Here is a 168,853-nt window from a genome sequence, read left to right as displayed (position 1 = left end):
GGCAAGGTCTTCGTGGACGGCAAGGAGGTCCCGAAGGGGAAGCTGAGCACCCTCTGCAAGCGGCCCCCGCTGCCCGGCAAGGGCGTCGTCTGCATCATGAAGGTCAAGGCCGACAAGGGAGACATTCACCGAGGGGGCGGGGTCAAGGTCCGCAAGGTCAAGGGCGGCAAGGTCTTCGTGGACGGCAAGGAGGTCCCGAAGGGGAAGCTGAGCACCCTCTGCAAGCGGCCCCCGCTGCCCGGCAAGGGCGTCGTCTGCATCGTGCACGTCAAGGCCGGCGAGAGCGGTGGGTTCGGCACGAGCGACGAGAAGGTCTACGTCGACGGCAAGCCGGCCCCGAAGGGGAAGGCGGGTATCAAGTGCCCGATGCCCAAGAAGCTCGGTGAGGGCATGAAGGACGTGCCCGCCGAGGACGGCGCCCCTGTGACCATCACGCCGAACTGACGCACAACTTGCCGCAGGCGCTGACCACTCCATGCGAACGTCCCGCCGGCCACCTCGCCGGCGGGACGTTCCGCCGGTCAGTCGCGTGCGAGCCGTTCGAGCGTGTCGACGACGCGGTTCGAGAAGCCCCCACTCGTCCTCGTACCAGGCGACCACCTTGACCTGCTTGCCGTCGCCGCGGGTGAGGGCGGCGTCGAAGATCGGTGAAGCGGGGTGACCGGTGAAAACGCCGGGGAGGGCGGGAGCGGCCCCGACGCCGGGCCCCGCCCGGGCAAAATGGGGATATTCGCCCGGAAACGGGCGAATCAGCGAGAACCGCCGATGCCCAGTGAACGGAGTGCGCGATGAGGTTCGTACGCGAAGGTGAGATCAAGGCCACCCGGCCGGGAGCGGACAGGTTCACCGACGGCGTATGGGAGGCGTCGGCGCTGGAGGAGCTGGAGCCGGACGGCCTGCGGGCCCAGCGTTTCTCCTACGAACCGCAGGCCCGCTCGGGCTGGCACACCCACGACGGGGAGCAGGCGCTGTACGTGCTGTCGGGGCGCGGGGTGGTGACGCGCTGGGGCGAGACCGCGGGCACGCGCATCGGGCCGGGCGACTGGGTCCACGTGCAGCCGGGCGAGAAGCACTGGCACGGGGCGGCCGCCGACGACACGCTGGTGCACATCGCCGTCACGGCGAGCGGCGCGACGCACTGGCACGGGCCGGTGACCGACGAGGAGTACCGCGCCGGCCTCGGCTGAGCGGCGGCCGGACGGCTCCGGCCGCCGTCGTCTCCTGGACGACGTGCGGACCCAGGAGGCGGCGCGCGGATCGGGGATCTGCGGCGGGCGGGTCCAGGAGGCGGCGCGCGGATCGGGAAACTGCGGCGTGCGCACGCCGAGGCGTGCCCGGCCGGCGCGGTGCGGCTCAGCCGGTGACGATGACGAGGTCGGCCCGGGAGCGCACGTCGTGGCGGGCGTAGTACCGCTCCTCCTGCTCGGCCCAGCGCCGCCAGTGGGGCGCGTACAGCTCGCCGTCGCGGGCGAGCGCCCGCGCCCTGCGGACCTTCTCGCCGGCCTCCAGCCACACGAGCCCGCTGAGATACGGCCCCGCCTCGCGGGCGCCGCAGCCCACGCCCTCGATCACGACGGCGTCCACCCTGGGGGTCTCGCGCCATTCGGCGTACCGGCCCCGCGTCCAGTCGTAGCGCCGCCAGCGTGCCCGGTCCCCGCGGCCCAGGGGACGCAGCACCCACTCAAGCAGGGCGTCCACCCCGGCCTCCAGGCCGTCCCAGCCGTCGTACAGGTCGTCCATCCGGACGACCGGCGCGGTGAGCGCCGCGGCCACGGCGGCGGCCAGCGTCGACTTGCCCGCGCCCGAGCGCCCCTCGACTGCCAGGACGTGGGTGCCGGCGGCGCGGGCGGACCGCGTGCGCAGCCAGCGCGCGACGGCGGCGGGATCGGGGGTCACGCGGGCCGAGCCTAACGGAGCCCCGGCGCGCCGCCCTCTCTGGCCGGGGGCCGGCCCCCGCAATGATCAGGTCCCCGGGCACGGTCCGGGAGCGGTCACGAGCAGGCCCCGGAGAGACCGGAGGCCACGAGAACGGCCCGGAGAGACCGGCCGGTCCCTCCGGGCCGCTCGTGAGGCCCGTGCCCGCCCCGCTACACGCCGGCGCGGGTGGGGCGGCGGATGTCGCTGCTCTGCTCCTGCCACTCGGGGGTCTCCGGCCCCTTCTCCTCGGCCATCTCCTCCATGCGCAGGGCGATCCCGATCGCGAAGAAGGTCGGCGCCCACTCGCCGACGAACAGCGCCCAGCGGTCGGCGCGCTCGATGCCGGCCGCCTCGTATTTGTTCGAGATGATCCAGGAGGCGATCGACATGCCGATCGACCCCATGGCGGCGCCGTACATCACGCTGGAGCGCAGTCCCATTTTGTGGAGTGTGCTGATCATACGTGTCCCCCTTGTGGTGTTTTGCCCCGATTCCGGGCGTACCCGGCCTGTCCTTCTGTAACCCGGCGGTTCCGCGACGCCGTGCGATACTCGCGACCGCGCATGAGGCGGGGACGGCCGGGTAGCCGTCCAGTCGGACCAGGAGGGGCGTCAATGGAAGTTCTGGGCATCGACATCGGCGGCTCCGGGATCAAGGGCGCCACGGTGGACACGGCCGCCGGCGTGCTCACCCGGGAGCGCCTGCGCATCCCGACGCCGCGGCCCGCCGTGCCGGGGGCGGTCGCCCAGGCCGTACGCGAGATCGTGGCGCACTTCTCCTGGACCGGCCCGATGGGCGTCACCTTCCCCGGAGTGGTCCTCGACGGGGTCGTCAGGACGGCGGCCAACGTGGACAGGTCGTGGATCGGCGTGAAGGGCGCCGACCTGTTCGGCGAGCAGACGGTCGTGCTCAACGACGCGGACGCGGCCGGCGTCGCCGAGATGGCCTTCGGCGCGGGCCGGGACCGGCGCGGGGTCGTGCTCATGCTGACCTTCGGCACCGGCATCGGCAGCGCGCTGTTCGTGGACGGCGCGCTGGTGCCCAACACCGAGTTCGGCCACATCGAGATCCGCGGCAAGGAGGCCGAGCACCGCGCCTCCGACCGGGTGCGCGAGGAGGAGGACCTGAGCTGGGACAAGTGGGCCCGGCGGGTGGAGGAGTACCTCAGGCACATGCGCGACCTGCTGTCGCCCACCCTGATCGTCGTCGGCGGCGGCGTGAGCAAGAAGGCCGGCAAGTTCCTGCCGTACATCGACCTCGGGGACACCCCGGTGGTGCCCGCCGAGCTGCGGAACGAGGCCGGGATCATCGGCGCGGCGATGGCCGCCACGGGGGCAACCACGGGTGCCGCCGCGGGGGCCGCGCGCCTGCCCTGAGCTCCCCGGGGCGCCCCCAGGGCATTCCTTGAGCATCCCCGGGTGTCTCCCGGGCGATAGAAGTCCCTTATTCCTACCTGGACAGCGGGTAATATCGCTGCCATGATGACCCCATGAACTCCTCGGGGAGGTTGACCCAGCGCCGGCACATCGACCTGCTGCGCGTCTGCGCCGCCGCCTGTTGACGACCGCGGTCACCACCGTCCGGTACGCCACGAGGCAAGGAGAGGGGCATGTCCCACCAGAACGTGATCGACTTTGTGGAGCGCAGGCGCGAGCAGGGCCATGAGCCCCCCGATCTCGGGCAGGGGTCCGTGCTCGGCGTGCTGCCGGTGCCGGAGACCGGCGCCGTGCTGATGATCGTGGGCTATCTGGTGCCCGCCGGGGGCGCGGCGGACGCGCCGGAGCAGCCGGTCGCCGCCCTGCAGAGGCGGGCGGCCGCCGGCGAGGAGGAACTGGTCCTGGACCGGGCCGCGCGGGTGGCCCGGGCCGGCGGCGAGGAGATCGAGCTGACCTTCCGGGAGTTCGAGCTGCTCGACTACCTCAGCTCTGCCCCCGGCCGGGTCTACAACCGCCGCCAGCTCATGGCCGCCGTCTGGGACCGGTACGACGACGAGGGCGGCCGTACGGTCGACGTGCACGTCCTGCGGCTGCGCCGCAAGCTGGGCGGGCACGCGGGCCGCATCGTGACCGTCCGCAACGTGGGGTACAAGTACCAGCCGGCGCGCCGCCGCTGACACCGCTCGAAGGGGCCGCCGGAAAAACGGCTGGCAGATCGGCGGGGGGCGTTGCCTATCCTTGAGCATGGAATGAACACGCTCGCCGATCTCCAGGCCCGCCTCCCCGACCTGATGCTGCGCGACCAGCGCAGGCTGCGCCGCCGTCTCGACGGCATGCGCCGGGTCCGCGACCGCGCCGCCCGCCAGTCCGTCGTCCAGGAGATCGCGGGGGACGTGGAGGCCGCGGAACTCCGCGTGGCCGCGCGCCGCGCGGCCGTCCCCGCTCTCAGTTACCCTCCCGAGCTGCCGGTCAGCCGGCACAAGGACGACCTGCTCACCGCGATCAGGGACCACCAGGTCGTCATCGTGGCCGGTGAGACCGGCTCGGGAAAGACCACCCAGATCCCCAAGATCTGCCTGGAGCTCGGCCGAGGGGTCCACGGGCTCATCGGCCACACCCAGCCGCGCCGCATCGCCGCCCGCACGGTCGCCGAGCGCATCGCCGAGGAGCTGTCGATCGAGCTGGGGGAGGCGGTCGGCTACAAGGTCCGCTTCACCGACCACTCCAGCGACGGGACGCTGGTCAAGCTCATGACCGACGGCATCCTGCTCGCCGAGATGCAGACCGACCCGCTGCTGCTGCAGTACGACACGCTGATCATCGACGAGGCGCACGAGCGCAGCCTCAACATCGACTTCATCCTCGGCTACCTCAAGCAGCTCCTCCCCAAACGGCCCGACCTGAAGGTGGTCATCACCTCCGCCACCATCGACCCCGAGCGGTTCGCCCGGCACTTCGCCCAGCCGGGCGGGGAGCCGGCGCCCGTGATCGAGGTGTCCGGGCGCACCTATCCCGTGGAGGTGCGCTACCGCCCCGTCGACGAGGACGACGACCAGACCCAGGCCATCGTCGACGCCGTGGACGAGCTGTGCGCCGAGGGACCGGGCGACATCCTGGTCTTCCTCAGCGGCGAGCGGGAGATCCGCGACACCGCCGACGCGCTCAAGGGCCGTCCCGAGGAGGTCCTCCCGCTGTACGCGCGGCTGTCGGCCGCCGAGCAGCACCGGGTCTTCCAGTCTCACCGGGGCCGGCGGATCGTGCTGGCGACCAACGTCGCGGAGACCTCGCTGACCGTGCCGGGCATCAAGTACGTGGTCGATCCGGGCACGGCGCGGATCTCCCGCTACAGCCATCGGCTGAAGGTCCAGCGGCTGCCGATCGAGCCGGTCTCCCAGGCGTCGGCCAACCAGCGCAAGGGCCGCTGCGGCCGTACGTCGGACGGCGTGTGCATCCGGCTCTACTCGGAGGAGGACTTCCTCTCCCGGCCGGAGTTCACCGACCCCGAGATCCTCCGTACGAACCTGGCGAGCGTCATCCTGCAGATGACGTCGCTGGGCCTGGGGGACATCGCGGCGTTCCCGTTCGTGGAGCCGCCGGACAGCCGTCAGGTCAGGGATGGTGTCAACCTGCTGCTCGAACTCGGCGCCCTGGCGGACAAGGGCGCGGGCCGGGAGGCGGGGAAGGGCGCGCAGCTCACGCCGCTCGGGCGCAAGCTGGCCCAGCTCCCGGTCGACCCACGCCTCGCCCGGATGGTGCTGGAGGCCGACAAGAACGGCTGCGCCCGCGAGGTGATGATCATCGCGGCCGCGCTGTCGATCCAGGACCCGCGTGAGCGGCCGGCCGACAAGCAGCAGGCGGCCGACGAGAAGCACCGCCGCTTCGCCGACAAGGAATCGGACTTCCTGACCTACCTCAACGTCTGGAACCACCTGCGCGACCGGCAGAAGGAGCTGTCGTCGAGCGCGTTCCGGCGGCTGTGTAAGGCCGAATACCTCAACTACCTGCGCGTGCGCGAGTGGCAGGACATCGACAGCCAGCTCCGTCAGGTGGCCAAGACGCTGGGCATCGTGCCCAACACCGTGCCGGCCGACCCCCAGCGGATCCACCAGTCGCTGCTGGCCGGCCTGCTGTCGCACATCGGGGTCAAGGACGTCGTCGAGAAGCGCAGGCAGGACGGGCGCAGGCCGATCACGGAGTACATCGGCGCCCGCAACGCCCGCTTCGCGATCTTCCCCGGCTCGGCCCTGGCCAAGGCGCAGCCGCAGTGGGTGATGTCGGCCGAGCTGGTCGAGACCTCCCGGTTGTGGGCGCGGGTCAACGGCAAGATCGAGCCCGGCTGGATCGAGCCCCTCGCGCAGCACGTGGTCAAGCGCACCTACAGCGAGCCGCACTGGGAGAAGGACCAGGCCGCCGTCGTCGCGCTGGAGAAGGTCACGCTGTACGGCGTGCCGATCGTGACCGAGCGGAAGGTCAACTACGGCCGCATCGACCCCGAGCTGAGCCGGGAGCTGTTCATCCGGCACGCCCTGGTCGGCGGCGACTGGCGCACCCACCACAAGTTCTTCCACGAGAACCGCAAGCTGCTTGAGGAGGTCGAGCGGCTGGAGGAGAAGGCCCGCCGCCGCGACATCCTCGTGGACGACGAGACGCTGTTCGACTTCTACGAGCAGCGGATTCCCGCCGACGTGGTCTCGGGCAGGCACTTCGACAGCTGGTGGAAGAAGGCGTCACGGGAGACGCCCGACCTGCTGACGTTCTCGCCGGACATGCTGGTCAACGACAGCGCCGGGGTCAGCGCCGGGGACTACCCCGACGCCTGGCGGCAGAACGGCCAGCGGATGCGGCTGACCTACCGCTTCGAGCCCGGCGCGGTGGAGACGGGCGAGGCCGACGGCGTGACCGTCCACATCCCGCTCGCGGTGCTCAACCAGGTCGACCCGGCCGGCTTCGACTGGCAGATCCCCGGCCTGCGCGAGGACCTCGTCACCGCGCTCATCCGGTCGCTGCCGAAGAACCTGCGCCGCAACTTCGTCCCCGCCCCCAACTACGCCAAGGCCGTGCTGGAACGCGTACGGCCCGGCGGCGAGCCGATCCTGGAGGCGCTGGAGCGCGAGCTGCGGGCGCTGACCGGGGTGGAGGTGCCGCGCGACGCGTGGGCCCTCGACCAGCTCCCGGCGCACCTGCGGATCACCTACCGGGTGGTCGACGACCGTAAACGCACGGTGGACGAGGACAAGGATCTGGAGGCGCTCAAGCGGCGGCTCGCGCCGAAGCTGCGCGCCACGCTGTCGAGGGCCGCCGACGACCTCGAACGCGACGGCCTGCACGGCTGGACGATCGGCACGCTGCCGAAGGTGTTCGAGCAGGGCAGAATGCGGGCCTACCCGGCCCTGGTGGACGAGGGCACGAGCGTCGCGGTCCGGATGTTCGAGACCGAGCGCGAGCGCGACAGGGCCATGTGGGCGGGCACGAGGAGGCTGCTGCTGCTCAACGTGGTCAGCCCGGCCAAGGCCATCCTGCGGACCCTGACCACCGCGCAGAAGCTCGCGCTCAGCCGCAGCCCGCACGGCGGGGCCGCCGCCCTGTTCGACGACTGCACGGCGTGCGCCGCCGACAAACTCATGGCCCAGGCGGGCGGGCCCGCCTGGGACGAGGCCGGGTTCGAGCGCCTACGCGACCACGTGCGCGCCTCGCTGTTCGAGACGACCGAGGAGGTCGTCTCCCGCGTGGAGCGCGTCCTGGCGGCCTGGCACGCCGCGCAGAACCGGCTCGGCGCGCTGGGGGGCGGCGCGGCCGACCTCAGGGCCGACATCGCCGACCAGCTCGACGGGCTGGTGCACGACGGGTTCGTCACCGAGACGGGCTACGACCGGCTGCCCGACGTGCACCGCTACCTGCGGGCGGTCGAGCGCCGGCTCGACAAGCTCCCGGACGATCCGCGCCGGGACCGCGAGTGGATGCACCGCGTGCACGACGTCGAGGACGAGTATCGCGACCTGCTCGACCGGCTGAAGCCCGAGGAGCGGGACGCCACGGCCGTACGGGACATCCGGTGGATGATCGAGGAGTTGCGGGTGAGCTTCTTCGCCCAGCAGCTCGGCACGCCCACCCCGGTCTCCGAGAAACGCATCCGCAAAGCCCTCCACAACCTCACCACCCCCCACCCCGCGTGATCTTGGGGGTTAGTGGCCGAGGGCGGCTCCGATGAGCGCGCGGGGGTCGGCCGCCCCGGCGAGGACGCCCGACGGGAGCAGGTCGATCAGGTGGGCGTGGCCGAAGTTGGAGCCCCACTCCACCGGCTGGACCGTGTGCCCGCGCTCGCGCAGGCCGTCGGCCCACGGCGCGCCCTCCTCGACCTCTACGACGGGGCTGGACCGCCAGGTGTCGAAGCCGGTGCCGCTGCCGAGCGCCCAGCGCGGGGCGCCGATCGCCTCGCCGGGCGTCTGGCCGTGCGCGAGCAGCCGGGTGACCAGCTGCAGCAGGATCTGCGGCTGCGCGTCGCCCCCCATGGTGCCGAGGACCGTGCGCAGCCCACCGTCCGGCCGGGTGATCAGTGCCGGGCACAGCGTGTGGGGCGGCCGGCGGCCCGGGCCGTACTCCGCGGGATGGCCGGGCGTGAGCGAGAAGCCGATGCCGCGGTTGTGTAGGTTGATCCCGGTGCTGGGCTCGAAGAGCAGGCTGCCGAAGCCCGACGCGTTCGACTGGATGAGCGAGACGCCCATGCCGTCCCCGTCGACCACGCACAGGTACGTCGTGTCGCCCGGCCCGGCGGGGGCGTCGGGCAGGGGGGAGCGGCGCTCGGGGTCGATCAGCGCGCGGCGGGCGGCGGCCGTGCCGAGCGGCGCGACGGCGCCCTCGTGGAGGACGTCCAGCCGGTCGTGCCCGGCGGCCCTGGCCGCCTCCACCAGCAGATGGGCCCAGCGCGGGTCGGCCGGGTCGGCGGGCCGGTCAAGCTCGGCGAGGATCTCCAGGGCCAGCAGGAGCAGGTAACCCTGGGAGTTCGGCGGAACGGTCCAGATCCGGTGCCCGAACACCTCGACGCTCAGCGGCTCCACCCAGTCGGCGTTCGGCCGGGCCAGGTCCTCCTCCGTGTACTCGCCGCGGCCCAGTTCCAGCAGGCCCTTGCCGAACTCGCCCTGGTAGAACGCCGCGCGGCCGCCCTCGCCGAGCGCGGTCAGGGCCCTGGCGACGCCGGGCCTGCGGATCACGTCCCCGGCGCGGCGGGCGGCGGCGAAGTCCCCGGCTCCGGGCAGTGAGCCGATGAACTCCCCACCCGGGGCGAGCAGCGGCGAGGCGGGGAAGCCCTCCGTCGCGAGGCGGATCGCGGGGGCCAGCAGGTCGGCGAGCGGCAGGCGGGCCCACCGCTCGTGCAGCGCCAGCCATCCGTCGGCGCAGCCGGGCACCGGGACCGAGCGGATGTCGTACAGGTGGGGCATCCGGTCGAGGCCCTCGGCCCGCAGCCGGGCGGGGTCGGCTCCCGAGCCCGCCCGCCCCGAGGCGTTGAGCGCGCTCACGGTCCCGTCGTGGACGAGGGCGAACAGATCGCCGCCGAGACCGCACATGTGCGGAGCGGTGACCGCCAGTACGGCGTTGGCGGCGATGGCCGCGTCCACCGCGTTTCCGCCTTTGTCCAGCATGGCGACGCCCGCCGCCGAGGCCAGATGATCGACCGTGCATACCATGCCGTTCGGGGCATACCGAGTCTCGCTCACGTTGGGCGATGTTACGGCACACCTTAGAGTGGCTGCCGTAACAGGACGAAGGGGAGAGACGGTCATGGTCCGGGCGCTCGTGTTCGACGTGGGAGAGACACTCATCGACGAGACCCGGATCTGGTCCCGGTGGGCCGACCGGCTGGGCGTGCCGCGCCTGACCTTCATGGGGGTGCTCGGCGGTATGGCGGCGCTCGACCGGAGCCACCGGGAGGCGTTCGAGCTGATCAGGCCGGGGATCGACCTCGACGCCGAGATCGACGCGTGGCGGCGCGAGGACCCGGACGGGTTGCGCGAGAACTTCGACGCCGACGACCTCTACGCGGACGTGCGGCCCGGTCTCGCGGCCCTGCGGGAGGCCGGCTACGACCTGGTCGTCGCGGGAAACCAGCCGCCCCAGGCGTACGACGCGCTGGTCGCGATGGACCTGCCGGTGGACGGGATCCACACCTCGGCGGGATGGGGGCTGGAGAAGCCCGACCCCGCGTTCTTCGCCAAGGTCGCGGCCGTCTGCGGCCATGAGCCCGGGCAGATCCTGTACGTCGGCGACCGTCTCGACAACGACGTCCTGCCGGCCGCGCGCGCCGGGATGCGGACGGCCCTGCTGCGCCGCGGACCCTGGGGCTACCTGCACGCCGCCCGTCCCGAGGCCGCGGAGGCCGACATCGTCGCCGACGGTTTCACGGACCTCGTCCGTCTGGCGCCCACGCTCGGCTGAACCACCGGGCCCCCGTGCTCGCCGATCATCTCGTCCGGCACGGTCCGCGTCATGCGACTCAGCGCCTGGGCGGGCGCGGTCCGCACGCCCGCGCTCGGCCGATCAGGGGCGCAGCCGGCGGGCGAGGAGCTCGCGCAGCGCGCCGGTCTCCTCGCCGAGCCGGTTGAGGGAGGCCAGGAACTCCTCCGGCGCGTCGAGAAGGCCGAGCATCCGGGCGGACACGTCCTCGCGGGCGGCGCGGCCCGCCTCGATCGCGGCTCTGCCGTGCGGGGTCAGCTCGATCATCCGGGCCCGCTGGTCGCCGGGGTCGGCCCGGCGGGCCACGTAGCCGACGCGCTCCATCTCGGCCGCCACCTTGGAGGCGCCCTGCGGGGTCATGCCGAGCAGCCCGGCCAGGTCGGAGACCCGTACGGGACCGGTGAGCAGGTGCTGGAACACGTATCCGTGCACGGTGCGCACCTGGTCGTGCCCGGCGGTGGCCATCCGGGCGCGCACCTCGGCGTCGCACGCCGCGGCGAGAGCCGTGAACAGCAGGGTCAGGTCGCTTGACACCACCTCGGGATGCTCTAATACTCAACCATGGTTTCGCAACTTAGGTTGAGTAATGTGGAGGGACATTCGATGTGGTGTGATCCGGCCTTCGCGCGCGTCGCGGACGCGTTCAGGGAGACGGGCGGCGGGGAAGGGGGCGCCGCCCTCGCCGTGTACGCGGACGGGCGCATGGTCGTGGACCTCTGGCAGGGCACGGCCGGCCCCGGCGGCGTACGCCCCTGGGAGCGGGACACGGTCGTCAACGTCTTCTCGGTGTCGAAGGGGGTGCTGGCGACGCTCGCGCACCTGTACGTCCAGCGCGGGCTGCTCGACCTCGACGCCCCGGTGGCCCGTTACTGGCCCGGGTTCGCCACCGCCACCACCGTCGCCGACCTGCTCGCGCACCGGTCAGGGCTGCCCGCCGTCCGCCGGGAGCTGCCGCCGGGCTCCCTGTTCGACTGGGACGCGATGACCGCCGCGCTCGCGGCCGAGCGCCCGTGGTGGACGCCGGGGGAGCGGCACGGGTATCACGCGGTGACCTTCGGCTGGCTCGTCGGCGAGGTGCTGCGCCGGGTGGGCGGCCGGCTGGTCCGCGACCTGGTCCGCGACGAGCTCGGCGTCCCCGACCTGTGGATCGGCCTGCCGGCGTCCGAGGCGGGCCGTGCCGCGTACCTCGCCCCGCCGCAGGCCGGGCGGGACGCCGCACCGTCATCGCTGACCACCGCCATGTCCGAGCCCGGCTCGATCACGATGATGGCCTTCTGCAACCCGGCCGAGCAGCTCACGCCCGGTCTGGCCAACACCGCGCGCTGGCGGGCCGCCGAGATCCCCGCGTCCAACGGGCACGCCACGGCCAGGGCCCTCGCGACGCTGTACGGCAGGCTCGTGTCGTGCCGGGGGCGCGCCGCCGACGGCGCCGGCCCGCTCCTCGACCCTGACGTGCTCGGCCGGGCCGTCGCGCCCAGGAGCGAGGGGCGCGACGAGGTCCTGCGGGCGCAGACCAGGTTCGCGCTCGGCTACATGCTGCCCTGCGAGATCCGGCCGTTCGCGCCGAACCCGCGCGCCTTCGGGCACAGCGGCTCGGGCGGGGCGCTCGCCTTCGCCGACCCGGACGCGCGGATCGCCCTGGCCTACACGCCGAGCCGCCTCGTCGTCAGCGCGGCCGGCCCCGACCCGAGATGGGAACCCATGGTCGCGGCGCTGTACGCCTGCCTGTGACGGTCCGCAGGGGGGACGGACAGCGTCGCGACGGGGGCGCGTTCAGCGCTGCGCCTGCTTCTTCTGCCTGACGGCGGCGACCAGCTCGTCCTTGGTCATCCCCGACGCGCCCTCGACGCCCAGCTCCCCGGCCTGGTGCAACAGCTCGTCCTTCGTCCGCGAGCGCGGCTTGATCGGAGCGGCGAGCACCTCGGCCTTCCGCTTGCTGAAGGCCTTGCCGAGCTGCACCCGCTCCTCGAAGGGGACGGCCTTCTCCAGAACCGGGAGGATGTCGTTCTCCTCCTCCTCGACGTGATGCGTCACCGCCTCGATCAGCTCGTGCAGCAGCGTGTCGAACTCGGGGCTCTCCGGGGCGGTCTCCAGGAGCCGGGAGAGCATCTCCTCGGCCTCGTGGTGCTCCTCGGTGCCGTGGTGGACCTCCTCCTTCTCCTCGGGCTGCCGCCTGGCGAGCACGGGGTAGACCTCGTCCTCCTCGCCCTCGCTGTGGGCGATGAACTTCGCCGCCAGCTCCGCGAGAAGGGCCGGCCGGTTCTCCGGCATCTTCCGGAGCCGCTCGAACAGCGACTCCACGTCGCGGTGATCTTCCTTGATCAGGCTGATGACGTCGGTTGCCATGGGTTTCCTCCTGTGCGTGGACGCGCTCGCACTACCCGGAGGCGCCGTGCTCACACCGTCATGGCCGGTTGCGGCCGTTCGTTCGCAGATGGCGGCGAATCGTGTCCCGTAGACTCGGCTCATGATCGAGGGAGGCCGGTCGCGGAGGCTCCGAGGTCCTCGGCGCGGCGACCTGAGCGTCGCCGAGATCGCCGAGCTCGCCGGGGTCTCACCGCCGACGGTCTCGAAGGTGCTGCACGGCCGGACCGGCGTGGGGGAGAGCACCCGTCAGCGGGTGGAGGCGCTCCTGCGTGAGCACGGGTTTCGCAGGGCGGTGCCCACCGGGTCGGGCTACGGCCTGGAGGTGGTGTGCAGCAACATGCTGGGTTCGATCGCGATCGAGATCATGCGGGGCGTCGAGCAGGTCGCGGCCGCCCGTCAGCTGGCCGTCGGCTTCACCGACGTGCGCTCGTGCGACACGGCAGGCCTGCCCTGGGTGGAGCCGTTGTTGCTGCGGCAGCCGGTGGGGGTGATCGCCGTCGTCTCCGGAGTGACCGTCGCGCACCGCGACCTGTTCGAGGCAGCCGGGGTCCCCCTCGTGGCGCTGGACCCCACCGGGGACGTGCATCCCACGCCGGCGGTGGGATCGACCGGCTGGAGCGGTGCGCTCGCGGCCACGCGGCACCTGCTGGACCTGGGGCATCGGCGGATCGGCGTGATCACCGGGCCGGCCGGCTTCCTGGCCTCGCGGGCGCGGCTGGACGGCTTCCGCGCCGCTCTGGACACCGCGGGCGTCCCGTTCGACGAACGGCTCATGCGCGACGGGCCGTTCCTGTTCGAACACGGCCGGGACCTCGGGGCCGAGCTGCTGGCCCTCCCCGACCCTCCGACGGCCATCATGTGCGGAAACGACCTGCAGGCGTTCGGCGTCTACGAGGCCGCCAGGATCGCCGGTCTGCGCATCCCCGACGACCTCAGCGTCGTCGGGTTCGACGACATCGAGCACTGCGCCTGGGTCGCGCCGCCGTTGACCACGGTGCGCCAGCCGTTCTCCGAGATCGGCGCCACCGCGGCGCGCATGGTGCTGGCGCTGGCCGACGGGGAGAGACCGTCCGAGAGGCTCGTCGAGCTCGGCACCACCCTCGTGGTCCGCGACAGCACCGCCCCGCCCCGTCGGAACCCGAGGATCAGGAGTCCCTGGTGAGGGTGCCCTCGTAGGCGAACAGGCCGAGGTCGTCGGTGTGGCGGTAGGCGAGGGCGTCGCCCCGGAGGGTGAGCGTGACGTCGCCGGGCACGCACTGCGGGACGTCCTCCAGCCGGAACGTGAGCGCCGGGCCGGACGCCGCGGTCAGCCGCAGCGTGCCGTCGCACGAGTTCGCCGGCTCCTTCCACCTGCCGGACGGCTTGCCGGCCTTCAACTCGATCTCGATGTCGTACTCGCTCGTGAGGAGGCCGGCGGTGGGCGCGATGTGCCCCCGCCACTTCCCCTCGAACGCCTGCGGAATGCCCGCCGGCGCGGAGGCGGTCGCCGGGTCCGCCCCGCCCGTGGTTCCGGCGGCGGTCGGCGTCGGGCCCGCCGTGTACGTGCTCTGGGCGGGCGCGCTCGCCAGGGGAGTGGGGGACGGGTCGCCGCCGGACATCGCGGCCAGGCGGGGGACCAGCAGCGCGGCGGTGATCCCGAGAGCCGCCACGGCGGCGCCGGCCCCGGCCAGGACCCGGGTGCGCGATCCGCCTCGGCCGCCCCGGCCGCCCCCGGGCACGGTGTCGGCCGCCCCGCTCCCGGCCGCCCCGCTTCCGGCCGCGGTGCGCCCCCCGGCGGGCCCGTGCTCGCGCGCGGGTCCGTGTTCCTCGGCCGGACCCGCCGGCGGCGAGGTCGCCGGCCACGAAGACGGCCCGTACGGCTGCGCGGGCCCGCCGGGAGGGACGACGCTCGCCGCCGCACCCGTACGCACCGGTCCGGTCGGGGTGCCGACGAGTTCGAGCAGCAGGTCGCGGGCCGCGGGACGGGCGGCGGGATCCTTGGCGAGGCAGCGTTCGACCGGTGCGCGCAGGGGTGGGGGCACCGGCGTCAGGTCGGGGAACGTCGTCATGATCCGGTGCAGCACGGCGGCGACGTTGCCGGCGCCGAACGCCGCCCTGCCGGTGGCGGCGAAGACGATCGTCGCGCCCCACGCGAACACGTCGGAGGCGGGGGTGGCCGGATGCCCCGCGATCTGCTCGGGCGCCAGGTAGGCCGGGGTGCCCACCGGGCCCGCGGTCATCGTCTCGCTCTCGTCGTGGCGGGCGATGCCGAAGTCGACCACGCGGGGACCGTCCGGCCCCAGCAGCACGTTGCCCGGTTTGAAGTCGCGGTGCACGATGCCCGCGCCGTGGATCGCCGCCAGCGCGGTCGCCGTCCCCACCGCGAGCCGTTCCAGCTCGCCTCCGCGCAGCGGCCCCGACGCGGTCACCCGCTGCTGCAGCGAGGGGCCGTCGACGAACTCGCTCACGACGTACGGCTCGCGCCCGTCCACCATCGCCGTGATCACCCTGGCGGTGCAGAAGGGAGCGACGCCCCGCAGGACGTCGAGTTCGCGGGTCAGCCGGGCCCGGACGACGGGATCGAGCCCGGTCTTGAGCACCTTGACCGCGACCGGAGCGCCGTCCGGCGCATGGCCCAGGTAGACGACGCCTTGGCCGCCCTCGCCGAGACGTCCGCTGATGCGGAACCCGCCGAGCGTGCGCGGGTCGTCTGGTTCAAGGGGGGCGACCATGGTCACACGGTAGCGACCCCGTGGCCGTCGCGGGATCAGAGCATGCGGAGGTTCACCGCGTCGGCGAGCGCGAGCCGCCCGGCGTCGCTCAGGTGCAGGTGGTCGCCCGAGTCGTACGAGACGGCCAGCTGCTCGGGGAACTCGGGGTCGCGTACGGCCCGGTCGAAGTCGAGGACGCCGTCGAACGCCTTGCTCGTGCGGATCCACTCGTTCAGCCGCTGCCTGATCTCCTCGCGCTCCGGAGTCCAGGTGCTCCAGCCGTAGAAGGGGGTGAGCGTGCCGACCAGCACCTTGACCTTGCGGGCGTGCGCCTCGCGGATCAACCTCTTGTATCCGTAGGCGAGCGGCTTGATCGAGGTGTAGTCGCCCCGGGCGATGTCGTTGATCCCCTCGTAGACCACCACGGTGCGCACCCCCGGCTGGGAGAGCACGTCGCGGTAGAACCGGCTGAGACCGCTCGGGCCGACGTTGGAGTGCAGCAGCCTGTTCCCGGCGATGCCGGCGTTGAGCACCCCCATCCGCCGCGACGCCGACTGGCGGGCCAGCCGCTGCCGCAGGTAGTCGGTCCAGCGGCGGTTGGCGTCGACGGCCTGGCCCGCACCGTCGGTGATCGAGTCGCCGAACGCGACCACCGAGCCGACCGTGGCCCCGCCCGCCTCGACCGCGATCCGGTCGAGGAAGTACCACTGCGTGCTCGTGTAGGTGAAGCCCTCGCCGCTCTCCTCCGCCGCGTGGTCCCCCGGGCCCGACAGGTATGTGGTGCTGTAGGCGCGTTCGTGCCCGGTCACGCCTCTGACCGTGCCGGGCAGGTGGACGCTGACGACCAGGGCGGATCCGCCGGCGATCCGGCCCGGGATCGGATCACTCCAGACGGCCTGGCCCGGCGGCACCTTCACCGCGGTGCGCTTGCGGAAGGTCACCGGCCGGTTGGTGCCCGCGATGATCTCGGCGCCGTACGCCTGGACGCCCACGTGGACGTCGGCGAACGTCACGGGCGCCGCACCGAAGAGGTTGGACAGCCGCAGGCGCGTACCGCCGCCGCCGACGCTGGCACGCACGATCATCCGCACGGTCTGCCCGCCGAGGGCCGCCGTGACCCGGTCGGTCGAGGTGGTCCACGCGCCGACCAGGCGGTGCTGTGCGCGTGAGTCGCCACCGGGCCTCGGCGCGGCCGTGCGGCGTGTGCCGGTCGCCGCGGCGAGCCCTCGGGCGGCGGACGGCGAAGCGGCCGCGGTACGCGCGGCCGTGAGGGACTCCGCGTGGACCGGCGCCATGGGAAGCGCGGCGGCCGCGCCGCTGACGGCGAGGGCGAGAGCGGCCATGGTCAACCGGTGAGCCGGCCGTGCCATCCGGGGTCCTCCATCTGGGGTGTGGCTGCCTGAGGCAAGTCCGTTCCATGCGGCCCCGCTTCCGATCGCTCCGCCGAGACCGTTGATCGAAAAGCGTCCGCGACGCCATACATTACGACTGTTTGGGGAACGCGGGGTGAGAAGTTGACCGTCAGTCGTAAGAGTCGACCACATTCCGGCTGAATACCGGCTGTCGCCGTGCCCGATCTCCGCGCCGTCCCACGTCGGCCGCGGCCCGCGTACCAGGCGCTTCGCCCGCCTGGGAAGGGACGCCTAGGTGAGTAGCGGGATCGATGCGACAGTAGGTGCAGATCTTCACTCTGCACTCATTTCTCCGTCATAGAGGGACGGATAGGCTCGGAACGATGAATGCATACGAGCGTTGGATCGTTCTGGAAGGCGCGGCGAACGTACGGGACCTCGGCGGCCTGCCCACCGCCGACGGTGGGACCACGGTGCCCGGCCGGATCCTGCGGGCCGACAACCTGCAGGGCCTGACCGAGGGTGACATGGCACTGCTCGTGGCCGACCTCAAGCTGCGGCACGTGGTCGACCTGAGGTCGGAGACCGAGGTACGCCTGGAGGGCCCCGGTCCGCTGACCCTCCTGCCGGAGGTCGGCATCCACCACCACAGCCTGTTCGCCGAAGGCGGGCATCTCACCGACGTCGAGGCCGACACCATCGACGACCGGGCCCTGCCGTGGCAGGGCGAGCGGGACGAGGAGGACCTGGCCGAACTCCGCGTGACCGGCTACTACTACGGATATCTGCGCGACCGGCCCGACTCGGTGGTGGCCGCCCTGCGGGTGCTCGCCCGCGACGACGGCATGGCCGTGGTCCACTGCGCGGCGGGCAAGGACCGCACCGGAGTGGTCTCCGCCCTGGCGCTCGCCGTCGCCGGCGCCACCCGGGAGGCGATCGTCGAGGACTACGTCGCCACCGGCGAACGGCTGGAGGGCATCCTCGCCCGGCTGCGCGCCAGCCGCACCTACCGCGAGGACCTCGACTCGAAGCCGGCCGACAGCCACCTGCCGCGGCCCGAGTACATGTCCCAGTTCCTGTCGACGCTGGACGACCGGTTCGGCGGCCCCCTCGGCTGGCTGCGCACCCACGGCTGGACCGACGCCGACACCGAGGCCCTTCGCGGCCGGCTGCGCGACTGACCTCCGGCCGGTGCCGGAGGCGGGGTCAGGCGAGGGTTTCGCCGCCGTCGACGGTGATGACCTGGCCGGTGACGTAGTTGTTGGCCATGAGGAAGACGGCCGTGGCGGCGGCTTCCTCGGCGGTGCCGAAGCGGCCGAGGGGCGTGGACGTTCCGGCGGCGGCGATCGCGTCGTCGGAGTCCAGCCCCGGCAGTGAACGCAGGAGCGGGGTGTCGATCCGGCCGTAGCGTACGGTGTTCACCCGCACCCGAGCAGGGGCGAGCTCCACGGCGAGGGCCCTGGTGAGGGTCTCCACGGCGCCGGCGGCCGACAGCGGGACGGTCATCCCGGGGTAGGGGCGGACCACGAGAATCCCCGAGCTGAACGTGAGCGAACCTCCCGCGGGAAGCCGGGTCGCCGCCGCGCGGGCGACGGCGAAGACCGTCTGGAGGGGGCCCGAGCCGAGGGTCGTGCGGATGTCGTCGGCCGACAGCCCGGTCAGCGGACCGGCGCCGCTGATGCCGCCGGCGGTGACGTACACGTGGTCGACGTGACCCGCCCTGTCGAACGCCTCGGCGAGGATCCGCTCGTCCCCGGCGTCGCCGGGAACGCCCAGCACGGCGTCGTCGGGGTCCCCGGCCGGGCCCGCCTCGCGCACGCGGGCGACGGCGGCCTTCAGCCGGTCGGGGTCGCGGCCGACCAGCACGACGCGGGCGCCGACCGAACGCAGCAGGACGGCCGCCGCCAGCCCGATGCCCGAGCTGCCGCCGATGAGGACGGCGGTCGCGCCGGAGAGGGTGCCCGGCAGCGGCGACCGGACGGGGATGGGTGTCGCAGTGCTCATGAGAGAGCCTTTCGGTGAAATAAACCATCTGGTTGTTTTATTGCTCGCCCCGATACTGCCGCCCGGAGGGGGGAGGAGTCAACCGGATGGTTTAATTCGTGCATGGCCTACGACGCGGAGGACACCAGACGGAGGATCTTCGACGCCGCCGCCGTCGAGTTCGCCGAGCACGGCCTGGCCGGGGCCAGGGTGGACCGCATCGCCACGGCCGCCAAGGCCAACAAGCAGGCCATCTACCTCTATTACGGCAGCAAGGAGAAGCTGTTCGCCGCCGTCCTGCGGGCGAAGCTGGAGGACGTCCGCGCCTCCGTCTCCGTCGATCCCGACGCGGTGGCCGAGTCGGTCGGGCAGATGTTCGACTGGTATCGGGAACACCCGGAGCTGATCAGGCTGCTGCTGTGGGATGCGCTGGAGGTGGGCGACGAACCCGGCGAGGGCGAGCAGGAGTGGCGCGACGGTTTCCGCGAGAAGGTCGGCCAACTCATCGACGCGGGCGCGGCCGGCGACCTCGCGGAGGACGCACGGGTCCGCGCCTCCCAGGACCTGCTGTTCACCATCATGGGACTGATCTCCTGGAACTTCGCGGTGCCCCGGATGTGCCGCCTCGTTCTGGACGAGGAGACCGAGCAGGCGGCCTTGGCCCGCCGTCGCGAGACGGTGATCGAAACCGCCCGCAGGCTGGCCACCCCGCCGGAGTGAGCGGCCGTCGAAGTGAACGGCCACAGGAGTGAGCGGCCGTCGAAGTGAGCGGCCGTCGAAGTGAACGGCCGCCGGAGTGAGCGGCCGCTACTCCTCCGCGACGGGAAGGGCGACCATCTGGCCACGGGCGGCCGACAGGGCGGCGGCCTCCAGGACGGCGATGGTGTCCGCGGCGTCGCCGGGCTCGACCGGGGGCGGCGCACCGTCGCGCAGGCAGGCCACGACGCCCTCGTAGAACCGCTGGTACGCCCCGGGCTCGGTGGGGACCCGGCGGGTGTCGCCCCCGGCCCCGACCATGCCCCAGCGCTCCGGGGCCTCCACGCCCCATCCGGCGCCCGCGCCGGAACTCCCGCCCGGGCCGAAGCCGGCGGCGTCCGGGCGCTCGCCCGCACGCAGGCGTTCCTCCTGGGGGTCCAGTCCCCACTTGACGTACGACGCGCGGGAGCCGAGCACCCGGAACCTCGGGCCGAGGTCCGCGGCCACCGCGCTCATCCACAGGTGCGAGCGGGTCCCGTTCCGGTGGGTCAGCGCGACGAACGCGTCGTCGTCGTTGCGCACCCCGGCCCGCCTGACGTCGGTCTCCGCGTACACGCCGGAGACCGGGCCGAACAGGCGCAGCGCCTGGTCCACCAGATGGCTGCCGAGGTCGTAGAGGGTGCCGCCGACCTCCTCCGGGCCGCCCGACTCGCGCCAGCCGCCCTTGGGCACCGGCCGCCACCGCTCGAACCGCGACTCGAACCGGTGGACCTCGCCCAGCTCGGGCAGCATCCGGCGCAGCGTCAGGAAGTCGCCGTCCCAGCGCCTGTTCTGGAAGACCGTCAGCATCAGCCCGCGGTCGCGCGCGAGCCGTACGAGGTCGCGGGCCTCGGCGGCGGCACCGGCCAGCGGCTTGTCGACGACCACGGGAAGCCCGGCCTTGAGCGCCTCGGCCGCCATGGGCACGTGGGTGCGGTTCGGCGTCGCGATCACCACGAGATCGCAGCGGTCCCACAGGTCCTCCACGGCGGGGACGACGGCCGCGCCCGGATAGACGGCGTGGACACGCTCGGCCCTGCCGGGGTCGCGGGTGACGACGGCGGCGAGGCGCAGTCCCGGCGTGGCGGCGATCAGAGGCGCGTGGAAAAAGGATCCGGCCGGACCGAAACCAGCCAGTCCGACGCGAATTTCGGGCAAATCTGAGGACGGCATGAGGCGCGGGGAGTCCTTCGGGCGGGTCGGGGCGGCGGCTTCGCGGCGGGCTTCGCGGCGGCTCAGGCGTCGCCGTCGTCCCGTTCGGCGAGGAACGCCTCGAACTGGGCGGCGAGCTCGTCACCCGTGGGCATCTGCGCCTCCTCGGCCAGCAGGCTCTCCCGTTCGGCGCCCGACTGGAACGCGTCGTACTGCTGCTCCAGGCCGCGGATGGCGCCGGCGAGCTCGTCGGACGCCGCGATCTGCTCCTCGATCTCGACGTTGGTCTTGTCGGCCGCCTCCCTGAGCGCGTCCATGGGGAAGACCAGCCCGGTGCCGCGGGTGACGGCCTCCAGCGCCGCCACGGCGGCCTGCGGGTACTCCGCCTGGGCGAGGTAGTGGGGCACGTGAACGGCGTAGCCGAGCGCGTCGTGACCCTTCGCCCCGAGCCGGAACTCGATGAGCGCGGCGAGGCTCCCCGGCACACGGACCTTGCCGAACGGGCTGGTCTGCCCGTTCACGAGGTCGGGGCGGGTGGCGTGGGCCGTCATGCCGAGCGGCCGGGTGTGCGGAACGCCCATCGGGATGCCGTGGACGGTCACCAGCCTGCCGATGTTGAGCCGGGTCACCAGCATGCCGACGGCCTCGGTGAACAGCTCCCACTCCCGGTCGGGCTCCGGGCCGCTCAAGATGAGGAACGGCGTGCCCGTGACGTCCTTGGTCAGGTAGACGGCCAGCTCAGGAGTGTCGTAGTCGCTCCAGTGATCGGTGTCGAAGGTCATCGCCGGGCGGCGGGATCGGTAGTCGATCAGCCGGTCCACGTCGAAGGTCGCGATGACCTGGTGCTCCAGTTCGGCGAGGAGGTGCCCCAGGGCGAGCCGCCCGGCGGCGCCGGCGTCGACGAACCCCTCGAAGTGGTAGAGCAGCACCGGATCGGTCAGCTCGGGCAGGTCCACGTCGAGCCGATAGAGATCCGTGGGGTCGGACACGTGTCCCAGCCTTTCTCGCGAGGTCTTTACCTACTGAACCTACGGGACCCCCGGTCGATTCCGGCCTGTTCCGTGCTCGATCCGGAGGGGTAGCGGCGACCTTACCGTTGGACTATGGGGAACATGGAGCCGGACCCTGAGATGGAGGAGTTCGCCACCAGGCTTTTCGATCTCGCGAGGTCGGGGCGGACCGAGGCGCTGTGCGCGTACGTCGACGCGGGCGTGCCCGTCGACCTGCGCAACCAGAAGGGCGACACCCTGCTCATGCTGGCGGCCTACCACGGGCACGCCGCCACCGTGCGCGCCCTGGGCGAGCGGGGTGCGGACCCCGACCTCGCCAACGACCGCGGGCAGACCCCGCTCGCCGGCGCGGTGTTCAAGAAGGAGCCCGAGGTCGTGCGGGCGTTGCTGGAGCTGGGAGCCGACCGCTACGCCGGGACGCCCTCGGCTGTCGACGCCGCCCGCATGTTCGGGGACGCGGAGATCGTCACGCTCATCGAGGGCTCATCCGGCTGAATAGATCTGTCTGGATAGATCTATCTGGCCGGTGTGTCCGTAATTATGGCAAGGCTGGCGCCGATCATCTGCTAGGACCATGCTTGTCGGATGGCTACTGCGAAAGCGGATTCCCTCAGTGGGAGCCCCCTCCGCCTTCCCTCGCTCACCTGCCCCTTCCCGAGTGCGGTGAACCCGCACGTCGACGAGGTGAACCGGGACACGCTGGCCTGGCTGGCCGCCTCCGGCATGATCGCCGACGACGGCCAGCTTGAGCGTTTCCGGCTCGCTCGTTACGGATGGCTCGGCGCCCGGACCTACCCCTACGCCTCCCAGGAACTGTGCCAGCTCGTCACGGACTGGTGCGTGTGGCTGTTCGCGTTCGACGACGCCTACTGCGAGTCGGACCGGCGGGCGGCCGAGATCGCCCGGGCCCTGCCCCAGCTCTACAGCGTCGTCGAGGACAACGAGGGGGGCGAACCGGTCGAGAACGTCTTCGCCCGCTCGCTCCTCGACATCAAGACACGGATCAGGAAGAACGGCACCGCCGACCAGCTCGACCGGTGGCGCGCGACGATCAAGGACTATCTGTTCGCCCAGGTCTGGGAGGCCGCCAACCGGGAGGACGACGTCGTCCCGACCATCGACGACTACATCTTCATGCGCCGCAGGACCGGCGCGATGCTCACCGTCTTCGCGCTGATCGACGTGGCCGCGGAGGTCTGCCTCACCACGGACGAGTGGCGCCATCCGGTGGTGCACGAGATGACCGAGCACGCCAACGACGTGGTCGTCTGGGACAACGACCTCATCTCGTACGCCAAGGAGCGGGGCGAGGCGAACATCCGCAACAACCTCGTCAGCGTGCTGGTCGGGCACACCGGGTGCACGGTCCAGGAGGCGATGGACCGGATCGGCGCGATGCGCGACGAGGCGGTCGCCGCGATGGCGGCGCTCGCCCCTGCCGCCGAGGCGCTCGGCTCGCCCGCCGTCGACGCGTACGTGAGAGGCCTGCAGTACTGGATCAGCGGCAGCGTGGACTACTCGCTGACCAGCTCCCGGTATTTCGGCGCCTGGCAGTGACCACCCATCGGCGATCGGGGGCCGCGGTGAACCCGGTCAGTCCAGGTGGAAGTCGTCGAGGTCGTCCAGCGCGTACTCGACGAGGTCGCCCAGGCTGAACCGGGTCCCGGCGGTGTACGCCTCGTCGTAGGCGGCGTCGCCGATCAGCTTCTTGCACTCCTTGACGCACTGCTCGTGCTCGGTCGTGAAGAACGGCGACCCGAACTGAGGCAGCCCGAAGGTCCGCCAGTTGGCCTGGGCCGCCCCGAGGAGGGTCGCCGTCCGTCCCGGCTCGCCGGCCTCGAGGTTCAGGGTGGCGAGGTTGTCCACGCACAGGACGATCCCGAGCACGTCGTGGAAGTGCCGCTTGATGCGCAGCGCCTCCTTGCACGCCACCAGCGCCTCGTCGCGTCTGCCGGTCGCACGGTGGACGAGGGAGGAGACGTACCAGGAGTAGGACCGCAGCCACAGCTCGCCGCGCTCCTGGCAGACCTGCAGGCAGTCGGCCAGGAGCGTCTCCGCCTCCTCGAACTCGCCCTGCGCGAACAACACCATGGACAGCTCGACGATCGCGGGCAGCAGGCCCGGGTTCAGCTCCCGGCCGCCGCGGTGGAACTCGATCGCGACGCCGAGCAGCGCCGTCGCCTTCTTCGCGTCGCCCTGCAGCATGGCCGCGGTGCCCTGCATCTTGGTGGCCAGCAGCACCGCGCCCGAGTCGCCCACGCGCACCGCGTCGGTGCTGCACTCCTCGGCCGCGGCGAGCGCGCCCGCCATGTCGCCCTGGGCGCTGCGGATGTAGGCCAGCACCCACAGGGCCTTGCAGCGCTCCTTGCTGGGCGAGGGGCTGATCTTGAGCGCGCGCTCCAGGTAGACCACGCCCTCACGGGCGAAGCCGCAGGCGACCCACAGGAACCACAGGGCCGACAGCAACTGCAGCCCGACGCGTTCCTCGCCCGGCGTCGAGAGGCAGTAGTCGAGCGCGACGCGGATGTTGTCGTGCTCCTGGCGCATCCGCGTGTACCAGTGGACCTGGCGCGGTCCCGACCACGAGTGCTCGCTGCGCTCGGCGAGCTGCAGGTAGTAGTCGCGGTGGCGGCACCGCAGGTCCTGTGTCTCGCCGAGCTTGTCCAGCCACTCGCCGCCGTACTGCCGCAGCGTGTCGATCAGCCGGTAGCGCTGCCCGGCCGGGGTGGGGAAGCTCAGCAGGACCGACTTGTCGACCAGGCCGCCGATCACGTCGAGGATCCGCTCGGACGGCAGGGCCTCGCCGGCGCAGACGCTCCGGGCCGCGTCCAGGTCGAAGTCGCCGGCGAACACCGACAGCCGCGCCCACAGCAGCCGCTCGGCCGGTTCGCACAGCTCGTGGCTCCACCCGATCGCCGCGCGCAGCGTCTGGTGCCGCGGCAGCGCCGTACGGCTGGCCCCGGCGAGCAGGCTGAACCGATCGGCGAGCAGCGCGAGGATCTGCTCCACCGACAGCGTGCGCAGGCGTACGGCGGCCAGTTCGATGGCCAGCGGGATTCCGTCGAGACGGCGGCACAGCTCGGCGACGGCCGTGATGTTGTCCTCGTCCACCACGAAGTCGGGCACGACGGCGGAGGCCCGGATGCCGAACAGCTCGACGGCCTCGTTGGTGAACGGATTCTCCGACGGCTTGTCGCCGGGCACCGTCAGCGGCGGCACGGCGGCCGTGTACTCGCCCGGCGCGTTCAGCGACCGCCGGCTCGTCGCGAGGATGCGCAGGTGCGGCGCGGTGTTGAGCAGATCCTGGGTGAGCTGGGCGCAGGCGTCGACCAGGTGCTCGCAGGTGTCCAGGATGAGCAGGAGCTCCCGGTCGGCCAGCCATTCGGTGAGGGTGGCCGACCCCTCCCGCGGCGACTGGTCGGCGATGCCGAGCGCGGCCGTGATCGTGTGGTAGACCATCGCGGGGTCCTGCAGCCGGGCCAGGTCGACGTACCAGACGCCGTCCCTGAACTGGCGCCGCACCTGATGCGCGACACGCAGCGCGGTGCGGGACTTGCCGACCCCGCCGATGCCCGTCACGGTGATCAGCCGGTGCTCCTGCAGCTTCTGTCGCAGCGACGCGAGCAGCCGCGTGCGCCCGACGAAGCTCGTCAGCTCCACGGGCAGGTTGCCCTCTTGCCGCCATCCTGCTGGCGTTGCCATGCCGCCTCACGGGGGGTTCGTCCGGCGTGCTCCCTGCTCCCGCATCGTACCTTTGCGTGCGGTTGGCTGTCCGGTGGTACGGGCGTGACGTTTGCCCGGCGATGAGGCGGCGTGATCTCCCCTCGGCGGAAGGAGTCCCAGCGCCGCCCGGCCGTCGCACGGACCCCAGAGCCGCGCCCGGCGCTCGCCCGGGACGCCGCGGCTGTCCCGCTCCCGTAGCTCCGTGGCGCCGCGGCTGCGTGGCTCCGCGGCTCCCGGACGGAGCCAGTAATATTGGCGGCGTGAGTGCGCAGCATCCGGATGACATGCGTCCGGTGGACCTCTTCGACGAGGGGCTGCCGGTGCTGCCCGACCAGACGAGCGACGACACCGACCTCGGGTGGGGCGACTGGCGCTCCGACTCCGACGTCTCCCACCTGCTGGAGGAGCGCCCGCCGCACTGGGGCTAGCTCTGGGCTAGCTCAGGACCGGGGCGCCAGCTCGAACCACACGGCCTTTCCCCTGCTCGTCGGGCGTACGCCCCAGGAGCGGGACAGGCACTCGACGATCAGCAGCCCCCGGCCGCCCTCCGCGTCGTCCGGCGATCTGTCGCGGGGCCGCAGCGGAACGGGGGCCTCGTCCTCGACCTCGCACCGTAGGACGCCGTCCCGCAGCACGAGCGCGAGGACCGGTTCGCCCCGCCCGTGCCGCACGGCGTTGGCGACCAGTTCGCTGACGAGCAGTTCGGCCGCCTCGGCCACCTCGCCGTCCGCGCTGCCCGTCCAGTCCCGTAGCACGGCGCGGACGAGCCGGCGTGCCCGGCTCGTGGACGACGGGACGGCGGGGAGGACCCACGAGGCCCGGCACGCCCCGGGCACGCTGTCGCCGTCCGCGCCGTCCGGCGCGGCGAGAGGCGGTTCCCCCGGCAGGGCGCCGTACGGCCGCCGGGGCGCGGGCACGAGCATCGTCGCGTTCATGGGCTCACGCTGCCTGCGCACAGCGGGCCCGGTGCGGGAGAAGGCTCCGGCCGTCGGGCAGCAGTTCGCCGGTGTCCTCGAACACCACGACACCGTTGCAGAGCAGCCCCCACCCCTGCTCCGGGTGGAAGGCCACGAGACGGGCGGCGTCGTGACCCGGGGCGTACGCGGGCGGACACGGCGGGGTGTGCGGGCACATGCGTGTCACCTCGATCCATCGGCGAACGGCGGACAGCTCACGAGAGGCCGGTTCGCACTCGCTTGCACTTCACACGATTCCGGACGAAAGGCTCGCTGTCTGCGCCGGAAGCCCCCATCTCGCATGCCTGTCCGCCGGACTCCGGGATGGCGGCTACCTGGAATGACTCGGAGATGCTCCGATGTCACTCTGAACGTGTGGCCCTGCGGTGTCTCATCGTTGACGACAGCGATCACTTCAAGGAAGCCGCCCGCCTGTTGCTGGAGGCGGACGGCATCGCTGTCGTGGGCACGGCCGCCACCTTCGCCGAGGGTCTGCGGCGGTTTCACGAGCTGCGGCCCGATCTCGTGCTGGTCGACGTCGACCTGGGCGAGGAGAGCGGCTTCGACCTGGTCATGCGGCTGTGGGAGGAGGCGGAGGGCCGTCGTCCGCGGATCATCTTGATCTCCACCTACGACGAGCAGGACTACGCCGAACTGATCGCGACCAGCCCGGCCGTCGCCTTCCTGTCCAAGCCGCATCTCTCGGGCCGGGCGATCGACGACATCCTCCGGAAGGCGAACGCCTGACCGGACCGCACGGGTCCGTGCCGCGCCGGTACCGCCGGCAGACCGGTCCCGGTCACCGTTGCCTCCCTCTGGGTCCTCCTTGCCGTGGGCGGCGTCAGCGGGCGTCGAGGAACGCGAGCACCGCGAGCACGCGGCGGTGGTCGTCCTCCGTCTCCGGCAGCCGCATCCTCGCCATGATGTTGCGCACGTGCTTTTCCACCGTGCCCTCCGTGATCCACAGCTTGTGCGCGATTCCCGCGTTCGAGCGGCCCTCCGCCATGAGGGCGAGCACCTCGCGCTCGCGCTGGGTGAGCTGCTCCAGCGGATCATGCCGGCGGCGGGCGTTGATCAGTTCCGCCACGAGGCTGGGATCGACGACCGAGCCGCCGCTGACGATGCGTTTCAGTGTCCCCACGAACTCGGACACCGCGGTCACCCGGGTCTTGAGCAGATAGCCGATCCGCTGGCCTGTGGCGAGCAACTCCATCGCCTGATCGACCTCGACGTGCGCCGACAGCAGCAGGATGCCGACCTCGGGGAGCTCCGCCCGGATGACCTTGGCCGCCTCGACCCCCTCCGTGGTGTGCCGGGGAGGCATCCGGATGTCGATGATCGCGAGGTCGGGGCGGCACCGCCGTACGAGGGCGATCAGCTCGGGCGCGTTTCCCGCCTGGCCGGCGACCTCGAACCCCGATCGCTCCAACAGGCTCGCCAGCCCCTCGCGCAACAGGACGTCGTCGTCCGCCAGGACCACTCGTGCCGGGGCCTCGTTCACCGTTCCGCCGCCTTTCGCGCACGATCACGCCCGCGCAGGGACCGTACCTCGATCGTGTCGACGATCGGGCAGTCACACCATGCGCGGCCGATCAGCGTCGATGTGGTACATATGGCCGCGTAACGTTGGGTTATGCGTGCGCGATGGCTGTCGTCGCTGCTCCGGATGGCACGTCCGCCCCTTGCTCTGGGCGTCGTCGTCGGCGTCGTATGCGTGACGGCGGAGACGCTTCTGGCCCTCCTGCTGGTCAGAGTGGCCTCCATGAGTCCCCTGGGCCTAGTTTATCTGCTCGGAATTCTCCTGGTTTCGTACCTCTGGGGCCTGCCGCTCGGCGTGGCGACCGCGCTGGGGAGCGGTCTGGCCTACGACCTCTTCCTGGTTCCGCCGACGCACCAGGTCACGCTCTTCAGCAGCTGGTCGTGGATTGCGCTGCTGGTCTTCCTGGTGGTCGCGCTGCTGGTCAGCGGTGCCGCGGCGCTGCTGCGATCGCTGCTCCTGGAGGCCGACGAGCGCCGCCGCGAGGCCGACGTCAGCGCCGGCACGGCCCGTCTCCTCCTGCGTGCCGAGCAGCTGCGCGCGGCGCTGCCGGTCGTGGCCCGGCGTCTGGCGCAGGACCTCGGTCTGCCGTCCGTGGCGATCGAGCTCGGGCCGGCCGGCGGCGACCGGCGCCGCGCCGCACTGCCCCTCAGTGACGAGGGTGCCCGGTTCGGCTCGCTCGTCGTGCCCGCGGATCTGCCGCAGGCGACGCTGCGCCGCCTGCGCGAGCGCGTGGTGCCCTCACTGGAGGCGGCGCTGGTGGCGGCGCGTGGTCGTGAGGCCGTCGCCTGTGCCCTGGCGGCGAGCCGGGACGAGCTGGCCAGGGTGGCCGAGGAGCAGGCCGCCCTGCGGAGGGTGGCGACACTGGTCGCACGCGGAGTCAGCCCGACGGAGATCTTCAACGCGGTCGCCGGTGAGATGGGCCTGATCGTGAACGCGGACCACACGGCGATCGAACGATACGAGCCCGACCGTACGGTCGTCCTGATGAGCTCCTGGAGCGCGTCGAGCGGCGGGAGCCCGCCGCCGGTGGGCGCGCGCCGGCGGCTTCACGAGGATGGCCTGTCCGCCCTCGTCCTGCGATCGGGACAGCCGGGCAGGATCATGGTGGACGAAAGGACGGCCGGGGAGCTGGGCAGGTGGGCCAGAGACGAGGAGAACGGCGTCGCGATCGGCGGCCCCATCGTCGTCGAGGGACGCCTGTGGGGCGTGATGATCGCCTTCTTCCGGGGCGTGGAGCGGCAGCCGGAGGGCGTGGAGGAGCGCATGCGGGACTTCACCGAACTCGTCGTGACGGCCATCTCCAACGCCCTGACCCGCGACGAGCTCGCCGCCTCACGCGCCCGTGTGGTCGCCGCCTCGGACGAGACCCGGCACCGGATCGAGCGCGATCTGCACGACGGGGCGCAGCAGCGCCTCGTCTCCCTGGGGTTGCAGCTGCGCATGGCGGAGACCGCCGTGCCGCCGGAGTTGCCGGAGCTCAGGCGGCAGCTGTCCCACACGGCCGAGGGCCTGGCGTTGGTGCTGGAAGACCTGCGGGAGCTGTCGCGCGGCATCCACCCGGCGATTCTGTCCAAAGGTGGTCTCGGACCGGCCCTGAAAATGCTCGCGCGCCGCTCGTCCGTCCCCGTCGACCTGCGGGTGGGAGTCCGGGAACGCCTGCCGGAGCGGGTCGAGGTGGCCGTCTACTACATCGTCTCGGAGTCGCTGACGAACGTGGCCAAGCACGCGCACGCCTCGCTGGTGGACATCGACGTCCACGCGACGGGCGGAAGGGCGACGGTCGTGATCCGCGACGATGGGACAGGCGGCGCCGACCCGGCCAAGGGTTCCGGGCTCATCGGTCTCAGCGACCGCGTCCAGGCGCTCGACGGGACCATCGAGATCACCAGTCCGGCCGGCCAGGGCACCACGCTGACGGCCGTCATCCCGGTCGGCGACCGCTGACCACCCGGTCCGCGTCCGGGCTGTCGGAGCGCGGTCGCGGGTGCCCCTCAGGATCCGGCCGGGCGAGAGGGTCCGCGAGCGGCAGGCGGACGACGAAGCGGGCGCCGCCCTCCGGCGCGTCCTCCACACCGATGGTCCCGCCGTGGGCCCGCACGATCTCGCGAGCGATGGCGAGGCCGAGGCCGGGGCCGCCCCGGCCACGCGACTGGTCCAGCCGGATGAACGGCTCGAAGACCCTCCCCCGATCGGCTTCGGCGATGCCGTCGCCGTCGTCGGACACCGCGATCTCCGCGTGGGCGCCCTCCTGGCGCACCTCCACCAGCACGCTGCCTCTGGCGTGGCGCTGCGCGTTGTCCAAGAGATTGCCCAGCAGGCGGTGGATCTCGTGCTCGACGGCGTGGATCGCCACTCCGGGGATGACCCGGAGCAGCGTCGGCGTCCGGGGCGTCCGAGTGGAGACCTCCGCCAGGACCAGCTCCGTCAGGTCGGCGAGTCGTGTCCCCTGCGAGGGCATCGTCGCCGCCTTCACGAGTGTCAGCAGGTCGCAGACGACCGTCTGGAGGCGGTCCACGTCGCGCAGCGTGTGGTCGACGAGTTCGGCGAGATCCGTCTCGTCGGGGTGCAGCCGGGCCACCTCCAACTGCGTCCGCAGTCCGGCGAGGGGCGTGAGCAGCTCGTGGGAAGCGCCGGCCAGGAAACGGCGCTGCCGGTCGGCGGTCCGCTCCAGCTCTCTCCTGGCGGTGGAGAGCTGCCTCAGCACGCTCTCGGCGGCGTCCGCCGACAGGGAGTCCTGGCTCTCGTCGTGCGGATCGCGGGCGCGCCCCGACGGATCGCCGGCGGCCGTGTGGGGGTGCCGGTGCATGACGCTCACCTCATCGGTGCCGGATCGGTCGTGGTCGCCGGTGTCGTGAGCGCGGCTCTCGTTGCTTTCATGACCGTTCTCTGCATCGCGCACCTCCGGCTACACAACCGCGGTCTGTGGCAGCGGCGGTCTCGTACGTACGTCCGTCCGGGCGCGCGGTGCAGTGACCTCGTCAACAGGTCGGCCCGGCGGGCGTGCGGGCGCCGGTTTCTGGGCCCGTTCACCACAATGGCCCAGCCGGGCCCTGGCCGTCAGCCGGGTCAGCCTCCATCACGCCCTGCTGACAGCCATGCCGGGATATTCCGGCTAGCTGGAATGCCCGGGGGACGCCGGGCCGCGCGGCCCTTCGCCCGGCCCGCCGCCGCACCGGCTCCCTGGACGGCGTGCGCCATCGCGAGCACGGGGCGGCCGGCCGGAAGGCGGCGGCTCGAGGTCCATCCGTGCACTGCGCCGGCCGGGGCCCGTCAGGAGACGACGTCCCGGCGGCGGAAGCGGCGGAAGGCCAGGGCGATGAGGACCGCCGAGTAGGTCACGGAGACCGCCACACCCTTCACCATGCCGCTGTAGTCGGGCTCCGGCGCGAGCGCGTCGAGCCACGCGGAGTTCCAGAACGTGGGAAGGAACTCGCGCAGCGAGCCCAGCGCCTCGACCGCCTGCAGGATGCTGCTGACGATCACCAGGCCGACCGCGCCGCCGACCGCGCCCAGCGGGGAGTCGGTGCCGACCGACAACAGGAAGGCGACCGCGGCGACCACCAGCTGGCTGACCAGGGCGTAGCCGATGACGACGGCGAACTTGGGCAGCACGTCGGCGGCGGGGATCACCTCGCCGGTCCCCGGCACGGTGATGTCGTTCCACCCGAAGGCGAGCGTGCCGGCGAGCAGGGCCATCAGCGGGAGCACGGTCACCGCGGCGGCCGAGTACGCCAGCGCCACCACCAGCTTCTGGCGCAGCAGCCGGTCGCGGGGAACCGGCGCGGCCAGCAGGTAGCGCAGCGACGACCAGCTCGCCTCGCTCGCCACCGTGTCGCCGCAGAACAGCGCCACGGCGACGACCAGCAGGAAGTTGGCCGACACCGACAGGGCGAACGCGGCGAAGTTGAGCCCGCCCGCCGTGGCCAGATCCGACAGCCGCAGGCTGCCCTGGCCCCGCCCGGCCGGCCCGAACTGGAACGCCACCACGAGCACCCACGGCAGGGCGAGCAGCACGCCGAACATCGCCATGGTCCGGCGCCGCCGCAGCTGCCGTACGAACTCCACCCGCAGCGGCAGCGTGCGTCCGGGAGCGTAGCCGGGCGCCCGGCCCCCCGCGCCGTCCGCGCGCCTGTCCGGTCCGTCCGGTGCGTCCGGCGTGGCCCGCCCGCCGCCGGGGACGTGTTCGGTCGGGTCCGGGGCAGGTCGCTTCGCCGGGCTCAACGGTTCTCTCCGATCAGGTCGAGGAACACGTCCTCAAGGCGGGGGCCGGCGCCGTTGACGGCCGTCGCGGTGCCGAGCAGGTCGCCGACCGGCCCGGCCGACACCAGCCGCCCGCGGTGCATGACGACCACGTGGGTGCAGGTCTGCTCGACCTCGGCGAGCAGGTGGCTGGAGACGATGACGGTGCGGCCCCGCTCGGCGTACGCCTTGAGCACCCGGCGCATCTCCGCGATCTGCGGCGGGTCGAGGCCGTTGGTCGGCTCGTCAAGCACGAGCAGGTCGGGGAGGCCGAGCATGGCCTGCGCGATGGCCAGGCGCTGGCGCATGCCCTGCGAATAGGTGCGCACCGCGCGCTCCAGGGCCGCGCCGAGCCCGGCGATCTCCAGGGCCTCATCCATGTGGGCGTCCTGCGGCGGCCGTCCCGTGGCCTGCCAGTACAGCTCAAGGTTGGCCCGGCCGGACAGGTGCGGCAGGAACCCCGGCCCCTCGACGAACGACCCGAGCCGCGACAGCACCGGGGCCCCGGGGCGCACCCGGCTGCCGAAGATCCGGATCTCGCCCTCGTCGGGGTGGATGAGACCCATCAGCATGCGCATGGTGGTGGTCTTGCCCGCGCCGTTCGGCCCGAGCAGGCCGAGCACCTGGCCCTTTTCGACCCGGAACGAGAGGCCGTCGACGGCCTTCTCTCCGTTGCGGTAGCGCTTGCCCAGCCCGCTGATCACCAAGGGCACCTCGGACGGCTCGGCATCCGCCGCCGAGTCGTCGCCGGTCTCCTCGCGGCGCCTGAGCCTGCCGGTCAGCAGGAGCACGGCCGCGACCAGGATCGCGGCGAGCGGCATGGCCCACGTCCACCAGGCGGGGCCGGTGGCGGGCGTCCGCAGTGCCGCGTCCCCGGGCAGCTCCAGCGTGGGGGACTCCAGCGCGACCCGGTAGACGGCGGGGGCGGCGGGCGTGGCGTACCCGAGGTCGGTGGTGGACACCACCAGCCGCATCCGGTGCCCGGCGTCGAAGCTCCTGTCGATGGCCGGAAGCGTCACGGTGACCGGAGTGCCCGCCTCGCTCGCGGTGACCCGCAGCGGCGAGACCAGGCTCGACGGGAGCACAGGAAGCGACCCTCCGGAGACGTCGTAGAGCTTGGCGAACAGCGTGGCCTCACCCGTGCCGTACACCCTGATCGTGACGGTCGGGCTGCCGGTGACCTGGGTGGGCGCGGCCATCGGGGCGGACTCGAAGACCGCCGCCTGGCCGGGCATGTCCAGCGCGATCGACCCGCCGCCGCCGTTTCCGCCGAGCAGCCCGCCGAGGCCGGGGACCGCCGAGATCGACGACGGCGACCCGCCCGCCGGGTTGGCGATCGACTGCTGGGGGCCGTTGAGCGCGACCGTGGTGCGCTCCCCGCCCGCCAAGCCGGGGTAGCGGCCGGCGGTGGCGTGGAGGAGCACGGGACGGCGTGTGCCCGGGTCGCGTCCGCCGTCCCTGGTCACGGTGAACGCCGTCGGGTCGCCCGAGCCGGCAGAGGCCCCCTTGAGGTAGCGGTCGAACCAGCCGGTCGTACGGTCGGACAGCCAGTCCGCTTCGCCGTCGCCGCCGTCGTGGCCGCCGTTGAACCAGGCGACCTCGACCGGGGCGCCGGTGGCGGCGATGGCGCGGGCGTTCGCGTCGGCGTGGGAGAGCGGGAACAGCGAGTCGCGCTGGCCCTGGACCAGCAGCGTCGGCACCTTGATCCGGCCGGGCACCGAGACCGGACTCGACCGCCGCAGGAGATCGACCGCCTCCTTGGTGGCCCGCCCGGTCTCGGCCACCTTCTGGTACATGTCGCAGATCTGCGGCAGGAACCGCCCGCACTGGACCTGCTCGGCCCCGGGCGTCCGCCCGGTCTCCCGGCCCCCGGACGCGTCGCCGCCGGAGCCCGCGGCCGCGCCGGTGAGGCCGGCCAGACCGCCCGCGCCGAGGCCGCCGTCCGGGGCCAGCCGGTCGGCGGCGGAGCTGAAGAAGATGCCGGCCCACATCTTCTTGAAGACGCCGTTGAGCGGACCCTTGCCCGAGGCGTCGGGGAAGAGCGCGTCGGCGAGGTCGTACCAGGTGATCTGGGGGACGATCGCGTCGACCCGGCTGTCGTAGGCCGCGGCCATCAGCGCGATCGCCCCGCCGTACGAGCCGCCGGCGATCCCGACGCGAGGGTCGCCAGGGGCGTCGAGACGCACTTCGGGCCGTCCGGCGAGCCAGTCGATCAGCCGCCGAACGTCCTTGACCTCGTAGTCGGGAGAGTTGAGCGCGATCTGCCCGGTCGAGCGGCCGAAGCCGCGGGCCGACCAGGTCAGCACGGCGTAGCCCTGCTCCGCGAGCCGTCCCGCCTGCTCGCGCATGCTCTCCTTGCTGCCGCCGAAGCCGTGGGCGAGCAGCACGGCCGGAGCCCTGCCGCCGGAGGCCGGGGGATAGAAGGTGGCGTCGAGATCCACGTGCTGGTCGTCGGCCGGCCCGTCCACAACGGGGATGACCAGGTCACGCCCCTTCACCACGGAGCCGGAGGGCCACAGTGCCCACGTCACGCAGCCGGCCACCAGGATGACCAGCGTGACCACGATCGCGAGGGCACGCCGCCCACCCGGAAACGCCATGTCGCGATGCTACTTGTCTCCGCTGAGAGACCGCTGAGGAGCCCTCGCACCTGTGGATAACCGCCGCGACGGCGTGCGCGGAGCCGGTCCGCGTATGAATCGTGATGATGCATCGGGGTAATCCCTGATTGCGCCCCACCATAGGGAACGGCATCATTTCGCGGGTGAATGGAACGCCGCTCAAGCAGATTCCCGCTCGCGCGATCGAGTGGGCTCTTCCGTACTGGACGCGGGGGGAGGCGGGCCGGCAGACGCCGCAGGACCTTTTCCGGGTGCTTTACCTGGGCTGGCTCGCGGCGTTCGTCCTCAAGGTGCTCGGATCGAGCTGGGACGTGTCGTGGCACTTCAAGTGGCTCCGCGACGACCTGGCCCCGCCGCACCTGCTCAACACCGTCGGCACGGTGATCGCCGTGGCGCTGACGATCGTGCACTGGTACACCGGCTACGGGGTGGACCGCACGGCCTCTCGCCTCATCGTGTGGGGCACCGGTGTCTTCCTCATCGCGATCCCGCTCGACCTGATCAACCACCGGGTCAACGGGATCGACATCACCGCGTGGAGCCCCTCCCACGCGCTGCTGTACATCGGCACCGCGCTGATGCTCGTCGGAGCGATCCGCGGCTGGTACCTCGGCTCGGGCCGTTATGCCGAGATCACCCGCGGCCGGCGCGCGCTGGTGCTGGGCGGCCTGTTCGCGTTCCTCCTGGAGAACGTGCACTTCCCCGAGCTGCAGCAGGAGTACGGCGTGCTGGAGCTGGCCTCCTGGGACCGCGGGCAGCCGTACGCCGAGCCGACGCTGCTCGACTTCGCGGCCAACCAGATGGGCCAGGCCGTCGACCGCGCCATGGTGCTCAAGTTCTCGCTGCCGATCCCGGACGTCGTCTACGCCGTGTACGCGGGGGTGATGGGCGTCGCGGTCCTGGTCTTCGCCCGCGTCATGGTCGGCCGCCGCTACACCGCCACCGCGATCGCCGGGGTGTACGTGGCCTACCGGTGCCTGATCTGGCCCCTGCTCGTCGGTGGCGGGTTCCCGCCCTCGACCATCCCGTTCTTCCTCCTGCTCGCCGGACTCGGCGTCGACCTGGCCTTCCTGGTGCCGATCAGGCACCTCCGGCCGCTCGTGGGCGCGGTGCTCGCCATCGCCGGGGTGTACGGAGGGCTGCTGGTGCAGGACAGGGTGCTCGAAGCCCCGCCGTACGCGCCTGAGGCCTGGCCGGTGGCGCTCGCCGGGCTGGTCGTCGTGTGGTACGCGGTGGAGTGGTTCGCCGGCCGCAGGGGGCTGACGGCCGCCGCCGCGGAGGAGCGGATCGCCGCGGAGGCGCGTTCCGTGGACAGGGAGATCACGGCCGAGCCCGGCGCGTCTCGCGATGCCGCGCCGGAGGCGGAGTCCGAGGCGACCCCCGCGCCCGCCGCCGTGTCCGAGCCGACCGCCTGACGGCCCGCACCCCTCACCCGCCTCTCCTGAGCCGCTCCCTCCCCGGGGGCGGCTCTCGGCGTCTCGGGGGCGGGGGCCGGGCACGGCGGTGGCCGCGCCCGGGCTAGCGGGCAGGGCGGCAGGCAGGGCAGTGGGCAGTGCGGTGGGCAGGGTGCCGGGCACGCCGTGGGCAGGGCGGTGGGCAGTGCGGGGGCAGGGCGCGGTGGGTCAGGCGACCGGGGTCTTGGTCAGTGTCACCGCGACGCCGAACGCGAGACCCATCACGGTGAGTTCCAGGGCCGCCCAGGCGGCGAACGCCGTCGGGGCCTGACGTGTGACCGCCGGCAGCAGCCGCCAACGGATGTTGCCCCCCAGCAGTGCGATCACTGCGGTGAACACCGCCTTGGCGACCACGAGCCGCCCGTACCCCGTCGTGACCAGCGACGCGGGGAAACTCTCGCCGGGCGTGAGCAGTAGCTCCACCAGGCCGTTGAAGAGCCCGGACAGCCCCACGACGACCAGCGCGTACGTCGCCAGCCGGGAGAACCGGGGCAGCGTGCCGGCGAGCAGATCGCGATGGCGCGGCAGCAGGACGGCGAGCGCGACCAGGCCGCCCACCCAGGCGCAGGCCCCGATGACGTGCAGCTCCATCGAGACCATGCTGAGGTCGTGCCAGTACCAGTTCGAGGCGTGGCCGGTGACCGGGAGCGGCAGCAGCCCGAATCCGGCGACGAGCACCCGCAGCTCGGCCGGCACCTTCTCGCCGAACCGCACCGCGAGCATTCCCACGGCGGCGCTGGCCAGGGCGCACGACGCGCTCACGATCATGCCCTGTCCCGCGCCGATGCCGTCGACGTACGCAGCCACGTCGGGGAACGCGCCGGGGGTGAGCTCGGCGGCGCTGAGGACGGCCGACACCAGCGCGGCCGCGCACCAGACCAGTGAGAACAGCACGGCCCAGTGCCGGGCCCTGGCGGCGACCGGCTCGGTCCGGTCCGGGTCGTCGAAGCCGAGGAGCTTGGGGAGCAGGCTGAGCCCGATGGTCGCGGTGGCGGCCAGGTCGAGCACAAGCCGGACGACCGGCAGTCCGTACTCCACGATCGTGCCCGGCATGGGCAGTCCGGGCACCCTTCCGGGCAGCGTGAGCCAGGTCGCGATCACGACCGCGAGTAGGGCGCCGGCGGTCAGCCCCGCAACCGGGACCCGGGCGCGGGCGTGCGCGGTCCCGGGGCCGGACCGGCCCGCCGAGACGTGGGGTTCCGAGGTTGTGGTCACGCGGCGCCGCCCGAGGCCGGGGAGCTTCCGGCGCCGGTCCCGGCGGCGGTGGAGCGTCCGGTTGGCTTCCCCTCCGCGCCGGAGGCCGCGTCCGAGGTGCCGGCCGCCTCTGCCTCAGACGCGGGCGCGCCCGACGACTCGGTTTCCGGCGCCTCTGCACCCGACACCTCTGCGCCTGAGCGCTCTGTGCCCGACGGCTCTGTGCCCGACGGGTCTGGGGCGCCCGGAGAGGACGCTCGCGGCGTCCCGGCAGCCGCGGGAGCCGGGATCGTCCCGTCGCGCAGGCGACGGTCGTGCCGCACGAGCACGCGGGCGCACAGCGCCAGCAGGGCGGCGGTGACGACCAGCAGCCCCCACACCCAGCTACCGCCCCCCTGACCGGTCGTTCCCGCGCCGGTCGTCGCCGTGCCGGGGTTCGCGGCGCCGGGGTTCGCCGTGCCGGTCGCGGGGGTGACCGTCGGCGCGGTGACCGCACCGGGAGCCGCGCCACCGCCGGTCACGGTGAACTTCACGGCGCCGGTGACCGGGTGGCCGTCGTTCGACACGATGCGGTAGCCGATCGCGTACGCCCCCGCGGGGGTGCCCGTCCGTACGCCGATGGAGACGTTCCTGCCGTCCACCGTGATCTCGCCCTGCTCGTAGTGCGCGCCGTCCGGCCCGGTGACGGCGATCCGCGCGAAGTCGCGGCGTACGGCCTGGTCGAAGGTGAGCGTCACGGAGGCGGGCATGGCGCCGAGGACCGCGCCGTCCTTGGGGTCGCTGGCGACGAGCACGTCGTGTGCCCGCGCGGGCGTCGCGACCAGCATCACCGAGAGCAGGGCCAGCAGCGGCACGGCGAGCATCCGCAGACGGCCGCGCGGCATGACCAGCGCCCGAAGACGACCGCGCGGCATGACCAGCGCCCGAAGACGGCCGTGCGCCATCGCCAGTGTCCGTGGACGGCCGTGCGGCGCGGTGAGCATCCGCGGACGGGTGCGTGATGGGACGGCGCGCGCGGCCGCCGGGGGCGGTGCGGTCCGTCCGGTCGTTCGCCGACCGCCGCGCGTGGGTGGGGCGTCCTTGCACATCCAGGCGACCTGGTCCACCTGTCTTGCCTTCCTTTTTGCCGGGCGCCGACCCAGCCATGGTCCCATTGATCGAGGGCCGCGCATGCCGCGCGGCGACCCGGCGACGGCCGCGGACCGTGCCCAAAACGATCGTTTCGGGTGATCTGCCGGGCAGCGTGCGCATTTCCCTGATTGAGTGGACGACGGCTGGATCCGGCATTCGGCGCCGTGCGTGCGTCGTGACGGCCGCCGTGGAGGAGGAGCTCATGACCCCCAGCCGGACCGTGGGCGGATCCGGGCGGAGCGAGGTGCCGACGCGGCGCTCGCCGTGGCTGACGATCCTCGTCATCTACCTCGCCGGCGTCGTGGCGGCCATGAGCTACGGCAAGTTCTCCGCGGTCGGGCCGTCGATGGCCGGCGAGCTCGGGCTGTCGTTGTCGCAGCTGGGCTGGGCGATCTCGGCGGTGGTCGGGGTGGGCGCGGTCGCCGGACTTCCCGCCGGCTATCTGGTCCGCCGGTTCGGCACGGGCAGGTCGCTGGTCGCCGCCCTGGCGCTGATGGTGGCGGCGAGCGCGCTGAGCACGGCCGCGGGGAGCTTCGGCTGGCTGCTGGCCGCCCGCGTCGCCGAGGGCGCCGGCTATCTCGTGGTCTCCATCGCCTGCCCGGCGCTGATCCTCCAGCTCGCCGAGGAACGGGACCGGGGGCTCGCCCTGTCGGTCTGGGCGACGTTCGTCCCCGTCGGCATCGGACTGAGCACGCTCGCGGGCGGCGCCGCCGGCGAGGCCTTCGGCTGGCGCGGCTGGGTGCTGCTGATCGCGGGGCTGACGCTGCTGATGACGGTGGCCGTCCGGGTGCGATTGCCGCGGACGTCCGCCTCCGGGGCGGCCGCCGGGCCCATGCCCGGTGCGCGGGCGCTGGCGTGGCCTGCGCTGCTCACCGTGTGTTTCTGCCTGATGGTGCTGGTGACGATGCCGGTGGTCGTGCTGCTGCCCACGCTCCTGATCGACGAGCACGCGAGCTCGGCAGGAGCCGCCGGCGCGCTGACCTCGGCCATCTCGTTCGCCGGTGTCGTCGGCGGGCTCTCCGTGGGCGTCCTGCTCCGGCGGGGCGTGCCGCTCGCCTGGCTCGCCGTGTCCGGGCTGCTGGTCGTGCCGGCCGCCTGGCTCGCCTACGGCGCGGACGCTCCGCTCGCCACCGCGGCGACCGGCGCGGGGATCGTCTCCCTGGAGAACGGGCTGCTGGGCGCCTTCGCCTTCGCCACCCTCCCCTTCGTGCTTGAGCGCCTCGACCATGCCGACGTGGGCACCGGGATGGTGGCCCAGATGGGCAGCCTGGGTTCGCTCGTCGGGCCTCCGCTGTTCGGCTTCGTCGCCGGGGCCTCCGGGTTCGGGGCGGTCGTGCCGGTCATCGCCGCCGGCACGCTGGCCTCGGTCGGCGGGATGCTCCTGGTGACGAGGTACGTCGCCCGCCGTGCCCGGGGCCTCGCCGCGGACGGATGAGAACGTCCCGGGCGTGGGCCGGACCAGCCCGTGAGGCGAGCGTGATCAGGACAGCAGCCAGCCGTACAACCAGGCGAGCAACGCGAGGCCGGTCAGGGCGGGGACGATCCGGGCGGCGGCGGCGTTCAGCCGGAAGGCCTCGACGATCGACAGTCCGGTGGAGACCAGGGCCAGCAGGCCATACCAGGCCAGGGCGTGCGGCACCCCGATCGCGAGCGTGGTCCAGTCCTGGATCGCCGACAGGCTGAGCGCGGACAGCGCGCACAGCGCGACCCCCGCCAGGCCCGCGAGCGCGCTCAGCCCGCCGCCGCGCCTGCGCAGCAGGGACACCAGGCCCGCGACGAGCTGGACGGCCGACACGAGCAGGAAGACCGCGGGAACGGCCAGCGGGATCGGCGACCGGGACAGCCGGTAGGCCGACGACGTGAGGAGCAGGCCGCCCGGACGCACGATGGGGTACGGCGCCTTGCCCGGGTCGCACGCGGGGGCCGTCGCGGCCGGGTCGTCGAGGAACGCGGCGATCGTCTGGCGGCCGCAGGCGCTCGACAGGAAGACGGCGTGCCCGACCCCGGCGAACTCGGCGAACCGCGCGCCCGGCACGGCTGCCACCGCCTGCCTGGCGGCCTCCGGCGGGGTGGTGGGGTCGTACTGGCCGCCGAGGACCAGGACCGGCGGCGTCGCCCCCTCTGACGGCGCTCCCTCCGGCGCAGAGCCGTCCGAGGACGCTCCCTCCGGTGTCGCCCCTTCCGCGGAGGCCCCTTCCGAGGGGACGCGGTTCGACACGACCGTGGTGACCGACGCGCCCGGCGTCAGGAGATCGGGTTCCGCCCACGCGGCGGGCAGATCCCAGGTGTCGCAGACCGCCGCGTCGACGACCCCGGTGAACAGCCGGGGTCCCCGCGCCTTGGGGAAGGAGTTGTACGGCGTCTCGTCCTGGCACTGGACGGCGTAGTACAGGCCCCACTCGTGCGAGGTCAGCCCGTCGCCGGCGGCGTCCACCAGGGGCTGCAGCAGCTCGGTGTGCCCGGAGGCCAGCCCGTCCACGAGGGCCGGAATGATCGGGATGACGTCGGTCTCGTGCAGCGCCTCGCCGAGAATCGTCGCCACGTCGTCCCCGTTGAGATGAACCGTCAGCCGCTTGCGGGTCAGCGGGTCCACGGTCTCGTACGTCGCGGGGTGCGCGTTGAGCGCTTTCACCATGGCGTCGAACCGGGAGGCGACCCCCAGCTTGGTCATCGTCGCCGAGAGCGCGGCGGACGACTCGTCATACCAGCGGGCGCCCGCCGGAAGCAGCGAGTCGAGCACGATTCCTCGGGTGCCCAGCGGGTCGCGTGCCGCCGCCAGCAGCATCGGACGGGTGGAGTAGCTGACGCCGAACAGGTACCACTGCGGGTAGCCGAGCGCGGCCCGCAGCTCCACGATGTCGGACGCTATCTCGGCGGTCTGGTAGCCGCGCAGGTCGACGTGCTGGGCCTCCAGACGCGACTGGCAGGCCAGCGCCTGCCGGGCGAGCGGGGCGGTCTCGGCCGACGTGGGCCCGGGCGTGGTCAGGGTGTCGACGACACCGCGGACGATCTCGGGGCAGCTCAGCCGGGGCTCGGAGTAACGCCCGCCGCGCTGTTCGAGGACGACCACGTCGCGGCCGGGGAACATCTGGGAGAGGAACCCGGTGAGCTGGAGCGAGGCCGATCCCGGCCCGCCGCTCATGTAGACGACCGGGTCGGCCGCCTGTCCCGCGGCCTGTGACGCCCGGTGCACCGCGTAGCCGACCTTGATGGTCCTGCTGTTGGGGACGTCACGCCGCTCGGGGGCGAGAAGGTATCCGCAGGTCGTGCCGGACGGCACGGCGACAGGACAGGGATGCTCCTCGACCGGCGGCGCCTCGGCCGCTCGCCTGCCCGGAACCACCGCGCCCCGTTCCGGCGCGGCCTGCGCCGTGCCGGCTCTCACGGTCCCGGCGTGCACGGTCGTGTCCACATCGCGGACCGGCGCCGCGAGGGCCGCCGACCCGGAACCTCCCAGAAGCATGAGCGCCGCGGCGAATGCCATGACGGCCGCTCCACGCGAACTCCGCAACCGTCAGCCCCGTCCCGCGAACCCGGCGATATCCGCAGAAACCTTAGCGTGTTCGTCGGCCATCCCGCCCCCATTCGTCCAAGCCCTCCCATTTTGGACGATCATGGGGGCGCCTCGGCTTCACCGGGGTCGTGCGGTGCTCTCCCGGACCACCAGGTCGGTGGACAGCTCGACGCGGCGGGCCTCGGTGTTCTCGCCCCGGCCCATGGCCAGCACCATCCGCGCCGCCAGCGCGGCCATCTCCTCCAGGGGCTGGCGCACGGTGGTCAGCGGCGGCCACGCGGACCGGGACAGCGGCAGGTCGTCGAAGCCGACCACGCTGAGGTCCTCGGGCACCCGCAGGCCCCGCTGCCGGGCCGCCTCGAACACGCCGAACGCCTGCATGTCGCTGCCGGCGAAGATGGCGGTCGGGGGCCTGTCCAGCGAGAGCAGCGCGTGGCCGGCGTCGTGGCCCGAGTTGACCAGGAAGTCGCCGTAGCGGATGAGCTCGGGGTCGATGGACACCCCGGCGGTCTCGAGCGCGGCGCGGTAGCCGTCGATCCTGGCCCGGCTGCACAGCATGTCGGGCGGACCGCCGATCATGCCGATCCGGGTGTGGCCGAGGTCGAGAAGGTGGCGCGTGGCCGCGAGGCCGCCGTGCCAGTTGGTCGCGCCGACCGACGCCACTCCGGGCGGCGGCTCACCCTCGGGGTCGACGACGACGAACGGGATCGATCGGGCGCTGAGCTGGCCCTGCTGGCGCACCGAGAGCCGGGAGCTGACGATGATCACACCGTCGGTGCGCCGCGCCGCGATGCGCTCCAGCCAGTCACGGCCGGGACCCGCGTGCGTGTGCAGCACGGAGATCACCACGCTCGCGGCGGCCTCGTGTGCCGCCTGCTCGGCCCCGCGCACCAGCTCCATGGCCCACGGGCTCTCGATCTCGGCGAAGACCAGGTCCAGTAAACCGACCGGGCCGTCGCCCTGCCCCGTCCTGCGCTGGTAGCCGTGCTTCTGCAGGAGGCGCTCCACCCGCTGGCGGGTCTCCGGCGCCACCTCGGGACGGCCGTTGATCACCTTGGACACGGTCGGAACGGAGACTCCGGCCTCCTCCGCTATCTGGGCGATGGTCACCCGCCTCTTCACTGGCATGATGCAGATCGTAGCCGAAAGTTTCGGGGTACCTGAACCGGTTCCCCCTGATGAGACGCTGGACCGCCGTGATCAAGCCGTAAGCGCCCTTGACGCTTAACCTCAGCTTTACTTATTCTCCGGACCACGAAACATTCGGATTTTGACCGAAACTTTCAGCGCGACTGCCAACAACGGGTAGCGAAGGAGAAGTCGGGGGCCGACGCTCTCCGGCCACGCCGCCTGAATTCGAGGATTCGCCGGTTTCGAGGATTGAGGAGAGTCGATGACGTTGCTGCGCGTGTCCGGATCCCGGCTGGTGGACGAGGCGGGAGACCCGGTCAGGCTGCGGGGAACCGGCCTTGGCGGCTGGCTCAACATGGAGAACTTCATCACCGGCTACCCGGCCGACGAGTCCTCGATGCGCGCGGCGGTGCGGGAGGTGCTCGGTGAGGATCGTTACGAGATGTTCTTCGATCGCTTCCTGACTTCGTTCTTCACCGAGGCCGACGCCGATCTCCTGCGGGACGTCGGTGTCAATTGCGTGCGGATTCCGGTGAATTACCGCCACTTCGAGGCGGACGACCGTCCGATGGAGATCGCCGAGCGCGGCTTCCGCCACCTCGACCGGGTCGTCGGGATGCTCGGGGAGCGGGGCATCTACAGCGTCATCGACCTGCACGCGCTCCCGGGAGCCCAGAACCAGCACTGGCACTCCGACAACCCCACCCATGTCGCCTCCTTCTGGCAGCACCGGCACTTCCAGGACCGGGCGGTGCACCTGTGGGAGGCGATGGCCGACCACTACAAGGACAACCCGTGGGTGGCGGGCTACAACCCGATCAACGAGCCGGCCGACCCGAGCGGCCAGGTGGTCGGGCCCTTCTACGACCGCCTGGTCAAGGCGCTGCGCGCCGTCGACCCCGCCCACGTGCTGTTCCTCGACGGGAACACCTACTCGACCGACTTCTCGGTGTTCCGCGAGGTCTACGAGAACACCGTGTTCGTCTGCCACGACTACGCGCTGGCCGGCTTCGCCCACGGCGGGCCGTACCCCGGGTACACGCGCGGCGAGTGGTGCGACCGCGAAGAGCTGGAGCGCACCTTCGCCCGCCGCACCGCCTTCCAGCGGGAGACCGGCACGCCGATCTGGGTCGGCGAGTTCGGGCCCGTCTACACCGGTGACCCCATGGTGGACGAGCAGCGCTACCAGATCCTGCGCGACCAGCTGGAGATCTTCGACGCGCACGAGGCCGGCTGGTCCATCTGGACCTACAAGGACGTCGGCCTGCAGGGCCTGGTCTGTGGCGGCGGGTCCTACATGGAGAGGTTCGGGCCGTTCATCGCGAAGAAGAAGCGACTCGGCGCCGACCGGTGGGGCTCGACGATGGAAGAGACGGCGAGCGAGCTCGCGCCGCTGCACCGGCTGATCGACACGGAGTTCCCGTCCTGGGACCCTTACCCGTGGGGCGCCCGCTACCAGACCGACGACCTGGTCCGGCACATCCTGATCGCCCAGGCGCTGCTGCCCGAGTACGCCGAGCTGTTCCGCGGGCTGGACGACGACGAGCTGCTCGCGCTCGCCGACTCCTTCGCCCTGTCCAACTGCACCCGGCGGGAGCCCCTGATCCGGCTTCTCACCGACAACCTGGCCGCGCGCTAGCGCGGAACGAGGAGACCCCCCGATGCGCAGCCTCCTTCACCGGGCGGCCGCGGTAGTCCTGTTCCTGATCATGGGACTGCCCGCGATCGCGGCGAGTTCGACAGCCGCCGACGCCGCGGCCGTGCAGGTCGCGAAGTACGACTTCGAAGACGGCACCACCCAGGGATGGGGGCCCAGAGGCGACGGGGTCGAGGTCGGCGCGACCTCGGACGCCGCGCACTCGGGATCGCGCTCCCTGCTCACCTCCGGCCGTACGGCCACCTGGCAAGGCGCGTCCATCGGCCCGCCCTTCGAGAAGGGCGTCACGTACCAGGTCACCGCGTACGCGCGCATGGTGAGCGGGGAGCCGTCCAGCACGATCGCGCTGACCGTGCAGCGCACCCCCGACGGCGGCGACACCACCTACGAACGGGTGGCCGCCGCGACCGTGACCGACGGCGGCTGGGCCGAGCTGTCGGGCACCTACTCCTTCGGCTCCGACTCCACCGGCCTGCAGCTCTACGCCGAGAGCTCCGAGGCCACCGCGAAGTACTACATCGACGACATCGTCATCACCTCGGACACCGACCCCACGCGCTCGGGCCTGAGTACGGACTTCGAGACCGGGACGGCCCAGGGCTGGTCGCCGCGCGCCTCGGCGTCCCTGACGGCCACGACCGACGCCGCGCACGGCGGCGCCACCAGCCTCGCCGTCACCGGCCGCTCGGCCTCCTGGGACGGCCCGGCGATCAGCGTGCTCGGCAAGATGGCCAAGGGGTCGAAATACACCCTGTCGGCCTGGGTGCGCCTCGGCCCGGACACGACCTCGGGCAGCCTCGGCCTGTCGATCGAGCGCCGGACGAACGACACCCCCAGCTACGAGCGGGTGGCCGTGCCGAAGGCCGTGCCAGAGGGACAGTGGGTGCAGCTCACCGGCACCTACACGCTCGCGTACGACGTGAACTTCCTCAGCGTCTACGTGGAGTCCGACGACGGCACGTTCCCCTTCTACCTGGACGACTTCACGCTGACGTACGTCGAGCCCAAGCCGATCCAGACGGACATCCCCTCACTCAGGGACGAGGTGCCGTTCACGATGGGGGCCGCGATCTCCCGGGCGCAGACGCTCGGCGAGCACGGCGACCTGCTGCTCAAGCACTTCGGCGGGGTCACCCCCGGCAACGCCCTGAAGTGGGACGCGACCGAGCCGCGCGAGGGCGGGTTCACCTTCGACGAGGGCGACTACCTGGTGAACTACGCCGTCGAGCACGGCCTCACGTTCCGGGGGCACACGCTCGCCTGGCACAGCCAGACGCCCGACTGGGTGTTCAAGGACGGCGACCGCGACCTCACCTCCTCGCCGCAGGACAAGGCGCTGCTGCTGAAGCGGCTGGAGAACCACGTGAGGACGCTGGTCGGCCGCTACACGGGCAAGATCGCGGTCTGGGACGTGGTCAACGAGGTGGTGGACGAGAACCAGCCCGACGGCCTGCGCCGGTCGAAGTGGTTCCAGATCACCGGCCTCGACTTCATCCGTACGGCCTTCCGCGTCGCGCACGAGACCGACCCGGCCGCCAAGCTGTTCATCAACGACTACAACACCGAGTTCCCGCGCAAGCGGGAGGCGCTGTACGCCCTGGTGAAGAAGCTGAAGGCCGAGGGGGTGCCGATCGACGGCGTCGGCCACCAGCTCCACCTCAACATCGAGCAGCCGCCCGCCGCCGAGGTCGAGGCCACCATCGAGAAGTTCGCGACGCTCCGCGTGGACCAGCAGATCACCGAGCTGGACGTGAGCGTCTACCCCGACTTCGTCTCCACCTACGACGAGGTGCCGGCCGAGGTGCTCGCCGAGCAGGGCTACCGCTACAAGGAGCTGTTCGACGTCTTCCGCAGGCATAAGGCGCAGATCAGCTCCGTCACCGTGTGGGGCCTGGCCGACGACGACACCTGGCTGTCGACCTTCCCGATCACCCGGCTGAACGCCCCGCTGCTCTTCGACGACGAGCTCCAGGCCAAGCCGGCCTACTGGGGCGTCGTGGACCCGGCGAAGCTGCCGCCGCTGGTGCGCCGGCTGGAGGCCCCCGCCGCGACGCCGAAGGTGGACGGCAAACGCGACCTCGAATGGGACCTGCTGCCCGACACCCCGATCGCCCGCGTGGGTGACGTGTCCGCCGGGCTCCAGGCCCGCTCGTCCGCCAAATGGCTGTACGTCCTGGCCGAGGTGCGCGACCCGAGCGACGACCGCGCCGACCGGGTGACGTTCACCGTGCGCGGCAAGACGTACACCGTCGGACGCGAGGACGGCCACCCGCACGGCCCCGACGCGGCCGTGGAGAAGACGACCGGCGGCTACCGGGTTGAGGCGCGGTTCCCGACGGGGCCCTCCGCGGTACCCGGCACCGACGTCGCCGTGGCGGTCGCGGACGCCTCCGGCGGCGCGCAGACCTCCTGGACCGGGAAGGTCACGGCGACGCCCGCGGTGAAGCTGACGACCGCCCCCAACCGCCGGCCGGTGGTCGACGGCGCCGTCGACCCGGCCTGGGCGCCGGCGCCGGAGATCCGCACCGCCACCTGGATCCAGGGCACGTCGGGGGCGACCGCGCGAGCCCGGGCGCTGTGGAGCGGCGACACGCTGTATCTGCTCGCGCAGGTCGCCGACCCCACGCTCAGCGAGCAGTCGGCCAACCCGTGGGAGCAGGACTCCGTCGAGTTCTTCGTCGACCCCGGCAACGGCAAGACCAGGGGCTACGGCGACGACGACGGCCAGTATCGGATCAGCTTCTCCGGGAAGACGTCGGCCGGAGGTCCGCTCGACCCCGCCGCCATCGCGGGCAACCTGACGGCCGCGGCCAAGGTCGTCCCCGGCGGCTACGTCGTCGAGGCCGCCGTCAAGCTGCCCACGGTCACGCTGCGGGACGGCACGCTGCTCGGCTTCGACGTTCAGGTCAACGACGCCACGGGCGCCGCCAGGACCGGCGCGGTGACCTGGAACGACGCCACCGGGCGGGGATATCGGGACACGAGCCACTGGGGGGTGCTCCAACTGCGGCACTGAGGCATACAGGGAGCCCGCACATCGAGCTCACGCGCGGAGCTCGCACACCTGACTCCGGCACGACCGGAGCCCGGAGCCGGGCAGACGGGGCCTGGCGCAGGGAGGCCCCGCGCTGGAAGGCTCTGGCGCACCGTGCCGCTGCCGGACGGCCCGGTTCCCCGAGCGGGGAACCGGGCCTGTCACGTTCGAGGAAGGGACGAATGATCGACGAAGTCGACGGGTGGGAGTACCGGAACCCCGTCATCCCCGGATTCCACCCCGACCCATCGGTGTGCCGGGTGGGCGAGGACTACTACCTGGTGACCTCCAGCTTCGAGTGGTTCCCCGGCGTCCCCGTCTTCCACAGCCGCGACCTGGTCAACTGGCGGCAGCTCGGGCACGTGCTCGACCGCCCGTCTCAGCTCGACCTGGACGGCATGCGGCCCTCGGGGGGCGTCTACGCCGCCACCATCCGGCATCACGACGGCGTCTTCTACGTCGTCACGACCCTCGTGGACGGGCGGGGCAACTTCATCGTCACCGCCGACGACCCCGCAGGCCCCTGGAGCGAACCCCGATGGCTGCCGGGCACCCGCGGCATGGATCCCTCGCTGCTGTTCGACGACGACGGCCGGCTCTGGTTCACCGGCACCAGGGAGAAGGAGGCGGCCCGCTATCCCGGCGAGACAGAGGTCTACCTCCTGGAGCTCGACCCGGCCACGCTGGAGCCGCGTGGCGAGGAGCGGGTCGTCTGGGAGGCCGTCCAGCGGGGCGCGGTGTGGTGCGAGGGACCGCACCTGTACAAGATCGGCGGCAGGTACTACCTGCTGACCTCGGAGGGCGGCACGTCGTACGACCACGCGGTCGTGGTCGCCAGGGCCAACCACGTCACCGGGCCGTACGAGCCGAACCCGCGCAACCCGATCCTCACCCACAGGCATCTCGGCATCGGCCATCCCATAGCCTGCACGGGTCACGCCGACCTGGTGGAGACCCAGAACGGCGAGTGGTGGACGGTGCTGCTGGCCACGCGCCCGTACGGCACCCCGGGCGACCTCGGCGCCGGCAACCTGAGGGGCGACAACCTGGGCAGGGAGACGTTCCTCACCCGGATCTCCTGGGAGGACGGCTGGCCGGTCGCCGCGCAGGTCGAGCCCGTGGCCGCGGGACCGGCGCTGCCCGAGCACCGCTGGCCCGCCGTCCCCGCCTGCGACCACTTCGACGCCGACCGGCTCTCGCCCGTCTGGAACCACCTGCGCACCCCGCGCACGTCCTACTGGAGCCTCGGCGACAGCCGCCTGCGGCTGCGGCTGCGGCCCGAGACGCTGGCCCAGCGGGTCAACCCGAGCCTGGTCGCCCGCAGACAGCAGCACACGGACTTCGCCGTCCACGCCGCGCTCGACTTCACGCCCGCGGCCGGGGAGTGCGCCGGTCTCGCGCTGGTGCAGAACGATGACCACCACGTGCTGCTCGTACGGACCGTGCGCGGCCTGGAACTCGTCCGCAGGAAGGCGGGCGGCGACGACCTGCTCGCCTCCGTACGGGTGCCCGGCCAGCGGAGGCTGTATCTCGGCGTGGAGGCGCGCGGGCAGGCCTACCAGGCCAGGTACGCCGTGGCGGCGGGGGAGTGGACCGACCTCGGCGACCCGGTGGACGGCAGGATCCTCAGCAGCGCCGTGGCCGGCGGCTTCACCGGCGCCTACGTCGGCATGTACGCCAGCTCCAACGGCCGCCCGAGCTCCAACGTCGCCGCGTTCGACTGGTTCGAGTACCTGCCGCTCGGCCCGTGACCCGGCCCTGACCCCGGCGCCTCCGGCCGCGACTCAGCCCATGATGCGGCGGAAGGCGGAGCCGGCCGCCCGCACCGCCAGGGCGGGCGAGAGCCGTACGGCCCGCCAGGTGGCGCGGGCGGACGCGGGCGCGACGATGAGCGCCTGGTTCCTGGCCACGCCGCGCAGCACGTCGCGGGCGAGCGACTCCACGGGATACAGGCGGCCCTGGGCCCGCACGGCCGTCGTGCGGGCCCGCAGGCCGATCTCGGTCTGCGGCAGCCCGGGGTTGGCGTTGTCCAGCAACGGGGTGTCGGTGAACCCGGGGCACACCACGCTGACCTTCACGCCCTGCGCCGCCGCCTCGGCCCGCAGCGCGAGCGACAGCCCGACGACGGCGTGCTTGGTCGCCGTGTAGGGCAGCATCATGGGCGCGGGGGCCAGCCCGGCCAGCGACGCGGTGTTGACGATGTGCCCGTAGCCCTGCTCGATCATGAGCGGGTACGCCGCGTGCACGCCGTGGACCACCCCGCGCAGGTTCACGTCGATCGTCCGGTTCCAGTGGTCGAGTGTGAGCTCCTCGGCACGGCCGCCCACCGCGATGCCGGCGTTGTTGAACAGGAAGTCGAGCCGCCCGTGCCGGGCCGCCACCCCGGTGACCAGATCCCGCACGGCCTGCGCGTCGGAGACGTCGCACACGACGCCCGCGCAGCCGAGATCCCTGGCGGCGTCCTCGGCCCCCCGGACGTCGGCGATCGTCACGTGGACGCCGCGCCGTACGAGCTCGGCGGCGACGGCCAGCCCGATCCCCGACGCTCCTCCCGTGACGACGGCGGTCTTCCGCACGCGTTTCCCCTCGCCTGAGCCTTCGGCTCATCCCAGACGCCCATCGCCCGCCAAAGACGGCGGCCGACCGAGTTCATCATGCCCAGATCGGCGCAAAGCTCTCTTGCCCTGGCCACCGATTCGCGGGTCCGCGCGGCCGCCCCGGGGTTCTCCCGCCGGCGACGAGCTCGTCATTTCCCCTGGTCAGGGCAGTCTTCGGCGCGGCGGACCTGCGGCCCTCCCTCCCGGCGTCGCAATTGTACGACTCATCCAATAACTGGGAAAGGGGGCGCCGTGTCGCGACTCGGCGGATTTCCCGGCCGCCAAGATTTCCGCGCGGTACAGTTCGGCGAGGTCACCCGTGTATGACCTTCATGAACGGCCCTCCCTCGCCTACTGTCGAAGCGAGGGGACGGCGAATTGGAGCCCGCGTGCCTGAATCCTGCGACGTCGTGATCATCGGTGGTGGCGTGATCGGCTGCGCGATCGCGCACAGGCTCGCCGCGCGCGGCACGAGCGTGGTGCTCGTGGACGCGGGGCAGCGTCTCGGGCTGGGCGCCTCCGACGGCGCGATGGGCGGCATCCTGACCCAGACGGAGCCCTCCTGCCTCGGCCCGCTCAGCAGCGTCATCAAACGCAGCCGCGACGCCTATCCGGGATGGCTGGAGGAGATCCGCGCCGACTCCGGGGTCGAGGTCCCGGTGCTGGACGGCGGCGACATCCAGGTCGCGCTCGACGAGGCCGAGATGGAGCGCCTGGAGTCCAAGGTGCTGCCGCAGTGGAAGAACTCGCCGTTCGCCGTCGAGCGGCTGACCGCGGCCGACGCCAGGAGTCTCGAACCGCTGCTGAGCGAGCGCGTCGTCGGCGGTTTCCTGCTGCCCGAGGAGCTCGCGCTCGATCCGAGGGTGCTCATGGCCGCCCTGGCGACGGCCGTGCTGTCGGGGCACACGCCGATCCGGGTGCTCAGCGCGGTGCGCGCCACCGGCCTGCGGACCGGGCCGCGCGGTGTCGAGGTGGACCTCCACGACGGCCGCCGGGTGTCGGCGGAGCAGGCCGTCGTCGCGGCCGGCCACCTGAGCGGGGTCTTCCTGCCGAGCCACCGCGACCACCTGTTCCCCATCAAGGGCGTGGCCTTCGACGTCCGCCCGCCCGGGGCCGGCACCTACCCGCTGCGCCACCACATCTTCGCGGAGATCAAGGAGGACGGGCGGGAGTACTTCCCCTATCTCGTCCCCCGGCACGACGGCAGGGTGGCCGTCGGCGTCACCTACGAGGAGAACGTGGGGGACGTGACGGTGACCGCCGCGGCGATCGAGGAGATCCGGCGGGGCGTCGCCGCCCTGATGCCCAGGGCGGCCACCTGGCCCATCGGCCGGCGCTGGGCCGGACTGCGGCCGGGCAGCGCCGACCACATGCCCATCATCGGCCACGTGGACGACCACGGCCGCGTCGTGGCGGCGACCGGTCACAGCGGCCTCGGCGTCACGCTCGCGCCCGTCACGGCGGAGCTGGTGGCGGCCCTCGTCGGCGGGACCGCCGGCGCCCGGGAGAGCGAGCTGCTCGCCGTCTGCCGGCCCGACCGCCCCTTCCCGCCCGCACCGGCTCCGTCCGCCCCGGCCGCGCCGCCGGTAACGGCTACGCCGGCCTCGTCTACGCCGCCGGTGTCGCCGCCTCCCACAGCTCGGTGAACCGCTCGGCCCGCTCGCGCACCCTCTCCTGGTCCTGTACGAGGACCGTGCTGTGGATCACGGGGGCGATGCCGTCGCCGACCTGCGGGGCGGGGTTGGACTCGTAGTAGACGACCCCGTCGAACAGGATGAAGTCGGACAGCGAACCGCGCAGCAGGGGCGGCGCGTCGGCGAGCAGGAGCGTGCGCACCTCGATCCCGACCGTGGTCTGCCACTTCCACACCCGGCGGAACGCCTCGGAGTCGAGCCGCTCGGAACGATCCACCACGAACACCCGGCGCACCCGCGCCCCACGCTGGACGAGGTCGCGCTGCAGCTTGACGTAGCGCTGCCCGAGGTCGGTGTGCCAGAAGCCGCCCTCGAACTCGGTGTCGCGGGCGTCCACGCTGGTCAGGCTGATCGCGTCGAGACTGACCCGGGCGTTGCGCGCGAGCGCGAGCAGCCAGTCGCGGTCCTCGCCCTCGTACAGCGCGTACCTGCCGTCGGACAGCTCGCCGAGGAACTTCGCCATCCGGGTGACCTCGTGGTGCACCAGGCTCTTGACGAGGCCGGGCATGTCGTCACGGATCTTGGCGGCGTTCTGCACCAGCTCGGCCACCCCCCTGGTCTCCAGCGCGGACATCTCCACGACGCCGAACAGCTTGCTCGCTTCGTTGATCTTGGAGAAGCTGTCGGCCACCAGGTTGTGGGTCTTCGTGTGCTGCCTGCGCTGCTCCTGCAGCACGGTCTCGAGCTGGTCGTCCACGTCGGCGAGGAACTGCACGACGAAGACGACGCCGCTGATGAACGTCGCGAGCAGCAGGCTCCACAGGTCCTGGTTCGGTCCGTGGATGAGCGCGTTGCTCACCAGATAGCTCACGCCGCCCACGAGCACCGTCACGAGGACCTTGCGCACGATCCTCGGGACGAGCGACGGGGAAGGCTCGGGTGTCGCTCCGGTCATGGTCACCTCCGTCCGGCATCTGCGGTCGCGTTGAGCAGGGCCAAAGTGTTCATCGCGACCTGGTCGCGGACCCGGTCGACCAGGGAGCGCCACTGCCGGGTGAACCCCGGCCGCCGCTCCAGGCTCTCCCAGAAGGGTGTCAGCCACTCCTCGACCCGGGCGGCGGGCATCCACAGGTGCATGAGGTGGTCGATGGCCGGTGCCAGGCGGGCCACGGCCTGGGCTCCCGGAGTCCCGCCGATCCGCGCCCGCTCGACGATGACCAGCAGCGACGTCAGCAGCCAGTCGTGCGTCGCCAGGTCCTCGCACAGGTCGACCACGGCGGTGGTGAACGGGCCGGGATGCGTCAGGCGCAGCGTCCGCTCCTGCTCGGCGTGCAGGGTGAAGCGGATCGACGGCTCGCCGGTCTCGGCCACCCACCGCAGGCTCGTACGCGGGATCTTGAAGGGGGCCCGCCGGTCCAGCAGCGTGGACTGCTGCACGAGGTCGAGGAAGCGACCGCTGACGGCCCCCAAATCGAGGCAGGCGCCGTCGGGGCGGCCGGGCGCGGAGTCGCCGGTGAACCCCTCGGCGAGGTCGGCCGCCTTCGCCTTCCCCAGGACCTCCACGACCCCCGGCCGGGCCAGGTAGTGCGACCAGGGGAGCCTGCGGTCGGCGTCCGAGCGCACCACCCGGACGTACGAGGATCCCTGGGCCACCCGGCCTCCGGTCACCGCGCAGCGGGACACCACCGTGCCGACGCCCCTGACCCGGGAACGGGACGCGGTGGGCAGCGCGCAGTCCACCCCGGTCAGCCGCTCCGGCGACAGCGCGTGGACGATGGGACGGCGGGAGACGCGCACGGTCTCCCCGGCCATGAGTCCGAGCACCTGACGGCACGTCGACTCGGAGATCTCCCCCGAGTTCTGCAGCAGCCCGGTGTGGACTTCCCCCATCACCAGCATCGGGCCGCCCCCATAATCGAAAGCCTCAGACGAAGACGTAGGAGATGCGGTCGACGAGCTCCTCTTCGAGCCGGACTCCCTCGCTCTCACTCCGGGTGGCGACCTGCCGCAGGACCTCGTCGTCCACCGCGACCTGGCTCAGGATCGTCCGTACGGCCAGCTCGACGGGCAGGAACCGGGGGGAGAGGACGGACAGCGTGGTGTACGCGCTGAACGGCGCGGCCTGGGGGTTGAGCCGGACGACCGCGGGCAGCCCGTCCCAGTCGCGGGGCCAGCCGCCGTCCAGGGCGACCGGCGGGAGCGGCACCTGGCCGTCGCTGCGCAGCAGCCCCAGCCGCAGGAGCTGCCAGACGGCCGCGAGGAAGGGGCACGACCAGGTGCGCCGCGGCCCCTTCTCGTCCCACAGCTCGACGTCCACGAAAATCGAGTGGCCGCGCTTGGCGTTCTGCGCGGGCGGCTCCCACGGCCGGGTCTTCCCCATGGCCTGCATGGGCGCGGTGCGGGGCGAGCGGGAGCCGTTGCACAGCCAGCCCGTCTCCTTCACCGGGGGGCGGGAGCCGTCGGTCTCCGGCGGCGGGTCGTCCACGAGCCGGTCCTCCACCAGCCGGGCCAGCTCGACGCCGCCCGACCGCGCGTCCTCGAACTGGGCACAGGCCGATTCGCGGGCCAGGTAGTCGATGGACAGGTCGTGTTCCGCCGCCGCCTCCAGGACCATCGGGACCAGTTCGGCCGGGGTGCTGAAGCGGCTGAAGTAGTCGTCCACGAGGAAGCAGGTGCTCACCCGGGCCCGGCCGCCCGGCACCCGCTCCTGCCACAGGGAGCGGACCGTGGCGAGCCACGGCGCGACCCTGCGGAACTGCTCGCGCAGCCGGTCGGGGCCCGCCTCGTAGTCCTCCATGTACAGGTGCCCGAGCTCGACGGACACATGGGAGAGGGGCACGGAGGCGATCCTGCGTTCGGCCGCCACCTCGCCGAACGTCGCGTGCACCGGCGTCACAAGCCCTCCCACGCGCTGTCGTCGACGATCTTCTTGGCGAGATCCTCGAACGCGGTGGCGGTCTCCGCGTTGGCGATCTTGCTGGCCAGCACGTCCTCGTCGGTGATGAGCTGCTCGCGCCACTGCAGGACCGGGTCCAGCGGGATCTTGCCGAGCATGGCGGTGCGGCCGACGCCGTGGCGGCCGGCCAGCTCGCGCAGCTCGCTGTCGCACGCGCTCAGCCAGGCCCGCTGCTCGTCGCGCAGCCCGACGAGCTCCGCGGCGTCCGGTTCGAGCACGGCCGTGCGCACGAAGCGGATGCGGTCGCGCAGGTCGTCGGTGTCGTGGCCGAACCTGGTGCCGACGTCGAGCAGCCCGTCGGCGCCGGTGACGAGCCCGTCGGCCGCGATGATGTGCTGGCGCGTCCAGCGGTGGAAGACGAGCCACCGGAACGGGATCGCGGGCATCCGCACGGTCGCCGCCAGGACCAGCTCCGCGGTGAACGACCGGCCCGCGCTGACGTCGATCATGCAGAGGTCGAACTCCTCGTCCAGCCGCCCGAGCAACTGGACGCAGCGGCCGACGACCTCGTCGGTGAGGGCCGACAGCTCGCCGCCGCCCTCGCTGCCCGGCAGCAGCACGAGCCGCCCCGCGCCGGGCGGGCGGGTGCGCAGCCCCTCGCGGTCGGACTCGGCCCACACGTCCACCCGCCGCGGCTGCGGGCACTCGCCCCGCAGGTAGTGGTGCAGGCCGTTCTCCCGGGTGCCGCGGGCCACCGCGCTGACGCTGAAGATGGCCCCCGCGGTCGGCGAGCCGAAGTCGAAGTCCAGGTAGCACACGTCGTTGCCCTGCAGGGCGTGGCGGTACACGATGTTGGTGCCGGTGACCGAGCGCCCGGTCCCGCCCTTGTCGGAGATCGCGAAGACGAGCAATTCAGATCGCCTCCGACGCGCTGTCGCGGGCGGCGGACAGCCGTTCGAGCCCGAGCAGGGCGTCGCTGATCAGCGCCTGGGCGGTGGCCGGCCGGTCGCTGACGATCGCCCTGGCGCGCTGCAGCGACGCCTGGATCGAGCGCAGCTTGGGCTGGATCGTCTGGCCGCCCACCAGCGGCCGGGTGACCAGCTCCTGGTCGAGCAGGTGCTCGGCCTCCCCGAGCATCTGGAGGGCGAGCTCGACGAGCTGGGGGCTGCGCAGCGGCGGCTCCCCGCTGGAGGACGCGGCGGAGACGAGGAACTCGACGACCCGCTCGCTGAAGTACCAGGACGGCTCCTCGTCGCGCACCTGGATGTCGGTGAAGGCGTTGCCCGGCTGGTCCCACAGGCCGGCGGCCGGGCCGTCCGTGTGGCGGCGCAGCGTGATGTGCCGCCAGATCTGGTCGGCGAGGGCGACCAGCCGCTCGCGCATCCGCGTGTTCTGCGCGATGGAGGCGGCCCAGATGGTGCGTTTCAGCAGCGTGATGGAGAAGTCGGAGACGACCCAGAGCAGGTGCGGGCCGAGCGTGTCGCTGCCGTGCAGGTTGATCGGGACGCCGGGGGAGTGCATGAGCACGGGCGGGTCGCCCGCCACCGCCCTGCGGGTGATCCTGGCGCGGATGGCCAGCTCCTCCAGCACGGCGGCGACCCGGCCGAGGTCGACGTCGGCCGCCCGGTTGTTGACCAGGCTCTGCACCACCATGGCGGTGACGCCGAGGCTGTAGTAGTCCGACTCCTTCTCGTCGACCGTTCGCCAGGGGATGTCCTCCAGCGGCCACGTGCCCCGTCCGAACGTCGCGATGGTGCGCCAGTAGGACTGGGTGAGGTCCCAGCGGCGCTGGATGGCCTGGGCGAGGGTGATCTGGTCGTCGTTGAGCAGGCTCAGGACGCGGGTGCGGGAGGAGAACAGATCGGCGATGCCGACGAGGGCGTTGACGGTGAAGTACAGGAACGGGGTGTCGGCGGCCACGCCTATGGGCTGGGGGCCGATGTCGAGCGGCGTGACGATGTCGGGGGCGTCCTTCACGATGCCCCACGTCCACCCGCACTCGAACAGCAGGTTCTCGTTGTCCAGGTCCACCTGGCTGCCCGAGCCGATGGTCAGGTCGCGCAGGCCGGCCCGTACGGGCCGCAGCTCGCGCCGCAGGTCCTCGAGCACGCGGCGGGTGGGCGCGCCGGTCTGGTTCACGGTGCGCAGCAGCGCGCGGCCCGCCGTGGAGCCGGGGTCGAACGCGTTGACCGTGAAGCTGCGCAGCAGGCCCGCCATCGCGGCCGACAGCCGCTTGCTGGCCAGGTCCTCCAGTTCGCGGATCTCGCGGCGGATCGACTCGCGCCGCACGCTCTGGCGGAAGACCTTCAGGAAGCCGAGTGTGCCGAGCGCGAGCGTGACCGACATCGAGAAGGAGTCGACTACGTCGAGCTGGAGCTGCTCGGGGGTGACCTTCGCCTCGTCGTCCAGCGGCCGGAAGTAGCTGCCGCCGGAGAACAGGGGCCGCCCGTCCTCGGCCGTGTAGGTGCGCAGATACTGTCCGATCACCCGCAGCAGCAGCTTGGGGATCTCCACCGAGTCGCCCAGGACGGCGAGCGTGGCCAGCACGTCGTCGGCCGTCTCGTCCGGGGTGTCGAGGCGGAAGCCGGGCAGTTCGGAGGCCGGGTACATGAAGCACAGAAGCTGTTCGGCGTCCGAGATGGAGTTCGACCCGTCGCGGCCTCCCCAGTTCCAGACACCGTCCCGGTAGGAGGCGCGCGCGGCCGCCTCCCACAGCTCCAGAAGCTGCTGTCGCGGCTGGATTTTCATCCGTGGCCCTCTCTGCGCTGCGCCGTGCGCGCCCTCTCCGTGCTGCCGCAGCGGAGAAAAGCCCGCTCGTGTGGCCGGGCGGGAACGAGGCCGGGGTCCTCAGACCCTCCCTAGGGGTTTCCTTTTCCGATTCAGGTGGAGACGGAACCACCACAACCCTTATACCATTGGATTCCTGCTCCGTCGCCTGGACCATCCGTGGTATTTCATGCGCCGCCTGGTTGTCGTGATTGGAGAGATACCACAGAGAAAAACAGACATTCATGTCCTAAGTCTGAGAGATATTTGAAATGTCCCAAACTGCGGCTCCAAGGGATATAACGGACTATCGTCCCGCGCAGCCGCGGCCGGCGGCCGGAGCGGAGCTCAGGGGTGGGACGGTCCTCGTGACCGGCGCCGGCATCGACACGGCGCTGCTGGAGCCGCTCGCCCGGCAGGGGCTCACGGTGCGGCGGCACGCGTCGCCGCTGACCGAGGACCTCCTGGCGCGCGAGCTGCGGGGAGCCGTCGCCTATCTCCACGGGGGCGAGGAGCGGGCGACCGCGCGGGCCCTGCGCAAGGCGCACAAGACGCTGAAGGTCGTGGCCTTCCTCGGCGTGGGCTACGAGAACTTCGTCGACGTGGCGGCGGCCGACCGGCTGGGCATCGCCGTAACGAACACGCGGGGGGCGGCCACCGACGCGGTCGCCACGTTCACGGTCGCCCAGATCGTCAACGCCAACCTGGGCATCCCCCGGCACCTGGGCGAGCGGGTCCCCGGCTGGCAGGGCTCCGACGAACTGCCCCACGAACTCGCCGCCCGCAAGGTCGGCATCATCGGCATGGGCGCGAACGGCCGGCGGATCGCGGAGATCCTGCGGCGGGGCTTCGGCGTCCGCGTGTCCTACTACAGCCGCACCCGCAAGCCGGAGGCCGAACGGGACCTCGGCATCTCCTATCTGTCTCTGCTCGACCTGGCCGCGAGCAGCGACATCCTCGTGGTCATGGTGCCGGAGACGGGCGAGACCAGGTCGATGGTCGACTCGTCGGTGATCGGCCGGATGCCGGAGGGCGCCATCCTCGTCAACACCGCCCGCCCGGCCATCGTCAGTCCCGGCGCCCTTTACACCGGCCTGGAGAAGGGCCGCGTCAGCATGGCGGTCTTCGATGGCTTCTACGGCCGGGAATGCGAGGAGGCCGGCGAATTGCGGCGGGATTTCCCCGACCGCCTCCTGGTCACCGGGCACATCGCCTCCCACACCGCGGAGGCTATGCACCGCATGGTGCGCCAGGCGGTGAAGTCCATTGAGAATGTGCTGACCCGCGGATCGGACGAGCACGAAGTGGGAACGCGTCCCCGGCCCCGTTTCTGAAAAATCGGCACGCGAAACGGTAGGGCGGCGCGTGGAGGGGGGAAACCAATTGGGAAACCCCAAGGGAAACCCCTCCACTCTCCCGGGATGTGATACGTGGACGGCCATGACCCGATCCCCCGTGTGGGGACGATCACGACGCCCACGGGGGCGCGCGCCCTGGTCGAGGCGCTGAGGCTGCACGGCGTCGACACGATCTTCGGCATTCCGGGCACCCACAACCTCGCGATCTACGAGGAGCTCGACCGATCGGGCGTGCGCTGCGTGACGCCCCGGCACGAGCAGGGCGCGGGCTACGCCGCCGACGGGTATGCCAGGGTGACCGGCAGGCCGGGCGTCGTCGTCACCACCACGGGACCCGGCGTGGTCAACGCGGCCACGGCCCTCGGTCAGGCGTACTCCGACTCCTCCCCGATCCTGCTCGTGTCCCCGGGCGTCCCCACCGGCCATCCCCGCGACGGCCGCGGCTACCTGCACGAGAGCAGGGACCAGTCGCGGGCGATCGACGCGCTGTGCGCCTGGAGCCACCGCGTGACGACCGTGCGGGAGATCCCCGCCGCCGTCGCCCGCGCCTTCGGCCGCTTCGCCGAGGGACGCCCCCGGCCGGTCCACATCGAGATCCCCTTCGACCTGCTCGACCTGCGGGGTCCGGTCAAGACCGTCCCGCCGTACCGGATCACCCGCCGCGAGCCCGATCCGGTGGCCCTCGACGCGGCGGCCGGGCTGCTGCGCACGGCGCGTCGCCCGGGGTTCGTGCTCGGCGGCGGCGCCCAATGCCCGGGTGAGCGGCCCCCGGGCGAGGACGAGCCCCCGGTGGGCCGCCTGGCGATGCGCCTGGCGGAACGGCTCGGCGCACGGGTCGTGACCACGGTCAACGGCAAGGGCGCGGTGCCGGAGAGCCACCCGCTGGCGCTCGGCACCACGCTGCACCTGGCGGCCGTCCGCCGGTGGCTCGCCGCGTGCGACGTCGTGCTGGCCGTGGGCACCGAGCTGGGCCCCGCCGACCTGTGGGACGACACCTTCACCCTCTCCGGCCGCCTCCTGCGCGTCGACATCGACCCGGGGCAGATGCACGGCGACCACGTGGCCGACGTGGCGATCGTCGGGGACGCGGAGCTTGCCCTGCGCGGGCTGGCCGAACGGCTCGACCGGCAGGGCGCCGTGCCGCGTCCCCGCCGGGAACGGGATCCCGGCGCCGGCCACGAGGTGGAGCTCGAAGAGCTCACCCGCAGATGGTCGGACCAGCTCGCGGCGCTGCGCCGGGCTCTGCCGCCGGAGAGCGTCGTGGTGGGGGACAACTCGATGTGCGTCTACCACGGCGCGCTCGTCGGCATGCCGATGGACCCGCCCGGGCGGTTCCTGTTCCCGACCGGGTTCGGCACACTCGGCTTCGCGCTGCCGGCCGCCATCGGCGCCAAGCTCGGCCGGCCCCACCTCCCCGTGGTGGCGCTGGCGGGCGACGGGGCGTTCCAGTTCAGCCTGCAGGAGCTGGCGACGGCGGTAGAGCTGGAGCTGAGCCTGCCGGTCGTCGTCTTCGCGAACGGCGGCTTCGGGGAGATCCGCGAAGAGATGCGGGAGCGGGGCATGCGGCCGGTCGCCGTGGACCTGCACGCGCCGGACTTCCCCGCACTCGCCGTCGCGTACGGCGCGCGGGGCCATTCCGTCAAGACGCCGGGGGAGCTGGAGGAGGCGGTCGCCGAGGCCCTGCGCGTCCCGGTGCCCACGGTGATCGTCGTGCCCGAGGACGACTGACCGGCCCGTCAGCGGGCGGGCGCGAGCGGGAGCCGCAGCACGAAGCGGGCACCCTGGTCGCTGTCCTCGAGCGTGAGCGTCCCCCCGTGCGTCTGGGCGATCTGGCGGGCGATGGACAGCCCGAGCCCGGTGCCGCCGGCGTCCTTGGACCGGCCGGCGTCGAGCCGGGTGAAGCGCTGGAATACCAGCTCGCGCTTGTCGGGCGAGATGCCCGCGCCGTCGTCGAGCACCTCAAGCATGCCCTTGCCGTCCTCGCGCCGCACGGTGACCGTGAGCCTGGACACCGCGTGCCGCTCGCCGTTGTCGAGGAGGTTGTTGAGCAGGCGCGCCAGGGCCAGCCGGTCACCGACGACGACCACGCCGGGCGTCAGGTGCCGCACCACCTCCACCTTGCGCGACCTGCGGTCGAGCTCACGGGCGGCGAGGCCGCCGAGGTCGGTGGGCTCGCAGCGGGGCGGCGCGCCGGCGTCGAGCCGGGCGAGCTGGAGCATGTCGGTCACGAGCGCCTGCAGGCGGTCGCAGCTGCTCAGCAGGGCATGCCCGGTGGCCGGCCAGTCCGCGTCGTCGCTGTGCAGCAACGCCTCCTCGATCTCCGTGCGCATCGCGGTCAGCGGGCTGCGCAGGTCGTGCGAGGCGTCGGAGGCGAAGCGCCGCTGCCTCTCGACGGCCGCCTCCGCCCGGTCCAAGGTCTGGTTGGCGGTCTGGGCGAGCCGCCGGATCTCGTCGTGATACTTCGGCACCGGAACGCGCTGGCTCAGGTCGGTCGCGGTGATTCTGGCGAGCTTGCTCGTGATCGCCTCCACCGGGCCGAGCGCCTTGCGCACCGTCTGGTACGTGCCGAGCGCGGTGAGCGCGACCAGCAGGAGCGAACCGCCGAGGAGCGCCCCCAGCAGCGGGCCGCTGACGTACCACGGCACGGTGTCGTCGGCCGCGTAGATCGTCCACAGTCCGCCGGTGTTGTGGAAGCGGAACGCGACGATGATCATGCACCGGTCCGGGAACGCCGGTGAGGCGCACAGCATCTTGCTCGTCTCCGGAGTCGTCAGCTCCGGCCGGAACGCGGCCATGCGCGGGCGGCCGGTCAGGGTGTCGCTGACGGAGACGATCCGGCCGCGGTAATCGATCACCTGTACGCCGGCGACGCCCTGATCAAGCAGCACCGGAGGCAGTCGATCGCGTTTGGCCTGGTAGGCGAGGCGTACGGCGTTGGTGGTGATCTCGTCAATCTTGTAGCGTTCGGCGGTTCCGTGCAGCACGCCGAAGACCAGCAGCACGGCAACGGCGCACAGCAGCGCCATCACCGCGCTCGCCAGCACCGTCAAGCGGATCCGCACCGAGGATCCCCGCCACCTGCTCATCTGATTCCCCCCGGTAATCAGATGATCTATGAGGCCCGTGGCCCCGCCCGGTGTCCCCACCCGGCTCACCTGGCACGTTACCTCTGCCGGAGATCGCCGCCGTGGCCGGGACGCCGCTGTCCGATCCCTACCCAGTCCGGCCGCTTACACAGCGCCCGGTCACGTGACCCGTCTCACCGCGACTGTTTCACCGCGCCCTGTCTCACCCCGGCGAGCTCACCCCGGCTGTCTCATCCGGGGGAGTGCCGTTCGACGACGTAGCAGCCGCCGGCGAAGCCCGTCACCGGTCGGCCCCGCGCCATCAGCCCGCCCAGCACGTCGCGTACGGCGTGCCGCCAGGCCTTGGCCGTCTCCGGGGCGGTACGGCGCAGGGTCTCCATGTCCGCGGGCACGGCGACGAGCACGGCCGGGGCGTCCGCGGGCAGGGCCACCGGCAGCCCGTCCCGCTCGGTGAGCACGGCCACCGCGCCGTCCGCACCCGCGGGCCGGTGCGGCAGGCCGTCGCACGCCCGCACCACCCGCGGGTCGTCCAGCCGCCACACCGCGAGGACCCGGTCGGACTCGTCGCCGGCGTTGACCGCGTCGCGCATCGGGCCGTAGAAGTCGGGCAGGTACTCCTCCGGCAGGGCGGCCAGCTTGGCCAGGTTGAAGTGGGCGTTGCGGCGCACGAGGGGATCGAAGGTCCAGGTGATCCGGCTCAGCCCGCGTTCCAGGGCCCAGGCCCGCTGGTGCAGCTTGAGCGCGAACCCGGCGCCGGGCCGTACGGCGCCGGTCACGTGCGAGTGCAGCGCCTGCCCCGCGGGCGCGGCGAGGAAGGCGACCGCGGCACCGACGAGTTCCCGGCCGTCGAACGCCCCGGACACGTATCCGCCCGCGTGCGACAGCGCCCGCATCAGCTCCGCCGTGATCGGCGGGTTCCACGGCTCCGGCCGCCAGATGCCGTCGAACAGCCGGACCACCCGCTCGAACTCGGCGATCGTGCGCAGCTCGGCGACCCGCAGGCCGCGCCGCTCGGCCGCCCCGGCCGCCTGGTCCCAGGCGGCGGGGCCGCAGGGGTTCACGCGGCATCCCCGGCGGTCCGTCTCATGTCCCGCCGTGCGGGATGGGCGCCGGTGATCGGCCCGCCCGACAGCACGTACTCGGTCAGCGCCGCGACCAGGCGGGCGCGGACCGGCATCTCGGCGGCCAGGACGTGCTCGTCCGCGGCGTGCGCGCCGCCGCCCACCGCGCCGAGGCCGTCGAGTGTCGGGCAGCCGGCGCCCGCGGTGAAGTTGCCGTCCGAGCCGCCGCCGACCGACGCCCCGCGCAGCGGCGCCATGCCCAGCTCGGCGGCGAGCCGTACGGCGACCTCGAAGAGCCCCGCGGAGGCGGCGGGGTCGAGGGGCGGGCGGTTCGGCCCGCCGCGCAGCTCCAGCCGGACGCCGGGAGTGCGCGGGGCCAGCGCGCGCATCAGCTCGTCAACCCGGCGCTGCGCCGCCCGGTCCGGCACGCGGACGTCGACCGCCACCCGGCCCAGGGCCGGCACCGTGTTGGTGCTCGTCCCCGCCGTCAGCATGGTGGGGGTCACCGACGTCGCCCCCGCCCTGGACGACGAGTCGACCTGGGCCGCGACGCCCGCGATGGCCAGCACCTGGTGGGCCAGCTCGACGCCGGCGTTGGCCCCCAGCTCGGGTTCGAGACCGGCGTGCGCGGCCCGGCCGTGCACGGTCAGCTCATACCGCGAGATGCCCTTGCGCGCCGTCTTCAGCGCACCGCCGTCCGCGCTGGCCTCCAGCACGAACGCGGCGGCGCACCGCGACGCGATCGACTCGATCAGCGGGCGGGAGGTCGGCGAGCCGAGCTCCTCGTCCCCGACGACGAGCACGGTCAGCCCGTCGGGGGACGGCAGCGAGGCGACCGCGTGGAAGAGCTGCACGAGGCCGGCCTTCATGTCGAACACGCCCGGCCCCCGCGCCACCCCGTCCCGCACCGACCACGGGTGCTCGCGCAGCGTGCCGACCGGCCAGACCGTGTCGTGGTGGCCCAGCAGCAGGACCCGCGGCGGGCCGAACGACCAGCGCAGGTGGGTCACCCCGCCGACGACCAGGGTCTCCGGCTCGGCCCCCAGCAGCCTGCGGCCCAGCGCCCCCACGACGCGGGCGCTGCGCGCCACCGCCTCGTGGTCGGTGGAGTACGACTCGCAGAGCACCAGCTCCTCGAGGTCGGCCAGCATGGCCTCCAGATTCACCGCCGGGGCCGTTCCGGCTCAGGCCGTTCCCGGGCGGGCCCTTCATGCGCGGGCCTTTCATGAGCGGGGCGGCCCAGCTCTGCCCGGAACAGGCGCATCACGTTGGCGCCCAGGATCTTCTGGATCTCCTCCTCGGAGAAGCCCCGCTTGACCAGCGCGTCGGTCACCAGCGGCAGGCCGCGCGGGCCCTCCAGCCCGGGAATGGCGGCGTTCGAGTCGATCCCGGAGTAGCTGAAGCCCTCGCAGCACGGCGGAGTGAGGTCCTCGTTCACCTCGCGCATGAAGTCGGGGCCGAGGCCTACGTGGTCGATGCCGGCGACGCCCGCGACGTGCTCGATGTGGTCCACGAGGTGGTCGATCGTGGCCGAGCGGGCGTCCTCGGTGAGGAACGCGGCGAGGAAGTTCACGCAGACGACGCCGCCGCCCGCGGCGACGCCCCTGAGCTGCTCGTCGGTGAGGTTCCTGTGGTGGTCGCGCAGGGCGCGGGCGGAGGAGTGGGTCGCGATGACGGGCCGGGTCGCGATCTCCAGCACGTGCGCGACTCCCGTCGCGCCGAGGTGCGAGATGTCGAAGAGCATGCCGAGCCGCTCCATCTCGCGCAGCGCCTCGACGCCGTGGCTGGTGAGCCTGGAGCCGGTGCCGTCCTGGCCGCTGCCGTCGGCGAGAGCCGTACGGCCCCAGTGGGCGATCGAGGCGACGCGGACCCCGAGGCGGTGCAGGGCCGGGATCAGCTCGACGCTCTCGTCGATCCCCGGCATGCTCTCCAGGGCCGGCACGAGGGCGATCCTGCCGAGGGCGAGGGCCTCGTCGATCTGCCGCCCGTCGTGGCACAGCGCCACCGCGTCGGGGTTGCCCTCGGCCAGCACGTGGGCGCACTCGATCATCCGCAGGGTCTGGCGCAGCGCGCCCTCCGGGCGGAACTGGCTCTCCACGAACACGGGCAGCACCTGCACGTCGACCCCGCCCTCCACGAGCTGGGGGAGCCACCGCTCGCGGAAGAACGAGGCCCACATCGCGGGCGGCCGGGCGGAGACGGCCATGAGCAGGTCGTTGTGGGTGTCGGCGACCACGGACCTGACGTGCAGGCTCTGCTGGTCAACGGGCATGGTGTCGACGGGCACGCTGGGGATCCTTCCTGACGGCGGGGTCAATGGGGACGTTACTCTTCCCGGGTCGTTCCGCCAGCAGGCTGTAGTGTGCGCGGGTGGAATCGATCTCCTGCACCCTCGCCGAGGTGGTCGAGTGCCTGGAGGCGCTGTACGACCCCTCGTGGGCCGAGTCCTGGGACGCGGTGGGCCTCGTCTGCGGCGACCCGGAGCAGGCCGTACGGAAGGTCCTGTTCGCGGTCGACCCGGTCGCCGTGGTCGTGGACGAGGCACTCGGCTGGGGGGCCGACCTCGTCGTGACCCACCACCCGCTCTATCTGCACGGCACCACGAGCGTCGCCGCCACCACCTTCAAGGGCCGGGTCGTGCACCGGCTCATCCGCGGCGGTGCCGCGCTCTACGCCGCGCACACCAACGCCGACGTCGCCGACCCGGGGGTCTCCGACGCGCTCGCGCGGGCCGTCGGCCTGACCGGAGACCTGCGGCCCCTCCAGCCCTCCGCCGACGACCCGCGGCGCGGGCTCGGCCGGATCGGGGACCTGCCCGCCCCGATGCCACTGCGGGAGTTCGCGGCGCTGGCCGCCTCGGGCCTGCCCCGTACGGCGGGGCCGCTGCGGGTCGCGGGGGATCCCGGCAGGCCGGTGCGGACCGTCGCCGTCTGCGGCGGCGCGGGCGACTCCCTGCTGGGCACGGCCAGGGCCGCGGGCGTGGACGTCTTCCTCACGGCGGATCTGCGGCACCACCCGGCGAGCGAGCACATGGAGGCGGACGGGCCGGCGCTCGTCGACGCCTCCCACTGGGCCACCGAATGGCCGTGGCTGGCGGACGCCGCCCGGCGGCTGACGTCAGCGTTGGCGGCCAGGGGCATTACTGTTGAGGCGCGCGTCTCAGACGCCGTCACGGACGCCTGGACGGCGACGACCACCGACTTGGACCCCCGAGCATCTTGAGGGATTTGGGATGAAGGCCGCACCTGAAGCACAGAAGCGTCTGCTCGATCTCGCTGAGCTCGACACCGGGCTCGACCGGTTGCGGCACCGCCGGCGCAGCCTGCCGGAGCTCGCCGAGATCGACGAGCTGTCCAAGAGGCTGGCCCAGGTCTCCACGCAGATCATCGCCGCCGAGACCGAGGCCGGCGACCTCGCCCGCGACCAGGCCAAGGCCGAGTCGGACGTGGACGCCGTACGCGTCCGGGTCGAGCGCGACCAGAAGCGCCTCGACTCCGGGCAGGTCTCCTCGCCCAAGGATCTGGCGAGCCTCCAGTCCGAGCTCGTCTCGCTGCGGCGCAGGCAGTCGGACCTGGAGGAGGTCGTGCTGGAGATCATGGAGCGCCGGGAGGCGGCCGACGCCCGGGTCACCACGCTCAAGTCAGAGCGTGAAGAGGTGACCGGCACGCTGCGCGCCGCCGAGGACCGCAGGGACGCGGCGTTCGCCCAGATCGACAAGGAGTCCGGCGAGCTGACCTCCGGCCGGTCCGTGATCACCGCCGACGTTCCCGCCGACCTGCTCGGGCTGTACGAGAAGATGCGCGAGCAGAGCGGCGTCGGCGCCGCCATGCTGCACGGCGGCCGCTGCCTCGGCTGCCGCACGAGCCTGTCGATCGCCGACCTCAACCGGATCCGGGCCGCCGCGCACGACGAGGTGGTCCGCTGCGAGGAGTGCCGCCGGATCCTGGTGCGTACGGCCGAGTCCGGTCTGTGACGGTCGCGATGGGTGCCACGGGGGGCTTCATCGTCGAGGCCGACGGCGGGTCGCGGGGCAACCCGGGCCCGGCCGGGTACGGCGCGGTGGTCAAGGACGACGCCGGGCGGGTGCTCGCCGAGGCGGCCGAGTCGATCGGCACCGCGACCAACAACGTGGCCGAATACCGCGGCCTGATCGCCGGGCTCCGGGCGCTGCTCGCGCTCGGCGCCGAGGGCGGGCAGGTCGAGGTGCGGATGGACTCCAAGCTGGTCGTCGAGCAGATGGCCGGCCGGTGGAAGGTCAAGCACGAGGGCCTGCGGCCGCTCGCCCTGGAGGCGGCGGGCCTGGCCCGGCGGTTCCGGGTCACCTGGACGTGGATTCCGCGCGAGCGCAACAGCCACGCCGACCGGCTCGCCAACGAGGCGATGGACGCGGCGGCCCGCGGGGAGACCTGGCAGGCGAGCGAGATCACCTCCGCGCCGGACTCCGCCCCGGTCGTCGAGCCCGGCGCCGAGCCGCCCAACACCGACGCGCCCACGCTGTTCGACGAGCCCTCCGCCGCCCCTGCTCCTGTGGGCTCGGCTCCGGCCGCCGCCGACGGGCGCTCGGGGACTTCCGGCGCGTCCGGTGTGCGGACCGCCGACGGGGACGCGGGCACGGCGGCCGGAACCGCCACGTCCCACGACAGGCGCGGGCACGGATGGATGCCGCGAGCCACCCGTGTCGCCACGTCGCTGCTCCTGCTCAGGCACGGGCAGACGCCGCTGTCGGTGGAGAAGCGGTTCTCCGGGCTGGGCGACCCGTCGCTCACCCCCACCGGCCTCGCGCAGGCCGAGGCCGCCGCCCTGCGCCTGTCGCGGCAGCCGTACGAGGTCGAGGTGATCGTCGCCTCCCCGCTCGCGCGCGCCCGGCAGACGGCGGAGGCGGTCGCCGCCCGGACGGGCCTGACGGTGCTGGTCGACGACGACCTCCGCGAGACCGACTTCGGCGACTGGGAGGGGCACACGTTCGCGGAGATCCAGCAGCGCTGGCCCCGCGAACTGGCGGCCTGGCTGGCCGACCCCGACACGGCGCCGCCCGGCGGGGAGAGCTTCGCGTCGACCGCCCGGAGGGTCGAGCAGGCGAGGGACCGCATCGTGAAGGCCCACGAAGGCCGCAGCGTCGTCGTGGTCTCCCACGTGACCCCGATCAAGATGCTGGTCCGCTTCGCGCTGGGCGCTCCGCCGGAGGCCCTCTATCGGATGCACCTCGACCTGGCCTGCCTGTCGGCGATCGACTACTACGCCGACGGGCCCGCCGTCGTACGGGCGCTCAACGACACCGCCCACCTCTCCTGACGCCGTCCCTCCCAGGGGACGAACCGCCGCGGGATCGCACGCGCAGCCGTGCCCCCGCGGCGTCGGCGTTTTCCGGCCCGGACGAGGCGTCGCCGTACGCCGGGTGCTTGAACCCGTCTGTTGAGAGTTTCTCCGCGAGAACCTGGTGGTTCGCCGGGCAAGTCTCCACGTGAAGGTTCAACGATACCGTTGAAGGTATGGATATCGGCATCAAGGACGCCGTCCAGGCCGTCGAGGCCGCCTCGGTCATGAGGCTGCTCCCGGGCCGGCCACGGCTGCTCGCCCTGGGCGAGCCCACCCATGGCGAAGACCTCCTGCTCGACGTGCGCAACGCGCTCTTCCGGCAGCTCGTCGAGCAGGAGGGCTATCGGACGATCGGCATCGAGAGCGACTGCCTGATGGGCCTGGTCGTGGACGACTACGTCACCTCGGGCACGGGCAGCCTCGACGAGGTCATGGAACGCGGCTTCAGCCACGGATGGGGCGCGTCCGCGGCCAACCGCGAGCTCGTGCGCTGGATGCGCGCGTACAACGAGGGACGTCCCGCGTCCGAGCAGGTGCGCTTCGCCGGTCTCGACGGCCCGCTGGAGATCAGCCACGCCGCGAGCCCCCGGCGGGCACTGACCGCCCTCCACGGCTACCTCGCGGCCGGGGTGGACGCGGACCTGCTTCCCTGCGACGCGGAGACGCTCGACCGCCTGCTCGGCGCAGACGACCGCTGGGCCAATCCCGCCACGATGATGGACCCGTCCCAGTCCGTGGGGCGGTCGGCCGAGGCCAGGCAGCTCCTGCTGCTCGCCGACGACCTCATGGCGCTGCTCGACGCGGAGACGCCGCAGCTGATCGCGGGCTCCTCGCGGGATAGCTGGGACCGGGCCCGCCTGTACGGGCGCGCCGCCACCGGCCTGCTCCGCTATCACCAGTGGATGGCCGACACCTCACCGGGCCGCATGCCGCGGCTGCTGGGCCTGCGGAGTTCGATGATCGCCGCCAACATCCTCGCCGTCGCCGAGCGGGGCCCGGCGCTGCTCCACGCCCACAACGCGCATTTCCAGCGGGACAAGAGCACGATGCGGATGGGCGACGTCCCGTTCGAGTGGTGGAGCTCCGGCGCGATCGTGCGCGCCCAGGTGGGTGAGGAATTCGCCTTCCTGGCCACGGCCCTCGGCACGATCCGGCACCGGGGAGTGGACACCCCGCCCCCGGACACGCTCGAAGGGCTCCTCTACGCGCTCCCCGAGGACCGCCACGTCGTCGATGCCCGCAGTCTGGCCGCCGTCCTCGGCGACGCCCGGCCCGCCCTCCGGGTGTCCCCCTGGTTCGGTTACGCCCCGGTGGACCCGGCGCACCTCGCCGCGTACGACGGGATCGTGTTCGTCAAGGACGTCCCGCCGAGCTAGGTCGTGTGGTGCGGAAGCCCCTCGCGGGGCAGGACGACGCGGAAGGCGGCCCCGGCGCCGGGCCGCGTCCGCAGCTCCACCCGGCCTCCGTGCGCCGTGACGATCGACCGGACGATGGCCAGCCCCAGCCCGGCCCCTCCGGCGCCGCTGCGGCTGCGTGAGCCGTCCACCCGATAGAAGCGGTCGAACACCCGGGCGGCCTCCTCCGCGGGCATCCCCGGCCCCTCGTCGGCGATCACGAGGACGCCGTCGTCCCCGGCCGTGCCGACGCCGATCCGCACCGGCGTGCCCGGCGGGGTGTGGGCGACGGCGTTGCCGACCAGGTTGGAGACCACCTGCCGCAGCCGCGCCTCGTCCCCGAGCACCGGCGCCTCGCCCGGCGGCCCGCCGTCCGGCCCGGTCAGTGTGACTTCCCGTCCGGGGTCGAGCGCGCGCAGGTCGTTGTGGGCGTCGGCGGCGAGCGTGCGCAGGTCCATGGGCGCGAGGTCCATGGGCAGGGCCTTGTCGCTCTCGTCCAGGCGGGCCAGCAGGAGCAGGTCCTCCACGAGCCGGACCAGGCGTCCCGCCTCGCTCTCGATCCGATCGAGGGCGAGTCCGGCCTCGGGCAGCCCGCCCATCCGGTGCAGTTCCGCGAACCCCTTGATGCCGAACAGCGGCGTGCGCAACTCGTGACTGACGTCCGCGACGAAGCGGCGCATCCGTGCCTGCGCCCGTTCCCGCGCGGCGAAGGCCGCCTCCAGCTGGCCGAGCATGACGTTCAGGGCGGCCGCCAGCCGGCCGACCTCGGTGCGGGGCGCGGCCAGCGCCGGGACGCGCCGGGACAGGTCGCCCCCGGCGACGGCCGCCGCGGTCTCCTCGATCTTCCCCAGTGGCCGCAAGCCGCGCCGGACGGCGAACCACCCGATGACGGCGAGCGACGTCAGGAGCGCCGCCGAGGTCGCCGCGCAGACCATCGTCAGGCGGCCGACGGTCGACCTGACCCCGCCGAGCGACGCCGCCACGACGACGCTGCCCCGGCTCGTCGCGGGGGCCGACCCCGTCGCGGGGGCGTGCCCCGGGACGGCGACGACCCGCCACCTGCCGTCGGAGCCGGTCGCGTCGAACGGCCGCCCGCCCAGCCGCCCAACCGCGGTGGTGTCGAGCCGGGGCAGCGCCGGGCCCCGATCCCGCGGCCCGTCCCGCAGCCACCGGTCGCTCTGCTGCTCGACGCCGCCGTCCGCGCTCAGATAGGCGACGTACACCTGGTCGATCAGGTCCATGCCGGGCACCGCGGTGAGTGACTGCGTACTCAGCCGGTCGGATGGCAAGGCGGTCAGCCGGGCCGGGATCCGCGACAGCACCGCCGCCATCGCCGTGAGCTGCTGGTCTACGCGTCCGATGAGGTGGGCCCGCAGCGTGGCGACCGCGACCGCGCCACTGACGGTCAGGCCGGCCGCGAGCAGGGCCATGGTGGTCAGCAGGAGCCGCCCGCGCAGCGACAGGCCGGTGGCCCACGGGCGCGACCCCGGACGCTCCCGTGTCCCGGACGGCGTCGTGGTCACGGCCGCGGCCCGCGCAGGACGTAGCCCACGCCGTGCATGGTGTGGATGAGCTTGGGCCCGGACGTGTCGATCTTGCGGCGCACGTAGCTCACGTACGTGTCCACGATGCTGGAGTCGCCGGCGAAGTCGTACCGCCAGACGTGCTCCAGGATCTGGGCCTTGGACACCACCCTCCCCGCGTTGAGCACCAGGTAGTGGAGCAGCCGGAACTCGGTCGGCGACAGCCGTACGGGGACGCCCGCCCGGATCACCTGATGGCCTTCCGGGTCGACTTCGAGGTCGGCCACCCGCAGCGTGCGGTCCTCGGGGGCCGCCCCGGCCCGCCTGAGCACGGCCTCGATCCGGGCGAGCAGTTCCTCCAGGTCGAACGGCTTGGTGACGTAGTCGTCGCCGCCCAGACGCAGACCGTTGATCTTGTCCTGCGTGGTGTCGCGCGCGGTCAGAAACAGCACCGGCACCTGACCGGGACGGCCACCGGACAGCGGGCGGGGAAGCTCCCGGAGACGGCGGACGACCTCGAAGCCATCCATGCCGGGCAGCATGACGTCGAGGAGCACGAGGTCCGGCGGCGTGGTCCGGGCGTTCTCCAGGGCCTGTGCCCCGGTCGCGGCCGAGGTCACCTCGTATCCCGCGAAGCGCAGTGTGGCCGCCAGCAGTTCCCGCACCACGGGTTCGTCGTCGACCACCAGCAGGTGCCGCCCCTCCACCCGGGCCTCCCTTCTGCCGATCACCGGAAGATTAGGCACGCGGTGTTAAGCCCGCCGTACAGGACGGCGCGCGACGAGCTCCCGCACGCGGCCGGCGGTCTCACGTCACGCGTCCCGCCGGCGGAAGACGGCGACGGCGGCGCAGAGCAGGACGAGCACGGTGGCGGCGAGCACGCCGGCGCCTACGAGCGGCGCGAGCAGCTCGGTGCCGGGATGGACCACGAAGATCCGGGCGCCCGCCGCGCTCGGCCACCAGGTGACGATCCACTCGGCCACCGGCTTCGGGAACAGACTCGCAGTGCCGGGCAGGATCAGAAGGAACGTCCCGAGTGAGACGGCCCCCGCCGACCTGCGCAGCAGGAACCCGAGCGCCATCCCGTAGAGCCCGATCAGACCGGTGAACAGGCCCGCGCCCAGCAGCGCCCCGGGCACTCCGGGATCACCGAGCCCCGCACTCGGCACGCCCCGCGCCGCCAGAGCCGCCTGGCTGAGCGTGAACGACAGGAGCGCCAGCAGCGGCCCGGCGAGGAGCGTGGTCAGCGCGACGACGGCCCCCTTGCCGAGGAGGAGCAGCCCGCGTCCCGGCACGGCGGTGATGCTGACCGGCATCGTTCCCGCGGCGTATTCGCTGGTCACGGCCAGCACGCCGACCGCGCTCACGAGCACCCCCACCAGCACGAGAGCGCGGAAGGCCGTCTCGGTGGGGTCGAAGGCCGCCCGGTCGGCGGCCGACGCGTTGAAGTACTCGCGTGCGGCCGCCGTGCCGAACAGGTAGCCGTACGAACCGGCCGCGACCACGGCCCCGGCCAGGCAGCCGAGCATGGCCCGGACGCTGCGGAACTTCACCCACTCCGAGCGCAGCACGCCGTACGCGGTCATGAGGCGCCCCCGGCGGCACTCGCGGCGAACTCGACGCTGTCGCCGGTCAGCTCCAGATAGGCGTCCTCCAGGGACGCCCGCCGGGGCGTGAGTTCGTGCAGGACGATTCCGTACGCGCCGGCGAGACCGCCGACCTCGGCACCGGACATTCCAGTCACCATCAGGCCGCCGTCGGCGCCGGGCCGTACGGCCGCGCCGGACTCCCGGAGCAGCGAGGCCAGCCGCTGCGCATCGGGGGTGCGCACGAGCACCCCCTGCCGCGCGGCCGACCGGACGAACGCCTCCAGCCCGGTGTCGGCGATCAGCCGCCCGCGGCCGATGACGACGAGGTGGTCGGCGGTGAGAGCCATCTCGCTCATCAGATGGCTGGACAGCAGGACGGTTCTGCCCTCGGCGGCCAGGCCCCGCGTCAGCGTGCGGATCCAGCGGATGCCTTCGGGGTCCAGCCCGTTGACGGGTTCGTCGAGCAGGACCACCGGGGGATCGCCGAGCAGCGCCACCGCGATGCCGAGCCGCTGCTTCATCCCCAGGGAGAACCCGCCGGGCCGGCGGCGCGCCACGTCGGCCAAGCCTACGAGTCCGAGCACCTCCTCGACCCGGCGCCGTCCGATGTCGTTGGCGTACGCCAGGAAGAGCAGGTGGTCGAACGCGGTCCTGCGCGGGTGCATGGCCTGCGCGTCGAGCAGGGCCCCCACCTCTCGCAGGGGTACGGGCAGGTCGGCATAGCGCCGCCCGCCGATCGTCGCGCTGCCGCTCGTCGGCCTGTCGAGCCCGAGGATCATCCGCATCGTGCTCGTCTTGCCCGCGCCGTTCGGCCCGAGGAACCCGGTGACGACGCCCGGCCGTACGTCGAAGCTGAGGCCGTCCACGACGGCGACCTCGCCGTACTTCTTGGTCAGCTGCCGCAACTCAATCATGAGACGCAGGCTCGCTCACCGGACTGCGTGACCTCTGAGAGGATCTGTGCGGTTTCTGTGAGCGGTTCGCCCCCGACCTGGGCCGGTGTCGTCCTGCGCTGCGGTCCGGCGGGAGAACTCAGAGAGTCTTCACACGATCCCCGGCCGGTCCGGGGAATGATTCGGGAGCCGCTAGGCTTACCTTCACGGTGGACGAGCCGGCCGGGCGGCCGCGTCAGGGCCTCACGGCCCTGCCGAGGAAGGTCCGGGCTCCACAGGGCAGGGTGGTCGGTAACGCCGACCCGGGGTGACCCGCGGGACAGTGCCACAGAAAACAGACCGCCCCCTTCGCGGGGGTAAGGGTGAAACGGTGGTGTAAGAGACCACCAGCGCCCACGGTGACGTGGGCGGCTCGGTAAACCCCACCCGGAGCAAGGTCAAGAAGGGACGTTCTCCGGAACGTCCCGCGCGCGACGTTCGAGGGCTGCCCGCCCGAGCCGCGCGGGTAGACCGCTTGAGGCCGCCGGCAACGGCGGTCCTAGATGGATGGCCGCCGGTCAGCCTCACGGCTGATCACAGAACCCGGCCTACAGGCCGGCTCGTCCACCTTCCGCTCCTGAACCGCTCTGAGGGAGTCGCGGCGTGGGCGTGAGCGAACCTTCCTACCTGTCCTGCTGCCGACGCGCCATCTCGGTGATCCAGACGGGCGCGAACGGAGACGTGCAGCCAGGAGGAGTCGGGTAGTCCTTGAGCACCTCCAGGCGCTCACCTATGTCGATCGCGCGGGCGCGGTGCTCGGCGTGATCGATCCCGATCTGCGCCAGGCAGTGATTCATCGCCCATTGCAGGCGATCCGGGGCGTCTTTCATCTTCGCCTCGATGACGTCGAGCAGCCCTGCGAGGTCGAGGCCCTCAGGCTTCTTCGCCACCCGCTCGGTGGTGAGCGCCCAGCCGGCACTCGCGACCACCGGATCCGGATCGGCGGACCAGGCCAGGCGCAGCTCTTCCGAGTGCGGGTTCTTCTTCACCACGTAGTTCACGAGCCAGTCGTGCACCTTCGGTGTGCGCGCCTCGCGCACCATGGTGTTCAATTCGTCGCGCTCGAACGCCTTCGGGCGGCAGATCAGGATCGCCAGCAGTTTCGCCGCGGTGTCGTCCGTCTCCCAGAGCCGGCGCGCGAGTTCCTGCTGCGTCTTCAGCCGCTTCGCGAGGGCGCGCAGCTTGCCGAGGTTCACACCGTGATCGTCACCGTGTTTCTCATTCACCTTGCGGGTCTTCGGGTCCTCGAACCCGGCCAGCTCGGCCATCACCTCGGCCACCGTCGTCTCGGCCACCTCAGCCTCCTGTCCACCGCGTGCGGGGTTCAGCCTACGAGCACTCGCATCGCCCACACGAGAGCGCCGGCAGCACGTTCACATGCCGTCAGGCGATGGCGCGGCCTGCTGGAATGCGCCCGCCGTCCCGATAATCCATTCGCGTGACGGGCCCGCGAGCGCCTAGCGTTGACCCCTCCACGGGCGCGGAGGACATGCCCTGCCCGCGGCTTCGTATCAGGAAATGGAGGTGCGGAGCGGAATGACCTGTCATCTTGTCGCGCTCTGCTTCGATGCGCACGACCCGCTCCGTCTCGCGCGCTTCTGGGCCGGCGTCCTGGGCTGGGAGATGACCGACGACCCCCAGGACGGCATCACGCTCCTGCCGAGCGATGACACCGGGTTCCGGCTCCGATTCGTTCCAAGCCGGGAGCAGAAGACCGGGCAGAACCAGATGCACTTCGACCTGACGAGCACGTCCCTTGAGGACCAGCAGCAGACGGTGGCGAGGGCGCTCGAACTCGGCGCCCGGCACATCGACATCGGCCAACGCCCGGACGAGGATCACGTCGTGCTCGCCGACCCTGAGGGCAACGAGTTCTGCGTCATCGGGCCGGACAACCAGTTCCTCGCCGACTGCGGATTCATCGGAGCGCTGGCGTGCGACGGTTCGCAGGAGGCCGGGTACTTCTGGAGCAAGGCACTGGGCTGGCCGTTGGTCTGGGATCAGGATCAGGAGACCGCTATCCGCTCGCCGCAGGGCGGGCCGAAGATCACCTGGGGTGGTCCGCCGCTCATGCCGAAGACCGGGAAGGAGCGGCTGCATTTCGACCTCGCTCCACCCGCCGACGGCGACCGGCAGGCGGAGGTCGACCGTCTCATCTCCCTCGGGGCGACGCGCGTCGACATCGGTCAGGGTGAGGTCGACTGGGTGGTCATGGCCGATCCCGACGGCCACGAGTTCTGTGTGCGGGCCCCGCGATAGCGCGAGACCGGCGCCCGGGTCCCTTCAGTTCCATGCGGGAAAAATGGGTACGAGCGTCGCAGGATTCGCTGCAAAGCTGAGCGCGTGAACGATACGCACACCGTGGTCCTTGTCGAGGGAATGAGCGACAAGTCGGCCATCGAGGCGCTGGCCGAGCGCCGGGGCCGGAACCTCGCCGCCGAAGGCATCGACGTTGTCGCGATGGGCGGTGCCACGAACATCGGGGCGTACATCGGCAGGTTCGGCCCCCTGGGTCTCGAACTCCGGCTGGCCGGTCTGTGCGACGCCGGTGAAGAAGGCGCCTTCCGGAGGGGGCTTGAGCGCGCCGGGTTCGAATCCGCTCTCACGAGAAGCGATCTGGAGGCGCTCGGATTCTTCGTGTGTGTGGCCGACCTGGAAGACGAGCTGATCCGCGCCCTCGGCACGGCCACGGTCGAACGCGTCGTCGATGCCGAGGGCGAGCTCGGCTCGTTTCGCACGCTGCAGAAGCAGCCCAGCTGGCGCGGGCGCAGCACTCACGACCAGCTGCGCCGGTTCATGGGAGCAGGCAGCGGCCGCAAGATCCGCTACGCGGGCCCGCTCGTCGCGGCGTTGGAGCCCGATCGCGTGCCGCGACCGCTGGAGGGGCTGCTGGCCCACCTGTGAGGCTCCTCGCGTACCGGGACGTTGGCTAATCGAGAAGCCTGAGCAAGAGGCTCCCTGCGCGAGCGCGGCTGGTGAGCTCGGCAGTGGGCGCCATCTCTGCGCGAGGACGCCACTTTCCGTCTGCGTGGGACGGTGGCGGGAATCCGAGCGTTTACGGCTGGCCTGGGAAGAACATGGGGCCCTCGCCCCACAGTGAATGCCACATCAGCGCCAGCGCCAAGAAAACGCCTCCTCCGATCCCGGCGCCCAGTAAGAGAGTCACCGCGACCAGCTTCATCAGCGCGTACGGAGAGCGCCGAGTTGAGCGTCGGGAAAACGACATACCGATAATCCTTCGTCACCGATCCCGGCGGGTCAATCCCGTTCATGGAGAGATCCGATTGCGGTTCCGGGCCTACTGATTCCCATTGGGCCCGATCCCGCCGGACTGGGCTTCGGTATCGATGCTCGCGCCCCACTACTCGACTGGAGGCGGGGGAGTGGTTAGGGGGTCTCGCCGACGACGTCCGGCATTTTCCGGAAACCTGGGACAGGGATAAGGGATAGGAAAACACCGGGGAACGAGGCGGCGATTTTAGCCGGCCATGGGAATCGTCCCGGACGGGTCAGGGAATCCCGGAGACGTGACCTCGCTCCGCCACCTCCGTGATTGTCTCGGCGAACTCGATGAGCTGGAGCGAGGTATCAAGCACGGCATCGACAGCATGTGCAGCAAGCTGTATAGGGCCATCGACTGGCAGCGGCGGTTCGAGGCCGATGTGTCACACGAACTGCGCACCCCGATCGCGGGACTGCGGGCCCAGCTGGAGGAGGCGCGGCTGCATCCCGGTGAGCTCGACGTGGACGACCTGCTCGAAAGGGCGCTCAGGGACGTGGAACGGCTCCAGTCGCTGGTCGACGATCTCTACCTGCTGGCCCAGCTTCAGGCCGCCGCGCAGCCGGCCGAGCCTGCCCTGCTGGACCTCGGCGATCTCGTGCAGAGCGAACTGGCCCGGCGCGCCGACAGGTGCGACGTGAAGGTGCAGGTCGTTCCCGGCGTTCTGGTGCGCGGCCTGGACGCGCGGCTCCGGCGGATGCTGTCCGAACTGCTCGACAACGCGCAGCGGCACGCGAAGACGGTCGTGTTCGTCCGGGTCCGGCGTACGGCCGATGTCGCGGAACTCGTCGTGGCCGACGACGGCCACGGAATCGGGGAGGAGGACCGGGAGCGCATCTTCGATCGCTTCACCCGCCTCGACGCCGCCCGATCCCGTGACCGCGGCGGGACCGGCCTCGGCCTGGCCATCGTCCGCAACATCGCGCACGGCCACGAGGGGCAGGTGCACGTGGAGCCCTCATCGGGCGGCGGCGCCGCCTTCGTCGTCCGGCTCCCACTGGCCTGACCGCTCGTCAGCGCCACTCGCACGGCCCGGGGCTGGTGATCGACGACGCCGACCACCAGTGTCCAGGACCCCTGCCGGTGGAAGAGCATGCGGGATCTTGCGGGCGGGGCAGGGCTCGGCTAGGTTCCCGCCCCATGCGCATCCCCCTGCTCGCCGTCCTGGCCGCGGCTCTGATCACCGGTCTCCTGCCTGGAACGGCGGCCGGGCAGACCACTGGTGGGACCCAGGCGCGCTCTCACGCCCGTACGCCCTCGGCGCCCGTGGAGCTCATCCGGAACCGTCTCTACGAATCCGGCGTGCTACCCCGGAGTGCCTGCTCGGTGCCGAGGCTGAAGAAGAACGACACGAATTCCGCCGCCAAGCACCTGCGCGCCTGGTTCGGTTGCCTCGGCAGGTCCTGGCGGCCGCTGCTGAAGGACGCGAAGCTGCCCTCCGCCGCTCCCAAGGTTCGTTTCATCACCGATCCTGGCACCGATGCCTGTGGCACCGACTGGCAGGAGGTCGGCGTGGCGCAGTACTGCGACAAAACGATCGTCATCTACCTGAAGGACAGCGTCTTCAAGAGGCTTGATCCTCTTTTCCTGCTGTACATGGCCGCCTATGAGTACGGCAACCACGTGCAGGCGCTGTCCGGCATCGCGAAAGCCGCCGACAGGCTCAAGGGCGGCGACGAGTCCGCGCAGAGGCCGGAGCGTCTGCGCCGTTACAACCTCCAGGCTGCATGCTTCGCCGGGGCTTTCGTCGGCAGCGTATGGAAGTCCCTCCACCGCCCCAGCAGCGACTGGCGGGAGTTCCTCGATCTCGTACGCCGCACCGGAGACGACGTGCAGGGCGTGGAGGACCGCTGGCACGGGAAGGGCGCCACGATCGTGCACTGGGTGAATCGGGGGTTCACCAAGCCGTCCCCCGGACGCTGCAACACCTGGACCGCCGCCGGGAAATCGGTCGCCTGACGCGCGGGGTCCTGCGGCCGTTGACGGTGTGGTCGACGCGGGAGGCGTCGGGGATGGTCACGGTCCGATGCGCCTTGAACCTGTCGAGTTCGGCCGTGAGGTCGAGCGGGGCGAGCCCAGGCGATGCTCCCCCCAAGTCGGCGCGTTCGATCAGGGGCCGGTCCGGGGGGCCCCGGCGATCGCCGCCACGGCGTCGGCGATCTGGGTACGCAGCGTGTCAGGGTCGGCGGCCAGCCCGGGGCTGAGTCTCGGGCCGAAGGGGCTCGCCGCCGACCAGGCCGTGGCGAGCGCCAGGATGGCCGTCAGCAGGAATTCGGGTGCGAAGCGCGCTGCCGGGCCGTCCGCGTCCCGCGCCGCCTCCATGGCCGAGACCTTCGCACTCTGCGTCGCGTTGCGCAGGGCGACCTCGCCGGTCTCCTGCTCCAGGCCCGCCCAGGCCATCAGCCGCATCAGGCCGGGCTCGGCCATCGCGAAGTCGAAGACCCGCGCCGCGTACCCGGGCAGGTCGTCGGGAGTGAACCGCAACTCGTCGTAGACCCGCCGCAGGTTCTGCTCCAGGACGGTGGCGAACAGGGTCTCCTTGCTCTGGAAGTAGATGTAGAGCAGGTTCTTGTTGCAGCCGGCCGCCTTGGCGATGCGGTCGACGCGCGCCCCGGCGATGCCGTGGGCGGAGAACTCGTCCCGCGCCGCTTCGAGGATGCGTGCCTTGGTCGCCTCGGCGTTCCCTGTCGCCACGGCGGCATCTTACCGCTGACTAACCGGTTAGAACGCGGCGTATGCTAACTAACGAGTTAGACAGCTGCTGGAAGGGACACGACGATGGACGCACGTACATGGCTGATCACCGGGGTGAGCAGCGGCTTCGGCAGGGAGATGACCGAACGGCTGCTGCGGCGCGGCGACCACGTCGCCGGGACGGTCCGGCGGATGGAGGTGATGGACGACCTGAGGGCGGAGTACGGCGACCGGCTGTGGCTCGCCCGCCTCGACCTGACCGACGGCGCCGCGATCGGGGCGGTCATGGACCGGGCGTTCACCGACCTCGGCAGGATCGACGTGGTCGTCAACAACGCCGGATACGGCCTGTTCGGCGCGGCCGAGGAACTCACCGACGAGCAGATCGTCCACCAGATCGACACGAACCTGCTCGGCTCGATCCGGGTGGTCCGCGCCGCGCTTCCCCACCTGCGCCGTCAGGGCGGTGGCCGCCTCATCCAGCTCTCCACGTACGGCGGTCAGGCCACCAACGCGGGTGCGTCGGCGTACCACGCGAGCAAGTGGGGCATCGAGGGCTTCATGGAGTCGACGGCCAAGGACGTCGCCCCGTTCGGCATCGGGGTGACCATCGTCGAGCCGGGCAGCGCCCGCACCCGATTCCGCGACGGGAGCTCACGGCTCGCCACGCCGCTGAGCGCCTACGACGACAGCCCGGCCGCCCTGACCCGGGGCATCCGCGACCCCGCGCTGCCGTCCGTCGGCGACGTCGCGAAGACGGCCGCGGCGATTCTCGGCTGCGCGGACATGGACCCCGCGCCCGTACGGGTCGCCCTGGGCAGCGATTCCTACACCCACATCCACAGGGCGCTCACCGAACGGCTTGCCGAACTGGAGGCGGGACGGGACCTCGCCTTCTCCACCGATGCCGACACCGACACCGACACCGACACTGACGCCCGCGCGGGCGCCGGCGCAGAGGCCGCGCGCCGCTGAAGACGGCCCAGCCTTTTCCCGGCGCCGGTCCTCTCCCGACCTCCTCCATGAAGCCACTCCCTCAGGGAGCCGGTCCGGCATGGCTCCGCGAGCCGGGCCGCGTCGCGCACCCCTCCGGCAGCCGGAGCCGTCCGGGCTCAGGAGAACCGCTCGACGGTCACGGGCACCGCTCCGGCGTGGCGCATCGCCGTCGTCAACCGCCGCAGCAGCGGCCCGAGGGCCTCGGAGGACGCGGTCCCCAGGTGGGCCGTGAGATCGAGGCAGCAGGCGACACCGGGCCCGATGCGGCGTACCTCCCACGTGAAGACGTCCGGGTCCGTTCGCAGCTCGCCAGAGCCGACGATCCGGGTCCCCGGGTCGCCGGCCTCCCCGGCGAGCGCCACCACGTCCGCGAGGAGAGGCAGGCGTGGCTCACCGGCGAACAGGACGCGGTAGACCCGCGTGTCGTGGAACCCGTCGGGGACCCGGGGCGGGGTGAGGCGCAGGGGAGGGGAGTCCGGCAGAGGCTGGTGGTCGCGGAACAGAGCCCGCAGCCGCGTCTCGCCGGGCAGTTCGCCCCCGCCGAGACCGCGGTAGGCGGCCTCGGCCTCGGGACGGCTCACCGCGCGGGCCCGGGCACGCAGGCCGGGGTCCTCGCGCAATGCGCGTCCGAAAACCGCGGAACTCCACCAGCCGCCGTCGGCAGCCGGCCACCACCCGGCGGTGTCCAGGCCGACGGTCCTGAGGTCGTCGGTGAGCGTGAACTCCTCGACGACGATCGCCTCGGCCGGGGCTCCGTCCGCGTCCGCCGCCGGCATGATCAGGTAGTAGTCGAGAGCCGCCTGCGCTTCGGGCGCGGCGGTGGCGGCCGCCCGCCCGCGCTCGCGTATGTCGCCGGTCATGGGCGCACCCTACTGACCTTCGGCCGTCCGCACGCCGGGTGGGCGGCTCGCCCAGTGCCTCACCGGGACTGCGCTCGGAGGGAGCGGGGCGGGCTCAGTGAGGCATGGCGCTCATGTCCGAGCCGATGCCCGAGCTCATGCCGCCCATGTCGTGGCCGGGGACGTTCCCGTTCTCGTCGGCCACCATGAACACTCCCGCCATCCCCATGTCCGAGTGGCTTTGGACATGGCAGTGGTACATCCAGGCGCCGGGCCCGACCCGCTCCCCGGCGATCACCTGGAAGCCGAACGACTCGGCCGGCCCGGTGATCTTGGTATCGATGATCCGGCTCTGGTCCTGCGGGTTGTCCAGCAGACCGGTGCGGTTGTCCGCCCAGCGGTGCCCGTGGAGGTGCCACGTGTGGAAGAAGTCCCCATGGGTGACCACGATGAACTCCACACGCTCGCCGATCTTCGCCATGAAGTGGGGAGCCTCGCCGGCCTTGGCGTTGTTGACGGTCATGTCGTTGAAGAAGACGACGAACTGCTTGTCCGGCAGGATGTCGCCCTTGCGGCGCACCACCAGCGCGCCGTACAGGCCTCTCTTGATGCCGCCGGTGCCGTGGTCGGTCCCCACGACGTGGTCGTGGTAGTGCCAGTAGCCGGCGCTACCGGGCTCGATCGTGCCGCCCGGGCGGCGGCCCGGCGCGTGGGTGCGCCAGACGTAGGTGCGCCGGCCTCCCGGCTCCACCACGCTGTCGCTCATTCTCGTGCCGTCGCTGGTGAACTCGTAGTCCACCCCGTGCACGTGCAGGCTGGCGGTGACATCGGTGTTGTTCACCAGCTCGATCTCGAGGGTCTCGCCTTCGACCATCTCGATGAGCGGGCCGGGGATGGTGGCCTTGCCGGGCTCCAGACCGTAGCCCAGCAGGTTGTTCGGCAACTTCTCCGCGTACAGGGTGATGCGGCGGACGTCGCCTTTGTCGGGCTTGCCGGTGACCTTGTCGGATGGCGCCGCGTCGGCCTGGCTCGTCCCGACCAGCGGCACGAACGCGGCGGCCGTCGCGGCCGTGGTGAAGGCGCGCCGGGAGAACAAGCCTCGCGTCGTACCCCTGCCTACCTCGGTCATGGTTCCCCATTCCGGTCGTGACGCCTCACTGTCGTGAGGCGAACGGCACCTGTCGTAGCGCCGGCCCGGGGGCCGGCCTGGACGGCGCGACGTCTCGTTGCGGCTCCCCCGCAGTGGAGTGGGTTCCGGCCTGGACGGGGACCGGTCAACGAGCCTTTCGACACCGTGGATAAAGCTTTCGAAGGAAGTAGGCGATACTTCTGCTGAAAAGTCAAGAAGTCATGTTGTAAATAAGAGAACTTTGTCACGGGACTGGCTGAAGTTCGGCGAGGCTGCTACGTTGAGCCCAAACCGCCCCCTTGACTCGGCTCGACTACCACAGTCCACGCAGGTCTCTGGGCATCACCTGGCCCTCGTCCCCCCGCCCGCCCACGCAACCATCCGCGACTCCCCGAAAGGCTCAGCGGTGCTTCGGCGACACCCCCCACAGCCGACATCCGCCCCGCACGGTCCGCCCTCTCACGTCCCGGCGGACCTGCGGCTCAGACGAACCGGACCACGCCCCGGCGGCGCCGCCAGGCGTCGCCGGCCTCGCGGCACCCCGGCCTGAGACCGGCAAGACACCCTCATTCCGGTCGCCGTCCCCGCAGGGCGGCCGGCGACCGCTGCACGCGATCAGTCCCGGCGCCCGCCACGACGGGCTCCGCGGTGATCGCCCGCCGACAACGCGATGAACGGCGATGCCGCACGTCCGTGACGGCCCAACCGCCCCGACCGCGCCATCACGCGACGCGTCATCGCGTCACCGCGACGCGGGCTCAGGGACAGAACGGCAAGTGAGAGGAGGAGACCGGCAGAACCCTCGCGCCTTTCGGCATCTGCGTGCCCGGTCGCCGCCACGGCTGACCGAACGACCTCCGCAAGGTGCTGATCCAACCCCCCGACCTGAAGGAGCGAACGATGGGTCGCAGAGACCTGCTCGTACACCCCCGGCCACCCGCCTGGCGCCGCGCTCTCGTCATGGCGTCGAGCGCCGCCCTGACGCTGGGACTGGCGACCGTCCCCGCCATGCAGGCGCAGGCCGCACCGGCCCTTCCCGCCGCGCAACTGCAGGCGCAGGCCAAGCCCAACCCTCCCGAGCCAGATACCGGTAAGCCAGGCAAATCCGCGGAGCCGGTCAGTGTGCTGGTGTTCCACGGACCCGCCAAGGAACAGAGCGACCCGGTAGAGAAGGCCGCGGACTCGATCAAGAACCTGGGCAAGGACAACGGCTTCTCCGTCGAGGTGTCCGAAGACCCGGCCGTCTTCACCTCCAGCAACCTGGCGCGCTATCGCGGGGTGGTGTTCCTGTCCGCCAAGGGCGTGACGCTGAACGCCGCCCAGGAGGCCGCCTTCCAGGCGTACATCCGGGACGGCGGCGGGTTCGTCGGCGTCCACGACGCCGTACGCGCGCAGCCCGACTCGTCCTGGTTCACCGAACTGGTCGGCACCCGCCCCGCCGGCAGCCTGCCCCCGGCAGAGAAGGTCGTGGAGATCACGGCGAGCGCGGACAACCCGCCGAACGAGACCAAAGAGAAGCTGGTCGACGGCAACAACAACAGCAAGTGGCTGACGTTCAACCCGACCGGCTGGGTCTCGCTGAAGCTGGAGCAGCCGAAGGCGATCGCCCACTACGCGCTGACCTCGGCGAACGACTTCCCCGGCCGTGACCCGAAGGACTGGACGCTACAGGGCTCCCAGGACGGGAAGAGCTGGACGGACCTGGACAAGCGGACCGGGGAGACCTTCCCCTCGCGGTTCCAGACCAAGGAATACAAGTTCACCAACGGCACGGCGTACGCGTACTACCGGCTGAACATCACGGCGAACAGCGGTGAGCCCCTCATCCAGCTGGCCGAGCTGCGGCTGTTCGGTCCCGACGCCGGGCCTCCGCCGGACAGCCAGGTGCAGAAGGCCACGGTGGACTTCACCGACCGTCAGCACCCGGCGAACAAGGGCCTGCCGTTCAACGCGACGCGGTCCGACAAGTGGATGAACTGGAGCCCGAGCCCGCTGGGCAAGGTCCAGACGGTCGCGCAGGTAGAGGAGTGGACCTACAAGGCGGGCCTGAACGGCAACGGCGCGTTCCACCCGATCTCGTGGTGCCGCGACTACGACGGCGGCCGGTCGTTCTATACCGGCATGGGCGGCACCGAGGAGAGCTACACCAAGGACGACCAGTTCAAGAGCCACCTCGGCGGCGCGATCAAGTGGGCGGCCGGCCTGGTCCGCGGTGACTGCCAGGCGACCATCGCGTCGAACTACAAGATCGAGCGGCTGACCGCGCAGAACCAGTCGGGCCAGCTCGACCAGATCGGCGAGCCGCACGGCCTGACCGTCGCCCCCGACGGCAAGATCTTCTATGTCGGCAAGGCGGCCTGCCCCACGGGCCCGATCGCCGACTGGAACGACCCGAAGGTCGGCCTCGGCTGTGGCACGATCCACCAGTGGGACCCGAAGACCAAGCAGGTCAAGCTCCTCACCACCCTCGCCGTCATGGGCAACCGCGGCAGCGGCGACGAGCTGGTGAAGAACGAGGAGGGTCTCCTCGGCATCGTGCCCGACCCCAAGTTCCAGGAGAACGGCTGGCTGTACGTCTACTGGATGCCGCACGAGTCGATCGACAGGGACAAGCGGATCGGCAAGCGGACGATCTCCCGGTTCACCTACGACTCCGCCACCCAGACGATCGACCAGAAGACCCGCAAGGACCTGCTGCAGTGGGACACCCAGATTCACAGCTGCTGCCACGCGGGCGGTGGCATGGCCTTCGACAAGGAGGGGAACCTCTACGTCGGTTCCGGTGACAGCAACTCCTCCGGCGGCTCGAGCGGTTACTCCGGGAACAACTGGACCCAGGACTACAAGGGCACCTCGTTCCAGGACGCCCGCCGCACCGCGGGCAACACCAACGACCTGAACGGCAAGATCATCCGTATCCACCCGGAGGCCGACGGGACGTACACGATCCCGAAGGGCAACCTGTTCACCGGGAAGGAAGAGGGCGGCGGCAAGACCCGCTCGGAGATCTACGTGATGGGCGTCCGCAACATCGCGCGGCTCCAGTGGGACAACGTGAACGACTGGCTGACCGCCGGATGGGTCGGTCCGGACGCGGGCGGCCCGAGCGAGATCTGGGGTCCGGCGAAGTACGAGACCGCGACGATCCTCACGTCCGCCGGCAACCAGGGCTGGCCCTACTGCATGGGCAACAGGCAGCCCTACCGTGACCGCAGCAACGTCGACGCCACCCAGCCGGCCGACTGGTACAACTGCGGCAACCTGAAGAACACCTCGCCGCGCAACACCGGCCTGGTCGACATCCCGCCGGCCCGCGACAACATGATCTGGTTCTCGCCGCAGGGCGGCGGCCCGGTCTACCCGAAGCGGACCGACGGCAGCGGCCTGCCGACCTACAAGCTGGGCGACGAGACCTTCACCGAGCCCTACCTTTCCGGCGGCGGCCAGGCGATCATGTCCGGGCCGACCTACCACCGCTCCGAGGTCGACACCGACAGCGGCGTCGCGTGGCCCGCGTACTGGGATAACAAGTGGTTCATCGGTGACGAGTCCAACGCGAACAACCGGGTCGCCGTCACCGTCGACCCGAAGGGCGTCAAGGACGCGAAGCCGCCGGTCTTCGCCGAGGACCTGCGCTCCATCATCCAGCCCGGCGGCGGCGCCTCCCAGCTGCAGTCGTGGATGGACGCCAAGTTCGGCAAGGACGGCGCGCTGTACATGCTGGACTACGCCGGTGGCTTCTTCAGCCTGCACCCGAACCAGAAGCTGATCCGCGTCACCTACCAGGGTGGTCCGGCGACGCCGAACCCGAGCCTGGCCACGGTGCGGCCGGAGCGGCAGAGCACGCCGAAGACGGTGGTGTTCTCCCACACCAGGGCCGGCGGCGTGAAGTGGGAGTGGGACTTCGGCGACGGCAGCAAGCCGTCGACCGAGGCCGACCCGACGCACACCTACAAGGACTTCGGCACCTACAAGGCCACACTGAAGGTCAGCTACGCCGACGGCGAGGTGGCGACCGGCGAGGTCACCGTCGAGATCGGCTGCCCGGCGCCCGACACCCAGACGACGGTCCGGCTGCTGGACACCGACACCGGCGTGGCCAACCGCGTCGTCGGCGGCGGTTGCACGATCAACGACCTGATCGACGACGAGCGCATGTGGTCGAACCACGGCGAGTTCGTCAAGCACCTCAACGACCAGGTGAACGAGTTCCGCAAGGCCGGCGTCATCGACAACAAGGAGGCCTCCACGCTCAGTAAGGCGGGGGCGCAGTCCGAGATCGGCAAGACGAACGGCTACGAGACCATCTTCGACGGGACCGCGCAGTCCCTGCAGGGGTGGTCGCAGGCTCCGACCGGCCAGTTCATCCTGCAGCAGGACGGCACCCTCCGCACCTCCGGCGGAATGGGCATGCTGTGGTACTCCGCGAAGGCGTACGCCGACTTCTCGGTGCGGCTGCAGTTCCGTGACGTCGCGCCCGGCACGGCTCGGGCCAACACCGGCGTGTTCGTCCGGTTCCCCGACCCGCGGACTCCGCTGGACCAGCGTCCGGCCGGCAGTTGCGGCACGGTCGGATCGGCCCGTACGTCGGAGGCGTGGGTCGCGGTCTACTGCGGCCACGAGATCCAGATCTACGACGGCGACTCGGGCGAGCCGCAGAAGACGGGCTCGATCTACAACTTCCAGCCGAACACGCTGGACAAGGCGGGGGCGACCCCGAAGGGCCAGTGGAACGACTACGAGGTCCGGGTGGTCGGGCAGCACTACACGATCATCCGCAACGGCGTCGTGATCAACGAGTTCGACAACACCCCGGGCAAGTCGTCGTCCCGCGCCGGCGACCCCGCCACGGACCTGCGTCAGTTCGTCAGCGGGTTCATCGGGCTGCAGAACCACAGCAACACCGACCTGGCGGAATTCCGCAACGTCCGCGTGCGGGAGCTCTGACCCGGTAGCCGGGCGGGGGAAGCCCCCCGCCCGGCCCCACCCCATGACCTCAGGCGGACAGACGCCGTTCGTCCGCCCACATGCACGTTCTGTGAGGTGCGACCTCAGATGCAGTTAATGACAGGAAGGCTACGCAGGGCGCTACGCGCCACCGTGGCCGTGGTGCTGTTGTGCGTGACGCTTCCGGCGCTGTGGCTGTCGCCGGCGAAGGCCGCCGTGCCGAAGCCCGAGGCGCGGCAACAGGTCAGCCAGGCGGCGGCGCAGGTGCTCACCTGGACCGCCGACAACAGCATGACCGCGTACAAGGACACGCCGGCCACGGCGGTCGCGGGACCCGCGACGATCGTCTTCGAGAACAGCATGGCGACCGGCAGCACATTCGGGATGACGCACACGCTGACCTTCGACACGTCGACGCCGGGCTACAACCACGACGTCAACGTCAACATCATCGCCAGCCCGTACGACGCGGACGGCGGTCGGCACGAGATCCAGGTGAACCTCACCCCCGGCAAATACCGCTTCTTCTGCGCGATCCCCGGCCACCAGATGGTCGGCGAGCTCGTGGTCACCTCCGGCGGCTCCACCGACACGACGGCGCCGCAGGTGTCCGCCAACGTGTCGGGGGAGAAGGACGCCGACGGCAACTACGTGGGTTCTGCGACGGTGACGGTCTCGGCGACCGACACCGAGTCGGGTGTGGACCGGGTGGAGTACGCCCTGGACAACGGGGCGTTCACCACCTACTCGGCTCCGGTGTCGGTGAACACGGCCGGGTCGCACACGGTGCAGTATCGGGCGACCGACAAGGCGGGCAACGTCTCGCCGGTCGGGTCGGTGTCGTTCACGGTGGTCGCGCCGCCGGCGAAGGACACGACCGCGCCGCAGGTGTCGGCGCAGGTGGCCGGTGACAAGGACGCGGACGGCAACTACGTGGGTTCTGCGACCGTGACGGTCTCGGCGAGCGACAGCGAGTCGGGTGTGGACACGGTCGAGTACTCCCTCGACTCGCAGCCGTTCGCGCTGTATTCCAAGGCGCTGACGGTCGACCAGCCGGGTGCGCACCGGGTGAGCTACCGGGCCACGGACAAGGCCGGCAACACCTCGGCGGTGGCGTCGGTGACGTTCACCGTGGTGGTCCCGCCGGCCAAGGACACCACGGCCCCGCAGGCGTCGGCGCAGGTGGCCGGTGACAAGGACACGGACGGCAACTACGTGGGTTCGGCGACGGTGACGGTCTCGGCGACCGACACCGAGTCGGGCGTCGACAAGGTGGAATACGCGCTGGACGGCGCATCCTTCACGACGTACTCGGCTCCGATCTCGGTGAACAAGACCGGGTCGCACACGGTGCAGTATCGGGCGACCGACAAGGCGGGCAACACGTCGCCGGTGGCGTCGGTGTCGTTCACGGTGGTCGCGCCGCCGGCCAAGGACACGACCGCGCCGCAGGTGTCGGCGCAGGTGGCCGGTGACAAGGACGCGGACGGCAACTACGTGGGTTCTGCGACCGTGACGGTCTCGGCGAGCGACAGCGAGTCGGGTGTGGACACGGTGGAGTACTCCCTCGACGGGCAGCCGTTCGGCCTGTACTCGGCGCCGGTGGCGGTCAAGCAGCCGGGCGCGCACACCGTGAGCTACCGGGCCACCGACAAGGCCGGGAACGCCTCCGACGTCGCGTCGGTGTCGTTCACGGTGGTCTCCGCGGAGCAGAAGGACACCACGCCTCCGCTGGCGTCGGCGCAGGTGGCCGGTGACAAGGACACCGACGGCAACTACGTGGGTTCTGCGACGGTGACCGTCTCGGCGACCGACACCGAGTCGGGTGTGGACAGGATCGAGTACGCCCTGGACGGTGGGGCGTTCAGCACCTACTCGGCTCCGGTGTCGGTGAACGCGGCCGGGTCGCACACGGTGCAGTATCGGGCCACGGACAAGGCGGGGAACGTCTCGCCGGTGGCGTCGGTGTCGTTCAGGGTGGTCGCTCCGCCGGCGAAGGACACGACCGCGCCGCAGGTGTCGGCCGGTGTGTCGGGCACCAAGGACGCCAACGGCAACTACGTGGGCTCGGCCACTGTCACGGTCTCGGCGAGCGACAGCGAGTCGGGTGTGGACACGGTCGAGTACTCCCTCGACGGGCAGCCGTTCGCGGTCTACTCGAAGGCGCTGACGGTCGACCAGCCGGGTGCGCACCGGGTGAGCTACCGGGCCACCGACAAGGCCGGCAACACCTCGGCGGTGGCGTCGGTGACGTTCACCGTGGTGGTCCCGCCGGCCAAGGACACGACCGCGCCGCAGGTGTCGGCCGGTGTGTCGGGCACCAAGGACGCCGACGGCAACTACGTCGGCTCGGCCACCGTGACGGTCTCGGCGACCGACACCGAGTCGGGCGTCGACAAGGTCGAGTACGCCCTGGACGGCGCGGCGTTCGCGGCCTACACGGCTCCGGTCTCGGTGAACAAGACCGGGTCGCACACGGTGCAGTATCGGGCGACCGACAAGGCCGGCAACACGTCGCCGGTGGGGTCGGTGACCTTCAAGGTCGTCGCGCCGCAGCAGGACGACACCACGGCTCCGCAGGTGTCGGCGCAGCTCAGCGGCAGCATGGACTGGGCGTGGAACTACGTCGGCTCCGCCACGCTCACCATCTCGGCGACCGACAGCGGGTCGGGCGTGGCCACGGTGGAGTACTCCCTCGACGGCCAGCCGTTCGCGCTGTACTCCAAGCCGGTGGCGGTGAGCCAGCCGGGGGCGCACACCGTGAGCTACCGGGCCACCGACAAGGCCGGCAACACCTCCAACGCGGGCACGGCGACGTTCAGCGTCGTCGGCGCCGCGCCGGGCTCCGACTGTTCGAAGCCGGGCAAGGGCAAGGGCTGCACGGACGACTGAGTTCGTGCGGCCACAGGCGGCCTCGGTCCGGCGACGGCCCGAGGCCGCCTCTTCTCGTCGCGCGCGGCTCGCCCTCATTCGGTCCGGAAGGGGTCGTGCTCGGCGAGGAGCTTGTCGAGCCGGGCCTGGTCCACCCGGCTGACGACGGTCGACTCCTCCTGCCGGTCCCGTACGCACTTGGCCAGCGTGAATGTCGAGGTCACCACGTACATCAGCCCGAGGGCGAGGAAGGAGCGCACCCAGGCTGTGACCGGAAGGTAGAGGATGCCGGCGGCCAGGCCCGCGAGGGAGATCACGAACGAGAGCACGGCCTGGATGTAGAAGGCGGTCGTCGTCGAGGTTTTCACCGGTTGCGTCATGGTGTCATCGTCCGCGGCACGCGCCTGCCGGGCATGAGCGCCGATACTCAGTTACCGGTGAGTACGAGCACCCGCTCAGTGCTCCAGGTGCAGGGCGTTGCCGATGTACATGGCCGCCAGCATGGTGAACAGGAACGCCTGCAGGAACTGGATGAAGATCTCCAGGGCGGTCATCACGACGGCCATGGCCACGCTGAGCAGGCCCACCGGGGCTCCGAGCACCGTGGGCTGTTCGACGAGGAACCAGAATCCCACCGCGCTGAAGAACGCCAGCAGCAGGTGCCCCGCGAACATGTTCGCGAACAGCCGTACGGCGTGCGTGAACGGCGCGGTGACGAACGTGTAGAGCAGCTCAAGCGGCGCGTACAGGACCAGCGCGATCGGCTTCGGCAGGCCGGGCGGGAACATCAGGCTCTTGAGATAACCGCCCACCCCATGGTGCCGGAAGCCGAGATAGAGCTTGATGACGTACACGACCAGGGCGAACACCACCGGGAACGCGATGTGGGCGTTCACCGGGAACTGCACTCCCGGGATCACTCCCAGCAGGTTCCACAGCAGGATCACCGAGAAGAGGCTGAGCAGGAACGGCATCCAGCGCTCGGCGTCCGCCCCGATGAAGGGCCGGGCCACCTGGTCGCGGACGAACAGGTAGCCGTACTCGCCGAGATGCTGCAGACCGCGCGGGACGAGAGCCGGCCGCGCGAACGCGCCCCATGCGAGCGCGCACAGCAGCACCACGCCGACCGCGGCCAGCACCACAGGCTTGGTCAGCCAGTACGGCGCGCCAGGCCAGAGCGGCGGAAAATCGAACAGTTCGACACCGGGAGCTCTGAAGACGTCTCCAGCAATGCTTGCGGGCATGGGGAATCCCCTCGTCCGGCGGTCCAAAACTGAGTACGCCGTACTCGCTTTATCAGTGCGAGCCTATATACCGGGTACCGTGTACGCAATAGTGCGACGACCTGGGATGACCAACGATGACGGGCCACGAGAACCTGTGGATGCGTCCCGAGCGCCCTGCTCGTGGGCCGCGGCCGAGCTTCAGCCGCGCGGCCCTCGCGGAGGCGGCGATCCGCGTCGCGGACGCCGAGGGACTGGAGGCGATCTCCATGCGGCGGCTCGCCGCCGATCTCGGCGCAGGCACGATGTCCCTGTATCGCTACGTGACGAGCAAGGACGAGGTGTTCGACCTCATGGTCGACACCGCGGTGCGGGAGTATCTGCCGGAGGACCGGCGCCCGCCGGACGACTGGGTCGAAGGGCTCCGCCTGCTCGCCTGGCAGGCCCGGCGCACCATGCTCCGCCATCCGTGGCTCGCGCCGCTGGCGGCCGGTCGCCCGCAGGCCGGCCCGAACAGCGCGCGCTTGATGGAGACCGCCCTCGGCATGCTCGACGGTCTCGGCCTGAGCGTCGACGAGATGCTGACCCTCGTCGGCGCGGTCTTCGCGTACGTGAACGGCTACATCCAGAGCGAACTGGCCGAGGCCGAGGCGCTCCGGCGGTCGGGGCTGACGCTGGCCCAGCGGCTGGCGCAGCACCTGTCCTTCATCCAGTCGCTCATCGCGACCGGTGAATATCCCATGCTGGAGCGGATGACGAAGGAGGCCGGGCGGCAGCACATGGGTGCCGACGACCGCTTCGCCTACGGCCTCGACCGGCTGCTCGACGGCGTGGCCGCAGGTCTGCCGCGGCGCGGCGCGGAAGGGTCCGCGCGGTCACGGTGACGCAGGCGGCCGGCCTCCGGGACGGGTGCCTTTCGGAGGCCGGCACGGGGTCAGGGGTGGGCGTGGTTCGGGGCGGGCACGGTCTCCGGGCGGGCATGGTCCCGGAGGGGCGACGGCTCAGTTCGGGGTGATCTCGTGGAGGCGGCAGACCTGCCGCCAGACGCGCGCGTCGAGCGTGCCCACCCTGTCCTGGAAGTCCGCGCCGGGCACGCGAACCGGGCCGGTGAGGTCGAGGAAGCTGTTGTGGTCGGCGTCCGGGTCCCACGTGCGGGTGGGGATCTCCACGTGGTCGGAGCGGTCGCTGCGATCCTGGCTCGTGATCTTCAGAACCTCGGCGCCGCCCCGGTGTGTCCTGAGCACCACGCAGGGGCGCACCTTGTGGCCCGGCCCGTCCTCGTAGGGCACGTCGGCCCACCAGATCTCACCCGGACGCGGACCGGCCTGGGTGGCGGCGCCACCGCGTACGCCCGCTTCGCCGCCCGGCGTACGGCCCGGACCCCGGCTTCCACTCCGCTCTCCACCCCGGCCTTCACCCCGGCCCCCACTCCGGCTTCCGCCTCGGGCCCCGGACCCTGCGGTCGTGCCGCCACCGGGCCTGGTCCCCGGCCGCGTGGTCCCGGCCGGGGCACGCCCACCGGGCTGCCCGGTCCGGCCGGCGCGGCCCGGCGGGCGGTCGCCCGCAGAGGGGCGCGGCGCGGATCGCCGCCGCGAGGTCCCCGGCAGGCGCCCGGCCATCCCGAGCGCCCCCAACACGACCAGCACGGCCGCGATCACAACCACCCAGATCATGGCCGACAGCCTACGGCTCCTCGCGGCCCGGTCGCGTCAGGGGCGGGCGTCCCAGGCGGCGAGGATGCGCGCCTCCTTGTCCGGGGCGATGCCGTGGCGCATCCGGCCGCCGAAGCTGCGCCGCTCCTCGGGGATGTCCTTCAGCCACTCCCAGGTGTCCCGGACGGTCTCCCGCACCGGCCTGCAGGTGAGACCCGCGGCGATGGCCTTGGCGGAGGAGTGCGTCCACACGCCCTGGTGGTCCGCCTCCGGAGCCCACAGCGGAAGCTCGGTCCAGATCTCCACGCCCTGGTCCACCAGGAACTCGTCGTCGACCCACACCAGCTCCGGGTCCGAGCCGGTGACCTCCGCGCAGGCGTTCAGCCAGTCGCCGTACGTCGTGTTGCCCTGCACCCCGCCCGTCATGTAGCGGCCGGTGGTGCCCTTGGCCGCGTGGTCGAGGGTGAACGCCGCGATGTCCCGGGCGTCGATGAGCTGCATCGCAAGCGCCGGGTCGCCGGGGGCGAGCACCCGCCCGCCTCTGGAGATTCGGGTGAGCCACCAGGGCAGCCGGCCCACGTCCTCGTGCGGGCCGAGGATCAGGCCGGGCTCGATGAGCAGGGCGCCGCCGTCGAAGTGCTGCTCGACCGCCCGCTCGCAGCCGGCCTTCAGCACGCCGTATTCGCCGAACTCGGCGTCCGCGTCCGGCGGGCATTCGTGCAGTGGGAAGGTCTCGTCGACGCCGGGCTTCTCCGGCCAGCCCGGGTGGGCGGAGATGCTGGAGACGAACGTGTAGTGCGGAGCGTGCCCCGACAACGTCCGCACCGACTCCAGGACGACGCGGGGGACGTACCCGCACACGTCGATCACCGCGTCCCACTGCCTGCCGTCGGCGAGCCGCCGCAGGTCGCCGGTGCTCTCGCGGTCGCCGCGCACCGCCTCCACGCCGGGCAGGTCCGTCCCGCTCCTGCCCCTGTTGAATGTCGTCACCTCATGACCACGCCGCAGCGCCTCGTCCACGATGGCGCGTCCGAGGAACACCGAACCGCCGATGACCAGAATTTTCATACGGTCAATCCTTGGCCCGTCCGCGTCGTACGTCTGCCCGGTTTCACGGTCGGCGGACGTGATCCGCTGACAGCGAAGCAGGTCGTTCCTTTCCGGCGCGGCCGGACCTGAGCTCAGCCCGGGCTCAGCCGGTGCGCAACTCGGGGACCGGCGTGAAGCGCTCCTGCTCCAGCACGTGCACCCGCGCCGCGCCGATGTCGAAGTAGAGGCCGGTGAGCTCCAGCTTCCCGGCCCGTACGAGGGTGTCCACGAACGGGTGGGACCGCAGATTGTCGAGCTGCTGGATCACGTTGGTCCGGCAGAGCCGGTCGAGCGGCCCGGCGTCGTCGTCACACGGCTCGGCGGCCACGAACCTGGCCAGGCTCTGCCGCCCGTGCCGCAGCCAGTTGCGCAGCGCGGGCAGGTCGGGGACCTCGCCCAGCAGGGCGGACATCGCGCCGCATCCCGAGTGCCCGCAGACCGTGATCATGCGCACGTCGAGCACCTTCACGGCGTACTCGATCGTGGCCGCGACCGAGTCGTCGGCGGGGACGGCGTCGGCGCGCGGCACGAGATTGCCGATGTTGCGCAGCGTGAACAGGTCGCCGGGGCCGCTCGCGGTGATGATGTTGGGCACGATGCGGGAGTCGGCGCAGGTGATGAACAGGTGCGACGGCGACTGCTTGCGGGCCATGCGGTGGAGCACCGGGCGGACCATCGGCGCGGTCCTGCGCTGGAACTCCCGCATCCCCTCCAGCAGATCGGGCATGCCCTGCGGCTCGCAGAGCACGGAGATGTCGTCGTGCCTCGTGCCATCGGCGCCGATCACCGCGTAGGACCCGGAGCCCACGCCGCCGGCCTCCGCGGAACGGGAGCGGCGCCGGTAGGCCCAGGGCAGCCACCAGCGGTCGTGCCGGGGCGGAATCCTGGCCGGGAACAGGCGGACGCCGTTGATCGCGGCGGAGTACCACTCGGCGTGCGGCTCGTCCACGTCGATCACGCCGCCGGTGCGTTCGTGGTCCAGCCGCCAGGTGTGCAGCGCCTCGAAGGCGGCGTTGTCCATGAAGTCGAGGTGCAGGTCGAGTTCGACCGCGGTCCCCGCGGGGATGCCGCGCAGCGCCTCGGTCAGCCGGGGCACGCCGAGGAACGTCAGCGATCCGGTGACGACGATCCGCCAGCGCCGCTCGCCCGCCTGCCGTACGTCGACGGAGACCCAGGCCAGGCGGCGCAGGGCGAGCAGGGCGGCCAGTCCGAGGCCGATCGCCACGCCCTCGGCCAGGCCGATCAGCACGACTCCGGCCAACGTCACGAAGTAGACCGGCATCTCGCGGTGGTTGCGCAGGTTGCGGACGTGCGCGAGGTTGACCATCTGCACGCCGATGAACAGCAGCAGCGCCGCGAGCGCCTCCAGCGGGATCAGCGCGATCATCCAGGCGAAGACCGCGGTGAACAGCAGCACCCACACCCCGTGGAGCACCGTGGACCAGCGGCTGCGGGCGCCCGCCCGCGCGTTGGTGGTCGTGCGCACGACGACGCCCGCCACCGGGAGGCCGCCGAGCGCGCCGGACACCACGTTCGCCACGCCCTGCGCGGTGAGCTCGCGGTCGAGGTCGGCCCGCGGGCCGTCGTGCAGGCGGTTGGACGCCACGCAGGTCAGCAGCGACTCCACTCCGGCGAGGAGGGCGACGAGCAGGACGGCTCCGGCGATCGCGTGCCAGTCGCCCTGCGGCATCAGAGGTCCCTGGACGGAGGAGAACCCGCCCTTGAGGTCCACCTTGGTCAGATCCCAGCCCGACACCGCGGCCGTCAGCGTGGCGACCATCAGCGCGGCGAGCGGTGCGGGCACGGCGCGCAGCCGGGGGATCCGGCCCCACACGAGCAGGACCCCGATCGTCAGCACGCCGATCATGACGGCGTGCGTGTGGTTGTCGATGATCTGCGCGGGAAGTTCGAGGACGTTCTCCAGCGCGGAGCGCTGCGGCGAACCGCCGAGCACGATGTGCAGCTGGGACAGCGCGATCACCACGCCGACCCCGGCGAGCATGCCGTGGACGACGGCGGGGGAGACCCCGAGCGCCGCCCGCGCCACCTTCAGCCCACCGAGCACCAGCTGGAGCAGGCCGGCCATGACGGTGATGGCGCACGTGGCGCGCCAGCCGTAGGTGTGGACGAGCTCGGCGACCACCAGGGACAGCCCCGCGGCCGGTCCGCTGACCTGGACGACGGATCCGCCGAGGGCGCCGCCCACCACGCCGCCGACCACGGCGGCGACGAGACCGGCCGCCACCGGTGCGCCGGACGCGACCGCGATGCCGAGCGACAACGGCACCGCCACCAGGAAGACCACCAGCGAGGCGGGCACATCGTGCCGGAACACGGACTTCCAGTTACGCGGCGCAATCGTGCCGTCACTGATTGTCATGGGCCGACAATATGTCAGCCCATGAGACCGTCACCAGGCAGGCAACGGGAAAATCACCGGTAGTAGTCGGGATAGTCGCTCTCCGGGTTGCGGTGGTTGCCCCGCCGCCGCCCGCCCGCCGAGGTGGAGGTGTCGTCGTAGACCTCGTCGTAGGAGGGCCAGCTTCCGCCGGCCTCCTGCTCGGGCCACGACGGCTGGGCGCCGCCGTATCCCTGCTGTTGCTGCCGGTCGTAGCCGTACTGGCTCTGCCCCGACGGGGCGTCGTAGCCCGCCGACTCGTACGGCGAGGCGGTTCCGGCGGCCGAGCCGGTCACCGTGTCGGAGGCGTCGATCGTCGCCCAGCCCGTGCTCACCTCGTACGACGGGGTGGCGGGTGCGGCGGGCGGCGGCTGCGAGGCGGCCGGGTAACCGCTCTCCGACGCCGGGTAGGCGGACGAGTAGCCGTCGTAGGAAGGGGTCTGGTAGGTCTCCGCGTTCGGCCAGGACGACGCGCCGCGCGGCGGCTCCGGATCGTCGAGCACGTCGCGGGCGGCGTTCGGCCAGGAGGAGGAGCCCGTCGTGGGGGCGGAGGCGGCGGGGACCGGCGGGTAGGTGCCCGCGACCGGCCAGCCGGGTTCGGCCGCGCCGCCGGCGTCGGGACCGGTCACCGCCGCGCCGGAGCCCGGCAGACCGGCGCCCGCCGGGTTGGGCGGGTACGACGGTGAGGCCTCGGCCGCGCGGAACGGGCCCGTCGCTTCGCGGGCCGGATCGTAGGCGTCGGATCGGGGCGTCTCGTAGCTCGCCGCCCACGCGTCGAAGGAACCGCCGGTCGAGCGGGGAGCGGGGTCGGCGAGGGCGTCGGCCGGCGTGGCAGTGGGCGACACGGCCTCGAACGCGCCGCTGGTGCGGGCCGGATCGTACGAGCCGGTGGCGAAGGGCCCGGTGGCCGGGTTGGGGGAGGACGCCGCCGTGTCGTAGCCGCCCGCGGCGCCCTGCGCGGTGAACGGCCCGGTGCCCGCGGGCGTGTCGTAGGCGGGAGCCCCGAACGGGCCGGTGCTCGTCGCGATCCCCAGCGGGTCGGCGGCCGGCTGCGTCCCGTACGAGCCGGCGCTCGGTGACGACGGGAACGAGCCCGTGGTGCGGCGGCTGTCGTAGGAGCCGCCGGCCTGACCGGTCTCGCCGGCAGCGGCCGCGGCGGCGGCGCGCCGGGCCGCGGCCCGGGACGACCGGCCGGACCTGCCCGGCCTGCGGCTGGACGCGCCCGGCGTGCCCGCCTGGGTCGCGGCGCCCGCGAGGGGATCGCTCGCCGCGGGGGAGTCGAACGGGCCGGTCGTGCGGCTCGCGTCGAAGGGGCCGGTCGAGGGGGAGCCGGCCGGAGCGGCGGAGGCGTCGAGCAGGTCGGGCGTCGGGGCGGAGAAGGTGACGGTCTTCTGGTCGGCGAGAGCCGAGGCGGGGACGGGGGCGGACGGAAGCACGGGCTCCTCGGCGCCGGCGCGCCGGGGGCGGCTCGGACGGGCGGGCAGGGGAGCCTGCACGGTCGCCGCGTCGGGGTCGGTCGCCTGGGGCGCGCCCGGGGTCTCGTCCACCGGCCGGGGAGTGGCCATCTTCGCGGCGATCGTCCCCCCGAAGCCGCCATCGTCGGCACGTACGCGCGACCAGTAGTCGTCGTCGTAGTCGTCGGCCTCGCCCCACTCGTCCACGCCGCGCTTGCCGCGGGCGGCGGCGGGCTGTTTGCCGCCGCGCTGGGCGGGGCGCGCCGCCTGCCGCCCACCGGGGCGGGGGGCGGGGCGCGGTGCGGGCCGCTGCTTCTCCGGCTCCTCGAAGGCGTCGAACCCCTTGGGGAAGCTCTCGAAGAACGTCTCCTCGGCGGGCCGCCGGGGCTTGGGGCCCTTGTTCTCGGCCATCGCCTTGATGCGCTCGGCGGAGAGAGCGCTCTCCCTGCGGTTCATCGACCGCATGCCCAGCGCCACGACCAGCAGCACGAGAAGCACGACGGCGACAAGACCCACAATGACCGCAGTCATAGCACCACCCTCAAGGCCATGGCCTTTCTGCGGCGCCGGTGAGATCGCGCGGCCATCGACGCGACCTGCCCCCTCTGGTCACCTGCGCTCAGCAATTGGATCCGATTCTGCTCGACCACAATGACCGTTGTCACACCCTAGGTGAAGATTGGTGTAGCACGACTACCTCCGGTGCTCAGCATGTCACTCGATCGTGTTCGCCGTGAGGCGCCCGCGGGCGATGGTGTGACTCGCGATGCCCGCCAAGGTCTCCGCGAGGTCGGCGCCCTGCTTCAGGTCGAGCTTCGCGTTCAGCGCGTAGACAGTGAAACGGTAGCTGCCGTCGGCCTGGCATGGGGGCGCATAGCCCACCTTCCCACTCGAGGTGGTGCCCTGCCGGGCGCCTCGGGGGACGTCGTTCATGCCCAGCTCGGTCGTCGCGGGGTCGATGTCGAACACCACCCAGTGCACCTCCGGGCCGCTGTGGGGACTGCTGTCGTCGACCACGAGGGCCACCGACTTGGCGCCCGACGTGCCCGACCACCGGAGAGGCGGGTTGCCCTGCCCCCCCTTGCAGGAGTAGTCGTCCGGCAGGGGTGCGCCGTCACGGAACTGCGGGCTCGACACATTGATGACGTCGAGGTTCCTCGGCGATCCCCCGCCCAGGATTCCGCAGCCCGACGCGGCCAGCGTGAGTGCCGTCACCGTGACGGCGGCTCGCACGACCGCTGATTTTCTCGGCGACCCCATGCCCGATGATGCTACGCGGATTGGACAGGTGCCCCGACCGGATCGCGGTGATCCGTACCGATGACCGGGCCGGTGCGAGCCGTTGACCTCCGTGTTCTCCCGAATCGATCCGTACGTGCGGAGGACCGGAAAGTGGGGGTGTGAGACCCCGTGTGCCCTTATCCGCCACAATCGAGGCATGCAGGGGGACACACCGGGAGCGGGCATGAGCTTCGGCGTTCTGGGCCCCCTTGACGTACGGCGCGACGGGCGGCCGATCGAGGTCGGCGGGCAGCGGCTGCGCGCCCTGCTGACGCTCCTGCTGCTGGACGCGGGCCGCACCGTCTCCATCGACGCGCTCGTGGCGGGGGTGTGGGACGACCGCCCGCCGAGCGGTGTGGGAAACGCCCTGCAGGCGCTGGTGTCCCGGCTGCGGGCCACGGCCGGCCGCGGCCTGGTGGCCGGCGGGCCGTCCGGCTACCGCCTGGCCGTCGCCCCCGACCAGGTGGACCTCCACCTGTTCGCCCGCCTGGCGAGCGAGGGCGCCGCGGCGCTGGCCGCGGGCGAGCCGGGCCGCGCCGCCGGCGTGCTGCGTGAGGCGCTCGGCCTGTGGCGCGGCGCTCCGCTCACCGACCTGTCGAACGCCGAGGCCGAGGTCGCCCGGCTGGAGGGGCTCAGGACCGCGGCCACGGAGGACAGGATCGAGGCGGAGCTGGCGCTGGGCCGGCACACCGGCCTGATCCCGGAGCTGCGGCTGCTCGTCACCGGCCATCCGCTCAGGGAGCGGCCGCACGGGCAGCTCATGCGCGCTCTCTACGGGGCGGGACGCCGGGTCGAGGCGCTCGCCGCCTACGAGGAGGCCCGGTCGCTGTTCGCCGACCGGCTCGGGGCCGACCCTTCGCCCGCGCTGGCCGAGCTCCACCTCGCGATGCTGAGGGGCGAGCCCTGCGGGCAGGCAACCCCGCCGCCGGATGTCACGCCCACGAGGCCTGCCCGCGTGAAGCAGGGGCTCGCTCGGGCGGACCAGGGGCTCGCCGGAGTGGAGCGGGGGCTCGCCGGGGTGGAGCAGGAGCAGGAGCAGGCGCCGCCGCGCGCTGTGCGCCGGGGCAACCTGAGGGCCCGGCTGACCAGCTTCGTCGGCCGGGACGACGACGTCGTCAGGATCGGCGCGCTCCTCGCCGCCGACCGCCTGGTCACGCTGCTCGGCCCGGGCGGTGCGGGCAAGACGAGGCTGGCGGTGGAGTCGGCCGAGGCGATCGCCGCGCGGGTGCCCGGCGGCGTGTGGCTGGTCGAGCTCGCACCCGTCGAGGACGGGGCGGAGGTGGTGCAGGCCGCCCTGACGGCGCTCGGCCTGCGCGACGCCGGCCTGGTTCCGGTGCGCGCGGCGCCGGCCATGCCGGGCGGGGAGTCCGGCCCGATGGCCCGGCTCGTCGCCGCGCTGGCGGCGCGCGACACGCTGATCGTGCTGGACAACTGCGAGCACGTGGTCGAGCCGGCCGCCGTGCTCGCCGACCGGCTCCTCGCCGAGTGCCCCGGCCTGCGCATCCTCGCCACCAGCAGGGAGCCCCTCGGCATCACCGGCGAGAGGCTGTGGCCGGTCGGGCCGCTCGGCGCCGATCACGCCGTGCGGCTGTTCGCCGAGCGTGCGGCCGCCGTACGGCCCGGCTACGTGGTGGACGGCGAGCGCGACGCCGTCGAGCGCGTCTGCCGCGAGCTCGACGGCATGCCGCTCGCCATCGAACTGGCCGCCGCCCGGCTCCGCACGCTGTCGGCCGCGCAGATCGCCGAGCGGCTCGGCGACCGGTTCCGGCTGCTCACCGGCGGAAGCCGTACGGCGATGCCCCGCCACCGGACGCTCCGCGCGGTCGTGGAGTGGAGCTGGGACCTGCTCGACGCCCGCGAGCGCGCGCTCGCGGCGCGGCTGGCGGTGTTCGCAGGCGGGGCCACGCTGGAGGCGGCCGAGCAGGTCGGCGAGGGCGACGTCGAGCTGCTCGGCAGGCTGGTGGACAAGTCGCTGGTGGTGTTCGACGGCGGCCGCTACCGGATGCTGGAGACGATCAAGGCGTACGCCGCGGAGCGCCTGACCGAGTCGGGCGACGAGCGGCCGGTGCGGCGCGCCCACGCCGAGTTCTTCGCCCGCCTCGCAGAGACCGCCGAGCCGCACCTGCGCGGGGCGGAGCAGATCGAGTGGCTGGCCCGGCTGTCGACGGAGCACGACAACCTGTCGGCCGCCCTCAGATGGGCCTGCGAGGAGGCCGAGGCGGACCTCGCGCTGCGCCTGGTCGGCGGACTCGGGTGGTATTGGTGGCTGTCCGGCCACCGGCTGGAGGGCGCGCAGCGGTCGGCGGAGGCGCTGAGCCTGGCGGGTGACGACGCGGACCCCGAGCGGCTGGCGCTGGCCCACGCGGTGCACGGCATGACGAGCGCGGGCGGAGAGGGGAACCTGGGGCGGGCCGGGCGGAGCCTGGCGGCCACGGTCCGCTACGCGCGCGAAATCCGGGACGCCGCCCGGCATCCTCTCGTGGCGATCGCGACGCCGATCATGTCGATCTTCTCCGGACGCCAGAAGGAGGCGGAGTCCCAGCTGGAGCCGCTGCTCGGGCATCCCGACGGCTGGGTGGCCGCCTCCGCCCGCGTCTTCCGCGCCCAGCTGTGCTTCAACGCGGGCCGTTCGGAGGAGGGCGAGGCCGACCTGGTGCTCGCCCTCGACGGGTTCAGGACGGTCGGAGACCGGTGGGGGGTGGGGAACTGCCTCAGCGTCCTCGCGGAGACGAACGCGATGCGCGGCGACCTCCGGAAGGCCGTGCCCCTGATGAAGGAGGCGATCGCGCTCCTGGAGGAGGTCGGGGTCGTCGAGGAGACGCCGTTTCTGCGGACCCGCCTGGCCGTCGCGCTGAGCGCGGCGGGCGACCGGGAGGCCGCCGAGGAGACGCTGCGGGAGACCGAGCGGCTCTGCGGCGCCACCGGTGACCCCATCGGGATGGCCGGGGTGCGGCACGTGCGAGGTGACTTCGCCAGGGCCGACGGCGACCTCGAGACGGCGCGGCGCCACTACGACGAGGCCGTCCGGCTGCTGAAGCCCACGCCGGTCATCCCGCAGTTCGCGGCGACGCTGACGACCTCGCGCGGCCTGCTGGCCGAGCGGGAGGGAGACCCCGCGGCGGCACGCGTCCTGCACGACAGGGCGCTGGCCGTCGCGGTGGAGTCCGACGACGCTCCGGTGATCGGGCACGCGCTCGTCGGGCACGCTGCGCTCGCCGTCCATGTCGGCGACCACGCGCGGGCCGCCGTCATCCTCGGCGGGGCGGAGGCCGTCCGCGGGTTCGTCCACGACCTGAGCGTCGACCACCGGAGGGTGGCCGACGCCGCGCGGGCCGCGCTCGGGTCCGGAGAGTTCTCCCGCTGCCGCGAGCGCGGGCGCGCCATGAGCCGGGATGAGGTGCTGTCCTTCGCGTCGGCGGCGCCCTGAGCCGGCACGAGGTGGCGGCCTTCGTCTCCACGGGGCCGCTCCGGCCTTCGCGTCCGCCGGGCCGTGAGCCGCCCCGGGCGCTGTGCTGTCAGGCGCGGTTGCGGAAGGCGCGGACGGCGAGCGGGGCGAAGACGACGACGATGCCCGCGGCCCACAGCAGGGAGACTGTGGCGTCCGACGCGACAGGCCCGCCGCCCAGCAGTCCGCGGACCGCGTCCGCCAGGTGGCTGACCGGGTTGACCTCCACCCATGTCCGCAGCCACGGCGGCATGGTGTCGGTGGCGACGAAGGCGTTGCTGGTGAAGGTGATCGGCATCATCAGCGAGAACATCAGGATCTGCACTTTCTCCATGCTCGCCGCAGTGACCCCGACCAGCACCGCCATCCACGACATCGCGAGCGCGAACGCCAGCAGCAGCGCGAGCGCGCCGAGCACCCCGGCGATCCCCATGTGCACGCGGAACCCGAGCACCAGGCCCAGTCCGAGGAACAGGGCGAACGCCCACACCTGCTTCAGCGTGTCGGCGACGATGCGCCCGGCCAGCGGGGCGGAGCGGGAGATCGGCAGGCTGCGCAGCCTGTCGAACACGCCCCTCGTGATGTCGATGTTCAACCCGACGGCCGTGGTCATGCTCGCGAACAGCATGTTCTGCACGACCAGGCCGGGCAGCGCGAACTGCAGGTAGTCGCCCGTGGATCCCGCGATCGCGCCGCCGAAAACGTAGGTGAACAGCAGCAGGAACATGATCGGCTGCACACTGAGGTCGACCAGCTCCATCGGGTTGTGTTTGATCTGCACCAGGCTCCGCCAGGCGAGCGTCATCGTGTGGCGCAGGGCCGCCCCCGCGCCCGGCCGGGAGGACGCCGCGACCGCGGGCGCGGTGCCGGTGATCGTGGTCATCTTCTCTCCTCGTCGCTTCGTGCGTCCTGTGGCTTCCGTCGCGGTCTCACGCCGCGGCCTCGGCGTCTTGTTCCTCGTCCTCGGCGCGATGGCCGGTCAGCGCGAGGAAAACCTCGTTGAGGCTCGCCCGGCGCAGCGACAGCTCCGCCGCGACCACGCCGAGGTCGTCGAGGCGCCGTACGATCGCGGAGACGGCCGCGAACTCGCGCATCGGCGCCGTGACCTGGCCATGGGAGACCTCCGGCGTGGCGTCGAGCACGTCGGCCACCACGCGGCGGACGAGATCGAGGTGGGCGGCCTCGCTGGGCCGCAGCTCCAGGACCTGGCCCCCGGTCGCCGCCTTCAGGGCGTCGGGTGTGCCGCTCGCGATCACCTTCCCGTGGTCGAACACCACGATGTCGTCCGCGAGCTGGTCGGCCTCCTCCAGGTACTGCGTGGTGAGCAGGACGGTTACGCCCTCGTCCTGCAGACCGCGGACGACGCCCCACAGGTCGGTGCGGCTGCGCGGATCGAGGCCGATCGTCGGCTCGTCCAGGAACAGCACCTGGGGGCGGCCCACCAGGCTTGCGGCGAGGTCGAGCCGGCGGCGCAAGCCGCCCGAGTAGGTCTTGGCCGCCCGCCCGCCCACGTCGGTGAGCGCGAAGCGGTCGAGCAGGCCGTCGGCCCGGCGCCGTGCCTCCGCCCTCGTCAGGCCCAGCAGGCGGCCGATCATCACGAGGTTCTCGACCCCGGTCAGGGCCTCGTCGACGGCCGCGTACTGCCCGGTCAGCCCGATGAGTGAACGCACCTGGTGCGCCTGCCGGACCACGTCGAACCCCGCCACGTGCGCCCCGCCCTCGTCCGGCCGCACGAGCGTCGCGAGGATCCGCACCGCCGTGGTCTTTCCCGCTCCGTTGGGGCCCAGGACGCCCAGGAGGCGGCCCTGCGGCACCTCCAGGTCCACTCCGTCGAGCGCCCTCGTCTCGCCGTACCGTTTCGCCAGCCCCTCGGCCTGGATCGCATGGCCCATGGTGTCTCCTTCGCTCGTGTACACCTCCACCATGCGGAGCGGCGCTGACATCTCCCTGAGGGCGGCCGTCAGCCGCTGACATATCGCTGACGGCGGCCGGGTGAGACGCGTGGGTCCTAAGGGGTGTGGCGAGCGCGCGTCCACGGGGGGACGGGCACGGGACGGAAGAGGAACACCTGGTCGCTTCGCCCGGTGCACGACTCCTGGGCGAGCTCGGCGCCGGGGACCACGTCGGGCTCGCCGTACAGCGCTCCGAGGCACAGCCCGCTGTGCAGGGGGCGCAGGGCGAACCCCGCCCCGGCGGGATTCAGCAGGAAGCGCTGGTGCGCCGCCCCGGTGCAGTTCTCGGGAGCGACCAGCACGCCCGGTTCGCTCAGCGCCTCGTCGACCGTGAGACAGCCGACGCCCTCCTTGGGATGGTGCCACTGGATCTCGTAGGCGCCGCCGCCGGCCGCCCGCACGTAGGTGTCGGGGACGAGATCCCGGCAGGGACGCTGCACGGCCAGTGGCCGGTCGGTCCGCCCGTTGCGCTCGCGTCCCTCCCCGACGCACAGGTCGCGGCCGGCGACGTGCGACGGGACGATGTGATACCACCCGTCGCGCAGGGGGCGCCGGCTTCCGGCCGTCGGGGCCGGGAGGGAGGCGGCGGGTGGGGTGCGGTCGTCTCCGGCCGTCGCGGCGGCGGAGGGAGCCGAGGGCCGGGCGTCGCCGCCCGCCCAGGAGACGCGCAGTTGCGCCAGGACCGCACCCGTGGCGAGGAGCAGGACCGCGACGCCGGCCCCCGCTATGGCGAAGCGCCGCAGCGCCCGGTGCCCCGGTCGTACGGCGGCTGCGCCTCGTGCAGCCCGTAGGGCCGGGGCGCCCGGTCCGGCTGGGTCGCCCGGTCGCGCAGGGTCAGGGGGATCGCCCTGGTCGCGGGGACCGGTTTGGCCGCCGGGTTCGGCCTGGTTACGGGGTTCGGCTTGGTCGCGGAGATCGGCCTGGTCATGGGGTTCGGCTTGGTCGCGGGGTTCGGCCTGGTCGCCGGTTTGGTCGCGCCCGTCGAGACCCCCGGGCTCGAAGCGGCCGGTCTGATCGGGCCGGACGTCCGGGCCGGGCTGCTCCGGCAGTCCGGGCGGGTGGTGCCGGGCCGCGGCGGCGTCGTGAGGATCGGTCACAGGCGCCATGCCGGCGGCCAGCCGTTTCCGGTACGCCACCCAGCGCGCCGTCTCGGCCTCGCCGAGCCCGCAGGCGCGCACGAAGGCCGCCACGAACTCCTCCCTGGGGAGGGTCGTGCGCCCGAGCGCCCCCGCGATCGTGCTGGTGGGAAGCACGTCTCCCGACGCCTTCGCGGCGGCCGTGAGCTGCCGGTAGGTCAGGCCGGACCACTGGCGGAGACGGCCCAGCGCGGCGACGAATTCGGCTGCGGTGGCGAGACCGTCGGGCTGGGGAGGCACGCTGAACGGCCCTGACACGACGATCCTCCCAAGCCACGCTTCGGCGTCGATCCGGGCGAAACACTAACAAAGATCGATGACGCGAGGCAGCCCCCCGGTCAGCGGATTACGCCGCCCGGAGGGCCTGGAGGTGGTGCTCTGCTGTTATCCCTGGTCGCGCTTGGTCACGTAGACGAAGTCGCCCAGGTTGAATCCCGCGTCGAGCCCCCGGTCGGCGTCCCATCGGTAATGGACGCCGAGCCAGAGCCGGCTGAGCGCGTCCTCCTCGGCGGCCTGCTCGAAACTCGTGAAGGTCCTGGTCTTGGGATTGGCGTTCGGATCATCGGTGGTCGCCGTGAAGGTCAGGTTGTGTCCGAACCACCTCTGCATCACTCCTGCCCACGCCCCCGCGAACGTGGCGTGCCCCGATATGTACGCGGGGAAGGGCGGCGAGAAGTGCTGTCCGGCGGCGTTCACCGACAGCGGCTCCCAGGAGGGATCGGGCGTGACGGCGGGGTTGAGGCTCGTGTCGGCCAGCTTGATCGCGCTCTCCGGCCGCCACAGGTCGATCGGCGAGTCGAACTTCGCTCCCCAGGCGACGATCGACGCGTCGGCCAGCGCCATGGACACGAGGTTGAACAGCTCGGCCGTCTCGTTCTGCCTCAGTCCCTTCTGCCGGGAGACCGCCTGGGTGATGGCGAACAGCTGCCCCACCGGCCGATAGGTGCCCTTGCCGTCGTTGGCCCAGAAGAACGCCGCCTGCGTCTGATCGGCGGACCGCGAGGTGGGATTGCTCGCCCCGCCGTACGCCTTGACCTCGTTGACCTGCTGTGCGTACTGGGAGCTGCGGACGAGCTGGTCATAGGAGGTGAAGCCGCCGGGCGGCCCCGGCCGGAACTGCGTGGGGGACGTCATGGCGAACGGCTTGAGCTTCCCCCAGTTCGGCGTCACCGCCGGTCCTGAGCCCGTCTGCCGCCACGCGCCGGGGACCGTGCCCTCCGTGTACGAGAGGTCGAACGCCGGCCCGTCCCCCGACCTTTCGGCAATCATCAGGTCGCCGATCCTCTCGCCGTCGGTCCGGCCGCCCAGGACGTAGCGGGACGGCACCGACGAGGGGATCTGCGCGAGGGCGTAGGCCAGGTTCGCGTCGAAGTCGATGTACGGATAGAGGTGTTCGAGCACGCGGTGCGCCGCCGCGTCCATCGTGGCCTCTATCGAGTCGTTCGGGTTCTGCTGAGTGATCTTGGGAAGGTACGTGACCGGCGCGGCCGGCCAGTTCGCGTCGTGGACGGCGATGTGCAGCATGGCACCGGCCCGCGCGAGCCGGGTCGGGTCCCCGTCGTGGCTGTACTGCGGGTCGACGCCGTCGCGGGGAAGGGTGCGGATGGTGTCGAGGAAGACGCTGTTCCAGTAGAGGACGTGATCGAAGGCGGACGCCTGCGGCGGTGGCCCCGTGACCGCCGCGTGCGCCGCCTGGGGAAGCGCGACCAGCGTGCCGGCGGTCATGACGGCGGCCGCCGCGATCACACGTACGCGTTTCCACCGGGATCGTCGATGCAAGGAGAACCTCCGGGGGGAAGGCCCCGAGCCCCGGCCGAGTGCCGGGGGAGGGGTGCATCACGGAAGATCCCTGATCGACGGAACGCAGGACAAGATTCATGATCGTGCGGAACTGTTCCGGACGCTCCCGTGCGGCCCGCCTCGTGTGGAACGGCTGGACAGACGCGTCCGGTCACGCCGCGAATCGAGCGCCCCTGATACGTGTCCTGGGACGAAGAGGAGGACGAAGAGGAGCCCGGGGACCACGGGCATGGGCCCGGACAGACGGAAGGCCGGCCGGCGAGTTCGCGAACCCACCGGCCGGCCTCTCACGCGGAGTCGTGACGACGCCGGCTCTGTCCCCGGTGCGGGGAGACGCCGTGTCCTGCGCGGTCAGTCCTGCTTGCGCGCGCCGAACATGATCTCGTCCCAGGTCGGCACCGACGCCCGGCGTCCGCGCGACTTACGGGGCCGCGGGGGAGCGGGCTTCGGCACGGGCGGCGCGGGCGTCTCGGGCTTGGCGTCCTTCGGAGCCTCCTTCTGCGCCTCCTTCGCCCCGTCCTTGGACCCGTCGCCCGTGCGCTGCGTCTTTCGCGTGTCCCCCGGGCGGGGCGCCGGGGCGGCAGCGGGTGCCTGGGCCGCGGGTGCCTGCGGCGCTGGCTGCGGTGCGGGTGCCTGCTGTGCCGGTGCCTGCTGTGCCGGTGCCTGCGGTGCGGGAGCGGCCTCGGCCGTCGGCTGCGCGGGCGGTGGCGTCTGTGCCGCCGGAGCCTCTGGAGTGGCCGCTGCCGCAGGAGCCGCAGGTGTGGCCTGTGCCGCCGGAGCGGCAGGAGTCGCCGGAGCGGCGGGAGCCGCGGTGGGCTTCGGCATGGGAGCCGAGGCGCTCTCCGGGGGCGTGCTCGGCGCGGGCACTGTCACCGCTGTGACGTCGGCCGCGGGGCCCGCAGCGGGGTCCTTCGCGGACTCCGCCGGCGGAGCAGGTGCGGGGACGGTGACGGGAACAGCGGCCGCCGGCGACGCCTCGTCCGGCGCGCCGCCCCCGGCCGTGTCCGCGGCCTTGTCTGTGTCAGCAGTCGTGCCCGTGTCAGGAGTCGTGTCCGTGTCAGGAGCCGTGCCCGCAGCCGCAGCCGTGACCGGGGCCGCGGCGGTGACAGGTCGCGCGGCGGGCGCGGCGGCCGGTCGCTCGGCCGGTGGCGCGGCCTCCGCAGGTGCGGCGGCCTCCCCGGCGGTCTTCACGGGGGTATCCGCGGCGGTCTCCACGGTGGCCCCCACGGCGGCCTCCGCGCTCTCGCGGCTGGAGACGCGGTCCTCGGCGTCCCGGGAGGACGCCACAGCGGCCACGTCGTCCGTCGCCGCGGCGCCTGCCGTCCCCGATTCCGCCGTGGACTCCACAGCGGAGTCCAGTCCAGAGTCCGGGGTCACGGTGGTGCTCGTGGTCGTCGTCGAGTCTTCGGGGGCCGCCCGCTCCACGGGCGTCGCCGGGCGCGCGGCCTCCTGCGCGTCCGTCGTCTCCCCGGGTCGCGTCGCGCCGGCCGTCTCGGCGGCGGCGCCGTTCCCGCCGGTCACAGCGCCCGGCGCTGCGGCCTCCGCCGTGGGCGTGGGCATGGGCACTGGCGCGGGCACCGGCGCGGGCGTGACGGCATGCGCGGAAGTCTGGGACGCGGCCTGCCACACCACGGTGTCCTGACCGTCTCCCCAGACCGCGCCGTCTCCGGCGGCGTCCGGGCCCGGAGCGGGCGGAACGCCCGTGGTGGCCGGGGCGGCGTCGGCGGGCGTACGCGGAGGAGCGGCCTCCACCGCCGATCCGGTCTGCGCCGGGCTCTCCACCCTGGTCTCGGCGCCGGGCGGCGGGGGCACGACATCGGGGCCGGCGACGAGCGACTGCGGCAGCCGGAAGGGCACCGGGGTCAGCTCGGGCCGGTACGCCGCCGGCTCGTCCGCGTACGGCTCGGGCCGCTCGGGCCGGCCGGACTCCGCGCGCAGCGGCGGGCTCAGCCGTGGCGGCGGCACGGGCTCGGGGAGCGCGGCGGGCTCGGAGCGTACGGCGGGCACGCCGAGACCGGGCTCGTCACGGCGGGAAGAGGTCTCCGCGGGCAGCGACGGCACCGGGGCGAGCTTGGACGCCAGACGGGGCACGAAGGGACGCACGGTGGCGTCGTCCCGCTCGGGCTCGACGTATTCGGCGGCCGACAGGCGCATGGCCTCGTCGTCGTTCGGCGTGATGTGGCGGCGGCGCGGGTCGAAGAGCCACTCGGCGTGGCGGGTGTGGCCGTTCCAGACGAAGCCGAGCCGCACGCGCCACAGGTTGTCGTCGCGCTTGGCGGAGTCCCAGTCGATTTCGTCGGCCGGCACGCCGCGCCGGGTGAGCCGCTCGGCGACCAGCTCGCCGAGCGTGGGCCCGGGGGTCGTCTCACCGGGCATCCGGACCGAGACCCGCTGGGCCTGCTGGGCCATGTACTCGCGCTCCTGGAGAACCGGTCCCTCGAACCAGCGGACTCTCTCCACCGGAATGCCGGCGGTGGCCGCGATCTCCTCGGCCGTCTCGCCGGCACGGATGCGCGCCTGGATCTCCTTGGGACGCAACGGGCTCTCCACTTCGATCTCGTACTGGCCGAGACGGGAGAAGTTGCCGCGAACCGCAGCGCGGAGCCGGTCGTCGACGGGCAGCGTGAAGCGCGTGCCCCGCCCGGCGGTCGCCAGGACGAGGTACGTTCCGTCTTCACTTACCGCGACGAGACGGAGCTCCTGCATGCGAGTCCCTTCGTCGTCGTGCTCTGTCTTCCCCCGGACCCTTGAGTCTCTCGCGTGAACCGGTTGCCTTCCAGCACCGTACCCGGCATGTCCGAACATCGCCTCGCCAGGGGGCGAGGCAGGTGTTGTGACCCCGGTCACATTTTTCGTGTTCACCTTTCCGCAACCTGTCGGTCGTCCGGAAGCGGCAGTGCGCAGGCGGCGGCCGCGCCGCCGATCCGGCCCGGAAGGCGAGAGCGAGGGTCGTGTCTCCTCAGGTGGTGCGCGCCCATCGCCCGTACGCACGGCGCGGGCGCGGCGCACGGCGGCGTGACCGTGCCGTACGCCGTGCGGCCGTACCTGCGGGAGGGTCTCATTCCTGCTTGCTCCCTCGGGTTCGAGTGGCGCGCCGGGCTCTGGTGTGCCCGTGCTCCGCAATGTGCCTGCCCGAGGGCCGGCGCGGGCAACGCGACACGCGGAAGACGCCGGACCGTGGAGAGGGACTTTACGCGGCGATGGGGTCAGCCTTCCCGCGACGCGCCGAGCACCCGGTCGAGGTAATCGTTGGAGAACAGCCCGTCCGGGTCCATCTCGCGGCGCAGGGCGAGGAAATCGCCGAACCTCGGATACACCCCACGCAGGTAGTCCGCGTCGCGGGTGTGCAGCTTGCCCCAGTGGGGCCGGCCCCCCAGCCTGACCATGATCTCCTCCACGCCCTCGAAGTACGCGGGGTTGGGCGCCTGGCGGTAGACGTGGCAGGCGACGTACGCCGATGGCCTGCCGTACGCGGTGGAGAGCCAGGCGTCCGAGGGCGGCGTGACCCGCACCTCGACAGGGAAGGTGATCGGCCAGCCCGACCGCTCCACGAGGTCCCGCGTCTCCCGCAGGGCCTGGGCGAGGTGGTGGCGCGGTACGGCGTACTCCATCTCCAGGAAGCGGACCTCGCGCACGGACGTGAAGATCTTGTAAGAGGTGTCGGCGCACTCCGACGTGCCGAGCATGCGCGCGGAGATCCCGTTGATCGCGGGCACCGCGCCGGGGAACCGGGCCCCGACGGCGCAGGCCGCGCCGAACAGCGTGTTCTCCAGGAAGACGTTGTCGAGCCAGCGCTTGAAGGCGGCGGGCGGCCGGGCCGGGCCGTCGTCGCGGTTGTTGCGCTTGACCAGGCAGGTGTCGGTGTGGGGCAGCCAGAAGAAGTCGAGGTGGTCGTCGGCCTCCGTCAGGTCGTCCAGCGTGTCGAGGATCCGGCTGAACGCCATCGGCTCGCGGCGGTTGCGCAGCAGGAACGCGGGTTCGACCCGGAACGTGACGGCGGTCAGGACGCCCAGCGCGCCGAGGCCGACCCGGGCCGCGTCGAACAGGTCGCCCTCGCGCACGGTCGTGACGGAGCCGTCGCCGAGCACCATCTCCAGTTCGACGACCTGGTCGGCGAGGCCGCCGACGTGCCTGCCGGTGCCGTGGGTCCCGGTCTGGATCGCCCCCGCGGCGGTCTGGGCCGTGATGTCGCCCATGTTGGCCAGGGCCAGGCCGCGCCGGTGGAGTTCCTCGTTGAGCGCGTGGAGCGGGGTGCCCGCGGCGACCTTGACCCACCCGTCGCCCGCCTCGAGGACGCCGGTCAGCGCGCCGGGCCGCAGGAGGATGCCGTCGGTGAGCGCGACCCCGGTGAACGAGTGTCCCGTGCCGGTCATGCGCACCCGCCGGCCCGTCTTCGCGGCGTCCCGCACGGCGTCGGCGACCTCGGCCGCCGAGGCGGGGGCGCGGACCTCCGCGGGGGTGACCGACTGGTTGCCCGCCCAGTTGACGAAGGCGTCCATGCTCCTCCTCGCCCCGGCACCTCGCCCCGGAGTGAACATGAACACTACTCATGGACCGCCCCGCTGCCTACGGGGCGGCGGTCTCAGTTCGTGTGCTGGTGACGCATCCGGACCAGCGCGGAGCCGGCGAGGCCCACGACGGCCGCGAGCAGCGCGCAGGCGTAGGAGAAGCCGTACGCGTTGGACGCCCCGAACGCGTCGGTCAGCCGTCCGCCCGCCCAGGAGCCCACGGCCACGCCGAGGTTGATCGAGGTGGTGACCCACGCCATGCCCTCGTTGAGCTGGGTCGCCGGGACCATGCGCTCCACCAGCGAGAACCCGGTGATGATGGTGGGCGAGATGGACAGGCCGGCGACGAACAGCGCCAGCGCCATGACCCGCACGTCGTGCATGAGCAGCACCGGCGTGAGCCCGGCGGCGAACAGCGAAAGCCCGCGGACGAACCGGGAGCGGAGGCTGATCTTCCAGTGCCGCGAGCCGTACCACAGGCCGGAGACCGCGCTGCCGCACGCGATCGACGCGAGCAGCAGACCGGCCGCGCCCTTGCTGCCGTGCTCCTCCGCGAAGGCCACGGTGATGATGTCGACGGAACCGAACACCGCGCCCATGGCCAGGAAGACCGCCGACAGCAGCGCCACGCCCGGGATCGCGATCGGGGACCCGGCCGCCCCCCGGTGCCGTACGGCCGGAGGTTCGGTGCCGCGGAGCGAGGCGAAGGCCAGCGTGCCCGACACGGTCAGCACGATCGCGGCGATCAGGCCCGCGTAGGGGTTGATCGCGATCGTGAGCGCGGTTACGAAGGCCGGGCCGCCAACGAAGATCAGCTCGTCGGCCACGGACTCGAACGAGAAGGCGGTGTGCAGCTTGGCGGGGTCGGCGAGCACGTGCGACCAGCGGGCCCGGACCATCGAGCCGAGCGAGATCCCGGTGGTCCCGGACGCCGCGCCGGCGGCGTACAGCGTCCACTCGGGCATCCCGGAGTGGGCGCACAGCATCAGGACGGTGAGCGAGCAGCCGTGCAGCAGCACCAGCGGGACCAGCACCCGCGCCTGCCCGAACCGGTCCACGAGCCGCCCGGAGAGAGGTCCGGCCACCGCGACCGCGATCGAGAAGGTCGCCGCCACGGCCCCCGCCTTCGCGTACGAGCCGGTGATGGTGGTGATCAGCAGGATGACGCCGATGCCGAGCATCGACATGGGCGCCCGCCCGATGAATCCCGCGATGACGAAGCCCTTGACTCCGGGCGTGCCGAACAGCCCCCGGTACGGCCCGACCATGTTGTGTTTCCCTTCAGCACTGTGTTCTGCACTGGGGTGCGTGTGCGTCCGGGCCGGCCGTTCGACAGCAGCGGCGGCCCCGGGTGGTTCCGGGACACGCGGACGGCGTTTATCTCCAGTTTGACCCTCGCGTACCCGCCTATCATGAGGCAAGTGATTTTTCCGCGTCGGGGGTGGAGGGGCTGAGGTGAGGTCGTCCACTCATTCCGGCCCCACACGGCTGCGCCCGATCGTGACCGGCCTCGCCGCCGTGATCCTGGGCATCATCGCCGCGGGCACCGCCTTCCTGGTCACCTGGCCGGGTGACGGCGCGATGGCGGCAGGCGGCGCCAGGGCGGAGACGGACCGCACGCGGGACGACAACCCCCTTCCGGCCGCGCGGGCGACAGCGAAAAGCCTCGTGCCCGACCGCACGCTGCCGTCGAGCGCGCCCGTCGTCGGCGGGCCCGGCGTGCAGGTCACGCTGCCGCACCTGCTGGCGATCTCCCCGAAGCGGGTGCCGCAGAGCACCCTGTTGAAGATCGCCAAGCTGCGGCACGTGCAGAAGGTGGCGGTCGCCGACGGCGGCGAGGTGCGTGTGTCCGGCACGGCCCTGCGGCTGCTCGCGGTCGACCCGGCCACGTTCCGGTCGTGGACGCCGAAGAACGTGGCCGATCACCCGGAGGTGTGGAGCGCGCTCGCGCGGGGCGAGCTGGTCGGCGACGCGGCGGCGATCAAGCGTTTCGGCATGGTGCTCGGCGCGGAGTACCAGATCGACCGGGGCCCCAGGCTGCGCGTGGCGGCCTCCGCCTCGCTCGGGCTGCCCGGCGTGGACGGCCTGGTCAGCCAGGACCTGGGCCGCAGGCTCGGCTTCCCCGGCGGCGTCGTGGTGCTGGTCCACGGGGACCCGGGCAAGGTGAGCGACACGGCGGTCGCGCGCCTGCTCGGCAAGGGCGCGCAGGTCGTGCGGGTCGGCGCCGCCGCCGTCCCGCCGCGGGCCACGCCGACCCCGGGACGGGCCCTGGTGGGCCGGCCCACGAGTTACCTGGACCTCTACCAGCGGTCCGCCACCGTCTGCCCCGGCCTCTCGTGGACCGTCCTCGCTGCGATCGGCCAGGTCGAGAGCAGCCACGGCCGCAACAACGGCCCCTCGTCGGCGGGGGCGCTCGGGCCGATGCAGTTCATGCCCGCCACCTGGAAGGCGTACGGCGTGGACGGCGACGGCGACGGCGAGGCGGACATCTGGAGCCCCTACGACGCGGTGCCGTCGGCCGCCAAATACCTGTGCGCCAACGGGGCCGGCGCGGGCGGCGACAAGCTCAGGAAGTCCGTGTGGTTCTACAACCACTCGTGGGACTACGTGAACAAGGTCCTGTCGCTGGCCGAGGCGTACGCCCGCACGTACGCCTCCTGACGCGCGGGGAACCTGCGGGGGACCGGTCCTGCCGTCCCGCTACGGCGCCGCTACCGGCCCGGCCGTGCGGCGGGCCGGACCGGGGCGGGGCAGCAGGTCGCCGCGCACGGCGCGGGCTCGGGCTCGGCCAGCAGCTCGGACACCATCGACACGAACCGCGGGTGGGTGCCCGCGGTCGAGGCCCTGGTGAGGGCCATGCCGAGCTTCTCGGCCGTGGCCGCGGCCTCCACGTCGAGGTCGTAGACGACCTCCATGTGGTCGGAGACGAAGCCGATGGGCACCAGGACGGCCGACCGCACGCCCTCGGCGTGCAGCGCCTCCAGGTGGTCGCAGACGTCGGGCTCCAGCCAGGGCACCTGTGGCGGGCCGCTGCGGCTCTGCCAGACCAGGTCCCAGGACCGCTCCTCGCCCTGCCGTTCCCGGCCGACCTGCGCGGTCACGAGTTCCGCGGCACGCCTGAGCTGCGCCTCGTACGCGCCCCCGGAGGGCCCGGCGGTGCGGGCCATGGAGACGGGGATGCTGTGCGCGGTGAACACGAGCCGGGCCTGCTCGCGGGCGTCGGCGGGCAGCCGGTCGAGGGCCTGGCGGGTGTGGTCGGCCATCGCCGCGATGAAGCCGGGATGGTCGTAGTAGTGGCGGAGCTTGACGATCTCGGGAGCGCCGGGGACGGCGGCGCGGGCACGGGCGATGTCGTCGAGGTACTGCCGGCAGCTGGAGTAGGAGCTGTAGGCCGCGGTGACGAAGGCCGCCGCCTTGCGGACGCCGTCCTCCTTCATCCGCCGGACCGTGTCCTCGAGGAACGGGTGCCAGTTGCGGTTGCCCCAGTAGACCGGCAGGTCCACGTCGAGGGCGGCGATCAGGTCACGACACTGCTGGTTGATCGGGCTGACCCCGCCGAACCCCTGGTAGTGCGCCTCGACCTCAAGCAGCCGCTCGCGCGGCACGCCCCGGCCGCGCACGACGTTCTCCAGGAACGGCATGACGTCCTCGGGCTTCTCCGGCCCGCCGAAGGAGACGACGAGCAGGGCGTCGTATCCGTTGGTGCTCCCCATGCGCCACACCTTACGCGGGTGGTATGACGCTTCCGCCCGCGCCTGACGGCTTGGGTGGTGCGTGCGTCACGGAGTAGGTTCGAGCGGTGAGCCAATTTCCGGACATCCGCGAATACACGGCCCTGCCGCGCATGAACGCCCTGCGGCTGTCACCCGACGGGACCCGGCTCGTGTCCGTGGTCCAGTCGCTCAACCCCGACGGCAAGTCGTACGGCACCGCTCTGTGGGAGATCCCCCAGGATCCCGGGGGCGAGCCCCGCCGGCTGACCCGGTCGGCGAAGGGAGAGGCGGGGGCCGAGTTCGCCCCCGACGGGACCCTGTTCTTCGTCTCCCGGCGGCCCGACGAGACGGCGAAGGAGAGCGGCGGCGACACGGCCGCCCTGTGGCTGCTGCCCGAGCGCGGCGAGCCGGTGCGCGTCGCCACCCGCCCCGGCGGGATCGGCGGCGTCCGGGCGGCCGGCGGCACGGTCGTCTACGCCTCCGAGGTGCTGCCCGGCGACGCCGCCACCGAGGAGGAGCGCCGCAAGGCCCGCGACGAGGCCGGGGTCAGCGCGATCCTGCACGAGGGCTACCCGGTGCGCTACTGGGACCACGACCTCGGCCCTGCGCAGACCAGGTTCTTCGCCGGCCGCGCCGCGCGCGAGGGACTGGAGGACGTGCGGGACCTCACGCCGGAGCCTGGCGGCGCGCTGGACGAGCACCTGTCGTTCGACGTCACCCCCGACGGGGAGACCGTGGTCGCGACCTGGCGGGTTGCGCTCCCGAGCGGAGACGTGCGCTGGGACCTGGTCGCCGTCGACGTCGCGGACGGATCCCGGCGCACGCTCGCGACGTCCGAAGGGCACGACTTCGCCGGGCCGGTCACGGTGTCGCCGGACGGGCGGCACGTCGCCTGCCTGCGTGAGCACCACGGCACCGAGGAGACGCCGATCGCGCTCGACCTGTGGGTGGTCGACCTGTCCACGGGTGAAGGGCGCGCGGTCGCCGGGGAGGTCTTCCCCGCCTCGGTCGCGTGGGCGCCCTCCTCGCGGGAGCTGTTCTTCGCCGCCGACCACCAGGGCCGCCGGCCGATCTTCCGCGCGACCTTGGACGGCGCGGTCACCAGGCTGACCTCGGACGACGGTGCGTACGCCGAGCTGTGCCCGGCTCCCGACGGTTCGGTCTACGCCCTGCGCGGCGCGATCGACTCGCCGCCGCGTCCGGTGCGGGTGGCCCCCGGCGGGTCGGTCACCACGCTGCCCTCGCCCACGCCGCCGCTCGACCTGCCCGGCACGCTGACCGAGGTGACCGCGACGGCCGAGGACGGGACCGAGATCCGGGGCTGGCTGGTCGTCCCCGCGGACGCGACCGCCGAGGACCCGGCGCCGTTCCTGCTGTGGATCCACGGCGGCCCGGTGTCGAGCTGGAACGACTGGAGCTGGCGCTGGAACCCCTGGATCATGGCGCGGCACGGCTACGCCGTGCTGTTGCCCGACCCCTGCATGTCCACGGGCTACGGCCAGGACATGATCCAGCGGGGCTGGGGCGACTGGGGACCGGTGACCCACGCCGACCTCATGGCGATCACTGACGAGTGCCTCAAGCGGCCGGAGATCGACGAGCAGCGGACGGCGGCGATGGGCGGCTCGTTCGGCGGCTACATGGCGAACTGGGTCGCCGGGCACACCGACAGGTTCCGGGCCATCGTGACGCACGCGTCGCTGTGGAACCTGGACCAGTTCGCCGGCACCACCGACGGCGCCAACTTCTGGCAGCGCGAGTTCGGCGCCCTCGGGTCCGCCCGGTACGCCCGCCTGTCGCCCCACCGGTGGCTGGGGGAGATCAGGACGCCGATGCTGGTGATCCACGGCGACAGGGACTACCGCGTGCCGATCGGCGAGGGCCTGCGGCTGTGGTGGGACCTCCAGCGCTCGGGGGTCGAGTCGAAGTTCCTCTACTTCCCGGACGAGAACCACTGGGTGCTCAAGCCCGGCAACGCCGTCGCCTGGTACGAGACCGTCCTGGCCTTCCTGGCTCAGCACGTCCTGGGCGAGGAGTGGACCCGGCCGCCGTCCCTCACCTGACGGGTGAATGGCGGTACATCCTGGTTTGGGAGGATGTCATCCGTGCGGCCGACGCCCGAGCCGGGCGCCGGCCGCTTCGGTGGCAGCACGTACGAGGAGGGGGCAGGCCAGGATGGACGAGCGGGAGTACCGGCATGACCGGGCGCGGGCGGAGGAGCTGCTGGAGCTGGCGACCGGCATAGCGGAGGAGGCGGGCCAGATGCTCCTCGCGAAGCGGCCCGCGCGGCCCGAGGTGCTCGCCACCAAGTCGAGCCCCACCGACGTCGTCACCGCGCTCGACCGGGCGGCGGAGGAACTGATCCGCGCCAGGATCGCCGAGGCCAGGCCGCACGACGCCGTCCTCGGCGAGGAGGGCGGCGACACCCCGGGCGAGGGCGGCGTCCGGTGGGTCGTCGACCCCATCGACGGCACGGTCAACTTCCTGTACGGCCTGCCGGACTGGGCGGTCAGCATCGGCGTGGAGGTGGACGGCGAGATCGTCGCCGGAGTGGTGCACAACGTGCCGCGCGGCGAGTTGTTCACCGCGTCGAAGGGCGGCGGCGCCTGGCTGAGGGGCGAGCGGCTGCGCTGCAACACCGGCGTCCCGCTGGCCAAGGCCCTCGTCGCCACCGGGTTCGGCTACGCGGCCGGACGGCGCCGGGTGCAGGCCGAGGTGCTGGCGCAGGTGGTCCCCCAGGTCAGGGACATCCGGCGCGGCGGCTCCTGCGCGGTGGACCTCTGCTCGGTCGCCGCGGGCCGGGTCGACGCCTACTACGAGCGCGGCGCCAACTACTGGGACCACGCGGCGGCGGGCCTGATCGCCGAGGAGGCCGGGGCCCGCATCGCCGGTCTGAACGGCAGGCCGGTCAGTCCCGAGATGGTGCTGTGCGCGGCCCCGGGGCTCTTCGAGGAGCTGCACGACCTGCTCGTCCCCCTAGACCCCGAGCGCGACTGACGCGCCCGATCGGGGCGCCCCTCTTCGGCCGGCCTGCGGACCCGGCGGTCTTTCCGCGGAATTCGCGCCGAGTTCGTCCCAAGTTCGGGTCGAGTTCGCTCCGGCTTCGCCCTGGGTACAGGCGAGGGGGCCCGCCGTATGGCGGGCCCCCTCGTCAGTGTCGGTTCCGGTCAGCGCTGGATGGCAATGCCGTGATCTTCGGCGAGGCGGTGCAGGTCCTCGATCTCGGCGGTGAGGGTGTCGGCGAGGAAGTCGTCCCCGCTCGTGGTGGCCTCTTCAAGACCCTTGTAGGCCTGGTCGAGCCTGGTTTCGATCGTGGTCGTGAACTCGCCCATCTCACCTTCTTTCTCAGGGGGCGAAAACGTGTCACGGGGGGCTCCGGCACGGATCCTGCGGAGAGGCGCGCCCTTCCCCGGCACACGACAATGGAGGGTGTCACGGGCCTTACCCATGTCCGGAGCGACCGTAAACCTGTGAATTTCTGTGCTCTACGTCACGTAGAGCGCAGGAACCGCTTACCGGCGGCTTACGTCGGATATAGCCACAATGAGGGGCCGTCGTGCCAGCTAGGAGGACTTGATGCGCGTGCTTGTGGTGGAGGACGAGCGGGTGCTCGCGGACGCGATCGCGACCGGCCTCCGCCGGGAGGCGATGGCCGTTGACGTCGCCTACGACGGTGCCGCCGCCCTGGAGAAGACCGGCTACATCGACTACGACGTGATCGTGCTCGACCGTGACCTGCCCAAGGTGCACGGCGACGAGGTGGCCCGCCGCCTGGTCGCCCAGCGGTCGGCCTCGCGGATCATCATGCTGACGGCCGCGGGCGACGTGGACGACAAGGTCGAGGGGCTGGAGCTGGGCGCCGACGACTATCTGGCCAAGCCGTTCGTGTTCATGGAGCTCGTGGCCCGGGTGCGCGCGCTCGGCCGCAGGTCCGCGCCGCCGCTGCCGCCCGTGCTCGAACGCGCCGGCATCCGGCTCGACCCCGGCAGGCGCCAGGTGACGAGGGACGAGGCCGAGATCCACCTCACCAAGAAGGAGTTCGCGGTGCTGGAGGAGCTGATGCGGGCCGAGGGCGCCGTCGTCAGTCAGGAGGACCTGCTCGACAAGGCGTGGGACGAGAACATCGACCCGTTCACCAACGTGGTCAGGGTGACCATGATGACGCTGCGCAAGAAACTGGGCGATCCGCCGGTCATCGAGACCGTGCCCGGTGTCGGGTACCGGCTGTGAGGACCCGCGCCACCGCCACGTCCCGGGGGAGGGGGCCCAGTGAGCGAACCGCGTGACGCCTCCGAGACGAGGACGCCCCAGATCCTCCCGCCGCCCGGGCAGCCGGACGCCGCCACGCCCTCGCCGGACGCGGCGGCTCCGGCCGGCGACCGGAGCCCGGCGGGTCCCACCCGCAGGATGTCGAGCCCGATGGGCACCGGTCCCTACCGCAGTCAGGTGCCGCCGCCGCCCAGCGGCCCTCCCGCCTGGGACGGCCCGCCGCCGCTGGTCGCCCATCCCGTGCAGCGGGGCAACCTGCTCAACGAGATCAGGTCGCTGCAGAACCGCGTCAGCATCCGCTGGCGGCTGACCCTCACGTACGCCGCGCTGGTCTTCGTCGCCGGCGCGCTGCTGGTGATGGTCATGTACGTGCTGATCGGCCAGGCGATCGACATCGGCTGGCAGAGCGTGCCGCAGATCATCTTCCCGCGCGGGAGCGTGCCGCAGGAGTGGATCGACGAGGCCAACCACCAGTTCGCCCAGTCGCAGGCGGAGGTCACCGCGGTGGCGCGGGCCGAGCTGCTGAAGCGGGCGCTGCTGGCGCTGCTGGGCGTGGGGATCCTGGCGCTGATGCTGGGGTACCTCGTGGCCGACCGGGCGCTGCGGCCCGTCATCAAGATGACGGCGACCGCGCGGAAGCTGTCGGAGACCTCGCTCGCCCACGAGCGCATCGACCTCCAGGGCCCCGACGACGAGCTGAAGGAGCTGGCCGACACCTTCGACGCGATGCTCATCCGGCTCAACACCGCCTTCGACGCCCAGCGGAGGTTCGTGGACAACGCATCCCACGAGCTGCGGACGCCGCTCGCGATCAACCGTACGGTGCTGGAGGTGGCTCTGTCCGACCCCGAGGCGTCGGACGACCTCAAGGTGCTCGGGCGCACGCTCCTCGGCACCACCGCACGCAACGAGCGCCTGATCGAGGGTCTGCTGCTGCTCGCCCGCAGCGAGCGTCAGCTGTCGGTGCGAAAGCCCGTGGACGTCCAGGAGGTGGCCAGGACGGCGGTGGAGCAACTGGCCCCCTTCGCCGAGGAAGAGGGCGTCACGGTCGAGCACGACCTCCACCCGGCGGCCACGACGGGTGATCCGGTTCTCATAGAACGCTGTGTCTCCAACCTCGTCGAGAACGGCATCAAGCACAATCTTGGGGAGTCCGGAAAAGTCTGGGTCCGGTCGGGAATTGTCGACGGGGGTGCGGTTGTTCAGGTCGCGAACACGGGACCGCACGTTCCCGCGTACGAGGTGGAGAGCCTGTTCGAGCCGTTCCGGCGGCTGAATGCCGATCGGGTTCAATCCGCCAAGGGCGCGGGTCTCGGTCTGTCCATCGTCCGCGCGATCGTCCGCGCGCACGGCGGAACGGTCGCCGCCGTCCCCCGCGACGGGGGCGGTCTCGTGGTGACGGTGCGTCTCTCCAGAGCCGGGGCATCTCCGGGGACGCCGCAGTCGGCGCGCTGATGGAGCGAGCACGCCGTACATGTGGTTGGATGTGCCGTCGAACGCGGTGGGGATACCGCCGATACTGTGGTTTTCGCCATATTTGGCTAACCGCAGCCCCCGGTGGGATGCCCCTCGCGTGTCGGAAGGTTCAGTGTTCGTTCAAGCGGGTACCGAATGCACAATTTACCGGCCCCCGCGGGCACAACACCGGCCTTCCGAGCGTTATCCACGCGCGACACAGGCGCAGGCAGATAGATGAGGGGGATGGAGTAGCAGATGGCTACCGACTACGACAGCCCGCGTAAGACCGACGACGATCTGAACGAGGACAGCCTTCAGGAACTCCAGGCGCGTAGGAGCGACAAGTCGTCGGGCAGCATCGACATCGACGAGACCGATCTGGCCGAGTCGCTGGAGCTGCCGGGGGCGGACCTGTCGAACGAGGAGCTCTCGCTGCGGGTGATTCCTCGGCAGGCCGATGAATTCACCTGCTCGCGGTGCTTCCTGGTGCACCACCGCAGCCAGCTGGCCTCGGAGAAGAACGGCCAGCAGGTCTGCCGCGAGTGCGCCGCCTAGGAGACCCTTGGGAGGGTCCGTGACTTCAGCAGCGGATGAACCAAACAACGAGGTGGCCGACCTGGTCGGCAAACTCGTCGCCCCTGAGGAGACGGACGGGGCCGAGCGGCGTCGGCTGCTCGGCCGCCTCAGCGGGGCCTTGGCGCGGTCCGCGGGAAAGGCACGAGAACGGGGAGTCGGCCGGGGGCGGTGGCTGGCCGACGTCTTCATGAACATCGCCCCGCGGTTACCGGTCAGGGACTACGAGACGCTGCGGGACCACCACTACGGGCTCACCGGCGAGCAGCTCGCCGACGACCTCGTCCGCACCGCAGCGAAGGCGACGACGGCGGTAGGCGCGGTCGGCGGAGCGCTCGCCGCGGCCGAGTTCGCCGCCCCGCCGCTCCTGCTGTCCGCACCCGCCCAGATCGTGGCCGAGACGCTGGTCGTCGCGGCCATCGAAGTGAAGCTTCTCGCCGAACTGCACGAGGTGTACGGCGTGAAGGTCCCAGGCAACGGCACCCAGAGGGCGGCCGCGTTCGCGCTCGCCTGGTCGAAGCAGCGGGGCGTCAACCCCCTCGCCCCCGGCTCGGCCACGATCGCACTCGGGACCGCCGCCAAGACCGCGCTGCGCAACCGCCTGATGCGCACGCTCGGCCGCCATCTCACCACGCTCGGCCCCTTCCTGACCGGCGCCGTGGCCGGCGGCGCGCTGAACCGGGCCGCCACCAGAAGACTCGCCGGCGCGGTGCGCGCGGACCTGCGCCGCCAGCACGCCCTGCCGCCCGGTTGACCCCCTGCCGCCCGGTTGACCCCCTGACACCCGCCACCCGGCCGACACCCGCCGCCGGGCCGAACCCCCCTCCCGTGCCGGTCCCCGTCCCGGGTGCGGGCCCTTCTCCGTCCGGTCTCCGTCCCCCTGGCGACGCGGCGGCCCAGGTGCCCGTCCCAATCGGCGATCTCCGGCCGTCCTGATCTTCCAGGTAGAGAAGTGTCACCGATTGGTCTAAACCTCTTGCCGACCCCGTATGAGCTGCGTGAGATCATTCTCACAGTCACAGGCGTGGATTGTGCACGTCCTTACGGGTATGGGGGTGCCTGGTGACTTTCCGTATGGTGGTCACAGGCGACCACCTGGAGGGGATTCATGCGTGGCACCAGCTCGTTTCTGATCGTCGCGAACCGGCTGCCGGTCGATCGTGTGGGCGAAAACGAATGGCGGCGCAGCCCGGGCGGGCTCGTGACCGCCATCGCGCCCGTCATGCAACGGCGTGACGGGGCCTGGCTCGGCTGGACCGGAGCGGCGGGGGAGGAGCTGAAGCCCTTCGACCACGACGGGATGCACCTGATCCCCATCCCGCTGTCCCAGCTCGAGGTCGAGCTGTACTACGAAGGCTTCTCCAACGCCACGCTGTGGCCGCTCTACCACGACGTGGTCGCCACGCCCGTCTACTCGCGCGTGCTCTGGGACGCCTACCGGGCCGTCAACGAGCGCTTCGCCCGGGCGGCCGCGGACGCCGCCGCGCCCGGCGCGGTCGTCTGGGTGCAGGACTACCAGCTCCAGCTCGTGCCCGCGATGCTGCGGAGGCTGCGGCCCGACCTCAAGATCGGGTTCTTCCTCCACATCCCGTTCCCGCCTGGAGAGCTGTTCTACCAGCTGCCCTGGCGCAACGAGATCCTCGAAGGACTGCTCGGGGCCGATCTCGTGGGCTTCCAGCGGCCGGGCGGCGCCGCCAACTTCCTGCGCCTGTGCCGCCGCCTGCTCGGCGTGCAGTACCTCCGCAACGAGATCCAGCTCGACGACCGGACGGTCCGGGCCGAGTCGTTCCCGATCTCGGTCGACTTCGGGGAGATGGACCAGCTCGTCCGCGAGCCGCGCGTCCAGCAGCGGGCCAAGGAGATCCGCGCCGAGCTGGGCGATCCCGAGCACGTGCTGCTCGGCGTCGACCGGCTCGACTACACCAAGGGCATCGGCCAGCGGCTCAAGGCGTTCGGCGAGCTGCTCGACGACGGGGCGATCAAGCCGGACGAGGCGGTCTTCGTGCAGGTGGCCACGCCCACCCGCGAGCGGGTCGCCGAGTACATCCGGCTGCGCAACGACATCGAGCTGAGGGTGGGGCGCATCAACGGCGAGCACGGCGTGCTCGGCCGTATGCCGATCTCCTACCTCCACCAGTCGTACAACAAGGAGGAGCTGGCGGCGCTCTACTGCGCGGCCGACGTCATGGTCGTCACGCCGCTGCGCGACGGCATGAACCTCGTGGCCAAGGAGTACGTCGCCTGCCGTCACGACCTGCGCGGGGCGCTCGTGCTGAGCGAGTTCGCCGGCGCGGCCGACGAGCTGCGCCAGGCCTACATGGTCAACCCGTACGACATCGCCGGCATGAAGCGGACGATGCTGACGGCGATGCGGGCGACCCCGCACGAGCTGGCGCGCCGGATGCGCTCGCTCAGGCGCAGGGTCGCGACCTACGACGTGGACAGATGGGCCAGCGACTTCCTCAAGGCCCTGGAGTCCGGGGAGCCGGCCGCCTCTAGGGAGTGAGGTCCCGGGCGGCGTCCTTCCAGGAGCGCCACTTCTTCGCCGCCGAGCGCGTGACGATGATTCGCGTGATCTCCATGCCCAGGCCCATCACCACGGCGTACGCGATCGCCTCGCCGAGCCCGATGTCGGGGGAGTCGACGCTCGCCGGCGGCTCCTTGCCGGTCGCCTTCTGCCACGCGAACGACAGCACCTTGCGCGAGCAGAAGCCGACCGCCAGGCCGAGCAGGCCACCGACGATCCGCCACTGCATGTCGGGCTTGTCCGTCGCGCCGAGTTCGCGCTTGGCCTCCCGAGCCATGTCCGCCATGATTCCTCCTCGATAACGACCTTAGTGTCTCCCCGCGGGGTGACGGTCCACGCCATACCATGTGGTGGCATGACCGAACAGCGACTCCACGCAGCCATGCCCGAGAAACCGACACTCGACGGCTTGGAAGCGGTATGGGTAGCGCGCTGGGAGGCCGAGGGCACCTACCGGTTCGACCGGTCCCGGGGCAGGGACGAGGTCTACTCCATCGACACCCCGCCGCCCACCGTGTCCGGGTCCCTTCACGTGGGGCACGTCTTCTCCTACACGCATACGGACACGATCGCCCGCTACCAGCGGATGCGGGGGCGCGAGGTCTTCTACCCGATGGGGTGGGACGATAACGGGCTGCCCACCGAGCGCCGCGTGCAGAACCACTTCGGCGTTCGCTGCGACCCCTCCATGCCGTACGACCCGGACTTCACGCCGCCGGAGAAGCCGGACGCCAAGCGGCAGGTGCCGATCTCGCGGCGCAACTTCATCGAGCTGTGCGAGCGGCTGACCGCCGAGGACGAGAAGGCGTTCGAGGAGCTGTGGCGCCGTCTCGGCCTGTCGGTGGACTGGTCGATGACCTACGCCACGATCGACGCGGGCGCCCGGGCGGCGTCCCAGCGGGCGTTCCTGCGCAACCTCGCCCGCGGCGAGGCGTACGTCGCCGAGGCCCCGACGCTGTGGGACGTGACGTTCCGCACGGCCGTGGCCCAGGCCGAGCTGGAGGACCGGGAGTGGCCCGGCGCCTTCCACCGCATCGGGTTCGAGCGGTCGTCCGGCGGCGACATGGTCTGGATCGAGACCACCCGTCCCGAGCTGATCCCGGCCTGCGTGGCGCTGGTCGCCCACCCCGACGACGAGCGCTACCGGCCGCTGTTCGGCACCACCGTCCGCACCCCGGTCTTCGAGGTCGAGGTGCCGGTCGTGGCCCACCACCTCGCCGAGCCGGACAAGGGCTCGGGCATCGCGATGATCTGCACCTTCGGCGACGTCACCGACGTCACCTGGTGGCGTGAGCTCGACCTGCCGACCCGGCCGGTGATCGGCTGGGACGGCCGCCTGCTCCCCGAGCCGCCGCAGGGCGTGCCGGCCGAGCCGTACGCCGAGCTGGCCGGAAAGACCGTGCACAGCGCGCGGGAGCGCATCGCGGAGATGCTGCGCGAGTCCGGCCACCTGGACGGCGAGCCGCGCAAGATCCAGCGGCCGGTGAAGTTCTACGAGAAGGGCGACCGGCCCCTCGAGATCGTCACCACCCGGCAGTGGTACATCCGCAACGGCGGCAGGGACGCGAAGCTGCGCGCCGAGCTGCTGGAGCGCGGCCGGGAGCTGGAGTGGCACCCGCCGCACATGCGGGTCAGGTACGACAACTGGGTGGAGGGCCTGGCGGGCGACTGGCTGATCTCCCGCCAGCGGTTCTTCGGCGTGCCGATCCCGGTCTGGTATCCGCTCGACGCCGACGGCGAGCCGATCTATGAGGCGCCGATCGTCCCGCCCGAGTCGGCGCTGCCGGTGGACCCGTCCAGCGACGTGCCGCCCGGCTTCTCCGAGGACCAGCGGGGCAAGCCGCTCGGCTTCACCGCCGACCCCGACGTCATGGACACCTGGGCGACCTCGTCGCTGAGCCCGCAGATCGCCGCCGGGTGGGAGCGCGACGACGACCTGTTCCGCCGCGTGTTCCCGATGGACCTGCGGCCCCAGGCCCACGAGATCATCCGTACCTGGCTGTTCTCCACGGTCGTGCGGTCGCACCTGGAGCACGGCGGGCTGCCCTGGCGGCACGCGGCGATCTCCGGGTGGATCCTCGACCCCGACCGCAAGAAGATGTCGAAGTCCAAGGGCAACGTGGTCACGCCCATGGGCCTGCTGGAGGAGTACGGCTCCGACGCGGTCCGCTACTGGGCCGCGAACGGGCGTCCCGGCACCGACACCGCCTTCGACACCGGGCAGATCAAGATCGGCCGCCGACTGGCCATCAAGATCCTCAACGCGTCGAAGTTCGTGCTCGGCTTCCGGTCCGAGGGCGGCGGCGAGGTGACCGAGCCGGTCGACCTGTCGATGGTGGCCGCGCTGGGGGCGGTCGTCGCCGAGGCCGGCGAGGCGTTCGAGTCGTACGACTACACCAGGGCGCTGGAGCGGACCGAACGCTTCTTCTGGTCGTTCTGCGACGACTACGTGGAGCTGGTCAAGGCCCGCGCGTACGACGGGGACCCCTCGGCCGTCGCGGCCCTGCGGCGGGCGCTCGACGTGCTGCTGCGGCTGTTCGCGCCGTTCCTGCCCTTCGTGACCGAGGAGGTCTGGTCGTGGTGGCGGGAGGGCTCGGTGCACCGCGCGCCGTGGCCGTCCCCCCAGGAGCTGCCCGAGGCGCGGTACGGCGATCCCGCGGTGCTGGACGCCGTGGCGGAGGTGCTCCGCCGGGTGCGGCGGGCCAAGTCCGAGGCGCGGCTGTCGATGCGGGCCGAGGTCGCCCGGCTCACCGTGTCGGGCATCCAGGCGGACCTCGTCCGGCAGGCCCAGGACGACCTGTGCGCGGCCGGCAACGTCGAGGAGTTCGTCCTCGTACCCGGTGACGGGCCGCTCGACGCGGTCGCCGAGCTGACGGCATGAGGCCGCCGGGGCTGACCGCCTGAGACCGCCGCCGTACCCCTGGGTGCGGCGGCGGTCGGCGATTTTCCTTTGGGACGTTCCAGGACGTTCCCGGGCGTTTCGGTGCGCTGGCGGGGGACCGCGGAGGGTTGGCGACGGAACGGCCGCCATAGGCGGGTAAAACGGCTGCGCGTCTCGCCCGCCGACATGCCAGGCTGGATCCGTGATCCCGTCTAAGCGCAGTACCACGGAGAGGGTCCCGCCGACGCTGGCCACGATGGCCGCGTGGAGCTGGCGGCTGCTGCTGCTCGGCGGGATGGTCTACGTCCTGTGGCTGATCATCGAGAGAATCAGCTTCGTCGTCATGCCGGTGGTCGTCGCGCTGCTGCTCGCGGCCCTGCTTCACCCGCTGACCCGGCGGCTGCGCGCCACCGGGCTCCGGCCTATCTACGCGACATGGATCACGATGCTGCTCGGCCTCGCGCTGATCGTCGGCATCGGGTTCCTGATCGGCGTGCGGGCGAACGAGGAGTTCCCGCGACTGGTCCTGCAGATTCAGGTGACCGTGCGCAACGTGCAGGACTGGCTGCTCCACGGGCCCCTCCACCTGAAGGAGGCGCAGATCGCCGACTTCGTGGACCAGCTCAGCAGCCAGGTGACCCAATACCGCAGCCAGATCACCAGCACGGTGCTGAGCGGCGCCACCGCGGTCGTCGAGGTGCTCACCTCCATCGTGCTGATCCTGTTCGTGACCTTCTTCCTGCTGAAGGACGGCGACCGGATCTGGGCCTGGTTCCTGCGCGCCTTCGGCGGCGCCGCGCCGCGCGTGGACCAGGCGGGCCGCGCAGCCTGGGCGACGATCTCCCACTACGTGCACGGCACGGTCGCGGTCGCGGCCATCCACGGGCTCGTGATCGGCGTGGTGCTCGCGGGGATGCAGGTGCCGTTGTGGGCGCCCCTCGCGGTGCTGGTCTTCCTCGCCAGCTTCATCCCGATCGTCGGCATCCTGTTCGCGGGCACCATCGCGACGCTGGTGACCTTCGGGTCCCGGGGCTGGTTCCTGGCGCTGATCTTCGTGGGCGTCCTCGTGGTCGAGCAGCAGCTGGAGAACCACGTGCTCCAGCCGCTCATCGTGGGCCGGGCCCTGGAGTTCCACCCACTGGCGATCATCCTCGTCCTCGCGGTGGGCGGCGTGCTCGGCGGCATCGCGGGCGCCGTGGTGGCCGTGCCGCTCACGGCGGTCATCTACCGGGCGCTGCCCGAGCTGCGCCGCGGCCGGCCCGCCATCGAACCGGCGGCGGAAGGCGGCCCACCCGGCGCAGCGGAGCCAGGCGCCGAGGGCGCGTCCCCGCACCCGGAGCCCGGTGCCGATGAGCCGGGCGCCGAGGGTGCGTCCGCGCACGCGGAGCCCGGCGCCGCGGAGCCCGCGACCTCCCAGCGCGCCGCCTCCGGTCAGGGCGGGCGGGAACCGGAGGCGGCACGCCCGTCCTCCGACGCCGGAGAGGCGGTGTCCCCCCAGCGCAACGGGTAGGGTCTTGCCTCATGAGCTGCCCTGTGCCGAACCCCGGACCGCCGGGCCCGAGAGGGGCCGCGGCCGCCGCTCGCGGGATCGAGGCCGCCCGATGAGCGTCGAGATCCTGATCCACCGGCTCGACCCGGATCTTCCGCTCCCGTCGTACGCGCATCCGGGCGACGCCGGGGCCGACCTGTACGCGGCGGAGGACGTGGAGTTGCTGCCCGGCGAGCGGGCGGTCGTGCGGACCGGCGTCGCCATCGCGCTGCCGGACGGGTACGCCGCCTTCGTTCATCCGCGTTCTGGCCTGGCCGCCCGGCACGGCGTCACGCTGGTCAACGCGCCGGGCACGATCGACGCCGGCTACCGGGGCGAGATCAGGGTGACGATGATCAACACCGACGCCAAGGACCCGGTGCGGCTCCGGCGCGGCGACCGCATCGCCCAGCTCGTCGTACAGCGGGTGGAGCGGGCGGCGTTCTACGAGGTCGACCGGTTGCCCGGCTCCGTACGGGGCACGAACGGGTTCGGCTCCACAGGGAGCTGACACCGCGGGGCCCGGAAACCGGGCCACGATGCGAGGAGAGTGAGAGAAGTGTTGCGACGCCGGCGACGCGCGGAGGAGGAGACCGCACCATCCGTCGTGCGGGGGGAGAGCCCCGCCCCGGCGCGGACGACGGGCCCCTGGGACGCCGATGACGACTACCCGGAGGCCGAGCGCGTGGACCTGGGAGGCCTTCGCCTGCCCGTCGGTCCCGGATTCGAGATCCAGCTCAGCATGGCGGGCGACCAGGTCGACGGTGTGATCGTCCTGGTCGAGGAGAGCGCCCTGCAGGTCAACGTCTTCGCCGCGCCCAAACGCAGCGGGATCTGGGACGAGGTGCGCACCGAGCTCGCCCGTGAAGTGGTGGCCGCGGGCGGCTCGGCGGAGGACCGGGACGGCCCGTTCGGCCCCGAGATCGCGGCCGAGGTGCCCGCGCAGGGTCAGCCGCAGGGACGGCAGCCGGTGCGTTACCTCGGCGTCGACGGGCCGCGCTGGTTCCTCCGCGCCGTGGTCAGCGGCAGGGCGGCGGTCGACCCGGAGGCGGCGCGGACCCTGGAGGACGTCGTGCGCGGCATCGTCGTCGTGCGCGGCGACGAGCCGATGCCGCCCAGGGAGGCGATCCAGCTCCGGCTGCCCGCCGAGGCCCGGCAGGCCATGGAGGAGCAGCAGCAGGGGGCCCGGCAGGAGGAGTTCCGGCCCTTCGAGCGCGGTCCGGAGATCAGCGAGATCCGCTGACGCCCGTCCGGAATGCGCTGGTTGACCGAATCGGGGGGCAAGCCCTGCTCGGCCGTCCTTCTGGCCCGTGGGCGGCTCACGTATGCTGCGGTGGGAAACGACCGGCCTAGGCTGGAAGCCAGGACGACGAATCCCCCTCAGGGGATCGTGAACGAGGAAGCTGGGTGAGTGACCGATGGGCACGCCGGAGCCTGCCAGACGCGGCGGACTGCGGGGCTTCTTCCGAAGGCTGACCACCAGCCAGGCCGAGCTGGAGGCCGCCGAGCTCCAGGAGGACCTGGAGCAGCAGGGGGCCACTCCCATCGCGCGGTGCGGTGAGCGCCAGCGGACGTGCGTGGCGGGCACGCTGCGCACGGTGACCCTCCGCCCGCGCGGCGGCGCGCCCGCCCTCGAGGCGGAGCTGTACGACGGGTCGGACGTGATCGACCTGGTCTGGCTCGGCCGCCGGAAGATCGCCGGCATCGAGCCGGGCCGGGTGGTGCGGGCCGAAGGGCTGGTCAGCGTCCAGGACGGCCGCAAGGTCATGTTCAACCCCCGCTACGAGCTACGCCCGGCCGGTGGCCCTTGATCTCTCAGGAGACCGTATGAGCACAGCGGACATGACGGCCCCCGCGGCGCACGCCACCGTCGAGGCGGCGGTTCGCGCACAGATGAGCAAGGCACTGGGCGGCAAGCGCGGCATCGTCGAGGCGGCCGTGCCCACACTCGCCTTCACCGGCACGTGGGTGGGCACCAACGAGCTGAAGACCTCGCTGATCGTCGGCATCGCCTCGGCGGTGGTGCTCCTGCTGGTGCGGATCGCGCAGCGGACCACACCGCAGTTCGTGCTCAACAGCCTCGTCGGCATCGGAATCGGCGCGTTCTTCGCGGCCCGCACCGGCGACGCCAAGGACGTGTTCCTGCCGGGGATCCTCTACAACGGGGCCTACGCCGCCGGCATGCTGCTGTCGATCGTGGTCCGCTGGCCGATCGTCGGCTTCCTGATCGGCTCGGTGACCGGCGACCCGACGGCCTGGCACAAGGATCCCGCGCTGGTCCGGCTGTGCTCGCGGCTCACGTTGCTGCTCATGCTGCCCTGCCTGCTGCGGGTGGTGATCCAGCTGCCGCTCTACTGGGCGGATCAGGTGACCGCCCTCGGCGTGTCCAAGATCGCTCTGGGCTGGCCGCTGCAGGTCGCGGGGCTCGCCGCGATGGTGTGGGTGCTCGCCCGGGGCCGTACCCCGATCGAGCCGTCGGCGCAGCCGTCCGTCTGACGATCACACGCGAACGACCGAGGCCCCGGGCGCGCGCCCGGGGCCTCGGTCGTTCGCGGGTCAGGGCCGTCCGTGGGCCGACAGCAGTTCGGTGAGCTCGTGCTCGACCTCCTGGTTGGCCACGAACAGCAGTTCGTCGCCGGCCTCCAGCGGGTCGTCGGCCGAGGGGACCAGCACCCGGCCCTCCCGCAGGATCGCCACGAGGGCGGCGTCCACGGGCCACGGCACCGAGCCCGCCCGCTGGCCCACCACCGGCGCGTCCTCGGCCAGCGTCAGCTCCACCAGGTTGGCCTGGCCCTGCCGGAAGGTCATCAGGCGCACCAGGTCGCCGACGCTGACCGCCTCCTCGACCAGGGCCGACAGCAGGCGCGGGGTGGAGACGGCGACGTCCACGCCCCACGACTCGTTGAACAGCCACTCGTTCTTGGGGTGGTTGACCCGGGCGACCACCCGTGGCACGCCGTACTCGGTCTTGGCGAGCAGCGAGACCACGAGGTTGACCTTGTCGTCGCCGGAGGCGGCGATCACGACCTGGCAGCTGTTGAGCCCGGCCTCGTCCAGCGATGAGATCTCGCAGGCGTCGGCGAGCAGCCACTCGGCCCGCGGCACGCTGTCGATCTTGATGGCGTGGGGGTCGATGTCGATGAGCAGGACCTCGTGGCCGTTCTCCAGGAGCTCCGCCGCGATGGAGCGGCCGACGGCTCCGGCGCCGGCGATGGTGACGCGCATCAGTGCTCCTCGTCGGACGGCGGGGCGGACAGCGTCTTGTTGATGCGGTCCATGTCGTTCTCGGCGGCGACCAGGTGGAGGATGTCTCCCTCCTGGACGACGGTCGCGTCCTTCGGCACGAGCGCCTCGCCCATGCGGTTGAGGAAGGCCACGCGCGCGCCGGTGACGTTCTCGATCTCCCGGGCCCGGGTGCCGATCCAGCCCTGGTGGAAGGCCACCTCGGCGAGGACGACCGTGCCGGTCGGGTCCCGCCAGAGGGGTTCCGCGCCCTCGGGCAGCACGCGGCGCAGGATCTGGTCGGCGGTCCAGCGGACCGTCGCCACCGTGGGGATGCCGAGCCGCTGGTAGACCTCGGCCCGGCGGGGGTCGTAGATGCGGGCGACCACGTTGTCGACGCCGAACATCTCCCGGGCCACCCGGGCAGAGATGATGTTGGAGTTGTCTCCGCTGCTGACGGCGACGAAGGAGGCGGCCGAGGCGATGCCGGCCTCTTCGAGGACGTCGCGGTCGAAGCCGATGCCCGTCACCCTGCGGCCGCGGAAGCCCGCCCGCAGCCGCCGGAAGGCCTGCGGGTCACGGTCGATCACGGCGACCGAGTGCCCGTTGTCCTCAAGGATGTGCGCCAGGGTCGAGCCGACCCGTCCGCATCCCATGATCACGATATGCATGCTCCCCCGCCGTGGGTTGTGGCGGTCTCCTAATGCAGACAGTATGTCGCCAGTGCCGCACACCGCATGACCCGGGCGCGGCACCGGGGGACTAGGCTCAGCAGACGTGTCCAAGGTGCCAGATCTTGTCAAGCGGCTCCTCGTGGGGCGGGCTCTGCGGAGCACCGCGCTCCACCACCAGCTGCTCCCCAAGCGCGTGGCACTGCCGGTTTTCGCCAGTGACGCGCTGTCCTCGGTGGCGTACGCGCCGCAGGAGATCCTGGTCATCCTGTCGATCGGCGGGGTCGGCCTCTACAGCGTCAGCCCGTGGGTCGCCGCGGGGGTCGTCCTCGTCATGCTCACGGTGGTCGCCTCCTACCGCCAGAACGTGCACGCCTACCCCAGCGGCGGCGGCGACTACGAGGTGGCGACGACGAACCTGGGACCGACCGCGGGGCTGACCGTCGCGAGCGCCCTGCTCGTCGACTACGTGCTGACCGTGGCGGTGTCGGTCGCCAACGGCGCCGACTACGTGGGCGCGACGATCCCCTTCGTCGCCGAACACCGGCCTCTGGTCGCGGTGGCCATCGTCGCACTCTTGACGGTCATGAATCTGCGCGGCATCCGGGAATCAGGTGTCGCGTTCGCCGTTCCGACCTACGCATTCATGATCGCCGTCGTCGGGATGGTCGCGTGGGGCCTGTTCCGGCTGGTCGTGCTCGGCGACGAACTGCGCGCCCCGACCGCGGACTACCGCATCCTCGGCGAGCAGGCCGACCTCGCCGGATTCGCGATGGCGTTCCTGGTGCTGCGCGCCTTCTCGTCGGGTTGCGCCGCGCTGACGGGTGTCGAGGCGATCAGCAACGGCGTGCCGGCCTTCCGCAAGCCCAAGAGCAAGAACGCCGCGACGACGCTGCTGATGATGGGCCTCATCGCGGTGACGATGTTCAGCGGGATCATCTTCCTCGGCCTCAAGTCGGGCGTGAAGCTGGCCGACCCGGCGATCGTCGCGAGCAACGTCATCATCAGCGGGCACCCGGCCGGGCCCGGCTACTACCAGCAGCCGATCATCGCGCAGGTCGCCTCGGCGGTCTTCGGCGACGGCTCGTTCCTGTTCGTCGTGATCGCCGCGGTGACCGCTCTCATCCTGTTCCTGGCCGCCAACACCGCGTTCAACGGCTTCCCGGTGCTCGGCTCGATCCTCGCCCAGGACCGCTATCTGCCGCGCCAGCTCCACACCCGGGGCGACCGCCTCGCGTTCAGCAACGGCATCGTCATCCTCGCGGCCGGGGCCTGCCTGCTGATCTGGGCGTTTGACGCGGACGTGAGCAAGCTGCTCAACCTCTACATCGTCGGCGTGTTCGTCTCGTTCACCCTCAGCCAGATCGGCATGGTCCGGCACTGGACCCGCCACCTGAAGACCGAGACCGACGCGAAGGCGCGCTTCCACATGATGCGCTCGCGGGTGATCAACGGCTTCGGCGCGGTCATGACCGGGCTCGTGCTCGTCGTCGTGCTCGCCACCAAGTTCACGCACGGCGCGTACATCGTGTGCGTGGCGATGCCGGTGCTCTTCCTCATGATGAAGGGCATCAGGCGCCACTACGACCGGGTCGCCGAGGAGCTCGCCGCGCCGGAGGGACACGAGGCCGACGAGTCGCTGCTGCCCGCCCGCAACCACGCGATCGTGCTCGTCTCGAAGATCCACAAGCCGACGCTCCGCGCGCTCGCGTACGCCAGGGCGACCCGCCCGTCGAGCCTGGAGGCCGTGACCGTCAGCGTGGACTCCGACGAGGCGAACAGGCTCAGGGAGGAGTGGGACCGGCGCGGCATCGGGGTGCCGCTGAAGATCCTCGACTCGCCCTACCGGGAGATCACCGGCCCGGTGCTCGAGTACGTGAAGTCGCTGCGGCGGCGCTCGCCGCGCGACGTCGTGACGGTCTACATCCCCGAGTACGTGGTCGGCCGCTGGTGGGAGCACCTCCTGCACAACCAGAGCGCGCTGCGGCTCAAGGGGCGCCTGCTGTTCAAGCCCGGGGTCATGGTCACGAGCGTGCCGTTCCAGCTCGCCTCCTCCGACCGCCTCAAGGGCCGCAGGGAGCCGTCCGCTCCCGGCGCCTCCCGCCGTTCCTATCAGTCCCCGTCGAAGAACACGCAGGTCAAGGCATGACCGACAGGAAAGAGGCCGACATGGGCGGCGTACGGCTCGAACTGACGGTGGACGCCGTCGCCAACGGCGGCTGGTGCGTGGCCAGGCACGAGGGCCGGGTGGTCTTCGTCCGGCACGCCCTGCCCGGCGAGCGGGTGGTCGCCGAGGTCACCGAGGAGACCGCGCGGTTCCTGCGGGCCGACGCGGTCGAGATCCTGGAGCCCTCTCCCGACCGGGTCACGCCGCCCTGCCCGTTCGCCGGCCCCGGCCGCTGCGGCGGCTGCGACTGGCAGCACGCGTCGCTGGAGGCGCAGCGCCGGCTCAAGGCCGACGTGGTCGCCGAGCAGTTCCGGCGTCTGGCGGGCCTCGACCTCAAGGTCGTGGTCGAGGAGGTGCCGGGGGCGGAGGACGGCCTCGGCTGGCGCACCCGCGTGCGGTTCGCCGTGGAGCGGGACGGCACGGCGGGGCTGCGGCGCCACCGGTCCCACGAGATCGAGCACGTCACGGAGTGCCTCATCGCCCACCCCGGCGTCGAGGAGGTCGGGGCGGAACGCCTCGCCTGGAAGGGAGCCGCCTCGGTCGAGGTGGTGGCGGCCTCCGGCGGCGACCGCGCCGTGATCGTCGAACCCGTCCCACACCGCCGGGCGGACATCCCGGACGTGGACGCCGCGGTCCTGCTCGACGAGGGCAAGCGGGGCACCCGCGCGCTGCGTGGCCGGGCCTCGCTGACCGAGCGGGTGGGCGAGCGGGACTTCCGGGTGACCGCGAGCGGATTCTGGCAGGTCCACCCGGGCGCGGCGGCCACGCTGCTCGGAGCGGTGCTCGACCTCGGACGGCCCGAGCCGGGGGAGTGGGCGCTCGACCTCTACTGCGGCGCCGGTCTGTTCGCCGCCGGGCTCGCCGAGGCCGTCGGCCCCGAGGGCGCCGTGCTCGGCATCGAGTCCGAGCCGCAGGCGGCGCAGGACGCCCGGTTCAACCTGCGTGACCTGCCGCAGGCGCAGGTCGAGCGGGGCAGGGTCGAGGAGGCGCTCGACCGGCTGCGGATCGAACGGGCCGACCTGGTGGTGGCCGACCCGCCCCGCGCGGGTCTCGGCCGTCCCGTGGTCGAGCGCGTCGCCGGCCTGGAGGCCTCGCGCGTGGTGTACGTGTCGTGCGACCCGGCCACCCTGGCCAGGGACGTCGCCTGGTTCGCCGGGCACGGCTACCGCCTGGAGGACCTGCGGGCCTTCGACCAATATCCCATGACTCACCATGTGGAGTGCGTCGCGCTGCTCGTCAGGGACTGATCCGGCGCCGCCTCCCGGGCGGGGGCGGCCATGCCGGCGACCAGGAGGTCGGCCAGCCTCCGGACCGCCACCGCCGTGCTCTCGGGCGAACCCGCGCGGAGGGAGGCGATGGCGGCCAGGCCGATCCGCACGTCCTCGATCGACAGCTCGGGACGGACGCCGCCCGCGCTCTTGGCGCGTTCGACGAGCTGCTCGAACCTTCGGGCCTGTGCGCGGCGCTGCCCGGCGATCGAGGCGCCCGCGGGGTGGGAGCCGAGCAGCGCCGGGTTCAGCCCGCGGTGCCGCACCTGGTGGTCGGCGAACCGGTGGATGGTGCCGCGCAGCGCGTGCCAGGGATCGGGGTCGTCCAGGGCGGCACGCATCTGCGCGCGGCAAGCCGTCACCTGTTCGGCGAGCACGGCGCCGACGAGGTCCTGGCGCGACGGGAAGTGCCGGTAGACGGTCGCGACGCCGAGGCCGGCACGCCGGGCGATCTCGTGCACGGGCAGGTCGAGCCCGTCCGCGGCGAACGCGGCACGGGCGACCGCCACGAGATGCCGCCGGTTGTGCTCCGCGTCCGTCCGGGGTTTCCGAGTCAATGTGGTCCTTGCCCCTCTCGCTTCCGGCGATCCGAGACAGCCGCTCCCGTTTGCCCGCCTACCGTGGTCGACGGCCAGTCGGAACAGCCGGAAAGGTGATTATGTTCCCGGATGCGAAGATGTTTGCGGTGGGGTTCGACCGGTTCGGTCCCCCCGAGGTCCTCACCGTCGGAGGATTCCCCGCACCTCACGCGGGCCCCGGCGAGGTGCGGATCGCGGTCAGGGCCGCCGGAGTCGCACCGGTCGACCTCGCGCTGCGCGCGGGCACGTCGCCGTCGAGCGCACGGCTCCCCCTGCCGCACATCCCCGGCGTCGACGCCGCCGGAGTGATCGACGAGGTCGGCGCGGACGTCACCGGGTTCGCCGCCGGGGACGAGGTCTTCGGCGCCGTCGACGTCTCGCGGCTGGGCGGCGCCGCCGCGGAGTTCGCCGTGCTGGCGTTCTGGGCCGCGAAGCCGCCCTCGATGTCGTGGGAGGAGGCCGGGGCCGCCGCCACGAGTGTCGAGACCGCCACCCGGGCGCTCGACAGACTCGATGTGGGCGCGGGAAGGACGCTCCTGGTCGACGGGGCCTCGGGCGGCGTCGGCAGCGTCGCCGTCCAACTGGCGGTCGCCCGCGGCGCCCGTGTGATCGGCACGGGCCGCCCGGAGAACCACGCCTTCATCGCCGGGCTCGGCGCGGTCCCGGTCGCCTACGGGTCCGGGCTCGCCGAGCGCGTCCGCGATCTCGTGCCCGGAGGGATCGATCTCGCGCTGGACGTCGCCGGCGCGGGCTCGCTTCGCGACCTCATCACGATCACCGGTTCGCCGGCGTCCGTCCTCACCATCGCGGACTTCACCGGGCCGGAGCTCGGGGTCGGCATCTCCCGGGGCGAGCTCGGCGGGGAGCCGGGCGGACGGCATGGTCTCGCCCTCGCGGCCGCGCTGTCGTCGCAGGGGCGCTTCCGCGTCCCCGTTCGGGCGGTGTTCCCCATGGACCGGGCGGCCGAGGCGCATGCGGCCGCCGAGCGAGGGCCACGCCGGGGCAAGGTCGTCCTCGCGGCTCCTCCCGCACACGGCGAGCCCGGCTGAGCCGGCTACACCAGCCGGTTCGGGGGGATCGGCCCGGGAAGCGGGGATCGGTGATCTCGCGAAGCGGGGTCAGGGCCTTGCGGAGCCGACCCATCCGTCGAGCGGCTCACCAGGGACGCGCGCCCCGGTCGCCGGGCATGGCTTCGGGCCGGGCGACACCGGCGTCGGGGTACGGCGGCCGGGTCAGGATCCGTACGACGTCGTCGGCGGGTTGGGCGCCCCGCAGGGACAGCCAGCCCAGGCCGTTGCGGGCCCGGAACGCCGCCAGCCGCGCGGCGTCGCCGGGGCCGAGGTCGCCGGGGCCGGCGAGGACCGGCACGAGGCCCATCCGCCGCCACACCCGGTCGGGCGGCACGTCGAGCGCCGCGGCGATCTGGAGGCGCGCCGCCCGGGCCGCGACGGCCAGGTCGTGGAGGTTCGAGACGCCGGAGGCGATCGGCACGAGCAGGCCGACGGACTCGATCTCCACCCCCTCCTCGCGGGCCGCCCGCAGCATCTCCTGGTCGGCCGCCTCCAGGCCATGCCGGGAGGCGGGAAGCGTGAACGTGACCCGCAGCGAGCGGCCGCGCGCCCGCGCCTCGCGCTGCAACCGGGCGACGGCGGCGGCGCGGCGGCTGACGGCGGCGGGCCCGGCCGACCCGCCTGCCTCGAAGTCGACGCCGGGAGGGTCGAGCGCCGCCACGACGTGGCGGTAGGCCGAGAGCAGCCGGGCCGGGTTCTCGCAGGTGGCCGCCAGCTCCTGCCCGTACGGGCCGCCGAACGCCGGCCACACCTCGCCGCCGTCGGCCCGCAGCCGGTCGATCCGGGCGGTGACGGACTCCCCGCCGCGCGGTCGCGCCCCCGCCCAGTGGGGGGCGCAGCCGCCCGGTCCTGCCACGATGTGACCGATGGCGAACGAGCGCACCCCCGCCCGCAGCAGTTCGGGGTGCGGTTCCCCTGCGGCGTCGAGGAACCCCCGGTAAGGAGCCGCGGGCTCGTCGGCGGGGGGAGCGGCGGCGGGCGGGGTGGGCGAGGCGACCGTCTGGCGCGCGGCGACCAGCGTCTCCGGCACCGGTGAGGCCGGAGTCCGCTCACCGGTGGGCGCGGCCGTGACCCCGGGCCTCGCGTTCCAGCCGGGCGGGGCGGCGGGCAGCGCCCACAGCGCCGCGCCGGTGCCCGCGACGAGCGCGGCCGACGCCAGGAAGACAAGAGAGCGCGGGGGGCGGCCCGCTTCGCGGGAATGACGTGCGGAGTCCACGCTCACCACCCAGAGTTGCGATGCGACCACGTTGCGCACAGGCGGCTCGCACTCTAGCAAGCCGGGAACCCGGGGGCAGGGATAATGGACGGATGAAATTGAGAATCTTCACCGAGCCCCAGCAGGGGGCGAGCTACGACGACCTGCTCAGGGTGGCGCAGGCGGCCGAGCGGCTCGGGTTCGACGCGTTCTTCCGGTCCGACCATTACCTCCGGATGGGCGAGGGCGATCCGACCCCGGGCCCGACCGACGCGTGGATCACCCTGGCCGGCCTTGCCCGGGAGACCTCGAGCATCCGGCTGGGCACGCTGGTGAGCGCCGCGACGTTCCGCCTGCCCGGGCCGCTGGCGATCAGCGTCGCCCAGGTCGACCAGATGAGCGGCGGCCGTGTGGAGCTCGGTCTCGGCACCGGCTGGTTCGAAGAGGAGCACACGGCGTACGGGATCCCGTTCCCCTCTCTGGGTGAGCGGTTCGAGCGCTTCGAGGAGCAGCTCGAGATCGTGACCGGGTTGTGGGCCGCGACCAAGCCGTTCTCCTTCCTGGGCGAGCACTACCAGCTGGCCGACTCCCCGGGGCTGCCCAAGCCGGCGCAGCGGCCCCGGCCGCCCGTCATCATCGGCGGCGGGGGCGCCAAGCGGACGCCGCGGCTGGTCGCCCGGTTCGCCGACGAGTACAACGTGCCGTTCCACCTTCCCGAGGACACCGCCGCGGCCTTCGACCGGGTCAGGCAGGCGTGCGACGCCGCGGGCCGGGAGACCGTCCTGCTGTCGGCGGCGCAAATCGTCTGCGCCGGGCGGGACGAGGCGGAGATCGCCCGGCGCGCCGCCAACATCGGCCGCAAGGTCGACGAGCTGCGCGTCAACGGGCTGGCGGGCACGCCGCAGGAGATCGTGGACAAGATCGGCCGGTTCGCCGAGATGGGCGCCGAGCGTCTCTACCTGCAGGTCCTCGACCTGCAGGACCTGGAGCACCTGGAGCTGATCGCGGCCGAGGTGCTGCCGCACGTCTAGAGAGCGCTGCCGCACGTGTGAAAACAGCGCTGCTACGCATGTGATGACAGCGCTGCCGCACGTGTGAGGAGCGGGTAGCGCGGTCGGAAAAGCCATAGCCGGTCGAAGAGGGCATCCGGCACACTTTGCCGGGTGCTCCTCACGATCTCGACGACTCTGCGGCCCGCCACGGACCTCGGCTTCCTCCTGCACAAGCACCCCGGCCGGGTGCAGGAGTTCGAGCAGTCGTTCGGCATGGCGCGGGTCTTCTACCCGGAGGCGGGCGAGGACCGGTGCACCGCGGCGCTGCTGCTGGAGGTCGACCCGGTGCGGCTGGCCCGTTCGCGAGGCTCGTCCTCGCCCGACTTCTCCCTCGGGCAGTACGTCAACGACCGGCCGTACGCCGCGTCCTCCCTGCTGGCGTCGGCGCTCGCCGACGTGTTCCGCACGGCGCGGACCGGGAGGTGCGCCTCCCGTCAGGACCTCGCGGACGGGCCGATCCCCCTGGAGATCTGCCTGCCCGCGCTGCCGTGCCGGGGAGGGGCCGATCTCGCGCACCGGCTGTTCGGGCCGCTGGGCTGGGAGGTTCGGGCCGAGGCCGTGCCGCTGGACCCCGGTTTCCCCGAGTGGGGCGAGTCCCGGTACGTACGGCTCACGCTGCGCGGGAACGTGCGCCTGGCCGACGCGCTCAACCACCTGTACGTCCTGCTCCCGGTGCTGGACGACGCCAAGCACTACTGGCTGGCGGGCGACGAGGTCGACAAGCTCGTCCGCGCGGGAGGGGGCTGGCTGGCCGCCCATCCGGACAAGGGGCTGATCACCCGCCGCTACCTCGGCCGGCGGTGGGCGCTGACCCGCATCGCCTTCGCCCGTCTCGCCGAGCTCGGCGACGACGTGGAGGAGACCCTGGACCCGCCGGTGGAGGAGGAGCCGGGCGCCGAGCCCTCCGCCTCCACCGCACCGGCGGGCGAGGAGCGGGTGCCGCTGAACACGCTGCGCCGGGAGGCCGTCGTGGCGGCGCTGGAGGAGATCGGCGCCCGCACCGTGCTCGACCTCGGGTGCGGTTCCGGGCAGCTGCTGTCGGCTCTGCTCGCCAAGCCGGCCTTCGCCAAGGTGGCCGGCATGGACGTGTCGGCCCGCGCGCTCGCGCTGGCCAAGCGGCGCCTGCGCACCGAGCGGATGCCCGACGCCAAGCGGGCCAGGCTGGAGCTGTTCCAGGGGTCGCTGACCTACACCGACGCGCGCCTGGCCGGGTACGACGCCGCGGTGCTGATGGAGGTCGTCGAGCACGTGGACCCGCCGCGGCTGTCCGCGCTCGAACGCGTGGTCTTCGGCACGGCGCGGCCCGCCCACGTGATCGTCACCACGCCCAACGTGGAGCACAACGTCAGATACGAGCTGCTCGCGGGGGCGCGCCGCCACCCCGACCACCGGTTCGAGTGGAGCCGGGCGGAGTTCGCCCGATGGGTGGCGGGCGTGTGCGAGACGTACGGGTACGCCGCCGATCTGCGGCCGGCCGGCGAGGACGACCCCGAGGTGGGCCCGCCCACCCAGATGGCGGTCTTCAGCAGGAGGGAGGAGCGGCCGTGACCGAGATCAGCGTGCCGGAGCTGTCGCTGGTGGTGCTCGTGGGCGTCTCCGGGAGCGGCAAGTCGACGTTCGCGGCCCGGCACTTCGCGCCCACGCAGGTCGTCTCCTCCGACTTCTGCCGGGGCCTTGTCTCCGACGACGAGAACGACCAGACGGCCACGCCCGAGGCGTTCGAACTGCTGCACCACATCGTGGGCATCCGCCTGCGCCGGGGCCTGCTCACCGTGGTGGACGCGACCAACGTGCAGTGGGAGGCCCGCAAGAAGCTCATCGAGCTGGCCAGATCCCACGACGTGCTCGCCGACGCGATCGTGCTCGACGTGCCGGAGGAGGTGGCGCGCGCCCGCAACGCGGGCCGTCCCGACCGGGCCTTCGGCCCCCACGTGATCACCCGGCAGCGCAAGGAGCTGCGCCGGTCGCTCGGCAAGATCTCCAAGGACGGCTTCCGCCGGGTCCACGTGCTGCGCGGCGACGAGATCGACGACGTGGCCATCGCGTACGAGAAGGCGTGGACCGACAGGACCCACCTCACCGGTCCGTTCGACATCATCGGCGACGTGCACGGCTGCCGGGCCGAGCTGGAGTCCCTGCTGGTGAAGCTCGGCTGGCAGGTCGGGCCGGACGGCGCCGCCCACCCCGAGGGGCGTACGGCGGTCTTCGTCGGCGACCTGGTCGACCGCGGCCCGGACACGCCGGGCGTGCTGCGGCTGGTCATGAACATGGTCGAGGCGGGGACCGCGCTGTGCGTGGCGGGCAACCACGAGCAGAAGCTGGTGCGGGCCCTCGACGGCCGCAAGGTGCGGGTCGCCCACGGCCTGGAGCGTTCGCTGGAGCAGCTCGCCGCCGAGCCGGAGGAGTTCCGCGCGGCCGCCAGGACGTTCATGGACGGCCTCATCAGTCACTACCGCCTCGACGGCGGCAGGCTGGTGGTCGCGCACGCCGGGCTCAAGGAGGCCTACCAGGGGCGGGCCTCCGGCCGGGTGCGGGCGTTCGCCCTGTACGGCGACACGACGGGGGAGACCGACGAGTACGGCCTGCCGGTGCGCTACCCCTGGGCGAACGACTACCGGGGGCGGGCCATGGTCGTCTACGGGCACACCCCGGTGCCCGAGCCGGAATGGGTCAACAACACCATCTGCCTCGACACCGGCGTGGTCTTCGGCGGTCGGCTGACCGCCCTGCGCTACCCCGAGCGCGAGCTCGTCTCGGTCCCGGCCGAGAAGGTCTGGTACGAGCCGGCGCGGCCGCTGGCCGCGGCCACCCCCGCCCGCGATCCCGGCGTGCTGGACATCGGCGACGTGGACGGCACCCGCTTCGTGGAGACGCGGTCCGGCGGCCGGATCAGGATCGCGGAGGAGAACTCCCGCGCCGCGCTGGAGATCATGAGCCGGTTCGCCGTGGACCCCCGCTGGCTGGTCTACCTGCCGCCGACCATGGCCCCGCCGGAGACCTCCGCGCTGGAGGGCTACCTGGAGCACCCGGCTGAGGCGTTCGACGAGTTCGCCCGGGCGGGGGTGACCCGGGTGGTGTGCGAGGAGAAGCACATGGGCTCGCGCGCGATCGCCGTGCTGGCGCGGACGCCGGAGGCCGCGGCCCGTCGCTTCGGCGTCGCCGACGGCACGACGGGCAGCGTCTACACCCGCACGGGACGGCCGTTCTTCGACGAGCACGTGCCGGAGCTGGTGGACCGGCTGCGCGAGGCGGCCGCGCCGCTGTGGGAGGCGCTGGAGACCGACTGGGTGGTGCTCGACTGCGAGCTGCTGCCGTGGTCGGCCAAGGCGGAGGGACTGATCCGCGACCAGTACGCCTCGGTGGGCGCGGCCGCCCGGGTGGCGCTGCCCGAGGCGGTCGCGGCGCTGGAGATGGCGGCGGGACGTGGCCTGGATGTAGGCGCTCTGCTCGACCGCACCCGCCGCCGTGCTCACAACGCTGCCCGGTTCCGCGACGCCTATGCCCGTTACTGCTGGCCGGTCTCGGGTCTCGACGGCGTACGGCTCGCGCCGTTCCAGGTTCTCGCCTGCGAGGGCAGGGCGACGGCGGTGGAGGAGCCGCACGAGTGGCACCTGAAGACGCTCGGCCTGATGGACTCGCCGCTCGTCACGCCGACCCGTCACGTCTTCGTCTCCCTCGACTCGCCGGAGGAGCGGGAGGCGGCGGTCACGTGGTGGACCGCGCTGACCGAGGCCGGGGGCGAGGGCATGGTGGTCAAGCCCGCCGCGCATCAGGAGGGACGGGTGCAGCCGGGCGTGAAGGTGCGGGGCCGCGAATATCTGCGGATCATCTACGGCCCCGACTACACCGAGTCGCTCGACGTGCTGCGGCGCAGGTTCACCGGCAGGAAGCGGTCGCTGGCGCTGCGGGAGCACGCGCTCGGCGTGGAGGCGCTGACGCGCCTGGCCGAGGGGGAGCCGCTGTGGCGGATCCACGAGGCGGTCTTCGCCGTCCTCGCGCTGGAGTCCGAGCCGGTCGATCCCCGTCTGTGAGACCGGACGGCCCCCGGGCACGGCCTCCCGCTCACGCACGGGAGCCGTACCCGGGGGCCGGGCTCAGGGGGTCGAGCTCAGGAAGCCGGGCTCAGTGGGACTCGGCCGCGGCGGGCGCGTCCGCCCCGGCGGCGGCCGGCTCGGCCAGGTCCACGCTGTCGCGCAGCCGCACCTGCGGGAGGAACAGCACGGCGAGGATGCCGACGACCGCGATGCAGGCCGAGATCAGGAAGATGTGGCCGGTGGCGTCGCCGTAGGCGGCGCGCACGATGGTGCGGATCGGCTCGGGCAGCGCGTCCATGTTGAGGCTGGCGCCGCCGCTGCTCTGGGACGCGGGCACCGGGATGCCGGCCTTGGTGAGGCCCGTGCTGATGTTCTCGGTGACCTGGTTGGCCAGCACCGCGCCCAGGACCGAGACGCCGATCGTGCCGCCCAGCGAGCGGAAGAACGTGATCGCGCCGCTCGCGGCGCCCAGCTCGCGCAGCGGAACGGTGTTCTGCACGGCGAGGACGAGGTTCTGCATGCACATGCCGACGCCGGCGCCGACGACCAGCATCCCCGCGCCGACGAGGACCAGCGAGGTCTCGTGGTCGATCATCGACAGGGCCGCGAAACCGAGCGTGAGCACGATCGAGCCGACGAGGATGTACGGCTTGACCCGTCCGCTCCGCGAGACCATCCGCCCGGAGACCGTGGACGACACGAGCACGCCGAACATCATCGGGATGGTGAGCAGGCCCGCCTCGGTGGGGCTGTAGCCGCGGCCGATCTGGAAGTACTGCCCCAGGAAGACCGCACCGCCGAACATCGCCATGCCGACGGCCAGGCTGGCGAGGATCGCGAGAGCCGGGGTGCGCCGCCGGATGACGTGCAGCGGGACGACCGGCTCGCGGACCACGGACTCCACCCAGACGGCGACGGCCAGCAGCACGACCGAGGCGCCGACCATGGCGAAGGTCTGCCAGGAGATCCAGTCGAAGGAGTTGTGGACGAAGGTGACCCAGACCAGCAGGATGCTCACGCCCGCGGCGATGAGGAGCGCGCCGGGGTAGTCCACCGAGGTGCCCGGACGGCGGACCGAGACGATGTCGAGCGTGCGGTGCAGGACGATCAGCGCGATCGCGGTGAACGGGATCGGCAGGAAGAAGCACCACCGCCAGCCCAGCCAGGACGTGTCGGTGATCAGGCCGCCCAGCAGCGGCCCGCCGACCGTGGCCACGGCCATGACCGCACCGAGGTAGCCGTTGTACTTGCCCCGCTCCTTCGGGCTGATCATGGCGGCGATGATCACCTGGACCAGGATCTGCAGGGCGCCCATGCCCAGGCCCTGAACCGCTCGGAAGCTGATCAGCATCGCCGTGTTCTGGGCGAAGCCGCAGGCCAGCGAGGCGACGAGGAAGATGCCGATGGCGATCTCGAGCAGCAGCTTCTTGCTGAACAGGTCGGCGAGCTTGCCCCAGATGGGGGTCGAGGCGGTCGTGGTGAGCAGGGCCGCGGTGACCACCCAGGTGTACTGCGACTGGGTGCCGTCGAGGGAGCCGATGATCTGGGGCAGCGAGACCGACACGACCGTGCTGCTGATCATCGCGAGGAACAGGACGAGGAGCAGGCCGCTCAGCGCTTCGAGTATCTGCCGGTGGCTCTTGGCCCCCGTCTCCGGCAGCGTGGGTGCGCTCACGCGCAGCCTCCAATCGGGATGGGTGAGGACGACTGCCTCAAGATTACATGCCCACTGGGCAACTTTGCGCAGTGGGCAATGTTTTAGCGACTAGGCTGAGCCCACCATGGAGACGACGGCGGGGTTGCGCGAGCGTAAGAAGGCCGAGACGCGGCAGGCCATCCACAAGGCCACCCTGCGGCTCGCCGTGGAACGCGGGCTGGACCACGTCACCGTCGACGACATCGTGGAGGCCGCCAACATCTCGCGCCGGACCTTCTCCAACTACTTCGGCAGCAAGGAAGACGCCCTCCTGTACGGCGAGGAGCAGCGCATCCGGTCCCTGGTGCGGGCGATCCGCGAACGGCCGGCGGGGGAGTCGGGCTGGCGGGCGCTGCGCGGCGCCGTGCGCGACGAGCTGGAGGGCGTGGGGGAGCCCGAGCGGGAGTGGGCGGTGCGCACCTCTCTGACCAGGCGCCACCCGGCCCTGCTCGCCCGGCAGCTCGCCAACCACGCCGCACTGGAACGGGAACTGGTCCAGGCGATCTCCGACCGCGACGGGGCGGGGGAGCCGGCCGCCGACCTGAAGTGCCGGATCATGGCCGCGGCCTTCCTCGCCGCGTTGCGCATCGCGACGCACGTCTGGATCGAGGAGCAGGAGGCCCGCCCGCTCTCGCAGATCATGGAGCAGGCCCTCGACGAGGTGGCCCGGCCCTTCCGCTGAGCCCCCCGGGGCTCTCCGCCGGCCCGGTCTTCCGCTGAACTCCTGCCGGGCTCCTGCCTCTCCTGCCGGGCTCCTGCGAGGCTCAGCCGGTGAAGCGGACGAGGAGCAGCGCGAGCCTGAGGTCGTGGTGCTCGCGCGGGAGCCGCCCGCCGCGCATGAGGGTCACCAGGCCGTGGAGGGCCGCCCAGAAGGTCTCGGTCAGCGCGCCCAGGCTGTCGCCGCCCGAGTAGGGGCGGACGGCCTCGGCCAGCTCGCCGAAGGCCGCCTGCAGGGCGGGCGGGGCCTCGGGGGTGGCGAACGGCAGCGGGACGACCAGGCTGAATATCACGTCATAGAGGGCCGGGTGCCGGTCGGCGAAGGCCACGTAGGCCGCGCTGACGCCGGCGATGGCGCGGCGCGCGTCCGGCGCCGCGGTCCTGGCCGCACGCAGCTCCCGGGCCAGGTCGGCGCAGCCCTCCACGGCGACGGCCGCCATGATCGCGCCCTTGCCCGTGAAGTGGCTGTAGAGCACCGGCTGGCTGTACTCGACCCGCTCGGCCAGCCGTCGCGTCGTCACCGCCTCCCAGCCCTCGGCTTCGGCCAGCTCGCGGGCCGCAGTGACGATCAGCTTCTCGCGCTCGGCGCGCTCGCGCTCTCTGCGCGACTGGATGGACATGCTAGGAATCCTAGCAGCGCTAGCGTTTGTCGCAATGCTCTGCTAGCGTCATTCTTGTTCCTAGCGCTGCTAGTTCTCGGAGAGAGACATGCTCACCCCCATCGCGTACGGCCTCGCCGTCGTCCTCAACCTGTTCGTCCTGTTCATCGGAGCCCGTTTCCTGCTCGTGCCCCACGCGGCGGCCGCCGGCTACGGCGTCCCGGCCAAGAAGGACGGCGACGTGGCCTACCTGACGATCAAGGGACTGCGTGACGGGGGCTACGGGCTGCTGGGCCTGGCGCTGCTGGCCTTCGCCGGAGCCCGCGCCGAGGCCTGGTACATGCTGATCGTCGCCCTGCTGCCCCTGGGCGACACCCTGATCGTGCTGCGCAACGGCGGCACCCGGGCGGTCGCGTTCGGCATCCACTTCGCGACCGCCGTGATCGTCTTGATCAGCGCCGCCCTGCTCTTCGCCGTGTGACCCCCGCACCCGTCGCACCACTTTCGTAAAGGACTCCCGAATGTCGCTGGTCGTCCCCCGCTTCTCCGACTCCGTGATCGTGCGCTCCGCCGACGCCGAGGTCATCGGCCGGACCCCCACCACCATCCGGCTACTGGCCGACAGCAGCGCCACGGGCGGCGCCCTGTCCGCCCAGCGCGTCACCCTCACCGACGGCGCGGACGGCGCCGCTCCCCACCACCACGCCGGCTCCGCCGAGCTGTTCTACCTGCTCGACGGTCGCGCCCAGCTCCTGACCGGGGATGAGGTCGTCACCGCGGAACGCGGCGACCTCGTCATCGTCCCGCCCGGCCTCGCCCACGCGTTCGCCGCCGCCCCCGGCCACGACGCCGACATCCTCATCGTCATCACGCCAGGCGTGGAGCGCTTCGAATACTTCCGGCACCTGGAGCGCATCGCCTACGGCAGGCAACCCCCGGAGTCCCTCCTGGAGGTTCAGGAGCTCTACGACAACCACCTGCGCACGAGCGCCGTCTGGAACGCCGCCAGGAGCGGGCGGGCCGTCTAGCGCGGTGGAAGGGCACTACCATCGCGGCATGGCCCCCACCAAGGCCGACCTGGAGGCGGCGCGGAACGCGACGATCGACGACGTGCTCGGCCCCGAGCTCGACGTGCTGTTCTGTGGGATCAACCCCAGCCTCTACTCGGCCGCGACCGGTCACCACTTCGCGCGGCCGGGCAACCGGTTCTGGCCCGTGCTGCACCTGTCCGGTCTCGTGCCACGCAGGCTCGCGCCGTCCGAGCAGCACCTGCTCCCGTCGTACGGGCTCGGCATCACCAACATCGTGGCCAGGGCGACCGCGCGGGCCGACGAGCTGACCCCGGACGAGCTGCGCGAGGGCGGCGCGCGGCTCGCGCGACTGGTCGCGGAGGTCCGCCCCCGCGTCCTGGCGATAGCGGGGGTGTCGGCCTACCGGGTCGCCTTCGCGCGCCCCGCCGCCCGGATCGGCCCGCAGGAGGAGACGGTCGGCGGGGCGGCACTGTGGGTGCTGCCCAACCCCAGTGGGCTGAACGCCCATTTCGATCTCGATAGGCTCACTGCCGAGTACGCACGGCTGAGGCGCACCACGCCGGATTCGCCGGCCGATCGTCCCGAAGGAGGCCGTCCATGACAGCGGCAGCGGATCGCCCCGTCCTCTCACTGATGCTTGCCGTGCCCGACGCGAGCGCGGCAGCACGCTGGTACGCACAGGCGCTCGGCGCCACCACGCTGTGGGACCTCGGCGGGGTCGTCGGGCTGACGGTCGGTGGAGCGCCCTTCTTCCTCGGCGAGCCGGAGAAGAACGGCTGGGCCACTCCCGCCGAGGCGGGCACGAGGACCGTGCGGGTCGAGGTATTCGTCGACGATCCGGACGCCTTCATCGCGCGAGCCGTGGCCGCCGGCGCGGACGGCGGCGTCGATCGGATTCGCGACCACGAGATGCCCTGGGGCGTTCACCGTCAGGGCGGCTTCCTCGACCCGTTCGGTCACCTGTGGCTCGTCGGAGACAGGTCCCCGCTCACGGCCCACGAGGTGCGACCGCCGGCCCCTTCGGCGGACTGAACGCCCGCTGGAGGCTGGAGGCCATCGCGGCCGAGACGGCCCGCCCGCGCCCGCCGCCGGCCTGACGGGATCGACCGCCGCGGTCAGTGACGGCCCGCTCCCGGCTCCTCTCCGCCCAGAGGCCGCTCCACCTCTGCCTCGCGCCCGGCCCGCACACTGGTGGACAGGAATCGGGCGGCCTCGTCGAGCGCCGCGTCGGCCTCGTCGAGGTGGCCGAAGTGGTTCTGGAAGACGTGCGGCACCTGCGGCCAGACCCGCAGCGTGACCTCCACCTCGTCGGCCGCCGCGCGCCCGGCGAGCCGGACGGCGTCGTCCAGCAGGAGTTCGTTCGAGCCGGCCTGCACCAGCAGCGGGGGCAGGCCCCGAAGGTCGGCGAACACGGGGCTCGCCAGCGGCTGGGCGGGATCCTGACCGGCCAGGTAGGGGGTGGCGAACGCCTGGAGCGCCTCCCGGGTGAAGATCGGGTCGGCGTCCTTCTTCGTGCTCATGCTCTGCCCGCCGAGTGTCAGGTCGGTCCAGGGGGAGAAGACGACGGCGCCCGCCGGCTGCGGCAGGCCGGCGTCGCGGGCCGCGACCAGGGTGGCGACGACCAGCCCCCCGCCCGCGGAGTCCCCGGCGAGCACCAGTTCCTCCGGTCGCACGCCACCGTCGAGCAGTGCCCGATAGGCGGCGAGACCGTCGTCCACCGCGGCCGGGAAGGGATGCTCGGGAGCCAGCCGGTAGTCGAGGGACGTGGCCCGCAGCCCGGCGCGGCGCACCAGCTGGGCGGTGAACCCCGCGTGCGTGCCGGGCGACCCCAGGACGTAGCCGCCGCCGTGGAAGTGGAGCAGCCGCCCGCGGCCGGCGGTGGTGGCCGGGGTCAGGTCGAGCGCGGGGCGGCCGGCGAGCACCGTCTCATGCGCCGTGACGTCGTCGGGCAGGGGCCGGGAGAGGGCGAGGGCGAATCCGGCGCGCCGCTCGGCCAGGGTCGGGTTCGGGCGCACGGGGGCGTTGCGGTGCAGGGCGTCGACGGCCTCGCGCTGCTGGCGGGTCATCCGGACCTCCAGGATCGTCGGGGTGGAAGGATGCATTCCGTGGAATGCACGTACGGTCGGCAACCCGATTCCGGAGAAGATGATTCCTCGGAATCAACTGTCGTGGGAAATGTGACGGACATCACTCGCCTGTTCACCGATCTCGTCCGCGTCGAGACCCGGCTCTACAACACCGTGAGCGACCGGCTGCGCGCCGAGCACGGCATCGGTCTGGGACAGTTCGAGTTCCTGGAGATCATCGACGGCCGCCCGGGATGCCGGGTGCTCGACATCGTGCGCGAGGTGGGGATCACCGTCGGAGCCGTGAGCAAGGCCGTGGACCGGCTCGAGAGCGCGGGCCTGTGCGTGCGCGCGGCGCACCCGGACGACCGGCGGTCCTCCGTCCTCAGCCTCACGCCGGAGGGTTCCCGGCTCCTGGCCGCGGCCCGCCCGACCTTTCAGGAGGAGCTCGCGGCCCGCACCGCCGCGGTCCCGGCCGCCGAGCTCGCCCGGACCGCCACGACGCTCGCCACCCTGCGCGCGGCGTTGGAGGAGCACCGGCGGGACGGGGCCTGAGCCCTGCCCCGCCGATTCACCTGCCCTGCCGGCTCACCTGCCCTGCCGGCTCGGGCGACCGCGTCTCAGGAGTGGCCGGGGCGGGACAGGATCCGCCCCGCGGCCGGCGGGGGCAGCTGCGCCACCTCGCGGTCGTGGAAGGCCACCATGTCCTCGGCGCCGGCGTACAGTTCGGCGACGGCTCGGGCGCAGCCCTCGACAACCGGCGCGTCGGTGATCCGCCGCCCGCCCACGTGGGCGCCGATCTCGTCGTAGAGGATCTCGTACATCAGGTCCCTGGTGAGGATCAGCAGCTCGGGCAGGGGCGCGCGGCTCTCCAGGTGACCTACGGACCGGGCGTGCAGCGCCCGTGCCCGCTCGCCCGCGCGCGTGCGCGCCGCGAGCAGCACGATCTCCCACTGCAGGTACGGCGTCGGCGGCATCTCGACGATCCGCAGCCGGCGCAGCTCCGCCCGGGGAGGCAGGTCGTCGGCGAAGCGCATCTCGTCCATCAGTGCGAGCGACCGGTCCCAGTCTCCGCTCATCATGGCGACCCAGCTCGGGGTGTCGGGCTCGTGGAAGTGCTGGGCGCGTTCCAGCTTCCACACGACGCCCTCCATCCGGCGTAGGTGGTCGTAGAGCTCGGTCCGGTACTCCGCCGCGGGAAGCACCTCTCCCGCGGCCTGTCTGACGTGCTCGAACGCTTCTCCGGGCATGAAGTCTCCTTCGGCCGAAGCCGAATCGCTGGTCGGAGCGCGCCAGGCTCCGGCCCGGATCTGGAACGTGGCGCGCGTGGGTCTTCCGCGGACGTCTGGTGAGTCAGTTCCCCGTCGAGTTGCTGCACACGGCCGTCTCCGTCGCGTCCAGCAGCCTGATCGTGATCTGCCTCGTCCTCGCCGTTCCTTCGGTCTCCTGCACCACCTCGGGTTCTGGCTCGGCCGGCTTCATCTCACCCTCCGTTCGTCGGCGTGGCCGCAAACTCTCCCCCGAGGGCGACATGTCGATCGTTGGCCGCTGCTGATCCGGGGTCAAGGCCCAATCTGGGGGGACTTCTCCGACAGGCCGGACGGGGGCGGCAGCGGGGCCACCTCGCGGTCGAAGAACGGCAGCAGGTCCTCGCCCTCGCCGTACAGGGAGGCCAGGGCCGACAGGCAGGGGGCGACGACCTCGGGGTCGGTGATCCGGCGGGCGCCGACGGCGGCCCCGATCTCGTCGTAGCGGACCTCGTACAGCAGGCCCGGGCCGAAGACCACCAGTTCGGGCAGCGGCGCCCGGGTCTCCAGCGGTGCGACCGCCGGCGCACCGAGCACCCTGATCTCCTCGCCCGCCGCCACCCGTACGACGAAGATCTGCGCCTCCCACTGCAGGTAGGCGGTCAGGGGCAGCTCGACGACGCGCAGCCGCCGGAACGGGGCCCGCTCGCGGTACATCGCGGTCAGCGGGGCCCGCATCTCCTCGATGAGCTCGACGGCCAGCGCCCAGTCGCCCGCGTCGGCGGCCCGCCAGCTCGGCACGGCCGGCTCGTGGAAGTGCTGGGCGCGCTCCAGCTTCCACACCACCTCCGCCGCGTCGCGGTAGACCTCCTCGAACTCGGCCTGGTAGGCGTCCAGCCCCAGGAACTCGCCGTCGGCGGCCCTGACGTCATCGAACACATCGCTCGGGATCACGGTTCCTCCTCAGCAGTCCGGCGGCACGGCGCGCCCTCGGGCCGTGCCTGCGCCACCACGTCGTGGCCCAGAGGACGTGGAACCCGGTGACGACCAGCACCGTGACCACGCCGTCCGCCGCGTCGACCCAGCCGGGCGGGTCGAGCAGCGTGCGTACGGAACCGGCGAGCAGGCCCAGGGTCACGGGAATCGTCACCGCGGCGGCGAGGCAGAGGCACAGCGCGGTCCCGGCGACGAGCAGCGCGGTGTACGCCCGGACCCACCGGCCCTCGGTCCGCGGCAGCCGGGCGAGCGGATCGGCCGACCGGCGCAGCAGGGCCCGGCGGCACACGTGCGCGGCGTACGCGGCGGAGTCGCCGTACAGGTTCCGGCAGCCCGTCACGTCCTGCAGGACGAAGTAGAGATCGGTGCGCATGAACACCAGGAACTGGGTCGACAGCATGATCAGCGCGGTCAGGGCGACGACGGACAGGGCCGGACGCGGACCGGTCGCCACGGTCAGCAGGAGGCAGACCGCGCACACGGCGGCGTCCAGCGCCATGCCGGAGAGGTAGACCGTCAGCCGGACCCGGCGCTCCGCCAGCCAGATGCCCGACACCTCGGTCTGCGCCGTGAGGAACTGCAGGCGGGTGCCGAACCTGATGCGCCCCGGCACGCCCGCGGCGCGAGCCGTGCACAGATGGGCCAGCTCGTGGAGGAGGATCAGCAGCCATCCGGCCGCCGTCTGCGCGAGCAGGACCAGCGTCCCGCGGTCGCTCCAGAGCAGGTCCCGCCAGCCGGGCATCGTCCCCGGTCGCAGCAGCGCCACCGCCGCCCCGGCCAGGATCACGGCCGCCAAGGCGGCGTGCAGCAACGGATTGAGCGTCCACCGCACGTGGCGGGGCAGCAGCCGGGGAAAGGTGGGCGGCGGGGGAGCGGGCCCGGGGACGGGCCGGCCGTCCACCGCCGCCACCAATCCCGCACGGACCAGGCCGTCGACGAATCCGCCCACGTTCATCCGGGTCCCGGTCTCCGCGCCGAGCCGGCGCTCCACCTCGGGGACCGTGGCCCCCTCCTGGAACAGGCGGATGATCCGCATGCCCGGCGCGGGCACGGCGATGACGTCGCCGGTCTCCACCCGCCCGACGATCCACTCCTCGCGATCCCGGCGTACGCCGAGGTCGTGCAGGGTCACCCGGGTCGGTGTCATGACGAGTGGCCCGCGGGACGCACCGGGGCGGGCGAACGGCCCGCCCCGGTCCTGCCTGACGTATCACACCCCGCTGCCCGTGGCCCGTGCGGCGCTTCGCCGCGCGTCACCCACGAAGAACTCCTCGCGGAAACGGATTTTCCGGCGGGCCCGAAATCCTCGTCCCGCCCGTGGTGATTCCGCGCATGCCCGAAATCGCCGCGGGGCCCGAAATAGCGACATGGCCCGAAAATCCCCTCGCGGGAATTCCACGCAGGCGCCGGCTTTCCGCGGGACCCGGGAAAGGCGCCCACGGCTCCGCTACGGCCTCCTCCGCCTTGCGATGCATCCATCGGGGTTCCCGCTCGTGGCGGGCGGCATGTGTCAGGCACCCTCGGGCGGCCTCAGGTCGAGTTCCCCTGGCTGAAGGCCGTCGTCTCGATCTTGTCGAGTCTGCGGATCGCGATCTCGGCCGCGACGGGCTCGGCCGCTTCCTCCGGCTGGGTCTGGTTTTGCTCTTGAGGGGTCATCGAGCACCTTCTGTTGTGGATTGTTGGTGCGGACCTCGCGCGAGAAAACATCTAAATGTTCGGATGTCGCACATGATCGGTCAAGTCCTATTTTGTGACTTGGTCGATGTCCGCTGAATTCCACAGACCCGGCAGTCGGGGCGAGGCGGATGCCGGACCCACACATGCTGGTCAGGTGCGACGAGGTTCAGCCCGACGACCGTTCCGGTGACGGGCTCGGGCACTCCGGTGATGAGCGAGATCACCGAATGGGCGACCAGATGCCCCGACAGGCCGGCCGAGGCGGCGACCACGGCCGGTCCTCCGAGGTCCACCGGAAGACCCGGTCTACGGCGGCGCGCCTCGCCCGCCGACAGGCACTCGTAGCAGGCGCCGCGGCCGGGGGTGAAGACGCCCACGGTCACGAGCGGGCCGTTGTAGCCTCCGCCGACCCAGGGCACGCCCGCCCGCGCGCAGACGCGGTTGGCCCAGATCCGGATGCCCGGCTCCCTCGGCTCGTCGGCGCACAGCGCGAGGACGTCGGCGCCCGCCACGACGGACAGCAGGTCCGCCTCGCTGCCGATCGCCCGCCGCTCGCCGGTGACCTCGATGTCGGAGTTCAGCCGGCGCAGCCTGCCGAGGGCCGCGTCCACCTTGGCGCGGCCGAGGTCGTCCTCGGTGTAGAGGACCTGCCGGTTCAGGTTCGACAGCTCCACCACGTCGGCGTCGACGCAGTGCAGGCGGCCGACGCCGGAGGCGGCGAGGGCCCACGCGGCGTGACTGCCCGTGCCCCCGAGGCCAAGCACCACGACCCGTGCGGCCCGCAGCCGCACCTGCGCGTCCCACCCCTGCCGCCCCGGCGTCAGGTCGACCTGATGGAAGAACGCCTGGCTCCTGTCGTACCGCCTGCGCTCGCGTTCGCTGAGCTCGCCCGGTGCCGGGGCCGCGGCGTCCTCCACGTGCCCCGACGCGATCAGGGCGGCGACGATCCGCGCCGCCTGGGGCGCGGAGACGCCGGGCAGCCGCCGGCACACGGCCTCCGCGACGTCCGCGGGAGACCGGGTGCCGTCCATCAGGGTGAGCGCGGCCCACGCGCCCCCCGTCGGATCGCTGATCTCGGTGGCGATCCCGTAGATCTCGCCGCCGATGCGCACCGTTCCGTCATCGAAGCGGTGCGGCTCGTGCCTCCGCTTGACCCGTGGCAACAGCACGTGTCCCGGTTCCTCCTCGGCAGGGGGTTGCGTGCGGTCCTACCGAGAAGTCATCACCTGGAGCTCCGATTCGCAAGACCCGAAGTCAGTGCCGCATGGAGTGCCGGTGATGACGCCGGTGGTGGGTCATGCCGAGCACCGCCTTCACCACCAGGGCGACGACCAGGAGCTTGAGCACCAGGAACGGCGGCCACATCGGACCTGCCACCAGGACGACGATCGCGGCCACCGGGATGAGGAACATCGCCGGATGCGGACGGTGGCCGTGCCGCCGCGAGACCATGCCACGTCCCCACTGCGGGCCGCCGGGCCGGAAGGGACCGTACGGCCCGGGGCGCGCGCCCAGGGGGGAGCGGGGGAAGGAACCGGGGAAACCGGGCATGCCGGCGGAGGGGAAGCCCGGGTGCCAGGGGCCCCCGGTCCGTGCGTCGCCGGCCCAGTGGCCGCCGCCCGGCGCGCCCCCCGCCCGGGCGTCGGCCGGCCACGCGCCGGGCAGGTCGGCGGTCACTCGCCGGAGGTCCTCGGCGGTGCGCGCCGAGAGCGTCGCGTCGAGGCGCTCGTCGAGCTCCTCGCGGGTGATGCGGCCCTGCGCGAACGCGTCGTGCAGGAGCCGCGTCACCTCGTCGCGCTCCCGGTCGCCGATCCGCAGCCCGCCGTGCGTCGGACCGTTCGGCGGGGCGTGGCCCGCCGACCCTGACCTCGGCGGGGTGTGGCCCGCCGACCCTGCGCTCGGCGTGCCGCCGCCGCGGGAGGCGTGTGCGCCGCCTGCGGCGGCGGGCTCGTCGGGGGAGACCATCGTCATTCCTCCACAGGGTCGCCGTCGGCGAGGATCCGGTACAACTGCCGCCTGGTCTCGGTCAGGACCTGCCTCGCCTGCCTTACCTGCCCCTCGCTGCCCGAATGGGCGATCTGGAACAGTGCGGACGCCGCCTGCCTGGACAGGTCGAACAGCTCGTGGACGTCGTCCCCGATGTCCGGCGTCATCTCCTCCCAGGGCGCCCGGACCTCGTCACCGTGCTCCTCGACGTAGGCGCGACCGGTCTCGGTGAGCTGGAACGTCTTGCGCCCGTCGGTCTCCTCCGCGCGCACCAGGCCCTCGTCGGTGAGCTGCTGCAGCGCCGGGTAGACCGCGCCCGGGCTGGGCTTCCATCCGCCCTGGCTGCGCTCGGCGATCTCCTGGATGATCTGGTAGCCGTTGCGCGGCTCCTCGGCGAGCAGGGCGAGGATCGCCGCCCGCACGTCGCCGCGCTTGGCCTTCCTCGGCCGTCCGAAGCCCCGGGGGCCGAACGGGAAGTTGCCGCCCGCCCACGGTGGCCCGAACGGGCCGGGCCCGAAACCGCCCCACGGGCCGCGCCCCCGCATGCCGCCCCTGTGCCGGTGCTCGTGAGGGCCCCCGCCCTCGTGATGTTCCTGGTGCCACATGGCCGCCCCCTTCGTGAACGCCTCGCGCATCGCGCGCCGCATCTCGTGTCTCAACCGGTGCTCGAACCCCGTGCGGGCCCAGGGCCCGCCGACCGTGCCTGCCGAACTCATCGCAGTGCCCCCTTCTGGTTCCCGACTTGTCTGCTTCACGATCCGTTCTCGATGGCTCAACGATATATCGCGATGGTTCTTACGACAATCCCCGGGTAAGAGTGACGTAGCTCACGGGGAAGTTTTTCGAGTAGGGGGAACAGGGCCCGAGACCGTAGCGTTACCTCTCACGAAGACGGGATCGTTCTGCTCTGAGAGGGCTGGGGGGTGCTCTTGGAGCGGGACGATCCCGTCTTTGTCATTCCGGCCGCCGTCACGGGGGAAAGTTCCGGGCCGCCGGGGCCCCTGGCGCGTTCCCGCCGCCACCGTCCTGCGGGGCCGACACGCAGCCGGACCGGTGGGTGTTTCGCGGAATTTGTCAGTGCTTTGCCGTAGAGTCTCAAAGCGTGATCTTGTCATGATGGGGCATTCGCACGCCCTCAGCGGGGCGGCGGTGTGGCTGGCGGTGGCGCCGGTCCTGGTGGCACTGCCGGAGGCGCTGGGACATCCGGAGCTTGCGACGATGACGGGGCCGATCCTGACCCCGCCCGAGCTCGTCGCGGGTGCCGTGGTGTGCGCGGGCGCGGCCATGCTGCCCGATCTCGACCACCCCAGTGCCACGATCGCCCAGACGTTCGGACCGGTGACCTGGCTGCTCAGCAAGGGCGTGAACTTCGTGAGCGGCGGGCACCGCCACGCCACCCACTCGCTGCTGTTCAGCGTCCTGATGGGAGTGGGAGCGCACCTGCTCGGCGACCGCTACGCCGTCGGCCGCGACATCCTGGTCGTGCTGATGATCGGCCTGGCGATCCGCGCCGTGGGCATCGGCGTGCCCGGCAGGACGCTCACCTCCGCGATCGTGAACGTCGGCCTCACCGCGGCGCTGTTCCTCACCTTCATGACGCTCGGGGTCACCTACTCCTGGCTGGGGCTGGCCATCGGGGTCGGCTGCCTGGTGCACGTGATCGGCGACTGCCTGACCGAGCGCGGCTGTCCCGTCTTATGGCCGATCAAGGGGCGCTGGCTCCTGCCGTGGGATATCGGGATCAAGACCGGCAAGGCGTTCGAGAAGCAGTTCCTCGGCCCGGCGCTGTCGATCGTGGTGATCGCGCTGTTCTGCCTGCGGCTGATGCCCGCCTGAGCGAGGAGGCCTCGCGGCCGGCGTGTTCGCGGGAACTTCCCGGAACCGGAAAATCCGCCTGTCTGCCGACGTCAGTGCGACGCCCGTCGGCCTACCGAAGAGTAACTTGATGTCGAGATATCTTGAGGGATATCTTGATGTCGAGACATCCTCCGAGCCGCACAGGTTAGGGCAACCTAATTGTCAGGAGTGTCCCGTGCGTGCGGGAGGATGCAGACGATACCTGTGACAAGCCCGGAACCCTGGGGAGGCGAACTTCGTGTCCGCGAACAGCTTCGGCAGCCGTGACACGCTGCGCGTCGGTGACGCGTCATACGAGATCTACCGGCTGGACGCCGTCGAGGGGTCGGCGCGCCTCCCGTACAGCCTCAAGATCCTGCTGGAGAACCTGCTCCGCACCGAGGACGGCGCGAACATCACCGCCGACCACATCCGCGCCATCGCGGGCTGGGACCCGAACGCCCAGCCGAGCGTTGAGATCCAGTTCACACCCGCGCGCGTGATCATGCAGGACTTCACCGGCGTGCCCTGCGTCGTCGACCTCGCCACGATGCGCGAGGCCGTACGCGACCTGGGCGGCGACGCGGCGAAGATCAACCCGCTCGCGCCGGCCGAGATGGTCATCGACCACTCGGTCATCGTGGACTTCTTCGGCCACCCCGACTCCTTCCAGCGCAACGTCGAGCGGGAGTACGAGCGCAACCGCGAGCGCTACCAGTTCCTGCGCTGGGGCCAGACGGCGTTCGACGAGTTCAAGGTCGTCCCGCCGGGCACCGGCATCGTCCACCAGGTCAACATCGAGCACCTGGCCCGCGTGGTCATGACCCGCGACGGCAAGGCGTACCCGGACACCTGCGTGGGCACCGACTCCCACACCACGATGGAGAACGGCATCGGCGTCCTCGGCTGGGGCGTCGGAGGCATCGAGGCCGAGGCCGCGATGCTCGGCCAGCCGATCTCGATGCTGATCCCGCGGGTGGTCGGCTTCAAGCTGACCGGCAAGCTGCCGGCCGGCGCCACCGCGACCGACCTCGTGCTCACGATCACCGAGATGCTGCGCCAGCACGGCGTGGTCGGCAAGTTCGTGGAGTTCTACGGCGAGGGCGTCTCCAGCGTGCCGCTGGCCAACCGCGCCACGATCGGCAACATGAGCCCCGAGTTCGGCTCCACCTGCGCCATCTTCCCGATCGACGGCCAGACCGTCGACTACCTCAAGCTCACCGGCCGCTCGCCGGAGCAGGTCGCGCTGGTCGAGGCGTACGCCAAGGAGCAGGGCCTGTGGCTCGACCCCTCGGCGCCCGAGCCCGCCTTCAGCGAGTACATCGAGCTCGACCTGTCGACCGTCGTCCCGTCGATCGCCGGGCCCAAGCGCCCGCAGGACCGCATCCCGCTGGCCGACGCCAAGTCGGCCTGGCGCGCGGCGGTGCGGGACTACGTGGCGGATGACTGCATCCAGGGTCCCGCCGACGAGGCGTCCGCCGAGTCGTTCCCGGCCTCCGACTCTCCGGCGATCTCCCACAGCGGGGCGGGCGACGTGCCGCACGCGGTCCGCCGCAACGGGGAGCGGCCGCACCGGCCCACGCCGGTCACGCTGTCGGACGGCACATCCTTCGAGATCGACCACGGTGTCGTCACGATCGCGGCGATCACGTCCTGCACGAACACCTCCAACCCGTACGTCATGCTCGGCGCGGCCCTGCTGGCGAAGAACGCGGTGGACAAGGGCCTGTCGCGCAAGCCGTGGGTGAAGACCTCGCTCGCCCCGGGCAGCCAGGTCGTCACCGGCTACTTCGAGCGGTCGGGTCTCCAGCCCTACCTCGACAAGCTGGGCTTCAACCTCGTCGGCTACGGCTGCACCACCTGCATCGGCAACTCCGGCCCGCTTGAGCCGGAGATCTCCGCCGCGATCCAGGACAGCGACCTCGCGGTCACCGCCGTGCTGTCGGGCAACCGCAACTTCGAGGGCCGGATCAACCCCGACGTCAAGATGAACTACCTGGCCTCGCCGCCGCTCGTGGTGGCGTACGCGCTGGCCGGGTCGATGGACGTCGACCTGAACAACGAGCCGCTCGGCGTCGGCGCCGACGGGCAGCCGGTCTTCCTCAAGGACATCTGGCCGTCGCCCGAGGAGGTCGCGACGGTGGTGTCGGAGTCGATCAGCCAGGACATGTTCAAGCGTGACTACGCCGACGTGTTCAAGGGCGACGAGCACTGGCAGTCGCTGCCGATCCCGACCGGCGACACCTTCGAGTGGGACCCGGAGTCGACGTACGTCCGCAAGGCGCCGTACTTCGACGGCATGCCGGCCAAGCCCGAGCCGGTCACGGACATCCGTGGCGCCAGGGTCCTGGCCAAGCTGGGCGACTCGGTCACCACCGACCACATCTCGCCGGCGGGCTCGATCAAGGCCGACACCCCGGCGGGCCGCTACCTGCGCGAGCACGGCGTCGAGGTCAGGGACTTCAACTCGTACGGCTCCCGCCGCGGCAACCACGAGGTGATGATCCGCGGCACCTTCGCCAACATCCGGCTGCGCAACCTGCTGCTGGACGGCGTGGAGGGCGGCTACACCCGCGACTTCACGGCGGGCGGGGAGCAGGCGTTCATCTACGACGCGTCGCAGAACTACCAGGCCGCCGGCATCCCGCTGGTCGTCCTGGCCGGCAAGGAGTACGGCTCGGGGTCGTCGCGCGACTGGGCGGCCAAGGGCACCGCGCTGCTCGGCGTGCGCGCCGTCATCGCCGAGTCGTACGAGCGCATTCACCGGTCGAACCTGATCGGCATGGGCGTGCTGCCGCTGCAGTTCCCCGAGGGTGAGAGCGCCGGCTCGCTGGGCCTGACCGGCGAGGAGACCTTCGACATCGTGGGCGTCGAGGAGCTCAACACCGGCTCGACCCCCGCCACCGTCACCGTGCGGGCCGGGGACGTCGAGTTCCAGGCCGTGGTGCGGATCGACACGCCCGGCGAGGCGGACTACTACCGCCACGGCGGCATCATGCAGTACGTCCTGCGCTCCCTGCTCGCCAAGAGCTGAGCGCATCCTCATCGGACACGACGCCGTCCTGGACGGGATCTCGGTCCCGTCCAGGACGGGCGGCCCCCCGCTGGGCCGAGGCGTGAAGAGTGACTCGGGGAAGGCAGGCATCCGCGCCACGCGGCACGAGCACCTCACGCTTCCGTCCTGCGGGCATGGGAGCCGCTCAGGCGGCTCGCCTACGCCCTGATGAGATGGCTCAGGACGACGCGCATCTTCTCGAGCGTCGGCTCCTCCACCCAGCCGATCCTCCTGGTCAGCCGCCGCACGGAGATGGCGCGGAACTGCTCCACCATCGCCCAGCTCTGCTTCTCCAAACCCGTGCCGGGGGCGATCTCGACATGGCTGGGCCAGCCGCGCTCGGTGGTGGTCAGCGGCACGGTGAAAACCAAGCCCATCCGCACGTCGTTGATCGCGCGGCCGCTCATGACCACCACCGGTCTCGGCCCGCCCTGCTCTCGGCCCGTCGGTTGACCGTAGTCGGCGAGCCAGAGGTCACCGCGGGTTATCCGCATCGTCCTCCTTCGGGGGCAGGTGGGAGGACCAGTCCTCCGGCTCGAGACCGTCTGGAGCGGCCCGGTCGAAGGCGGCTGTCTCCGCCAGGTGATCGGCCCAGCCCTCGGGGTCCTCGCGCCGGGTCCGTTCGACCGCTGCTCGCATCTCTTCCCAGAACTTCTTGTGTTCGTACTCGGCGACGGCGTCGTCGATCACTGCTGTCATGGGTCTGCCTTCCTGTTTGGCGATCGCCGCGAGTTTGTCGCGAGTAAGAGTGCTGACCCGGATCGTCGTGTGGCGTTGCTCGCTCCCCATACCGCGAGGCTACGATCCTGTCTACAAAAAGCGCTATGGCGATGTCGCCACGTGGGAGTCTACGAAGGCTCCGATTACTCTCGCAACATATTTCAGTTACTGACGGTGATTGTCCGAGTTCTCGGGCCCGATAACCGGTTGCCGGGCGGAACCGGGGCACCGCTAGGGTCCGGCCCATGGATCACGACGTGGCGTTGCTGCTCCTCGCGGGAGTGGCCGTCTTCATCGGGGCGGTCGTGCAGGGCGGGGTGGGGTTCGGCCTGGGCCTGGTCGCGGCACCCCTGATCACGCTGCTCGATCCCTCGGTCATGCCGGGGGCGGTCCAGGTCGTCAACATGGCGATGCCGTTGTTCACCCTGGCCAGGGAGTGGCGCAGGGCCGAGTGGCGGGGAGCGGGGTGGGCCCTGCTGGGGCGGCTGCCGGGAAGCGCGATCGGCGCCCTCGTGGTCGTCTACGTGAGCACGGCGACGCTCGGCGTGCTGGTCGGCGTGATGGTGCTGGTCGCGGTCGTGCTGACGGCCCGCGCCGTGTCCGTGCCGCGCAACGGCGCGACGCTCACGGCGGCCGGGTTCCTGTCGGGGATCACCGGCACGGCCACCGGGATCGGCGGCCCGCCGATCGCCCTGGTCTACCAGAGCGCACGCGGCCCGCAGATCCGGGCGACACTGGCCATGTTCTTCTGCGTGAGCGCCGCGCAGTCGCTCGTCATCCTCGCGCTCCTCGGCAGGCTCCCGGGGCGCGCCCTGGCCGCGGGGGTGGCGCTCGTGCCCTTCGTCCTGCTCGGCTTCGCGGCCTCGGGGCCGCTGCGCCGATACCTCGACGGCGGGCGGCTGCGTACGGCCGTCCTGACCGTGGCCGCCGTCTCCGCCTGCGCGCTGCTCGGGCAGAGCCTCGCGCACTGAGCGCGCCTCCTGTGCCCGATCGCCGGACGGCAGGCGGCCGCCGGCGGGCTCCGGCGGTCCGCCGAGCCTGGTCGGCAGGGTAGTCTTCCCGGGCCGGAGGGACCGGCGAGGGCGACGCGCCCGCCCGGCGCGATATCCGGCGACAGGTCGCGCACGACCTCACGGCCCCCGGCGCGGCGGCTGAGCGACCGGCGGGACAGAACGGGCGGAGGCGTCGCCGGCCCCCGCGTCGCGGGCCCCTCCGCCGTACGCGCGAGCGTCTCCGCCGGCGGTAGGCGCATCGGGGTCACGGACGTGTTCACGATCATCCGTCGAGCCGGGCGCGACGGAGCGCGGCCGATGTTGATCGTACGTTTCTTCATTGTTACCGCGAACAACAAACGTTACCGTCCTGTGTCTTTCACCACCTGGGCTTTGGGCTTACGTTGTCTCAAACAACATTCCCTGGAGCGGTGAACGCCGTGACCCGGCCCCTGCCGTACCGGGTGGCCAAGGTGCCTACAGCCCACGAGATCTGCCCAGACGGCGGGAAGGGGCACCGGCTCGGCCGCACCCCCTCATAGACCCCCAGTCAAAGAAAGGACCCACGCATCATGCGCAAGGGGATCCTCAGCATCGGCGCCGCCGCCGCGGCGCTCACCCTCGGTCTCACCGCCTGCGGGGGCGAGAGCGGTGACACCTCCGCGGAGTCCAGCGGCGCCCCCTCGGCCGCCGCCGGCGACGCCAAGCCCGGCAAGATCGGCGTCATCCTGCCGGACAGCAAGTCCTCCGCCCGGTGGGAGACCGCCGACCGGAAGTACCTCCAGGAGGCGTTCGACGCCGCGGGCGTGCAGTCGGACATCCAGAACGCCCAGGGCGACAAGACCGCGTTCCAGACGATCGCGGACCAGATGATCACCAACGGCGCGACCGTCCTGATGATCGTCAACCTGGACAGCGGCACCGGCAAGGCCGTGCTGGACAAGGCCAAGTCGCAGGGCGTCGCGACGATCGACTACGACCGCCTCACGCTCGGCGGCAGCGCCTCCTACTACGTGTCGTTCGACAACACGGCGGTCGGCAAGCTGCAGGGCGAGGGCCTGGTCAAGTGCCTGACCGACAAGAAGGCCGACAAGCCGATCATCGCCGAGCTGAACGGCTCGCCGACCGACAACAACGCCACGCTGTTCAAGCAGGGCTATGACGGCGTGCTGCAGCCGAAGTACGACTCCGGCGACTACAAGAAGGGCCCGGACCAGTCGGTTCCGGACTGGGACAACACTCAGGCCGGCACGATCTTCGAGCAGATGCTGACCCAGGAGCCGAAGATCGCCGGTGTCCTGGCCGCCAACGACGGCCTCGGCAACGCCGCGATCTCGGTGCTGAAGAAGCAGAAGCTGAACGGCAAGGTCCCGGTCACCGGCCAGGACGCCACCGTGCAGGGCCTGCAGAACATCCTCGCCGGCGACCAGTGCATGACGGTCTACAAGGCCATCAAGAAGGAGGCCGACGCGGCCGCGCAGCTCGCGGTCTCGCTGGCCAAGGGCGAGCAGCCGCAGGCGAGCGGCACGGTCAAGGACACCGAGGGCAACCGCGACGTCCCGTCCGTGCTGCTGGAGCCCCAGGCCATCTTCTTTGACAACGTCAAGGACGTCGTGGCCGACGGCTTCGTGAGCAAGGACGAGCTGTGCACCGGCGAGTTCGCCGACAAGTGCACCGAGGCCGGCATCAGCTAAGCACATCCATCCACCGGGTGCGTACGGCGACGCGGACCCCCCTGAGCGGGCGACGTGCTGAGCCGCGACGAGCACCGTGCGGGGCGCACTGTCATGAAGACACGGTCCCGAGACGACCTGTCCCGGAAGGACAGTGCGCCCCGCACCGCCCGGAGCGACGAGAGGCGGCCCGGAGAACGGCGCCGTACCGGCCCCATCGATCTACGGAGTAGCCCATCGTGTCCCAGGGACCGATCCTGGAACTGCGCGGCATCAACAAGAGCTTCGGCCCCGTGCAGGTCCTTCACGACGTCGCCTTCTCGGCCTACCCGGGCGAGGTGACAGCACTCGTCGGCGACAACGGCGCCGGCAAGTCGACGCTGGTCAAGTGCATCGGCGGCATCCACCCGATCGACTCGGGCGAGTACTTCTTCGATGGCGAGCGGGTCCACGTGAGCGGGCCGAGGGACGCGGCGGCGCTGGGCGTCGAGATCGTCTACCAGGACCTCGCCCTCTGCGACAACCTCGACATCGTGCAGAACATGTTCCTCGGCCGGGAGCGCCGCAGCGGTCTGGTGCTGGACGAGGACACGATGGAGGAGATGGCGGCCAAGACCCTGGCCGGCCTGTCGGTTCGCACCGTCAAGTCGCTGCGCCAGCACGTCTCCAGCCTGTCCGGCGGTCAGCGGCAGACCGTGGCGATCGCCAAGGCCGTGCTCTGGAACAGCAAGGTCGTCATCCTCGACGAGCCGACCGCCGCCCTCGGCGTCGCGCAGACCGCGCAGGTGCTCGAACTGGTCCGCCGCCTGGCCGACAAGGGTCTCGCGGTGGTGCTCATCTCCCACAACATGAACGACGTCTTCGCTGTGTCCGACCGGATCGCGGCGCTGTACCTGGGACGGATGGCGGCCCAGGTCAAGGCATCCGAAGTGACCCACGCGCAGATCGTGGAACTGATCACCTCCGGGCGCAGCGGGGAGCTCGGGCTCAAGAACGGCAACGGAGCGGCATCATGACAACCGAAACGCTCCCCAAGCAGGAGAACGCCGAGTCCTCGCTCGGTGTGCACGTCAAGGGCTACCTCGAGCGGATCAAGGGCGGTGAGCTGGGGGCGCTTCCCGCGGTCTTCGGCCTCGTCATCCTCTGCGTGGTCTTCTCGGTTCTGCGCCCCGCCTTCCTGTCGGCGGTCAACTTCGCCAACCTCTTCACCCAGGGCGCGGCGGTCGCCGTCATCGCCATGGGCCTGATCTTCGTGCTCCTCCTCGGTGAGATCGACCTGTCCGCCGGTTTCGCGAGCGGCGTCTGCGCGGCGGTCCTCGCCGTGCTGCTCACCCTGCAGGGCTGGCCCTGGTATCTCGCGGTCCTGGCCGCGATGGTCACCGGCGCGGTCATCGGCCTGGTGCTCGGGTCGCTGGTGGCCAAACTCGGCATCCCGTCCTTCGTGGTCACGCTGGCCGCGTTCCTGGCCTTCCAGGGCGTCGTCCTGCTGCTGGTGAAGGACGGCACCAACATCTCGATCCGCGACGAGACGATCCTCGCGATCGCCAACAAGAACGTCCCGCCCGCCGCCGGCTGGGCCGCGCTGGCCGTGGGCGTCATCGCGTACGCCGCGATCCAGCTCGTGCAGGCCCGCCGCCGCGCGGCACGCGGCCTGGTCGCCACCCCGATCGCGGTCATCGCCGCCCGGGTCGTGACGCTCGCCGTGGTCGCCGGGTTCGCGGTGTACGTGCTCAACGTGGAGCGCAGCCGCAACGCGGCGCTCGTGTCGCTCAAGGGCGTGCCGATCGTCGTCCCGCTGATCGTGATCCTGCTGATCGTCTGGACCTTCGTGCTGCGGCGCACGGCGTACGGCCGGCACATCTACGCGGTCGGCGGCAACGCCGAGGCCGCCCGCCGGGCCGGCATCAACGTGGACCGCATCCGCATCTCCGCCTTCGTCATCTGCTCCTTCATGGCCTCGCTCGGCGGCATCATCGCGGCGTCGCGGGCCAACTCGGTCGACCCCAACACCGGCGGCAGCAACGTGCTGCTGTTCGCGGTGGGCGCGGCCGTCATCGGCGGCACCAGCCTCTTCGGCGGCAAGGGCCGGGCGCTCGACGCGCTGCTCGGCGGCGCGGTGGTCGCGGTCATCGAGAACGGCATGGGCCTCATGGGCTACAGCGCCGGCGTCAAGTTCGTCGTGACCGGCTCGGTGCTCCTGCTCGCCGCGGGCGTGGACGCGCTGTCGAGGAAGCGCGCGGCGGCGACCGGCAGAAGATGACGTGATCGGGACCGATAAGGTGATCTCCGCCCCCTGACCTGGTCAGGTTCCCCCCGACCCCACGAAATCCGAGGCTGCCCCGATGATGCGCGCCGGTCCCTCACAGGAGGAGATCCGCAAGCACAACCTCGGGACGCTGCTGCGGCACGTCCATCTCGGAGGGCCGACCTCACGGGCCGAGCTGACCTCGCTGATGGGGTTGAACCGGAGCACCATCATGGCGCTCACGGCGGACCTGACGGCGGCCGGCCTCGTCAGGGAGGAACTGCCCAAGGACACCGGCCGGGCGGGGCGGCCGTCGCTGGTCGTCCGCCCGGAGACGGCCCGCGTCTACGTCCTCGCCTTCGAGGTCGGAGTCGACCGGCTGGCCGCCGCGCGCATCGGCCTCGGCGGTGTGATCCTCGACCGCCGGGAGGCCGTGCGGGCGCGCGGGCCGTTCGACATGGCGCAGGTCGTGGGGACGCTGGCGGGCTTCGCCCGGCAGATGCGGCGCAGGACGCGCGAGGACACGATCTGCGTCGGCGCGGCGGCGGCGGTCTCCGGGGTGGTCCGCGCCTCCGACGGCGTGGTCAGGATCGGGCCGAACATCGGCGCGTTCGAGGTGCCGCTGGGGGAGGAGCTGACCAAGCGGCTCGCGCTCGGGCTGCCCGTGGCGGTGGGCAACGAGGCCAACCTCGGCGCGCTCGCCGAGCACACCCGCGGGATCGGCGCGGGCTGCCGCGACCTGATCTACCTGCACGGCGACGTGGGCATCGGCGGCGGGATCATCGTGAACGGCCAGCTTCTCGGGGGGTACGGCGGGTACGGCGGCGAGGTGGGCCACATGGTGGTCAACCCCGACGGCCGCCCGTGCGCCTGCGGCTCGCGCGGCTGCCTGGAGGCCGAGGTGGGGGAGCCCGCCCTGATGGAGCACGCCGGCCGGTACGGCGAGATGATCGGCAGGGACGCGGTCCGCGCCGTCGTCGACGCGGCCGACCGGGGCGACGTGATGGCCCAGGAGGCCCTCGCCCACGTGGGCAACTGGCTCGGGCTCGGCGTGGCCACCCTGGTGAACGTCTTCAACCCCGAGATGGTCGTCTTCGGCGGCATCCTGCGGGAGATCTATCTAGGCTCGGCCGCCCAGGTGCGCAGCCGGATCGCCACCGGCACCCTGCGCGCGACGCGGGAGCAGGTGCGGCTGCGCACAACGGCCCTGGGCGACGACGCGACGCTGATGGGGGCCGCCGAGCTGGCCTTCGCCCAGGTGCTCGCCGACCCCCTCGAGGCGCTGTCCCGAGTGGCCCCGGCCCCCTTCGGCGGCTAGGCGACCCTGGAGGCGGGGGCGGAGAAGGTGTCGCAGGCCTTCGGGCCGCGACCCGACCAGCCGCGCGTGAGCCAGTAGCGGATGTTGCGCGTCTTGCCGTGCCACATGTCGCCTTCGACCTCCTCGAGCTGCTCGTCCCAGTCGTGCCGGTCGCGGCCGAGCG

143 protein-coding genes and 1 other RNA gene (1 of these 144 only partly in view) are annotated in these 168,853 nt (G+C 72.1%); 70 read left to right on the top strand and 74 right to left on the bottom strand.

Features of this window, described 5'->3' with window-relative positions; genetic code table 11:
* The coding region (locus ACIBK1_RS10940; RefSeq protein ID WP_396734052.1) for a hypothetical protein at nt 1-444 on the top strand (444 nt) is incomplete at its 5' end.
* Between the two features lie 344 nt (nt 445-788).
* A complete protein-coding gene (locus tag ACIBK1_RS10935) occupies nt 789-1,187 on the top strand; it encodes a cupin domain-containing protein (protein WP_030505583.1) in 399 nt (132 codons plus the stop codon).
* Between the two features lie 166 nt (nt 1,188-1,353).
* Here ACIBK1_RS10935 and ACIBK1_RS10930 read toward each other — a convergent pair whose 3' ends face one another.
* A complete protein-coding gene (locus ACIBK1_RS10930; protein ID WP_396734049.1) occupies nt 1,354-1,896 on the bottom strand; it encodes a hypothetical protein in 543 nt (180 codons plus the stop codon).
* 191 nt (nt 1,897-2,087) lie between these two features.
* The gene (locus ACIBK1_RS10925) at nt 2,088-2,357 is read right to left on the bottom strand and encodes a hypothetical protein (RefSeq protein ID WP_231513709.1); all 270 of its coding nucleotides are present in this window, start codon (nt 2,355-2,357) and stop codon (nt 2,088-2,090) included.
* A gap of 174 nt (nt 2,358-2,531) precedes the next feature.
* Between ACIBK1_RS10925 and ppgK the strand changes: the two genes are divergently transcribed.
* From ppgK to hrpA, 3 genes are all read left to right on the top strand, one after another.
* Entirely contained in the window at nt 2,532-3,293 is a 762-nt protein-coding gene (gene ppgK / locus ACIBK1_RS10920; protein WP_396734045.1) for a polyphosphate--glucose phosphotransferase, read from the top strand.
* Nucleotides 3,294-3,526: 233 nt separating this feature from the next.
* On the top strand, nt 3,527-4,030 hold the full coding sequence (locus ACIBK1_RS10915; RefSeq protein WP_051761168.1) for a winged helix-turn-helix domain-containing protein: 504 nt from the start codon (nt 3,527-3,529) through the stop codon (nt 4,028-4,030).
* 72 nt (nt 4,031-4,102) lie between these two features.
* A complete protein-coding gene (gene hrpA, locus ACIBK1_RS10910) occupies nt 4,103-8,026 on the top strand; it encodes an ATP-dependent RNA helicase HrpA (protein ID WP_396734042.1) in 3,924 nt (1,307 codons plus the stop codon).
* A 9-nt stretch (nt 8,027-8,035) separates the two neighbouring features.
* On the opposite strand, the gene ACIBK1_RS10905 is transcribed toward hrpA, so the two are convergent.
* Nucleotides 8,036-9,565, bottom strand: a complete 1,530-nt coding sequence (locus ACIBK1_RS10905; protein WP_396734040.1) for a gamma-glutamyltransferase family protein — start codon at nt 9,563-9,565, stop codon at nt 8,036-8,038.
* 64 nt (nt 9,566-9,629) lie between these two features.
* On the opposite strand from ACIBK1_RS10905, the gene ACIBK1_RS10900 reads away from it, so the two are divergent.
* The gene (locus tag ACIBK1_RS10900) at nt 9,630-10,283 is read left to right on the top strand and encodes an HAD family hydrolase (RefSeq protein ID WP_396734037.1); all 654 of its coding nucleotides are present in this window, start codon (nt 9,630-9,632) and stop codon (nt 10,281-10,283) included.
* Nucleotides 10,284-10,385: 102 nt separating this feature from the next.
* On the opposite strand, the gene ACIBK1_RS10895 is transcribed toward ACIBK1_RS10900, so the two are convergent.
* Nucleotides 10,386-10,838 (bottom strand): MarR family winged helix-turn-helix transcriptional regulator, encoded by a 453-nt coding sequence (locus tag ACIBK1_RS10895; protein WP_396734034.1) that lies wholly within the window; start codon nt 10,836-10,838, stop codon nt 10,386-10,388.
* A 66-nt stretch (nt 10,839-10,904) separates the two neighbouring features.
* Here ACIBK1_RS10895 and ACIBK1_RS10890 point away from each other — a divergent pair, with 66 nt between their 5' ends.
* A complete protein-coding gene (locus tag ACIBK1_RS10890; RefSeq protein WP_197042381.1) occupies nt 10,905-12,032 on the top strand; it encodes a serine hydrolase domain-containing protein in 1,128 nt (375 codons plus the stop codon).
* A 42-nt stretch (nt 12,033-12,074) separates the two neighbouring features.
* Here ACIBK1_RS10890 and ACIBK1_RS10885 read toward each other — a convergent pair whose 3' ends face one another.
* Nucleotides 12,075-12,647, bottom strand: coding sequence for a hemerythrin domain-containing protein (locus ACIBK1_RS10885; protein ID WP_030505573.1), 573 nt, complete (start codon nt 12,645-12,647; stop codon nt 12,075-12,077).
* A 121-nt stretch (nt 12,648-12,768) separates the two neighbouring features.
* Here ACIBK1_RS10885 and ACIBK1_RS10880 point away from each other — a divergent pair, with 121 nt between their 5' ends.
* Nucleotides 12,769-13,830 (top strand): LacI family DNA-binding transcriptional regulator, encoded by a 1,062-nt coding sequence (locus ACIBK1_RS10880; protein WP_076434539.1) that lies wholly within the window; start codon nt 12,769-12,771, stop codon nt 13,828-13,830.
* Here the strand turns inward: ACIBK1_RS10880 and ACIBK1_RS10875 are convergent.
* Nucleotides 13,814-15,379, bottom strand: coding sequence for a serine/threonine-protein kinase (locus ACIBK1_RS10875; RefSeq protein WP_396734029.1), 1,566 nt, complete (start codon nt 15,377-15,379; stop codon nt 13,814-13,816). The two genes, ACIBK1_RS10880 and ACIBK1_RS10875, sit on opposite strands and share 17 nt — an antisense overlap.
* 35 nt (nt 15,380-15,414) lie before the next feature.
* Nucleotides 15,415-16,728, bottom strand: a complete 1,314-nt coding sequence (locus ACIBK1_RS10870; protein WP_396734026.1) for an SGNH/GDSL hydrolase family protein — start codon at nt 16,726-16,728, stop codon at nt 15,415-15,417.
* Between the two features lie 365 nt (nt 16,729-17,093).
* On the opposite strand from ACIBK1_RS10870, the gene ACIBK1_RS10865 reads away from it, so the two are divergent.
* Nucleotides 17,094-17,891, top strand: coding sequence for a tyrosine-protein phosphatase (locus ACIBK1_RS10865; RefSeq protein WP_357325092.1), 798 nt, complete (start codon nt 17,094-17,096; stop codon nt 17,889-17,891).
* Nucleotides 17,892-17,916: 25 nt separating this feature from the next.
* On the opposite strand, the gene ACIBK1_RS10860 is transcribed toward ACIBK1_RS10865, so the two are convergent.
* Nucleotides 17,917-18,714, bottom strand: coding sequence for an SDR family NAD(P)-dependent oxidoreductase (locus ACIBK1_RS10860; RefSeq protein WP_357325089.1), 798 nt, complete (start codon nt 18,712-18,714; stop codon nt 17,917-17,919).
* Nucleotides 18,715-18,816: 102 nt separating this feature from the next.
* Between ACIBK1_RS10860 and ACIBK1_RS10855 the strand changes: the two genes are divergently transcribed.
* Nucleotides 18,817-19,413: a TetR/AcrR family transcriptional regulator gene (locus tag ACIBK1_RS10855; protein WP_030505567.1), complete on the top strand. Its 597-nt coding sequence runs from the start codon at nt 18,817-18,819 to the stop codon at nt 19,411-19,413.
* Nucleotides 19,414-19,500: 87 nt separating this feature from the next.
* Here ACIBK1_RS10855 and ACIBK1_RS10850 read toward each other — a convergent pair whose 3' ends face one another.
* A complete protein-coding gene (locus ACIBK1_RS10850; protein ID WP_396734021.1) occupies nt 19,501-20,586 on the bottom strand; it encodes a Gfo/Idh/MocA family oxidoreductase in 1,086 nt (361 codons plus the stop codon).
* A gap of 77 nt (nt 20,587-20,663) precedes the next feature.
* Complete coding sequence (locus tag ACIBK1_RS10845) at nt 20,664-21,569, bottom strand: proteasome assembly chaperone family protein (protein ID WP_156080708.1); 906 nt, start codon at nt 21,567-21,569, stop codon at nt 20,664-20,666.
* A gap of 114 nt (nt 21,570-21,683) precedes the next feature.
* Here ACIBK1_RS10845 and ACIBK1_RS10840 point away from each other — a divergent pair, with 114 nt between their 5' ends.
* Together ACIBK1_RS10840 and ACIBK1_RS10835 are read left to right on the top strand one after the other, a co-directional pair.
* Nucleotides 21,684-22,085, top strand: coding sequence for an ankyrin repeat domain-containing protein (locus ACIBK1_RS10840; RefSeq protein ID WP_030505564.1), 402 nt, complete (start codon nt 21,684-21,686; stop codon nt 22,083-22,085).
* Between the two features lie 90 nt (nt 22,086-22,175).
* Nucleotides 22,176-23,147: a 4-epi-cubebol synthase gene (locus tag ACIBK1_RS10835; RefSeq protein WP_396734017.1), complete on the top strand. Its 972-nt coding sequence runs from the start codon at nt 22,176-22,178 to the stop codon at nt 23,145-23,147.
* A 36-nt stretch (nt 23,148-23,183) separates the two neighbouring features.
* Here the strand turns inward: ACIBK1_RS10835 and ACIBK1_RS10830 are convergent, their stop codons facing one another.
* Nucleotides 23,184-25,292 carry an AAA family ATPase gene (locus tag ACIBK1_RS10830; RefSeq protein WP_396734014.1) on the bottom strand — a complete coding sequence of 703 codons (2,109 nt, stop codon included), beginning with the start codon at nt 25,290-25,292 and terminating at the stop codon, nt 23,184-23,186.
* A 281-nt stretch (nt 25,293-25,573) separates the two neighbouring features.
* Between ACIBK1_RS10830 and ACIBK1_RS10825 the strand changes: the two genes are divergently transcribed.
* A complete protein-coding gene (locus ACIBK1_RS10825) occupies nt 25,574-25,741 on the top strand; it encodes a hypothetical protein (protein WP_156080707.1) in 168 nt (55 codons plus the stop codon).
* Between the two features lie 12 nt (nt 25,742-25,753).
* Here the strand turns inward: ACIBK1_RS10825 and ACIBK1_RS10820 are convergent, their stop codons facing one another.
* Both ACIBK1_RS10820 and ACIBK1_RS10815 read right to left on the bottom strand, forming a co-directional pair.
* Nucleotides 25,754-26,248, bottom strand: a complete 495-nt coding sequence (locus ACIBK1_RS10820) for an ATP-binding protein (protein WP_396734011.1) — start codon at nt 26,246-26,248, stop codon at nt 25,754-25,756.
* 4 nt (nt 26,249-26,252) lie between these two features.
* Nucleotides 26,253-26,447: a DUF5999 family protein gene (locus tag ACIBK1_RS10815; protein ID WP_030505560.1), complete on the bottom strand. Its 195-nt coding sequence runs from the start codon at nt 26,445-26,447 to the stop codon at nt 26,253-26,255.
* A 197-nt stretch (nt 26,448-26,644) separates the two neighbouring features.
* Here ACIBK1_RS10815 and ACIBK1_RS10810 point away from each other — a divergent pair, with 197 nt between their 5' ends.
* Complete coding sequence (locus ACIBK1_RS10810) at nt 26,645-27,016, top strand: response regulator transcription factor (RefSeq protein WP_357322019.1); 372 nt, start codon at nt 26,645-26,647, stop codon at nt 27,014-27,016.
* Nucleotides 27,017-27,110: 94 nt separating this feature from the next.
* Here ACIBK1_RS10810 and ACIBK1_RS10805 read toward each other — a convergent pair whose 3' ends face one another.
* Nucleotides 27,111-27,770, bottom strand: a complete 660-nt coding sequence (locus ACIBK1_RS10805) for a response regulator (protein WP_396734008.1) — start codon at nt 27,768-27,770, stop codon at nt 27,111-27,113.
* A gap of 132 nt (nt 27,771-27,902) precedes the next feature.
* Here ACIBK1_RS10805 and ACIBK1_RS10800 point away from each other — a divergent pair, with 132 nt between their 5' ends.
* Nucleotides 27,903-29,753: a sensor histidine kinase gene (locus ACIBK1_RS10800; RefSeq protein ID WP_396734005.1), complete on the top strand. Its 1,851-nt coding sequence runs from the start codon at nt 27,903-27,905 to the stop codon at nt 29,751-29,753.
* Here ACIBK1_RS10800 and ACIBK1_RS10795 read toward each other — a convergent pair.
* The 3 genes from ACIBK1_RS10795 to ACIBK1_RS10785 form a co-directional block, all read right to left on the bottom strand.
* Nucleotides 29,731-30,615: a sensor histidine kinase gene (locus ACIBK1_RS10795; RefSeq protein ID WP_396734002.1), complete on the bottom strand. Its 885-nt coding sequence runs from the start codon at nt 30,613-30,615 to the stop codon at nt 29,731-29,733. The two genes, ACIBK1_RS10800 and ACIBK1_RS10795, sit on opposite strands and share 23 nt — an antisense overlap.
* A gap of 464 nt (nt 30,616-31,079) precedes the next feature.
* Entirely contained in the window at nt 31,080-32,030 is a 951-nt protein-coding gene (locus ACIBK1_RS10790) for an ABC transporter permease (RefSeq protein ID WP_081903199.1), read from the bottom strand.
* On the bottom strand, nt 32,027-34,648 hold the full coding sequence (locus ACIBK1_RS10785) for a CocE/NonD family hydrolase (RefSeq protein WP_396733999.1): 2,622 nt from the start codon (nt 34,646-34,648) through the stop codon (nt 32,027-32,029). Before ACIBK1_RS10785 ends, ACIBK1_RS10790 begins: the two co-directional genes overlap by 4 nt.
* A 164-nt stretch (nt 34,649-34,812) precedes the next feature.
* On the opposite strand from ACIBK1_RS10785, the gene ACIBK1_RS10780 reads away from it, so the two are divergent.
* Nucleotides 34,813-36,084: a hypothetical protein gene (locus tag ACIBK1_RS10780; RefSeq protein ID WP_396733996.1), complete on the top strand. Its 1,272-nt coding sequence runs from the start codon at nt 34,813-34,815 to the stop codon at nt 36,082-36,084.
* 207 nt (nt 36,085-36,291) lie between these two features.
* On the opposite strand, the gene ACIBK1_RS10775 is transcribed toward ACIBK1_RS10780, so the two are convergent.
* On the bottom strand, nt 36,292-37,338 hold the full coding sequence (locus ACIBK1_RS10775) for a copper resistance D family protein (RefSeq protein WP_197042379.1): 1,047 nt from the start codon (nt 37,336-37,338) through the stop codon (nt 36,292-36,294).
* A complete protein-coding gene (locus ACIBK1_RS10770) occupies nt 37,335-38,261 on the bottom strand; it encodes a copper resistance CopC family protein (protein WP_051761162.1) in 927 nt (308 codons plus the stop codon). Before ACIBK1_RS10770 ends, ACIBK1_RS10775 begins: the two co-directional genes overlap by 4 nt.
* 389 nt (nt 38,262-38,650) lie before the next feature.
* Between ACIBK1_RS10770 and ACIBK1_RS10765 the strand changes: the two genes are divergently transcribed.
* Nucleotides 38,651-39,883 carry an MFS transporter gene (locus tag ACIBK1_RS10765; RefSeq protein ID WP_159454765.1) on the top strand — a complete coding sequence of 411 codons (1,233 nt, stop codon included), beginning with the start codon at nt 38,651-38,653 and terminating at the stop codon, nt 39,881-39,883.
* A 45-nt stretch (nt 39,884-39,928) separates the two neighbouring features.
* On the opposite strand, the gene ACIBK1_RS10760 is transcribed toward ACIBK1_RS10765, so the two are convergent.
* A complete protein-coding gene (locus ACIBK1_RS10760) occupies nt 39,929-41,932 on the bottom strand; it encodes an alpha/beta fold hydrolase (protein ID WP_396733992.1) in 2,004 nt (667 codons plus the stop codon).
* A gap of 147 nt (nt 41,933-42,079) precedes the next feature.
* Nucleotides 42,080-43,090 carry a LacI family DNA-binding transcriptional regulator gene (locus tag ACIBK1_RS10755; protein ID WP_030505548.1) on the bottom strand — a complete coding sequence of 337 codons (1,011 nt, stop codon included), beginning with the start codon at nt 43,088-43,090 and terminating at the stop codon, nt 42,080-42,082.
* A gap of 265 nt (nt 43,091-43,355) precedes the next feature.
* Here ACIBK1_RS10755 and ACIBK1_RS10750 point away from each other — a divergent pair, with 265 nt between their 5' ends.
* From ACIBK1_RS10750 to ACIBK1_RS10740, 3 genes are all read left to right on the top strand, one after another.
* A complete protein-coding gene (locus ACIBK1_RS10750) occupies nt 43,356-44,732 on the top strand; it encodes a glycoside hydrolase family 5 protein (RefSeq protein WP_030505547.1) in 1,377 nt (458 codons plus the stop codon).
* A 22-nt stretch (nt 44,733-44,754) separates the two neighbouring features.
* A complete protein-coding gene (locus ACIBK1_RS10745; protein WP_396733989.1) occupies nt 44,755-47,766 on the top strand; it encodes an endo-1,4-beta-xylanase in 3,012 nt (1,003 codons plus the stop codon).
* A gap of 200 nt (nt 47,767-47,966) precedes the next feature.
* Nucleotides 47,967-49,535: a glycoside hydrolase family 43 protein gene (locus tag ACIBK1_RS10740; RefSeq protein WP_396733987.1), complete on the top strand. Its 1,569-nt coding sequence runs from the start codon at nt 47,967-47,969 to the stop codon at nt 49,533-49,535.
* 33 nt (nt 49,536-49,568) lie between these two features.
* Here the strand turns inward: ACIBK1_RS10740 and ACIBK1_RS10735 are convergent, their stop codons facing one another.
* On the bottom strand, nt 49,569-50,360 hold the full coding sequence (locus tag ACIBK1_RS10735) for an SDR family NAD(P)-dependent oxidoreductase (RefSeq protein WP_030505544.1): 792 nt from the start codon (nt 50,358-50,360) through the stop codon (nt 49,569-49,571).
* A 410-nt stretch (nt 50,361-50,770) separates the two neighbouring features.
* Between ACIBK1_RS10735 and ACIBK1_RS10730 the strand changes: the two genes are divergently transcribed.
* Nucleotides 50,771-52,027: an NAD(P)/FAD-dependent oxidoreductase gene (locus ACIBK1_RS10730; protein WP_030505543.1), complete on the top strand. Its 1,257-nt coding sequence runs from the start codon at nt 50,771-50,773 to the stop codon at nt 52,025-52,027.
* Here ACIBK1_RS10730 and ACIBK1_RS10725 read toward each other — a convergent pair.
* Genes ACIBK1_RS10725 through ACIBK1_RS10705 form a run of 5 tightly spaced genes read right to left on the bottom strand, consistent with a single transcriptional unit; the run spans nt 51,990 to nt 57,659 of the window.
* Nucleotides 51,990-52,970 (bottom strand): hypothetical protein, encoded by a 981-nt coding sequence (locus ACIBK1_RS10725; RefSeq protein ID WP_030505542.1) that lies wholly within the window; start codon nt 52,968-52,970, stop codon nt 51,990-51,992. The two genes, ACIBK1_RS10730 and ACIBK1_RS10725, sit on opposite strands and share 38 nt — an antisense overlap.
* A gap of 2 nt (nt 52,971-52,972) precedes the next feature.
* Nucleotides 52,973-53,914: an SCO2521 family protein gene (locus ACIBK1_RS10720; protein ID WP_036404487.1), complete on the bottom strand. Its 942-nt coding sequence runs from the start codon at nt 53,912-53,914 to the stop codon at nt 52,973-52,975.
* A gap of 25 nt (nt 53,915-53,939) precedes the next feature.
* Entirely contained in the window at nt 53,940-54,911 is a 972-nt protein-coding gene (locus ACIBK1_RS10715; RefSeq protein ID WP_357317603.1) for an SCO2522 family protein, read from the bottom strand.
* The gene (locus tag ACIBK1_RS10710; RefSeq protein ID WP_030505539.1) at nt 54,908-55,822 is read right to left on the bottom strand and encodes an SCO2523 family variant P-loop protein; all 915 of its coding nucleotides are present in this window, start codon (nt 55,820-55,822) and stop codon (nt 54,908-54,910) included. Before ACIBK1_RS10710 ends, ACIBK1_RS10715 begins: the two co-directional genes overlap by 4 nt.
* A 1-nt stretch (nt 55,823) precedes the next feature.
* On the bottom strand, nt 55,824-57,659 hold the full coding sequence (locus tag ACIBK1_RS10705; protein ID WP_396733983.1) for an SCO2524 family protein: 1,836 nt from the start codon (nt 57,657-57,659) through the stop codon (nt 55,824-55,826).
* Between the two features lie 386 nt (nt 57,660-58,045).
* On the opposite strand from ACIBK1_RS10705, the gene ACIBK1_RS10700 reads away from it, so the two are divergent.
* Complete coding sequence (locus ACIBK1_RS10700; protein WP_396733980.1) at nt 58,046-59,011, top strand: 2-hydroxyacid dehydrogenase; 966 nt, start codon at nt 58,046-58,048, stop codon at nt 59,009-59,011.
* A gap of 96 nt (nt 59,012-59,107) precedes the next feature.
* Entirely contained in the window at nt 59,108-60,763 is a 1,656-nt protein-coding gene (locus tag ACIBK1_RS10695; protein WP_396733977.1) for a thiamine pyrophosphate-binding protein, read from the top strand.
* An 8-nt stretch (nt 60,764-60,771) separates the two neighbouring features.
* Here the strand turns inward: ACIBK1_RS10695 and ACIBK1_RS10690 are convergent, their stop codons facing one another.
* The 4 genes from ACIBK1_RS10690 to ACIBK1_RS10675 form a co-directional block, all read right to left on the bottom strand.
* Complete coding sequence (locus ACIBK1_RS10690; RefSeq protein ID WP_357317617.1) at nt 60,772-62,097, bottom strand: HAMP domain-containing sensor histidine kinase; 1,326 nt, start codon at nt 62,095-62,097, stop codon at nt 60,772-60,774.
* Nucleotides 62,098-62,351: 254 nt separating this feature from the next.
* Complete coding sequence (locus ACIBK1_RS10685; RefSeq protein WP_396733974.1) at nt 62,352-63,182, bottom strand: GNAT family N-acetyltransferase; 831 nt, start codon at nt 63,180-63,182, stop codon at nt 62,352-62,354.
* Nucleotides 63,179-64,333 (bottom strand): M20/M25/M40 family metallo-hydrolase, encoded by a 1,155-nt coding sequence (locus ACIBK1_RS10680; protein WP_051761257.1) that lies wholly within the window; start codon nt 64,331-64,333, stop codon nt 63,179-63,181. Before ACIBK1_RS10680 ends, ACIBK1_RS10685 begins: the two co-directional genes overlap by 4 nt.
* A gap of 11 nt (nt 64,334-64,344) precedes the next feature.
* Nucleotides 64,345-65,469: a dipeptidase gene (locus tag ACIBK1_RS10675; protein ID WP_231513705.1), complete on the bottom strand. Its 1,125-nt coding sequence runs from the start codon at nt 65,467-65,469 to the stop codon at nt 64,345-64,347.
* Between the two features lie 83 nt (nt 65,470-65,552).
* On the opposite strand from ACIBK1_RS10675, the gene ACIBK1_RS10670 reads away from it, so the two are divergent.
* The 4 genes from ACIBK1_RS10670 to ACIBK1_RS10655 all read left to right on the top strand — a co-directional run bounded on the left by ACIBK1_RS10670 (nt 65,553) and on the right by ACIBK1_RS10655 (nt 69,874).
* Nucleotides 65,553-66,404 (top strand): Nif3-like dinuclear metal center hexameric protein, encoded by an 852-nt coding sequence (locus ACIBK1_RS10670; protein ID WP_396733970.1) that lies wholly within the window; start codon nt 65,553-65,555, stop codon nt 66,402-66,404.
* 10 nt (nt 66,405-66,414) lie between these two features.
* The gene (locus ACIBK1_RS10665; RefSeq protein WP_030505530.1) at nt 66,415-67,155 is read left to right on the top strand and encodes a zinc ribbon domain-containing protein; all 741 of its coding nucleotides are present in this window, start codon (nt 66,415-66,417) and stop codon (nt 67,153-67,155) included.
* Between the two features lie 8 nt (nt 67,156-67,163).
* Entirely contained in the window at nt 67,164-68,474 is a 1,311-nt protein-coding gene (locus tag ACIBK1_RS10660) for a bifunctional RNase H/acid phosphatase (protein WP_396733967.1), read from the top strand.
* A gap of 197 nt (nt 68,475-68,671) precedes the next feature.
* Nucleotides 68,672-69,874 (top strand): erythromycin esterase family protein, encoded by a 1,203-nt coding sequence (locus tag ACIBK1_RS10655; protein ID WP_396733965.1) that lies wholly within the window; start codon nt 68,672-68,674, stop codon nt 69,872-69,874.
* On the opposite strand, the gene ACIBK1_RS10650 is transcribed toward ACIBK1_RS10655, so the two are convergent.
* The 4 genes from ACIBK1_RS10650 to ACIBK1_RS10635 all read right to left on the bottom strand — a co-directional run bounded on the left by ACIBK1_RS10650 (nt 69,871) and on the right by ACIBK1_RS10635 (nt 73,918).
* Nucleotides 69,871-71,415, bottom strand: coding sequence for a sensor histidine kinase (locus ACIBK1_RS10650; protein ID WP_396733962.1), 1,545 nt, complete (start codon nt 71,413-71,415; stop codon nt 69,871-69,873). The genes ACIBK1_RS10655 and ACIBK1_RS10650 overlap by 4 nt on opposite strands.
* Nucleotides 71,412-72,146 carry a response regulator transcription factor gene (locus ACIBK1_RS10645; RefSeq protein ID WP_231513704.1) on the bottom strand — a complete coding sequence of 245 codons (735 nt, stop codon included), beginning with the start codon at nt 72,144-72,146 and terminating at the stop codon, nt 71,412-71,414. The genes ACIBK1_RS10650 and ACIBK1_RS10645 overlap by 4 nt, the downstream gene beginning before the upstream one ends.
* An 81-nt stretch (nt 72,147-72,227) precedes the next feature.
* Nucleotides 72,228-73,001 carry a hypothetical protein gene (locus ACIBK1_RS10640; RefSeq protein ID WP_396733959.1) on the bottom strand — a complete coding sequence of 258 codons (774 nt, stop codon included), beginning with the start codon at nt 72,999-73,001 and terminating at the stop codon, nt 72,228-72,230.
* A complete protein-coding gene (locus ACIBK1_RS10635; protein WP_396733957.1) occupies nt 72,998-73,918 on the bottom strand; it encodes an ATP-binding cassette domain-containing protein in 921 nt (306 codons plus the stop codon). Before ACIBK1_RS10635 ends, ACIBK1_RS10640 begins: the two co-directional genes overlap by 4 nt.
* Nucleotides 73,919-74,111: 193 nt before the next feature.
* Between ACIBK1_RS10635 and rnpB the strand changes: the two genes are divergently transcribed.
* An RNA gene (rnpB, locus tag ACIBK1_RS10630) (RNase P RNA component class A) lies at nt 74,112-74,503 on the top strand.
* Nucleotides 74,504-74,559: 56 nt separating this feature from the next.
* Here rnpB and ACIBK1_RS10625 read toward each other — a convergent pair.
* On the bottom strand, nt 74,560-75,204 hold the full coding sequence (locus ACIBK1_RS10625; protein WP_387069543.1) for a DNA alkylation repair protein: 645 nt from the start codon (nt 75,202-75,204) through the stop codon (nt 74,560-74,562).
* Between the two features lie 268 nt (nt 75,205-75,472).
* On the opposite strand from ACIBK1_RS10625, the gene ACIBK1_RS10620 reads away from it, so the two are divergent.
* The 4 genes from ACIBK1_RS10620 (at nt 75,473) to ACIBK1_RS10605 (ending at nt 79,175) form a co-directional block, all read left to right on the top strand.
* Nucleotides 75,473-76,195, top strand: a complete 723-nt coding sequence (locus tag ACIBK1_RS10620; protein WP_396733956.1) for a VOC family protein — start codon at nt 75,473-75,475, stop codon at nt 76,193-76,195.
* 84 nt (nt 76,196-76,279) lie between these two features.
* The gene (locus ACIBK1_RS10615) at nt 76,280-76,840 is read left to right on the top strand and encodes a TOPRIM nucleotidyl transferase/hydrolase domain-containing protein (protein ID WP_396733955.1); all 561 of its coding nucleotides are present in this window, start codon (nt 76,280-76,282) and stop codon (nt 76,838-76,840) included.
* A gap of 623 nt (nt 76,841-77,463) precedes the next feature.
* Entirely contained in the window at nt 77,464-78,222 is a 759-nt protein-coding gene (locus tag ACIBK1_RS10610; RefSeq protein WP_396733953.1) for a sensor histidine kinase, read from the top strand.
* Between the two features lie 134 nt (nt 78,223-78,356).
* A complete protein-coding gene (locus tag ACIBK1_RS10605; protein ID WP_396733951.1) occupies nt 78,357-79,175 on the top strand; it encodes a neutral zinc metallopeptidase in 819 nt (272 codons plus the stop codon).
* A 150-nt stretch (nt 79,176-79,325) separates the two neighbouring features.
* On the opposite strand, the gene ACIBK1_RS10600 is transcribed toward ACIBK1_RS10605, so the two are convergent.
* Nucleotides 79,326-79,910, bottom strand: a complete 585-nt coding sequence (locus tag ACIBK1_RS10600; RefSeq protein WP_396733949.1) for a TetR family transcriptional regulator — start codon at nt 79,908-79,910, stop codon at nt 79,326-79,328.
* A gap of 84 nt (nt 79,911-79,994) precedes the next feature.
* Between ACIBK1_RS10600 and ACIBK1_RS10595 the strand changes: the two genes are divergently transcribed.
* Nucleotides 79,995-80,885 carry an SDR family oxidoreductase gene (locus ACIBK1_RS10595; protein WP_396733947.1) on the top strand — a complete coding sequence of 297 codons (891 nt, stop codon included), beginning with the start codon at nt 79,995-79,997 and terminating at the stop codon, nt 80,883-80,885.
* 137 nt (nt 80,886-81,022) lie between these two features.
* Here the strand turns inward: ACIBK1_RS10595 and ACIBK1_RS10590 are convergent, their stop codons facing one another.
* Together ACIBK1_RS10590 and ACIBK1_RS10585 are read right to left on the bottom strand one after the other, a co-directional pair.
* Complete coding sequence (locus tag ACIBK1_RS10590; protein ID WP_396733945.1) at nt 81,023-81,766, bottom strand: hypothetical protein; 744 nt, start codon at nt 81,764-81,766, stop codon at nt 81,023-81,025.
* A gap of 94 nt (nt 81,767-81,860) precedes the next feature.
* Nucleotides 81,861-82,874, bottom strand: coding sequence for a multicopper oxidase domain-containing protein (locus tag ACIBK1_RS10585; RefSeq protein WP_396721965.1), 1,014 nt, complete (start codon nt 82,872-82,874; stop codon nt 81,861-81,863).
* 900 nt (nt 82,875-83,774) lie between these two features.
* Here ACIBK1_RS10585 and ACIBK1_RS10580 point away from each other — a divergent pair.
* Both ACIBK1_RS10580 and ACIBK1_RS10575 read left to right on the top strand, forming a co-directional pair.
* Nucleotides 83,775-87,821 carry a ThuA domain-containing protein gene (locus ACIBK1_RS10580; RefSeq protein ID WP_396733943.1) on the top strand — a complete coding sequence of 1,349 codons (4,047 nt, stop codon included), beginning with the start codon at nt 83,775-83,777 and terminating at the stop codon, nt 87,819-87,821.
* A 117-nt stretch (nt 87,822-87,938) separates the two neighbouring features.
* Nucleotides 87,939-90,713: an OmpL47-type beta-barrel domain-containing protein gene (locus ACIBK1_RS10575; protein ID WP_396733941.1), complete on the top strand. Its 2,775-nt coding sequence runs from the start codon at nt 87,939-87,941 to the stop codon at nt 90,711-90,713.
* A 74-nt stretch (nt 90,714-90,787) separates the two neighbouring features.
* Here the strand turns inward: ACIBK1_RS10575 and ACIBK1_RS10570 are convergent, their stop codons facing one another.
* Together ACIBK1_RS10570 and atpB are read right to left on the bottom strand one after the other, a co-directional pair.
* Nucleotides 90,788-91,072 carry a YiaA/YiaB family inner membrane protein gene (locus tag ACIBK1_RS10570; RefSeq protein WP_030505512.1) on the bottom strand — a complete coding sequence of 95 codons (285 nt, stop codon included), beginning with the start codon at nt 91,070-91,072 and terminating at the stop codon, nt 90,788-90,790.
* A 75-nt stretch (nt 91,073-91,147) separates the two neighbouring features.
* On the bottom strand, nt 91,148-91,936 hold the full coding sequence (gene atpB, locus ACIBK1_RS10565; protein ID WP_030505511.1) for a F0F1 ATP synthase subunit A: 789 nt from the start codon (nt 91,934-91,936) through the stop codon (nt 91,148-91,150).
* A 116-nt stretch (nt 91,937-92,052) separates the two neighbouring features.
* On the opposite strand from atpB, the gene ACIBK1_RS10560 reads away from it, so the two are divergent.
* Nucleotides 92,053-92,799, top strand: coding sequence for a TetR/AcrR family transcriptional regulator (locus tag ACIBK1_RS10560; protein WP_030505510.1), 747 nt, complete (start codon nt 92,053-92,055; stop codon nt 92,797-92,799).
* A 117-nt stretch (nt 92,800-92,916) separates the two neighbouring features.
* Here the strand turns inward: ACIBK1_RS10560 and ACIBK1_RS10555 are convergent, their stop codons facing one another.
* The 5 genes from ACIBK1_RS10555 to ACIBK1_RS10535 all read right to left on the bottom strand — a co-directional run bounded on the left by ACIBK1_RS10555 (nt 92,917) and on the right by ACIBK1_RS10535 (nt 99,741).
* On the bottom strand, nt 92,917-93,588 hold the full coding sequence (locus ACIBK1_RS10555) for a type II toxin-antitoxin system PemK/MazF family toxin (RefSeq protein WP_396733938.1): 672 nt from the start codon (nt 93,586-93,588) through the stop codon (nt 92,917-92,919).
* Between the two features lie 36 nt (nt 93,589-93,624).
* Nucleotides 93,625-94,635: an NAD-dependent epimerase/dehydratase family protein gene (locus ACIBK1_RS10550; RefSeq protein WP_030505508.1), complete on the bottom strand. Its 1,011-nt coding sequence runs from the start codon at nt 94,633-94,635 to the stop codon at nt 93,625-93,627.
* Between the two features lie 124 nt (nt 94,636-94,759).
* On the bottom strand, nt 94,760-97,036 hold the full coding sequence (locus ACIBK1_RS10545; protein WP_396733936.1) for a SulP family inorganic anion transporter: 2,277 nt from the start codon (nt 97,034-97,036) through the stop codon (nt 94,760-94,762).
* A gap of 53 nt (nt 97,037-97,089) precedes the next feature.
* Nucleotides 97,090-99,039 carry a hypothetical protein gene (locus ACIBK1_RS10540; RefSeq protein ID WP_396733934.1) on the bottom strand — a complete coding sequence of 650 codons (1,950 nt, stop codon included), beginning with the start codon at nt 99,037-99,039 and terminating at the stop codon, nt 97,090-97,092.
* Between the two features lie 183 nt (nt 99,040-99,222).
* Nucleotides 99,223-99,741, bottom strand: coding sequence for a YbhB/YbcL family Raf kinase inhibitor-like protein (locus ACIBK1_RS10535; RefSeq protein WP_197042372.1), 519 nt, complete (start codon nt 99,739-99,741; stop codon nt 99,223-99,225).
* Nucleotides 99,742-99,973: 232 nt separating this feature from the next.
* Between ACIBK1_RS10535 and ACIBK1_RS10530 the strand changes: the two genes are divergently transcribed.
* Nucleotides 99,974-103,216, top strand: coding sequence for an AfsR/SARP family transcriptional regulator (locus ACIBK1_RS10530; protein ID WP_396733932.1), 3,243 nt, complete (start codon nt 99,974-99,976; stop codon nt 103,214-103,216).
* 88 nt (nt 103,217-103,304) lie between these two features.
* Here ACIBK1_RS10530 and ACIBK1_RS10525 read toward each other — a convergent pair whose 3' ends face one another.
* From ACIBK1_RS10525 to ACIBK1_RS10495, 7 genes are all read right to left on the bottom strand, one after another.
* Nucleotides 103,305-104,117 carry an ABC transporter permease gene (locus ACIBK1_RS10525; protein WP_396733930.1) on the bottom strand — a complete coding sequence of 271 codons (813 nt, stop codon included), beginning with the start codon at nt 104,115-104,117 and terminating at the stop codon, nt 103,305-103,307.
* Nucleotides 104,118-104,163: 46 nt separating this feature from the next.
* Nucleotides 104,164-105,126, bottom strand: a complete 963-nt coding sequence (locus tag ACIBK1_RS10520) for a daunorubicin resistance protein DrrA family ABC transporter ATP-binding protein (RefSeq protein ID WP_036404850.1) — start codon at nt 105,124-105,126, stop codon at nt 104,164-104,166.
* A 116-nt stretch (nt 105,127-105,242) separates the two neighbouring features.
* Nucleotides 105,243-106,580 (bottom strand): helix-turn-helix domain-containing protein, encoded by a 1,338-nt coding sequence (locus ACIBK1_RS10515; RefSeq protein WP_396733928.1) that lies wholly within the window; start codon nt 106,578-106,580, stop codon nt 105,243-105,245.
* A 126-nt stretch (nt 106,581-106,706) separates the two neighbouring features.
* Nucleotides 106,707-108,101, bottom strand: coding sequence for a vanadium-dependent haloperoxidase (locus tag ACIBK1_RS10510; RefSeq protein WP_156080703.1), 1,395 nt, complete (start codon nt 108,099-108,101; stop codon nt 106,707-106,709).
* 372 nt (nt 108,102-108,473) lie between these two features.
* The gene (gene sepH, locus ACIBK1_RS10505) at nt 108,474-110,828 is read right to left on the bottom strand and encodes a septation protein SepH (RefSeq protein WP_396733925.1); all 2,355 of its coding nucleotides are present in this window, start codon (nt 110,826-110,828) and stop codon (nt 108,474-108,476) included.
* Nucleotides 110,829-111,328: 500 nt separating this feature from the next.
* Nucleotides 111,329-112,621, bottom strand: a complete 1,293-nt coding sequence (locus ACIBK1_RS10500; RefSeq protein ID WP_036404475.1) for a D-arabinono-1,4-lactone oxidase — start codon at nt 112,619-112,621, stop codon at nt 111,329-111,331.
* Nucleotides 112,622-112,704: 83 nt separating this feature from the next.
* Nucleotides 112,705-113,898 (bottom strand): MFS transporter, encoded by a 1,194-nt coding sequence (locus ACIBK1_RS10495; protein WP_030505497.1) that lies wholly within the window; start codon nt 113,896-113,898, stop codon nt 112,705-112,707.
* A gap of 187 nt (nt 113,899-114,085) precedes the next feature.
* On the opposite strand from ACIBK1_RS10495, the gene ACIBK1_RS10490 reads away from it, so the two are divergent.
* Nucleotides 114,086-115,291 (top strand): lytic transglycosylase domain-containing protein, encoded by a 1,206-nt coding sequence (locus tag ACIBK1_RS10490; protein WP_396733923.1) that lies wholly within the window; start codon nt 114,086-114,088, stop codon nt 115,289-115,291.
* A gap of 50 nt (nt 115,292-115,341) precedes the next feature.
* Here ACIBK1_RS10490 and ACIBK1_RS10485 read toward each other — a convergent pair whose 3' ends face one another.
* Nucleotides 115,342-116,343 (bottom strand): ferrochelatase, encoded by a 1,002-nt coding sequence (locus ACIBK1_RS10485; protein WP_396733922.1) that lies wholly within the window; start codon nt 116,341-116,343, stop codon nt 115,342-115,344.
* 131 nt (nt 116,344-116,474) lie between these two features.
* On the opposite strand from ACIBK1_RS10485, the gene ACIBK1_RS10480 reads away from it, so the two are divergent.
* Together ACIBK1_RS10480 and ACIBK1_RS10475 are read left to right on the top strand one after the other, a co-directional pair.
* Entirely contained in the window at nt 116,475-118,406 is a 1,932-nt protein-coding gene (locus ACIBK1_RS10480) for a S9 family peptidase (protein WP_076434767.1), read from the top strand.
* A gap of 112 nt (nt 118,407-118,518) precedes the next feature.
* Nucleotides 118,519-119,340 (top strand): inositol monophosphatase family protein, encoded by an 822-nt coding sequence (locus ACIBK1_RS10475; RefSeq protein WP_396733920.1) that lies wholly within the window; start codon nt 118,519-118,521, stop codon nt 119,338-119,340.
* 170 nt (nt 119,341-119,510) lie between these two features.
* Here ACIBK1_RS10475 and ACIBK1_RS10470 read toward each other — a convergent pair whose 3' ends face one another.
* Nucleotides 119,511-119,675: a hypothetical protein gene (locus ACIBK1_RS10470; RefSeq protein ID WP_167769255.1), complete on the bottom strand. Its 165-nt coding sequence runs from the start codon at nt 119,673-119,675 to the stop codon at nt 119,511-119,513.
* 244 nt (nt 119,676-119,919) lie between these two features.
* On the opposite strand from ACIBK1_RS10470, the gene ACIBK1_RS10465 reads away from it, so the two are divergent.
* The 5 genes from ACIBK1_RS10465 (at nt 119,920) to ACIBK1_RS10445 (ending at nt 125,149) form a co-directional block, all read left to right on the top strand.
* On the top strand, nt 119,920-120,573 hold the full coding sequence (locus tag ACIBK1_RS10465) for a response regulator transcription factor (protein ID WP_030505492.1): 654 nt from the start codon (nt 119,920-119,922) through the stop codon (nt 120,571-120,573).
* A 39-nt stretch (nt 120,574-120,612) separates the two neighbouring features.
* Nucleotides 120,613-122,067 (top strand): sensor histidine kinase, encoded by a 1,455-nt coding sequence (locus ACIBK1_RS10460; RefSeq protein WP_231513701.1) that lies wholly within the window; start codon nt 120,613-120,615, stop codon nt 122,065-122,067.
* Nucleotides 122,068-122,325: 258 nt separating this feature from the next.
* On the top strand, nt 122,326-122,625 hold the full coding sequence (locus ACIBK1_RS10455; protein ID WP_030505490.1) for a DUF4193 domain-containing protein: 300 nt from the start codon (nt 122,326-122,328) through the stop codon (nt 122,623-122,625).
* A gap of 19 nt (nt 122,626-122,644) precedes the next feature.
* Nucleotides 122,645-123,397, top strand: coding sequence for a hypothetical protein (locus ACIBK1_RS10450; protein ID WP_051761150.1), 753 nt, complete (start codon nt 122,645-122,647; stop codon nt 123,395-123,397).
* A gap of 354 nt (nt 123,398-123,751) precedes the next feature.
* Nucleotides 123,752-125,149, top strand: a complete 1,398-nt coding sequence (locus ACIBK1_RS10445; RefSeq protein WP_363529880.1) for an alpha,alpha-trehalose-phosphate synthase (UDP-forming) — start codon at nt 123,752-123,754, stop codon at nt 125,147-125,149.
* On the opposite strand, the gene ACIBK1_RS10440 is transcribed toward ACIBK1_RS10445, so the two are convergent.
* Nucleotides 125,139-125,456, bottom strand: coding sequence for a DUF4235 domain-containing protein (locus ACIBK1_RS10440; protein ID WP_030505487.1), 318 nt, complete (start codon nt 125,454-125,456; stop codon nt 125,139-125,141). The genes ACIBK1_RS10445 and ACIBK1_RS10440 overlap by 11 nt on opposite strands.
* A 69-nt stretch (nt 125,457-125,525) precedes the next feature.
* Between ACIBK1_RS10440 and valS the strand changes: the two genes are divergently transcribed.
* From valS to ACIBK1_RS10410, 6 genes are all read left to right on the top strand, one after another.
* On the top strand, nt 125,526-128,051 hold the full coding sequence (gene valS / locus ACIBK1_RS10435; RefSeq protein WP_396733917.1) for a valine--tRNA ligase: 2,526 nt from the start codon (nt 125,526-125,528) through the stop codon (nt 128,049-128,051).
* 256 nt (nt 128,052-128,307) lie between these two features.
* Nucleotides 128,308-129,561, top strand: a complete 1,254-nt coding sequence (locus ACIBK1_RS10430) for an AI-2E family transporter (protein ID WP_396733915.1) — start codon at nt 128,308-128,310, stop codon at nt 129,559-129,561.
* Nucleotides 129,562-129,652: 91 nt separating this feature from the next.
* A complete protein-coding gene (dut, locus tag ACIBK1_RS10425; RefSeq protein ID WP_030505484.1) occupies nt 129,653-130,090 on the top strand; it encodes a dUTP diphosphatase in 438 nt (145 codons plus the stop codon).
* Between the two features lie 48 nt (nt 130,091-130,138).
* A complete protein-coding gene (locus ACIBK1_RS10420) occupies nt 130,139-130,822 on the top strand; it encodes a DUF3710 domain-containing protein (protein WP_396721999.1) in 684 nt (227 codons plus the stop codon).
* A 175-nt stretch (nt 130,823-130,997) separates the two neighbouring features.
* Nucleotides 130,998-131,390 carry an OB-fold nucleic acid binding domain-containing protein gene (locus ACIBK1_RS10415; protein ID WP_030505482.1) on the top strand — a complete coding sequence of 131 codons (393 nt, stop codon included), beginning with the start codon at nt 130,998-131,000 and terminating at the stop codon, nt 131,388-131,390.
* Between the two features lie 16 nt (nt 131,391-131,406).
* A complete protein-coding gene (locus ACIBK1_RS10410) occupies nt 131,407-132,075 on the top strand; it encodes a DUF3159 domain-containing protein (RefSeq protein ID WP_030505481.1) in 669 nt (222 codons plus the stop codon).
* Between the two features lie 60 nt (nt 132,076-132,135).
* Here ACIBK1_RS10410 and ACIBK1_RS10405 read toward each other — a convergent pair whose 3' ends face one another.
* A complete protein-coding gene (locus ACIBK1_RS10405; protein WP_030505480.1) occupies nt 132,136-132,804 on the bottom strand; it encodes a potassium channel family protein in 669 nt (222 codons plus the stop codon).
* Nucleotides 132,804-133,472 (bottom strand): potassium channel family protein, encoded by a 669-nt coding sequence (locus tag ACIBK1_RS10400; protein ID WP_030505479.1) that lies wholly within the window; start codon nt 133,470-133,472, stop codon nt 132,804-132,806. Before ACIBK1_RS10400 ends, ACIBK1_RS10405 begins: the two co-directional genes overlap by 1 nt.
* A gap of 106 nt (nt 133,473-133,578) precedes the next feature.
* Between ACIBK1_RS10400 and ACIBK1_RS10395 the strand changes: the two genes are divergently transcribed.
* The gene (locus tag ACIBK1_RS10395) at nt 133,579-135,621 is read left to right on the top strand and encodes an APC family permease (protein ID WP_051761148.1); all 2,043 of its coding nucleotides are present in this window, start codon (nt 133,579-133,581) and stop codon (nt 135,619-135,621) included.
* Complete coding sequence (locus ACIBK1_RS10390; RefSeq protein WP_081903191.1) at nt 135,618-136,886, top strand: class I SAM-dependent RNA methyltransferase; 1,269 nt, start codon at nt 135,618-135,620, stop codon at nt 136,884-136,886. The genes ACIBK1_RS10395 and ACIBK1_RS10390 overlap by 4 nt, the downstream gene beginning before the upstream one ends.
* Here ACIBK1_RS10390 and ACIBK1_RS10385 read toward each other — a convergent pair.
* On the bottom strand, nt 136,847-137,464 hold the full coding sequence (locus ACIBK1_RS10385) for a TetR/AcrR family transcriptional regulator (RefSeq protein WP_063754524.1): 618 nt from the start codon (nt 137,462-137,464) through the stop codon (nt 136,847-136,849). The two genes, ACIBK1_RS10390 and ACIBK1_RS10385, sit on opposite strands and share 40 nt — an antisense overlap.
* Before the next feature lie 119 nt (nt 137,465-137,583).
* Between ACIBK1_RS10385 and ACIBK1_RS10380 the strand changes: the two genes are divergently transcribed.
* Nucleotides 137,584-138,534 carry an NADP-dependent oxidoreductase gene (locus ACIBK1_RS10380; RefSeq protein ID WP_396733913.1) on the top strand — a complete coding sequence of 317 codons (951 nt, stop codon included), beginning with the start codon at nt 137,584-137,586 and terminating at the stop codon, nt 138,532-138,534.
* Nucleotides 138,535-138,640: 106 nt separating this feature from the next.
* Here the strand turns inward: ACIBK1_RS10380 and ACIBK1_RS10375 are convergent, their stop codons facing one another.
* Nucleotides 138,641-139,771 (bottom strand): hypothetical protein, encoded by a 1,131-nt coding sequence (locus ACIBK1_RS10375; RefSeq protein ID WP_396733911.1) that lies wholly within the window; start codon nt 139,769-139,771, stop codon nt 138,641-138,643.
* A 92-nt stretch (nt 139,772-139,863) separates the two neighbouring features.
* Here ACIBK1_RS10375 and ACIBK1_RS10370 point away from each other — a divergent pair, with 92 nt between their 5' ends.
* The 3 genes from ACIBK1_RS10370 to ACIBK1_RS10360 all read left to right on the top strand — a co-directional run bounded on the left by ACIBK1_RS10370 (nt 139,864) and on the right by ACIBK1_RS10360 (nt 144,833).
* Nucleotides 139,864-140,781, top strand: a complete 918-nt coding sequence (locus ACIBK1_RS10370; RefSeq protein WP_030505473.1) for an LLM class F420-dependent oxidoreductase — start codon at nt 139,864-139,866, stop codon at nt 140,779-140,781.
* A gap of 132 nt (nt 140,782-140,913) precedes the next feature.
* Nucleotides 140,914-142,350, top strand: a complete 1,437-nt coding sequence (locus tag ACIBK1_RS10365; protein WP_396733909.1) for a 3' terminal RNA ribose 2'-O-methyltransferase Hen1 — start codon at nt 140,914-140,916, stop codon at nt 142,348-142,350.
* Nucleotides 142,347-144,833, top strand: coding sequence for a polynucleotide kinase-phosphatase (locus tag ACIBK1_RS10360; protein ID WP_396733907.1), 2,487 nt, complete (start codon nt 142,347-142,349; stop codon nt 144,831-144,833). Before ACIBK1_RS10365 ends, ACIBK1_RS10360 begins: the two co-directional genes overlap by 4 nt.
* Before the next feature lie 91 nt (nt 144,834-144,924).
* On the opposite strand, the gene ACIBK1_RS10355 is transcribed toward ACIBK1_RS10360, so the two are convergent.
* Nucleotides 144,925-146,418 (bottom strand): MDR family MFS transporter, encoded by a 1,494-nt coding sequence (locus tag ACIBK1_RS10355; protein WP_387069541.1) that lies wholly within the window; start codon nt 146,416-146,418, stop codon nt 144,925-144,927.
* Between the two features lie 199 nt (nt 146,419-146,617).
* On the opposite strand from ACIBK1_RS10355, the gene ACIBK1_RS10350 reads away from it, so the two are divergent.
* The gene (locus tag ACIBK1_RS10350; protein WP_030505469.1) at nt 146,618-147,214 is read left to right on the top strand and encodes a TetR/AcrR family transcriptional regulator; all 597 of its coding nucleotides are present in this window, start codon (nt 146,618-146,620) and stop codon (nt 147,212-147,214) included.
* An 82-nt stretch (nt 147,215-147,296) separates the two neighbouring features.
* Here ACIBK1_RS10350 and ACIBK1_RS10345 read toward each other — a convergent pair whose 3' ends face one another.
* A complete protein-coding gene (locus tag ACIBK1_RS10345; RefSeq protein WP_396733904.1) occupies nt 147,297-147,869 on the bottom strand; it encodes a TetR/AcrR family transcriptional regulator in 573 nt (190 codons plus the stop codon).
* Between the two features lie 88 nt (nt 147,870-147,957).
* Between ACIBK1_RS10345 and ACIBK1_RS10340 the strand changes: the two genes are divergently transcribed.
* The 4 genes from ACIBK1_RS10340 to ACIBK1_RS10325 are packed head-to-tail and all read left to right on the top strand — an operon-like array spanning nt 147,958 to nt 149,911.
* Nucleotides 147,958-148,329 carry a DUF4267 domain-containing protein gene (locus ACIBK1_RS10340; protein WP_030505467.1) on the top strand — a complete coding sequence of 124 codons (372 nt, stop codon included), beginning with the start codon at nt 147,958-147,960 and terminating at the stop codon, nt 148,327-148,329.
* Nucleotides 148,330-148,369: 40 nt separating this feature from the next.
* Nucleotides 148,370-148,876 carry a cupin domain-containing protein gene (locus ACIBK1_RS10335; protein WP_396733901.1) on the top strand — a complete coding sequence of 169 codons (507 nt, stop codon included), beginning with the start codon at nt 148,370-148,372 and terminating at the stop codon, nt 148,874-148,876.
* A 28-nt stretch (nt 148,877-148,904) separates the two neighbouring features.
* Nucleotides 148,905-149,480: a G/U mismatch-specific DNA glycosylase gene (gene mug, locus ACIBK1_RS10330; protein ID WP_396733898.1), complete on the top strand. Its 576-nt coding sequence runs from the start codon at nt 148,905-148,907 to the stop codon at nt 149,478-149,480.
* The gene (locus ACIBK1_RS10325; protein ID WP_396733895.1) at nt 149,477-149,911 is read left to right on the top strand and encodes a VOC family protein; all 435 of its coding nucleotides are present in this window, start codon (nt 149,477-149,479) and stop codon (nt 149,909-149,911) included. The genes mug and ACIBK1_RS10325 overlap by 4 nt, the downstream gene beginning before the upstream one ends.
* An 83-nt stretch (nt 149,912-149,994) precedes the next feature.
* On the opposite strand, the gene ACIBK1_RS10320 is transcribed toward ACIBK1_RS10325, so the two are convergent.
* Nucleotides 149,995-150,981, bottom strand: coding sequence for an alpha/beta hydrolase (locus ACIBK1_RS10320; protein ID WP_231513699.1), 987 nt, complete (start codon nt 150,979-150,981; stop codon nt 149,995-149,997).
* 75 nt (nt 150,982-151,056) lie between these two features.
* Between ACIBK1_RS10320 and ACIBK1_RS10315 the strand changes: the two genes are divergently transcribed.
* A complete protein-coding gene (locus tag ACIBK1_RS10315) occupies nt 151,057-151,500 on the top strand; it encodes a MarR family winged helix-turn-helix transcriptional regulator (protein WP_396733892.1) in 444 nt (147 codons plus the stop codon).
* Between the two features lie 65 nt (nt 151,501-151,565).
* Here the strand turns inward: ACIBK1_RS10315 and ACIBK1_RS10310 are convergent, their stop codons facing one another.
* From ACIBK1_RS10310 to ACIBK1_RS10275, 8 genes are all read right to left on the bottom strand, one after another.
* On the bottom strand, nt 151,566-152,195 hold the full coding sequence (locus ACIBK1_RS10310; protein WP_396733889.1) for a DUF6879 family protein: 630 nt from the start codon (nt 152,193-152,195) through the stop codon (nt 151,566-151,568).
* Nucleotides 152,196-152,298: 103 nt separating this feature from the next.
* Complete coding sequence (locus ACIBK1_RS10305; RefSeq protein ID WP_269321757.1) at nt 152,299-152,427, bottom strand: hypothetical protein; 129 nt, start codon at nt 152,425-152,427, stop codon at nt 152,299-152,301.
* Nucleotides 152,428-152,507: 80 nt separating this feature from the next.
* Nucleotides 152,508-153,146 carry a DUF6879 family protein gene (locus tag ACIBK1_RS10300; protein ID WP_156080700.1) on the bottom strand — a complete coding sequence of 213 codons (639 nt, stop codon included), beginning with the start codon at nt 153,144-153,146 and terminating at the stop codon, nt 152,508-152,510.
* Complete coding sequence (locus tag ACIBK1_RS10295) at nt 153,121-154,335, bottom strand: hypothetical protein (RefSeq protein ID WP_030505459.1); 1,215 nt, start codon at nt 154,333-154,335, stop codon at nt 153,121-153,123. Before ACIBK1_RS10295 ends, ACIBK1_RS10300 begins: the two co-directional genes overlap by 26 nt.
* A 383-nt stretch (nt 154,336-154,718) precedes the next feature.
* Complete coding sequence (locus ACIBK1_RS10290) at nt 154,719-154,844, bottom strand: hypothetical protein (RefSeq protein WP_264295178.1); 126 nt, start codon at nt 154,842-154,844, stop codon at nt 154,719-154,721.
* Between the two features lie 80 nt (nt 154,845-154,924).
* Nucleotides 154,925-156,034 (bottom strand): HesA/MoeB/ThiF family protein, encoded by a 1,110-nt coding sequence (locus ACIBK1_RS10285; RefSeq protein ID WP_396733886.1) that lies wholly within the window; start codon nt 156,032-156,034, stop codon nt 154,925-154,927.
* Nucleotides 156,035-156,119: 85 nt separating this feature from the next.
* The gene (locus ACIBK1_RS10280) at nt 156,120-156,836 is read right to left on the bottom strand and encodes a DUF1707 domain-containing protein (RefSeq protein WP_396733883.1); all 717 of its coding nucleotides are present in this window, start codon (nt 156,834-156,836) and stop codon (nt 156,120-156,122) included.
* On the bottom strand, nt 156,833-157,567 hold the full coding sequence (locus ACIBK1_RS10275; RefSeq protein ID WP_030505456.1) for a PadR family transcriptional regulator: 735 nt from the start codon (nt 157,565-157,567) through the stop codon (nt 156,833-156,835). Before ACIBK1_RS10275 ends, ACIBK1_RS10280 begins: the two co-directional genes overlap by 4 nt.
* Before the next feature lie 400 nt (nt 157,568-157,967).
* Here ACIBK1_RS10275 and ACIBK1_RS10270 point away from each other — a divergent pair, with 400 nt between their 5' ends.
* Both ACIBK1_RS10270 and ACIBK1_RS10265 read left to right on the top strand, forming a co-directional pair.
* Nucleotides 157,968-158,687: a metal-dependent hydrolase gene (locus ACIBK1_RS10270; protein ID WP_231513698.1), complete on the top strand. Its 720-nt coding sequence runs from the start codon at nt 157,968-157,970 to the stop codon at nt 158,685-158,687.
* Between the two features lie 259 nt (nt 158,688-158,946).
* Nucleotides 158,947-161,721, top strand: a complete 2,775-nt coding sequence (locus ACIBK1_RS10265; protein WP_357314156.1) for an aconitate hydratase — start codon at nt 158,947-158,949, stop codon at nt 161,719-161,721.
* A gap of 179 nt (nt 161,722-161,900) precedes the next feature.
* On the opposite strand, the gene ACIBK1_RS10260 is transcribed toward ACIBK1_RS10265, so the two are convergent.
* Nucleotides 161,901-162,236: a type II toxin-antitoxin system PemK/MazF family toxin gene (locus tag ACIBK1_RS10260; protein ID WP_030505453.1), complete on the bottom strand. Its 336-nt coding sequence runs from the start codon at nt 162,234-162,236 to the stop codon at nt 161,901-161,903.
* Nucleotides 162,217-162,531 carry a hypothetical protein gene (locus tag ACIBK1_RS10255; RefSeq protein WP_143734224.1) on the bottom strand — a complete coding sequence of 105 codons (315 nt, stop codon included), beginning with the start codon at nt 162,529-162,531 and terminating at the stop codon, nt 162,217-162,219. The genes ACIBK1_RS10260 and ACIBK1_RS10255 overlap by 20 nt, the downstream gene beginning before the upstream one ends.
* 176 nt (nt 162,532-162,707) lie before the next feature.
* Here ACIBK1_RS10255 and ACIBK1_RS10250 point away from each other — a divergent pair, with 176 nt between their 5' ends.
* The 5 genes from ACIBK1_RS10250 (at nt 162,708) to ACIBK1_RS10230 (ending at nt 168,690) form a co-directional block, all read left to right on the top strand.
* Complete coding sequence (locus ACIBK1_RS10250) at nt 162,708-163,433, top strand: sulfite exporter TauE/SafE family protein (RefSeq protein WP_396733880.1); 726 nt, start codon at nt 162,708-162,710, stop codon at nt 163,431-163,433.
* Nucleotides 163,434-164,026: 593 nt separating this feature from the next.
* Nucleotides 164,027-165,148 (top strand): sugar ABC transporter substrate-binding protein, encoded by a 1,122-nt coding sequence (locus ACIBK1_RS10245; protein WP_030505451.1) that lies wholly within the window; start codon nt 164,027-164,029, stop codon nt 165,146-165,148.
* A 218-nt stretch (nt 165,149-165,366) separates the two neighbouring features.
* Complete coding sequence (locus ACIBK1_RS10240; protein WP_030505450.1) at nt 165,367-166,143, top strand: ATP-binding cassette domain-containing protein; 777 nt, start codon at nt 165,367-165,369, stop codon at nt 166,141-166,143.
* Nucleotides 166,140-167,387, top strand: a complete 1,248-nt coding sequence (locus tag ACIBK1_RS10235; RefSeq protein ID WP_030505449.1) for a sugar ABC transporter permease — start codon at nt 166,140-166,142, stop codon at nt 167,385-167,387. Before ACIBK1_RS10240 ends, ACIBK1_RS10235 begins: the two co-directional genes overlap by 4 nt.
* 82 nt (nt 167,388-167,469) lie before the next feature.
* Entirely contained in the window at nt 167,470-168,690 is a 1,221-nt protein-coding gene (locus ACIBK1_RS10230; protein WP_081903188.1) for an ROK family transcriptional regulator, read from the top strand.
* Here the strand turns inward: ACIBK1_RS10230 and ACIBK1_RS10225 are convergent.
* Nucleotides 168,687-168,853, bottom strand: the final stretch of a protein-coding gene (locus ACIBK1_RS10225; protein WP_081903187.1) for a neutral zinc metallopeptidase. It continues 628 nt past the right edge of the window; 167 of the gene's 795 nt are visible here — the last part of the coding sequence; the start codon falls outside the window, past its right edge; its stop codon occupies nt 168,687-168,689. The genes ACIBK1_RS10230 and ACIBK1_RS10225 overlap by 4 nt on opposite strands.

This window comes from Microbispora rosea (assembly GCF_044460045.1).
GTDB lineage: Bacteria > Actinomycetota > Actinomycetes > Streptosporangiales > Streptosporangiaceae > Microbispora > Microbispora rosea.
Note: the sequence above shows the minus strand (reverse complement) of the source record. Positions and strands in the feature narration are given on the sequence as shown.

Excerpts from the sequence above, each read along its gene's own strand:
- ACIBK1_RS10935 (WP_030505583.1), top strand. The coding sequence starts at position 789 with ATGAGGTTCGTACGCGAAGGTGAGATCAAGGCCACCCGGCCGGGAGCG.
- ACIBK1_RS10925 (WP_231513709.1), bottom strand. The coding sequence starts at position 2,357 with ATGGGACTGCGCTCCAGCGTGATGTACGGCGCCGCCATGGGGTCGATC.
- ppgK (WP_396734045.1), top strand. The coding sequence starts at position 2,532 with ATGGAAGTTCTGGGCATCGACATCGGCGGCTCCGGGATCAAGGGCGCC.
- ACIBK1_RS10915 (WP_051761168.1), top strand. The coding sequence starts at position 3,527 with ATGTCCCACCAGAACGTGATCGACTTTGTGGAGCGCAGGCGCGAGCAG.
- hrpA (WP_396734042.1), top strand. The coding sequence starts at position 4,103 with ATGAACACGCTCGCCGATCTCCAGGCCCGCCTCCCCGACCTGATGCTG.
- ACIBK1_RS10900 (WP_396734037.1), top strand. The coding sequence starts at position 9,630 with ATGGTCCGGGCGCTCGTGTTCGACGTGGGAGAGACACTCATCGACGAG.
- ACIBK1_RS10890 (WP_197042381.1), top strand. The coding sequence starts at position 10,905 with ATGTGGTGTGATCCGGCCTTCGCGCGCGTCGCGGACGCGTTCAGGGAG.
- ACIBK1_RS10885 (WP_030505573.1), bottom strand. The coding sequence starts at position 12,647 with ATGGCAACCGACGTCATCAGCCTGATCAAGGAAGATCACCGCGACGTG.
- ACIBK1_RS10880 (WP_076434539.1), top strand. The coding sequence starts at position 12,769 with ATGATCGAGGGAGGCCGGTCGCGGAGGCTCCGAGGTCCTCGGCGCGGC.
- ACIBK1_RS10875 (WP_396734029.1), bottom strand. The coding sequence starts at position 15,379 with ATGGTCGCCCCCCTTGAACCAGACGACCCGCGCACGCTCGGCGGGTTC.
- ACIBK1_RS10870 (WP_396734026.1), bottom strand. The coding sequence starts at position 16,728 with ATGGCACGGCCGGCTCACCGGTTGACCATGGCCGCTCTCGCCCTCGCC.
- ACIBK1_RS10865 (WP_357325092.1), top strand. The coding sequence starts at position 17,094 with ATGAATGCATACGAGCGTTGGATCGTTCTGGAAGGCGCGGCGAACGTA.
- ACIBK1_RS10860 (WP_357325089.1), bottom strand. The coding sequence starts at position 18,714 with ATGAGCACTGCGACACCCATCCCCGTCCGGTCGCCGCTGCCGGGCACC.
- ACIBK1_RS10855 (WP_030505567.1), top strand. The coding sequence starts at position 18,817 with ATGGCCTACGACGCGGAGGACACCAGACGGAGGATCTTCGACGCCGCC.
- ACIBK1_RS10840 (WP_030505564.1), top strand. The coding sequence starts at position 21,684 with ATGGGGAACATGGAGCCGGACCCTGAGATGGAGGAGTTCGCCACCAGG.
- ACIBK1_RS10835 (WP_396734017.1), top strand. The coding sequence starts at position 22,176 with ATGGCTACTGCGAAAGCGGATTCCCTCAGTGGGAGCCCCCTCCGCCTT.
- ACIBK1_RS10830 (WP_396734014.1), bottom strand. The coding sequence starts at position 25,292 with ATGGCAACGCCAGCAGGATGGCGGCAAGAGGGCAACCTGCCCGTGGAG.
- ACIBK1_RS10820 (WP_396734011.1), bottom strand. The coding sequence starts at position 26,248 with ATGAACGCGACGATGCTCGTGCCCGCGCCCCGGCGGCCGTACGGCGCC.
- ACIBK1_RS10815 (WP_030505560.1), bottom strand. The coding sequence starts at position 26,447 with ATGTGCCCGCACACCCCGCCGTGTCCGCCCGCGTACGCCCCGGGTCAC.
- ACIBK1_RS10800 (WP_396734005.1), top strand. The coding sequence starts at position 27,903 with ATGCGTGCGCGATGGCTGTCGTCGCTGCTCCGGATGGCACGTCCGCCC.
- ACIBK1_RS10795 (WP_396734002.1), bottom strand. The coding sequence starts at position 30,615 with ATGCACCGGCACCCCCACACGGCCGCCGGCGATCCGTCGGGGCGCGCC.
- ACIBK1_RS10785 (WP_396733999.1), bottom strand. The coding sequence starts at position 34,648 with ATGGCGTTTCCGGGTGGGCGGCGTGCCCTCGCGATCGTGGTCACGCTG.
- ACIBK1_RS10770 (WP_051761162.1), bottom strand. The coding sequence starts at position 38,261 with ATGGCGCACGGCCGTCTTCGGGCGCTGGTCATGCCGCGCGGTCGTCTT.
- ACIBK1_RS10765 (WP_159454765.1), top strand. The coding sequence starts at position 38,651 with ATGACCCCCAGCCGGACCGTGGGCGGATCCGGGCGGAGCGAGGTGCCG.
- ACIBK1_RS10760 (WP_396733992.1), bottom strand. The coding sequence starts at position 41,932 with ATGGCATTCGCCGCGGCGCTCATGCTTCTGGGAGGTTCCGGGTCGGCG.
- ACIBK1_RS10755 (WP_030505548.1), bottom strand. The coding sequence starts at position 43,090 with ATGCCAGTGAAGAGGCGGGTGACCATCGCCCAGATAGCGGAGGAGGCC.
- ACIBK1_RS10750 (WP_030505547.1), top strand. The coding sequence starts at position 43,356 with ATGACGTTGCTGCGCGTGTCCGGATCCCGGCTGGTGGACGAGGCGGGA.
- ACIBK1_RS10745 (WP_396733989.1), top strand. The coding sequence starts at position 44,755 with ATGCGCAGCCTCCTTCACCGGGCGGCCGCGGTAGTCCTGTTCCTGATC.
- ACIBK1_RS10740 (WP_396733987.1), top strand. The coding sequence starts at position 47,967 with ATGATCGACGAAGTCGACGGGTGGGAGTACCGGAACCCCGTCATCCCC.
- ACIBK1_RS10725 (WP_030505542.1), bottom strand. The coding sequence starts at position 52,970 with ATGACCGGAGCGACACCCGAGCCTTCCCCGTCGCTCGTCCCGAGGATC.
- ACIBK1_RS10720 (WP_036404487.1), bottom strand. The coding sequence starts at position 53,914 with ATGCTGGTGATGGGGGAAGTCCACACCGGGCTGCTGCAGAACTCGGGG.
- ACIBK1_RS10705 (WP_396733983.1), bottom strand. The coding sequence starts at position 57,659 with ATGAAAATCCAGCCGCGACAGCAGCTTCTGGAGCTGTGGGAGGCGGCC.
- ACIBK1_RS10680 (WP_051761257.1), bottom strand. The coding sequence starts at position 64,333 with ATGCTGGCCGACCTCGAGGAGCTGGTGCTCTGCGAGTCGTACTCCACC.
- ACIBK1_RS10665 (WP_030505530.1), top strand. The coding sequence starts at position 66,415 with ATGAAGGCCGCACCTGAAGCACAGAAGCGTCTGCTCGATCTCGCTGAG.
- ACIBK1_RS10660 (WP_396733967.1), top strand. The coding sequence starts at position 67,164 with ATGGGTGCCACGGGGGGCTTCATCGTCGAGGCCGACGGCGGGTCGCGG.
- ACIBK1_RS10655 (WP_396733965.1), top strand. The coding sequence starts at position 68,672 with ATGGATATCGGCATCAAGGACGCCGTCCAGGCCGTCGAGGCCGCCTCG.
- ACIBK1_RS10640 (WP_396733959.1), bottom strand. The coding sequence starts at position 73,001 with ATGACCGCGTACGGCGTGCTGCGCTCGGAGTGGGTGAAGTTCCGCAGC.
- ACIBK1_RS10635 (WP_396733957.1), bottom strand. The coding sequence starts at position 73,918 with ATGATTGAGTTGCGGCAGCTGACCAAGAAGTACGGCGAGGTCGCCGTC.
- ACIBK1_RS10625 (WP_387069543.1), bottom strand. The coding sequence starts at position 75,204 with ATGGCCGAGCTGGCCGGGTTCGAGGACCCGAAGACCCGCAAGGTGAAT.
- ACIBK1_RS10620 (WP_396733956.1), top strand. The coding sequence starts at position 75,473 with ATGACCTGTCATCTTGTCGCGCTCTGCTTCGATGCGCACGACCCGCTC.
- ACIBK1_RS10605 (WP_396733951.1), top strand. The coding sequence starts at position 78,357 with ATGCGCATCCCCCTGCTCGCCGTCCTGGCCGCGGCTCTGATCACCGGT.
- ACIBK1_RS10595 (WP_396733947.1), top strand. The coding sequence starts at position 79,995 with ATGGACGCACGTACATGGCTGATCACCGGGGTGAGCAGCGGCTTCGGC.
- ACIBK1_RS10590 (WP_396733945.1), bottom strand. The coding sequence starts at position 81,766 with ATGACCGGCGACATACGCGAGCGCGGGCGGGCGGCCGCCACCGCCGCG.
- ACIBK1_RS10585 (WP_396721965.1), bottom strand. The coding sequence starts at position 82,874 with ATGACCGAGGTAGGCAGGGGTACGACGCGAGGCTTGTTCTCCCGGCGC.
- ACIBK1_RS10580 (WP_396733943.1), top strand. The coding sequence starts at position 83,775 with ATGGGTCGCAGAGACCTGCTCGTACACCCCCGGCCACCCGCCTGGCGC.
- ACIBK1_RS10575 (WP_396733941.1), top strand. The coding sequence starts at position 87,939 with ATGACAGGAAGGCTACGCAGGGCGCTACGCGCCACCGTGGCCGTGGTG.
- ACIBK1_RS10570 (WP_030505512.1), bottom strand. The coding sequence starts at position 91,072 with ATGACGCAACCGGTGAAAACCTCGACGACGACCGCCTTCTACATCCAG.
- atpB (WP_030505511.1), bottom strand. The coding sequence starts at position 91,936 with ATGCCCGCAAGCATTGCTGGAGACGTCTTCAGAGCTCCCGGTGTCGAA.
- ACIBK1_RS10560 (WP_030505510.1), top strand. The coding sequence starts at position 92,053 with ATGACGGGCCACGAGAACCTGTGGATGCGTCCCGAGCGCCCTGCTCGT.
- ACIBK1_RS10555 (WP_396733938.1), bottom strand. The coding sequence starts at position 93,588 with ATGATCTGGGTGGTTGTGATCGCGGCCGTGCTGGTCGTGTTGGGGGCG.
- ACIBK1_RS10550 (WP_030505508.1), bottom strand. The coding sequence starts at position 94,635 with ATGAAAATTCTGGTCATCGGCGGTTCGGTGTTCCTCGGACGCGCCATC.
- ACIBK1_RS10545 (WP_396733936.1), bottom strand. The coding sequence starts at position 97,036 with ATGACAATCAGTGACGGCACGATTGCGCCGCGTAACTGGAAGTCCGTG.
- ACIBK1_RS10540 (WP_396733934.1), bottom strand. The coding sequence starts at position 99,039 with ATGACTGCGGTCATTGTGGGTCTTGTCGCCGTCGTGCTTCTCGTGCTG.
- ACIBK1_RS10530 (WP_396733932.1), top strand. The coding sequence starts at position 99,974 with ATGAGCTTCGGCGTTCTGGGCCCCCTTGACGTACGGCGCGACGGGCGG.
- ACIBK1_RS10525 (WP_396733930.1), bottom strand. The coding sequence starts at position 104,117 with ATGACCACGATCACCGGCACCGCGCCCGCGGTCGCGGCGTCCTCCCGG.
- ACIBK1_RS10520 (WP_036404850.1), bottom strand. The coding sequence starts at position 105,126 with ATGGGCCATGCGATCCAGGCCGAGGGGCTGGCGAAACGGTACGGCGAG.
- sepH (WP_396733925.1), bottom strand. The coding sequence starts at position 110,828 with ATGCAGGAGCTCCGTCTCGTCGCGGTAAGTGAAGACGGAACGTACCTC.
- ACIBK1_RS10500 (WP_036404475.1), bottom strand. The coding sequence starts at position 112,621 with ATGGACGCCTTCGTCAACTGGGCGGGCAACCAGTCGGTCACCCCCGCG.
- ACIBK1_RS10495 (WP_030505497.1), bottom strand. The coding sequence starts at position 113,898 with ATGGTCGGGCCGTACCGGGGGCTGTTCGGCACGCCCGGAGTCAAGGGC.
- ACIBK1_RS10485 (WP_396733922.1), bottom strand. The coding sequence starts at position 116,343 with ATGGGGAGCACCAACGGATACGACGCCCTGCTCGTCGTCTCCTTCGGC.
- ACIBK1_RS10480 (WP_076434767.1), top strand. The coding sequence starts at position 116,475 with ATGAACGCCCTGCGGCTGTCACCCGACGGGACCCGGCTCGTGTCCGTG.
- ACIBK1_RS10475 (WP_396733920.1), top strand. The coding sequence starts at position 118,519 with ATGGACGAGCGGGAGTACCGGCATGACCGGGCGCGGGCGGAGGAGCTG.
- ACIBK1_RS10470 (WP_167769255.1), bottom strand. The coding sequence starts at position 119,675 with ATGGGCGAGTTCACGACCACGATCGAAACCAGGCTCGACCAGGCCTAC.
- ACIBK1_RS10465 (WP_030505492.1), top strand. The coding sequence starts at position 119,920 with ATGCGCGTGCTTGTGGTGGAGGACGAGCGGGTGCTCGCGGACGCGATC.
- ACIBK1_RS10455 (WP_030505490.1), top strand. The coding sequence starts at position 122,326 with ATGGCTACCGACTACGACAGCCCGCGTAAGACCGACGACGATCTGAAC.
- ACIBK1_RS10445 (WP_363529880.1), top strand. The coding sequence starts at position 123,752 with ATGCGTGGCACCAGCTCGTTTCTGATCGTCGCGAACCGGCTGCCGGTC.
- ACIBK1_RS10440 (WP_030505487.1), bottom strand. The coding sequence starts at position 125,456 with ATGGCGGACATGGCTCGGGAGGCCAAGCGCGAACTCGGCGCGACGGAC.
- valS (WP_396733917.1), top strand. The coding sequence starts at position 125,526 with ATGACCGAACAGCGACTCCACGCAGCCATGCCCGAGAAACCGACACTC.
- ACIBK1_RS10430 (WP_396733915.1), top strand. The coding sequence starts at position 128,308 with ATGGCCGCGTGGAGCTGGCGGCTGCTGCTGCTCGGCGGGATGGTCTAC.
- dut (WP_030505484.1), top strand. The coding sequence starts at position 129,653 with ATGAGCGTCGAGATCCTGATCCACCGGCTCGACCCGGATCTTCCGCTC.
- ACIBK1_RS10415 (WP_030505482.1), top strand. The coding sequence starts at position 130,998 with ATGGGCACGCCGGAGCCTGCCAGACGCGGCGGACTGCGGGGCTTCTTC.
- ACIBK1_RS10410 (WP_030505481.1), top strand. The coding sequence starts at position 131,407 with ATGAGCACAGCGGACATGACGGCCCCCGCGGCGCACGCCACCGTCGAG.
- ACIBK1_RS10405 (WP_030505480.1), bottom strand. The coding sequence starts at position 132,804 with ATGCGCGTCACCATCGCCGGCGCCGGAGCCGTCGGCCGCTCCATCGCG.
- ACIBK1_RS10400 (WP_030505479.1), bottom strand. The coding sequence starts at position 133,472 with ATGCATATCGTGATCATGGGATGCGGACGGGTCGGCTCGACCCTGGCG.
- ACIBK1_RS10390 (WP_081903191.1), top strand. The coding sequence starts at position 135,618 with ATGACCGACAGGAAAGAGGCCGACATGGGCGGCGTACGGCTCGAACTG.
- ACIBK1_RS10380 (WP_396733913.1), top strand. The coding sequence starts at position 137,584 with ATGTTTGCGGTGGGGTTCGACCGGTTCGGTCCCCCCGAGGTCCTCACC.
- ACIBK1_RS10370 (WP_030505473.1), top strand. The coding sequence starts at position 139,864 with ATGAAATTGAGAATCTTCACCGAGCCCCAGCAGGGGGCGAGCTACGAC.
- ACIBK1_RS10355 (WP_387069541.1), bottom strand. The coding sequence starts at position 146,418 with ATGATCAGCAGCACGGTCGTGTCGGTCTCGCTGCCCCAGATCATCGGC.
- ACIBK1_RS10350 (WP_030505469.1), top strand. The coding sequence starts at position 146,618 with ATGGAGACGACGGCGGGGTTGCGCGAGCGTAAGAAGGCCGAGACGCGG.
- ACIBK1_RS10345 (WP_396733904.1), bottom strand. The coding sequence starts at position 147,869 with ATGTCCATCCAGTCGCGCAGAGAGCGCGAGCGCGCCGAGCGCGAGAAG.
- ACIBK1_RS10340 (WP_030505467.1), top strand. The coding sequence starts at position 147,958 with ATGCTCACCCCCATCGCGTACGGCCTCGCCGTCGTCCTCAACCTGTTC.
- ACIBK1_RS10335 (WP_396733901.1), top strand. The coding sequence starts at position 148,370 with ATGTCGCTGGTCGTCCCCCGCTTCTCCGACTCCGTGATCGTGCGCTCC.
- mug (WP_396733898.1), top strand. The coding sequence starts at position 148,905 with ATGGCCCCCACCAAGGCCGACCTGGAGGCGGCGCGGAACGCGACGATC.
- ACIBK1_RS10325 (WP_396733895.1), top strand. The coding sequence starts at position 149,477 with ATGACAGCGGCAGCGGATCGCCCCGTCCTCTCACTGATGCTTGCCGTG.
- ACIBK1_RS10320 (WP_231513699.1), bottom strand. The coding sequence starts at position 150,981 with ATGCATCCTTCCACCCCGACGATCCTGGAGGTCCGGATGACCCGCCAG.
- ACIBK1_RS10310 (WP_396733889.1), bottom strand. The coding sequence starts at position 152,195 with ATGCCCGGAGAAGCGTTCGAGCACGTCAGACAGGCCGCGGGAGAGGTG.
- ACIBK1_RS10305 (WP_269321757.1), bottom strand. The coding sequence starts at position 152,427 with ATGAAGCCGGCCGAGCCAGAACCCGAGGTGGTGCAGGAGACCGAAGGA.
- ACIBK1_RS10295 (WP_030505459.1), bottom strand. The coding sequence starts at position 154,335 with ATGACACCGACCCGGGTGACCCTGCACGACCTCGGCGTACGCCGGGAT.
- ACIBK1_RS10290 (WP_264295178.1), bottom strand. The coding sequence starts at position 154,844 with ATGACCCCTCAAGAGCAAAACCAGACCCAGCCGGAGGAAGCGGCCGAG.
- ACIBK1_RS10280 (WP_396733883.1), bottom strand. The coding sequence starts at position 156,836 with ATGACGATGGTCTCCCCCGACGAGCCCGCCGCCGCAGGCGGCGCACAC.
- ACIBK1_RS10275 (WP_030505456.1), bottom strand. The coding sequence starts at position 157,567 with ATGAGTTCGGCAGGCACGGTCGGCGGGCCCTGGGCCCGCACGGGGTTC.
- ACIBK1_RS10270 (WP_231513698.1), top strand. The coding sequence starts at position 157,968 with ATGGGGCATTCGCACGCCCTCAGCGGGGCGGCGGTGTGGCTGGCGGTG.
- ACIBK1_RS10260 (WP_030505453.1), bottom strand. The coding sequence starts at position 162,236 with ATGCGGATAACCCGCGGTGACCTCTGGCTCGCCGACTACGGTCAACCG.
- ACIBK1_RS10255 (WP_143734224.1), bottom strand. The coding sequence starts at position 162,531 with ATGGGGAGCGAGCAACGCCACACGACGATCCGGGTCAGCACTCTTACT.
- ACIBK1_RS10250 (WP_396733880.1), top strand. The coding sequence starts at position 162,708 with ATGGATCACGACGTGGCGTTGCTGCTCCTCGCGGGAGTGGCCGTCTTC.
- ACIBK1_RS10245 (WP_030505451.1), top strand. The coding sequence starts at position 164,027 with ATGCGCAAGGGGATCCTCAGCATCGGCGCCGCCGCCGCGGCGCTCACC.
- ACIBK1_RS10235 (WP_030505449.1), top strand. The coding sequence starts at position 166,140 with ATGACAACCGAAACGCTCCCCAAGCAGGAGAACGCCGAGTCCTCGCTC.
- ACIBK1_RS10230 (WP_081903188.1), top strand. The coding sequence starts at position 167,470 with ATGATGCGCGCCGGTCCCTCACAGGAGGAGATCCGCAAGCACAACCTC.